Origin of the sequence: Marinospirillum alkalitolerans, assembly GCF_045055655.1 — a bacterium.
In the GTDB taxonomy this organism is placed as follows: Bacteria; Pseudomonadota; Gammaproteobacteria; order Pseudomonadales; family Halomonadaceae; genus Marinospirillum; species Marinospirillum alkalitolerans.
On the sequence record NZ_JBANFI010000002.1, the window covers coordinates 1 to 230,686 of the forward strand.

The following is a 230,686-nucleotide window of genomic DNA, read 5'->3' on the forward strand; positions in this document are numbered from 1 at the left end:
GCTTCTAAAAACCCAAGAAAAAACAAAACCTTGCAACTCTTGCCAAGGCTTTTATCCAACCGCGTTTCCGAGGTCGCCTTCACAAGAGCTGCGTATTATAGGGATCTATTTTTAAAGCGCAACCCCTTTGCCAAACTTTTTTACTTTTTCTTTCATGAACCCGATTTACAATGCTTCTACGCTCGGTACAATCCTAATAGACCTCGCTATTCAGGGTTATGCGAGACACCCCCTTCTTTGCTTAGGATAGCTAACGTGCCTCTTCATTCGGTCATGCTTGCACTACGTCTTTTAGCTCCACCAGCTCTCTTTTTAGCTGCGGGGTTAGGACTCTTCTTTTATAGCAACTTTTTTGAAGCCAGTAGTCTCGCCATCGCACGCGCGGTGATCTGGATTTTTGTCTTCATCGCACTCCTGCTGACACTGGCTTATTCACACTCACGTGCTTTCGGTCTGGTGCTGGGTATAACCTTGGCCTACTGGGTCTTACGCGAGCAGATTGCATTACCTGCTCTTCAGGCTCAGCCGATTGATCAGCCAGCTTTGGTTTACAATCTATTGAGCTTCTTATTTCCTCTTTATCTTGTGACCAACAGCCTTTGGCCAGAGCGCCTCCATCTTATCTCAGACCTGCTGCTGCGTGGCCTCGTTCTTGGCGGCTTCTTTTTAGTCGGTTATCTAGCGCTCACCTTCTTGCCTGAGCGTCTCGACCTTTTCTTCTCGCCGATTCATCTACCCAGCTTGCATCTTGCCTGGCTACGCTTACCTCAGCCGTCTAGCTTTGTCTTTTTGCTCAGCAGTTTACTCTTGGCTTTTCTATTAATACGTCGACCCCAGCCTTTTTACGCGGCTCAATTGGCCTGCCTGATTGGCTTTATCGCCATCCTGCCTTATTTTGCCATACCCTATCTGGCATCAATTAGCGTCAGTCTGCTGCTCTTTATCATTGGTGCAGCGGTTATCCATGAAGCCTTTAACATGGCTTTTAAAGATGATTTGACTGGATTACCCGGCCGGCGCGCACTGAACCAGCGCCTTGCCCGTCTTGGCAAGAAGTACACACTGGTCATGGCAGATGTGGATCACTTCAAGAAATTCAACGACACCTATGGGCATGATGCCGGTGATCAGGTACTGCAAGTGGTCGCTCACATTTTAAAAGGTGTTGAGGGTGGCGGGCAGGCTTATCGCTATGGCGGTGAGGAGTTCACTCTTGTTTTTGCAGGACAGACCGCCGAAGCAGCTCAACCTTATGTGGAACAGGTTCGCCAGCGACTTGCCGACTACTCGATTGCTTTACGCGGCCAAGAACGCCCTGCCAAAAAGCCAGCCACCAAGGGGCCAGACTTAGCGCAACGCGTCAAAGTCACGATGAGCTTTGGCGTAGCTGAAAAAACACCCGATCTTCTCGATGCCGAGGCCGTGATCAAAGCTGCTGACCAAGCACTCTATGCTGCCAAGAAAGCGGGACGCAACTGTGTTGCCCTAGCTGGCTCCAAAAAGTCAGCACGTTTTAAAGCGCAAAAATGAACACCTTCTTACCAAGGCAGTCGCCATGACGGGTCGTGTGATTATCACCCCTTACAATATCGAGCTGGAAACCAAGCAGACGGTTCAATGCGATGGTTATCCAGTGACTGGGTTTAATGTGGCGCCCGGCCAGCCTCTTTCTATTCTGCGCTACCAGCAACATTATGAGCTCATCCGTGCACTTTGGGGATTCACACCTCAATGGCTCAAGGATCTCAAGCGCGCACCCTATATCGTTCGCATGGAATCGCTGGAGTCCAGTCCGATGTATAAAGAAAACTGGTCGCAAACACCCTGCCTGTTGCCTGTGACGGGTTACTACCTGTGGAAACCTATTCAAAAAATCAAACAACCCTTTGCCATCCGCCGCCCTGAAAACCGCCCGTTCTTTTTGGCGGGAATCTGGACACGCTATCGAGTGGATCGACTCACCAGCTATGATTCCTTCGCCTTGATTTCTTGCCCGGCACCACAGAGCGCTCCATCACTGAGCGAACGTCTTCCTATCGCGCTGGCTGCCGACCACATCACAACTTGGCTTGCTCCTGAGACCTCAGCCGCTGATGCGCTGCAACTTTTACAAACTTCCAGGGTCGATCTGGAGTGCTATCCTGTGAGTGCACTTGTTAATTCACCCCATAATACCAGTATTGAGGTCACCCACTCTTTGGGGCAACGCCAAAGGTTCGTGACTTCTGGTTAATGTTTAGGAATCGGTATGTCATTACATTTTTTTGCACAACGACGCGCTTTCACCGCGTTGGTACTGAGCTGCTGCCTTCTACTTTTACTAAGCGGATGCGTCACGACTTGGCACGCATCCAGTAAAATTGAGGCTCCTCAACCCATCACCAGCCCCTACGATCCACATAGCTATCGTTATTTAGAATTTGAATCCGGTCTTCAGGTACTGCTGGTCAGCGATCCCCAAGCAGAAAAAGCAGCGGCCTCGATGAACGTAAATGCGGGTAGCCTGCACGAGCCAGATGCCTGGCCTGGCTTAGCCCACTTTCTTGAACATATGCTTTTTCTTGGCACCGCCGATTTTCCTGAGCCGGATGGTTATCAGCAGCTGATCAGCGAGCAAGGAGGCAGCTACAACGCTTTTACCGCCTCACGCGATACCAACTATTTCTTTGATATTCAGCCAGCCGCCTTTGATGCTGCTTTGGCGCGCTTTTCACGCTTCTTTGTCGACCCCCTACTCAACGAAGACTACCTCCAGCGTGAGGTGAATGCTGTTGATGCCGAGTGGAGTGGCACCCTGCAAAGTGATGGCCGACGTTTTTTTGATGTCCTGCGCACCGCACTCAATCCTGAACATCCGGCCTCACGCTTTAGTGCCGGTAACCGAGCCACACTGGATATCGATAATCCTGCTCTGCGCGAAGCGCTTCTCGACTATCACCAGCGCTTCTATGTCGCCGAGCTGATGAGTCTGGCTTTAGTTGGCCCGCACTCTTTAGATGAACTAGAAACTCTGGCTCGCCAGCACTTTAGCGATCTGCGTCAGGCTGAACAAGATCATACCCCAGTCCGCTTTACTCAACCCTTGCTCGTCGATCAACAGCTGCCCATGCAGTTACAGATGGAGCCCTTACGTCGCGATTATCAACTCTCCTTGATCTTCTCGATTCCTGACCCGCAACTGCATCAAAAAGTGCAGGCAGATCGCTTTCTTGCTTATCTGATTCACCACGAAGGTGAAAACAGCCTCTTTGACTATCTCCGTCGTGAAGGCTGGATCACGGCACTCAGTGCCGGCAGTGGCTTCAATACAGGTGAAGAAGCCCTGTTCTTTATCGACTTCACCCTGACAGCAGAAGGCGCGCAACAGGCAGAAACCATCACCGCGTGGGTTTTTCACTGGCTTGAAATGATTCAGCAGCAGGGCATTGAGGCTTGGCGCTACCAAGAACTGGCCCAGATTACCGAACAGAGCTTCCTCTTCCAGGAGAGCAATGATCCCAGTGATTTTGCGACCTTCCTTGCCTTGCAGATGGCCTATACCTCTCCTGAGCAGCTACTGCGCCAACCCTATGCCTTTGACCATTTTGATGTCGAAGTCATCGAGCGCACGCTCCAGCATCTGCAGCCTGAAAGACTCGTCAGCATTCTCGTCACGCCTGATGCACAGACCAGCGCAACAACAGACTGGGTCCCTGCTCGCTATCATCGTGAAACCAATCTGCCAGCCATTGAGTGGCGCCAAGTGCCTCGCCCAGAAGCACTTCAGCTACCTGAACCCAACCCCTTTATCACCGATCAGCACAAGCTCGTTGAGGGGGAATCCCTCGCTGTGCCTGTACGCCTTGATCACCCCTCGCGGATCGAGGTTTGGCATGGGCAAGACACCAGCTTTGGTTTGCCACAAGGCGATATTTACATCAACCTTATCCAGCCCCAGGTGCTCGATAACAGAGAGGCACGCTTACTGGCCGGACTGACTGCCAGCTGGTTAGAAGATAGGCTGAATAACCCGACCTATCCGGCTCGTCTTGCTGGGCTGCACTATTCAATTGATTCACATGCACGCGGTATCACGATCCAAGTCAGCGGGTTGACCGCCAAGCAACCCGAGCTGCTTGAACAACTTTTAAGCGCCTTGGATCAACCCCAAGTGCATCCAAACGATTTCCGCCTGCTGCGAGATCGCTGGATTCAGCAATTAGAAAATCGGCAACATGATCGTCCGATTCAGCAACTGGTGCGTCAGCTCTATCTCTCCATGATCGATCCTACCTGGCCTACTTCTGAACTGCTTGAAGTTTTAGACGGGCTGGCTTACACCGATCTGCAAGATTTTATTGATCACTATACCGATCAACTGGCGATTCAACTCCTCACTGTAGGCAATCTGGATCAGGCCACTACACTGGCTATTGCGGATCAACTGGCGAGCCGCTTTGATCCCCAGATCGATCCCCAGCAACTTCAGCTGATGCAGCGGGCGTTACCTGCTGGACTCTGGCAGCAGAGCATCCCGATCGATCACAATGATGCTGCGCTTTTCTGGTATGTGCAGGGCCAACCCACTGATGGCCGTAGTGCAGCCGCTTTTGAGCAAGAAGCCTTGATGCGCCTCGTACAACAGCTACAAAGCGCTGAGTTTTTCCATCAACTGCGCACTGAGCAGCAACTGGGCTATGCCGTCTTCACTGGCGTTTTCCCACTCAAGAATACCGCTGGCCTGTTTTACTTTATTCAATCCCCAGTGGCTCAACCCTCTGCTTTAGCCGCAGCCATTGCTGATTTTATCGAGAGTGATCGCCAACGCTTGGCCGCTCTGCCCTCTGAGCGCTTTGAAGCACAGAAAAACAGCCTGATCCAGCAGCTACGCCAAGCCGATACACGCCTCTCAGATCGCTCTGCACGCTGGTGGAATCTGCTCAGTGAATATGGCGCTGACATACAGCCAGATGATTTCGAGCGGCGCGCTCAACTGGCGGATCGTATCGAACAGATCAGCCATGCAGAGCTGCTCGCCTTCTACGATCAGCTTCTGGCGCAGGAGCTTGGTCAGATGCTGCTCTCAAGTCCAACGGATCAACCTCTGCCAGGCGCGAATGCTCAGCCCAGCGATTGGCCTTTAATCGAATTTGACTAGCAGCGCAAAACTTGGCGAGAAGCAAAAAAGCCCCGTGGCATCGCTGCCACGGGGCTTTTTTTAATCGGTACCTACATTTACCTAACCCGCATCCAGCGCCTGCACTGGCAGGATCGACTCAACCCAAAGACGCAACTCTTCCAGCAAGAAGAGCTGCGTTTCATTTAACGGCTGCTGGCTCAACTGAATCCATTCCTGCTCTAGCTGCTTCAAAGTCAGGCTCGCACTCTGTGTCGATTGCATTCTGGCCCAGCGGTACTCATCCCAGCGCTCCATATCATGGGTGGAAAGCCACTCAGGCCAGTTACGCGCACGATAGCGAAAGAACATCTCTTCTAAACGCGGATCATGAAAAGGCAGCTGCATCTCAGCCAGCTCTTCTGGATCGGCGGCACGCAACTGAGCAAAAAGCGCCTTGTCTTCACTATTAAAAAAACCACCGCCATAGAGCATCAAGTCAGGGTCTTGCTCAGCAGCAAAGGCAGAGCTCTCGGAAAACACGGCCTGCACCTTGGCTTGCACAGCAACAAGATGAGGCTGAAGCGCCAGCCAATGTTGATGCTGCTGCGCCAGATCCTGACCCAAGCGTTGTGCCAACTCTTCGCTCAAAGCCTTGACCGGTAAAACAACAGGGCAGCGATTAGTATGAATCAACTTTAACGGCACGCGCTCTTGACCCCGCGCCACCAGCTCAGCCTGTGGCGTATAGAGGCGTTCCCGTATTTGCTCCGCGCTCAAATCGAGTAGTAAACGCGGATCAGCGCTGAGATCAAAGCAGATCACGGCATTCGGATTGGTGGGATGATCGCCTAAGGGCGCCACGATGCCTGTACAGCCACGCTGCGCTGGAAAGCGACTCGAAATATGCAGTAAAGGCTTAACAGGCTGAGCGCGCACTAAGGCTGCCACCTGATGCTTGGATCGCAGACCCAAAAGGTGCTCAAAAAGCTTAGGTTGTGCTTGTTTGATTTTTCGTGCCAAGGCGAGAGTCGCGCGCACATCGGCCAGCGCATCATGGGCTGCATCGCCATGCGTAATGCCATTGGCCGCGGTGAGATCTTCCAGCTTAAAACTCGGTGTGCCGTCTTCTTTAGTGGGCCAAACCAGACCTTCTGGGCGCAAGGCATAGGCGGTGCGCACCAAATCAATCAAATCCCAGCGCGAGTTACCACCTTGCCACTCTCGCGCATAGGGATCGATAAAATTGCGATAAAAAAGATGGCGCGTGATTTCATCATCAAAACGCAGCGAGTTATAACCCACTACACAGGTATTCGGCTGACTCATCAACTGGTGAATTTTGGCCGCAAACTCCGCCTCAGGATAGCCTTCACTTTTGGCTTGTTGCGGTGTAATGCCCGTAATCAGCACAGCCTGAGGATGAGGTAGATAATCATCTGCTGGCTGGCAGAAAAACATTTCTGGCTCGCCGATCTCATTCAAATCAGCATCGGTTCGCACAGCGGCAAACTGGCAGGGGCGATCGCGGCGCGGATCAGCACCGAAGGTTTCATAGTCGTGCCAAAGAAACTCCATAATACCCGTGTTGACTCCTTGGTTCAGGGGGTGGTTGTGCTCAACATTTCTTCTGGCACAGTGACATTAATTTCAAGCACGGAAAGCTCATCTTGATTCTCAAGCTGCACCTTCACATGTTCTAAATCGACTGGCATATAGCGCTTGATGACTTCCAGAATATCCTGCTGCATGCGTGGCAAGAAATCAGACTGGTTACGAAAGCAGCGTTCATGGGCCAGAATGATTTTCAGCCTTTCACGCGCATGCTGCGCAGAAGGCGCCCGTTCACGATGAAAGAGTTGGCGTAGCATTATTTCGACCCCCCTTTAAAGACACGACTGAAAAACCCTGTTTTCTCTCGTTGTGCAAATCTCAACGGCCGCTCTTCTCCCAGTAAACGCGCTACCGTATCCTGATAGGCTTGGCTTGCATGACTGGCAGTCTCATGAATCACGGGCAGGCCTTTATTCGAGGCAGTCAGCACCTGCTCAGATTCAGGAACCAGCCCCAGTAGATCGATGGCCAAAATATCCTGCACATCTTCTAACGAGAGCATTTCTCCAGCTTCGACCCGCCCTGGATGGTAACGCGTCAACAACAGGTGCTCCTTGACCTTACGTCCTTCCTGAGCGGCCAGCGTCTTGGCCTGTAACAAGCCGATCACTCTGTCTGTATCACGCACTGAAGACACTTCAGGATTGGTGACCAAGATGGCTTCATCAGCAAAATACATGGCTAAAAGCGCACCACGCTCTATGCCCGCTGGTGAATCACAAAGAATAAAATCAAAATCTGCTTTAAGCTGCTCGATAACCTGCTCGACTCCTTCAAGCGTTAAACAATCCTTATCCTTGGTTTGTGAGGCCGGTAGAATATAAAGGCCTTCCACTCGTTTATCTTGAATCAAGGCTTGGTTGAGCGTGGCTTCACCCTGAATGACATTGATAAAGTCGTACACCACGCGCCGTTCACAGCCCATAATCAAATCGAGATTACGCAGGCCGACATCAAAATCAATCATCACACAGCGATGACCACGCAGGGCCAAACCTGTTCCAATAGAAGCACAGGAGGTGGTTTTACCAACACCACCCTTTCCTGAAGTCATGACAATTACTTTAGCCAAGTTGCACCTTCTGTTCTTTATTCATTAATGAGAAGAAACTTTTAACCTGCGGTTATCGCCAGGCAACTGAGAAGGTGGCTTCCTGGGAGGCCTCTGATTCACTATTGCGCTTGTTGATACTGCGCTCTTAACCTTGATCAGAGGCTCCCTAGACAATCACTTAAAAAAAGTGACACTCCACATCTTGCCCCTTCAGTACCAAATAGGCTGGCTTTTTAGCGGTTAAAAAATCCGTTTTCTGACTGGTACGATAATGACCATCAATCGCCACCAGCTCAGCATTTAATTCTTGGGCCACAATTCGCGCTTTGGCATCACCATAGATGCCCGCTAAAGCCTTACCGCGCAAGCTACCGTAAATATAGATATGGCCACTGGCCAACACCTCGCCGCCAGGGTTCACACTGCCCAGAATGACCAAATCACCCTGTTCATGAATCACCTGCTGCCCACCTCTGACTGTACCCAGATGAATTTTGGGCTCGCTGACTTCTTCCTGATTGGCCGCCGGTGTCGAACGATCGAGGCGACCTAAAAAGGCCAAGCCCAAGGCTTCTGCTTGCGCCTCGAGTGCCGCCTCTTGTGCACGCACCGCGACAATGGATAAACCCAGCTGCTGCGCTGTACGCACTAAAGCCGCCAGATCAATCGGCTGGCTGGTGTCTATTTGCGATAAATCCAGCACCAAGGGTGTTCGATAAAGCAAAGATGCCCCTTGCTCTAGCCGCTCCTGCAAGACTTTTTCCCACTGAGCCAATTGCTCGGTCGTGGGTTGCAGTTGGCTTGCGGGCAAGAAGGTCCCTTTCACTTTTAATGGCACTCTCAATAAATTGAGTCTTTGTAGCATAACCTTGTCCTCGATACGGCTCATCCCTTGAGCCGCTTTCTACTAGCGAGCGATTGGCAAGAGCTGCGTCAACGGAGCCTGCCCTAATAAAGCCTGAGTTTCTTCTGCGGTCAACCAGTTTTTCTGGCTTTGCTGTTTCAAATCAGCAACACGCTGTAACACATGCGCCCAGCTAGAACTGTTCGCCAACAGCAGACCATGCACATCCAATGTACCGCCACGATTGATATAGCCAAGTGCTGCGGTGCGCTCTGGTCCCAGATCGAGAGGGCGCAGATGCCCTAAGAGCACTTCTGGACGCCCATGACAGATAAAAATCCGGATGGCGGTACTGGAGGGAAAGAGGGCTTCGCGCTCTGCGGCACTCACCTGCCAGCTGGCTTCCCAAGCATCCCGCGCCTGACGATAACGCCCCGGCTCTTGTAAATAAATCACGCAGGCGGCTTCACCTTGTTGATCTAAGCGCTGCCAGGCCAATAACGCCTGCTGCAGCTGATACGCTCCTATTGCGACCAGCTGTATCGCCGCACTCGCCTGACCTGCCACGCAGACTGCACCCTGTTCTGCCAATAAGCGGCTCTGCTGCTCATCCATCACACTTGGCAGAGCGCGCTTGGGTACAATCAAGTTCGCGATCTGGCCTTGATAGCGATAGACATCCAGTAAAGCCATTGCGGCTGAATTGGCATCAGCGGGGAAGATCACCCGCGCCATATCACTCATTTCTCCCAGTAGCGCTTCGGCCAGCGTTGAGTCCTGGTGCGATTGCTCATTCTTGCCGTTTTCCCAAAGGTGGGAGCTGGAAATAATCGGAATTGAGCGCCAACCCGCCGGTTCGCCAGCCTCTTTTTGATGGCGCGCAAAGATCAGCTCTTGGCGCAAAGCACCGAGCATCTTGACTGAAAAGGCTTCATAAGAAACCGCCAGATTCAATCCACCTTTATTGGCCAGCACCGCACTGACCACAGCTTCTTCGTTTAATGCCGTAATGACGGCACCATCCACCGCTTCATCTAAGGAGAACTCCGGCTGACAGACCCGATGTTTGAGCTTCGCCAGCGTGAGGTTCATGTTGTTGCTCGACATCTCGTCTGGATTGCCCACGCGCACGCGCAAATCAGGATTGAGCTTGATCAACTGACTAAACGCCACATCGACTGAGGCCATCGGAGAGTGGAGACGTTGATCAGCAGGAATCCAAGGTGGCGTTGGCTGTAAAAGATCAGCAACCTGACGCTGGGTGAGCGCATGATCCCGCTCTAAAGGCCTTTGCTGCTGCGCATGCTGCTGAAAAACACAACGCGCCTGATCCAACACGCTGGGCGACTGCCATAAGCGGGCAGCCCCCTCATTAAATAAACGCCGTGCTTCTTCATCCTTGGCGGGATTCGCAGGCAAAGGCGTGCCGTGCGCACGATTGGTCCCTGCCCCTGGGAAGCCATAACCCTTGGGCGCTTCGGCAATCAGATAAGGTAGACGCGCGGGATAGTGGGCCTGTCCAGCACGAATCTGCTCAGCCTCCTGTTGTAACCAAGCCTCGCTGGTCAGAATACCCCAGGCAAAATCGGCAGGATCTCGCCCATCAATCAGGCAGGGCATAAAGCCATGCTGTTTGAGATGCGTCGCGAACCACTCTGGACCGCCTTCCAGCATCAATGTAGAGCGCTGATCAATACGACGGCCATTGGCAATCATCACCGGCGTGACCCAGCCACTGTCTTCAGCGCGCCACCAAAGCGGTGCCCAATCACTGCCCCGCTGCTCTTCAAAAGCGCCATCAGATAAAAAGGCCACCAGCTGTTCGCCCTGCTCGCAGGCATGCACATATTGCAAGCCAGTAAAACCCAGATAGCCACCCTCACTGACGGCTCCCGCTGTATTGACATTCGCATGACTGCCCAAGGGGGAGGCAGGTTGTCCCTGCTGATTGATGGCATAGGAATAGAAATCCTGCACAAAACGTGTCAAGGAGGGATTATCCCAAGCTGGGTAGGCCTCGGCATGGCGCTGCTTTTGATTGCCTACCAGCAGATTCACGCTATCGATGGCGGCCACACAGTGTCCTTGCTCCATCAACCAGCTGCGCGTCTGGCCAGAAAAAAGGTTCGCCAACAGATAGCCCAGATAGGCGGGCACCATATTAAGCGAGCCGCCAGTATGCCCTTGAGGATCGGCTTTAAAATCAGCCGCCTCTAAAGGCGCGCCATCGACCTTCACCTGTTGGGCATAGGTGGCATGCACCACCAGCCACAAGGCGGCATTCGCGAGCTGATCAGCAGCCATTAAGCGCTCAAGCAACACCTTGCGATCAGAGCCCTGTGCCTCTAAAGACGCTAACAGACGGGCAATCCGCACCTGCGTCAAGGGTTGATGCACGATCACCCCCTGGCCTTCGGCCCAGGTCGCAAATAGCGGGTCCTGCTCACAGGCTTGCTGGGCTTCTTGCTGCAACGCCGCCGCATCAAAATCCATCCCAAAAAAAGCTGGTGTCATCTTCATTCCTACACTCCATCTTGGTCTTCATCCTCGCATGCACAGCAAAGGAGAAGGACATCTTACTGATCTGCTGCTCACCCTCACTCAGACAGGCCGAGTGAATGACTACGCCTAACGGCAGGCTTCTGCTAGAATGGCCGACCGTTTCCAAAACCTGTAGCTGTTTTACTATGCGTTCCGCTCTGCTGGAGAAGACGTCGTTTCAGCCAGCATGACACCTCGACCATCTTGCAACAAGGGCCTTCGTCAATCATGAATTCGCTGCTCGTGCGCGTCGCACCTTTTATCTTTAAGCCTTCCCTTGCAGACCAAGATCCTGCTATCCGTCGACTCGCATTACAGCGCCTTGATCTCAATCATCCAACAGATCAAGCCCTTTTTATTGACTGGCTCAACAGCGAAACTCAGCCTGAACTCTTAAACCTGGGTGCTGCACAGCTGACCCAGCCTGCACAAGTTATTGATTATCTTCATCAGCTTAATACTTCTACGGCAGACATACCAGCACGGCAAGCGCTACAAACCCAGCTTAAACAAGGCTTGACGGGGCTTGAGACAGAGCCAGCCTGTCAGCTGATTGCCGCTTTAGAATGCACCGCTACCCAGCTTTTTTTGCTGGCCGAGCTTGAGTCTCTAGCCCTTCGTCAAGCCCTGTTGGCACAGCTCAGTCAGCAACAGATGGATGAAAGCCACTGGATCGAGATTGCCCTACATAATGATTTTGCCGTCATCCGCCAGCTGGCCGCTGAACAGATCACCTCAGATGCGGGACTGGAAACCCTGATCAAACTCAGCCAGAAGGATAAACGCATCTGGCGTGCCGCAAAGGATCAACTCCAGCAGCGCCGCCAGCAAGCCGCCGAGCAACAGGCCGCCGAGCAGCAAGCACAGGCATTGATTGACCAACTCAGCACGATGAACAAGCTCACTGATGACCCACTGTTCAGCGCGCGCCTCAGTCATTTTAACCAGCGCTGGCAAGAGATACTGCAAGCCCACCCTGCTCTGCCCTCATCACTACAAACAGCTTTTGCGCAACACAAGCAGCAAGCCGAGGCCCATCTGGCGGCTGTCGCTGAACGCGCGGCTCAGGCTGAGGCTGAACAGGCTCGCCTCGCCAAGCAACAAGCCGATCAGGCAGCTTGTCTAGCGGATTTGCAAAACCTGGTAGAAGCTTGGATTGAGACCCCGCAACCCTCTCTCAGCGAGCGCCAAGCTTGGCAAGAACAAGCACACCGGCTTTTAGAAGCAGCGCAGAATCAAGAGGCGTCGCGCTCATTTCAGCAGCGCTGCACCCAACTCTCACAAGTCTTAGCGAGCTTTGCTGCCGCTTATCACCGCTGGGATGCTCTGCTGCCATTGCTGGATCAGGCTGATCTCACTGAGGCCCAGCTGCACGAACTGGCTTGGCCTCAGGATTTGCCCGCTCCCCAAGCCTTGCTGGAACAACAACAACGCCTGATGCAACCCGCCAGCAAGCCCACCCCAGCGCAAGCGGTCTCAACTGGCCCAACAGCACAAGAAGTTCAGCCTCTGCTTGATGCCCTGACACAAGCGCTTGAGGCAGGACAACTCAAAGCAGCAGTCGAATATCAACAACAGCTCAGTCATCAGCTGCACGCCTCTTTACCCGATGCACTGCATAGCCAATTCCGCCAGCTCAGCGCACAACTCAATGAGCTTAAAGACTGGCAAGGCTTTGTCGCCGCGCCGAAACGTGAGGCGCTGTGCATCCAGATGGAGCACTTGGCTGCTGATCAGGATATGGCCCTGTCCGTCAAGGCCGATAAGATTCAAGCCCTGCAACAAGAATGGCGCAGTCTGGGCGCGGCAGCAGCGCATCAGGCACTATGGCGACGCTTCAAAAGTGCAGCCGATCAGGCGTTTGAGCCTTGCAAAGCCTGGTTTGCTGAACAAGCCGAAATCAAAAACTATCACCAGCAGCAGCGCGCCAACATCTGCGCAGAATTGGAAAACGCAGCCCAAGCGGCTGCTTTCCATCAGCTGGATGCGCAACAGCTCGATTTTCTGATCCAGCAAGCTCACGAAGAATGGAAGCGCTTTAGCCCAGTCAATCGCCAACAAGGCAAGCTGCTAGCTGAACGCTTTCAACAAGCCTTACAGCCTTTCAAACAACAGCTTAGCCAGCATCGACAGCGCCATGCCGATGCCAAACAAGCGCTGATCGATCAAGCCGAAGCACTACTGCAGGCGCTTGATGAGCAGCAGATCTCTTTGCCGCAAGCGATAGAGCAGAGCAAACAGCTCCAACACCTGTGGCGCAGTATCGGTGCGGCCGCACCGGGCAAAGAGCAAAAGCTGTGGAAGCGTTTTCGTGCTGCCTGTGATGATCTTTTTACCCAACGAGATCAGCAGCGCCAGCAACAGGTTGCGCAGCAAGCCGGCCAACTTCAACAGGCGAAAGCGCAGCTTCAAACCGCTTGGCAGGCTGTAGAGCAACACCAGTGGCAACAGGCCGAGCAGCAGTTCCAGAGCCTGCAAGCGATCACCCTGCCCCAAGCCCAGATGTCAGCCTGGCAACAACAGCTGGGAGAGTTAGAGCAACGGCTGAACCAGCAGCGCCAGCAACAGCAGCGTGCAGCACAGGTTGAACAGCTGCGCCAAAAACTAGACGCGCTACCCAGCGCCAGCCAGCTGCAAGATCCACTCGCAGCACAAAAACTGGTCGTACAATTGGCCATGCTGGCGAAGCTGCCTTTATCACCTGATGAAAAAAGGGTGCAGCTTGAGCTACAGGTAGAAAAATTAAATCTGGGCCTACAGCAGGGCGTCACGCTGAGCAACCAAGAAGAAATCACTCAGCTGATCGATCGTTGGATGGCGTTAGGCGGGGGTCGCGGCGATCAAGACCAGGCAGACGCCCTCAGCCGCCGCTTCTGGCAAGCGGCACAGGCCTATTTGGCGCTCTAGCACGCCGACTGAGGAAGAGCACAAACAAAGAAGATCGACCCTAAAAACAAGAACCCCCAGAGCTGGACGATCCAACATCTGGGGGTGAGGCTGATGGCAATATCAGCGCTAAAGGCGGCCACTCAGCCTCTTAGTGCATAAACTGCCCACCGTTGGCATCAATATTGGCACCGGTAATAAAGCTGGAAGCTTCATCCGCCAAGAAGACAACCAAACGTGCGATATCTTCTGGCTCACCAAAACGCCCAACCGGAATCTGCGCCTTAATGCTTTCACGAATATCCTCACGGATTTTCATAATCATGTCAGTCGCGATATAACCAGGTGAAATGGTATTCACCGTGATGCCTTTACGCGCTGTTTCCTGAGCCAGCGCCTTAGTAAAACCATGCATCCCCGCTTTCGCGGCGGAATAGTTGGTTTGCCCCACCTGGCCCTTCTCACCGTTAATCGATGAAATATTAATGATGCGGCCAAATTGCTGCTCCAGCATCCCATCGAGGCAGGCTTTAGACGTGTTAAACACACTGTCCAGATTCGTACTGATCACAGAGCGCCACTGCTCTGCATCCATCTTTTTCAACATGCCATCAGCAGTAATACCAGCATTATTGACCAGTACTGTCACTGGACCAAAGCGCGCACAGATATCCGCGTAGCTCTGTGCAACAGAATCAAAGCTGGTGACATCGGCATAGCTGATGCCCATATCAAAACCTGCCTCTTTTTGCTCCTGCTGCCAAGCCTTGGCCTTGGCCTCATTCGAATAACCAGCGACCACCTGATAGCCGGCTTTCGCTAAAGCCTGACAGATGCCTGATCCAATACCGCCTGTACCACCGGTGACCCAAGCAATCTTCTTTTGCATCGATATGACTCCCTCTGTTGTGTAGCAAAACTGGTGTCTTTCAGCATGGAAGTTGTTATTGGTGCGAAAGACAAATCAATCTGAAAAAGCTTAACGGCACTTCTTGTCATTTTTGTGGCGCATGGATGAGCTTTTCAACTCTTAAACTACACCCTCCAGTCAGAATTGCAACTCGCTTTAGTCTTGGCTTGACATAGGTCTAAAGTGCGATTAATATGCTGGCCTCTGATGCGGGGTGGAGCAGCCTGGTAGCTCGTCGGGCTCATAACCCGAAGGTCGTCGGTTCAAATCCGGCCCCCGCTACCAAACAAAAGAAAAGCAGATCAATCAATAGGTTGGTCTGCTTTTTTTGTTGCCTACAAAAAAACCACCTGCACCCAACACATTGGCCCATGAGACGCATTTATATACGGCATCTAGTATTCCCAGTGGTTGTAAGCTAAGGGTCGACTGTTAAGTAAACTTCTCCGCTCTCTCCAATCTGGCAGATGCCTGTCCATCAATGCTTTAAAACGATCATTGTGATGCCGCTCATGTAGATGAATCAGCTCATGCACGAGGATGTATTCCAGACACTCCGGTGGTTTTTTTGCCAACTCTAAGTTCAGCCAGATTCGGCATGCCTGTATGTTGCAACTACCCCACTTGGTTTTCATTTTTTTAACACCCACGGCAGCAATACTGACATCGATTTGCTTCAACCAGTCGGGCAAGAGGGTGTCTACGCGTGTTTTCAGTGCTTCACGGTAAAAGGCATCCAGAACTCTGACTTTATTTTCGAAAGAGGTGCCTGGGTTAATCAAAAGCCGTAACCGATCTCGCCCAACCTCAACCCGGTGTTTACCTGCCACCTCTTTCACATCAAGACGGTAGGGTTTACCCCACAAGTAATGACACTCACCGCTGACCATTTCCCGGCTAGATTGACGAGGCTGCTGGGCAAAGTCTCTCTGTTGCATTTTGATCCATGCAAGACGGTTAATCACAGCCATACGGATAGCCGTATCAGACATACTCACTGGCGCAGAAACCCGTACTCGACCATCAGGGGGCAGCACACTGATATGCAAGTGTTTAATGGGCTTGCGGTTCAACTGTACGGCTATCGAACCGATTTCCAGATGACTGATCATTGATAGTCTTTCTGTGCTTTTGCCAGTTCCAAAATACTTTGAACATCGACTGAGTAACCGGCAGTTTCTTCGCGCACCGCATTGGCAATTTCTCGCTCCTTGAAGCGGTCACCCACCCAGTCCGCTTTTTTGGTATAGCGAATAGCCGTATCAATTTTTGTGGCCAGTAGTTCATCTTGACCAAAGTTATCGTAAAACGCGCGTTTGGGGTTGGAGTCCATAGATGACGGATAGTTAGACGCTGTCTGTTCCGGGCGAATCACCTTACGAGATAGCTCACGGATTTTCTCCAGATACTCCTGATATTCAATCGCTTTTTGGCGGCGAAGCTCAATCAGTTCATCTAGCAACACCGACATTTGCTCGTAGTATTTCGGGTTAACCGGATTTTCATCGACGATGGTTTTACGTACGTTATTCTCGATGGTTTCCGCCATAGCATCCTGGTTCTTACGAATACTCTCGGGCAAGGCCTCAACGGCATCGGCACCTTTTTCGACGATTAACTCAATCAAACCCAGTTCTTCAAAGTCCATCAGCACTTCGCTGTCATCCGCACGAATATACATATCCAACAAGTGACGCATGGCAGGCTCAAAGCGTTTCATCTCAACCAAATCACCACTGGCCAGCTTCACTTCATCACGGACTTTTTCAAAATGGGCCACTTCAGATCTAATTGAGTCTATATCTTGCGCTGAATAGCCTGCATCAGGCATTTCATTGGCGATATTGGCAAACGCACGCAGCAGTTTGGCAACGTTCTGATAAAGCGTTAAGCGCAGCGCTTCCTTCTCCGTAAGCTCATCCTGATTAGAACCAGACTCACCACAAAAATAATGTATGTAGTCTTCAGTGTTTCTCGGGGCCTTTACCGGCTCACACAGGGCTCGCACCATTTCCAGTGCATTGTCCAAGTCCAACTGGGCTTGCTCTAGGCGGTCTTTTAATAAACCAGCAACATCCTCTTTATCGTAGCCATCGAATGCGCCTTGAGTGTAATCAGAAATCGCTTTATCCAACGAGCGGAATAAATCTTTGTAATCGATGATATAACCGTATTCTTTGTCATCCCCATCCAAACGATTGACGCGGCAAATGGCTTGAAACAAGTTGTGATCCGCCATTTGTTTGTCGATATACAAGTAGGTGGCCGAAGGGGCATCAAAGCCAGTCAGCAGCTTATCGACCACGATCAGCAAGCGCATTTGCCCTGGCTCATCAACAAATTGCTTTTTAACGTCTTTTTCAAATTCTTCAACGCGGTTTGCGACCGTGTCTTCCGCTTGCTCAAAGTAGTCCGCAAGCATCTTGCGGTAAATATCATACTTAAAGAGCTTTTCCGTTAAACCTTCACCGGTTTCTTCGCCTTTAATGCTCGCAGCGGTCGGCTGAAAACTGGTCACAATGGCAACCTTACCGGCCAAATCAGTTTGGTTGAACATTTCATAGGCTTTACAAGCCTGGTAGACACTGGAGCAGACCAACATGGCATTGCCGTAGCCATCCATCAGACGTGGTTTGGTGTCCATATCCAGCAAAATATCATTCACTATCTGCTGCAATCGCGATTTACTGGATAGCACCTTCTGCATGGTGCCCCATTTTTGCTTCAACTGGGTTTTCGCTAATCGAGATAAGCCGCGAGTTTTAGCCTCAAACCATTCATCCACCTTTTTCTGTGAGGTAATGTTCTGGTCAATGTCTCGTGCTTCGTAGCGTAAATCCAACACCACAGCATCGGCGACGGCTTCATCAAACTTATAGGTATGAATATAAGGGCCAAACACCTCAACCGATTTTTTCTTGTCCTTCTTCATCAGCGGCGTGCCGGTGAAGCCTACAAACATGGCTTCAGGCAGAATGGACTTCATTGCTTCGTGCAACTTACCTGATTGAGTACGATGACACTCATCCACAAACACAAACAGGTCACCTTTTGCTTTAAAGTCCGACGGTAGAGACTTCTTTAACTCGGCAATAAATTCATCCGTTGCAGCATCGTTGTCTGAGTCAGACTGGCGTCCAAACTTATGTACCAGAGAGCACACCAACCAAGGGTTTGGCTGGTTGAACGTCGCCACCAAATCAGCACCGCTTTTGGTGCGATAAATATCTTCCTCAACACCGGTGAACACCTTTTCAATCTGTTCGTCCAGCTCGGTACGATCGGTCACGATCAACACACGGGCGTCTTTTACATTTTCCCGTATCCATTTGGCCAGCCATACCATGGTGAGGCTTTTACCAGAACCTTGTGTATGCCAAATAATGCCGCCTTCACGCCTTGCTATATGGCGTTTTGCCGCTTCAATACCAAAGAACTGATTGTGGCGACAGGTCTTTTTAATACCGGCATCGAAAACGATAAAATCATGGATAATTTGTAGCAGACGTGCTTTGCTGCACACACGGCTCAGGTGGAAATCGAGCTTGTGCTCATAAGGATTGGCAAACTCCTCCTTCCACTCAAGGTAGTGTTTTTCAGGTGTTTCAATGGTGCCGTAACGCAAGCCTTGGGTGTCGTTACCCGCCATCACCAATTGCATGCTGGTAAAGAAGTTGCGGATGAAGTCTTTCTTTTGGTTATCGAGATTCTGGCGAATGCCTTCTGAAACAGACACCGACGAGCGCTTCAATTCGATAACGCCCAGCGCGATACCGTTTACATAGAGCACTATGTCTGGGCGCTTTTTGTTTTCACCCTTAATAGTCACCTCTTCGGCAAGGGCAAAATCGTTTGCTTCCGGATTCTGCCAGTCAATCAGCCACACGGTTTCGTTCAGGTGGCCAGCGCCCTCTTTGTCTTTCACGCCGTAGCGCAGCAGGCGGTACACCTCTTTGTTGGCGTAATAGAGCTTTTTACCTTCGCCTAGTGCTGCTGCCGTATCCAATTGGCGAATCGCACGATTGATCAACGCCTCGCTGACACCGCGTTTTTTTAGCCAACCAACCAGGATATCCACTTCAATATTTTTATTATTGGGGCGATCCTGCCAATCGCCTAAATAGCGATAGCCTAAGTCAGCTTGAAAAAACTGAACGATACGATTTTGGGTAGCGCGCTCTCGTTGACCTACGTAACTCATTTATCATCCTTGGCTAACGATATAAAACAGTTTTTAAATGATCATCGGTTAAATCAAACTCTGGCTCTTTACCGGTGAGTGCTTTGGTTAGAGGCACAATTTTTGTTCTTACGCCCATGCCGCGATAATCGACATAGCCATAATCACGTAAAACTTCCATAACAATGGTATTCCTCGGCGAGCGCTGACCAGCTTTCATTTTTTCCACCGTCATTGAATTAGGCAAAGCCCCTGGGCTAATCACTTCAAGACGATTCGAGTATCCAGACACTTCAATCTCAACAAATCGCGTCCAATCACGATGCGCCAGTGCATTAATCAGCGCCTCCCGAACAGCCTCAAGAGGATAAAACCACTGTGTTTCCCGCCTCAGCCCTGCATCTACCTCACCAGATTCCTGAGATATAAAGGGTGTCATCGCTTCCATAAAGCGCTCAATAACGCCACCATCAACCAGGCGCTTATCACCATTATCAAGATCCCAACGACCAACCATTGGGCCATCAATAATGTCATCCAGCGCGGCTTGGTATTCCTTATCATCGCCAGTAAATGCCATCACTCTTAATCCAGCTTGCTTTAAGTAACGGCGCGGGCTTTTGCCAAAGAGCACCAGTCCTGCAATGGTGCAGCAAATGTTACCTGCCGCTTCCGTTAAAAACCCAAGCCCGAGAAGCCTTGCCTGCCACTCTTCTGGAGACTGCGGCACATCTGGATCACGCAAGATATCCCGAACATAATTCATCAGCCGCGCATCATCCAAACAACTGATATCTGTGCGAGGAACGGGCATGACTTCAGTGTGTAACATGCCGCCCAATTCAAACAACCGCATTTGCTGCTCTCTAGTAGCCAGCCTGGACGTTGTTCCTACACGAATGTAGATTTCTTCTTTTCCGCTGTGACGAACGACATAAGGCTTTGAGATACCAATAGGGAAGCTCACAACCGCCACGGTTTTGTCATCGTCCAACTTTACCTCTTCATAAAAAGGCAAAATCATAGGATGGATTTTGTTCTGAAAAACATTCATCACCCATTCTTCGAGATCACCCCTTTGGATACCGCTGATTACCCCATCATCTTCGACGCCAAGTAGAACTCTTCCACCTTGAAAGTTGGCCATAGCCACCACTTCTTTTGCCAGTTGTTCAGGGCGAATATCGTCCCGCTTAAACTCAATACCTGAGTTTTCACCATTGGCAATAATTTCTAATAATTCTGTTTTTAACATGCTTTTCTCCCAAGGGGTACAAGTGCTCAATTAAAACCGTATTTCTCACGGCGCTGATTGAACGCACTTTTGCCACCTTCCAAAATATCGGCTGCCAGCTCTTGAACTTTGGGTACATCAATAGCCCCTTGCTGCTCTGGCAAAATCATCCCTTTGTTATCTTCAACACTTAACACACCTATCCATTCTGCATCACCGAATACGGGAATATTGGCATTATGTGTGGCAAACAGAAATTGGCGGCTTAGTTTTGCTCTGCGAAGTTCTGCGACAATACGTTCGGCAATAAATGCGTTATCCAAATTGTCTTCCGGTTGATCCAAAATTAAAGGGTCTTGATTATCCAAAAGCAAAAGATGCAGAACAGCGGTACATTGCTGTCCCGTAGACAAGTCATCAATAGGACGAAATACCGCCTCTCGCTCGCCATGGGTCACATTCAGTTCAATGGCCATCGTATCGGGCAGTTGCAACTCTTCCAGCTCTAAGAGCTTTATTTCTGGCAATCGGGTTAAGGCGGTAATAACCGTACCTGTGACGCCAAAGTTCTGGGCTAATTCTGTTTCTCCCTGGCGAATGGTGGCTGCGAGATTACTGGGTGAAAAATCGCCATCCAACACCCAAGCCAAGCGCTTAGGCCCTACGCCCTCTAAACTGCATTCGCTAAGAAAATCAACAAACGCTTGGCGGTTCCCTTCTGGCTGCAAGGTAAGCCGAACTTTTTGCTCCAGCTTTCGCGTTAAGCGTTTGACTGACTTCAAGATACTGGTCGCTCTGGCACTCGTATGTTGATCCAACTCCAACAATAGCTTTTTGCGTTGGCCGTACAATTCGTCAATTTGCGCTTGGCGATGTTGCAACGTGGTTTGCTTGGGTTTGATCTGCTCAATCTGCTTCAGCAGCGTCTGATACTCTGCACCAATTTGACGCCCCGTTTTTCCTTGGCTTGCAGGAATATCTTTAAAGGCTTTTTCTAAATTCTGCTCTTCAGTCTGCTGCCTTTCCAATAACGTCTGCTTAAGCGGTACCAACTGAGTATCTGCGTTCAAAGCAAGCTGTTCTAGCTGCCCTAACGCGTGCTGTACACCTGTTTTTAAGGCGTCCAACACCACGCGCTGCTGCCTAAATAAATCAGCATGCGGCAAGCCATCCAATGCGCTATCACTTAAAAAAACAGTATCAGGCAAGCTGTCTTTAAGGGCTTCAATGGCGTCTTTTACGTGAGTCACATCTTCATCAACGCGCGCTTTCAACTGCTTTTCTTTTTCCAGCTTAGGAATAATTTTCAGCTTCTCTTCAATCCCTAATGCTTGATACTGCTTAGCTTGATCCAACAGCTTGGGCAAGCGCTCCACCTCTGCTTCAACATCGTCTTTCTGGCTCAGGGCACGCTTGATGGATTCTCGATTTTCTTTCATTTTTGCCAGCACCTTGGCAATATCGGCATCAAATTGCTCGTGCTCCCCTTCCAAAAAGCGTTCTATGAGTTGATTACGGCTATGCTCATCGCGGGTCATTTCATAGATTTCATTTTGTCCGTAAAGCTCGATGCCCGGCAGCAGATCGGTGGGGTGGTACGGTGACACATTGCCTTGATCATCTACCACTACGGGTTGATTACCATATTTTCGACTCACGGTGAATTTTCGGCCATGCAGTACGGCTGAGCGCAGCGTAATTTCAACCAACCCCCGCTCTTTACCAAGGTTGGTATCAATCACACTCTTATGCTGCTTTAACGCGTTTTGCGTCTTAGGCTCCAACGCGAATGCGTAGCGAATACACTCCAACAAGGTTGATTTGCCCGTACCACGGCCACCAATAACGGCGTTAAGATGATCAGACAATTCAATATCAACACCATCCAAATAACCGCCAACAAAGCGAATACGTTCGATGGCAGAAGCATAGTTTTCCGGCTTATCGGAATTCAAACGAACCCTTGAGCCTGCATCCAAAAAAGCCTGTTTAAAGGAGGCAAAACAAGGCTTGGTCATCTTAATTAAACAGGAAGCACCCGGTGATTTAATGTCTTCTGGCTTTGCAACGTCCGCAGCATTGATAGCCGCCATTTCCCGTTCACGCTTATAATTCGGCTCTTTGTTCAGGAAAACTTTGCGGTAAAAGTCACTCTCAACCCCGCGTAAGTCTTCAATCGCCCCCGGTATTTGCGCAGCCAAAAGAGCTGGGTGTTGCCATACATGATTCATCTGACCAATTTTGAGCAAACCATTGTCATTGGTACAGTGTGCCGCGAAGATAAAGCCACCTTGCTGATTCACTTCATCAATTAACTGCTCAGCACTTAACCTCGAAGGGCAAACACCATCCTGAGGATCTAATAGTCTTAAACTGCCCAAAATTCGCTCAAGCTCTTGCGACGATTTGCTCTCATCAAACAAACAGACAAAATGTATTTTTTCGCTTGAAGCAATCTCAAAACCGGGAAATACCACGATACCATGTTGGTTAAATAAGGCTCGGATCGAGTCAACACCATCCACTGAGCCATGGTCAGCCAAGCCGATAATCTCAATGCCCGCCTCCAGTGCAGCATTTAACAACTGCTGGTTATAGTCGGACTCAGCCAAGCTCTGTTGTTGGCCACGGTATTGGATATAACCCGCTGGATTAACCTGCAACGCACATTTAAAAAAGCGAGCTTTTTTATAACTTTGCTGTTGGTCAGCCATGTTGTGACTCCTTATTTAGCGGTTGCACCAAGCGTGTTTTACCCGTCAGCAGCTCTTGCATCATGCCTTGTTTGATTTGGCGGGTTTTGCCAAGGCGTTGCTCCAGTGCCTGAATCTCTGCGTCCATGTCCGAGAGGATAGTGGCGATGGCGGTTTGTTCTTCTATATCAGGATATGGTAGTGATAAATTTCTAATAATGGTTAGATTCAATCCTCCACGCCCACCATCTCCAGTCGATAGGCCACGCAACTCTTCATAGCGATTATCAAGATTGTAAAACAAATAATCTGTCGAATGACTTTCTGACGGAAATACTGATGCAATCGACTGATTAGTACAAAGAGATATTCTCGCTATTGCGACTGTTCCTCTTGTCTTGCCTTGCCCAGCCAAACCGATTAAGACTGAATCAACAGGGACATATTTTGTGCTGCTATTCGCCAATCCAGAGTCAGTTATTCGTTCAGCAACATCAAACACTCGTTTAAGATGTAATTCACCAGAACTCATCCAAGGGTGAGTTCCGCCCCAGTATCCAGATATTGAAGTACTTGGAGTTCCTCCAGCAGTACAGTCCGTAAAATCACCAATTTTCTTTACCACCCAATCCTCCGGGATTTCCCCCAACTCACTTGGCTTAGTGCCTTTGGGTGTGCCATCTTCACGCAAGGCAAACTGTGGCAGGCGGGTGCGGCCGGTGAGGAGTTGTTGCATGGTGGCGGTTTTGATGGCCTGTTTTTTGGCGATCAGTTTTTCCAGCTCGCTGATCAGCGCATCGACATCGGATAGCGCATTAGCGATGGCGGTTTGTTCTTTAGCCGATGGAACACAAATTCGTTCTTGATAAACATCATTCCTGTTAACACCTGGAACACCGCTTTTCCCGCTGTGGGATTCAAAATCTACTGTTTTCAAAAGGTGATATGCATACTCAGGGGAGACCTTTTTGAACTCGCTGACGTAGAGGGTAGTATTCAGAGGCCAAAAGCTTTCTCGAAGGTAGAATATCTGACCAATTGTTCCATATCGGCCAGTGACAATCCCCGGCGCTTTAATCATTGCTTTGTTGTGAAATCCAGTTACACCAGAAGAAGACACTATTGGTATAGTACCTGGTTGACGTAAGCGGTTAGGTAAATCAAAACCACGCTGAAGAGTAATGACCTCCTCCAGCTCACAAACCCCCCAATCTTCCGGTATCATCCCCACTTCCGTTTGCTTATACCCAACCGGCACAGCATTCTTGGCCGCTTCCGAAAGATATTTTGCACTCACTTCTGCAACCTGGTTACTCATCTCTTAACTCCTGCTGTTGCAGTTGCGCCAAGGCCTGTTCGCGCTCGCGCTCCAGTTCCCGTTTCAGCTCTTCTTCAGTGGGCAGGTAAGGCAGGTATTTGGCCGCAAACAGTTGCTTTTGATCAGCCAGTACCGAGTACTTCACCACGGCTTCGCTTTTTTCGCTGCACAGCACCAACCCTATGGTGGGGTTGTCGTCATCACCTTTGCGTTGCTCGTCATAGAGGCGCACATAGGTATCCATCTGGCCAATGTCCTGATGCTTGAGTTTGCCCAGTTTTAGATCCACCAGTAAAAAACACTTGAGCTTGAAGTTGTAGAACACCAAATCAATGTAAAAGTCCTCATCCTCAAAGCGGATACGCTGCTGGCGTTCAACAAAAGCAAAGCCCTTGCCCAATTCCAATAGGAATTGCTGCAGGTTGCTGATGATGGCCTCTTCCAGCTCTGTTTCCTGGTAGGTTTGATCTTGCAGGTTTAAAAAGTCGAGAATATAGGGATCGCGCAGGTAGTCTTTGGCACTTTCCACAAGTGGCTGGGTCTTGGCTTGGGCTTCATGTTCAACCGCTACTTTCTCTTTGCTGGCTAACAGGCGCTCGTAGTAGAGGGTGCTGATTTGGCGCTCCAGTGCCCGCACACTCCAGTTTTGTGTAATGGCCTCTTGTTGATACCATTGCCGCGCAGCGGGAGCTTCAATGCGACTCAGGCGTATGTAATGCGACCAACTCAATTCGAGAGACACTGTCTCTTGAATTGGAAACGCCTGATAAAACGCTCTCATATGGCGAAGATTAGTCACATCAAAACCTTTACCCAAGCGTTCTGTCAGTTGCTTAGAAAGCTGCTGCAACTGCTGCTTGCCGTAGGCCGCACGGCTTTCGCCCTGCTGTTCCTGCTCGACAATCAGGCGACCAATTTCCCAGTAGCTTTGCACCATCGCCGTGTTAACCGCCTGGCGCACCTGACCCCGTGCCTGCTCTATCTGATGGGTGATGGCTTCCACCAGCTGGCTAAACCCAAGAGTGTTGAGCTCACTCATTCCGCCCACTCCAATCCCATGGCTTTAAGGTGCCCTGCAACCTTGTCACTTAAATTCTCGACTGACTGGGTGATGGCCGGCAGGGGTTCGCTGTAGCGTTCTTCCAGTTCTTTGACGCGGTTAGCCAATTGCTGGGTAACGCGTTCGATTTCAGCGACGATATTGCTTTGCAGCGTGGCCAGCCATTTGTCGTCCACCAGCAGCACTTTGATATCTTCTTCATCTAGGGTGCTGTAATGCTTGAAGATGGCCAGATCAAGTTCATCCTGCGCGGTTTTCAGGGCTTTTTTAGCATGGCTTTCTGCATCCATCAGCTTGCTGCATTGCTGCAATACTTTGCGCTCTTCTACATCGGCGGCCAGTTTTAGGCGGGCTTTCACCGAGGCGGCGGTCACTTTGTCTTTATCGTTCAGTGCCTCGCATAGCAGCCCTTCTTCACCACTGTGTTCCTCAACAAAGCTTTCCAGTTCTTGTGTGGCGCTGTCGAGATTGGCCTGTAACTGTTCAATCTGCCGCAACTGGCTACTGAAAAAGCGCTCTGCGATCAGCACAGGTGGTATCAATTCTGCTTTGTACTTGCTCTTGCCAATGACAAGGTCGGGGGTTTCTTTGAGCTTCTCGCCTTTATTAGCCGTCAGCTCGCGTAAAACACGCCCTGCTTGCCAACCATCCTGAACCAATACATACACATCGTCTTGCATCACCTCGGCCCAGTAGTCCATCAGGATTTGGTAGATGTCATATTTGCTCAGCAAGGCGGATTGGGCGTAGCTTTCCAGCAGGTCCTCACTGATGCGGTGAATAATGGCTTTGGGCTGTTCACCCAGCTGAATCGTTTTGAGTTGTGCTCGTTCTTTCCATTGGGTGAAGGGGATCAGGCTTTGGGCGGCAAAGGTTTTGAACTCTTCATGCTGCAAAATGGTGGCTTTCACTTCGGATGCTTTGATCCGCGCTTGGCTGTAACTGGGTCGTGCCGGTTCGAACAAGCAGCTGCGCAGGCTGGCAAAGACCTGCCAATAGTTGTTCAGCGCTTCAATATCCGCATTGGGGATGCCGCCTTGCAAATGGGCGCTGAGATCGTGCAGATCTTCTGGTTCACTGGAATCAATATAACGCGGAATGTTGAGGTTATAGTCGTTGGCAGCAATTTCAGTAAAAGGCACTTTACGGCTGTAACGCGGCAGTTCTAACTGTTTGGTAAACACATCCACAATTTTGTGGATATCCTGGCTGCGCAGGCGGTTTTTGTTGCCGTCTTTCATAAAGCCTTTGCTGGCGTCGACCATGAAAATGCTGTCACGATAAACTGATCGATCCTTGTCGATCACGATAATGCAGGCGGGAATGCCAGTACCATAAAAGAGGTTGGCAGGCAGGCCAATGATGCCTTGAATATAACCCTGCTTGATCAGGTTTTCGCGGATGCGGGCTTCGGCATTGCCACGAAACAGCACGCCATGCGGCAGGATGACGGCACCCTTGCCGGTGCTTTTCAGGCTTTTGATGATGTGCAGCAGGAAGGTGTAATCGCCGTTCTTTTCTGGTGGGATGCCCCAGGTGAAACGATCAAACTCATCTTCAGCAGGGTTGATGCCACTAGTCCAGTTTTTGTTGGAAAAGGGTGGGTTGGCGACGGCAAAGTCAAAAGTTTTGAGCTGGGCTTTTCCATGAGTGGTGGCTTCCTTCCATTGAGGATCTGCAAGGGTGTTGCCTTTCCAGATTTTGGCCGTGGCATTGTTGTGCAGGATCATATTCATACGCGCCAAGGCGCTGGTCGCGTTGTCCATCTCCTGACCAAAAATACTCAAACCACGAGGCGCTTCATCACTGGCTTTTAGGAGTAGCGAACCCGATCCACAGGTGGGATCATAGACGGTGGCATCCTGGGGCGTTTTATCACTGATACCAATGACTTTGGACAGAATACGTGAGACTTCCGAAGGCGTATAGAACTGCCCTTTGGACTTACCCGATTCGGTGGCAAAGTGGCGCATCAGGTATTCATAGGCATCACCCAGCAGATCATCCCCATCCGCACGGTTGGATGTCAGATCCATGCCTTCAAAAATACCCACCAGCTTGGACAGGCGATCAATCATCTCCTTGCCCTTGCCCAGGCGTTCTTCATCATTGAAGTCCGCTACGTCAATCACGCCTTTGAGATCGTTTTCTTCAGCCAGGGCGCTGATGATTTTGTTGATCTTGTCACCGATTTCCTTATCGCCCTTCAGCGCCACCATATCGTCATAGCTGGCACCGGGCGGCACCAGAATCATGCCGTAGGGGTCGCCTTTGTATTTGTCTGATACATACTTCATAAATAAGAGGGTCAGGACATAATCTTTATACTGACTGGCATCCATTCCTCCGCGCAGCTCGTCACAACTGGACCAAAGGGAGGAATAGAGTTCGTTTTTCTTAATGGCCATGGTTATTCCTATACAGTTTCCGAAGTGCGGGAAGTATATTCACGCTAATGTGAGTAAGGGTATCAGCTTGAATAGTGGCTCAACAGCCTTGGCTGTAGCATTCATTTAGCTTTCTTGCACTGATCTGAAGTTCTTGCACCCATTCTACCGGACCGTACAGCCCCTTGACTTATCGATGAGTCTATTGGCTGTGAGAGAGTTTATAGTCAGCCCTTACAGTGGAAAAACCGACCATCCAGCAAAACACCTAGAGCCTGAGGCACCACTAGGCCAAGTATCATCACATACACCCTGCATAACTTTGATTGACAACTCAGACAACCAACTCTTTTAAACGCCTGCCCCTTAATCAGTCACGGAGTAACGAACCAGCCTGTTAAGCCAGATTGATACGTGAAGGCCAACAGATCAGCATCGAGAATCAACAAGACTCAAATAGCTATTCAAGCTGATTGAATAGCTATGCATCCTGCCAGAGAAAGCCCACTTCTGCTCCCTTGATGGCCTAACTTGGTTAAACTGGCTGCCTCGCGCCCTTCTGTGGCCATCTTATTGATCTCGCGGCCGCTGTGCTGGCCGATCATCCAGAGAAAAGTCATGTCTAGCAAGGTTCGATTTTATCCCGAGCCAGTGTTGAGAACACTGGTGGCCTTCCTCAGTGCCTATGCTTTCACACGCTGGAGCAGTCTGGCGGTGCTGGCACTGCCTCTTCCCCCTGAGCAGGCCGTGATGCTGGGTACACTGGCCGGTTTTGCTGTCTTTGCGGCAACAGTGATCGGGGTGTTTCTTGCCAAAAACCTTTACACCGCCTGCTGGGGATTACTGCCTCTAGGGCTCTTGCTGTTGTATTTCAGTCAGGAGACAAGCGGGTGATTGCGCCTCTGGGCACTCATGTTCGCCAACGCATGGCACAACTTCACCGCTGGACAGGCTTGCTGCTGGGCTGGCTGCTGTTTGTGATCTTCTTAACCGGCACACTGAGCTTTTTCCGCCAGGAAATCACGCTGTGGATGCAGCCTGAGCGGCCGTCATTCGTGGAAAACCACCCGCCAGCACACTGGGTAGAACAAGCCCTGACATTTCTTGAGCAGCAAGCCCAGGAGGCTGATCACTGGCTGATCCAGCTCCCGAGCGCACGCGATCCACTCATTTCTCTCAACTGGCGTGGACGTCTCAATCAAGGGCAGGCTTGGCTTGATCCCACCAGTGGCGAAGAGGTTCTGGTCAGGGCCACACGAGGCGGTGATTTTTTCTACCGCTTTCACTTTCAGCTGCATTACCTGCCTGTGGTTTTTGCTCGCTATCTGGTGGGCATCGCTTCCATGTTGATGCTGCTGGCCTTGATCAGCGGCATCATCACCCATAAAAAGATTGTGAAGGACTTTTTTACCTTTCGGCCAGCTAAAGGGCAAAGGTCTTGGCTTGATGCGCACAATGGTTTTTCCGTACTGGCGCTGCCTTTTCATCTGATGATCACCTACACAGGCTTGGTCACCTTGATGGTGCTGTATATTCCTTGGGGCATGGAGCGCGCCTTTCCTGAGCCAGCTGAACGCTTAGAATTGCTGAGTGAGATTTTTGCTTTCTTGCCGTCAGAATCACGCTCTGGCGAACAGGCCGCGCTCACGGATCTCTCTCCATTGCTGGAACAAGCCCAGCAGCGCTGGCAAGGGGCTGAGGTCGGGCGAGTTCTGCTGTCTCATCCAGGTGATCGCAATGCCAAGGTCATCCTGCTGGCTCAGTATGATCAACCGGATCGGCTGGGTGTCACTGGGCATCCTCCTTTTCTGGTATTTGATGCTGTCTCCGGTGTTGCATTACGCGAGAAGGCTTCCAACCCCATCTATTCAACCTATGGCGTGCTGCTGGGGCTCCATCTAGGGCGTTTTGCCGATTGGCCGACTCGCTGGCTTTACGCTCTGTTGGGTGTGGCTGGCTGCGGCATGCTGGCCTCGGGGCTGCTGCTTTGGTCCGTCAAAAGACGACACAAGCAGGGGCATTCTGTGTTTGGGCTCTGGCTGGTTGATCGGCTGAATCTGGCCACCTTGGTTGGCTTTCCTATTGCGCTGGTGGCCTTTTTCTGGCTCAACCGGCTGCTGTCAGCCAGCTGGCCGGGCAGATCTGAGTGGGAAATCCACGGCTTGTTTTTAGTTTGGGCGGCCATGTGCCTTCATGGGTGCCTGCGCCCACTGAAAGCGGGTTGGCGCGAGCAGCTTGGACTGGCTGGCGGCTTGCTGCTGGGTCTGCCGCTGATCAATATGGTCACCACAGACAAGGGGTTGATCACCAGCCTGCTGCATAGCGACTGGTTATTTATCAGTGTTGATCTGATCTGTCTTAGCTTGGCCCTGCTGATGTTCAAACTGGCTTTCAGGCAGCGCACAGCATGATCACGCATCTACTGGTCTTCCTGCTAGCTTTGCTGGGCTTCCAACTCTTGGCACGCCAGCAACACCAAGCACCTCGATCGCGCAAGCCGACGCTCTTCTGGCTAGGTTGGTTCAGCCTATTGGTTGGGCTGGCTGCAGCCATCTGGATCTGGGGCGTTGAACTCGGCCTCACTCTCGGGTTGGGCCATCTAAGCGCGGGGGCTGGCAGTGTTTTTCTTTTTCGCATCTGGAGGCAGCGTGGTGCGTTCTAAGACACGACTTCAGCAGGTTGGACGCCTCTTGCGGCTTTTCTTGCCACTGCTCTTTTTACCTCTGCTCTTGCTCTTGTGGCTGATCCGGCCAGATTGGCCACCCATGCCTTTGGTTGCTGAGCCTTCTTCACAGGCCGCACCTTCTTTAGCACCGCAGCAGGATGCCCATTTTCCGGTGGTGATTCGTACCGCGCATGGTGAGGCCTGGATCGCTCAGCGCCCAGAGCGGGTGGTCACACTGGGCGCGGCGGCAGAAGACTGGACGCTGCAACTGGGTGTGGTGCCGCTTGCCATCGAACCTCACTACTGGGGCGGCGATCAACAAGGCTATTTGCCCTGGTTTCGTGCTGAACTTGAAGCCCAAGGCCAGCCACTGCCAGAAATCATCAGCAGCTATCCAGAGCTGGATGTCGAGCGACTGCTGGCTTTAAGGCCTGATTTGATTCTAGCGCCTCAATCTGGATTGACGCGTGAGACTTATCAGCAGCTGAGCCAGTTAGCGCCGGTGATTGGCTATCCCGATCGCCCTTGGCTGACGCCTGTTGAAGATCAGGTGCGCTTGATTGCCACAGCGCTGGGCCAGCCTGAGCGAGGAGAGGCGCTGCTGGCTGAACGCGAGGCCTTGCTGGCCGCCTATGCTCAAGCTAACCCACATTTTGCGGGACGCTCTCTGGCCTATATCAATGCCGCCAGTCGCGTTGGCAACTTGTCTGTCTATGTGCGTGGTGATCCGCGTGTTGATGTGCTCCATGCTCTGGGTTTTGTTGATCTCCCTGCCTTTGCCAATCGATCTGCCAGCTTTGGCCACTTTGCCGCTCTGCTTGGGCTGGAGCACAGCCATCAGCTGGATCAGGCCGATCTTTTGATCAGCTGGTACAGCTCCGAACAGAGCCGCCATCAGGTTGAATCGCTGCCCTTAATCCAACGCCTACCGGCCATACAGGAAGGGCGCTATCTCGCTATGACCGATCCAGCACTGATCATGGCCAGCTCCTATGGCAGCCTACTGAGCCTGCGCTGGAGCCTGGCTGAGATCGTCACCCAACTGAATCAGATCCTGCTGCCAACAACAGATGAGGCGCAATAAGATGAGACACACCCCTGTGCACCTTAAACTGGGTGGGCTGCTGGCCTTGCTGGGACTGCTGCTGATCGCCAACCTGCTCGGCGGGGCTCACTGGCTTGCCCCACACTGGCTGATGCATCTCTTCTCCCCACCGGATGGCAGCCATGAGCTGCTGGTTTTACAAGCGCGTCTGCCGCGTGTCATCTGTGGGCTGCTGGCAGGCATAGCGCTGGCCATCGCTGGCATCATCATGCAGACCCTCTGCCGTAATCCCTTGGCAGACCCAGGCTTACTGGGGGTCAACGCAGGAGCCAGTGCTTCCCTCGTCACGCTCAGTCTCTTGCCTCTTGCGGCTGAATGGGGGGTATTTTGGCAGGCTTTACCTGGCGCATTGCTCGCCAGTGCTGGTGTCTATCTGCTATCACGCCTGCAGCAATCGGATGGTCAAGCGCCTAACCCAACACGGCTCCTCCTCGCCGGTGCGGCCATCAGTGCCGTCTTAGGTGCCTATGTGCAGGCAAGGGTGATGCTGAACCCGCAACTCTTTGATGGTTTTCGCTATTGGATGGCCGGTTCGCTCGCTGGACTCGGCTGGGTGGAGGTCTCCGCTTTATGGCCTTATCTGATTCCAGCGGCTCTTGTGCTATGGCTGATGTCGCCCAGTCTGGATCTGCTGCTCCTGGATCGCAACACGGCCTTATCGCTGGGTGCCAATCTGCAGCGCCACTCGGCCATCGCTTGGCTCTGCGCCACGCTCTTGTGTGCTGCCGCTACAGCCGTTGTCGGCCCTTTGGCTTTTGTAGGCTTGGCTGCGGGACACCTCGCTCGGGCCTGGTTTCCTTGTTCATTGCGCCTGTTGTTGCTCGGCGCTGGGTTGATCGGTGCTCTTTTGGTGTTGATGGCTGATTTATTCAGTCGAACACTGCTGCCGCCCCGAGAGCTGTTAACGGGCATCATGATTGCCGCGCTGGGTGCGCCTTTTCTGTATCTGATTGCACGCCGAGGCAACACTGAGCGAGGCCGCGTATCATGACACCCCGTTTTCCTCTCTGGAGCTGCGGCCCCATCACGATCCTGGCCCCATCCAAAGCGGCGTTACACACCAGCCTCTTCGGTTTTTTGGGGCTGCTCGGCTGTTTACTGCTCAGCCTGACTCTTGGTGAATCGGGCCTCTCTCCAGCGCGCCTGCTTCAGGCACTGGCAGGTCAGGCGGAGGCCTACGAACACTGGCTTCTCTGGCAATCTCGCCTCCCGCGTGCGCTGACGGCACTAGGTGCAGGTGCAGCATTAGGCATCGCCGGAGCCGTCTTCCAAAGCCTGAGCCGCAACGCTTTAGGCAGTCCCGATATCATCGGTATCAATGCCGGTGCCAGTGCAGGAGCCGTTTTATGCTTGTTATTTTTGCCCAGCCTGCCACTTGCTTGGGGAGCCTTGTGCGGCACGCTGCTGGTGCTGGTGCTGCTGTTGCCTGGACTCGGCAACAGAGGCGAGTTTTCGAACCGGCTGATTGTGATGGGGATTGCCGTCAATGCACTGGCCATCGCCATCATCCAGTTCACCCTCACTCTGGTGCAACGTGAGCAGGCCCAACAGCTGCTTGGCTACCTCTCTGGCAGTCTGGCGCATCGAGACTGGCAGCAGGTGAGCTGGATTGCCCTCACGCTGGCCGTAGCGGTGCCTGGACTTTTGTTATTGAGCCGCCGACTCAACTTGTTGACGCTGGGGCCAGAGACCTCCATCAGCCTTGGCCTGCCTTTGCGCCAGACGCAGCTCACGGCCATCCTGTTCGCTAGCCTGCTCGCTTTGGGGGCGGTGCTCTGTGCCGGTCCGGTGAGCTTTATCGCGCTTGTCGCCCCGCATTTAGCACGCTGGAAAAACCAGCAACTGGCCTTGCTGCGCTCAGGGGTGATCGGTGCCTTGCTGCTGCTGGGCGCGGATACGCTGACACTGCTTTTACCCGGCCAACAACGTCTTCCTGTGGGGGTGTTAACGGCCATGCTGGGTGGCAACTATCTGACGCTCCTGCTGCTAGGCCAGATGTTCAAACGCAAGCCATCATCCCTGACTCACTGAAGATGCACCCGCCCCATCAAGCCTTTTTATCAACCTTTTCTGGAGATACTCGTGATTGCTGAACACGCCTCGGATGACATGCTGCAAGGACAAGGACTCCAGCTGGACTATGCCGGGAACACGGTGATCGCTGGATTGGATATCCGTATTCCACGCGGACAGCTGACGGTGATTCTAGGCACCAATGGCTGTGGTAAATCCAGCCTACTGAAAATGCTCTGCCATGTGCTCCCACCCGGCCAAGGACAGGTGTTTTTAGATGGGCAGGCGCTGAGCACCATGTCACCCAAAGCCAGAGCACGCCAGCTGGCTCTGCTGGTGCAAAAACCTGAGTTGCCTGATGGAATACTGGTGCAAGAGCTGGTCAGCCGTGGCCGCTATCCACATCAAAGTTTATGGCAGCAGTGGTCGCAAGAAGATGAGCGAGCCGTCACTGAGGCACTCTTGGCGACTGGATTAATAGAGATGGCCCAACGCCCTGTTGCGAGCTTATCTGGCGGTCAACAACAGCGTGTCTGGCTGGCGTTGATTCTGGCCCAACAAAGTGAAGTGCTGCTGCTGGATGAACCTACCTCTTTTTTGGATATCAGAGCCCAGCTATCGGTCATGGACTTTTGCAAAACGCTGCAACAAAAAGGCAGAACGCTGGTGATGGTGCTCCATGATATTAATCAGGCACTGCGCTATGCAGACCATCTGATTCTGATGCGAGCTGGGCAGTTACGGGCTCAGGGAGCGCCAGATCAATTGATCAGCGAAGCCCTGTTCCAAGAGGTCTTTGATCTTGAAGCGCGTATTATTCAAGATCCAGAAGCTGGCTGCCCGATGCTGATTCCACGCCTTCAACAACGACAGACATCCTGGGGACAAGCAGAACACAAAATCTAATGAGAATACTTTTCACTTGAGTCTAGGTTCATTTACTGGAAAAATATGCATTTTAAATGCCTTCATACTCCAGCCAATGGATGCCAACTCATCGATGTCAGCTTGTTATTCTCAAGAGTCCTGTGAAACGCGCCTGTTTACGCATCATGACCTGCTGGATTTTGGTCAGCGTTATGCTCTGGATTACCGCTTTCCTGACCTCAGCGGTTCAGGCAGCATCTTGCAGGGTCAGGTGGAAGAACTCAAAGTGCGTCCGGGCATGCAGCTGGTCTACTCCAATGTGCGGGTCATCGCACCTTATGAATCCAGCTCGCTGAATCCTCGCCCGCTGAACATGATTATTGTGCTGCAAGGGCAGGTCAGGTTCAGGCTCGGTGGCGAATCCATCCTGCTCTCAGAACAGATGGCCTTAACCCTCAGCCTCGAACAAGGCGTGCAGTTTGATGCCTTTCAGTCATCAGAGCAAAATCTGAAAGTCCTGAGTCTCAGCCTCAATCACAGCGCCCTGGACGAGCTGGGCATTCCGCTGCGCAGCGGCAACTGGTGGTTGACCTGGAAGCTCCCCCTACACCTGTACCAAGGCTTATTGTTTTTTCGCAAGGATATGCAGCTGGCCAAGCTCTATCTTGAAGGCATGGGCCTACAGCTGCTCTCTCAAGGATTAACAGAAGAACCCTCTACATCCTGCAAAACTCGCCTGCTGCCTCAAGAGCGCCTGCGCCTTGAACAGATCCATGAGCTGATCACTACTCACCCGCAGAAGGACTATAGCCTCAGTGAGCTGGCCCAGTTAGCGGCGATGAGCCCCAGCAGCCTGCGTAACAAATTCAAGGCTTATTATGGGCAGACCCTGTTCAACTTTCTGAAACAGCAACGCTTGCAAATGGCCCACCATTATTTAATGCAAGGCTTTAGCGTCCAGCAGGCCGCTCACTTCACCGGCTACAGCCACGCCACTAATTTTACCACTGCGTTTCGCAAGCATTTTGGTGTCGCGCCCAGTTCACTGGTGCGCTAGTTCGCTTACTTCATAGCTATCTAATCGCCTGGCATAGCTCAAACAAACCTTTATAGCAAATAATAATGCCTCTTATTTGCTGGCTTTGGTTTGTCATCCTGGAGAAAAAGCGCATGTTATTTGACTTACTCACCTCACGTCGGGCGAGCCGACTTGGTTTACTGACCCTTCCGTTCCTATTCAGCCTGCCTGTTGTTGCACAGGATAACGGCCAAGAGCTGGACACACTGATCATTCGAGAGCGTCAATTATCGGCAGATTCCGAACAGCGCGATAGCTATGCCGCAGGGGCCAGCACAACAGCCACCAGCCTCCCGCTGTCGATCAAGGACACGCCTCAGGCCGTGAGTGTAATTACCCACCAGCAGATCCGCGATCAAGCCTTGGGCACCAGCGGCGAAATTCTGCATCAGGCTCCAGGCATCTCGATGAACCGTAATGACAGCAACCGCTTCAACTACTCTGCGCGGGGCTACTCAATCAGCACCTATCAGTTCGATGGACTGCTGACGCCGATTCAGAGCTATTGGAACTTTGGGGATACAGACTGGGATAGCGCCATCTATGATCGGATCGAAGTCATCCGTGGTGCCACTGGCTTGTTGACAGGAACAGGCGATCCTTCTGCCAGTGTCAACTACATCCGCAAAAAGCCTCTGCCTGAATTCACGGCGCGGGTCAGTGGTGATCTGGGACGCTGGGATCAACGACGTGGTGTGGTGGATGTCTCAACACCACTGGATAGCGCAGGAAGAACCGCTGTACGTTTCATTGCGGTACACGATGAGCGCGACACCCATGTCGACAATATGAGCCACAATAAATCCACCTACTATGCCGTGCTCAATTCACAGCTGACACCCCAGACCAACCTGAGCTTGGGCGTGGAATATCAACATAATCAGACTGATGGTGCGGGCGCTGGTTTTCCCATGTTCTATGCCGATGGCAGCCGAACCGATTTTGGTCGTTCTGCATCGAATAACACCGACTGGTCTGTTTTCTACAATGAAACCACCCGTGCTTTCATCGATCTCCATCACTTTCTTGCCAATGATTGGCAACTCAGGGCCGCCTATAGCTATGACGAGGGCAACTATGGCCTGACCTACCTCTTTCGCAGTGGCTTTCCTGATCGCAATACAGGTGAAGGCATGTCGGCCTATTTCGCCGATTACCGAGGCGATCGCAGCCGTCAGGATGTCCACTTCACCGCACAGGGACCCTTCGCCTTTCTCGGACGCGAACATGAAGCCGCCTTCGGGTTGGTACGGATGCAGGACAAGCTCGACATGCGTCTCGCCACACCAGCAGGCGCGGCACCCAGCATCGGGGCTTACCGAGATGGCCAAGGTCAAGCGGTTGCAGAGCCAGAATGGGGCGTACGCGCCAGCGTGGATGACAGTGAGTTAGTACAAAGTGGTGCCTATGGGGTGGCTAGGTTTTCACTGACCGACCCCTTGCATCTGATCATCGGTGCACGCCTCACCCACTGGGATCTGGATCAGGTCTACTTTGGTGATGCGCGCCAATACTCCTATAACGGCGAAATAACGCCTTATGCGGGTCTGATTTACGACTTTAATCCAGCCTTGAGTGGTTATGCGAGCTATACCGAAATCTTCCAAACGCAAAATCTGCGCTCCACAGACGGCTCTCTTTTAGACCCCATCACTGGCCGCAACTATGAAGTGGGACTCAAAGCAACCTTGGCCGATCAGCTGGACATGAGTGTGGCTCTTTTCCGCAGCACCCAAGATGGCCTCGGCCAGGCGATCCCAGGTGAAACAGTGAACGGCCGACCAGACACCCAAGCCTATCGTGCCACTCACGGTGCAACAGTCGCCGGTTTTGAAGCCGAGCTGACAGGTCGCCTCGCGCCTGGCTGGAACATGAATGCCAGCTTCACACTGGCCAATCCAACCAGCGCAGATGGCCGTCGTATGAATACCAGCCATCCTCGTCAGCAAGCCAAGCTGTTTACCAGCTACCAGTTTGACGGTGACTGGCGCGCCCTACGCCTCGGGGGTGGGATGAACTGGCAGAGCGGCATCTACCGAGATACGCGTGGGCCTGCTGGCACAACGCGCGTCACTCAAGGCAGCTATGCTGTGGTGGATCTGATGGCGCGTTATGATTTCACGCCAGACTTCAGTATGCAGATGAACCTGAACAACCTGCTGGACAAGGAATACTATGATCAGGTTGGGTTTTATAGCCAAGCCTGGTGGGGCACACCGCGCAACCTCCGCGTGTCGTTCAGCTATCAGTTCTAGCCAAGCTCACCCAACCTTACCCAACCTTACCAGCCCAGCACGCGACGCCTTAGCGGACGCAGAGCAAAGAAGACTAAGCACAACAAGGCGATGGCTTCTAACCAAAGGGGCAGCAGTTCCTGGGCTGAGCTCAGCGACTGCACCCCATCCCAGCCCGCCCGATTCAGCAGCAGATCAAACCCCCAGCCCAGCGCCACACTGATCGCCAGCACACCCAGCCCATACATACCCAGACCGGCCCAGCCCAACTCACGTTTTAAAATCGCCAGAGTCGCCAGACTGGTCACAGGGCCAGCCAGCAAAAAGACCAGTACCGCTCCCGGAGAAAGGCCGGCCACCAGCAAGGCCGCCGCAATCGGTGTCGCGGCAGCAGCACAGATATAAAGCGGAATACCGATCAAGGCCATCAACACCAGCACCCAAAGACCCTGGCCCTGATCGGCCAACAAGGCAGGTGGCAACCAGGTCATCAAGACACCCGCTAACAAAAGACCAGCAAACATCCAGCCACTGATATCGTCCAAAAGATTACTCCATGCATAGCGCAAGCCAGTCTGTGTTTGACGCCAGGATGACCTAGGCGCAGCCTCTTGTTCCTCAGCATGACCAGCACAGCAGGTCGCCGCCTGCACCCTAGGCTGCTGCTCTGAAGTCCAGCTAACTAAGCGCCCAGTGAGAATCGCGGTGGTGATCGCACCAATCACGCGCGCCAGTGCAAAAACCGGCCCCAGCAACGCATAGGACAGCAGCAACGAATCGATACCGACACTTGGTGTGCTGACCATAAAAGCGGTGGTGGGTCCACGACCGGCTCCACCTCGATGCAAGGCCAGTGCCGTAGGAATCGCACCGCAGGAGCACAGGGGCAAGGGTAGGCCAATCAAGGCAGCCCGGCCCAAACTCAGCCATCCCTGCCCTCCGAGCCAGCGCTTTAACGCTGTTTCAGGCAACCAGGCTTTAATCAAACCAGCCAGCACCAGGCCAAGACATAACCAAGGTGCTGCGGTCAAAGCAACAGCAAGTAAAGACAGTAGCAAAGACATCGTCTTCTCCTCATTGTGGGAAGGATTCGTGCCTGCTAGTCTCCACCCTGTCATCGTTACAAGGTCAAGCTATGAAAAAGACTTATTTGATTGGCGAAGTCGCACAACTGACGGGCTGCTCAGCCGAGAGCATTCGCCACTATGAAAAGAAAGGCTTACTGAAAACGACACAGCGTGCCGCACAGGGTTATCGCCTCTATGATCAGGCGGCCTTGGAGCGCATTTATTTTATCCGCCATGGCCGCCATCTGGGTCTGGATTTGAGCAGCATCGGCGATCTGCTCAACTTGGCAGATCAACCTGATCAGGACTGTCATCTTGCGGATGAGATCGCCCGCCACCATTTACAGGAACTGGAGCAGCGTATTGCTGCGTTGGAATCCTTGGCTGCTGAGCTGCGCCAAATGACGCGCCAATGCTCAGGCGTCAAGGCCGCAGAGTGCCGTATTATTCAAGCGCTCTTTGATCACCGCCCAGCCTGTGCTGAGCTGCACGCACCTTATCGCAACAAGAGCGCCGAGATAGAGAACCTCTGATTAACGTCATGAGCGCAGATCAGGTCAGGCGAAATTGGACGAAAAAGCACAGTTGACAGCAAATCAATGCGCATTTTGCGGCCAATTTCAACGCAGCATCACCCAGCGCAATCGTTAATCAAAGGTTTCTTAACGATCATTATGACCCAGCGAACGCTCTGGCCAGAGCTGATCACGGACTCTTTGTTTGAGCTGCTTGGCTTCTGGGAAGCCACCTTCTGCTTTGCGTTCCCAGATCACCTGCTCATCACAGAGAATCAGAAAAGTGCCCCCTGTGGCAGGCTCTAAAGTAACGCCACCTAGGTCATCCGCAAAGGTTGATAACAGCTCCTGCGCCAGCCAAGCCGCACGCAAAAGCCACTGACATTGCGTGCAATAACGTATCGTAATCTGAGATTTGTGTACTGAAGTCATTTCACCAGCTCTGAATTAGTGAGGACGTGAAAAAGAGTGACGCCGAGGAAAACTGCACTCCAACTGCCCCTCCAGCAAGCCATTCACCTGCACAACTTGACTCAAACCGCGAGCAAAGAGGCGTTCGCTGCCTGCCAATTGGGTGCAATGACGATCATACCATTCACATAAGCGGACATTGAGACCATCAAAACTGACCTGAACCTGCTGACTGCGTGTTGGACGATCTGTCTGCACCAAAGTGATACGCCTTGCTGGTTCATCACGGTGGATGGCAAATGCCACATCCTTCACTGAGTGCCATTCACGTCTGGCCATCCGTGCCTGGGCTTGAGTCAAACGACACTCCACCACTTCACCATAGGCGGCATTGTGGCGCAATGCAGCACGCTCTTGCTCGGCCTGCTGTTGTTGACGCTGACGCTCTTCTCTCACGCGACGCCGCTCAGCATCTATCGCCGCCTGCTCTTCTCGCGCCTGTTGCTGCTCAGCGGGAGTCATGGCCTCCCACTCAGCGGTGGATAAACCCAGAGGGTGTATCGCGCAGCCAGAAAGCAAAATCAGCAGCAGTAGAAAAACAGACAAGCGCATTCTTTCTTCTCCTATACTCGGCTTCTTTTTGCCCCTTCAAGGACAAAGCGGCCCCCCACTTTAACAGAGGACCTCACCAAGGGTCTTGTCTCGACAAGCTGGGGTGCTTGCAGATAAAAAAATAAATCCGCTAGGTACGATACAGCGAAATGGCTGGCCCTTAAAAACCTGACTCCTTGAGCTCGGCAGCTCCAGAGATGCCCGTCGCTACCTGTGTAGTGCTGAGTTGAGGCGGCATAAGAGGCGGTGAGAACCACTGCACCATGACCATCCCCACCAGCACCAGTATGACCCCTAGCATGCGCCCTATGCTTATCTCCCTGACAGGTAAATTCAACCAGCCGTGATAGTCCAACAGCAGTGAAGTGATCAATTGCCCTGCGATAACACACACAATGAAGCTCGTCGCTCCGAAACGAGGTACCAGTATTAGCGCAGACGAAATGTAGATGACTCCTGCCACACCGCCCAGCCACGCCCAAACCGGTAGGTTCTTGATGGCTCCTAAGGCAGGTAGAGGTGCCTGTATGGCCAGCAAGATGGGGATGACGACCAGCATACTGACAAGCAGCGAGACCAGTGTTGCCCAAAGGGGATGGCCTAAGACTCGGCCCAACTCAGCGTTACTGCCAGCTTGAAAAGGCACCAAGGCCCCGGCGATCACTGCCACAGCCGCAAGTGCCACGAGAATGAAAGATGAATTCATGACAAAACTCCTGATGCATAGTAAAGAGCCTTGTATCTTGTATAATCCATATTAAGAATTGAAATTCTATTTTTTATATTTGAATATTCGTAGCATGAATAATCTAAGACGTATCGATCTCAACTTACTGGTTACCTTGCACGCACTACTGGTGGAAAAACACGTGTCGCGGGCGGCACAGCGCTTACATAAAAGCCAACCAGCCGTCAGCCATTCGCTCGCCAGTTTGCGAGCCATCTTTGACGACCCCCTGCTGGTACGACGAACAGGCAAGCTGGAGCTCACTGCCCGCGCCAATGAATTGCTACCGCTCTTAACAGAAGCGCTGCATCAGCTCGGTGCGCTCATTGATCTGCCTGCTTTCGACGCCTCCCAGGCAAAACGGGTATTTCGACTTGCCATGTCAGACTATGGGGCCAGCGTGGTGCTTCCTGGTTTGGTTCGGCGATTGCGTTCAGACGCTCCAGGGATGGATCTGCAAGTTTCTCAAGGCAGCCGTGCCGCGATGTTGGCAGGTGTCCATGATGGGGAGATCGATATGGCGTTTGGCGTGTTTCAGGCACCTCTTTCGGATGAGTTACGCACCCATACGCTCTTCATCGAGCACTTCGTCTGCGCTGCAGATAAAAACACCCTGCCCCAAACGGGCCATCTTGAGAAAACAGAGTGGCTCTCGCGTCCCCACGTACTGGTCGCCATGCAGAGTGGCGAAAACAATGAGATAGAAAACGCGCTGCAGCGAGAAGGTGTCAACCGTCGGGTTGCAATGACTCTGCCTCATTGGGGCGTGGCCAGTCGTGTGGTAGCCAACACAGATTTGATCTTGACGGCTGCTCGGCGCAGCTTCGATCTATTTCAGGAGGACTCACCGCTGCAACTCTTCGCGCCGCCCTACCCGATTGATCCTTTTGCGTTCAACATGGTGTGGCACCAGCGGAGGGAGAGCGACGCCGGTCACAACTGGCTGAGGCAAAGGATCATTGAGATGCTTCGGGCACAAGGTGAGGATGAATAAATCAACAAAGCAGTATCAATCTCAAAGACCGTCTTGGCAGCTTGAACTAAGACACATCATGAGCATGCTTCACTCCTTAAGTCCACGTTCTTCGCTAGCAATTACATCTAATGCTGCCCCTAAGCTAACAAAAACTTAAGCCATTTCCTCGCTGGCCGTGTAAACAGCCTCCTTGAGCGGCCAAATCCCCAGAGTATGTAAAAAGCCTTTCAACATAATGGCATAGATCAACATCATCGGCAGACCGGCAACTACACACAGTGATTTAATGGTCTCTATGCCGCCGCCTGCTAAAAATACACTGAGACTGATCAAACCAATGGCCGCCGCCCAAAGTAGCTTCACTCGATTATCCGGATCGCCATTCAGTTCAAGTTGATTGGTGGTTAACATCGCCGTGGCGACACTGGCGCTCGACATGGTGGTCAACATTAAGAAAAATTGGATGATTAAAAACAAACCGAGGATCCAGCCACCGCCGGGTAAAGTTTTGATCAAAGCGACCACAGCGTAGGTTAATCCCCCCTCCGCCATCCACGCTTGAACGGGTAAGCCGCCTAACATTTGCGCCCATACTGCATAACCACCGAAGATAGAGATGAAAAATGCGCAGCCTAAAGCGCCCATCGAAAGGGTATAAAGGATCACCTCTTGAATAGTACGACCGCGTGAAATACGGGTGATAAAGAGCCCCATCATGATCAAATACGCGTAATACCAAAACCAGTAGTATTGCGTCCAACCTTCAGCAAAGCCACTTTGCTGAACCGGATCGGTCCACAAAGACATTCTAAAAAAGCTATCTAGCATCACGCCTAATGAATCAGTAAAATTATTAATGATAAAAGCAGGCTGAGTGACCAGCAGAACAAACAGCGCAAACACAATCGCCAAGGTCACTGTCCAGTTTGAAATTTGATTAATGCCTTGATTAAAGCCCACTAACATCACTGCGACTAATGAGCTAACAAACAACGCAATAATGATCCCTTGAAGACCAAGACTGTTATTGATCGCCAATAAATCGGCAACCCCAGTACTCACCAGCGTCACGGTTAACGCTAATGAGCTAGCAAAAGCAGCCAGCGTGCCAAAAATCGACAACAGATCAATACTTTTGCTGACCAGCGGATGATTGCCGACCACGGATGAACATAGACTCGACACTTTTAAAGTGCGCCTTTTCTGCACATAAAAAGCATAGGCAAAAGGAATCGCGGGGAAACAGTAAATTGCCCAGCCAGTGATCCCCCAATGGAAAATCGAATAGGTCACAGCCCAAGCCGCGGCTGGGTAACTATTCGCCTCAGCAAATAACGGCGGCGATTGTAGGTAATACATCGGCTCACCAATCGCCCAGTAAATCAAGGATGCGCCAACACCAGCGGTGAATATCATCCCACCATAAGAAAAATTGCTGTATTCGGTTTTTTCGTCACCCAGACGGATTTGGCCATGTTTGGAAAAGGCGAGCCAAAGTAAAAAGCCGACTAACGCCAAACTGGCTAGTTGCACCAACCAGCCAAACCAATGACTGACCCACGCCATCGCTTGTCCGGCCATGACTTGTGAGTTGGCAGGATAAAGGGCTGAAACGGTCAGTAATACCAATACCAAAATAATCGCCGGGAAAGCTAAGCCATAGTTAAGATTTTTCAAGCGCCTGCCTCCAATCCTGTAAAGCACGAATATGGGTTGGGGTAATACCGCAGCAGCCACCAATCACGGTTGCGCCTAGTTCATACCACTGCTTGGCAAACTCAACATAATCTTGTGCGCTGAACTCACGCATCGCCTGAACGGTTTGATTAGCCGCATGTTGCGCTTTAATCGGCGCAAAGCTATTGGCATACACTCCAATCTCGATACCGGTTTGATCTCCATTCAACGCATTTTTCGCTTGCGAAATAGCATCCGCCATCACTTCAGGTACTGAACAGTTAAATAACATCCCTGCCCCTCCTGCCACAGCAACTTGCTGAGCCGCATCCGATACCGACTCTCCAGAACGCAGCAGCGCCACATCACTATCATCTTGCAAAGTAAACGAGTAATAACAAGGCTTACTTGATTGCCCTAAGACCTGCTGAATCATGCTCAACTCTTCTAAGCTGGAAATGGTTTCGGCAATCCAGATATCCACGTAAGGATCTTGCGCCGCATACAGGGTTTGGGTGATCGCTTGCGCTGGTTGCGCTTGAAACAGATCGGGGCGATAGCTGCCCATTGCTGGCGGAATTGAGCCTGCTACCTGTACGGCATGTGACGCTTGCTGTGCAACCTCAGCAGCAATCTGCGCCGCTAAACGGGCCAATCTTGCGCCATCGCTGTGATACAGTGTTTCACCTAAATGAAAAGGCACACAGGCATAACTATTGACGGTAATGATCTCAGCACCGGCTTCAATAAAACTCTGATGCGCTAAACGGACATGATCTGGCGATTCAATCAGTGCTTGGGCGCTCCATAACGGCTGTGAAAACGGCGCGCCTATGCGTTTTAATTCCCGGCCCATACCGCCATCAAGAAGGGTCAATCTGCTCATGGTGTTCCTGCTTACCTCAATAAAAATCTAAATAAAGAGTGCAGCTATTGAAACATGCCGTGAGCGGTGCATGGGTGACTTTGGCTCACGCTAAAGATGAATGAAATGCAAGCCAGTGCTACATCAAAAAACATCATCACCCTAGGAAGCCTCTGCTTGTTACTCCTCAATCAATCCGAGGGCATCCAGCCCTTCTCCCTCTCCTCCTGCTATCTGGCGCTGCCTTAGCACCAGATAGCAGCATCCAGCATCTGTGCGTCAAATAGCCGCGCCTTCTGCGCTCTGCTTAAATAGTCTGGCACAACACAGCCGTAGCCTCTTTCTATAACACCCAAGAGCGAGCCTCTGCAGTAACACAACAGGGCGCGACTCTTGATACAAAACGCCAAGGGAAACGTTGATGAGCACACGTCTTGAACAAGATCTTCTCGGTGAGTTAGCTGTTCCTGCCGAGGCCTGGTTTGGTATCCAAACACAACGCGCAGTCAATAACTTCACTATTACTGGAGTGCCGATCAGCCACTTCCCAGAGCTGATCAGAGCCTTAGCGCTGGTGAAAAAAGCCGCAGCCAAGGCCAATGCACAGCTCGGCTTACTTGAGCCTCATAAGGCGCATGCCATCATCGAAGCCTGTGATGACATTGCTAAAGGAGAGCATCACGAGGCCTTTGTCGTCGATTTAATTCAAGGCGGCGCTGGCACCTCAACCAATATGAATGCCAATGAAGTGATCGCCAATCTGGCTTTAGCCAAGCTCGGGCATGCAAAGGGTGAGTATCAGTTTTTGCACCCCAACGATGATGTGAACTGCTCACAATCAACAAATGATGCCTACCCCACTGCAGCCTGCTTAGCCATTCAATTTGCAGCTGAACCCTTGATTAAAGACATCCATAGTTTAGTGACAAGCTTGACCCAAAAAGGGCGTGAGTTTAGCGATGTAATCAAAATGGGACGCACGCAACTTCAGGATGCAGTGCCGATGACTCTGGGTCAGGAGTTCGAGGCCTTTGCGGTCAATCTTGCCGAAGATATAGATCGTCTCCATGAAGCCTGTCAGCTCCTGTGTGAGGTCAACCTAGGTGGTACGGCAATAGGCACTGGACTCAATACCCATGCTGAATATGCTCAACTCGCCATAGGCTATCTGGCGGAATATTCTGGCAAACCCATGGTGCCCGCATTCAATCTGATTGAGGCCACCTCAGACATGGGGGCCTTCGTCCTTTTTTCAGGAGTGCTAAAGCGCTTTGCCATTAAACTGAGCAAAATCGCTAACGACCTGCGCCTGCTGTCCAGTGGCCCTCGTGCAGGGTTTGGAGAGATTCAGCTCCCCCCCATGCAACCGGGTTCATCGATTATGCCGGGCAAGGTCAACCCCGTCATTCCAGAGGCAGTGAACCAAACGGCCTTTCAAGTCATCGCCAATGATCTTGCTGTCACCCTGGCCGCTGAGGCAGGACAACTACAGCTCAACGCCATGGAGCCACTGATTATTTATAACCTGCTGAACTCCATGCGTATGCTCGGTCAAGCCTGCTCGATGTTTGAACAACGCTGTATCAGTGGCATTCAAGCCAATCGAGAGCATTGTGCGCATTTAATGAATATCAGTATCGGCAGCATTACGGCGCTCGTGCCTTATATTGGATATAGCCATGCTTCACGCGTCGCCAAGGAGGCGCTGCATAGTGGTGCAACAGTGCGCGAACTGATTCTGCGCGATCAACTGCTGACCGCTGAGCAGTTTGATCAGCTCCTGCATCCAGATCAATTGATGTATCCGCATCGTGCACGCCAGCTTGAAGAACCAGCGGTGAGCCACGCCTCGGAATAGGTTGATTCATCTTCCTTGACCCGCATCATCGTCCTGCGATGACTTTCCTCTATGCTAACCAGCTTCTATTGATGCATAGCACAAGAGGCACATTATGGAGCTGGTCTGTCCTGCGGGGAGCCTGCCTGCACTGAAAGCGGCCGTCGATCAAGGGGCGAATGCGGTCTATCTTGGCTTTCGCAATGCCACCAACGCCCGCCAGTTTGCAGGCTTGAATTTCACCGAGAACAAGGCGGCTGAAGGCATCGCCTACGCACATGCCCGAGGCTGCCGTGTTTTCTGTGCGATCAACACCTACCCCCAGCCTGCGGGTTGGCCCATCTGGACCCAAGCGGTGGATCAGGCCGCTGAACTTGGCGTAGATGCACTGATTCTGGCCGATCTGGGCCTGCTCGATTACGCCACCCAGCGTCATCCACAGCTCACACGCCATCTGTCGGTCCAAGGCTCAGCCACCAGTGCTGCCGCCTTGACTTTTTATCAGCGCGAATTCGGCATAGCGCGCGCCGTGCTGCCCAGAGTCCTTTCTCTCGCGCAGGTCAAAGAGCTGGCCGCCAGCGCCCCTGTCGAACTCGAAGTTTTTGGCTTTGGCAGCCTGTGCATTATGGTGGAAGGGCGCTGCTACCTTTCTTCTTATCTCACCGATGAATCGCCCAACTCACGTGGAGCCTGCTCACCAGCTAAGGCAGTGCGCTGGGAAGAAACCCCTCAAGGGCTCGAATCACGACTCAATGGCGTACTGATAGATCGCTATGCCGCACAGGAAAAAGCAGGCTACCCCACGCTGTGTAAAGGTCGCTTTGCCGTCGAAGGGGAGATCTATCATGCGCTGGAAGAACCCACTAGCCTGAACACCCTCGATCTCATCCCCGAGTTACGCGCTGCAGGGATCAAGGCGATCAAGCTGGAGGGGCGTCAACGCAGCCCAGCCTATGTGAAACAGGTCACCCAGATCTGGCGTGCAGCGCTCGACCAGCAAGAAGGCTGTGCTCCGCTGGAAATCTGGCAAACACAGCTGGATCAACTCTCTGAAGGCAGCAGCACCACACTGGGTGCTTATCACCGACGGTGGAAATAACCATGCAGCAACTACGTCTGACTCTTGGCCCAGTGCTCTACTACTGGCCGCGCGCCGAACTACTGGATTTTTATCAACAGGTCGCCACTTGGCCGGTGGATGTGGTCTATCTGGGTGAAACCGTCTGTGCGCGACGTCGTGAAATGAAACTCGATGATTGGCTCGCCATCGCACAAGACCTGGCTCAGGCAGGCAAGCAGGTTGTTCTGGCGACTCAAACCTTGCTTGAATCAGCTGCCGATCAGCGCCAGCTGGTGCGCCTGATTGAAGCCGCTCAGGCCCATGCTGCGGTGAGCCTGGTTGAGGCTTCGGATATGAGTGCAGTGGAGATCTGCACTCAGCTTGAGCAGCCTTTTGTCGCCGGTCCTGCACTGAATCTCTACAACCCACAGAGCTTGGCGTTGCTGGCCCGATGCGGCCTGAAGCGCTGGGTCTTTCCGCTGGAGCTGAGTCGCACCTGTCTCGCCGAGATGCAGGCATGGATTCAACAGCACCACCCTGAGCTGGAAACCGAAGTCTGGGGCTATGGGCGTGCGCCTCTGGCCTGGTCGGCACGCTGCTTCAGTGCGCGCGCGCAGAATCTGCCCAAGGATCGTTGTCAGTTTGTCTGCCAGCAGCATCCGCAAGGGCTGCCTCTGTCTTCTCAGGAAGGAGCCGCCCTGTTTACACTGAATGGGATTCAAACCCTCTCCGCACAACCGCTTTCTTTACTCGATCAAGGAGCCAGCCTGGCGCAACTGCAAGTCACGCATCTGCGCCTCAGTCCCGAGAACACGGATATGAGCCAGCTACTGGAAAGAGCGGTAGCACTCAAAGATCCTCAGCAGCCGCCAGCCGATCCGCTCAAGCTGGTCGATCTGCACAGCTGCAATGGCTACTGGTATGGGCTTCCGGGCATGACCTATCAACCACCTGCGCCAAAATAGTCGCACAGCCATCAGGCGCGCACTGGAGCAACAGGCTGATCCAAGCGCGCCAAAAAAGCCAGCACGCGACCCTCCACGCCCTGCTCTAAAGACCACTCCAGACTATCCAGTAGGTTCTTGACACCCAGACCCAGCTCCGTATCCCCTTCGATCAACAGCTGGCGCTGAAAAAACAAGCTGTCTGGATCTTCCTGACGCAGCGCCAAACGGACAAAAGCTGGCCAGCGACCCCGAATCGTGGCTTCTGCGCCACCGGGCAGCAGCACAAATTGCTGATTCAGCACACCCAGGGTGATCCGAAGCGAGACATCTTCAAGATGCAAAGCCAAGGCTCGGCCTTCTAAAAAATCAAAGGCTTCTTCAGCCAGATCAGTCGCAAAAAGCTGGTTCAGCCGCTGTTCAATCAGCCGCTTTTTCAATCCCCAAGGTACACAGGCCTCCAGCCTCCCCAGCAGCCTGAGAGGGATGGCAGACCTTGCAAAGCCAGACGCTTGATGATGTTGCATGACCCTTTCCTTTATCACAGAGAAAGAAGCATCTTAGTGAAGCCCATCACGCCAAATACTGATCTCGGTCAAGGAGATTTATTCTCATCTATTTAATCTGGCCACTATATATTGTTGCTGCAAAAAACATAAACCACTATATATAGGCAAAACCCATGACTTCCCCGCACACCATTGATGTACGCCATGCCATCGAAGAGTATCTCAATAAGGCCGATTGGCGGATTCGCGCTAATGCCAATCAGGGCTACTCTCTTGGCGGCATGGTGCTCAATGTGGCGGGTAAGGTCACGGCCAACTACTGGCTGAATGAGGTCTATCCTGCTGAAGTGGGACGCGCCCACCGAGAGGGAGACTTTCATATCCATGATCTTGATATGCTCTCTGGTTACTGCGCTGGCTGGTCTTTGCGCCAGCTACTTTTTGAAGGTTTTAATGGTGTGCCCGGACGCGCTGAAAGCCGTCCACCCAAGCATCTTTCAAGCGCTTTAGGGCAGATGGTCAACTTCTTAGGGACCTTGCAAAATGAATGGGCCGGCGCTCAGGCATTCAGCTCCTTTGATACCTATTTGGCACCTTTTGTCCGTAAGGATCAGATGCAATATGCCGAGATTGAGCAGCAGATACAGGAATTTATCTATAACCTGAACGTTCCCTCACGCTGGGGCACACAAACGCCTTTTACCAACCTGACTTTTGACTGGGTCTGCCCTGAGGATCTGGCTGATCAGGTACCCGTTATCGGCGGTGAAGAGCAGCCTTTCACCTATGGCGAACTTCAGGCAGAGATGGATCTGATCAATCGCGCCTATCTTGAAGTGATGCGCCAAGGCGATAGCAAGGGCCGTGTTTTTACCTTCCCGATTCCCACTTATAACATCACGCCAGAATTTGACTGGGAGAGCCCGAACAGCGAGCTGCTGTTTGCGCTGACCGCCCGCTATGGCTTGCCCTATTTTCAGAACTTTTTGAACTCAGATCTGAAGCCCCATATGGTGCGTTCCATGTGCTGTCGCTTACAGCTGGATGTGCGTGAGCTCCTCAAGCGCGGCAATGGTTTGTTTGGCTCAGCAGAGCAAACAGGGTCCATCGGTGTGGTGACGATCAACTGTGCCCGCTTGGGTTATCGCTTTGCCGGAGATTGGAAGGGGTTGATCACAGAACTGGATCGACTTCTGGATCTGGCCCGCACCAGCCTTGAAATCAAGCGAGAACGCATCCAGCAGTGGATGGATTCCGGGCTCTATCCTTATAGTCAGCGCTATCTGGGCACCTTGCGTAATCACTTCTCAACCCTGGGTGTGAATGGCATCAACGAGATGCTACGCAATTTTAGTGCTGATCGCTTGCAGCTGGCCGACGCCGCTGGGCAAAAACTGGGTATTCAGCTACTCGATCATATTCGTACCAAAATGCAGCAGTTTCAGATGGAAACCGGACATCTCTATAATCTTGAAGCCACACCTGCCGAAGGCACCACCTATCGCTTTGCGCGCGAAGATCGCAAGCGCTTTGCCGACATACTGCAAGCAGGAACAGCGGAGCAGCCCTATTACACCAACTCCAGCCAGCTGCCTGTAGGCCTCACCGATGATCCTTTTGAAGCACTGCAGCTGCAAGACCCTTTGCAAACCCGCTATACCGGCGGCACCGTACTGCATCTTTATATGCGCGAGCGCCTGTCGAGTGCCGAGGCATGCAAGAAGCTGGTCAAAACAGCGCTCAGCCAGTTTCATCTGCCTTATTTAACCGTGACCCCAACTTTTTCAATCTGCCCAGTGCACGGCTATCTGGATGGAGAGCAGGCCTTCTGCCCCCATTGTGATCAAGCTCTGCTCGAACGCAAACGCCAGGCGCTGATGACAGCACCAGCCTGACACCCCCTCACTTAGTCCCCAACTTTCATTTTTTAGGAGTCCACCATGCCAAGCCAGTGCCATCCCCTGATTCAACTTGAAGACCACGAACGCCAACCCTGTGAAGTCTGGACACGCGTGATGGGCTATCACCGCCCTGTCAGCCAGTTTAATGCGGGTAAACAAGGCGAACATGCACAAAGGCGTCACTTTTGTGAATCCAGCCTCCAACCAGAAAAGCGCCGTTCCGCCTGATGTCGGCAGCACTGCGCGTCGGAGGGCTCACGCCGCTGACCAGTCTGGATTATCCAGATCATCTGGCTTGTGTGGTGTTCACACAAGGCTGTCCGTTGCGCTGTGGCTATTGTCACAACCCGCATCTGCTCGATCAGCAGGCGGCGGCTGAAGCACCCAGTTGGAATCAGGTGCTGGATTTTTTGCAGCGCCGCCAACAGTTGCTTGAGGCCGTCGTATTCAGCGGCGGCGAACCTACCCAGCAGGCCGCGCTCGTGGATGCCGTCGCACAGGTACGGGCTTTGGGGTTTCAAGTTGCGTTGCATACGGCGGGGCTCTACCCACAACGCCTGTCCATTCTTCTACCCCACCTCAGTTGGGTCGGATTGGATATCAAGGCCACGCCTGAGCGCTATCCAATCATCTGCGGCCGCCCCCGCGTCGCCGCGCAGGTGGTGAACAGCCTCGAACAGCTGCTGATCTGGGAGCGGCCTTTTGAAGTGCGCCTAACGCTGCATCCTAAGGACTACACCCTCGCACAGGTGGGTGATCTGCTGGATTGGTTGAGCCACTACCCTATTCCGCATCTGGTTTTACAAATCGCGCGCGGCGGCAGTTGCCTCAGGCCCGAGTATCAACAGATCACCACTCCCTTTTCTACTGCTGAGCTTAACCAGCTGATTCAGGACTCTGCCCATCACTGGCCTCGACTCAGCCTGCGTACTTAAATCCTGGCGTCCCTTGCCCTAGATGGCACACAACAGGCTACACTAGCGGCTTTCTGCTCAGCCTCTGTCTGCCGCCATGCCCAAACTCAAACTCAGCACTCGCTTAATTCTGGTCATTACACTCCTCGTCCTGCTGCAAATGCTGCTCAGTGGTCTGTTGGCCACGCGCACCTTGCAGCAGTCTCTTGAAGAGCAGGTTGAAGCCCGCATCCTGCATCTGGCCCGTTTGATTGCCGAAATGCCCAGCGTGCAACAGGCGATCATCGATCGGGACAGCGAGCAGTTAAACCAGCTGGTCGATGGCTTTATGCTGTCGGGCGATATGGCCTTCGTCACGATTGGCGATCATCAGGGCATCCGGCTCGCCCATCCCTTTGATGATCGCCTAGGTCTGCCCATGCAAGGGGGCGATAATGATCTCGCGCTGCTTCAAGGCCTGAGCTATGTCTCCGAAGCCGAAGGCAGCCTCGGGCGTTCATTGCGTGGCAAGGCCGCTGTTTTTGATACGGCAGGGCGCATTATCGGCGTGGTTTCGGTGGGCTATCTGCGCGAGCATATCGATCAAATTATTCAGGACTATCATCAGCGCTTAATGCAGATGGCGCTCGTCATTCTGCTGCTCTCGGTGCTGCTGGCGGTCTGGATCTCACGCCGCTTTAAAGCCGCGATCTATGGCCTAGAACCTGAGCAGATCGCCCAGCTACTGGAAGAGCGTGATGCCACCTTGGAATCATTGCGCGAGGGGATGATCAGCGTAAATGCGGCAGGCATCATTACCACCATGAACCGTGCGGCGCTAGAAATACTGCATTTGCAAGAGGGGCCATCGCCGCTGGGTCAGCCTGTCAGCGAAGTGCTGCCCAACAGTCCGCTACTTGAGCTGCTGGCATCAGGCCAGTCTGAGTATGACCGCCCGCTCTGGCGTCATGGTGAGGAGCTGATCGCCAACTTCACGCCCATGTATCGTGGACAACGCTTAATTGGCGCGGTCTCCAGCTTTCGGCGCAAAACAGATATCGACCAGATGAGTCAGCAGCTGACTCAGGTGCGCCAGTATGCAGACAGCCTACGCAGTCAAACCCATGAATATATGAATAAGCTCCATACGCTGGCTGGCTTGATACAGATCGGCGCGACAGATCAGGCGCTGGCGTTGATCGGGCAAGAAACACAGGAGCAGCAGAACCTGATCCAGTGGTTAACGCAGAATATCACCGACCCGCTGGTCTTGGGCTGTATTCTGGGCAAGTACAATCGCGCACATGAGCTAGGTTTAGAACTGGTGCTGGACCCAGAAAGTGATCTAGGGCCACTGCCAGCGCATATAGCACCAGAACAGCTGGTCACGCTGCTCGGCAACCTGCTCGATAATGCTTTTGAAGCCAACCTTCTGCGCGATCAAAAACAGGTTTTTCTGTCGATCGATGGACGAGGACAAGAGATCATCCTTGAGATCGAAGACCAAGGGCCAGGCATTGCACCCAGCGAACAGGAGCGTATTTTTGAACGTGGCTATAGCCATAAACAAAAGCTGGCCAACGGAATTCAACATCATGGCATAGGTTTGCAGCTGGTTCGTGCTACAGTCTCCCAGCTTGGCGGCGAGGTCACGCTTGTCAGCCATCTTAATACAGGAAGCCGCTTTACGGTTTATCTCCCGAAAGAGCCTGGTGATTTATGAAACCGATTCGTGTCGTGATCGTTGAAGACGACCCACAAATTGCGGAAATTCAACAGCGTTTTATTCTGCGCCTAGCCGATTTTGAAGTGGTGGGCATGGCCCATAGCCTCAGCGATGCCCTAGAGCTGATCCCTATTCTCCAGCCGCAGCTGCTGCTGTTGGATATTCACTTTCCCCAAGGCAATGGTTTAGAACTCCTCCGTGAGCTGCGCAGCCAGCAAAGCCCAGTGGATGTGATTATCATGACTGCCGCCACTGAGGTCGAGACGCTCACGGAGGCCATGCGCTATGGCGTTTTCAGCTATATTCTGAAACCGCTGGTTTTTGAACGCCTAGAGAAAAGCCTGCGCGCTTATCAACAACAGCATCATCAGCTGCAAGGCCTGACGTCACTCGATCAGCAACTGGTTGATCGCCTGATCGCGCACCCGACCAGCGCGCACCTCACCAGCGCCCATCCGCCGCCAACCAGTGCCTCACGCCTACCCAAAGGCATCGATCCGCTGACGCTGGATAAGGTCCGCGCCTTTTTTGCCGAACAACCCAGCACCAGCTTTAGCGCGGAAGAGGTTGGCCAGGCGCTGGGCACCAGTCGCACCACCGCCAGACGCTATTTGGAGCACCTGACCAGCCAAGCAGAGCTGCAAGCCGATGTGGCCTATGGCTCTGTTGGCCGTCCAGAAAGACGCTATCAAGCGATTAGGCCGCCTGCTGACGCCAGATCAACCAAGCCTTTTTAAGCAGCGGCGTGGTCAAAGACAAGCCTGCCAACACTAACAGCCAGAAGGAAATTGGTTTATCAATAAAGATCGACCAATCACCTGATGAGATCTGCAAAGCACGGCGCATGGATTCTTCTAACATCGCACCAAGGATTAATCCCAGAATCAAGGGCGCGGCAGGGAAGCCATAAAGACGCATCGCCAACCCCATCAAGCCAAAGAGAAGCAGCATAAGCAGATCAAAGGTGCTGAAGTTCATACCATACACACCCACCATGCAGAAGATCAGGATCATCGCTAACAGCAGAGGCCGTGGCGCATCCAGAATCTTGGCAATCAAGGGGATCAAAGGCAGGTTCAGCGCCAACAAGAACAGGTTGCCAATATACATACTGGCAATCACACCCCAGAAGACATCGGGGCGGGTTTCGAGCATCATCGGGCCAGGAGTGACCCCCATCACCAGCAGAGCACCCAACAGAACCGCGGTGGTACCAGAGCCGGGAACACCCAGCGTCAGTAGCGGTACAAAGGAGCCACCGCAGGCCGCATTATTGGCCGCTTCTGGGGCCGCCACACCCTTGATATTGCCCTGTCCAAAGGTCTTGCCATCGCGTGCCAAACGCTTTTCCAGGCTGTAACCCAAGAAGGACCCAATGGTGGCCCCCGCACCAGGCAACACACCGATAAAGAAACCTAGAATCGAGCTGCGTCCAATTGGCGCGGCGATCTCCTTGGCCTCATGACGCGTCAGCTTCAAGGAACCGATGGATTGTCGCTGTGGATGCCCCTCTTCACCGCGCAGCAGCATGACAAACACCTCTGCCAGCGCAAACACCCCCAGTGCGACCACTAAAAAGCCAACACCATCGAGCAGATTCAAAGAGTTAAAGGTATAGCGTTCGGTGCCAGTTTGCAGATCCATCCCCACGATGGAGATCATCATGCCCACTACTGCCGCAATCAGCCCCTTGACCAGTGATTTATCCGAGAGGCTGACCACCGCCGTCAAGCCAAGCAGCATCAACGCAAAATACTCAGCTGGACCAAAACTGACGGCAATTTTTGACAAGAGCGGTGCGATCAACACCAGACCAACTACCGAAATCGTGCCACCAACAAAAGAGGCATAAGCCGCAATCGCCAGCGCCTTACCCGCCTGCCCTTTGCGTGCCATGGGGTAGCCATCAAAGGAGGTGGCCACCGTGCCCGCCACGCCTGGCGCGTTTAACAGGATTGATGAGGTGGACCCGCCAAAAATCGCGCCATAGTAGACACCGGCCATCAAAATCAAACCTGAGGCAGGGTCCATGCTAAAGGTGATCGGGATCATCAGGGCCAGGGCCGAAATGGGCCCAAGGCCGGGCAACATGCCAATCAAAGTACCGGCAAATACACCGATAAACACATACAAGAGGTTATCCGGCTGGAGTGCAATTCCAAAGCCGTAGATCAAACTACTGAGTGATTCGAGCATGATTCAGACTCCAGAAATCAAAAGGGCAGAAGGCCAGGTGGCAGATGCACACCCACCAGCCCAGTCATGACAAAGTACAAGGCCAAGACAATCGCTAAGGTGGTGACCAGATTGATGACATGAGCGCGATAACCGTAGTAGCACGCCAAGGCAAACATCAGGCCACTGGAGCTGAGCACAAATCCCAGCTTCTCTAATAACAGGGCATAGGCCAGAATCGCCAAGGCAGTCACCAGTACCTGCGCGGCTGGGCTGCGCCAATGCCAAGTGCGCGTCTGCTGCTGTGCCGAATCCGTGTTTTCTTCAGTGTTTTCTTCAGCGGTCTCTGCGGCCTTGGCAGTAAAGGCATCCACAAAGAGCCAGATCGATAAGAGCAGCAGCAAACTGCCCAACAGCTTCGGGAAAACATCAGAATCTACAGGGCGTGGAATCGGAAAGGTCGGAATCTGCCACGCCATCCAAAGATAAAGACAGGATAAAAGAGCCAGCACAGTCGCAATCAGGTGCTGGGCAGTGAAACGCATCATGGGGCGACCTCATTCACAGGGAAGATGGGAGAAACACAAGACAGGCTGCGGATAGCCCCCCTTCAAGAGAGGGGCCTGTGGCTTAACGGGCGAGGAGGCCCAGCTCACTGAGGATGTGACGGAAGGATTCCGCCTGCTCATCCAAAAAGGCACCAAATTCAGCGCTGTTCTGGTAGGAGTCATACCAGCCAAGGCGCTCGCGGGCCGCCTGCCAGCTATCGGTGGTCATCATCTGTGCAAAGAGATCCTGATAGTAGGCAACAGCCTGATCCGACATATTCTTCGGCCCCATCACACCACGCCAGATATCAAAGGTGTAATCCACGCCCTGTTCAACATAGGTCGGTACCGATTCAAGAGGACCAGGCACCCGCTCAGGAGCAGAGACAGCCAAGGCGCGCAGCGCACCATCTTGCAGCTGTGCACTGGCTTCGCCCATGCCGGTCACACCCGCCACGATATGACCGCCACGCAGATTGGTCATCACCTCACCACCGCCGGAGAAGGCAATATAGTTCAAGCGAGCGGCATCCAAACCGGCTGCGGCTGCGGCGCCAGCGATGGCAATATGGTCCATCGAGCCAGCTGCAGAGCCACCACCAACACTCAGCTGAGGTTGACTGGCCATGGCTTCAAACAAGTCATTGACTGTTTGATAGGGTGAATCAGCGCGTACCAACAGAATGGAATAGTCGGTAATCAAGCGCGCAATCGGACGAAAATCCTGATGATCAAAGCGCGAACGTCCAGAAAGCGGCACCAGCAAAATGGGTGGGCTGGTCGCAAACAGCTTATGTTCATTACGGGCATCACGGGCAATCTGCGCCCAGGCAATCGCTCCACCGCCACCTGGCACATTGATCGGCGCAAAATTCACCGGTGCCAGATTTTCAGCACGAATCACATTCGCGGTGGTGCGAACCAGTGTATCCCAGCCACCACCGGGATTAGCAGGGGCAATATATTCAACCGCGCGTGTGGGGGTCCAATCGGCCCAGCTGGTCAGGGGCAAACAGGCGATCAGCGCGCTACAAAGTACTTTTTGTGTGGTTTGACGCCAGAAACCGGCGCGAGTGAAGGATGTGAAAGGCATGGTCTTCTCCAGCTTCGTTATTGTTAGAAGGAGACCAATATAGACAGGGAGGAAAGTGCAAATGAAGTTAAAGCAGATAAAAACAAAAAAGAACTTAGTTCACATTAAAGACATAAAGTGCATGCGAAAAATAAAAATACGCTACTGGTCAATGCTGGCCAATACTTTAAAATAGCGCGCCTTATTATGCAACTTTAGTCTAAACAGGGAAGACCGACCGCATCCATTGCAATAGGTACGGCTATCCCAAGGATCGGATGTGTGAACGCTCTTGCTTGCCCCTACCCCCCGTCTTACCAAACGCTACGCCATGCGGCTCAGCAGCTGCGCTACTTCACTTGGCAAGAATCCGCCACTCAGCCACCCCAGATCCGCGCGCATTTTGCTTATCATGATCAAGCAGATTTACAGACGCTGCTGCAGCTGTTACATCTACACAACAAGGGTGCCAGCCACTGGCCTCAACAGGCACTTTCTGTCATCGCAGAAGCTGGACGCCTGACACTCAGCGCCAAGGCGGAGGCTCACACCATCGCAGCGATTCAACAGGCTGAGCAGGCTTATCAGCAGCTGGCGCTCGATATTCGTTTGATTCATCCCTGGACCCCTTTGCGTCCTCTTTTTTCTGGCGCCACGGCAAACTGAGCATCCAGACGACTGATCCCTAGTCCCCCCATTTTATGCACACGCAACTGCACCGGAATACGTTCTTTCAGCGCGCTGATATGACTGATCACACCGACCATCTTGCCTGAGGCATGCAGGTGATCGAGGGCATCCAGAGCAATATCCAGCGTTGCGGCATCCAGGGTGCCAAAGCCTTCATCAAGAAAAAGAGAATCAATGCTCACCTGATGGCTGACCAGATCAGACAAGGCCAGCGCCAGCGCAAGACTGGCTAGAAAGCTCTCCCCGCCGGAGAGGGTTTTGGTATCCCGCTCCGCATCGGCTTGCCAGGTATCGATGACACACAGGCTCAACCCCGCCTCTTGTTGGCGCTTGAGCTGATAACGCCCATCAAAGCGGGTGAGATGACGGTTCGCCAAGGTGATCAAATGATCCAGCGTCAGGCCCTGTGCAAAGCGACGAAACTTATCCCCCTTCGCTGAGCCAATTAGCTGATTCAGCTGCTCCCAATCTTGTGCAACCTGCTGCATCGCTTGGTATTCAACCAATAAGCGCTGATGCTCAGCTTCGGCGGCCTGGCGCGCACTCAGACGCTGCTGCAACTGTGCCAACTCACCCAAGCAGGCATCTCGGCTCTGCTCCAACTCAGTACGGGCAGCTTCCAAAGCAGCCATATCAGCATGGCTCGCCATAGCTTGCTGCGCCCGCAGAGCGGTCTGTTCTTGCTGGAGCTGTACCTCGGCTTGCGCCAGAGCGTGGGTGCGCTGATCCAACTCGTGTAACTTTTCCTGCAACTGACGACGTTCCTCAACAGGGAGCACCGCCGCCATAAAAGCCGCCTGATCGGCAAAGCCACTGTCCGCTAGGGCCTGCTGCCACATCTGCTGCTGTTGCTGGCACTTGGGGGCGGCCTGTTCCTCCTGCTGTTGACGCAGCTGATATTCAGCCCAGGCTTGCTGATACGCCCGCTCTTGATGCTGCGCCTGCTCTCTGACCTGCCGCCATGCCTGCTCTGCCGCTGTCAGGCGAGCCTGAAGCGCCGCGCGCACTTCGCTCAGGCTGGCACCGTCCCAGTGGCTGCGACGCTCTAAGCGGAGCGCTTCGACCGCCTGCTGCCGCTTTTTCATCTCGGTCTGCTGTTCAGCCAACTGCTGCTCGCTACGCTTAAGCTGCGCTTCAACAGCAGCCAGAGCTCGCTGCTGTTGTTGCCACTGGGTCTCTAGGCGCTGTACCTGTGCTTCACACTGACGATACTGGTCATAGACCTGGCTATGTTGCTGCAACCAGCTGATCAGCGCCTCTAAGGAGGCAACAGGCGCCTCGGCCACACTGGCTTGAATCTCCTCTAAGCAAGGTTCCTTTTTTTGCATCCAGAGATCATGGCGCTGTTGGAGCAGCTGCTGCGCTTGCTGGCATTGCTCTGCGGCCTTCTGCGCCTGATCTCGTAGCCAGTTCAGCTGGGTCTGCAGCTGCTCTTGCTGTTGTTGATCCACCTGCGCCTGCTGCTGCGCCTCACGCTGGGCTTGCTGCTGTAGACGACCTGCCTGCAGACGCTCATTCAATCTCGCCTGGGCCTGCTCCCAGTCCTTGGCGAGCGTGATCAGTGTCTGAGGATCTTCAAGGCGACCAAAACCCAGTGCGGGATCCAGGCCCGCCCAATCTGCCTCTTTGCGCTGCTGTTGCTGCGTCCAGCGCGCCAGATCTGCCGTAAGCTGACGACAAAGAGACTGGGCCTGCTCAACACGCGCCTTCTTGGCCTGCCCCTGCTCCGTCAAGCTGGCCACCTGTTGTTCCTGCTGCTGATAGCGCGCCAAGGTGGCGTGATGATCCAGAGGATCGGCAGCCGCGGGATGCTCCAACGCACCACAAAGGGGGCAGGCTTCACCTGTTTTTAAGGCTTGGCGATAGTGTGCCAGCTCTTCTTCTTGGGTCAGCAAGCGCTTGAGATCCACACGCTGCTGCTCGGCCAGACGATAGGCCTCGACCAGCTGCTCACGCTCTTGTCGGGCTTGTTGTGCCTGAGCCTCGGCCTGTTCCAGCTCACGCTGACAAATCTGGCGCTGAGTCTCAGCCTCTTGCCACTGCTGCTGCCAAGCCTGCGCTTGATGCAACTGAGACCAGCGCTGCTGCCCGCTCGCGAGCTGAGCCAGCAGCGCCTCCTCGTGATCTTCCGGCTCCTGCGCCAGCGCCTGCTGCATCTGCATCCAATGGGCCTGACTGGCCTCAGCCTGAGCCTTTGCAGCCAGCCACTGGGCTTCTCCCTGCTGATACGCCTGCTCGGCCTGACGCTGCTGTTCAAGCCCGCTCAGGCAGGTCTGTTCAAGCTCTTTCAGCGCCTGCTCTTCTGCATGTAAAGGTGCTAGGGCCAGCTGCCAAGCATGCAGGCGTGGTCCCAGACGCTGATAAAGCTGGTGTTGATCCAACCAGCCTTGCTGTTCGACGCGCTGCTGCTCCAGCGAGGTACACTCAGCCTGCTGAGTTTTGAAAGCCTGCTGCTCTTGCTGCCATTGCTGCTGCAAGGCCGCAACCTGCTGCTGATCGCGCTTCAGATCCGCTTCCAGCTGGGTCAGGCGCTGCTCCAACGGCCACACCACCTCCGTGATCTGCTGCTCTTGCTGTTGCTGCTCCTGCTGTAACTCAGCCCAGTGTTGCTGACACTGATCCAGCCTACGCTGGGCCTGTTGCTGCTGCTCGCTTTGCTGCTGCCAATGGCGCTCGGCAGCCTGTCGCGCAATCTGAGCCTGCTCAGCGGCGCTTTTTGCCTCCTGCCACGCTTGCCAAGGCTGGCGCAGGATCTCGGCCGGCTCGCTTAACGCCAGTCGGTGACGATCTGCTGTGGCCGCTTCTTGGGCCAGTGCGGCCTGCTCTTGCTCCGCTTGCAGGGCCAGTTGCCGCTGCTCTAAGCCGCGCGCGGCCTGCCACCAGTCATACTCTTGCTGCAGCTGCTGTCGTTGCTGGTTGAGCTGTGCCAATTGCTCTTCGAGCCTGTTGTGCTGATCCAATAAGACCTGCTTGTGATCAACCGAGACATCACCTAAAGCGGCCAACTGTGCTTGTTGTTGATCAAGCAAGCCTTTTTGATCACGACAGCGAAGATAAACATATTCAGAAACCTGCGCGTAGATCGCCGTCCCCGTCAGCTCCTCCAGCAACGCTGCACGCTCGTTATCTTCTGCATACAAAAAAGCCGCAAAATCGCCCTGAGACAGCAGAATCGATTTGGTAAAACGCGCAAAATCCAGCCCCGTCAGCTGCTCAGTGTGTTCTAGCTTGTGCCGCACCTGTTGCGTCAGCAGCTGATCTGGCTCGCCAGCCTGCTGACTCAGCTGCGCCAGCTCGACCACGGGTGGTTGAAGCTTGCCATCCGGCTGCCCGCGAGCGCGGCGCATACTCCAAAAAGCACGATAAACCTGCCCTTTAACGGCGAACTCCACCTCGGCCAGACAATCACTCGCACCACGCGTCATCATCTCATTGCTTTGTGCGCTGATCGTGCCTAGACGCGGTGTTTGGTGATACAGGGCCAGACAGATGGCATCGAGAAGGGTGCTCTTACCGGCTCCTGTCGGACCGGTAATCGCAAATACCCCTTGGCTATCAAAAGGAGACTGGGTCCAATCTATCCGCCATTCTCCCTGCAAGGAATTGAGATTTTTAAAACGCAGCGACAGAATCTTCATTCGGCCACCTGCCCTTGCTCGACCTCAGCCAAGGCCTGACGAAATAACAAGCGTAAGCGCGCACGGTCAGCCTCATCATCCAATCCACTGCTAAGAAGACGCTGCTCAAAAACCTGCTCAGGTGTCAGCTCACTCAGGGTTTCTTGCGCCTGCTGCGCCAAGACTGTGTCTGCTTGCCGTGCCACACGCCTGATGACCACCACATCCACCGCCGTATCTGCAAGCTGCTGCTGAATCTGTTGCCGGGCATCGCTCAACCCCAGACCATCCTCCAACTCAATCGCCAGCCACAGGCTCGGATTACCCTGTGGATAATCAGTTTTGAGCTGCTGTAAATGCGATTCGATCTGCGCCCAATCGCCACGCAACCTTTGCATAGGTTGAAAAACAGGCACAGCCAAAGGTGTCACTGTCACCGATGGATTCTCAAGCTCGGACTCGGGATGTGACGCAGGCTCGGATGAAAAATCCGCCTCTGCTGGACAGAAGGACACCAGATTCACCTGCTTCTGATGGCTCAGTTCATCAAAACTCAGCCTGTAGGGCGCACCGCTGTAACACCAGTGCGCTTTGCCAGAGATACGCTGGGGACGATGCAAATGCCCGAGGGCAAGATAATCAAAGGGAGGAAAGATGTCAGAAGGGACAGCTTCGAGTGTGCCAATATACAGATCCCGTTCACTGTCGGAGCGGCTCATCCCCAGCGCCGTCAGATGGCCGCTGCCGAGGATGGGCACATCAAGGCCCAAGGCCGCCCGCCGCTGCTCGGCATGGGCGTAAAGACACTGATAATGGGCTTGCATCGCCTCCAACAGCCATTGACGCTTGGCTTCAGCGCTGTCACCAGCTCGACTAGTGATCAGCTCTTTGGGGCGCAGATAGGGAACAGCACAAAGAAGCGCGCTCGGCACACCGGCACGATCATGCAGGGTGATCACCTGCTCATCCAAGGGGAGATCGGTGGTCGCTATCACATGCGTTTCAAGATAACGCAGTAGGGGGCGCGCTTCGTGCAAGGTGGCAATCGCATCATGGTTACCGCCGAGCAGAATCAGCTGCACACCCAGGCGCTGCACATCGACCACAAACTGATTGAGCAGTTCACGCGCGGCACTCGGTGGGGTGGCGGTATCAAAAATATCCCCTGCCACCAGCAGCACATCGACCTGCTCTGTCTCCATCACCTCCAGCAACCAACGCAGAAAGGCCTGCTGCTCGGCATGGCGCGAGCGATGAAAAAAATGCTGACCCAAATGCCAGTCAGAAGTATGGAGGAGTTTCATGCTTTTTTATCCGTCAGTGCTTGCAGTGCTCACCGCGCTCAATACCTGAGCCGCACTCAAAAGTCAGCAGTTTAAAAGAGTTTTTCAAAACTCAGCCCTAGGCTGAAATAGCGCGGAATGCGCCAACGATCAAATTCAAAGGTTTGATAGCTGGTTGCCAGATCGAGCTGAAAATTAGCCGCAAAATCAATTCCAAGATGCAGCGTATCTAACCGGCTCCCCACCTGATTACGACGCCAACCCAGACGCACGCCCGGTACCCAGGCTTGTTGCGTTTGCCAGCTCATTGCCAAGCCGTAAGAGCGCTCAGACCAGCCTACCAGATTATCAGCCGCATCCAGACTGTAATGTCCTCTCAGAACCCAGTCAGGCTCAAAGGCAAAGAAGGTGACCTCCAACACAGCATGGCGATCCAAGCGATACGCCTGACGATCCATCAGTCGGTCTAAGCGAGTCAGATAATCGACTGCTTCTTTATCCTGCTCGTCTGTAAAACTCGAAAGGCGTGGATAGCGTGCTGTCGGCTGATTCACATTAAACAGCGTGACGCCCACCTGCCAAGGATAATCCTGCCACAGTAAACCCAGATCAACACCCAAGAGCCATTGTTGCTCTTGCTGTGCACGCAGCTCACCGGTCACTCGATCCACAACCTGCTCCGCGCCCTGTGACAAGGCCACGCCATTTAAAGAGACGAGATTGGGCGATAAGCGTAGCGCATAGCTGTTCACACGCAGCCCTAAATCCAGTTGCCCCCAGGACTGAGGCCAATCAAACCAGGCAGAAGCATCCACCGAGACACCCGCATAAAGGTGCAAAAGCTCAGCCACTTGCGTGGTGATGGATGAATGGGTCACCAGTAGCGCTTCTGGATCAAAATCCAGCTCACCACGTAAGGCCGCCATAAAAAGTGGATCAGAAGGATCACTTAAACGACGTGTCAGCTGTTCCAGCTGTAACACCTCATTCGGCGTTAAGAGCGGTGCCTCTCCCTCAGGAGCCTGAGCCAACAACGCCAGTGTCTGCTGTAAAAAACCTGCCTCTGCTGACCAAGCGCCTGTCGAGGGGTCGACTAGGCTAAGAGGATCATTGGCATACTGCCAAGATAGGCGTTGAAACTCGATAAAAGTCAGACTGAGCGTTTCTGCACTCAACTGAGGCGCGATCGAGAGCAAAGTCTCTCCGCGATGACTGATCTCCAAAGCACCACGTCCACGCAGGCGATCACCATAAAAGCGACCAGCAGCCTGCCCCTGCACACTGAGGCCCAAAGACCAGGCCACCCAAGGGTGCCAGCGCCCGATGACAGGAAAACCGGGCACATCGACAAAAAAACCAGCCTGAAAGCGTCCGCCTTCTTCCAAAGATAAAATGAGATTCTGTTCTATTTCCGCCGTCGCGCCCTGCAAACAGGACACCACCAAGCTCGAATCCTGCTCATCCAGAAAACGCTGACACTGCTGATCCCAGCGCGCCAACTGAGTGAGTGCCGCACGCGAGGGGCCGTCATCTAACGCATTCAAATCCTGGTCAAGCAGAAACTGTACTGCAGCCAGATCCTGCTCTAGGTCTTGAGCAAGACGCCCCAAACGCCCAGCTGGCCCTAACTCAAGATAACTGCTGAACTGGCCTAAACCGGCATTCCAACGCTGCTCACCAGGTAAAAGATACAGCAAAACAGCTGGATTGGAGCGTGCCGATATGACCCGCCCGGTTGCACCGCTTCCTTGTGCTGGATAAGACGCCAACGGACGCAGTGCTGCATTTGCATCCGCAGGCTGAGCAAAAGAAAAGAGCCCAACTCCAATGCAGAGCATCAGAGTCAGGCTCAAGACAAGACGCATCAGACTCAACCGGCCTGACTTTGGTCTAACGCATTAGAACTTGAAGACATCTTCTTCAGCACCAAAAACACGATCAAGATCAACCTCCTGCTGCGGTGCCAGTTGCTGCTGGATCTTCTGGCGCAAGTCATAAAGGCGCGCCAGTCCCGTTAAGCGGTGGGTTGATAAAAGCTGACTGTAGGCTAAAGAAAGGGCTCCCGAGCGTGCCAGGTTCTCGAGTTCAGCACCACTGAGCTGCTTAAGCTTATCCTCATTAATGCGATACAAACCCTGCAGCTGAGTTTGCCCCATGTCCTGCTCTCCTGCCGTCGCTTGGACATTCAGCTTCCAAGGCTCCAATAAACCAGCCTGAGCCAACTGATCTACGGCTTTGCTAGTCATCTGCTGTCCTTGATGGACCTGGCGCAGGAATTCAAGCACATTGGATACCAGTTCGGAAGGCTGTCCATCCGCCCCAAACAAGGAGTGATCGCCTTCCTCACTCTGCTCATGAAAAGCTGGGCTATCTGTTTGTACACAGAGCACCAAGCGATCACTGCTTTCTTCTGGTAAGAGTTTAAATGGATGTCCACGATAGGCTGCTGGTTGGTAGCCACCTAACCAACGCCCATCTGGATGCAGATAAAGATTGTCATCTGGCAAGAAAGACTGTAATCCCATCAACTGAAAGTGCGCCGCAGGCTCTGCCTGGGCAGGCACAAAAACCAATGCCATAGTTGGCAATAGATGGGGAACCTCTTCTGCCAAAACAGGAATCACAGCCTGATGGGCTGCAAAATTAAAAGTACTCTGAGGTTGCACACCAGCATATTGGTGCTGCTGTCGACTGAGCGCCTGGTAATGTGGCATAAATCTACTTACTCCATCTCTTGTTCATCATCGAAATAACTCGTCCCAACAGACTCTGGTTGACCAGCTGAGAGGCACTGAAGTCGCTGTCACTGACATCCGGCTTTCATTGATGCCTTGCCTCAATGCTGCAGAAGTCGATTAGACCTCTTCTGTTCCTGTCTCTGTTTCATCGTCTACTGCATCTTCATTTGATGCATCACCCGCGTCATCTTCAGCGGGATCATCTTCTGGTTCTGGTTCTTCTGGATAAACGACAGGCTCGGCTCTGGCATCCAGAAAAACGGGTAAAGCAGATTGCGGCATACGCAGATACACCAGGCGACTATCCTGTCTATGCAGAGGTAAAGCCTCAGGTTGATATTCAAGGGTGAGCCAGAGTTGATCGGCAAAAACTTCTAAACCTAATAAAGGCTCGACAGCTTCACCTCTTTCTCGGCCATGAATCACCAGAGCAATCAACTGATCCTGCTCAAAATTGGTGGCCTGTAAATCAGCAAGGCTCTCAAGCAAGGCTTCCGTTGCTACATAATCTTGATATACCAGCTTAAGACGTCGCTGCACATGACGATACAAGCTGATTGAATCACGCACTATCAGCACTTGCTGAGACTGCAGCTCTGCAGGCATCAGATCAGCATTCAGTGGGATATCCACTAAGCGGGTCAGGGGCAAGGTTAACAGCCTCGATTCTACAGCCGGCTTATCAGCAGGAACAGGAATCGGCTGTTCAGGTGTCGAACCTTTACTCTCGTCTTCATTCGTTAAGCAGCCTTGCAATAGCAAGGCAAAGACCACCCCAAGCAACACAAGAACAGAACGCCTCATGCCAACTCGATTCAACATCATTATCTACCTCTTTCATCATCGTTCGGCCTGTGACAATCAACCCAAGGCCTTTTTCTTTGACATCTTCAATCGACGTTGAATCCACAACATCTCTGCCATCACTTATCTTCAAGGCAGAATGCTCAAGGGCAGTGTAACAATTCACTGCCCTTGGGGGTAGGAGGCGTTATCTTTGTTGATACAAACCCTGCGCCAGCGCTTCTGCCAAGCTATTGGCCATCATCTGAATCGCGTTGCTGGTGGCCACCGCTGCATCAGTCGAAGCCGCTCGGCCGGTTTCGCTGACCGCATACAAGGTGGCGCCCTGGGCATCGACCACCTGCCCGTCTGCCTGCGCGACACGATGATGCAAGCCCTGACGCTGCACATCCTGAAGATGAATATTCAAACGCAGCGTCAAATCCGCTTGATTCTGCCGCAGCTGAAAACCCAACTCAGTTAAGCGTGCCGCAATGTGCGGCTGCATCCGTTGCGCATCGGGGCTTTTGGCTTCTAGGCGAAAGCTCAGAGCCGCGATGATGCCACGAATTTCGGCTTCACGCGCTTCGACCTGCTGCTGACGCTGAGCATCAATGCGCCCCGTTGCAGCCAGAAACTCTAACTGGTTGAACAGTTGACGTCGTTGCTGCAAGTCAGCCAGATTGGGGAGCACCGCGCGGACGCGACTGAGCTGATCACCTGAAGTCGGTAATGCACGCTGGAGCAAGCGTTGATCGACCTGCTGCAACTGAGCTAAAAGTTGTGTTTCGGCGGCCTGACGATTCAGCTCAGCTAAAGCCCAAGCCGAACGACCTGCTTCATCGATCCAGGTTTCTGTCACCTGGATACCGGGGAGCGTCACCTCTTCAACACGACTGGAGGCCTGCTGCAACAGGATTTCATGCAAATCATGCAACTGTCCCTGGCGCATTTCAGCACGGGTCGTGGTTTGGGTTTCTCCTGCCACACTCACTTGAATACGTGCGAGTAGATCCACCTGGGCCTGCTGACGCGCACGTTCCAAGGCATTGGCCGAGGAGCCGTAGATTTCAGCACTGGCCACACCATACACATAACCTGCACGCTGAGGATGGAGACGAACCCAGCTGGGCTGCCCCGCTTGCATGGCCTGACTGAGTGCTGCTGAAGAAGAGTTCGAGCTTGGACTCGTTGCACAGCCACCCAGCATCAGAGCCAAGGCCAGAGCAGAGGCTCCGGCCCAAAGCTTGGATGCTGACACTGTGCGTCCAACTCGCTGCACTGCTGGAGTAATAGAGACTGGACGCATAGTCACCTCTACAGCCTAAAGCGGCTGCGCTCCTGGAGTTTCTGGATGCGTTTTTGACCAGACCAGACTTCACGGTTGGTCTGAATATCAATTAACGACAGGTCAACCTGATAGCTGGTCACACGACGGCCATCTAATTGATCGACAAAAGAGTCAATCGATCCAGTTAAGACAAAGTTAGCGCCAGTTTCAGCCGCTAAAGCTGCCGCCGTTTCTGGTGTTGCCATAAACTCTTGGTCGCGGCGCTCTTCACGAATCGCATCACGAACATCACCAGCGGCCACAAAGTCCACCTGACCCGAGCGAATCAGGGCACGGCGCAGATCGTTCATAAAGGTATCCACAGCAATGTGCTCATGGGAACGATTGCGCACGCCAAGGACCAGTACCGTGGGCTGACGATCGCGCTCTGGATGCGCCTGACGCCAGCGTTGCAACCAAGGGAAGGTCAGCATGTCATCAATCATTTCTTCTGACACCATGCGTGAATCGGTGGCATTCCAGCGATCGGTCAGCGCCACTTCCTGACTGGCATCCAAGCGACTCACCTGGGTGCCACCACAACCGACCAATAGCAGGCTCATACCGAGCGCAGCCACTAAGCTTTTAGTGAGATTCATCCACTGTTTTTTCATCTTCTACATCCTCATAGAGTTCAACTAGGGTTTCATTGGCTAAGCGAGCGGCCCGCGCCTGGGTGACCAGATTCGGTACGGCTGCTTGGGGGTTTTCTGCAAAGGTGCGCGCCCGCCAGATATGCAGCTGGCCTGGGTTGAGCGTGATCGCATGGGTTTCTTCGACACTGAAGCCTTCGGCTTCACTGCGCAAAGTCAGCTGGTAATCGCCAGCAGCCAGCAACTGACGTGAAATACGAATCCGATTCGGCAGAGTCACCCATAAACGGGTATCTGCACTGGCGGTAGCGGCGGCAGTCAGAGCACATAAGCTACCCGGCATCCCGGTTTGCACACACAGCGCCAGACGCAAAGATTCTATCGCCATCGCCTGCGTCAACTCACTCTGTGCATCGACCAGATGCTGCGCCATCGCCAAACCGGCTAGGTTATCGGCATCGAGCAGAGCTTGTGTTTGGGCACGGCCCTGCGCGGGCGTTAAAGTCAGCTGCGAGGCATGCAAGGGTGGCTCATAGTAGTAAAAAAGCGGGACCGTCAGACGCACACCGGTGGAAGCCAAAATCTCGGTCAGCCCGAGCTGATCCAGAGTGGAGCGAAGCGGACCAACACCGATTGTTTTCTCATGCGGCATCGTCAGCAGACCAATATAGTCATCGGCACGAATACGCTCAATGACATTCAGCAAGCCTTTATCTGCATAGAGGTAATAAAACCACGCCAGTTGATAGGCCCGCTGATCTTCTGTTCCTACAGTCAAAGGACGAATAAACAGGCGGTTCGTATCGGGCTGCAAGGTCATCATCAGATTGAGTTCACCGCGTGGTGACATCATATCCACTTCTTGAATCACCAGCAGCTGACTGCCAGTGCGTGGATTCCACTGATCCAGAACGCGGCGCTGCTCAGCCGAGAGTTTTTCGCGTGCAACACGCTGCCAACGGGCATCACGCTGCGTTTTCAAGATCCGCGCCACATCAAACCAAGCCTGAGCGGTCATCGCCTCGCCCAGATCATACTGACGCGCATAACCTTGCTCATAAGTGCGAGCAGCACGCTCATAGCTGATGCGGGCATTATCCAGCTCGCCATAGCGCTCATAGAGGCTGCCGATCAGATAGTGGGTAAAGGCATTATCTCGGAAAACCAGTTCGCGCGGATTGATCACCTCACCATTCAGGCTGGCATACAAGTCCATCATCTGGTTGAGTAAACGTCCTTCTTCTTCCTCAGCTTCAGCATAGTCGCCGGTGCGATGCAGGTTTTCATCCAGCAGCAACTGAGCACGCCGTCCCTCGATACGGGCCGCATCCAGATAGCGCTCTAACTCAGCACGACTACCTGCTTGTTCTGCCAAAAAGAGGAAGTTCATCGTTTTGTAGTAGTGGATATACACCCGCTCATAGAGCATGCCACGATAGGTCACGCGCGTGGCATTGGTGCTGAGGCGGTTCAGCAGATCCATCGTGCTGGTAGTAAACAGCTCATCAGCCAGATAATCCGCCTCATCCAGCAGCTGATTACTGCCGAGATAATCGCCTTGCAAATGACGTAATACGCCAGTTTCCATCAAACGCAGCAAACGCTGACGCTCGCCCTCGAGTGCTACAGCCGCCCTTTCCTCCGCAGCCGCAAACTCACCATGGCGCATCAGCGTTGTCGCCTCGGTCATGCGATCTGCATGCGAAGCACAACCGCTCAATAATAACGCCAATAGAGCAAATAACAACCAAGATGATCGACGAGGTGCAGCCCCCGTCACTGATGACCCTTGCATAGATAATCCTTCATATCATTATTGATTATATTTTAACCAGTGCAGCAAATGTGCTGCGAGCTGGGTTTGCCACTCAGATGACTCGTTTAATAGCTGATGCCGCGCCCCTTGGAGCAAATGCGTTTTAGCATTCGGCAGCAAGCGGTGCAGCACGCTGAGATTATAAGACCAATCGACAGTGGTGTCGGCATCGCCCTGAATAATAATCACTCTTGCTTTGCAAGGCGGCTGTTTTTCAATGCGGCGAATCCAGCGCCCCAACGCCTTCACCCACACCAGTGGCAAACGCCTTGGCTGAAGCGCATCTTGCTCTCGCACAAAGTCCAGATAAGCCTGATCATGGCTGTTATCACGATGCTTACGCGGCACTGAGCGCACCACAAGATTCAATAATGGACGCCAGCGGCGAATGGCTGTCCAACCAATCGGCCTGACCAAGGGGGCCAAGAGCACCAGCTGATCAAACTGGAGCTGCTGCATGGCGTGCTCCAAGGCGATCGCCCCTCCGGTTGAAAACCCACTTAAGAGCCAAGGACGAGGCCAGCGCTCACGACGCAGTTGATCCAGCACCTGATTCAATAGCTGCTGATAACGCTGAAAATCATCAATCGCCGCACGTGGTCCGCTCGATAAACCATGCCCAGGAAGATCAACAGTGCAATAAATTAACTGTTGCGCCAAACACCAACGCTGCAAGAAAGGATAGCTGGCCCCATGATCATAATAACCATGCAGATGGACGAGCGTTCCCTGCGCGGCCTGATCGCGTGGACGAAAAGCCTGCATCCAAATACGGTCTGAGTCTAGCGCAAGCCAACCTGCACGCGCTGTGCACTCGGTCGCAAAATGGTAGTTTTCAAGATAAGCGCGATACGCAGGATGCGCCAAGGCACGCCAATCTGCCTGAGCAAAGGCCTGTGGCCAGAGTCGCAACTGCACCTTAGTGCGCGCGAATGCTTGATCCAGTGAGTCCGCTGTGTGCATCGGATTGGAGCCATCCTTTATGATCAGATCAATAAAAAGAACATCAGGAGTGAAGAAGAGGCCTGTGCTATGCTAATGCCACTCTCAAAACTGGCCCAGAGTCACCCTTGACCCACTCACGGCCCTTTTCTTCCCTCTTCGATTTTAGGTAACGCCCTTGACTGCTCCTTCTTTTTCTAGCCTGTCCTTGCGTGCAGAGCTTCTCAACAACCTACCGACACTGGGTTATCACACGATGACTCCAGTGCAGGCACACAGCTTGCCAGCGATTTTGGCAGGACGTGATCTGCTGGCTCAGGCACAAACCGGATCAGGTAAAACGGCTGCCTTTGGTTTAGGGCTACTGCAACGCCTCGATCCGACGCAACTGAGTATACAAGGATTGGTGCTCTGTCCAACACGCGAATTGGCCGATCAGGTTGCCAATGAGCTGCGCCGTCTGGCTCGCGGCCTGCCCAATATCAAGGTACTGACGCTGTGTGGTGGTCAGCCTTTTGGCCCGCAGATCGCTTCATTAGAACAAGGCGCACATCTGCTGGTCGGCACACCAGGACGCATTGAAGACCATCTGCGCCGCACACATCTGGATCTTCAGCAGCTGAAAATACTGGTGCTGGATGAAGCAGATCGTATGCTCGACATGGGCTTTAGCGAGACACTCGATGCGATTTTGGCCGCCACGCCCGCGCAACGCCAGACGCTGATGCTCAGTGCCACCTTTGCCGATGCCATACGCACCCTGGCAACTGCCTCCTTGCGTGACCCTTTATTGGTTGAAATTGAAACCGAGCAGGCGCAACCCAAGATCACCCAGCATTTTTATCGTCTCCCCAAGGAACAGCAGCGCTTTGCCATCTTGCAAGCACTCCTCCTGCAACGCGCACCCGAGATGGGGATTATTTTTTGTACCACACGCCAAGAAACACAACAACTGGCCGAAGCCCTCAGCCAGGCCGGCTTCTCAGCCTTACCCTTACACGGTGATCTAGAACAACGAGATCGTGATCAGACGCTGATTCAGTTTGCCCATCGCAGTGCCAATCTGCTCGTGGCAACAGATGTAGCCGCACGTGGGCTGGATATCGCTAATCTGGATCTGGTGGTGAACTACCAGCTCGCCCAAGATCCAGAAGCCCATGTGCATCGGATCGGGCGCACAGGACGCGCTGGAGCTGAAGGGGTCGCGATCAGCCTTGTGGGGCCAGAAGACGAGCGGCGTCTTGATGCGATTCGTGCTGTCTCCGAACAGGCCTGTACACTTGAAGCCCTGCCAGCCACACCCGCAGCCAGCACCCACCCTGCACCAGCACCGATGAAAACACTGGTCATTGATGGCGGCAAAAAAGACAAGCTGCGCCCAGGAGATATCTTGGGTGCGCTGACAGCCTGCGAACAACTGGGGCGTGAGCAGATAGGAAAAATCACCATCACACCCAGAAGAGCCTATGTCTCGATCGAGCGAAGCTGGGCTAAAACGGCCCTCGATCACTTGAATCAAGGCAAACTCAAAGGGCGTAACTTTCGCGTGCGTTATCTATAAAGCAAGCTATAAAGCAAGCAAGAGAGTCCTCTGATTCATATCACATCATCGCGCCCTACTTGTGAATCAGAGGTCTTCTTGATCAGCAAAGAAAGATAGATCACATATAGCTGTTATCCTGCAAAAGATGTACATTGCTTAGACAAGCTATACATTAGATAATAAAAAGCTATTTCTTTTGATTTACAGAAAGCCGTAGACTATTAGCAGCCGATTCCTGAGGAGAGAAAGATGACTATCGCACAAAGGCTGTATCTGGGTTTTGCCGTGATTCTTGCCCTGCTCGTGGCCGTCACGGCTGTTGGGGTCGTCAAGGTGGGGATTATTGATCGGGCACTGACTCAGATCAATGATGTCGACTCACGCAAGCAGCGTTATGCGATTAACTTTCGTGGCAGTGTGCACGATCGGGCGATTGCCATCCGCGATGCGGTCTTGGTTGAATCAAGTAGCGAACGCCAGAGCTTCTTACGCGAAATTCAGCGCCTTGAGGGTTTTTATCAAGAAGCTGCACGCAATATGGATCGACTCTTTCGTGATTCCACGCGCATCACGACTGAAGAACAGACCCTGTTGAATCGGATTCAAGCCAGCGAGCGCCAAGCGCTTAGCCTGACTCAAAATACCTTGAACCTGCTACAGCAGAATCAGCTCAGTGAGGCCCGCCGTCTTGTGCAGCATGAAACCGCACAGGCTTACACGGCTTGGTTAGCTGCCATCAATGCCTTTATTGACTATCAAGAAAACGATATTCAACGTCAGGTGAACTATGTACGCAGTGAGACAGGCAGCTTCCAGCTATTGATGCTGGCGATCACCTTGGTCGCGCTGATTGTCGGTGCTTTGATCAGCTACAAGCTGGTTTCACGCATGACACAAATGATTGGCGGTGAACCCGAGATTGCAGCGCAGAAGATTCGTCAAATTGCGGCTGGGGATCTCACAGTGCGTATCGAGACCCGCCATCCAGATAGCATTGTAGGTGCCGTCTCGAATATGGCGGCCCAGCTGGCTGACATTATTCGTGGTGTCAGCGATAACGCCAATCTGATGGCCCAATCCTCGACTCAAATGGCCCAGTCTGCCGAGAGCAATTTACAGCTGGTAGCCAGTCAGCGCGAGCAAACTGAGCAAGGTGCCACCGCTATCCATCAGATGTCAGCCACCGTGCAGGAAGTCGCTGGCCACACTGCCGAAGCCGCACGTTTAGCGCGTGGTGCTGATGAAGAAACAGTCAGTGGCGGCCAGGAAGTCGAACGCACCATTCGCAGCATTGAAGAACTGGCAGCGAAGGTAGAAGATGCCGGTAAGGTGATTGATCGTCTTGCCGATGATAGCCAGCAGATCGGTGAAGTACTGGAAGTCATTCAAAGCGTGGCCGAACAAACTAACTTGCTGGCCTTGAATGCGGCCATCGAAGCTGCGCGTGCGGGTGAGCATGGGCGGGGCTTTGCAGTGGTTGCGGATGAAGTGCGTTCACTGGCGAGCCGCACACAAGAATCGACACGCGATATCCAGCAGCGGATCGAGAAGATGCAAACCAGCGCCGCCGGAGCGGTCACCGAGATGGAAAAAGGGCGCAGTATGGCGGTGCAAAGTGTTGAGCAGGCACGACGGGCGGGTGCCTCTTTAGAGAAGATTAAGCAGGCTGTGGCAGCCATCAGCAATATGAATATTCAGATTGCCAGCGCTGCTGAAGAACAGTCTGCCGTAGCGGAAGAAATCAACCTGAATTTCACCAGCATTACAGCGGCCTCTGAGGAAGCCATGCAGGGTTCTGAAGAAATCCGTCAAGCGAGCCAGAACCTCTCGCGCCATGCTTGTGATCAGCAGCGCAGCGTAAGATCTTTCAAGGTGTGATGATCTTCTCGTTGATAAGAAAAGGCCCTGAGGGGCCTTTTTTCTGTAATAAATCAGAGTAAAAATTACATTCTCTTACAAAAGAGCAGGAACATCACTGGAGATGACCAGTCGGAAAGAGGACATTCATAAAAATTGAGGTCCCTATGAAAAAGCTAAATCATCTCGTTGGCGCGTTTTTACTGTCTTTTGTTATGGTCGGTTTTGCCCAGGCTCAAGCGCCAGCAACGAGTGAAGTGCACTTTCAAGATCAACAGTTAGAGCAGTTTGTGGCGGTACAGCCTGAATTGGCTGAGATACGTCAGGATTACTCCCAGCGTCTTGAGAGCCTAGAAGACCCAGCCCAGGCTCAAGCCTTAGAGCAAGAAGCGATTCAACTGATGGTCGAAGCCGTTGAAGAGCAAGGTTTAGATATTGAACTCTATAACAGCATCGCCATGGCAGTACAAAGCAATCCAGAACTGCGTGAGCGCATTGAAAGCATGATGAACTAAGCGTCTGGGCATCACCTCTTATTGAGTTGGATGCTTTCGCCACAAAAAAGCGAGCTCAAGATCACCTTGGCTCGCTTTTTTGTTTTCTTCTTTAATACGCTGACCCAGCTCAGCAAGGCCAGCAGTCTGATCCTTGACCCAGGCGCGCCTGCAAAAAAGCGCGCCTGGGTCATCAATGCCTTAGGCTTGCGAGGCCTTCAGCTCCAGACGACGGCGGTGCAGCACTGGCTCGGTATAGCCGCTAGGCTGAACACAACCCTCTAACACCAGCTCCTGTGCTGCCTGGAAAGCAATCGATTGCTCAAAGCGGCCAAACATCGGCTGGTAAAGCGGATCAGCTGCGTTCTGCTCATCCACGACCTTCGCCATGCGCTGTAAGGTTTCGATTACCTGCTCACGGGTACAAATGCCATGACGCAACCAGTTGGCAATATGCTGGCTGGAAATACGCAGTGTGGCGCGGTCTTCCATCAGGCCAACGTTATTGATGTCTGGCACCTTTGAACAGCCCACGCCTTGATCCACCCAGCGCACCACATAACCCAGAATCCCCTGCGCATTGTTATCCAGCTCCTGCTGAATGTCTTCTGCGCTCCAGTTGGGCTGCTCGGCCACAGGGATGGTCAAAATATCATCCAGATTGGCGCGTTCACGGCTCATCAGCTTTTCTTGCACCTCGGCCACGCTCACTTGGTGATAATGCAGAGCGTGTAATGCCGCTGCCGTGGGTGAAGGCACCCAAGCGGTATTCGCGCCAGATTTAGGGTGCGCGATCTTCTGTTTGAGCATTTCTGCCATCAGATCGGGCATCGCCCACATGCCTTTACCAATTTGAGCGCGCCCTTTGAGGCCGCAGCTTAAACCGATATCCACGTTCCACTGCTCATAGGCTTGAATCCAGGCTGAGGTTTTCATCTCGCCCTTACGAATCATGGGGCCAGCTTCCATCGAGGTATGAATCTCATCCCCAGTGCGATCCAAGAAGCCGGTGTTGATAAACACCACGCGCTCTTTGGCCTCACGGATACAAGCCTTCAAGTTGACGGTTGTGCGGCGCTCTTCATCCATGATGCCCATTTTCAGGGTATTGGGTGCCAGGCCAATGACCGCCTCAACACGACCAAAGAGTTCGTTGGCAAAAGCAACTTCTTCAGGGCCATGCATCTTGGGCTTCACAATGTATACACTGCCTGTGCGCGAGTTACGCAGTGCACCACGGCCCAGTAAATCTTGCTTGGCGATCAAGCTGGTGATGGCGCAATCCATAATGCCTTCTGGGATTTCGCTGCCATCTTGGAGCAAAATCGCAGGATTGGTCATCAGATGGCCCACATTGCGCACAAACAGCAATGAACGACCATGCAGTGTCAGGCTAGAACCATCCGCAGCGGTATAGGTACGATCTGGGTTCATCACGCGGGTAAAGGTTTGACCGCCCTTGCTGACAGCTTCTGCCAAATTACCCTGCATCAAGCCCAACCAGTTGCGGTAAGCCAAGATCTTGTCTTCGGCATCCACCGCCGCGACGGAATCTTCACAGTCCATGATGGTGGTCAGTGCGGCTTCCATCAGCACATCTTTGACGCCAGCGGCATCGCTTTGACCGATATGATGCTGACGGTCTATCTGAATCTCAAAATGCAAGCCGTGGTGTTGCAGCAAAATGCCCGTCGGCTGGCTGGCTTCGCCGGTATAGCCTTTGAACTGGCTCGGATCAGCCAACTGAGTCTGGCTGCCATCTTGCAGGCTGATCTGCAGCTGACCGTCAACGACTGTGTAAGCCGTCGCTTGCTTGTGTGAAGCTTGGGCCAAAGGCGCGCTCTGATCGAGAAAATCACGCGCAAAGGCAATGACCTTTTCACCACGGAGAGGGTTATAGCCAGGGCCTTTGGTGGCGCCGTCATCTTCTGGCAGGGCATCCGTGCCATAGAGCGCATCATAGAGGCTGCCCCAGCGCGCATTAGCCGCATTCAGCGCAAAACGCGCATTCATCACCGGCACCACCAGCTGCGGGCCAGCCATCAAAGCGATTTCATCATCAACTTGGGTGGTGGTGGCTTGAAAGTCTTCTGGCTCAGGCAGCAGATAGCCGATTTCGCTTAAAAAGTTTTTGTAAGCGGTTAAATCTGGCTTGCCTGGATGGGCCTGATGCCAGGCATCAATTTTGGCTTGCAGCGCGTCTCTTTTTTCTAGCAGCGCACGATTTTTCGGTGCCAGCTCATGCACCAGGGTGGAAAAGCCAGACCAGAAAGCTTCGCTTGTAACTTCACTACCTGGCAGCACTTGATTGTTCACAAACTCATAAAGAGCAGGATGAACCTGTAAACCGTCGATCTGTACGCGATCAGTCATGGAGAATCGCCTCTTATTCTAGGTTGAAAAAGGATTTCTAAGCACAAAACAGGTGCAACCGCCTGAAAGGAATACGCCGCGAAATGCATTAAACGCGAAGAATTATGTAGTAAATTTTCAGGAAAACACCCATAAATGAAGCAAGAAGATACAGGATAATGCACAGAAAAACATCTGTCATTAGACCAAGAGAGGAGAGGCACCAAGAGCGCTCGATTCAGGCCCGCGCTCTGGTGTGTGTATCAAGACTATTCGTCTTCGTCATCGCCGCCTTCGCTGTGAATATCCAGCTCTTTTAACTTGCGTGTTAGGGTATTGCGCCCCCAACCCAGAAGCTCAGCAGCATCACGCTTACGCCCTCCTGTTTGTTTGAGCGCAGCATGAATCATAATCCGCTCAAAGGCTGGCACGGCTTTATCCAACAGATGTGTTTCACCACGCTGTAAGGCTTGCTCGGCCCAGTATTTAAGCGCGGCCTCCCAATCACTGGCAATGCGCCCGGGTGATTTTGCAAGCAGCTCAGGGGGCAGATCATCCAGCAGCACCTCGCGGCCAGAAGCCATTACCGTGAGCCAGCGGCAGGTGTTTTGCAGTTGGCGCACATTGCCCGGCCAATCCAGACGGCATAAGTAATCGAGCGTTTGTGCGTGCAGCACCTTGACCTCGCTGCTGAGCTCACGCGCGGCAGACGCCAGAAAATGTTCGGCCAAGCGCGGAATATCTTCGCGTCGGTCTTTCAATGAGGGGAGGTGCACGCGGATCACGTTCAAGCGATGAAAGAGATCCTCACGAAAGCGGCCCTGCGCAACCAGTTTTTCCAGATCCTGATGCGTGGCCGCAATAATCCGTACATCGACCTTCACGGGAGTATGGCCGCCCACACGGTAAAATTCGCCATCGGCCAGCACCCTGAGCAGGCGGGTTTGGGTTTCTGCGGGCATATCGCCAATTTCATCAAGAAACAAGGTGCCCTTGTTGGCCTGCTCAAAGCGCCCCTGCCTTTGTCCTGCGGCCCCAGTAAAGGCCCCCTTCTCATGACCAAAAAGCTCGGATTCAATTAAATCCTTGGGTATTGCGGCCATATTCAGCGCAATAAAAGGATGCTGCGCGCGCGGGCTATGCTGATGCAAGGCATGGGCGACCAGTTCCTTCCCTGTGCCGGATTCACCATTGATCAGCACGGTGATGGTGGAATGCGATAGACGGCCGATCGCACGAAACACCTCCTGCATCGCAGGGGCTTCACCAATAATTTCTGGATTGTTTTTATCCTGCGCCAAAGGCTGAGGGGCTCTTTGCGCTTGCTGTTCGGCTGCATGGGCTAGGGCACGCTGGACAAGGGCAACAGCCTCATCAACATCAAAGGGTTTGGGCAGATATTCGAACGCCCCGCCTTGATAAGAGGCCACGGCGCTATCTAAGTCTGAATGGGCCGTCATAATAATCACCGGCAGCTGGGGATACAGCTCATGGGTTTGCTTGAGCAGATCCAAACCATCCATGCCGGGCATACGAATATCCGAGATTAAAGCATCAGGTGGCTGTTGGAGCATATCGCGCAAGGCCGCATCAGCACGCTCATAGCAGGTAACTTGAATCCCCGCTTGCTCCAAGGCTTTTTCAAGTACCCAGCGGATTGATCGATCATCATCAATCACCCACACCTGACCACGAAAAGGCAAGCGAGAAGCATCAGGCGCTGCAACAGGATGGGTTGGGCTCATAGTGTCACTCCTTGTTTTTGTTCTGCCTCTGACGCATCAAAGGGAATCAGTAAACGAAACTCGGTATGACCTGGCTGACTGGTGCATTCAATCAGGCCTTGGTGCTTTTGTAGTGCGGCTTGGGCAATCGTCAGGCCCAGCCCCGTACCCTGCGCACGCCCACTGACCATGGGATAGAAGATATTCTCTTGCATCCCTTCAGGAATGCCGGGGCCGTTATCAATGATTTTGACCTGGCAAACCAAGCGATGCCGCTCTGCGCCTAGGGTGAACTGGCGCTTGGCACGACTTTGCAAAATAATGCGCCCTTGGGTATGGCCGCTCTCAATTAAGGCTTGCATGGCATTGCGCACAATATTCAACACAGCCTGAATCAACTGCTCAGGATCACCATAAAACTCAGGCAGGCTCGGGTCATAGTCACGTATCAAGCGGATATGATCACCAAATTCGGCCTGCGCCAGGGTATAGACTCGCTCCAGAACTTCATGAATATTGAGCAGGCGCATGGCTGGGAGCTGATTCGGCCCAAGCATACGATCGACAAGATTTCTGAGCCGATCCGCCTCTTCAATAATCACCTGGGTGTAATCCTTGAGCTGGTCATCGGGCAGCGCCCGCTCCAGAAGTTGAGCCGCACCACGAATCCCACCCAGCGGGTTTTTGATCTCATGGGCCATGCCGCGTACTAAAGCGCGCACAGTTTCCTGCTTATTGACTAAATCTTCTTCACGCGAGATACGCAGCTGGCGATCACGCGGAAAAATCTCCACGATCAGCTGGGCCTGATGGGCCAGCTCAGCAATCGGCGATACGGTATAGTCTACGGTCAGTGTTTCACCATGATGCAGCTGAAGACAGGCTTCGCGCTTGGTAAAAGGATGGCCGGTGAGCGCGGCCTCTCTCAGGGTGCTCAGGCCATCCTCTGGTTCCTGAAACAAAGCGGGCAGCGGTTGGTGACGAAAACGCGTCAGACTGGCCGCGAGCAGCATTTCCGCTGCTGGATTCATATAGGTCAAATTCAGATTCTGTTCCAGCAACAGCACCGCTGTAGTCAGATTCTCTAAAAGATGACGAGGGAGTTCGGATATTGGACTCATCGCTTAACCTTGCCGCAAGAAAATCCCATGATCGGGAAGGAGCACTCTCTATTCAGGCTGAATGCAAATGCCGCACCAAGTTGAATAGAGAAGCCGTATCGATCGCCAGATCAGGCACTAGGCGCTCCATTTTTTGCGCTCAAGGGAGGATGTGTGCGCCTCAATCCAGCTTGTTACGCACTAGAATAGTGCATTTTGAGAATGGCGCACGGTTTTTGATCATTATTGGGGCGGGTATTCGATCGGCGGTAGGTCATCGGCCTGTTCTTTCGGAAAAATCAGGCTAAAGCGTGCACCACCAAGACGCGGGCTGCGATCGACCAATGCGCTGCCACGGTGCCAGTAGATGATACGCTGCACTATGGACAGCCCTAAACCATAGCCGCCAGAGCTACGGGTGCGGCTATCATCCAGTCGCGAGAAGGGCATAAAAACGCGTGCCCAGTCCTGTTCAGGAATGCCGGGGCCATCATCTTCTACATCTATTCTGAGCGTATCAGCCTCAATCTGAATCAACACGATCAACTGTTGATCCGCATAGCGCAGCCCGTTACTGACCAGGTTTTGCACCGCACGCTGAAAATAACGCGCTTCTACATCAGCCTCGGTCGAGCAGGCTTGTTCATTCATGCACACCACCTGCAGCTGGATCACCGAATGAGTGCGCTGAAAGCCTTGCACCACTTCATCAACCAGCGCGCGGATATCATGGGTCTGAAAATCCAGCTGTAATTTATCCTGCCCAAGTCGTGCATAGGTCAGAATCTCGTCAATCAGCTGATCGAGTTCATCAATATCCTTGTCTACGCCTTGGGTTTGCTTCATCACGCGCTGATAAAAGGCCGTATCCTGAGCATGATCCTCGGCCAGATCTTCGATCATCTGCAAGCCAAAACGAATCCGCGCGACAGGGGTGCGCAGCTCGTGGGAGACGGCATGAATCATTTCCTGCTGGGTGCGCAAAAGGCGCTGCACCTGCTCCGCCATGCGATTAAAGACCCGCGCCAGCTGACCAATAAAATCAGGCGTCTCGACTTCCACACGCGCATCCAGATTGCCCGCTGCGATCAAGCGTGAGGCTCTTTCTAAAGGATGAAGTCTGGCTTCAAGGCCAGCCAGCAACCACCATAGACTCAGTGCCAGTAAGATCACAATTAAAGCCGCCATACTGATGATCACACTGGCAGGATAGGCATCAAACAAAAATACAGGACCAAGCTCCAACCATTGCTGTGCATCCACCTGTATATAGCCAGTGAAGCTGCGGCCATCAGGGGCCAACAGCAAAACAGATTCACCTTGATCTAGCAGGGCGCTCTGACGCTGATTCACAACCTGAGGCATGGTTTCCAGTATCGCTAACGGATAAGCAAAACCAGCTTGATGCTGCTGCAGAAAAACGCGGCGCTGTTGAGGAGATAAAGGCAGGAGTGCGCGTTGTAGCAGCACTAAGGAGGCGCGGCTTTTTTCTTGCGCCATATAACGAAAATGCAGTTGTAGCAGCTGATCAGGCAGCGGCGTTGCCCATAACACCGCCCACCCCTGTTCATCATGATCACGCAGTACAGGGCGCGCCTCAGCAAGGCGGCGTGCTTCACGCTGACTTAAATGTGCCGCACGAAGGGAGATCAGCTCAACCTGAGGCCCTATGCGGTGATTAAGAGTATCCAGCCAAGTTTGTTGATCCTCTGCTGCCAAGGCATGTAACTCTTCGGCAAAAAGCCCCATCAGGCCTGAAAGCTGCTGCTCCTGATAAGCCTCTAACCTGACCTGATTCACCACCTTAACCAGCAGCAGGCTCAGCAGCACCGCCACCAGCAAGGCCATAAAAATGCCAAGATAGACGCGCAGAAAAACCTTGCCAAGACGATGGCGCACAAAACGATGAGGCATAAGGCTCAATCCCTTTCAGTCCAGCATCAAGGCAAGCGCACGAAGGCAGCAATGAGGCTACACAAGCACACTTTAGACTTCTTTGACGAACAGATAACCCTTGCTGCGCACTGTTTTGATCCGACGCGGATGCACAGGATCATCCCCTATCTTGGGCCGAATACGGGAAACTCGGACATCAATCGAACGGTCCTGCCCATCGTATTCAATACCACGCAACGCCGTGAAAATCTCTTCGCGCGTTAACACACGTCCTGCACCAGAAGCCAGTAGCCACAACAAATCAAATTCTGCACTGGTCAGATCGATACTATTGCCGGCCAACCAGGCCTCGCGCATCGCGTTATCAATCACCAGATCACCGAACTCCAGACGCGTAATCTGCTGCTCAACAGGCTCAAAACCAGCTGGCTGGCTTTCAGAGCGGCGCAACAAGGCACGAATCCGGGCCAGCAGAACACGTGGTCGCACGGGTTTGGCCACATAGTCATCAGCACCCATTTCTAAACCAAGGACCTGATCCATATCATCTGTGCGTGCTGTCAGCATCAGGATAGGCAGATCAAGGCTCATCTTCACACGGCGGCAGATGCTCAAGCCGTCTTCTCCGGGGAGCATCACATCCAAAATCACCAGATCTGGTTGGACCTGATGGATACGCTCAACGGCACGCGCACCATCACTCTCGACTTCGACTTGAAAGCCATTGCCTTCCAGATATTCACGCGTCAGCGTAGCAAGACGTTCATCGTCTTCAACGATTAAAACTTTAGGTGAGAGGTTAGCGTCCACTTTCTATCTCGCTTATTCGAAGTCTTGTAGGGCTGACGAAGCCGAGTCATGAAACTTCGTTCAGCAAATTGTGTCTTGAACACCAGGAGATTATAAGAGGGTGAGCGGAAGGACTGCAAACTTAGTCAACAAAGCCGAGTCACATCCCCTTGAACCTCAACACCTTTATCAGGTCGTAACCAGCAAGAAAAAGAGCGGCCCTCACCTTTCATCAACGGCTGCACAGCCTTTGTTGTTCAGGATCAGATAAAAGCACAAAAATGAACACCTGCCCTTGGAGTGATTGTTATTTAAATATGTTAATCTTGAAGTTTATTTCTTTGACCCTTAAATAAGTGAAGACCATGAGCGCCACAGAATCGATTCGGCCATCTCTCTATCCTGTTATTCTTTCCGGTGGATCAGGCAGTCGTCTCTGGCCTGTTTCACGCAAGCTCCACCCCAAGCCTTTTATGCGCCTGCCTGATACACAGACGCTGATGGCCAAAACCTTTCAGCGTGCCAGCCAGCTCCGCGGTGTCAGTGACCTTTTAACCGTCACCAATCGCGACCTTTACTTTCGTACCCGTGATGAACTGGATAAAAGCCTGCAACCAGATCAGTGCCTGCACCAACATTTTCTTCTTGAGCCTTGTGGGCGCAATACAGCGCCAGCCTTAATCACTGCCGCGTTGTATCTCGAAAGAGAAAGGCAAATCAACCAGTACCCACAGGCTGAACCCTGCATGCTGGTGATGCCGGCGGATCACCTGATCACCCATTTTGAAGCCTTTCAGCAGGCGGTAGATCAGGCTGTTGATCTTGCTCAGGCTGGACAGCTGGTCACCTTTGGTATTCAGCCTACCCAACCAGAAACCGGCTTTGGATATATTCAAGCGGGTGCCAATCATAAAGTGAAACGCTTTGTTGAAAAGCCAGATGCCGCCACAGCGCAAAGCTATCTGGATCAAGGCGATTACTATTGGAATGCTGGTATTTTCTGCTTCAAACCCAGCGTGCTGATTGCTGAATTTGAACAGCATGCGCCAAGATTACTCCTCCAGGCACGTCAGGCACTGGAAAGTGCGCAAGAGCTATCGAGTCAAGCATCGAGTGGTCAACTCAAGCAGATTGAGCTGCTTGAGCAGGATTTCAGACAGCTGGATGATATCTCTATTGATTATGCCCTACTCGAAAAATCAGATCAGGTCGCGGTTGTCCCCTGCGACCTTGGTTGGAGTGATATCGGCTCCTGGACAGCCTATAGCGAACTCTTACCCCAAGATGCGGATGGCAATCGCATTGCTGGCGATGTGGTGGCACTGAACACACACAATTGTTTTATTCATAGCCCCCATCATCTGACCGCGACCCTCGGTATCGACGATTTGATTATCATCAACACCTCCGATGCCGTCTTGGTTGCCCATCAGGATCAGGCCCAAGAGGTACGCCAGGTGGTGAGCCAGCTCACCAAAACCGGCCATGAAACGCATCTCACCCACCCTACAGTCCATCGCCCCTGGGGAACCTACACAACGCTTGAAATGGGCGACAACTTCCAGATTAAACGCATTGTTGTCAAACCAGGGCAAAGCCTATCACTGCAACTCCATCATCATCGCAGCGAACACTGGGTGGTCGTCAGTGGCATGGCTAAGATCGTCAACGAAGAGCAGGAACACTATCTTCGAGTCAACGAATCCACCTTTATCCCCGCTGGCAACAAACACCGCCTTGAAAACCCCGGCTTGATCGATCTGGTGTTAATCGAGGTACAAAGCGGCGCGTATCTTGGTGAGGACGATATTGTGCGCTTCCAGGATGTCTACGGGCGACAATAAAAACTAATAAAAACAGGCCAATACAGTGAACTCTGGATCGACCTGAACCACTTAACCTATTGGAACACTCTAAGATTCACCGAAGTCTATCCAATAACGCAATGTGCTTTGCTATGATAGACCGAGTACTTCAGTTCGGTTTGCTACGGAATTTCAAAAATGACAAATAAAGCTGCACTTATTACAGGCATCACGGGTCAGGACGGTGCTTACCTCGCACAACTTCTTCTTGGAAAGGGTTATGAAGTCTACGGTTTACTGCCCAGACGCAGCACATCAGAAGTAAACTTAACACGTCTTGAATGGCTGGGGATTGAAAAAAGCGTTCAGTTCATTGATGGCGATCTGAATGATCTTTCCAGTCTGATCAGGGCCCTACAAAAAGCACAGCCAGACGAAGTTTACAACCTAGGCGCGCAATCTTTTGTACAAACCTCATGGGACCAACCTATCCTGACTGGCCAAGTTTCAGGGCTAGGTGCAGTCAACCTGCTTGAAGCCATTCGCCTCACTCGACCTGAAACACGCTTCTACCAAGCCTCAACCTCTGAAATGTACGGCCTCATACAAGAACCCATGCAGAGCGAAACAACACCCTTTTATCCTCGCTCTCCTTATGCTGCCGCAAAACTTTACGCACACTGGATGACCGTTAACTACCGTGAAAGTTTTAACCTCTTCAGCTGTAGCGGTATTTTATTTAACCATGAATCTCCACTACGCGGCCTAGAGTTTGTAACACGCAAAGTCACAGATGGAGTGGCACGTATCAAGCTTGGCCTCGCAACAGAGCTGCGCTTAGGTAATATCGATGCCAAACGCGACTGGGGACATGCCCGCGATTATGTTGAAGCCATGTGGTTAATGCTCCAGCAGGATAACCCTGACGACTTCGTTATCGCCACAGGACAAACAACAACTGTTCGCGACATGTGCACGATTGCCTTTAACGCAGCAGGTTTAAAGCTCGAAGACCACCTCGTTATTGACCCACGCTTCTTTAGACCTGCAGAAGTAGACGTTTTACTTGGCAATCCAGCTAAAGCTATAGCCAAACTTGGTTGGAAACCCAAAACCAGCCTTCAGGAAATGATCGAAGAAATGCTCGCGGCCGATTTAAAGCGCTTACAAAAATGAGCTCGGCTTCTAGAATCCTGGTAACAGGTGGACAAGGGTTTGTTGGTCGGGCCCTTGTTCCCAAGCTACAACAAGCGTGGCCGCTGGCAGAGATCATGATCACTAGCCGTTCTAGGTCTTCTAAGCAAGCTCAAGGCGCAGTTCGTGTCGCCACGCTCGATATTAGAGATACGCAAGCCACTAAGCTTTTGGTGCAACGCTATCAACCTGAGATGGTTGTGCATCTTGCAGCACAAGCTAATGTCGGTCTCAGCTTTCAGCAACCTGAGCTAACCTGGCAAACCAATCTTCACGGCAGTCTGAACCTATTTGCTGCACTTGAGCAACATACGCCTCAAGCGACACTACTGGTCATTAGTTCATCTGACATCTATGGCGCCAGCTTTGCTAGCCAGCAAGCTCTGGATGAAAATGCGCTCCTGCAACCACAGAACCCTTACGCTGCAAGCAAGGCAGCTATGGATCTTGCTGCAGGAGCACTTGCAAGAACCAGCCAACTCAAGGTTCTTCGAGCCAGAGCCTTCAATCACACAGGGCCGGGACAAGACGAAGGCTATGTATTACCCGCTTTTGCGGCACAGATTGCACGGATTGAAGCTCAACAAGAAGACATTCTCAAAGTTGGTAATCTAGATGCCGAACGAGACTTCCTACATGTCGATGATGTTGCTGAAGCCTATGTGCAGCTGCTCATGCATGCCCAGCACCTAAATAGCGGTGAAATATTTAATATCTGTTCAGGCCAAGCACACAGTGTTCAAAGCCTTCTTGATCAACTGCTGAGTTTGGCAACTCAGAAGATACAGCCAGCTGCTGATCCTGCGCGCATGCGACCTAGCGATTTACATCGTGTACAGGGTTGTGCCACCAAGCTAAAAGAAGCAACAGGCTGGCACCCCAGCAAAAGTATCTCACAGACTTTGGAAGACCTGCTTAACTACTGGAGGCAGCACATCCAGTAACGCCACACCTGGCCTGAACCTTAAAAAACACTCAGATGGTGAGCCCAAAAGTGCTGATTAACCAGCCACTCAAACTGGCTCTATTTTTTTTCGGCCGTCCAGCCTTGGCGCTGCAAAGCAGCTAATAGCATTTCACTACTAGCGCGCCAGCTCAACCACTGAAACTCAGGATCAGGCTGTAAGTCTTGTGGAATTCCCTCCTGCTCAATCTGCTTGATCTGCGCTGCCAGCAGGTGCGGGGAGTCCAAATCAAAATAGCCCACATGCTCACCACCTACTTCACGATGCACGTCTAATCGACTTGCCAGAACGGGCAAACCCTGCTGTAAGCTCTCAATAATCGGCAAACCAAAGCCTTCTGCTTGAGAAGCAAAAATCAGCATTTTGGCCGATTGATAACAATAAGCCAGCTCACTGTCTGTGACATCCTGCCAAAAGTGCAAGCGATGGTTCAATTCAGTGTGTTGACGAATTCGATCAAGCAAAGCCTCAACCTGCCAGCCCGAGCGCCCTACAAAAAACAAATTCACATCCAGCCCCTGAGCCCATAATTCTTCAAAGGCATCCAGAATAAAAGCGTGATTCTTCCTTGGCTCGATCGTTGAAACCACTAAATAGGTTGGTCGTGCGGATAAGCGCTCTTGCAGCAAAGGTCTTGGAGGCTCAGAATCTTGCAGGGTCTTTTTAAAATCAGCTCCTAATAAAAAGTAATCATAATCCTTGTGCTGAGCCAGCTCGGGCTGCTGCTCGGCAAGGAAGGCCCTCAGCTGGCGCTCTACCGTATGAGAAATACAAACAAAACCATCGACACGACTCAGCGCATCTGCAAACCACTGTTTAAACACCTGCGCCAAAAATGCATCACAAAACTGAGGATGCGTAATCGGTATTAAATCATAGATGACTGCCGTCACGCCGCCACCGCGAGCACGAAAAGCCTCCACACTCGGCCAAGTCTGGCAGTACCAGGTCGAGTCCAGCAGCAAGAGATGATCGCCTGGCTGCACCTGACTAAAATCACCCACTCTAGCCCCCTCATCACGACCAGGAGCAGACTTGCCGAGAAGAGAGCGTACCGGTTGCCAGATTCGATCTATCAACCAACTCAAACCAAAAGTATGCCGAGGTGCAAACAAAAAGTGTTTGACTGTTGGATGATGACCACTCAAAGCAGCCAGTAATTCGCGTCCGGCAAAATAAACACCTTTGAAATAAGCCAGAACACGCTGCTTAAATGGCGGCTTTTCTTTTTCTTGATGAGCCTGATCTGGAAGTAACTGAGTCGCAGCAGGATAGAGGTCCTGCTCGGTTAACTTCTGAAAGCGACCTTGTCCAATCGCGACAGGCTGCACCTGAAAGCCTTGCTCAGCACCCAGAATAATGAGGTGTTTTACCACCTGACGGACCACGCGCTGAATGCCCGTGTTTAAATGTGTATGCTGTGCTAAGTAGGTAATATCAATATATAAAGTAGCTTGTACCTTTGAGCCCTGAGACTCAACAGAAGAAGAAACAGATGACATAATGAGACTCAATTCCAGAATAAAGCAGCATCATACCACCCACAGACAAGAGCGCACAGCTCGACCTCACGAGGGCTATGTTATACTCGGCACTTTGCTTATCTGAGTAGACATTATGTTCATCAAGCTCTCGCTTTTGCTTCGCTTTACTCGCCAAGACATGATTGACCGGCACGCTAGTGCTGCTCTTGGTGCACTCTGGACGTTTATTCTTCCCCTATCCCAAATATTGATTTTTACGCTGATTTTTTCAAATGTCATGGGACTACGCCTGATGTCTCTTGGCTTAGAAGATCTCGGCCAATACAGCTACAGCGTTTATCTTGTCATTGGTCTGCTGGCTTGGCTGGCTTTTTCCAACACCATCAGCCGAGTGACGCAGGTCTACCAAGACAAGGCTGGGCTCATCCACAAGGTTCACCTACCTTTACTTGGTCTTCCTCTCTATATTCCGCTTTCTGAGCTCATTTATTACGCCATCGGCATGGCCTTCTTCACCCTCTTCTTATTCTTCATTGGCTTTCAATGGACCTGGTATTGGTTATGGCTTGTGCCACTGATGGCACTCCTTTTTCTACTTGCCTATGCTCTGGGCCTGCTTTTTGCTTTGCTCAGCGTCTTTATTCGTGACACGCGCGATTTAGTCGGCATAGGCCTACAGCTTCTTTTTTGGATGACCCCCATTGTTTATGTCATGGATCTCCTGCCTGCGCGCTGGCATTGGATTTTTCAGTTCAACCCGCTTTATCACCTCATCAATGCGTTACGTAGCGCCCTACTCGTTGGAACCATGCCACCACTCCAACCCTTAATCATGATTTTTTTAATGGCCGTGGCATTACTAAGTGGCGCACTCTGGCTAGGTAGGCGTCTAGAAAAAGATCTGCGCGATTTCATATAAACCAAGTCCATATGCCTCTGAAGGCTTTCTGGTGCGCACCTTAAACTGGGTGACTCGTTCGATAAAAGGTGGTTCTCAAGTGATCCATGTTCAGCACTTAAGTAAACATTTCAAGCTCTACGCCAAGCCTTCTGACCGCTTAAAAGAGGTTTTTCTAAGGCGACCGCTGCACACAACACACATCGCTCTCAGAGATATCAGCTTTCACGTACAAGCAGGAGAAACACTCGGCATCCTCGGACAAAACGGTGCTGGTAAATCAACGCTCCTCAAGCTACTCAGCGGCGTGCTTCTTCCTGATGCAGGCCAGCTTGACATTCAAGGACGCGTCACTGGATTGCTCGAACTCGGTACTGGGTTTGATTTACAACTCACAGGCCGTCAAAACATCATGACGAATGGTCTGTTGATCGGTATGTCAGCAACAGAAATACACGAGCGGGAATCCAGCATTATCGAGTTTGCTGAACTTGGTGCCTTTATCGATGAGCCATTACGCACCTACTCATCAGGCATGACCATGCGACTGGCTTTCGCGATTGCGATTCACGCACAGCCTCAGGCTTTTCTGATTGATGAGGCCCTGTCTGTTGGCGACGGACACTTCCAGCAAAAATGCATTAAACGTATTCGTCAGTTTAAAGAGCAAGGAGGCGCCATTATCTTTGTCTCGCATGACCTTAATGCAGTCAAACAAATCTGCGATCGAGCATTGGTTCTCGATGCTGGAGATATCGTCTACGAAGGCGATCCAGAAAGCGCCGTCAATGCCTATAATCGAATCCTGGCTCGTCTAGATGAGGCCACAGCAGAGCAGGAATCCGCTGCACGACGTCAGCACGCCTATGGCACAAAAGAAGCCGTGATTCTGGATGCCACACTGGTGGGTCAAGACTCGCTGGTTGACTTACTTTCTAGTGGTGAGCAAGCCCACTTCCGAGTCACTTATATGACCCAGAAAGACCTGCCAAAACTGACTTTAGGCTTTGTGATTCGTGACCGTTTTGGTCAAGATGTCTTCGGCATCAACACCCATTACCTTCAACAGAGCCTACCCTCAACGACAGAACAGCGGCATTGTGTTGAATTTGCCTTTCCCATGCACCTTGCCCCAGGAAAGTACACTCTCACACTCGCTCTGCATGGAGATGAACACCATCTTGAGGCCTGCTATCACTGGGTCGATAATTACCTGACTTTTGAGGTTGCAGGGCTCAAAAACCCACCGTTTGCAGGGCTAACCTACCTGCCAACACAACTTGTCAACCTGCACTCTGAACCACATACCAGCCAGAGCCAACCCCACTAGGAAGGCCAGCCAACACCAAGGAGCCTGCACTAAAATGACAAATGAAGAACTCTTAAACCGCCTTTTCAAAGAAGCAGAACAACTCAACTTTGAAGGCATCCAGCAGCTTTATCCCCACAGTATTGAGCTGCCGCCTCACCAGCCTCTTCAGCCTGAACTTCCATTCAAAAAACACTATCAACTGATAGATTTGATGCAGTTTGATGGTGATGCCTTGATTCACAATACCTATCGGGCATTGATGCAACGCAACCCAGACCCACAAGGCCTAGCCCACTGGCAAGCGCAAAGGGCACAAGGGCTCAGCAAAATTGATTTCATTCTTGCCCTCAAAGCCTCTGCTGAAGCCATCGCACAAGGCGTTACTCTTACCGGCATTGAGCGCATCGAACGCCTCAAAAATAGCCGTTTGGCAAGGTACTGGCCTCAATTAGTAGGCTGGCTGGTGCGCCGCCATGAACGAAAACTTAACCAACGCGCTTACCAACCTCTAGCGGCTATCTGGGACACACAGATCAACCAGCTGCAACAACAGCAAGAGCAACAACAACAGGCGCTGCAACAACTTTTTTACCTTCCTACTAGTCAACTCCGTTTACTGGCAAACCGAGTACAACACCTTGAATATCAGCTCGATCTGAAAAGCGGTGTTTTCTCCTCTAGCAGCGCGACATCCTCACAGGACACCAGCCAATCTGATGTGCAGGCAAACACATCCAAGGCTCTGGATGCTTTTTATCTGGCCTTTGAACAAGCCTGCCGCAGCTCTCAGCAAGCACTTGAACAGCATTTACAGCAATATTTAACCTACCTCCCTCCAGCCAACCAAGCGGGAAAACTGGTTGATATCGGCTGTGGGCGCGGGGAATGGCTACAACTTGTCAAAGCACAGGGATATCAAGCCATCGGCATTGAAATCAACCCAGTGATGCAAGACTTTTGTCAGCAGCAAGGACTGCAGGTTGAACTCACATCCTTTCTGCAATGGCTCCAAGCTCAACCCTCAGCAAGCCTGGGTGCTATTACTGCCTTTCAAGTAGCAGAACACCTCCCCTTTGAGCTGCTCTTTGCACTGGTCCAAGAGGCCAAACGAACACTGCAGCCTGGTGGTCTACTGCTGCTTGAAACGCCGAATCCTGAAAACCTGCTGGTTGCCAGTCACACCTTTTACCATGATCCAACGCATCGCCACCCTCTCACACCCACTCTGATGCGTTTTCTAGCAGAGTACGTTGGCTTTGTATCACCTGAGATACTGCGTTCCAATCCTTATCCTCAAGAAGCCTTACTCAGTGGTGAAGATGCAACAACCCAGCGCATCAACGGTCATTTCTGCGGCCCTCAGGACTTTGCTCTGCTCGCCATTCAGCCGGATCTCACCCACCAGGTCAGCCAGATTTAGCCGCTATGCGAATTCTTGTCACCGCAAACCATGTGCCCTTTATGCCTGGCGGCGCTGATGTGCTGGTCACCAGTCTGATGCACGCACTCAAGCAAACCCAGCATGAAGTTGAGCTGTTACGCCTTCCGTTCCTTTTTGCACCTGAGCAGGCCATCCATGCTCAGATGGATTACTGCGAGCAGTTGGATCTGCAAGCACCCAACGGACAACCCATCGATCTTTTACTCAGCCTTCAGTTTCCAGGCTATGGTATTCATCATCCACACCACCGCATTTGGCTGATGCACCAGCACCGTGCCGCCTACGAACTTGCCCCGACGATAGCAGAGACACCCGCGCAAAAAGCACTCAAAGAACGGATTCACCAATACGATCAGCAGCACCTACAACAAGCTGAAAAGCGCTTCACGATCTCTCAGCGTGTTGCCCAACGGATACAAGACACCACTCAGCTTCCGGCTCAGGCCGTCTATCATCCTCCGGCAGGCGAAGCGAATTTTTACTGCGCAGAAGCTTGGGATTATGTGTTCTACCCCAGTCGCCTAGAAACACTCAAACGCCAAGAGCTACTGATAGAAGCCGCCCGCTATCTGCGCACTCCACTCAAAATTCTGATTGCAGGCGATGGTGGGCAAGCCCAACACTACCAGCAACGCATCATCGAACTCGGCGTTGAAGATCGTGTACAGCTGATGGGGAGAATCACGGAGAAGCAAAAGCTCGCCTGCTATGCCCATGCGCTTGCCGTTGCTTTTATTCCCTGGGATGAAGACCTCGGCTATATCACTCTTGAAGCCATGCTCGCGGCTAAACCTCTGGTCACCTGCCATGATTCAGGAGGACCACTCGAATTCGTTCAAGACCAGCACACAGGCCTAGTCTGCACACCCGATCCGAGAGCACTCGCTGAAGCCTTCGACCAACTTTATCTTGATAAGAAAAAAGCCTATGCCATGGGACAGGCAGGACGTCAGGCCTATCAGGACCTGAATCTTTCATGGCAGCACACCCTCTCGCAGCTACTCGGAGACGCACCATGAAGCTAGCTCTGCTCGCGCCCAGCCCAGTCCCCTACACCCCTGGTGGAGCAGAAAACCTGCTCAGCGGCCTCTATGATGCACTTCGCCAGCAAGGCCAGCATCAAATCGAGCTACTGAAGCACCCCACACCAGAACATAGCTTTGCAGATCTACTGCATGGCTATCGTTTTTACAGTCGCCTTGATCTTACGCATTTTGATGCCATCATCAGCTGCAAATATCCCGCATGGATGGCACAACACCCGCAACACCTCTGCTGGATGCTGCACCCGTTACGCGGGCTTTATGACAGCTATCCCGCAGACTGGCCACAAGCTTTACACCAGGCTCCAGAAGCGCTGAATCCATTACTCTCTCTGCTCGCCCGTCAACCTGAAAGAGCCTGCTTAGAAGATAGCTTTGCCTTGGCCGAAGCCGCATGGAGTGATCACCCCGAATTGTTCGATCTTCCCAGCCCCTTAGTACGCCAAATCGTCCACTTCTGGGATCGCATCGCACTCCATCCTGAGGCGCTGCATGCCCGCTTTTGCATTTCTCGTACCGTGCAGCAGCGACCCAACTATTTTCAACAAGCGCACACAGTTCAAGTGCTGCATCCTCCAATCAGCCTCAAATCGTCACCCAGCTCACCCTCCAAGACCGAGCAGGCACACCAAGCAGCAACACCTTTCATTTTTACAGCTAGTCGCTTAGATGCCCCCAAACGCATAGATCTGATTCTTCAGGCCTATCAAAGACTCAACACATCTGTTGAGCTCCATATTGCCGGCACCGGCCCACAGAGCGCATATTTACAAGCCTGTGCAGCACAAGACCCGCGTATTCGCTTTCTAGGGCATCTCACTCAAGAGCAACTGTTATGTGCCTATCAGCAGGCAGAAATAGTGCTTTTTACCCCCTATAACGAAGACTACGGACTGATTGCACCTGAAGCTCTCAGCCAAGGCTGTCCTGTTATTACAACCAGTGATGCTGGCGGTGTCACTGAGATCGTCCATCATCAGCATAATGGGCTGATAGTGCCACCCAGCGCTTCGGCGCTCGCACTCGCCATAGCATCACTCTTAGATCACCCGCAGGAACGTCAACGCCTAGCCCAAAATGCCCAGCCCAGCGTAGCCCATCTCAACTGGCCAACCCAGCTTGCACAACTCATCGCGCCACTTAAAGAGCCAAGCATCCCGGAACACCTCTTCTCAAGCTCGCATTCAGCGCGCCCACTCAAGATCGTCGTTGCGGTGACCTTTCCGGCCTGGCCGGTACAGGGGGGTGGTCAGCAAAGGCTTTACCAGCTTTATCGCCAGCTAGCACGCCATTATCAGGTTGAACTTGTCTGCCTTGGTGCACGCAATGCCAGCCATCAGCTTGCAGACCAATTAATGCACCATGAATGTGCATACACCCCTGAGCAGCACCGCATCAGTGGCGGCCTGCACCAGCGTCTAGACAAGGATTTGACCGATGTCGCTGCGTACTACAGCAGCTTTTACAATCCTCAATGGCTTGCACGTTTGCAGCAGGCCACACAAGATGCTGATTACGTAATCACCTGCCATCCCTTTCTGCATGCCGCTATTCGTGGTGTCTGGGATGGCCCAATCCTCTATGAAGCTCAGGATATCGAGCCAGATGTCAAAACCGGACTTCTCGCAGGACTTGATGATGCCGGCCCCCTGCTGACGCTGATTCAGCAGATAGAACGCCGCTGCCTACAAGATAGCCAATTGGTTTTTACCTGTAGCCAGCAAGACCAGCAACGCCTCCATCAGCTTTACCCTTACCAAGTCCCCCCACAAAGGGTGGTGCCAAATGGCGTCAACACTCAAGAAACACCTTATACCTGCTATGCCGAGCGCGAGGCACGACGCACACGCCTTGGCCTAACAGGAGAAAGCCTGCTCTTTATGGGCAGCCTCCATCCACCCAATATCGAAGCTGCACAGCACTTTCTCCAACTGGCGCAGCGCTTCCCGCAACATGAGTTCTGGCTGGTTGGCAGTGTTTGCCAGGCCCCTGAACTGCACTATTCTGGTGCAAACCTGCGCACCTTTGGCCTTGTCAGCGAAGCCCAGCGCCAAGCCTTGCTTGCCAGTGCGACGCTCGCTCTCAACCCTATGCATTCTGGATCAGGCACTAACCTGAAAATGCTTGATTACACAGCCGCCGGCCTGCCCGTACTCAGCACACCCTTTGGCTTACGAGGTTTAAACCTGCCCCAAGATGCTGTCTATCAAGCCGAGCAATCACATTTTTCTGTCACAATTGAGGCCTACACTCAAACCAGTGCGGCAGAACGCGACTACCGTGCCAGCTTGGCAAGACAAAAAACTGAGCAAGAATATGATTGGTCAGTCTGCGCCGAGCCACTAATAAACTGGTTGGCACAGTCAAGTAGAGCCACGGGGCTTTATTAACTGATTTGATATACATCAAATAACAAAAAAGGGTTTCCTCCTCGCAAAAGAGTGAACTGGATCAAAAAGGCGTTAAATAGGCACAAAAGATAACGCTTTTGCATCGGTGAGCCCAGTTGACACCCCCCAAGGCGCGTGGCAAGCTGGGAGCAGAGGTTGAAATCAAAACTGGATGATAAAAACCGTGCAGCGGATGCCGACTTTACACCCCTCTGGCTTGCGGTTAGAATCCGCAAGCGCTCAGGAGGAACTTGAGCAACCTTGGCAAGCAAAGGCTCGCTTTTGCCTGCTTTTTGCAGTAATAAATTGATCAATTTATTAGCAATGCTAATGGAGAATAGAAATATGAGCTTTAACACAGAAGAGCTTTACGTACTGCGCAGCCACTTGGCACTGGGTCAGACTCCGACTCAAGCCGACCTGGAAGCAGCAGCTGAATTCAGCAACATCCGTGCGTTTGCGCGTGATCTCGTTGCAGGCAACACCCAGTCTGACGAAGACTTCGTATCTAGCCTCTACGAGAACCTGCTCGACCGTACTCCTGCTGCTGAAGAAGTACAGTGGTGGGCAGAGCAGATGGATCAAGGTCTGCGTTCTTTGACTAAAGCACAAATCCTTCTTGCGTTCCAAGACGCTGCAGCAAGCGAAGAAGGCGGCGTAGCTAACGCTAAAGTTGAAGCTCTCGGCCTCGAAAGCATTGATTTAGAGTTCGGCAGCACTGGTCCTGTTGATCCAATCGACCCTATTGATCCAGTTGAGTTCAATATCAATATCGCTGACGCATCAAGTGCACAAAACAACACTTGGAGCATCGGTCGTGAAGCTATTGATGCAGGTCAGGCTACCCTGTCTAACCAGTACACCATTTCGCTGAAAAACCAGCTGAATGATGCTGGCTTAACTCCTGTTGCTAGCGGCAATCCAGAAGAAGTTTACAACGCTTACTTCCTCAGCCCACTGCTGAGCAACATCCAGTCCTCAACTACCCAGTCTGAGCTGGTTCTGGAAGTCATCGACCGTCACGCTGAAACCAGCGCTGATGCACTGAAGTTCATGGCAATCCAGTCATTCAACTTCTTCTACAACGGCGAAAACATCGTTGTTTCTTCTGAAGCCATCCTGAACGCTTCTACCTATGAAGAACTGCGTGCCGCCATTGAAGCTGCACTGGTTGCTGACGGCCGTGGTGACGAGTTCACTGTACGCCTGGGCAGCGACTTTGAGCGTCAGCAAACAGATCCTAACACCCAAGAATTCACTGGCGAGCGTTTAGTTGGTCAACAGATCGTGATTGAAGCGACTGGCGACGGCGAAATCGTTCGTGGTGGTTTCGAAACTGGTGCCAAGCCTAACGCTAACCAGAACATCGACGTTGCTGCCCGTATGGATGACAGCGCCGAAACAACTGTTAGCACAGCTCTGATCAGCACTAACATCGAACTGCAAAACATTGGCTATGGTTCACAAGGTGCAGGCCTGAACGTTTCTGGTCAGTCTCAATCTAACAAAGCCATCCAAGAGTTCAAGATCGATGCACAAGCACACAGCTTGGCAAGCCTGGGCGTATGGTTGAAGAGCCTGTCTTCTAATCCTTTCCGCGATCCGACCCACCAAGGTTTAGAGCGCGTTGAGCTGACTGGTTCTGCACCCTACTTCCACGTAGGCAATCAGGGTGGCGAAAATGTTGTTCGTGGCAATGGCGGCATTGTTGATGTACGCGAATTTGCGGCTGGCAACTTTGGCGGCAACATCCAACTGGATGCCACTATCACTAGCAACATCATTGATCGTGACTTCAACCGGGTTGACACTGATAACAACCCAGCGCGTGACAACACTCCAGCCGAGTACAACCTGGGCCGTGGTGATGACCGCCTGTTGATCGATGTTGCTGTTGAAGCTCTGGCACACGAAGACTTCGCTCTGAACATCAACACTGGTGCTGGTAACGACTACGTTCACCTGCGTCTGACCGAAGTTGGTGGCTTGAATCAAAATGGCAACCAGTTTGCTAATCACCAGATGCTGAACAACATCACCATCGAAGCACGTAGCGGCAACAACACTATTCATACTGAAGGTGCTGGTAACGCAACCATCATCACTGGTGGCGGTCGTGACACCATCATGACTGATAACTCAGCTGCTAAAGCAACTTGGGTTTACAACGCTGCAAACACCCAAAGCGATGACCTGTTAGGCCAAAATTTGGCTCCTCAGTTGTTCTACGGTGCCCAGCTGCGTGTTACTTTTGCACCTGGTGAAAGCGCTGCTTTTGGTCAAGCTGGTTTTGAATCAGTTGTTAACATCCCAACTGCAGATGGTTTCTATGGCAACCAGAGCCATGTAAACCAAGCGATCAAAAAAGCAATCAATGAAGATGATGTTCTGAGCAAGCTGCTGGTTGCCAAAGACGGCCCTAACAACACGCTGATCATCGAATCTAAAATTGATGGCGAAATGCAGCAAGACAGCATCAGCTTTGACATCGTGCACGCTAATGCCGATAGCCAAGATGATGCAGGCTACCTGAGCCAAACTCAGATCAATGCTTTGACTGCTAAGCTGCGTGAAATTGATGGTGACTCTACAGCAACCTACACTCGTGCCGAGATTCAAGCACGTTTAGACGCAGCAGCAGTTGCTGATTCACCTGCTGGTGCAAACACGGGCGATAATCCTTTTGCTGCACTGCCAGACGTTGCAGAAACAACTCCAGGTGTTGCAGAAGTCTTGGCTGTACAGACTTTCGACTTTACAGCTAACGCTGCACAAACAGTTGACGAAACTGGCACGATTACCATCACAATTGATGGTCGAGTCTTTACTGCAACTTCTGATGCCGGTGGCGCTACCGTTGCTTCACTGCTAGAGCAGTTCAACAATGTAACTTTAGGCAGCTACACTGCCACTGTTGCTGGTAATGTTGTTAGCATCACGCAAACAGCGGGCAACGGTCGTCCTGTAGGTGCTGGTGTAGTTGCTGACGGCGTAATTTATACAGGAACTTTTGATCCAGCTGAAACAGTCGTAGTTGCTGACGGTACAGGTGCTTCTGTAGTGGGTGTTGAGGCTGACGCCGAAGTACAAACGCTGACTTTTGCTGCTGCAACAGCCAATGGCACGCTCCGCGTTGCTGGTCAAGATGTTGAAGTTGAAGCTGGCGATACTGCTGCTGTAGTTGCCGGTAAAGTTAAAGCTGTACTTGATGCTGCTGTAGCTGACTTGGATGGCATTACTGCTGATACTCAAATTGTCGTAGCTGGCAACACACTGGTTATCACCTTTGATGAAGATGCAGGCGATGTTGCTGACATCACAGTGAGCCAAGTAGGTGCTGGCGGCAGTTTCGGTGCCAACTCTAACGCTAACACTGATAACGTCATCAATGCAGGTGCTGGTAACGACGTGATCATTCTGTCTACAAGCACTAACGCTGAAGAAGTTATTCAGATCACTGGAACCAACAACGGTTACAACACCATTGTTAACTTTCAAGACGGCAATGCTGCAGGTGCAGATCAGCTGGACTTCACAGCTTACCTGACCACTCGTGTTCCTGGCCAAGACAGCACCAGCTTGGTATCCAGCTCACTGGAAAGCATTGGTCTGAGTGCCAATATTGCTGCCAACAAGGTCACTGTGATTGACTTCAACACTAATGCTGATGACAACGAAACTTTCGATCGTCTGACTGCTAACGTTCTGCGTAATGCACTGAATGACGAAGATGGCTTCGGTGGTCTGAACGAAGACCTGCTGACTGGCTTTGATAAGGGCGACTTCCGTGGCGACAGCTACAAAGCTGTTATCATGGTTCAAAACGAACTGAACCAAGGCGAGTACAAAGCATTCGAAGTCACTGTTGGCCTGGATAACGATGGCGATGCAACAGCAACCAGCGTTAACCTGATCGGCACTTACGACTTCGGTTCTGAACTGACCTTAGTTGATGCCAACATCACTGGTTTTGTAGCTTAATCTTCGGATAAAGCCACCCAGGTGAAAGGCTAATCCCGGCCACCTGTTGAACTGCCCGAGTGTTCAGTAGCTGCTCACTCGGCAGTTCAGAACCACCGGGACAAGGAAGGCCCGGCGCTTTACAAAAACCCCGCCTTCAACAAGGTGGGGTTTTTTGTTTGCAAAGCATATAAAACTGAACACAACAGAAGTAAACTCAAACAAGGTTAAGATAAATATCCTAACCCCTGAACACTCAGACGCTACGCGATGATTGCAAGAGGCAACCTATGACAAGTGCACAACAAATCCAGCAAATGTATATCGCCTACTATGGCCGCCCAGCCGATCCTGCCGGTCTTGCTTATTGGACACAGCAAGCTGAAGAACAAGGTATGGATTGGGTAACAGAAGCCTTCACTCAAGGCACTGAAGCAACACTAATTCAAGGCAATAAAAGTCAGCCACAACTGATTAATGACTGGTACCAGCAGGCCTTTGGTCGTGGCGCTAACCAACGTGAAATCAACGAAATCAGCAAGAAAATGAATGATGGAGTCAGCCAAGGCCAGATTCTGAAAGAACTGCTTGCCCAAGCTGAATCGAATCCAGCGGATAAACACACGCTGGAGAACCGCACCAAGGTAGCGGATAACTTCACCCAGCAAGTAGAAAAAACGGGGGCAAGTTACACTTTTAACGAAGTTGCTGCAGCAAATAGCTTGCTTTTAGCAATTTCTCCCAGCAGCAATGCATCAGATATTGCTAAGGCAATTCAAGCACTGATTAGCAATGTTCAACCAGGACGCCCTCTGACTGATGCTATCAACAAAGCCAAAGAAGAAGCCGGAATGGACAACAGCTCAGGCTCCGATGATGATTATGGCTCGGGTGATAACGGACAAGATCCTATTACCGTTCGTGACCTGCTGTCTTTTAACGACACAACACGTGCTTACGACATCGACTTGACTAAGTACAATGAGTACGTCTACTTAGACTATGTGCCAGAGGGTCGTTTTCAAGCTAGTGCGTTTCTTGATGGAACTAGCTACTACTCCACATCCTACAATCTGCCCACACCAACGAGCCAGCATTATCTAAACCTCATGGGAGACTGGTCTGAAAATACAATCTTTAACATCAAGGAAAGCTTGTTAGCCAATTTCCCTGGTGTTAAAGGTGGAAAAACGCTTTTAGCTGTTGAGCTAAATGACGGCAGCATAAATGTCCCCGCCAAAATGGCAGGCTTTAATGGCACCGTCCAATTGATTGCTTTCCAAGACCAAGAATTCAGCGGCAAGTTAGGTAACGCGATTCTGTTTATTCAAAAGACTCCAATGGATGACTCTGCCACCTTAACCGTCACTGAAGATGCTGTACTGGGTGATGGAGCAATGCTGATTGTTCAGCATGGCGCTACTATGGACCTAACAGCCGTCAACTTTGAAGGTTTTGAAGGGACGCTCACTTTAAGTGGAAATGGCACCTTCTTGTTTGCTGAAGGTGCTGGACTTGACGATCTGATTAAAAACAACATCATCGATGTAGCTCAAAACTCAAACCTTACCTTGAAAGAAGGTGAAGAAGTGTTTGACCCAGATTCAACCCCTTCAGGTGACGACCCCTTCTTCAGTGCGACTAAAACCTTGACTGTTGTGAGTGATGACAATGAACAAGCTGCAACCCTGCAGATTGATTTGTCAGCATTGGCAAATGCTTTTGCCGATCTTGGTGCTGGTAGCGATGTCACTGTAGCGAATGGTGTGATTGGTGCAGGTACTGGTGGTGCAGATACTACAGCGCTGAACGCCTTACTGAATGGTGAGTACGCTTCGATGGCTGCTTTCAAGGCTGCTGTTGAGCTGGGCGTTACTGGTTACACCGTTGCAGTAAACGAAACGGCGATACCACCCACACTGACCATCACAGCAACTGATGTAGTTGAAGGTCAAGATCTGACTGTTGGCACTGCATTTAATCTGTCATGGGATGATGCAGCTAGTGACCCTCAAACAGGCACGATTGCTGCGGCAGATGTAATCCCTGGTGGCACTGAAACCGGTGTTGAAGAAACCTTTACTGCGAGCACAGTAACCTTCGATCTGGCTGTAGCTGGTGACTGGGAAGGTACTGCACCGACTGGCGAAGCACTGGAAGGTTATGTGTTCCAGCTGACTGCTGGTGATACAACGCTGTTCACCTTCACTGTACTAGAAGATACAGGTACGGCAACACAAGCTTCTGAGCTGACTATGGAAATCGTTGCAGAAGCACTGCGTGCTGAAACAGCTGCTGGCTACACTCTGGGCGGTAGCGGCACTGAAATCACCGTGGCTAACGATGATGTCAGCCAAGCGAGCAGTGTTGAGATCGAGCTGGTTGGTTACTCAGCAGATGATTGGGCAGCTCTTGTTGGCTAATCATCACTAACCGCCTAACGGCACAGGGCTCACCCTTCCACAAGAAGCCAGTCAGCCCGACCCCTTCAAAGCGCAAGCTGGGCAAGGGGTGAAGTAAAAACCAAAAAACCCTCAGTCTACGGACTGGGGTTTTTGTATTAAAAATCTGTCGCTGTCAGAAAACCTAAAAAGGCATTTTCCCTGATTTGAGCACTGAGTATTGCACCAATTCAGTAGACATAGACCATTCCACCGGACGGCTTTCAAAATCGTTTTATGTCATGGCTCGCCTAGCCACTGACCTAACAGCTTGAATGCATGCCACCTTGTCTTGCTCCTGTAAATACACAGCCGCACTTTCTGCGCAAGAGTCTGTCGGGTAGACTTAACCTAGTGCATTCTTTTAATTGAACAGCCTTCAGGGAGCAGTCAACTGACTACTTACCTGTCTTTCTTAGACAATGTTCATCACCCCTTCTTCTTATCGAGTGTAACCAGTAAAGGAAAAACCATGCCCGAACACCAGCCACTCACGCCACAGCAGGTACATGGATTACGATGGGATCGATTTAAAGACTTTCGCCACAGTCGCCACTTACATTGGGTTGCCATCACCGCCCCCGAAGCCAGCCGTGTTGCTGCTGAATTACCTTTAATCTTTGTTACAGACACTCAAGGCCAAACCCAACTTCATGCTTTACTAAGCCTGCAAGCCCAGCAGAATTTCTGCTTGAACGAACACAACCAGTGGCAGCTCGACTACACCCCCGCCCTCTTGCGCACCCATCCGTTTAGTATCCAGCCTCCTAAAGGGGGTAAACCGACAGAACGCACTCTTTGTATCGACATCGACAGCCCCTGGGTTCACCCTCAAGGCCAGAACAATTTCTTTGATACCAAACAAGCTCAACCCCAACTGTCATCCAGCGTACAAGAAGTGCTCAACTTCCTAAAAGAGCTAGAACTCCACCGCTACAAAACCCAACAAGCCTGTAACCACCTGGCTGAACTCAAGCTCCTCAAGCCCCTGGAGTTTTGTACGCTTCAAGGCACCTACCAAGGCACGGCTTATCAAATTGATGAACCAGCCCTTAACCAGCTTAAAGAAAAAGCATTGTTCCAACTGCGAAAGACAGGTGGCTTAGCTCTGGCCTACACCCAAATGATCAGCAGCCATCAGGTGCGCCACTTACAAAAGGCCAGCCAAGATCACAACTCACCCCACCAAGACGTAGATTTAGACCAGGTATTTGGAGAAGCCAGCAACGACACCTTTAAATTCTAAAAGCCAACCCGCTACCCGTCACACACCACTTTAGCCTGGCTACCAACCCAACCGCCTGCAAGGATGCAAGGCAAATCCAAGCCAGCTGCTAAAGCCCTATGCTAGACTGGCCGTATTCATTCATTGACTTAGTTATTAAGTCAGCAAAGCAGAACAGCCGCTATGACCTCAGAACCCCGAAAGCCTACCGCATCCAGTGGGGCAAGTCTTTTAGGAGTAGAAACCACCTAGCTTTTGCCTGAGAAAGAAAAAAATCTCTCGATTTTCCTGGAGCAGATAGATCAAGAAGCGTTTATACTAGCGCCATTTATCTAGCCTGCTCTAGGAGAATAAAATGCCAGCTCGATCTCTACTTACTTTATGTTCTGCATTGACCCTGCTTGCACTCACGTCCGGATGCTCTGATTCATCCAGTGGAAGCAGCCCCTCTCTGGCACCTCTGCCCGACAGAACAGAAACCACCTTTATTGAAGGCCGTTATGTTGCACGCGGTGCTGAAGAACAGTACATCGAGGATACACACACGGGGCTGGTCTGGAAGCGCTGTGTTGAAGGACAAACATGGGATCAAGGAGGACAAATCTGCGTTGGCCGAGCAGCGTCACTCACACTAGATCAGGCTGGCGGTGATGAGATCATCAATGAGCAAATCACTGGCTTTATGCTGCCAAGCAGAGACCAGCTGCTTAGCCTTGTGGCCTGCCCCGGAGAGGCACTCACTGCAGAAAGCATTGGTCGTGGTGTATGCCAGAACCCACCAAGCAATAGCAATCCCACTCTGGCCACCGCTGTGTTCCCGGATACACCTGCTCTGACACACTGGACAACCACTTGTATGTCCAGTGCCTGTACGACCTACTATGGCGTGAATTTTGGTGATGGCTCTTTAAGCGAGTACAATGCACCGAGCAGTCGTTATGCTGTTCGCCGTGTTCGCGCACTCTAGTTTTAATTCACAGTAAGGTACTTCTATGCGTTCTTCCTCTCTCCAAGATCAGGTCATCAACTTTGATGGCAGCCAATACCGTTTAGGCGATCTTTCTGAATCAACACGAGAGTTGTTACATGGACTCTCAACAGCCCAGACCCAGAAAAAACTACTTGTCAGCCAGCTCGCACTGGTTAAAACAGCTAAAGCTACTTATACACGTCAGCTTGCAGCTCATCTGCCAGATCAGAAAGCACCAGCCGATGCTGCAGAGCAGATCATTCAACTAGATGATGATAAATATTGGCTCAAGGATCTGAACGCTGACGCAGAAGTACAATTAAGCAATCTGCGCTTTGCAGAGCAAGAGGCTGCGTCTTTAGAGGCTCAACTAGAAGTGGTGAATACCGCTACAGCAAGTTATGCACAAAGCCTAGAGTTGGCCCTGCAAAACGTGCCTTTATATAAAAAGCAGTAATTTACATCTATCTCCACCTCTATTTGAAGAGGTGGAGAAATAAGGCTCGTCATGCTGACATCACAGACATCCAGTTACACGCACCTTGCGCACCAGCCCGCTTTAGATCATTTGCGGGCTCTTGCGGCATTACTGGTATTCTCTTTTCATGCTATCCATCTACTGCACCTTCACTGGCAGGCGCGGCCTGATTTGGCATGGCTGGGTGTCATCACCGAGGGGCACACGGGCGTTGCCCTTTTTTTTGTGCTCTCCGGTTTTTTATTTATGCAGATCGCCTTACAAGGTGGTTCTATTCAATATGGGCAGTTTATAAAAAATCGCTTGTTGCGTATCGCACCTTTATTCGTCGTTGTTTTTTTTATCGCTATTTCTATTCGTCGCAATGAGTTTCAGGCTGCAGACTGGGCTTATCTTCTCTTTTCTAATCTAGGACAGGCCCCCACATCTGGACACTTTATTACTGGTCCTGCCTGGACGATAGGTATCGAGTTTTTGTTTTATCTGATCTTTCCATTCCTGGCTCTTTTTACACAGCAGCAAGGTGGCCGATATTTAGTAAAGCTTTTGTTATTACTTGCTTTTTTTAAGTTAGCTGCATGGCCAGCAATTGAGACACCGCATCATGTTTACTACTCAACACTTCTTGGTCGTTTAGATCAATTTGTGATCGGTATGCTTGCCGCCGTTATCTGGCAACGCAGTGCGCAGCATCCAATTTGGCGTTATTCACTACCTGTTGCCCTCCTCGTGATCTGGAGCAACAGCTATCACCAAGCCTTGAGTGCCAGTTATTTTACCGCCCACCAACAAGGTCTTTTCTGGGTCTTTTGGTCGTTTAGAGAAGCCTTGGGCTGGGCGTTGTTGATCCTGTGTTGGTCAGCCTGTGCTCAGCATCTTCCACGCTGGATAGAGCGCCCTCTATTACATCTAGGCCAAATCAGCTATTCCTTCTATCTTCTCCATGCTTTTGTGCTGTATTTCATTCATCACAGTCTTCAGGTGCAAGGTTGGCTGGGCCAAGGCATCATCAGTCACTGGATGCTATTGAGCCTCTTAGCCTTCGGGCTCACTTGGTGGCTGGCGAACTTAAGCTATCAGACACTGGAGAAGCCATTTTTAGATTTAAGAGGCCGCTACCGCTCAGCAGCCTCGTAGCACCTTTGCCTGTTTCATGCCACGGGGCATACATTTCTGCTGGCTGAGGATGTAAAATAGTAACAAGTAAGTGCTGCACCTCATGGCTAGATCTTCATTATTAGCCAAAGACCGCTACCCTAGCCTAGGGGTAGATTCTTCACACTAGGGCTTATTTGGCCTAGTGCTTTTTAAAGGAAAAATCATGACCCAAGAACAACTGATCACGATTGACCAACAACAATACCGCCTTTCTGATTTAAGCGATCATGCACAAGCTCAGCTCAACAACTTACGTTTTGTTGATGAGCAACTCCAGTGGCGTCAAGGTCAACTCGCTCTGGCGCAAACCGCCAAAGCAACTTACAACCGCGCTTTAGCAGATAATTTGCCTAGCAAAAAGGCAGCAGCCAATAAAAAGAAAGATGTTATTCTGATCGATGACAGCAAATATAATCTTGATGATTTCAATGATGAGGCTAAAAATCACCTCACTAATATTCGCTTTGCTGAGCAAGAGATCCAACGCCTGAGCAATCAGCAAGCTCTACTTTATGCGGCACGCACTCAATATGCCGAAGCGCTATCGAGTACTTTAAAAAATATTCAGCCTGTACAGGCCTAGTCAGCCAAAAGGCCTGCTTTCCTGATCTGTGGAAGCTCTGCTGTAGATTGAGCCACCCTTGGGTGGCTCTTTTTTTGGGGCTGGCCTGAGAAGAGGCTATGCTAGACTGGCTGTGTTCACGTTTAATCAATCAGTCAGCAGAGCAAAACTCGCCGCTATGACCAACAAACACCACGACACGGGCTACAAAGAAGTCTTCAGTTATCCTGAGTTTGTTCAACAGCTGATTGAAGGCTTTGCACCACAAGACATCGCCGAGCTGATGGACTTCACCACGCTGAAACAACACAACGGCCACTACATCACCCCTCTCTTTGAAGAAAAACTTGAAGATGTGGTCTGGTCAGTGGAAATCATCTATCCCAGTAGTGAGCTCGATCAGCCAGAACAGCGTCAAAGGATTTACCTGTATATCTTGCTGGAGTTTCAGTCACGCATCGATCAGACCATGCCGATTCGCCTGATGCACTATGTGGCTTGTTTTTACGACCACCTGCTCAAAAGCACCTCGCTGACGCCCAGTGAAGGCTTACCACCTGTCTTTCCGGTGGTGCTGTATAACGGCTCACGCCGTTGGAGTGCACCTCAAGACATCTACACCATGATTCAGCCTGAACCACCGAGCTTCCTGCGTGCTTACCAACCCCACTTACGCTATTATCTGATAGATGAAGGGGCATACAGTGATGCCCAGCTGGGTTTAACCCCCAGTCCTTTAAGTGGTATGTTCAGTGTTGAAAACGCCGGTGAGAGCTGGGAATCCTTACAAAGGGCCGTGGATCGCATCGTGGCGATTATTCAGGCTGATCCCAACAAAGAGCGTCTGGATCGCGTAATCACCCGTTGGATCAAACGCCACCTCAGCCGCTTGGGCGTCGATATTCAACTCGACCAACTGAACAGTTTAATTGAGGACAAAGATATGCTTGCCGAGAACTTAGAAAATCTGGTTAAAAAAGAACGCGCTGAAGGCATCGAGCAAGGCATCGAGCAAGGCTACCAAAAAGCCCAGGCTGAGGCTGAGAAGCGGCTACAGGCAATGGTGCTCAACATGCTGCAAGCCGGTCTGCCGGATAGCCAAGTGATGACCATCGCTCAAATTACCGCTGATGAATTGGCTGCCATCAAAGAGCAGCAAACCCGCCACTAATTTTTATTACTCCTGCACTACTTCAGAGCTGCCTTCGGGTGGCTCTTTTTTTGGATGCACCTGATGAACTTGGGTTACCCAAGAGTCTTCTGGATCACCCACCTTTGTAGCGCGACCTGTCCTTGGTGTGATTGGGTCGATCCTTGCCCTGTCCTACAGCTGGAATAACCTGCCCGTTCTTGAGGCTTACCCCTTCTGATGAGGAGTAACCTTGACCCCCGCATTGTAGGTAAAAGGGGTCAGATCCACATTAAAGCCAGCAAGGATACAGGAGCCTCTCTTGCCTGCTGGCTATGCTAGACTGGCTGTGTTCACGTTTAATCAATCAGTCAGCAGAGCAAAACTCGCCGCTATGACCAACAAACACCACGACACAGGCTACAAAGAAGTCTTCAGTTATCCTGAGTTTGTTCAACAGCTGATTGAAGGCTTTGCGCCACAAGAAATCGCCGAGCTGATGGACTTCACCACGCTGAAACAACACAACGGCCACTACATCACCCCTCTCTTTGAAGAAAAACTCGAAGATGTGGTCTGGTCAGTGGAAATCATCTATCCCAGTAGTGAACTCGATCAGCCAGAACAGCGTCAAAAGATCTACCTGTATATTTTGCTGGAGTTTCAGTCACGCATCGATCAGACCATGCCGATTCGCCTGATGCACTATGTGGCTTGTTTTTACGACCACTTGCTCAAAAGCACCTCGCTGACCCCCAGTGAAGGCTTACCACCTGTCTTTCCGGTGGTGCTGTATAACGGCTCACGCCGTTGGAGTGCACCTCAAGACATCTACACCATGATTCAGCCCGAACCACCGAGCTTCCTGCGTGCTTACCAACCCCACTTACGCTATTATCTGATAGATGAAGGGGCATACAGTGATGCCCAGCTGGGTTTAACCCCCAGTCCTTTAAGCGGTATGTTCAGTGTTGAAAACGCCGGTGAGAGCTGGGAATCCTTACAAAGGGCCGTGGATCGCATCGTGGCGATTATTCAGGCTGATCCCAACAAAGAGCGTCTGGATCGCGTGATCACCCGTTGGATCAAACGCCACCTCAGCCGCTTGGGCGTCGATATTCAACTCGACCAACTGAACAGTTTAATTGAGGACAAAGATATGCTTGCCGAGAACTTAGAAAACCTGGTTAAAAAAGAACGCGCTGAAGGCATCGAACAAGGCATCGAGCAAGGCTACCAAAAAGCCCAGGCTGAGGCTGAAGCCGAAAAGCAGAAGTTACGCGATGCAATGGTACTGAATATGCTGCAAGCCGGTCTGCCCGATAGTCAGGTCATGAGTATTGCCCAGATCACTGCTGACGAACTGGCTGCGATCAAAGAACAGCAAACCCGCCACTAATTTTTATTACTCCTGCACTACTTCAGAGCTACCTTCGGGTGGCTCTTTTTTTGGATGCACATGACTGACTTGGGTTACCCAAGGGTCTTCTGGATCACCCGCCCTTTCCGGATCGGCCTGCCCCAATTGCGGCCCCTCCTCATGAACCATCTGGGCAGCCCGAGTGACGATACTTGCGGTCTTTCCTGATCCTGCACCTGCGAGGACGAGCAGTGGCCCTTTTCTGTGCTGGGCAACGACCTGCTGCTGAGCGTTGAGGGACAGCTCGCTGTGGGTGGACGACATAATGAGGTAGCTCCAATTTTGGAATCAAGGTATAGCCACGATTCTAGCCGTAGAGTGGTTTCTTACGAGGATTCACCCCCAGCCCCACTTCCTCCCCTACTTACAGAATAGGGAAGGAGTTTTCTAAGAAACTCTAAGGAACTTTAAGAAAACTCTTAGAGTTCCTTAGAATGACTGAGACACGCTTTTGAGGCATGGATGCCTGAGCGGCCAAAAAGGGTGTCTTGGGCGGTAAAAATAGGCCTTTTCTGCTCCTTGACAGGCTTCTGTGGCCGCAGAATCCTAAGGAACTCTAAGAAGCTCTAAGAAAAGTCTTAGAGTTTCTTAGAATGACTGAGACACGCTTTTGAGGCATGGATGCCTGAGCGGCCAAAAAGGGTGTCTTGGGCGGTAAAAATAGGCCTTTTCTGCTCCTTGATAGGCTTCTGTGGCCGCAGAATCCTAAGGAACTCTAAGAAACTCTAAGGAACTCTAAGGACTTCTAAGAAACTTTAAGAAAACTCTTAGAGTTCCTTAGAATGGCTGAGATACCTTGATAGTTACTGCTTGGCAGACGATCACCGTTGGCCCAGGCCAGCGAAGCCAGTCCCTGCCCTTCCCCTTTCAGGAGCAACAATCTCCATGTCTCTGCTCTTGGTATTCCCACACAGAAAAGCGGCTCTTCCATAAAGTCGGGGCTTCCTGTATTTGGAATGCCCTTGGCTGTTGCGCCTCTGCGTGACTCTGCCAATATGCGACTTTGCCTGTGGGGGCCACCCGCTTCTATTCGGGCTGCACCATGAGATTGTATTGCGGCCTTGCCATCTGGCCCCTGCTTTTTGGATTAACCAGCATGTGTTGCACTGGAAATCCCTGATTGAGCCTCATTGCGCGATTGATTCCACTTCCTCCCCTACTTACAGAATAGGGAAGGAGAATTCTTATATAACCTAAGGTTAGTCTTAGGTTGTATAAGATTAACCTTAGGTTGGCTCAGGGCTGCATTTCTGAGGCAACTACCTGACTGGGCAGGAGTGGGTGATTTTGGGGGTCAAAGTGGCCCTTTTTTGCCCTAAGAGGCACTTTGCGTCCCGCAGGATTCTCAGGAAACCTAATGGAGTTCTTAGGCTGTCTGAGGTTATTCTTATCCTACCTAAGGTTGTCTGAGGTTATTCTTAACTTACCTAAGGTTAATCTTAGGTTGTATGATGTTATTCTTATCCTACCTAATGGAGTTCTTAGGTTGTCTAAGGTTAATCTTAAGCTACCTGAGGTTGTATAAGATTAACCTTAGGGTGAATCCGCGCCTGCTCAACAAGCACCGTGCGGCTGGCTGAAATGGCGCAGGGGAATTATTGGCTGGGGTCGTTCGATCTGGAGCTTGCTGCCCTTTCTTGACGCCAGAGGTCGCGTTTTTTTTGCTCGGCCTGAATCTGATCCATCAGATCAAGTGTCACAGCATACTCCTGCTGGCAGCATGCCTTGAGTGCATCCATAGCATAATCGCCAGCTGGCCATACACCAGTGGTACGGTCAGGAACAGGAGTGTTCTCGCTGTACTCTTGCAGCGCTTTTAAGTAGCCCACACGGTTTTCGCTGCTGATGACCAGTGGCAACAAGCCAGCTCTTAATAGCGGGATATTGCACAGTAGTCGCGCCATTCTCCCGTTCCCGTCAAAAAAAGGATGGATGCTGGTCAGTCCAGCATGAAGGAATGCATAGCGATCAATCAGCTCGATTGAATTAACCTGATCACTCTGCGGAATACTCTCGTTCAACGCCTCAATCCACTCATCCATCAGTAGGCGCACATCACCAGGCTCTGTGTAAGAGTGGAAAACCATGCGTTTTTCTTTGTTGTACGCATAGCGCCCATTCGGCTCTGTCTTCCAGCCTCCAATCGGCTTCATAATGTCGAAAACAGGCTCTGTCTGGACTGCCTTGTGAAGCAAGAAAATATCGTCAACGCCGATATGGCAATGCTCCTTGCTCGCCATTTCGATTAAAAGATCGATGGCCTTGGCATGACCAACAACTTCGTTGTGATCTTTTAGGGGCTTGCCTGAAACAGCCACCCTCTCAATCATCACAAAATGCACTTCTTGAAGCGTTAGGGAGTTACCTTCTATCGCTGTTGAATGGTATGTCCAAAGCTCTTTGATCCCAGTGAGCAGGTGTTGCTCAAGGTCTTCATCAAGGCCTGCAAGAAAAGGCATTTTCATTTTGCAAAGTGTACCGAAGTGTTTATGAGCATGGTAGAAGAACATTTTGCCTTAGTCACTCAGGTAACTTATGGCCTATGAGATGTCTCGCTTTCTCAAAGTGACTAGTGCAACTCCACGCCACTCTAGACCAACAGAGATTCATTTTGAATATAAGACAGGGCTAGGGAGAGGCGGCCAATTCAGAACAGTAGCGCTCCTGCCCGCCAACCCAGACCGATCTTCTGTTCTTTCCTAGCCATGCAGCCTTAACTTAACTAGAATACAAGAAAAGAAATCATTCGAGGTCTGCAATATGCGCATGTTCTCTTTCCTCCTGCTGGCCCTCCTCCTTGCACTGGGTGGCTGCCTCAGCAGTGACGACGATCCTACGGCTGGATCAAGTGATGAGGTGCAAGCTGAAGACTCGCTCAACTTTGCCAGTATTGCTCTGCTGCTCACCGATGCGCCTCTTGAGGACTATGATGAGGTCAATTTTCAGCTGTTGGGTATTCATCTGTTACCAGATGCTCTTTCTGATACTGCAGATGCAGTCGTTCTTTTTGAAGGTAATCAAAGCATCAATCTTCTTGATCTTCGGCATCATGCTGAGCTTTTCTCTATCAATGAGAGCGTGCCTGTTGGTGACTACTCAGTTGTCAGGCTTTATACCACGCAGACAGTTGAGCTCGTCGTCTATGATGAAGAGCAGGGCCGTCAAGTAGAGCAGGCTAAACTAGGTTATGCTTACTTCGATCTGTTGACAGCAACACCCATTCTCGCACGGGGTGGAGAAACCACTTATTTAGAAGTGGATATCGATATAGAAATGTCGCTACTCAGCTACGATGCCACCACAGATAGCCTGTATTTTGAACCTAGCGCCTCCGTACGCACCCTCCAAAAACCTGAAGAGGGCTCGGCCTCCGAGACAACCTCGACTGACTCAAACCTGCCTCTTGTGAGCGTTAGAGGGCAGCTCAGAGAAGAAGAGTTGATTTGCCCTTCAGCCCAGGCCTCTCTCTCTGCCTGCACGCGTTTGGTTCAAGATGAGCGCACCCAGTTTTACAACTCAGACCTATCGCCCATCCCAGCGGATCAGCTCCCTTTAGGTCACGATGTTCTTGCTATGGGGCATTTCACTCCCTTAGCGGCCACTGGGCAGCGTGCTTTGCATACCTACACTCTGGTGCTCGGCCAGCGCCCCCTGCTAAATATTCGTAGCCTGCCCGTGCGTGAAGTGCTGGGAGAAGAAGGGGTAGGATTGGCAAATGGGCGCTTTGCAGCTTGGGCGGAAGGCGCACGGATTATCACTCAACATGGACAAGCTATCGACCTGGAGGATTTACAGGCTCCGTTTCAAGCCAGCATTTTGGGTCGCTTCTCACCTGGTCATCTAGAAGCCATAGCTTTAATGATCCTTCAAGACCAGCCTGCTATAGAAAGTGACGATGAAGAAACACAAGCAGCTTCTTCGCAAGTGCTGCAGGCTGAATTTGATCAAGTCCTTGATTCTGAACTCAGAATTTATCAGGTTATCTATCAAGGCGAACCCTTAAGGGTGGAGGCCAGTCAAGCACGCTTAGTCATAACAGGTTCTGGCCGCATCACCAATAGCCTGAGTGAACACGCCATCAGCGATGCTGATCAAGGGGCGAGTATGATGTTAAGAGGCATTTTAATAGAGGCAGATGAAGCAACCGAAAGCAGGCGACTGGTTGCAGAACACCTTGTTTTGCATCGCTTACCGATACAACGCAGACCACAAGAAGCAGCACGTTGAAGCCCGCCTGGATGGCCGTTAAGACTCTGCAGTATTTAGGCCACCCTTGGGTGGCCTTTTTTTATGTCAGCGTGCACCAAAGCCAGTCGCGATAGTACGCAGCGTTTTAAAGACGATCAGCACATCCAACCATAAAGAAAAGTGCTTGATGTAGTAAAAGTCATATTGGAGCTTTTCTTTCATGCCCTCAATCTGCGTTGCATAGCCTTGATTGACCTGTGCCCACCCAGAAATCCCTGGACGCACAATATGACGATAAGCGAAAAAGGGCACGTCTTGTGTATACCAGGCCGCCAAATCTTCTGATTCAGGACGCGGGCCAATAAAGCTCATATCACCTTTCAACACATTTAAAAGCTGCGGGAGCTCATCAATACGATACTTGCGAATAATTCGTCCAATGCGTGTAATACGTGGATCACCCTCAGCAGCGGTAAAGGCCTCCCCTTCTGCCTCATGGCGCATACTGCGAAACTTATAAACCTCAAAAGGCTGTCCTCGATAACCTATCCGCTTTTGCTTATAAATCACCTGCCCAGGCGAGTCTATTTTGATCAAGAATGCCGTGAGCAACAAAACAGGACTCAGAAGGGGCAGTAATACAAGCGCCGCGCAGGTATCGATCATGCGTTTGATACGCATATAGGCTAAAGAGGGAAGCAAATTACCGAGTTCGCCCTGACGCAGGTGGTCTGTGGCGACTTTTCCAGTAAGCCCCTCGCTGATCGCGCTCAGATGAAAAACGGGGAGCTGTTGCAGCGCGCACTCAGCCAAAAACTCTTCCCACTGTGCTGGTAAATCATCGCTTTGTAGATCGGCAACCAGGGCATCCATCACCTGGTCATCTGGCAATTGAGGTGTTTTTAATACCAGGGTTCGCGCTGTGGGATCAAGCTTAAGCTGAGCGATACGGCCAAAGGGCACCAGTGCTAGGTAAGGACGAGCAATCCTTCTTTCTATCCATTGCATCAGCAACAGCCACACACTGACACCACACCAGCTACTGAGCCAGAAGCCCCAATGAGGCGCAGAATACATAACACTACTGCTCAAAGCACCAAGACACCAGATCAGCGTAAAAAGTGGAAGGCTGGTACTCAAACCACGGCTATAGGGGAAGCTGCGCAGGCGTGACCAGATCAGCAGGCTCAGGCCAAGTGCCATGCCACTCCATAGCCCATGCTGATAATGAACCTGGCTCTGGAAGAGCCCGAGAGGTAACAAGAGGCTGCATAAACAAGCCAGACACAGCTGCATGATCGGATGCAGAAGTAGGCGCTCATAGACATGTTCTGGCTGACGCCGCATGGGATGGATCACAGACTTAGGCTCTTTGTTTATCCAAACAGCTTTGATAGAGCGCGGCATAGGCCTGGCTCATATGATCCGCACGGAAGGCCTGCTCGTAGCGTATTCGGGCCTGCTGCCCCATCTGTTTCGCCTCAGCGGGATGCTCCCACAAATAACGCATGGCTTCTCCTAAAGCCTGAGCATTGGCCGGGGGCACCACCAATCCCGTACGCTGATGTTGATTGACGAAGGTGGTCCCTGTACCTATCTCACAGGTGATCATGGGCTTAGCAAACAGGCAGGCTTCAAGAAGAGAAATACCGAAGGCCTCAGAGCGCAGATGTGAGGGAAAAACAAAGACTGAGCACAACTCAAGCAAGGCGGCCTTATCTTCGTCGTTTAAAGCACCAGTAAAGTGAATCTGATCTGCACCTTGTGCTTGCAGATGAAGCGCTTGTTCTTCACTGCCTGCGCCGACAATGACCAGTGGCAAACCTTGCTTCTTGGCAGCCTCGATGAGATAGTTCAGCCCTTTGTAGTAACGCAGTGCGCCGACAAAGAGGAAAAAACCCTGACCAAAGCGCTGCTGCCAGAAATCGCGTTGAGACTGGGAAGCGGGCTGATAGGTGGATTCATCGAGACCAAAGGGAATGGCGGAGACTTTTGCAAGATGCTGCTGTAAGACGGGACTGGTAGCGATGTAATTGGGCGAGGAGGCCACGATGGCATCCATGCTTTTCAAAAAGCGATGCATCAGCGGCTGATAGGCTTTTAACAACCATTTTTGTTTGACGATATCTGAGTGATAAGTGAGGACACTGGGTTTCTTGGGCGCGGCCCAAAAATGCACCAGATCCATAAAAGGCCAAGGAAAATGATAGTGGATCACATCAGCCTGTTCGGCCAGATGTCGAAACTTTTGTAGAACAGGCAGCGAAAAAGGCGTTGAGGCCAACTCAAGCTGGGTGCGGCTGGTATGCGTTAGATGCGAGCCTAGTGGCTGTGCACTCGATGCAGGCTGACGACTAAGAGACAAAACCTCAGCTTGAATTCCCAGAGGCTGCATACTCTCTGCGAGTTGAAAGATGACCTGTTCAACACCGCCAAAACTATCTGGATAGTAGGTTTTATAAAAATGCAGGACGTTCATTGTTCTTCCATGAGTCGACGATAAACAGCGAGAGTTTCGGTTGCACAACGCGCCCAAGAAAATTGCTGAGCTTGCTGAAGCCCTCGCTGAACAGCATGTTCACGCCATTGCTCATCTTCTAGCCCTTGTTGCAGCAGCTCAGTAAGACCTTGAGTCTCTTCTGGGGCAATCATTAACGCAGCCTCACCAGTAACCTCTGGCAGAGATGAGCTATCTGAGCAGACTACGGGGATACCAGAACTCATTGCCTCAAGTACAGGCAAGCCAAAACCTTCATAAGAAGAAGGAAAAGTAAACAAGCGGGCACCTGCATATAGCTTTGGCAAATCTTCAGCAGCCACAAAACCCAAATAACGAACCCAGCCTTCTTGTTGCGCTTTTTTTATCTTGGCGTGTATTGGCTCACTTCGCCAACCATGATAGCCAGCTAGCACCAAAGGCCAACGCTGGCGCTGCTGCAAAGACAGAGCCCGATAAGCCTCTAGCAGAACCTCCAAATTCTTGCGGGGCTCTATTGTGCCAACGTAGAGACTGTAGCCTTGCCAACTCAGCCCATAACTTTGAAAGAACCCCGTGAGTTCTTGCTCATGGCGCGGATAAAACTCTTTGCTGCTTGCTAGAGGTACAGCATGGATACGCTCTAATGGCCAGCCAAAATACTGAGCGATTTCTTGACGTGTATATTCTGAGTCGGTAATTAATCGATCAGCACGTGCCAGTGTTTGCTGAAGGCTCTTTTGTAAATAATCTAGTTTGGCTGGATCATGACACTGCGGCCAGGTAAAAGGCGAAAGATCATGAAAGGTAGCAACCTTAGGGCCATCAAAAGAGGGAAGAAAGAAATTAGTACTGTGATAAAGGTGGTCTTGATAAGGACGCAAAGCCCGCGATTTCAGCCAAGGTACTATATGTCGATAGGCCTCCATCGCAAACGCACTTTTCTGCACCCAGCGTTTCATTTTATGACTCGTCTGAGCAACGGGAGCAGCAGATGGCAAGTGCTCAATCATCTTTGTCAGCCCAAGCATTTTGAGTGCATCGACTTCTTGGGACTGCTGAAGCGCTCTTACCAGTTCAAAGGTATAACGACCTATTCCAGTCAGCGGAAAGCGGATCAATTCAGTCGAAATGATGACTTTCATATCCTGCTCACCGCTCTCAGACATAGGCATGCATGATCAGCCTGCATCCACCAGACGACTAAACAGCTCGTCATAGTAGCGCAGCCGTGCTGGTGTGAGATCACCAACGGCATGGTGCAACTGCATATCCGCTTCAAGATAGTTCTGCAGCGCCTCGGCATAGCGCAGCTGTACATTGAGTAGCTGGCTGCGGGCATCCAGCACATCAATCTTGCTGCGCAGGTTGAGTTCCTGGCCGCGAATAGCAGCTTCAAGGAAACTACGCGTCGATAACTCCGACTGGCGCAAGGCTGCCAAGCGCTGGCTCAGACTGGTAACACGGTTATAGTTTAAGCGCACCTGCTGACTGGCTTGAGCAAGAGATTGATCACTGCGCGCCATTTCAGCCTGCATACGCGAATCAGCCTGACGCAGACCGGCTTGAGAACGCCCGCCTTGGAAGAGCGGTAGATTCAGATCTATACCGACACGATAGCTTTCACGCGTTCGGTAATCATCATCCGATTCGCGATCGGTATAGTTGAGGTTCAGGTTCACCGTTGGGTAGTGATCGGCACGTCGCGCATCACGCATCCGTTGCGCCTGGCGAACACGGGCTTGGGCTTCTTGGTAGCTCAGATTACCCAAGGCACGGCTCATCCATTCTTCTTCACTGAGTAAGCGTGCATTCGGCAGAGGCTGGTGCTCAGCACGTTGCCATTCTGAGGGGACATCCAGCATCTGCCCAGTCATATTCTCCAGCAGCGTGCGCGCATCTGCGTAGCGGCTCCGCGCTTCTAAAAGATCAGCCCGTACCAGATCCTGCTGGGCGCGAATTTCAAGCAGTGTGATTCGATCGCCGATACCAAGATCCTGCTGACGCTGGGCTTGATCGATTTGTAGCTCGATGGTTTCTAACTGCTTTTGGTACAAAAACTCTTGTCGAGCTGCAAACAACAGTCGCAGATAGGCATCGGTCACACGCACAATCAGCTCACGCTCAGCCTGGCTATAGCGTAAAGAGGAAGCCGCGACGCCTTGCTGTGCGGCCTGATAGCTGCGCCATGCCCCGATATTAAACAGGGGCTGATCCAGATTGACACCCCAATGATGCTCGTGGATCTTACCATCAGCACGAGGATCATCGGTATTGGTCGGATTCTGAGTAAAGAAGTTCTCTGAATCCTCATAGCTATAGCCTGCATTCAGACTGATATTCGGTAGCAGGCGGCCAAAAGCGAGTGGCGCTTCTTCAACTTCGGCACGATAGTTTAGATAGGCTGCACGCAGCTCTGGATCATGACGAAAAGCGGCTTCATAGGCGCTGCTGAAACCCGATTCGGCTGAATAGGTCTCAGCCTGAACTGGGCTGACCATCAAGGCCACACCACAGATCAGCGCGCAGGATGTGGAGAGGATTGTGATCTTTCGCATTACTTCTCCGTTAAGGCTCGTGCAAAGGCATCTGACAAAGGTTTGAACAGATAGCTAAACATGGTGCGCTCGCCACGACGAATCATGACCTCGGCAGGCATACCTGGCTTCAGATCCATATCACGATTCATATCAGCACGTCCTTGATCTGTCACGCGCAGACGCACCAGGTAATAGGCCATGCCGGAGCGCTCATCCAGCAGTCGGTCTGCAGAAATATTGACCACTTCGGCTTCGATCACCTTGGTCAGACGCTGATTAAATGCCGAGAAGCGAATATCTGCCAGCTGTCCAATAAAGAGATGGTTGACATCCACAGTTTCGATACGCGCCTCAACCACGAACGCCTCGTTGTCAGGTACAAGTTCAAGCAGCGTTGTGCCAGGGCGGGCAATACTGCCCAGAGTATGGACTTGTAAATCCACCACAGTACCCGCATCCGGTGCGGTCAATGTGGCACGGCGCAGGGCATCGCTGGTGACGCGCATCCGCTCTTGCAGATCAAAATAGTTGCTTTGTACATCTCGGTGCCGTTCGCCGACTTCTTTTAAGTAGTTCTGACGATTGGCGGTAATTTGCAGCTGAGTCTCTATCGCCTGCAGGTTCATCCGTGCAATTTCTGAACGATGGCCAGCAGCCCGATTACGCAAATCCAGCAGAGTACGGCGTAGATCTCGCGCTCTTTGTCCGTCTGCCAAGCCTTCATCAAACAAGGTCGCAAAGGCGCGTTGCTCTTCTTCTGTCGCCTGTATCTGCTCTTGGAGAATGGCCTGCTGTTCTTCTAAGCCCAAAACCTGCTGCTGGATCTGCTCGATACGGCTCACCAGGCTCTGCTGCTGCTGAGCAAAAGCGGCCAGACGCGCTCGGAAAAGCTGTCTTTGCTGGCGCACGACTTGCATCACTTCTTCATCCAGTCGCGCTTCTTCGAGCAAGGCCGCGCTTAGGTTTAGCTCGCGCTGACCGAGATTGGCAGGCAGATTGAAGTCATCCAGACTTTCAATAATCTCTTGTTCAATTTGCAGGCGCTCCCACTCAGCCTGAGTGGTGAGCAAGCGCTTACGCGTCATTTCTTGCTCGGCATCCCACTGGGTAGTTTGCAGCTGCAGCAATGGCTGGCCGGCTTCAACTCGATCACCGTCACGGACATAAATACGCTCAATAATGCCGCCTTCAAGATGCTGAATGGTGCGTCGATAGTTCTCAACCACGACTTCACCATGAGCAATGATGGCACTGCTTAACGGTGCCAGCGCTGCCCAGGCAGTAAAGATGCCGAGGGTAAAAATCAGGAATAAAAAACCACCTTTGATATAGCTATCCACACGAGTTGGGACATCACCTTCTTTAGAGGCGGCAGCACGCGAATTAGACGAAGCAGCAAAAGGGCTGAGTTTTTTATTCTCTGCTTTGGCTTCGATAACACTATTTTTACTCATAAATAAACTTTCTCTCAAAAAGGAGAAGCGGCTTAACGATTCGCCGGTGTAGTGGAGGTCGAGTTTTGCTGTGCAAGACGGCGCATCACATCATCTCTGCTGCCATAGTCGCTGACCTGGCCTTCTTTCAGGACCAGCAGCTTATCAACATGACGCAGTAGCGAGGGACGATGGCTGACAACAAACACAGTCACGCCTTCCTGTCTCAGCTGTTCGAGTGTCAGAGCAAGGGCTTGTTCACCCACATCATCCAGATTGGAGTTTGGCTCATCCAGCACGATGACCTTGGGTTGTCCATAAAGCGCACGCGCCAGGCCAATACGTTGACGTTGACCGCCTGATAAGGCACCTGAAGTACTGCCAATCACTGTGTCATAGGCATTCGGCAGATGCAGAATCATATCGTGCACACCCGCCTTTTTGGCCGCTTCAACAACCTTGACTGAGTCCACCTCACCAAAGCGCGCAATATTATCGCTGATGCTGCCATCAAAGAGTTCGATATCCTGAGGCAGGTAGCCAATATGTGGCCCCAGTTCGTCACGGTTATAGTGATTGACCTCAGCACCATCAATCCTGACAGCACCATTGGCGGCTGGCCAAACACCGAGTAGGGCTCGTGCTAAGGTCGACTTACCGGCGGCACTCGGGCCAACCACACCGACATGCTCACCTGGCTGCACACGAAATTGCACACCACGTAAGGCGGGAAGCTGGCTGCCTGGCGGAATCACGACCAGAGACTCGACATCCACCTGACCTTGTGGGCTGGGCAAAGGCATTTTACGTTGCTGTGCAGGAATAGCTGTCAGCAGTTCTGATAAGCGTCCATAGGCTGAGCGCGCGTTATTGAAACCAGCCCATGAGTTGATCAACAAATCCATAGGTGCCAAGGCGCGACCCAGCAGAATCGAACCCGCGATCATCATGCCAGGGCTCATTTCGTTGATGACAACATAGTAGGCACCGAGACCCAGAATAGCTGACTGGAAAATCATCCGCAGAACTTTGGAGAGGTTCGAGAAAATACCGGCTTTATCGCTGGCCTCGGTCTGCTTGGCAAGAAACTTCTGATGCTGCTGATACCAGCGCTGCATAATGCCGGGCAACATCCCCATGGCATGGAGCACTTCAGCATTTTTGATATTACTGGCCGCTAAATTCTGCGCACGAACGTTTTCACCATTGGCTTCACCTAGCTGTTTTTTGGTCATTCGCTCGTTGAGTACCGCCACTGTAAACAGGATCAGAGCCGCACCAATAGCAAACCAGCCAAAGGCCGCATGGAAGAGAAACAGCACAGCGATATAAATAGGCAACCAAGGCGCATCGAAGAAGGCAAAAGGACCATTGCCAGTGAGGAACTGACGAATACTGGTGAAATCGCTCAGTGGCTGAGCTGATCTTTGCTCGGGTTTTTTGATCCCCATTTCAAACATGGCGGAATAAACCCGCTGGCTTAAGTAGCCATCCATCTGATTACCGATACGGACAAGAATACGTGAGCGCAACCACTCCAGCACCCCCATCACGCTAAACAAAAACAGCATCAAAATGGTCAGTACAAAAAGCGTTTCAAGGTTCCGGCTCGCCACCACGCGGTCGTAAACCTGGAGCATGTATAACGGCGCGGTCAGCATCAAAATATTGACAAAAAAACTGAACACGCCAACGGCAATAAAACCCTGCTTACTGGCCTTTAAGGCACCAGCGATATCTTCTGCCACTTTGCTTGGTTGCATAACTTTGACTAGCCTAATCAGAATAGAGATAAGTGAAGAGCTACAAAAGAGTGAAAAGTTCCTGCTCAGCGCAACAAAAAATCCCTGTCAGAAGCAGGGACAAATGAGTGCTGAGTCAGGGATCTTTATTCAGTGCGGACGTAGCTAACCTGCCAGGAAACACCCGCAGACACAGATGGGTCTGAGTGTTCATCCCTCTCATGAGTTGAATGTTGGTCGCTTTGGCAGAGCCATTCGCAACACGAGACAAGACATCGCTGCCCGTGCACGATCTTGCTCTTAGAGCCATACAAAACTCTCCTCGCACTCAATGAATTGCGGGATTATGTCATGCGACCTATCTGAGTACAAGGCAAGGCCCTAGCGTGCTTGCAGCTCACTTTGCATGATAGCCATTCTTTGTGGCACTTCATAAGTGAGATAGGTGGTTGTATCCGGCCAGCCACGATGCACCATGACTGTTAACTCACCAAGACGCCATTCAAACTCCACTGGCCCTTCGGAACGACGCCCTTGCACTCTTTGCCATGGCCCCAGCTCTTCACTGACTTGCTCCGCAATCTGACGCACCTGCTCAGTGTTATTTTCGGAGCGGAAGGTGATTTCTGCTACAGCAAACAAGCTTTCTTGTAGTGTGTAGCCTATCGCCATTTCAGTAGCGCCTGATCGCCAGCCTGACGGGTCATAAAGATCATAGGGGAAGTGATCGACTTCACGCACAACCCTGACATCTGTAGCCTGAATCGCCGCTCGCAAACGAGCACGATCAGCCTCAAGCAACGTCACACCAAAGAGCTCAACAGATTGAGTCAACACCATCTGGTGGGCCCAAGCTTCCTGACCGTCTGGCAGGCGAACCTGAATCCAGTTACCCTCACGTCTTAATTCTGTGAGCAGAGTGCTTTGTGGTAACTGTGTGACCAAACGCGCATTACCCGCCGGAGCAGCACGTAAATTGGCAACAGGCACCGCGACTCGCCAGGTTTCTCCAGCGGCAGCCTGTACCGGATTGGGAAGCAAACCGATCAACAACACCCCAGCCACACAAAAAGAGAGCAAACGCTGTATCCAGCTTGCTGCCTCTACTCGGAACACTGTTTCAGATGGGATAGCAAAGGCTATTCTTCCTAGCATGTTCTTCCTTTCTTTTTTGAGTCAATCAATGATCTCTAGCAGAACACGAGATACTCTTTGCTCAGCCTAGGCTGCACATTCACAGACAAGGATAACCAGAGGCGAATCTCGGCGCAAACCTTCTGCACATTTATCATAGTTTCATCTTATATGGATCTTAACTTTCATTGAGACAATAAAAAAGCCAGCCTGATCCCAAGCTGGCTTCACAGTGTGATCAAGAGCGCTTTGGGGGCTTAATCCCAGCTCAGCGCGCCCCCCACCTGATACTCAGTGACGCGGGTTTCAAAGAAGTTTTTCTCTTTGCGCAGGTCAATGATTTCAGACATCCATGGGAAGGGGTTGGTCGCACCTGGGAACTGCTCTTTCAGGCCGATCTGGGCCAGACGGCGGTTACAGATAAAGTGCAGATATTCTTCCATAATACCGGCATTCATACCCAATACACCCCGCGGCATCGTATCGCGCGCATAGTTGATCTCCAGCTGAGTGCCTTCAAGAATCATCTGGGTGATTTCATCCTGGAACTCTGGGGTCCACAGGTGGGGGTTCTCGATCTTGATCTGGTTGATCATATCGATACCAAAATTCAGGTGCATCGATTCATCGCGCAGAATGTATTGGAACTGCTCAGCCACACCGGTCATTTTATTACGACGACCCATCGACAGGATCTGGCTAAAGCCGCAATAGAAGAAGATCCCCTCAGTGACCACGTAGAAGGCGATCATATTGCGCAGCAGCTCTTGATCTGTCTCTGGCGTACCTGTCTGGAAGGTGGGCACCGAGATCGACTGGGTGTGCTTCAAGCTCCAAGCAGATTTAGCCGCGACCGAGGGCACTTCACGGTACATATTGAAGACTTCGCCTTCATCCATGCCCAAGGACTCAACACAGTACTGGTAAGCATGGGTGTGAATCGCTTCTTCAAAAGCCTGACGCAGCAGATACTGACGGCACTCAGGGTTGGTAATCAAACGATAGATCGCCAACACCAGGTTATTCGCGACCAGAGAATCGGCCGTCGAGAAATAACCCAGCGAGCGCATGACGATCAGGCGTTCGTCTTCGGTCAGGCCATCCTGGCTTTTCCACAGCGCGATATCTGCCGTCATGTTGATTTCTTGTGGCATCCAGTGGTTGGCTGTGCCATCTAAGTACTTCTGCCAAGCCCATTCATACTTAAAGGGCACCAGCTGGTTTAAATCAGCACGGCAGTTGATCATGCGCTTGTCATCGACCTCAATGCGCTGAGCGCCCATTTCGAGCTCTTCAAGACCGGCGGCGACATCGAGTTTTTCGAGCGCTTCACTGGCGCGCTGGTGTAGCTCGCCCTGTGGCTTGGCCTGATAGGTGCTTTTAGCAACAGGCGCTTCTGCAGTGACAGGTGCAGCCGTTTTGCTCTGAGGTGCCGCAGCAGGTGCCGCGACGGGGGTCTCTTCTTCGTATTCATCCCAACTTAACATGGCTTGGACTCCATCTGCTGTATTCAGTCTATTCAAATAAAATGATCCTGCCCTCAACTGGCGCGAGCGCTGATGAGGGCGAGGATCAGAGGTTGATCGCGACCAGCTTAAAAGAGCCGCACGCTGGTTTTATTGACACGCCTCACAACCTAGCTCATCCAGTTCCGCCGCCTGAGGCGCACGCTGCGCGCTATGGCCTTTGAGGAAGTCATCGACCCCCTTAGGTGCAGCAGAGACAGGCGCTTTCGGCGCTGTTTCCTGCGGCGCTTGGGGCGCGGATTGGTTAGAAACCGCATTCAAGGTACCGCGATCCACGGTTGATTTTTCAACTGAGGTCGCGCCCAGTGCACGCAGGTAATAGGTGGTTTTCAGGCCACGATACCAAGCCATGCGATAGGTGACATCAAGCTTCTTGCCAGAGACACCCTTGATATAGAGGTTCAGCGATTGCGCTTGGTCGATCCACTTCTGGCGACGCGATGCGGCATCCACTAACCATTTTGGTTCGATTTCAAAAGCCGTGGCATAGCGCTGGCGAATCTCTTCTGGAATCCGCTCAATCGGCTGCAAGGAACCATCGTAGTATTTGATATCGTTGACCATCACCTCATCCCACAGATCCAGTGCTTTTAAATCCTGCACCATGTAGGGGTTGATCACGGTGAACTCACCAGACAGGTTCGACTTCACAAAGAGGTTTTGATAGGTCGGCTCAATCGATTGCGACACGCCACAGATATTGGAAATGGTCGCCGTGGGGGCAATCGCCATGACATTGGAGTTACGCATCCCTTGCTGCTGGACTTTAGCGCGCAGACGGACCCAGTCTTGAGTCGAGGAGCGATCCACCTCGATAAACTGCTCACCACGCTCTGCCACCAGGCGCTCAATCGAATCGATAGGCAGGACACCTTGGCTCCACAAGGAACCAGCGTAGGTTTCATAGCTGCCACGCTCAGCGGCCAGATCAGAAGAAGCTTCAATCGCAAAATAGCTCACCAGCTCCATCGAGCGATCAGCAAACTCCACACCCGCATCTGAGGCATAGGCAATACCCAGCTTATAAAGTGCATCCTGAAAGCCCATAATGCCCAGCCCAACGGGGCGGTGTTTCAAATTCGAGTTGCGTGCCTGAGGAACGGCGTAGTAGTTGATATCGATGACATTATCGAGCATCCGTACTGCGACCTTGACGCTGCGCTGTAATTTCTCAACATCCAGCTCACCTTGGGCATTGATATGACGCACTAGGTTAATCGAGCCAAGATTACAAACAGCGATTTCATCCGCGCTGGTGTTCAGCGTGATTTCTGTGCACAGGTTCGAAGAGTGCACCACACCCACATGCTGCTGAGGTGAGCGCAGGTTGCAAGGATCTTTAAAGGTGATCCAGGGATGGCCGGTTTCAAACAGCATTGAGAGCATCTTGCGCCACAAATCAGCGGCTTTAATACGCTTGAACAGCTTGATCTCGCCTGCTTGCGCCTGCGCCTCATAAGCCTCATAGGCTTCTTTAAACGCCAGACCATACAGATCGTGCAAATCAGGCACATCATTGGGTGAGAAGAGGGTCCATTCTTTATCCTCAAAGACACGCTGCATAAAGAGATCCGGTACCCAGTTCGCCGTGTTCATATCATGGGTACGACGACGATCATCACCGGTGTTTTTACGCAGCTCAAGGAACTCTTCAATATCCAAGTGCCAGGTTTCGAGATACGCACAGACTGCGCCCTTGCGCTTACCGCCTTGGTTCACTGCCACGGCCGTATCATTGACCACTTTCAGGAAGGGCACTACACCTTGGCTCTTACCATTGGTGCCTTTGATGCGTGAACCCATCGCGCGAATTGGCGTCCAGTCATTACCTAGACCACCCGCCCATTTAGAGAGCATGGCGTTATCGTGGATCGCGTTATAGATCGCATCCAGATCATCCGGTACGGTGGTGAGATAGCAGCTCGAAAGCTGGCTGCGTACTGTGCCTGAGTTAAACAGAGTCGGGGTCGACGCCATATAATCAAACGCTGACAGCAGTTGATAGAACTCGATAGCGCGCGCTTCGCGGTCATCCTCATTTAATGCCAAGCCCATCGCCACACGCATAAACATCACCTGCGGCAACTCATAGCGTACATCTTCATGATGCAGGAAATAGCGATCATAGAGGGTTTGCAGGCCGAGGTAGGTAAACTGATTATCGGCTTCTGGATTCAGCGCCGCACCCAGACGCTCCAGATCAAACTCGGCTAAACGTGGGTCGAGCTGACCAAATGCGATCCCCTTGGCCACATAGGCTTCAAAAGCTTGAGGATAGAAGGCGTGCATCTCCTGCTGAGTGGCTTCATCAGCAATCTTCAGGAAAGACAGTGCCTCACGGCGCAGGTTATCGAGCAGTAGGCGTGCGGTCACAAAGGTGTAGTCTGGCTCTTTTTCAACCAGCGTTCGTGCAGTCATCATCAGCGCGGTCGCAACTCCATCGACAGGAACACCGTCATAGAGGTTTTTCAGTGAGTCGTCGACGATCTTCTTCGCACTGACGCGCTCCAAACCCACACAGGCCTCTTGCACCAGCGTCTCGATGCGACCCAGATCCAGCGGACGGCGCTGACCATCAAGATGGGTGACGGTAATCGTGGGGTGGGGTTTGGCAATACCCTGCTGTTGCGCTGCACGCAAACGCGCGTGTTCTTCACGATACAGAACATAGGCCCGCGCCACCTTCTGCTCGCCAGCACGCATTAACGCCAGTTCAACCTGATCCTGGATATCTTCGATATGCAGCGTGCCGCCTTCTGGAGTCCGACGAACAAAGGCATCCACAATCTGCTGGGTCAGCTGCTCAACCAGATCACGCATCCGGCTTGAAGCTTCAGCGCCCTCCCCTTCCACAGCGATATAGGCTTTACGCATCGCCAGTGAAATCTTCTTCGCATCAAAGGCGGCCAGTTCACCATTGCGCTTAATCACGCGCAACTGTCCAGGCGCAGTGGTATGCAAAGCGTCTTGGTCTTGGCTGGCCACCGCCAGATTCTCGCTTGTTACAGGGGTCATATCGATTGAACTCTCTAGACAAAGGGACTTGACGAAAGGTGTCACTTAAACAAAAAAGACCCCATATATAGGGGGTACTTGAATTTAGGGCCACAAGATAGTGTGGATTCGACCTTTTGGCAAGTGAGCAACCTGTGGACAAGATGTGGGGGAAAAAGAGGTGTATCGGCAAAGCATGATCAGACCTAGCTTTGCTCTGTTTACAGCCTTTCATGAAAAAATATCATTGGCTTTGGGAAGACGATAAAACAATTTTTCTAGACAACAGGCCACCCTAGATCTTCTCTAGACAAACGACCCCAAAGCTGAAAAGCGCATCGCCGCTTCCTGATGAGAGAACTGCTATACTAGGCCTTCTTCAATTCAGGCCGAGATCGCATGCCCCATATCGCACTTTATCAACCCGAGATTCCACCCAACACCGGCAATATCATGCGCCTGTGCGCCAACACCGGTTTTCATCTCCATCTGGTCGAACCCTTGGGATTTGTGCTGGACGATAAGCGCCTGCGCCGTGCTGGTCTGGACTATCGCGAGTGGGCCAATATCACTCTCCATGCTCACCTTGATGCCCTGATCGAGAGCGTTCAACCGCGCCGCGTGCTGGCACTGACGACCAAGGGAGCACAGCCCTATCATCAAGTCAGCTACCACCCAGATGATCTGTTGATTTTTGGCCCAGAAACACGCGGCCTGCCACAGGAGTTTATCACGCAGTTGCCGCACGAACAGCGCATCCGCATTCCGATGTTGCCAGAAAGCCGCAGCATGAACCTCTCTAATGCCTGTACGCTGCTTGTCTATGAAGCCTGGCGTCAACAGGGGTTTCCTGGCGCCCAGCTAACGGGGCAGCTCAATCCAAGCTGAGCCACTGAGTCGCCAAGCCGTTGTTCGCTACCCTCTGAGTTCAATCCATGGAAAAAATTCTTGCTCGCTTAAACGATCGCCAACGTGCCGCTGTGGAACAGGTCAGCAGCCCTCTGCTCGTGCTGGCGGGGGCCGGCTCTGGCAAAACCAGCGTGATTACCAGCAAAATTGCTTATCTGGTACGTGAGAAAAAAATGGCGGCACGTCATATCTGCGCGGTCACCTTCACCAATAAAGCGGCCAAGGAGATGCGTGAGCGGGTCAACCAGCTGCTCAGCCGTGAAGAAGCCAAGGGGCTGATTGTCTCAACCTTCCACTCACTGGGATTGGAGATCATTCGTAAAGAAGCCCGCCATTTGGACTACAAGTCTGGCTTTTCCCTCTTCGATACCGAAGATGCTAAGGCGTTGATTCGCGACTTGATGCACAAGGACGCCCAGGTGGATGCAGAGATCATCCAGCAGGTGCAGCACGCCATCTCCCAGTGGAAGAATGATCTGATCGAGCCCGAAGAAGCCGCCGAGCTGCATCAAGATGAGCCGTCTTATCGCCTCGCAGCAGAGGTTTATGCTGCTTACAATCGCCACTTAAAGGCCTACAACGCGGTCGATTTCGATGATTTAATTCGCCTGCCAGTTCTGCTATTCCAGCAGCAACCCGAGCGCCTTGAGCACTGGCAGCATCGTTTGCACTATTTGCTGGTCGATGAATATCAAGATACCAATGCCAGCCAGTATCGCCTCGTCAAGCAGCTCACCCATCTGCGTCAGACTTTTACTGTGGTTGGTGATGATGATCAGTCGATCTATGCCTGGCGCGGAGCACGGCCTGAAAACCTCGCCCAGCTCAGCGATGACTTTCCGCATCTGAAGATTATCAAGCTTGAACAGAACTACCGCTCAACCGGCCGTATTCTCAAGGCCGCCAACCAGCTGATTGCGCACAACCCTCATTTGCACGAAAAGAGTCTCTGGAGCCAGCTGGGTTTTGGCGATCCGATTCGTGTCATTCAATGCGCGAATGAGGAGGCTGAAGCCGAACGCATTGCCGCCGAAATCATGACGCGCAAACTCAAGCAGCAGGCGCAATGGAAGGATTTTGCCGTTCTGTATCGCGGCAACTTTCAATCGCGTCTGCTTGAGATCAAGCTGCAAGCCTTTCAAATTCCCTACAAGATTAGTGGCGGCACCAGCTTTTTTGCGCGCAATGAAATCAAGGACATCATGGCCTACCTGCGCCTGCTGATTAACCCAGCAGATGACAACGCCTTCTTGCGCATCATCAACCTTCCACGACGCGAGATAGGCCCCAGCATCCTCGAAAAACTGGCGAACTACGCCAAGGGGCGTGGCGTCAGCCTTTTTGCAGCCTGTCATGAACTGGGATTAGAAAGCCAGCTCAAACCCCAGCAGCTAGAGCGCTTGCGCCGCTTTACCCAATGGATAGATGGCATTATGCAGCGCTGTGAGCAGGAAGACCCACTGGCGGCCATCGGCGAAATGATCCGCGATATGGATTACGAGGCTTGGCTCTATCAAAATGCCAGCAGCCCCAAGATCGCCGAACGCCGCTACGCCAATGTGTGGATTCTGATTGAGTCTTTACAGACCACCCTGCAAAGAATGCAGGAAGATGATCCCAGCCTGGGCATCAAGGAGGCCATCGCCCGTTTGGTGCTGCGTGATCTGCTGGAACAGCAGCAGGAAGAAGAAGAGGTTGATAAAGTCCAACTCCTGACCCTGCATGCCTCCAAGGGATTGGAGTTCCCGCAAGTCTTTTTAATGGGTATGGAAGAAGACCTGCTCCCGCATCGCAACAGCATAGAAACGGGGCAGATCGAAGAAGAAAGGCGTTTAGCCTATGTCGGCCTGACCCGCGCCCAGCAGCAGCTAACGCTCACCCTCGCCAAGCAGCGCAAAACCTATGGGGAAATGCTGAACTGCACCCCGAGTCGTTTTTTAGATGAGCTGCCGCAAGAAGACCTGCAATGGGAAGGGCTAAAAAATACAGCTGAAGAAAGCCTTGAAGCTCAGCAGGCCCGCAAAAAAGATCGTATCGCGATGCTGCAAGCCATGCTCGGCAACTCTTGATTTTTCGAGCGAGTGATTTCACTCGCCAGCTGGATTTGCTCCTGCCAATAACCCAACAAAAAGCCCCGAGTGAATCAGTATCACTTGGGGCTTTTACTACAGCACAAACCTGAAAGCTCTATTCTGCCGCTCAGATCTGTTTAGCGGCTGGCATCAACCAGGTAATCCACTGCTGCTTTGACTTCATCATCGGACAGATTTGGGTTGCCGCCACGCGCAGGCATCACACCACTGTTACCAATAAAACCATCGATCGAATGTGCATAGAGGGTATCCATGCCTTGCGCCAAGCGATCAGCCCAGGCCGCGACATCGCCCTTCATCGGCGCACCAGCAGCGCCTGTGGTATGACAGGCCATACAAATGCTGTTGTAGACATCTGAACCAGAGCGCGCACCCGCGCTGGCAACAGGAGCTGGCGCTGGCGCACCACCACAATCCATACCCTGCAGGCAGAGTTCACCGACAGGACGCAGACGCTCTGCGATTTCTTCTGCGGTGCCTGTTCTTGCTTGAGCCTGTAAAGCAACCAGACCACCCAAACCCAGGATTGCGGCCATAGCCAGCATGCGACGCGTTGTTTTGTGTTCCACTCTCACCACCTCTTTATCTGGTTACAGGCCAACCGGAAAATCGAGCTTCGCCGGGGGCAGCCTGATCAATTATTTTTAACATCAAAAATCGGGTTCGCAGATTATACCCAACAACGCAAGGCTCGGTCACTAGCTAGCAAGCCCAGCCACGACTTATTCACTAGAGATTCAGCTTATACCGCCTCAAATGCGGCTGATGCACTGCCAAGCAACCGCTGATCCAAGACAACCCCAAAAAAACATAAATTAGTCATATTTTTTTCTTCACATCATTTTACAAACCCAACCAGGAGTCCTACACTTTTCGTACACTAACCACTTTGGAAAGAGGTTGAAGACACACTCCTCTGCTCGCACACTCTACGGGAAGGTTCCGTGTGGCATCGTTCTTTATAAGAGAGCAGCATCTATGAAACTGACTTTTCAAAATAAACTCCTTGTCTCTATGGCACTGCTGATGCTGACCTCCCTCACGCTCCTGGGCTTACTGTCCGGCAATCTGCTGAAGCGTGAAGTGAATCAGGCCATCACCAGTGAAGTCGAAAACAATCTTCACCTCACCCTCAGCCAGGCGCAATCCTGGGCTGAAAGTAAAGCTGATCTGGTGCGTGCAGCCGCTCAGCAGCTTTCCAACACCAGCCACAGCTGGACTGAACCCTTAACGCTGGTTCGTCGCGGTGGCGGGTTTGATCTGGCGTATATAGGTTCTGAGCAAGGAGAGATGGTCCAGTCTCAGCCCCCAATTACCCTGCCTGACAACTACGACCCGCGTACCCGCCCTTGGTATCAGCAGGCTGTGGCCGAGCGCCGCCTGATTTTTACGCCGCTTTATAATGATGCCGGTAGCGGCGAACTGGTCATGTCGATTGCAATGCCGCTACAAGTGAATCCGCGACATATTATCGCGGTTGACCTCAGTGTTGGGCGCATTGTTGAGGAGCTACTTGATAACAGCCTTCGCTGGTCATCAGAAATCTGGCTACTCAATCAGCAACAACAGGTGGTCGCGCACCCGCAAGGGCGCTATTTACAAACCAATGGACTCGAGCAGTTAGGGCTCACTCGCTTTCCCCAGCCGGGGGAAATGCTACGCGTCAACTACCAGAATCGAGAGTGGATTGTTGCCAGTGCCAAAATTGATGATCTTGGCTGGCATTTTCTACTGCTGGTTGATGCCGCTGAAGCCGAGGCCGGCCTGAGCAGCCTGGCATGGCGCGTCACCCTCTTCTCTGCTTTCATTATTCTGGCAGGCAGCTTGGCACTCTTAGCGCTGATTCGCCTTCAGCTGCAACCTCTGCTCAGACTCACAGAAGCCCTAGAAAACATTGCAGAAGGTGATGCTGATTTGACCCGCCGCCTGACCGCCAATCCACATGATGAATTTGGTCGTATGAGCCAAGCTTTTAACCGCTTTACCGAGCGACTGCAAAAGCTGATCGCGCAGGTCGCCCAAACCACACACGATATCCATCAGGATGCCGATATCAGCACAGCCCAAGTCACGCAAAACCTGGACTACCTGAGCCAGCAACAGAAAGAGATTGCCCAGCTGGCCAGCGCGGTCAGTGAAATGTCCCAAGCGACTGATGAGATTGCGCGCAATGCCGAGAACACCGCAGCACGCGCGGGTGAGGCAGCTCAACTCACTGGGGAAGGGCTTGCTTTGGTTAAATCAAATCGTGATGCCAATACCCATCTGGCCGACCAGCTTTCGCAGGGCGTTGCCGCGCTGAATCAAGTCGATGAACAGGTGCAGGAAATCACGGGCATACTGGTCACCATTCAAGGTGTCGCAGAACAGACCAACCTGCTCGCCCTGAATGCAGCCATCGAGGCCGCACGCGCTGGTGATCATGGCCGTGGCTTCGCGGTGGTTGCCGACGAAGTGCGCTCTTTATCTCAGCGCACCCATGCCGCAACAGAAGAAATCCGTGAAATGATCAGTGCACTGCAGGTCGCCAGCTCGGATGCCGTCAAACGCATGCAGGCCTGCCATGTGCAAGCAGGCGAAAGCGTTAAAGGCAGCGAACAGGCCGCGCAAAGACTGGAAAGCATTAACGAGTCGACCAACCAGATCAGTGATATGGCCTCACAAATCGCGAGCGCCGTTGAAGAACAAAATGCAGTCAACACTGAAATCAATGGCAATGCCGAGAGTATTCGCCATGTTTCTGATGAGCTGAGCCACCAGGCTGATGCTTCTCAACAGCGCACCCAGGAACTGCGCCAAAGAGTCACAGGTCTCAGCGAGCTTATCGGTAAATTTAAGGTATAAGTCGTTCAGTCCTGAGCCCCTGCACCACCTCAAGCTGTGCACTGGATTGAGGTGGTGTCTTCGTGCTGGGTGAGCAGCCTTTAATGAGAGCGCACAAGCTGCGCTTTTTTGGTTATGATGCCTAGCAACTGAAGATCAAGAGAGTTGCTTATGCTACGCGCTTCTGAGCCTAACCCGATTCGAAAAAGAGTCTACCCCCTGCCTTTATTTGTTGCGCTGACACTGGCTGGTATTCTCGCAATTCTGCTTTATTTGGGTGAGCATCTTGGTCAGCAGGCGATTGATGCGCGCTGGTATCCAGCCGAAGCCTGTCAGTTGCCGACAGAGACCTGTTATACCCATTTTGGCCAGCAACGGCGGCTCAGCTTGCGCCTGCTGACAGAGCAGCCCCTCCCTCTTGAGCCTCTACCCCTTGAGGTGCAGCTAGAAGGCTGGTCTGCAGCTGAGCAAGCCCAGCTGATCATGGAAGTCGACCTGCAAGGCCGGGATATGTATATGGGTTACAACCGCACCCAATTACACCATCAAGGCGAAGGGCTTTTTAGCGGCGTTCCGCGCTTAAGCTTGTGTACCGATGAAGTGATGGTGTGGCGGGCCAGCGTGCTAATTTATCCAGAGGGTGATTTAGAAGCCCAGCCACTGGCGACCTATTTTGATTTTGTGGTGGATCAACGCTTATTTCGTTCAGGATCGCCCGCCGCCTCGACTGTCGCCGCTGATTCCTGAGCGCGCTCTTTCTTGAGGTCATTACGTCTTAAAGCGAGCGTTTCTTGAAGTCAGTGCTTTTTGTTATGCGTAATAACGTAATTTACATACAAAAAAGCTCAGTCGATCCAGCCAATACAGTCGACCGATCCACTGAGCTGTTTTTTTAGGTCAGATCGACCCATGAGAGCCAGGCAGGCTCAGCACTCAAGCTGATCAATGATGCTCGGCCTGCGCCGCTTGCCAAAGACGCTGCAAGGCCCGAATTTGCCGCCCAGTGCGCGTATCGTAATCACGCGATTCTAAACCCCACCAATCCCAGCAGGCCTTGGGGTTGGCTGTGCGGCTACGCGCTTGAGGGAAGAGCACCACCAGCTGATGTGCTTCAGCCGCTTCAAGATAGCCGCTTTGCTCAATAAATGCTAACTCCACCTGTTCAGCGGCCTGATCACAACCATGCAAGACCATCAAGAGGCCGCAGGATTGAGGATCAGCGCGGCAAGAGACTGGCTGATAATAGTAGCCTTGATCAGCCAAACCTCGACTGTCTTCAAAAAAAGGCCGCTGATCAAAAGACTGCACGCTGGCGGTCAGTTCTGAGGCACTACGCGGAGCGCCATCCAGATGCGCTAGGCTCACAGCCGCACCTGCAAAGCCACAAGCATTCACGTAAGGAGCAGCAGAGGCGGCGCAGGCCACACCAGTCGACTCGGTTGGCAGACCATGTCCGGCCTGAGGCTGCTGATGCACCAGCAGCTGATCACCGACCAGCTGTTGATAGGTTGCCTGCAGGGCTTCACCAACACGCGGATGCACAACCCGATCACCCAGACCGTGATAGAGGAAAACACGATCACCAGCCAAGGCCTGTGGATCACCCAAATTTCCTGCAGCGGCTTCTTCTTCGATCAGCGCCAGACTGGATGCAGCCTGAGGCGCACCTCGCTGGATAAACATGCAACGCTGCAAGGCATCCACTAATCCGCCGCGCGCACATCCATAAGGGCCAGCCGCAAAGATCGCCACACCCTGCACCTGCTCCGGCCACGCCAGATGGAGCTGGTGCGCCATATAGCCTCCAGAAGACAGACCAGCAAGATAGAGACGCTCTGGGTTGGTACCCAGTTCAGGTAAGGCCGGTGCAGCCTCTTGATTTGCAGAGCACCCCGCCAGCGCTACCATCAGCCCCGCGATCAAGCCAGCTTTGAATTTCCGTTGCATTATTGTCACTCCTGATCACCTATCCACCGAGACCCCCTGTGGATAAGTTAGTGGATTAATCTTGAAAAAAGGGTTCAAGAACTGTGTTTAAAAAGCGCCAGCCCAGAGGAGAACAGGCCAGACGTTCAGGGTCTGTGGTCCAGAGTTCACGCGCTCGTAATGCGTCTAAAATCGGTGACAGATCCTGAGCGGAAAGACCCGTTCGCGCCTGATAGAGCGCTGCGGGCACCCCCTCAGCTAAACGCAAGGCATTGAGCATAAATTCGATGGGGCGTTGTGCCGCACTGAGCTGCTCTGTTCCAGCTAAAAAGCCCTGCTCATCCTTAGCTAGTATTGTGGATAAGTTATTTGACGACTGATGGCGAGCCAAATAGGCCTCGGGCTGACGCGTCTTCCAACGGCGCTCAATCATCAGCCCACCAGCGGCTTGATCATCCCAGCGACTCAGCTTGCCATGAGCACCCGCACCCAGCCCAAGGTAATCCCCAAAAGTCCAGTAGTTCAGATTATGGCGCGCCTGCTGCCCTGGCTTTGCGTAGGCAGAAACCTCATAGTGCTGATAGCCTGCTTCAAGAATCAGCGCCTGCCCAGCATCTTGAATCTCCACCAGAATATCTTCTTCAGGCAGCACGGGCGGCTGGCGATAAAAAACAGTGTTCGGCTCCAAGGTGAGCTGATACCAAGAAAGATGACTGGGTGCCAGGGACAAGGCCGTGCGTAAATCATCCAAAGCGCCCTCTGGACTCTGCTCAGGCAAACCATGCATCAAATCGATATTCACTCGATCAAAACCCGCCTGATGGGCCGCGGCAATCGCCTCATAGGCTTGAGCGCTCGAATGGACTCGACCAAGCAGCGCCAGCTGGCGCTGTTGAAAACTCTGTACACCGATGGACAAACGATTAATGCCTGCCGCTCGATAGCCCTCAAAGCGCGCCTGCTCAACACTGCTGGGATTGGCTTCCAGCGTCACCTCACAATCTGCATCAAAAGTCAGCTGACGCTCTAGCCCATCAAAAAGCCGCGCATAGCCAGCAGGCGACATCAAGCTGGGAGTGCCACCACCAAAGAACACCGACATGACAGGACGTTCAATCAACTCCGGCCAGGCACGCAGATCCGCGGCTAAATCAGCCAAGAGTGCCGCCACATAATTGGCCTCCAACTCGGCGCTGAGGCTTGGCAAGCCTGAGGTATTGGTTTTGAGCTGATGGGAGTTAAAGTCACAGTAGGGGCACTTGCGCACACACCAAGGCAGATGAATATAAAGAGAGAGCGGTGGCAAGTGCATCAGCTGGTTATCCCTCACGCTTGTGCAACTCCGACAGGAGTGCTTGCAGCGCACGACCACGATGCGATAAGCGGTTCTTTTCTGCTGCACTCAGTTCAGCGGCGGTCATCTGTAAATCAGGCAACCAAAAGAGCGGGTCATAGCCAAAGCCGCCGGTGCCTTGGGGTGCCGTCAGAATCCGCCCTGACCAGCTTTGCTGCACAATGATCGGCGTTGGGTCCTCAGCATGACGCATCAACACCAGCACACACCAATAGCGCGCTGTGCGTTGGGCTTCAGGATAAGCCGCCAGACGCTCCAATAGCAGCGCATTGTTCTGTGCATCCTGCGCACCAGGACCAGCAAAGCGCGCGGAATAAATCCCCGGTGCGCCCTTCAGGGCATCCACCTCTAAACCTGAATCATCGGCCAGCGCCGCACAACCACTGAGCTGGGCAGCATGACGTGCTTTAATCAATGCATTTTCCACAAAGGTGAGGCCAGTTTCATCGGCATCAGGGATAGAAAAATCCGCCTGTGGACGCACCTGCCAACCTAGAGGCTGCAGAATCTGGCTAAACTCAGCCAACTTGCCAGCATTACCACTGGCCAAAACAAGAGTTGCATTCTTTTGCATGGGGATCTCATCAACAAGAAATCAATCAATAAAATAACGCCGCATCTCTTCATTGAGCGGCGAAGAAAAAAACTGATTAATCAATATATAAACGCCGCAAAAACTGCAGGCGCTGTGCAGGCTGGCCATTGGCATAGTGCACCATCAAATCAAAGCGCAGGGGTTCATCATGCTGATAGCGAAAGCTGGCCACTGCGGCACTATAGCCTTCCTGTCCTGCCTGGACGTTGCGAAAATTCAAGCTGGAGAGCTGACCGGCCAGCGTGGAAGCATGACCAGAAACCCGCGCCTGCACTGGCTCACGCTGCCCATCAGCTCGCTCACGCACCACAGAGACTCGCATCAGGCCCACACCGCGACTACGTGTAATCTGATAGGCCTGAGCAATATGCGGCTCTAGAAAGGGAGTCGGCATCACATCGTAATAGATCACATACTCACCCACACGCTCCACATTGGTGTTCTGTGCCCACACGGATGCGCTGAGTAGCCATAAAGCACCAGCCATCACAACAGGGGCCAGGTTGAACAAGCGCGAGATCATGGTTTTTCTCCTCTGAAAGAGTGCCTGTTGTGCGTCGACGTGGGCGCGAAAGGCGCTGAGGCAACGAATGACACCTTCTGGGCACTTTTATTGTGAATCAATGAACAAATGGCGACATTTTCTGGTTATGCTGTCATCTTAGTGTCATTTATTCAGGTTGTAATACGCATGCAATCAAATCTGCCATCACTTTGGCAGCCACAGATGACGAGATGCCAGTATGAGCCAAAAAAAGATTCTGATCGTTGATGATGAAGCCCCTATCCGCGAAATGCTCGCTGTGGCGCTTGAAATGGCCGATTTTGACTATTTAGAAGCGGCCAATGCCCAAGAAGCCCATAGTTTGATCGTGGATCACCATCCAGACCTCATTCTACTCGATTGGATGATGCCCGGCACCAGCGGTATTGAGCTGTCGCGTCGCCTGAAAAGAGAACCGACGACCGCTGAAATCCCGATCATGATGCTCACGGCACGCAGTGAAGAGGATAACAAAATTCAAGGCCTAGAAGCAGGCGCAGATGATTACATCACCAAACCCTTCTCACCGCGTGAGCTGGTTGCCCGCATCAAGGCCGTATTACGACGCAGCACACCCGCTGGCGTCGAAGACCCAGTCGAAGTGAATGGGCTGCGCCTTGATCCGATCAGCCATCGCGTGACCTCTCATGGCCAGCCATTGGAAGTCGGCCCTACCGAGTTTCGTCTGCTGCAATTTTTCATGACCCACCAAGAGCGCGCCTATACGCGTAGCCAGCTGCTCGATCAGGTTTGGGGCGGCAATGTCTATGTCGAAGAGCGCACAGTCGATGTGCATATTCGTCGTTTGCGCAAAGCGCTAGGCAGCGAGCATGATGTGCTGATCCAAACTGTACGCGGTACTGGCTATCGCTTTTCAACGCAAATCTAGCAGTGCGCTCTCTCTTGACTCATGAACTGAAACGCACTGGCGGCTGGTTACTGGCGGCCGGTCTGCTGGGCTGGGCGCTCGGCCATCTCTGGCTGGCACTGTGTCTGACACTGGCAGCCTTACTCTGCCAGCATCTCTGGTCGCTGAGTCGCTTGATGCGCTGGTTGGCTTCACCCGAGGCAGAACCGCCCGAGGCCAGCGGTCTGTGGGGGCAGGTGCTGGATCGCCTTTATCATCAGCAGCGCTTACAGCAGGCTCAGCAGCAAGAACTGCGTGAGCTTTTGGATCGCATTCAGGATTCAGGTCAGGCCTTGCGTGATGGCGTCGTGATGCTGGATAAGGCTGGGGATCTGGAATGGTGGAATCAGGCTGCTGAGCAGCTACTGGGGCTCAGCCAACCCAGTGATCTTGGGCAGCCCATTACCCACCTGGTGCGTGAACCCCGTTTTATTGATTACTTTGAGCAGCAGCATTATCAGGAGCCACTGGTGATCCGCTCTCCTTTGGCCGATGATCGGACGCTGGAGTTTCATATTACGCTTTTTGGTGCCAATGAGCGCCTGCTGTTGGTCAGAGACTTTACCAGAATGCAGCGTCTTGAACGCATGCGGCAAGATTTTATCGCCAATGTCTCGCATGAGCTACGCACCCCCCTGACGGTTTTATCTGGCTATCTCGAAACCTTCAGCGATCATTTGCATGATCTTGCTCCTAAATGGCAGCGCGGCCTGAAGCTGATGGGCCAGCAGGCCAAACGGATGGAAAACCTGGTCGAAGATCTGCTGATGCTGTCGCGCCTTGAAACAACTGAGGTCGAATACGAGCAGGAACCCTTACAGCTACGGCCTCTGCTGGAGAGTATTCGCACTGATGCCCTGGCACTCTCAGAGCAGCAGCACCCGATTCAGCTGCATCTCCTCAGCGATCGACCTTTATATGGCTCTGAAAAGGAGCTGCGTAGCGCCTTCTCTAATCTGGTCTTCAACGCCGTCAAATACACCCCAGCGGGCACCAGCATCGAGATCTATTGGGAAGACGATGAGCAGGGAGGAGGGCAGCTGATCGTGCAAGATCATGGGCCTGGCATTGAAGCGCGCCATTTAGCGCGTTTAACAGAAAGGTTTTATCGTGTTGATCCAGGGCGCTCCACCAGCACTGGCGGAACAGGGCTTGGGCTGGCCATCGTCAAGCATGTTTTACTACGCCACGGTGCCCAGCTGACCATCGAGAGCCGACCCGGTGAAGGCAGCCGCTTCTGCTGCCATTTCCCGGCCCAGCGCATCGCTGGCTTGCTGGATTAACCCTGAGGCGCATTCAGCAGTTGATCAAACTTCTGTGCTGTTTCTGGGTCCTGCTTTAAAAAGACCGCTTTCACCAGCTGCTGTTCACTGCGTGGCGTACGTTCCGCCAATTGCTGACTGAGCACAAAAGCGCGCACACTCACCTTCAACGGCGCATCTTCTGTGCCCCCCATCAATCCAAGCAACACCGGCTGGCCAAGCTGCAAGCTGGCCTCGCGTGTCACTTGCAGGGTGATTTCACGCGGGTTCACGTCCTTCACCTGCATCGGATACTTCTGCTCAGCATTCAGCAGCAGCAAGCCCTTCTCACGCGGGCCCTTCTTGACCGTGACCGGCTTAGCCGCCAAACCACCGGCCAAAAGCTCAGCGCCACCGGCCGAGGCGATGCGATCCTTGCGCCCGAGGGAGTTCACCTCAGCCTGAGTCAGCTTGCCTGATCGGACCAGCTCTTTCATGATCTTGCTAATCAGCTGCTCAGCGGAAAAAGGCTTGGTGACATAGTTGTTCACACCAGCCTGCAAGGCTTCGACGACGTTTTCTTTTTGATCAAGGCTGGTGACCATAATAAAAGACTGATCCTGCATGTCTTCATTGGATCGAATCCATTTGAGCAGCTCTAAACCGCTCATTTCAGGCATTTCCCAGTCACACAAAATCAGATCAAAACTTTGATTCTTTAAAATACTTTGCGCACGACGCCCATTGTCTGCCTCCTGGATCTCAAACTCAGGATATTCAGCACGCAGCGTTTTTTGCACGAGATCACGGATAAACTTGGCATCATCTACAACAAGTAAACGGATTTTCTTCATTGGACTGCCTTTTTCTGAATGCTGGCACCATCAATGAACCGGCTCAATATCTAAGGAGCAGCGGCATCAATCAAAGACGACCTCACACAAATTCTACTGCATTCGGTCGATGAAAGGCAGACTTGATCTGTTGTGTGTTGATCTCGGCCCGCCTGTCAGCAAAATGTCATTTCTTTTTAGCATACTTCTGCCATGTCTTTGATTCACCTATTCATTACATAGGCTTAATATGCTGAAAAACCTTCGTTTGTCCACTCGCTTGTTCCTTATTGGTGCCATCCCGATGAGTGGATTACTGCTGGTCTTGCTCCTATCCTATTCAGCCTCAGCGCAAAAGGATCGGCTCTTTGAACGCCTTTACCAGGATAACTTAATTTATCTGTCTGATATTTTGGTGACCCAACGCCTGCTGGAGCAAACAGCGCTCGAATCCATCCGGCGTAATCGCACTGGCTGGAGTAGCAATCAAGCTACGCAGGAGGAGGTCAACACCCACCTTGCGCGAGCAGAGGAGCATTGGCAACACTTTGTTCAGCACCAAACCACGGAACGCGATGAGATTCAAACAGCTCAGGCGGCATTAGAGCAGGTTCTGGCGCTCTATCAACGCTGGATCGAACCCCTTGGGAGTGACGCCCTGACAGTGCGGGTACTCAATGAATCCACAGTGAATCATGAGATCCAGTCCACCATCCATCCGCTGGGCACAGCTCTTGAAGCCGTGATTCGTAGCCAGTTGGATCTGGCCGCTGAAGTCAGTGACGAAGCCAGCCATCTCACCGAACAAATGCTCTGGCTCTACAGTGTTGGCGGCAGTCTGCTGGTGCTCTTTTCACTCTTGCTCGCTTGGCGTATCCAGCATTCGATTCAACGCCCACTCAAGCAGCTGCGCCAAGTCATGGTGCGCGTTGCCACTGAATCCGACCTGACTCAACGCTGTGAGCTGCAAGGCCAGAACGAAATCAGCGAGGCGGCCAATGCCTTTAACCAGATGCTGGTGCACTTTCATGCGTTGATTCAAGGCATCAACCAGCAGGCCAATCGCTTGAAAAAACACGCTTCCAGAATGCAGGACATCAGCCAACTGGTCAGTGAAAGTAGCGCCCATCAATCCGAACAGGCAGAAGCCATGGCCTCTGCGCTAGAGCAGATCTCAGGCAATATTCAGGCAGTGGCAGAGAATACGCGCCATGCCGTCGATCTGGCGCAGGAATCCGATGATTTGAGTCAGGCAGGCGTCAACACGCTGAAAAAGGGGGTAGATGCCACACAAGAACTGGCCCAACTGGTGACCCAAGCGGATCAGATCATTGCCGGCCTACATCAGGAATCGACACAGATCGCGCAGGTCTTGGGCGTCATTCAAAATATTGCCGAACAAACCAATTTACTGGCACTGAATGCGGCTATTGAAGCTGCCCGTGCAGGCGATGCAGGGCGTGGCTTTGCTGTGGTCGCTGATGAAGTGCGCAGCCTATCCAGTAACACCTCTGAAGCCACACATCAAATTCATCGCAAGCTCACCGATCTGCAAAACCAAGCGGATGCAGCAGTAAAGGCGATGAAAAAAGCGCAGCAGTGCGCCACACAGAGCGTTGTGCAGGCCGACCACTCAGATCAAGCCCTGAAAAAAATCAGTCACTCGGTACAGCATATTGCCCAGGTCAACGCCGAGATCGCTCAAGCTACCGCCGAGCAAAATCTGGCAACAGAACAAACCAGCCTTGGCGTGACGCAGCTGAATCAACAAGTGATGAGTTTGAACCAGCAAGCACAAGAAGCCAGTCAACTGAGCGAACACCTTGCCGAACTGGCGGTGCAGCTGCGCACCCAAGTCCGTCAGTTTAAAGTCGAATTTTAAGCAGGCTGCTCTGATCGGCCAAGGAAGGCCCATCGCATCCCCCTCTTCGCCACTGCCCCCACTCGCCTCACCCCTCTCCCCCCCCACTTGCTGACTTCACCAAGATTAAAGAGTGACTTATAGAGCCAAAAATTTATAATGAAAAGAGCAGCTCACCATCTACCGATGGCAATTTTTATTTGGTCTTCTTGCTGCTTAAAATCGAAGGCCATCTGCTCAGGAGCCCAGTATGCAGGAGGCCCATGCTTCTTCTTCCATCAGTGCGCTGAATGCTCTTCAGCAAGCTCTGCCTGAGCTTGATCCTCTGCATCAACTAGCGATCCATTTTCCCGGTACGCTCTATATTTACCAACTTTTTCCCGATGGCCGCAGCTGCTTTCCTTTTTCGACATCTGGCATTGAGGCCATCTATGGCTGGCCGAGCGATCAGCTGATCCAGGATGCCAGCCCGGTGTTTGATCGGCTGCACCCTGAGGATCTCGCTCAGGTGAGTAGCAGCATCAGTCGATCAGCACAGCAGTTGAGTCTTTGGGAAGCCGAATATCGTGTCCTGCACCCGCAAAGAGGCGAACGCTGGATTCAAGGGCGAGCCACACCCCAGCGGCTTGAAGATGGCTCGGTGCTCTGGCATGGCTATCTCTACGACATCACCGAGACCAAGCATCAAGCCTTGGCGCTGGAGCAGGCACAAACTCGCATTCAGCTGGCGATGGAAGCCTCAGACACCGGCCTATGGCAGTGGGACTTGCAGCAGGACCAATTACACTGGTCGGATGAGGCGTTTACCCAACTGGGCTATGCTCCTCAGGCTTTTCCTCTGACACTGCGCCGTTTCCTCAAACTGATGCATCCTGAAGACAAGCCGCATAGCATCAAACTGATCCAACAGCACACGCGCCAGCAGCAGGCTTTTAGCGTGGAGTTTCGTTTAAGGCGCGCAGATCAAAGCTGGCTTTGGGTGCAATGTCGCGGCAAGGTGCTCCAGTATGATCAAGATCAACGGCCGAGCTTGATGATGGGAACACATACCAATATCAGCCATTTGAAGCAGATTCAGGCCGAGCTCGAACAGGCGCGCCAGCTTGCTGAGCAAGCCAATCTGGCCAAATCCAGTTTTCTCGCCAATATGAGCCATGAAATTCGCACACCCATGAATGGGATTCTTGGGCTCAGCCAAATCAGTACCAATGAAGATGATCCCCACACCCTGCGCCAACGCCTGGCCCAGATCGATCAGGAAGGTCGCCAACTGCTGGGGCTGCTGAATGATATTCTCGATTTATCGCGCATTGAGGCAGGTAAACTCCAAATAGAAGCCGTGCCCTTTTCTCTGGCTCAGTTGATCGATGGCCTGTACAGTCTTTATCTACGTCTAGCGCAGGATAAAAACATTCATTTTGATCTCCAGCTCGATACGGATCTGGCCGAGGTTTATCAAAGCGATCCACTGCGCCTCAAGCAGGTGCTGGGCAATCTGCTCAGTAATGCGATTAAATTCACCCAAGAAGGCAGTGTCAACCTTAGCGTGCAGATCACCCGCCATCAACGCCATCAAGGGCGCGACCTTCATCAGCTTCACTTTTGTGTTGAAGACACAGGCATCGGCATCGCTTTAGAGCAGCAAACGCATCTTTTTCAGGCCTTTAGTCAGGCTTCGCAATCCACCGCGCGTCATTACGGTGGTTCGGGGCTGGGATTACTCATCAGCCAGCATCTGGTGCATTCTCTCGGTGGCGAAGGCATCCAACTAGAGAGCGCACTCGGCGCAGGGAGTCGCTTCCATTTTGTGCTGCCCTTGGTGCTCTGCCAGGCCGATGAGCAGCAGCTGATGAGTCCACCTTGCTTTGAGAACCACGCAGCACCGCTGACAGGCTGCGTCCTGCTGGTCGAGGACAATCGCATTAACCAGCAGGTTGCTCAAGTGCAATTGCAGCAACTGGGCTTGACGACCAAAATAGCAGAACACGGACAAGCGGCGCTGGATCTTTTGCAACAAGAAGAAGTCGATCTGATTTTAATGGATGTCCAGATGCCGGTGATGGATGGCTACGAAGCAACACGTCGCTTACGCGCCCAAGGCAACAAGCTCCCTATTATTGCGCTCACGGCGGCCGCGATGCCAGAAGACCAGCAGCGCGCCAAAGAAGCTGGCATGAATGGCCATCTCGCCAAACCTATCTCGGCACAGCAACTCTATCAGGCTTTAGCGCCTTATCTGGCAGTAGAGATGCCCTCAGGCTTGATCCAACTTCCTGCGCAGCAGCCTGCACTGGCTGAACCCAGCGAGCCTTCACCAGCGCACCCTCTTATCATCAATATTGAGCGGGCCAAACAGCTTTTAGCTGGAGATCTGGCGCTACATCAACGTCTGACTCAGCAGTTTATGCAAGACTTTGCGCAACGCTTTCAGCCCTTGGCTGATCAGCTGGCACAACTGCAACCCGATAGCCCCAGTGAGGCCTTGAGTGCAACCCAGCAGCTGGCTCATGCATTAAAGGGTATCGCCGGTAACCTGGCCTTTGATGCATTAGCTGCCGCCACCAGTGAATTAGATGCCTGCTTAAAGCAGGCCCAGTGCCCTAGCCACATAGCCATCGCACACTGGCAGCAACAACTGACGCTGCTTTTTGATGCCCTGACAAGAGCAGAGCCAGAGAGACAGAGCCCAGTCCAATCACAAACAACGATGCCTCTAGCACAAGAAACGGCATCTCTAGCGCACCTTCAGCAGCTGCTGGCCCAACTCCACCAGCAGCTGGTGGCACATGAAATGATTTATGAAGATCAGCTGGCCCCCTTACGTCAGATGCTGATCAGCTGGCCGCAGGCACAAACACAATGGCAGCAGCTTGAACAGCAGCTTGACCAGCTCGAACTCGATCAAGCCGCACAGACGGTCAGCCATCTTCTCGAACAACTCAAGGAAGGATAAACGCGTGTTCCATCGACTCCCTGCTTCACTGAGCCGACGCCTGCTCCTGCTCACTCTGTGCAGCATCGTCATCATGACCTTGATCATCAGTAGCGTGATCAGTTATTTGCTGCTCGATAGCCATCAACAGCAGATCATTCGCCATCAGCAGGATTTCTCGCAACTGGTCGCCAACCGTGTTGATCACAATCTGCGTGAGCGCACCTATGCCTTAGAAGATCTTGCTACGCTGCTGCAGGCTAACCATCAACTGGTCTCTGAACAACGCTTACAACAGCTGCTGGATGAACGCTTGCTAATGCATAATCAATTCAACAATGGACTGGCGATTGCCAATGCAGAGGGTCAAGTGATCGTTGAATCGCCCACGATAGGACGCGTTGGATTGGATGTGCGTGACCGTGAACATTTTATTCAGGTGCAGGAGCAGCTCACACCCTTTATCTCTCAGCCAATTATCGGTCGTGCCAGTCAAGAACCTATTTTTACCATCAGCGTGCCAATTCTGAGCCACGAAGGCGTTTTTCTTGGCACTTTGATCGGCTCAACTCGCCTGCGCCGCGATAATCTTTTTCTTGATATTTCCAAAGAAACCATCGGCAACTCAGGACGCATGTGGCTGCTGGATCTGGACGCTGATCTGATCATCACCTCCAGCCTGGCTGAAAAATCCATGACGCCTATCTCCGATTTGGGCACCAGTGAAGTGGTGCAAAATCTACTCGCAGGCCAATTCTACGGCATTGCACGCAGTTATTTTGGCAATATGCGCGTGGTTTTTACCGCCAGCTCGCTCGATGAAATGCCCTGGACGGTTTTGCATACTTTCCCGACCGATGAGATGCTGATCTCGCTACGCCAACTGCTGTGGCAAATTCTACTGACCAGCCTGCTGCCGGGGCTGGCGATACTGCTGCTGACAGGCTGGCTGATTCGCCGTCAGCTCCATCCGCTGGAAAGCGCCGCACAACAGCTCGATAGCATGCAGGATGCGCAGGTGGCCCTGACACCGCTGCCCGTCCATGCCCAGGATGAAGTCGGTACACTGGTCACAGCGCTCAACCAACTCCTCGCCAGTCAGCAGCGTTATGCCGAAGAGCTTCAGGCCGCCACACGCGAAGCGCAGGCCGCCAATCAGGCTAAATCCCAGTTCCTGGCCAATATGAGCCATGAAATCCGCACTCCACTGAATGCCATCATCGGCCTCAGCGAGCTGCTGCTGGATAAACACCTGCCCAAAACGACCCAGCAGCGGGTTGAACATATCCACCGTTCAGGGCAATTGCTGCTCGGCGTGATCAATGACCTGCTCGACTTCTCTAAAATTGAGGCGGGATGCCTTGAAGCCGAAGAAGCGCCCTTTGAACTCCATCATGTGATTCAGCATCTGGTCAGCCTCTTTGCCTTGCCGATCAGCCAAAAAGGACTCGAATTTATTGTGCGGGTCCAGCCGGATCTACCCGAGCAGTATCTCGGCGATGAGCTTCGCCTGACACAGGTGCTAACCAACCTGCTCAGTAACGCGGTCAAGTTCACCGATCAAGGCAGCATCACGCTGAGCATTCAGCGTAGGGCAGCAACGCAGCGAGCAACGCACGACGAGATCGACAAGGTCGCGCTGATCTTCAGCATTGAGGACACAGGCATCGGCATGAATGCTGAGCAGCAATCGCGCCTCTTTCAGGCCTTTAGCCAGGTTGATAATTCAATGACGCGTCGTCACGGCGGGACTGGCTTGGGGCTGGTGATCAGCGAGCAGTTGGTTGAGCTGATGGGCGGGCAAGGCATCCAACTGGAGAGCACGCCCAATAGCGGTAGCCGCTTTGCGTTTGAGATCCATCTGCCCGTGGTTTCGCAGAGCACACAGCGTCCACGCTTAGAGAATATCCAGCCAGGCACAGCCCTGGTCGTTGATGATCAACCTGTAGCGCGCTTGGTGCTGCGCGAGATTTTAGAAACCTGGCATTTTGATGTCGAAGAGGCCACCGATGGCCTTGAAGCCGTTGAAAAGGTCGAGCAAGCCCTGGCCGCTGGACGTCACTTCAGCGCCATTTTGATGGACTGGGAAATGCCGCGCCTCAATGGACTCAGTGCGCTGCGTCATATACGTCAGCTGCTTGAGCAGCATGCCCACCCTCAGCCGCTGCCGACCATGCTGATGGTCTCCGCGCACGATCAAAACCATATCCGTCTTCAAGCCGAAGAAGACATCACCTATCTGCATAAGCCTGTCCATCGCTCCAATTTATACAATGCACTCTGCCATCTGTATCAACAAGCCCATGCTGAAGCGCCGCCAAGCCGCTTCCAACACCAGAAGGTGCTGGTGGTTGATGATCATCAGATCAATCAGCAGGTCGTGGGTGCTCAGCTGCAAGCTATGGGGCTAGAGGTGGATTTTGCCGATCACGGTGGCGAAGCTGTCGAGAAGGTCAGTCACACCAGCTATGATCTGGTGCTGATGGATATTCAAATGCCCGTCATGGATGGTTATGAGGCAACACGACTGATCCGTGAGCAGCAACCAGATCTGCCGATTATTGCCCTCACTGCCGCAGCCCTAGTGGAAGACAAGCACAAGGCCATCAACGCGGGCATGAATGACCACCTTGGCAAGCCATTTAGTCAGCAACAGCTGATCGAATGCCTCCAGCGCTGGTTAAAAGCAACTATACTGCCTGGTCTGAATCCAGCACTTTTGGATGACGAGGAATGGCAAGAAGTCACGAACCCGCCCAACGCGACTCATCAGCCCCAAGCCGCGCTTGAAAATACGGGTCCTGAAAATACGGGCTCTGAGAAAAACTGTCCCGAACAGCAAAAACCACGCATTTTGATCGTCGATGATATGCCAGAAAACATCAAAGTGCTGGCCAGTCAGCTGAAGGATGAGTATCGCATTCAGGTGGCCAACAAGGGTGCCAAGGCACTGGAGATCGCACGCAGTGCCACACCGCCAGATTTAATTCTGCTCGACATCATGATGCCGGATATTGACGGCTACACTGTTTGCCGCGAATTGAAGAGTGATCCGAACACCATTCATCTACCGATTATTTTTGTCAGTGCGCTGAATGAAATCGAGAATGAAGAAAAAGGACTGAATCTGGGTGCCGTTGATTACATCACCAAACCCTTTCATGTGCCGATCGTCAAAGCACGGATTCGCAATCATATCAGCCTCAAGATCAAGACCGACCTGTTGGAAGACATGTCACAGGTCGATGGTCTGACGCAGATTGCCAACCGACGCCATTTTGATCAGGTGATGGAAAAAGAAATTCAGCGTCATAAGCGAAGTGAATACCCACTTGGGGTGATCATGATGGATATTGATTTCTTCAAGCCATTTAACGATAACTATGGTCATGGCAAGGGTGATGAGTGCTTGATCAAAGTCGCGCGGGCGTTACAGCAGGTCATCCACCGCCCTGGTGATCTGATCGCGCGCTATGGCGGTGAAGAGTTTGTCGCGCTTCTCCCTGAGACAGACGAGCAAGGCGTTGAGAAAATCGCCCAAGCGCTTTTAGAGGCTGTGGATCAACTCCACTTCCCTCATGCCTACTCTCAAGTGGCGGAGCATGTCACCATCAGCCTTGGTGCCGTCGCGGCGATCCCTGATGCTTCTTGGTCAGCCAGTGCACTGCTGAAAGCGGCCGACCAGGCTCTGTATCAAGCGAAGGAGCAAGGCCGCCATCAGGTACAGGTTTATCCCCATGAAGCACCACCACAGGAGCAAGCAGAATAAGAAGCGGCTCAGTTCTGCGTGGGTTCAAGCTGGCCTTCACTGGGCAAGGCCAGCGCCAGCAAGGCCGCCACAAGAACCAGAGCAGAAGACACCCACAAACAGGCCACCAGGCCATAGACTTGAAACACCCAGCCAGAAAGCAGCGTGCCGCACAAGCGGCCCATCGCATTGGCCATATAGTAAAAACCAACATCTAAAGAAACACCTTCACTGCGTGCATAGCGCACAATCAGATAGCTATGCACAGAAGAGTTAACCGCAAAGAACACGCCAAAAATCAATAGCCCCACCACCAGCACCTGACCCGCGGGCCAGTCAGCCAAGAGTGCAAGCGCGATCACCGCAGGCCAGATGGCCAATGCCATCCCCCAACCAACAGCCGCAGCACGTTGTGGCAGCTGACCCGACACCCGCTGCGTGACCTGCGGAGCCAGAGCCTGTACAGCGCCATAGCCGATAACCCAAAGTGCCATAAAGGCCCCCACCTGCCAGAAATCCCAGCCCAGCGTGGCCTTCAAAAAGACGGGCAGGGCAATGACAAACCAGACATCCCGCGCGGCAAATAAAAACAACCGCGCCGCAGACAGCCAATTAATCGCCGAGCTATTGGAGAAGATCTCCTTAAACTTGGGCTGATGTTTCGTGCGGCCCAGCTCTTCACGCAGCAGCCACAAGGAAGCCCCCCACACCAACAGCAGCAACACCAGCATCGCCCAGATGGCACCAGTAAATCCCCACAGACTCAGCAATAGGGCACCTAGGAAAAAACCCACGCCCTTGAGTGCATTTTTAGAGCCAGTCAAAAAGGCGACCCAAGCATAGAGGCGACCCTGAGCGTTTTCTGGCAGCAGCAGCTTAATGGCGCTTTTGGCGCTCATTTTATTCAAATCTTTCGCGATCCCAGACAAGGCTTGCGCAGCCATCACCCAGATCAGAGTCAGCCATTCAGGTGGTAAGGTCAGCATGGCTAATGCCAGCACTTGTAGCCCTAAACCCAAATTCATGGTGCGATTCAAGCCAATGCGTGCGCCAAGCCAGCCACCTACCAGATTGGTGATCACACCAAAAATCTCATAAAAAACAAACAGCATCGCCAGCTGGATCGGCGTGTAGCCCAGCTGATGAAAATGCAGTAGCACCAGCATCCTGAGTGCACCATCCGTCAGGGTGAAGGACCAGTAGTTCGCCGTAATCAGCAGGTAGTTCTTCACTCCTGCACTCAAGCCAGTCAAGGACGGCATGGAGACACCTCGCTATCGCTTTCTTCAAGCCCTGTTTTCTCGGGCATTGGGACCATCAAACCATCAAAAGGCACCCAGAGCCAACGACCCTGAGTGCCTTCTCCAACCACAAACTTTCAGCACTGTTCAGGCTGATTGGCAAGGCTTCAGCCCGCCGCACCTACTAAGCGTGCGAGCTCAACCAGACGACGTGCATAACCCCATTCATTATCATACCAAGCGTAGATTTTGACCTGAGTCTGGTTAATGACCATTGTCGAGAGGGCGTCAACAATACTGGAGCGATCATCACCGCGATAATCAACAGAGACCAGAGGCCGTTCTTCATACCCCAGTATCCCTTTCAGCTCACCTTCTGCCGCAGCTTGCAGGGCCGCATTGACCTCTTCTACGCTGGTTGGACGCTCCACTTCAAAGACACAATCTGTTAGCGAGGCATTCGCCAAGGGGACACGCACAGCATGGCCATTAATGCGTCCTGCCAATTCAGGAAAAATCTCAACGATGGCCTTAGCTGAGCCTGTTGTCGTCGGAATCAAGCTCGTACCACAAGCCCGCGCACGACGCAGATCCTTATGGGGCGCATCCAGAATGGTCTGCGTATTGGTCAGATCGTGGATAGTCGTCATACTGGCATGGCGGACGCCAAAGTGATCGAGCATCACCTTCACCACGGGCGCCAAACAGTTGGTCGTACAAGAAGCCGCCGTGACGATAGGGTGCTGCTCTGGCTGAAAAAGATGCTCATTCACGCCCATCACCACATTCAAAACACCGGCTTCTTTGATCGGCGCGGAAACCACCACACGTCGCACACCCTGATCAAGATAGGCCTGCAATACCGCTTGGCTCTTGTGCTTGCCTGAACACTCCAGCACCAGATCACAACCCGACCAATCGACGGCACTGATGTCCTTGTGCTGAGTGCAGCGAATGACCTGGCCGTCAATCTGCATCTGCTCGCCTGTAGTGGCCTGAGCTTCTTGCGCCCAGCGCCCGTGGACGGAATCAAAATTCAGCAGATGTGCCAAACTGATCGCATCCGCAGCAGGATCATTGATCTGCACAAATTCGATCTCTGGCCAACCCCAAGCTGCCCGTAACGCCAAACGCCCCATACGTCCAAAACCATTGATACCGACTTTGATGGTCATACCCACCTCACTGAGCTCGATGATAAAAACATAAAAACAGATATACACATAAACGCATATTTTACCCAAAAAGAAAAGCCTTGCGGCTTTTCTTCCTGATCAACGGGGCGACTTGGCAATGGCCTCCAGTTGATCATCGGCCTGATGACGCACATCGCGCCCTTTGACCAGATAAATGGTGTACTCACAGACATTACGCGCGTGATCACCGATTCTTTCTATCGCACGGGCCACCCAAGTCATCTCAACGACTCGGCTGATATTGCGCGGATCTTCCATCATATAGGTCATATTCTGGCGCAAGATGGCCTCATAATCCTGATCGATGGCCTTATCCTCTAATGCAGCACCATAGGCCTTTTCGGCATCCAGCTCCTGAAAAGCACTCAGGGTATGCTGCAACATCGTCACCACATGCTGGCCGATCAATTCAAATTCATTATGATGTATCGTCAGGCGTGTTTCATTCTCAGCCAGTTTCATCGCAGCGCGTGCGATCCGCTTGGCCTGATCACCGATGCGCTCCAGATCCTTGATCGCCTTCATCACGGCCACGACGGCCCGCAGATCACTGGCCGCAGGCTGACGACGCGCCAGGATCTCAATGCACTGCTCGTCTATCTGCAACTCCATCCGGTTAATCGCCTGATCTTCAGCAATCACCTGCTGAGCCAGATCGATATCCACCTGAATAAAAGCTTGCAGCGCTTTTTCAACCTGCGCTGAAGCCAAATAGCCCATGCGCAAAACCTGCTCGATAATGCCTTTCAATTCTGCATCATAGCGCTGAGAAATATGCCCAGCGATCAATTGTTTGTTGCCCACCATATCCATCTCACTCCTACATCAATTAGCCAAAGCGCCCAGTAATATAATCCTCAGTGCGCTGATCTTGTGGGTTAGTAAAGACTTCCTTAGTGGCATTGATCTCGACCAGATCGCCCAGGTGGAAAAAGGCGGTACGATCAGAAACACGCGCAGCCTGCTGCATGTTATGGGTCACGATGGCAAGGGTGTAGCTGCCTTTAAGCTCATCGATCAGCTCTTCAATAATGGAAGTGGCGATCGGATCGAGGGCGGAGCAGGGCTCATCCATCAAAATCACCTCAGGACTCACCGCAATCGCACGCGCAATACACAGGCGCTGCTGCTGACCACCAGAAAGTCCGGTACCCGGTGCATCCAAGCGATCCTTCACCTCACTCCACAGACCAGCGCGCGTCAGACTGCTTTCTACGATCTCATCTAGATCCCGCTTGTTGTCTACCAAACCATGCAAGCGTGGTCCGTAGGCAATATTTTCATAAATTGATTTTGGGAAGGGGTTCGGCTTTTGGAACACCATCCCCACCTGCGCGCGCAGCTGAACCACATCCAAACGCGAGGCATAGATATCACGACCATCGAGTGTGACTTCACCGGTCACTCGGGCGATATCGATGGTGTCATTCATGCGGTTCAAACAGCGCAGGAAGGTGGATTTACCGCAACCAGAAGGGCCGATAAAGGCCACCACTTCATTTTGCATAATATCCATATTGATACCGTGCAGGGCTTCGGTCGCGCCATAGTGCACCTTGACATTGCGCGCGCTCATTTTGACCTTCTTATGCGCTGCATCCTGATCTTGCGCTGCTTCTTTAATCTTCACTTGCATATTCATAACCGCCTCTTCTCTTCTCGAGTTCTGTTCAGTGCCGTTTTAGGCTGGGCCATCTCGCTCTGGCGGATGGCCAGCGCGGGATTACCAGCGATTCTCAAAATGGCGTCTGAGCCAGATCGCGAGTGCATTCAAAGAAATCATCAGGGTGAGCAGGACCAAAATGGCTGCGGAGGTACGGGCCTCAAAGAAGTTACGCAGCTCATTGCCTTGCCAGAGGAAAATCTGCGCAGGCAAGGCGGTGGATTGCTCAAACGGAGAACCAGGCACGCTGGCCACAAAGGAGTTCATCCCGATCAGCAGCAAGGGCGCAGCCTCACCCAGTGCCTGAGCCACACCGATAATCGAGCCGGTGAGGATGCCGGGAATCGCCAAGGGCAACACATGGTGCATCACCGCCTGGACTTTCGAGGCACCGACACCCAAGGCCGCCTCACGGATCGAAGGCGGTACGGCCTTCAATGTTGAGCGAGTGGCAATAATGACCGTAGGCAGCGTCATCAAGCTGAGCACCAGACCACCAACAATCGGCGCTGAACGCGGCAGATCAAACCAAACGATAAAGATGGAGGCCCCCAGCAGACCAAAGACAATCGAGGGCACCGCGGCCAGGTTGTTGATATTGACCTCGATCAGATCGGTCAGCTTGTTTTTGGGTGCAAATTCTTCGAGATAGACCGCCGCTGCAACACCTAAGGGCACAGCCAGAAACATCACGATCAACATCATCATCAGCGAACCCATAAAGGCCCCCGCTAAACCGGCAGAAGCCAGCGAGCTGCGCGAATCCGGGTTCATAAACAAGGCCGTACTAAAGCGCTGGGTAATCACACCGTCATCAACCAGCTGATCAATCCACGCCCGTGTCCGCGCACTCAGCTGCTGCTGCTGATCAGGCAGATCACGATCTATATTGCCCTTCACCCAGACATCCACATTGGCATCGGCGAGCAGATGCAGACGAAGTGTCTGGCCGATCAAGCTGGGGTCCTGAGCGACCATTTCACGCAGTGCAAAACGCTCGCCACTGGTGACCAGGCGCATCGCATCACGACGATGCTGAGCCGCCTCAGGAATCACCTGCTCCAAACCTTGCAGAATCAAAGGATTAAAGTTGATAAAAGCCAGTTCCATTTGCCATTCCAGCAAGCGCTGTTCAAATTCAGCCTGATTTTCATCGGCTTGGCGCACTGGCCTGTCACTGATTTGAATCACCTCAGGATCAAAGTAAATATCCAAGGTGATATTGGCCTGCCAGAAAGCCGGCACACCCTTCAGAATAATGTTCAGAAACAGCACCGCGACCAGTGTCAGTGCGATACCGACTGCGCCCTGCCCAAGCCAGCGAAAGAACTTTTCTTGACGATGGCGCTTGGCCAGAGATTGGGCGATCCGCTGCTGCATCTGATCACGGCGCTCGGCCGGATCTTGCAGCGGGACTTGAGGATTAAGAAGAGAATCAATCATTCGGCATCACTCATATTGTTCACGGTATTTACGCACAATCACCAGCGCGATCACATTCAGCAGCAGGGTAATCACAAACAGCGTCAGACCCAGCGCAAAGGCCACCAGAGATTGCGGGCTGGCAAAATCCAGATCGCCAGTGAGCTGATTGACGATGGTCACCGTCATGGTGGAGACGGCTTCAAAGGGATTGGCCGTCAGGACTGGGCTGTTGCCTGCGGCCAGCACCACAATCATGGTTTCGCCTATCGCGCGGCTGGCAGCCAGTAGAATCGCCCCGACCACACCAGGTAAGGCCGCAGGTAGCACCACTTTGCGGATGGTTTCTGATTTAGTCGCGCCCAAGCCCAGTGAGCCTTCGCGCATGGATTTGGGCACCTGGGTGATGATGTCGTCGGATAAAGAAGAGATAAAAGGAATCAGCATAATCCCCATCACCACACCCGCCGTCAGTGCGGAGGTCGCTCGAATATCCAAGCCCAAGAACGTGCCCATTTCACTGAGGAAGGGGCCCACGGTGACCAGAGCAAAAAAGCCATACACAATCGTTGGAATACCCGCCAGCACTTCGATAATCGGCTTGGCAAAGGAGCGCACACGCGATGAGGCATACTCAGCCATATAGATCGCCGCCATCAGGCCAATCGGAATAGCCACAGCCAAGGCGATCAAGGCAATCATCAGCGTGCCCCACAAGAGTGGTAGCATGCCAAAACCAGATTGATTATCGTTGCCGACTGTAGAGAAGCGGGGGTTCCAGGTGGTACCTAGGAAGAAGTCCACTGGGTTCACAAAACTAAAAAAGCGCAGGGCTTCACCTGCCATCGACAAGACGATGCCCACTGTCGTCAGGATTGCGACGGTCGAACAACCAATCAATAACCAGCGTACAGCGCTTTCGATCTGGTTGCGCGCCCGCAAATCAGGGCGAATGCTGCGCCAAGCAAAGACCAGACTGGTCGCGGCAAGGCTCATCATCAAGGCCCATTTCAGGGTTGAGCCTAGGGTATTCAGGCGGCGCAGTTGTTCTGCTGCCAACAACTCATAAGATTGCGCCTCATTGGTCAGGCCAAAACCTGAAGCCAGATTATTCAAGCGTTGCAGCAGGATGCGCTGATCCTGTGCGGTCTGAGGCTGAAGCTCAGCAGGCAGGCCAGCCAAAACATGGCTGTGCACGATACCCGGTTGCAGCTGATTCCACAGTAGATAAACGATCAGCAGCGGTAAAAAGGTCCACAGCAGTAAGCGCATACCGTGGTAGACAGGTCGAGAATGCAGGCGTCCTTCGGTGAGCTGACGTCCGAGCGTACGGCTGCGCTTGACGCCCAGCTGGTACACCAGAGACATCATCACAAGCAGCACAGCAGCAAAAAGCAGATTGTTCATCTTCAGGCCCTTCTAGAAAACCCCCACTCCTGCTGGAGTGAGGGTTTCTTCACGTTCAGTAAGATCACTCAGAGTGCCGACTTAGCGCATAATCGTGCGGTTACGGACGGCGGTCTGGATCTCACGACGCTCTGCACTGCTCATCGGGATCAAGCCTGCATCTTCAAGCACACTGCCTGTACCACCCATCTCTTCACTGAGGAAGAACTGGGTGTATTCCAGCAAGCCAGGGATCACACCAACGTGGGCATTTTTGACATAGAAGTAGAGCGGACGTGAAACAGGGTATTCGCCTGAAGAAATCGTCTCTAAAGTGGGGGTCACACCACTCATGGTGGCAACCTGGAGACGGTCACGGTTCTGGTCATAGAAGCTCAGACCAAAAACACCCAGTGCATTACGCTGCGCATCCAAGCGTGCCAGGGTTTCAGTGTAATCACCCGCCACTTCAACTACACGGCCATCGGTACGGATCGCATCACAGAAGGCAGTGCGCTGATCACGGCTCATGCTGCTCACCGGTGAAGTTGCCGCACAGCCTGGGTGGACAACGGTTTCTTCGTAGACTTCACGCGTTCCGTGGTTGGAGCCAGGGATGACCAGCAGAATTTCCTGATCAGGCAAAGAAGAATCGATTTGTGACCAGCGGGTGTAGGGGTTGCGTACACGCTGACCATTTTGATAGATCTCAGCAGCGCCAGCGAGGAACACATGGCGAGGCTCTAAAGCGAAGCTACCGCTATCACGACGTGAGGCAAAAACAATGCCGTCATAGCCGAACATGACTTCGATAATTTCAGTCACGCCATTGCTGCGGCAGTTTTCTAATTCGTTCGGACGAATAGGACGCGAGGAGTTGGCGATATCGATGGTATTGGCGCCCACACCCTGACAGAACTGACGTAAGCCACCACCAGAGCCACCAGAACCCACCACAGGCGTTCTGAACTGCGCGAAGTTGTTACCAAACTCTTCAGCAACAATCGACGAAAAAGGCAGAACGGTTGATGAACCGGCAATTTGAATGGTGTCACGGGCCATGGCAGGCAGCGCCATCGCTACGCTTGCAGCAGCAGTCAGAGCTAAGGCCAGGGCTTTCTTCTTCACGGTCATGGAATTTCCTCATCTGATGTTAAGATCACGACTTAAGATTCAGATGCAGTGTGCAGCGTGAAGATGTCAGCTCTATTTCACCAAGATGACACTTTGATGACGCAGCCGCGCCCCTAGGGAACCTCTGATCAACGTCACGAGCACAGGTCAGGCAAGGCGAAATTGATCGAAAAAGCGGAGTTTACACGGAGTAAATGAGCATTTTGAGACCCAATTTCAACGCAGTATGACCAAGCGCAGTAGTTAATCAGAGGCTTCCTAGCTTGCAGGCGTTGGCCGATAGCGCACATCCTGCCCTTCGACCAGATAAATGAGCATTTCGGCCAGATTGCTGGCGTGATCACCCAAGCGCTCCAAGGAACGCAGCACCCACATCATCTCCATCATTTTGGAAAGCTGTGTGGGCTGTTCTTGCATTTGCTTTAACCATTCCTGGCACAGGCGACGATAGAGCTGATCCACCTGATCATCGGCAGCGATCACCTCACGCGCGCGCCCGACATCAAAACGCGCAAAGGCATTCAACACCTTGTTGAGCATCTGACGAACCTGCTGCCCGAGCTGTTCAAGATCCCCCTCCAAGGCGGCGTCCATCGACAAGGCAGCTTCTGTCAAGCTGAGCGCCGAGCGCGCGATCTTGCTCGCCTCATCGCCCATGCGTTCTAAATCGGCCGTGGCGCGAATCACGGCCAGCACCAGGCGCAGATCCGAGGCCGCAGGCTGACGTCGCGCCAGCACTTGCGTACACAGCTCATCCAGTTGCAGCTGAAGCTGATTCACCTGCTTATCCTGTTTTCTGACCTGCTGCGCTAGTCCGCTATCGGCCTGCAGGAGTGCCTGCATCGCATGCTGCATCTGCTGCTCAACCAGCCCACCCATCTCAAGCAGCTGACTGCGGATTAATTCAAGCTCTTGATGAAACTGCCGTGAAATATGCACATTCATTACTGTATTTTTTTTATTGATCATGCGTGCACCCTAGCCATAACGGCCCGTAATATAATCCTCCGTCTCCTGTTGACGGGGATTGGTAAAAATCTGATTGGTATCATCGTATTCGATCAGACACCCCTGATCTAAAAAAGCCGTCCGATCGGCAACCCGAGCGGCCTGTTGCATGTTGTGTGTCACGATCACCAGGGTGTAGTCGGCCTTGAGCTGATGAATCAATTCTTCAATTTTGAAAGTCGAGAGCGGATCAAGCGAGGAGGCTGGCTCATCCATCAGCAGCACTTGCGGGCGCACCGCCAAGGCACGCGCAATCACCAGTCGCTGTTGTTGTCCACCTGAGAGTTCGAGCGCTGAACGATCCAGTCTGTCTTTCACCTCATCCCATAAGGCTGCGGCCTGTAAGGCCCATTCCACCACTTCATCCAGTAAGCGCTTTTTTTGGATTCCCTGAACACGCAAGCCAAAAACAACATTTTCATAAATGCTTTTGGGAAAGGGATGAGGCTTTTGAAACACCATTCCAACCCGCCGCCGAAGTTCGGCCACATCCACCTGCGCGCTATAGATGGCCTGTCCATCCAGCTCGATCTCGCCCTGATGATGACTGGATTCAACCAGCTCATTCATCCGATTCAGCGCGCGCAACAAGGAGGTTTTGCCGCAGCCGGATGGCCCAATCAGCGCCGTCACCTGCTGGCGCGGAATCTCCATGCTAATCTGTTGCAACGCAGGTGTGGTGCCGTAAAAGAGGCTGAAGTCACGAATATTAAAGCTGGCACTTGGCGATTTGATGACAGGCTCAGGCTGGCGTTTGCGTTGCGTAAATAAAGACAGCACTCTTTGCTCCCTTAAGAATCAAGTAGGCGATACTTCTCGCGTAGGCGTCGTCTCAGGCCCAGCGCCAGTAGGTTCAATAATAAAATCACGCCCACCAGCAGCAGCGCAGTGGCATACACCAGGTTGATCTGATCAGCAGGCGCTTCGCTATATAAATCAAAAACATGATAGCCAAGATGCATAAACTGGCGATCAAAGTGGATATAGGGGGCCTCGCCATCAATCGGAAGATCAGGGGCCAGCTTGACCACACCCAGCAGCATCAAAGGTGCGACCTCGCCCGCGGCGCGCGCCATCGCCAGAATCAGCCCAGTCATCATGGCGGGGCTTGCCATAGGCAAGACCAAATGCCACAGGGTTTCCATCTGATTACTACCCAGCGCCAGCGCACTTTCACGCACTTGTCGAGGAATCCGCGCCAACCCTTCTTCTGTCGCGACTATCACCACGGGTAGCGTCAGCAGCGCCAGTGTCAAGGCCGCCCAGAGCAGGTTTGGACTGCCCAGTGTCGGTGTGGGCAGTTGATCGGCAAAAAACCAGCGATCCAGCTGCCCCCCCATCCCATAGATAAAAAATCCCAAACCAAAGACACCATAGACAATCGAAGGCACGCCAGCCAGATTCCGCACCGCTATCCGAATCAGCTGCGTCAATGCATTATTGGGCGCGTATTCATGCAGATAAACAGCCGCGAGGATGCCCATCGGGGCCACCAGCAAGGCCATCATCAACACCAGCACCACAGTACCAAACAAGGCCGGAAACACCCCGCCCTGATCCATTGGGCTGCTGATAAACAGCCAGACCTGCTCAATAAAGAGCCGCAGGGCCTCGATCCAACTGGCGCTGTCCTGCGGCCAGAAGTGGGCCAAACCCAGACGGCTTAAGAGCAGCAACAAAGCCGCGAACAGCAGCAGACAGCTGACAACAGCAGCGGCATTCAGCAGAATCCAGAGCTGGCCGTGGGTCCAGCTGGGCAGGCGCAGAGGCAGCATTATCCGTGTCCCTCCAGCTGTTGCTGACGTCGCCGCCAGCCCTGACGTATCCACTCTGCCAACGTATTCGCGACCAGCGTCAGTACAAAAAGTACCAATGCGGATAAAAAGAGCACGCGATAATGGGTGCTCTGGACACCGGCTTCTTGGATCTCAATCGCCATATTGGCCGCCAGACTGCGCAAGCCTTCGAGTAGATTGGCCCCCATCAGCGGGGTATTGCCTGAGGCCATCAACAGAATCATCGTTTCTCCAACAGCACGCCCCAACGCCAGCATCACCGCCGCCACAATGCCGGGCGCCGCAAGGGGAAGCAAAACACGCCAGATGGTTTGCCAAGGCGTGGCCCCCAGTGCCATCGCCGCTTGCGTCATCCGGCTGGGTACGGCGGACAAGGCCTCTTCGACCAAGGCATAGAGACTGGGAATCAGCGCAAAACCCATGGCCATGCCCACCACCAGTGCATTCAATTGATAAATGGCCCAGTCTTGCTCAACCTCCAGCCAATAGACAAGACTGCCACCAAACCATCGCTGCTCCAGCCCATCGGCCAGCAACCAGGTCAGCACGCCACTACTGAGGAGCAAGCCCAGCGCATAGGCCATCCACAGGCCGCCACCGCGCTGCTGCCAACCCCAGCGTGGCAACAGGCTTGCACCAAGCAGCAGCACCAAAGCCAGGATCACCATCAGCAGCATCAGACTAAATAGCTGTTGTTCCAGCCAGGGGGCCAGCAACAGTGCGGCAATCAAACCGAGAATCACCGTCGGTACGGCCTCCATCATCTCCAAACAAGCTTTCACCCGTCTCTGCCAAGGACGCGGCAGGAAGTAGGCGGTATAGAGTGCGGCTCCCAGTGCCAGCGGCAAGGCCAGCAATAAGGCGGCCAAGGCGGCCTTTAAGGTACCGAAGGTGAGAGGCGCAAGGCTGAACTTGGGCTCACTGACCAGACTGCTGGGTGAGGCCTGCCACAAACGCAGCGGCTCAGTGTAGTGTTCATAAGCCACTGGTGCCCACAGGCTAGGCCAGCTGACCTCTGGATGGGGATTATGTATCTGCCAGATCTGACGCTGAGTGGCGCTTTCCAATACCAACTGGCTGCCTTCATTCGACCAATAGGCCGTTCGGACTTGATCCAAGCCTGTTTCCACCTGCGCCAAAGGCGTCGCCCGCGTGCTATAAAACAGGCTCAACTGCCCCTGCTGATCGAGACTGGCAAAAACGCGGCGCTGAGGCTCACTCCCTAGCCATACGGCCGGCGCATCCAGCTGCCAATGGCGCAGGGGCGGCCCATGACTGGCAATCAACCGATGTTCAAGACGCCCATCGGGCAAGGCCACGATCTGGCTTTGCCCCCCAGCCAAGCCTTGCGCTGGGGGCAAATCAACCTGAGCACTTGACGGCGCATCAGGCTGCTCAGAGGCGATCGAGGCTGTTTCCACTGGCTGCACGGCGAGCTGCTCCAGCTGCACACCCCCCATCAGCGGCACCACCACATACACCAGATAAAAGAAGATCGCTGAAATCGCCAGCAATACACCCAGACCACCCGCACTGACCAATGCACGCCAGCCACGATCCAGCCAAAACCGACGTTGCAACGCAGCGGGATGGCGACGCTGCACCAGTGCTTGATCCAGACGCGTCAAGGTAGCGCGATGCAGGCGTAACCGGCTCATGGTGTCGCCAACCTTGCGCGTAGCTGCGCCAGCTGAGGCGCTTTTAAGGGCAGATAACCTGCCTCCAGCAGCAGAGCTTGTCCCTGATCTGAAAGCACAAATTCAAGAAACGCCGCTTCGCGAGATGGCAGCGGCTGACCGGGCACCTGATGGAGATAAAAATAGAGGTAGCGCACAAAGCGCCCTGTTTCTAAAGGCACTTCGCGCACGCCTGCAGGCACTTGTGTGGCGCTGGCATAACCCAGACCGCTAGCATCCTGTTCTAATGCGCGCAGAATGGCAGCCGAGCTGGGTAGCTCTTGTACTTGCGTGCGAAAATCACCGCCACACAAGGCGTGCTGTTTAAAGAAGCTCTGACTGCCAGAAGCCGAATTACGGCCATAAAGACGGACACGCTGCGCCGCCAACGGCCCTTCTACGCCCAAATCGCGCCAACGCAGCGCGGCTGAGCGCCCACCGCACAGACCGACCGCAGAAAAAAGCGCATCCAGCTGCAAACGACTCAGCGACGCCAGCGGATTATCCTGATGCACAAAAACCGCGAGCTCATCCTGCGCCACCATCCATGCCGTTGGTGGATAACCATGGCGCTGCACAAAGGCATCGATTTCATCCGCGCGCATTAAACGCGACATGGCCCCAAGCTGCGCGGTGCTTTCGATCAAGGCGGCGGGGGTGGTGGCCGAGCCCGCCGCCTGCACCTGCACCTGCAAATCTGGATAACGCTGATGAAAGGCTTCGGCCCAGAGCACCATCGGCTGCGCCAGACTCGCCGAACCCACTAAGCGCAGATGACCACCTAAAGCACGCTCCTCAGCTAAGGCGACCTGAGCGCTAAGCACCCCAGCAGACAACAGCAGCCAACCCAACAGGGTAGCAATGCGCCTGAGTGGCCCTCGCGAGTGTCGAAAGTGGCTGGGGGGTTGGGAATGCACTAAGGTGGTTCTCTTTTGTTGATTTAGGGCCTTGCAGCCAGCATAAAAAGCTTTTTATTTTAAATAAGAAAGATGAAATTAAGATGACAAGACTGACATAAGTTGCCCGCCGCTTCGAGCAGAAAAAAGACTTGCTTTCTCTTTACTGCACACTAAGCTAGCCCCATCGCACTTGCGAAATCAGCAGCCAATAAAGATAAGAGACTGACAGCAATGAATGCACTGGATGATTTGGAAGACAACCCCGGCCCCGAAGGTCAGCTGACATTAAAAGTCGTTGCCCACCCCCAGGCCACCAACCTGCATGGTGATATTGCCGCGAGCTGGGTCATCACGCAGATGGAGCAGGCCGTTGAGCTGGTCGCCGCCCGCCTTGCCAAAGGCCGCGCTGCCACGGTTGCCGTGACCGGCATGGATTTTCTCTGCCCAGTCCGCACCGGCAGTCTCGTGCAAATCCATACTCAGCTATTGGAAACCGGCACCAGCTCGATGCGCTTTCAAGTCGAGGTCTGGATTCTGCCACCCAATGAAAAAGACCCCAATAGCCTTTATAAGGTCACTGAGGCCCATTTTGTGCTGGTGGCACTGGACGAACTCGGACGGATTCGCAGCCTACCCCAGCATTGATGCGCCAGCTGGGTTAACTCTTGCGCCCCAAGGCCATCTCAGCCAAAGCTGAAAGCGCATCACGATAAGGACTGGCTGGCAAGGCCAACAAGCTTTGCTGCGCCTGAGCGGAACAGATCGCGGCCTGCTCGCGGGTGTACTCCAAAGCCCCCGTACGACGCACGATGTCCAGCACGGCATCGAGCTGCTCCAATCCGCCTTGGCGGATCGCCTGACGAATCAGCAGGGCTTCTTCTTCGCTTCCCTGCTGCATCGCATAGATCAGCGGCAGCGTGGGCTTACCTTCGGCCAGATCATCGCCGACATTCTTACCCATCACCTCAGCCTCGCCCTCATAATCGAGCAGATCATCAATCAACTGAAACGCCAAACCCAGCTGAGCGCCATATTCACGCAAGGCCGCTTCCTGCTCGGGAGTCGCGCCAGCTACCACGGCCGCCGCCTGCGTCGCCCCTTCAAACAGCTTCGCGGTCTTGGCGTAGATCACCTCACGATACTGGGCTTCACTGATTTTGGGATTGCGCACATTGGTGAGCTGCATCACCTCACCCTCGGCCAGCACACAGGTCACCTTAGAAAGGATCTCCATCACCCGCATTGAGCCCACGCGCACCATCATTTCAAAGGAGCGCGAATAGAGAAAATCGCCCACTAAAACGCAGGATTGATTGCTCCACTGGGTATTGGCGGTGGGCTTGCCACGGCGCAAACTGGATTCATCCACCACATCATCATGCAAGAGCGTGGAGGTGTGCATAAATTCAATTAAGGCGGCCAGCAGAAGATGCTCAGGATCACGATAGCCGAGCGCACGCCCCGCCAACAGCACCAGTAAGGGTCGCAGCCGCTTACCACCACTATCGATGATGTGATGAGCAATCTTCTCAACCAGAGGGACCTGAGAGCGACATTCGGCGAGAATCAACTGATCGACTGCGGCAAACTCTTGCGCAACGACAGCATGAATAGGTGAGACACGAGCAGGCATCTTGGCTTTCCTGGGCAGGGGGTCACAGAGAGAATCGAAGGCATCCTAGCAGTCAGGGCAGGGGTGTCAAGATCTCTAGCCCGCACCGTCCATTGAGATGGGCAATCCACTTGCGTTCGGTGTCAAGATCACCTAAAATCACGCGTCCTTTTATCTGGCGCTCCCTGCACGAGGGTTACCAAAGAGTCTCCCTTCACACCAGGTATCAGAAGCATCCCTTTATCCAGATAAAATCCTGCAAGCGGAGAGTAAAATGTACGCAGTCATTAAAAGCGGTGGTAAGCAGTATCGCGTTAAAGAAGGTCAAACCCTGAAGCTGGAAAAAATCGAAGTCGCCACTGGTGAAAGCATTCAGTTTGACGAAGTGCTGCTGGTTTCTGACGGCGAGAACATCAAGGTTGGCGCCCCTGTTGTCGCTGGCGCAAAAGTAACCGCAGAAGTGGTTGATCACGGCCGTGGTGATAAGGTTCGCATCATCAAGTTCCGTCGTCGTAAGCACCACATGAAGCGTCAAGGCCACCGTCAGTGGTACACTGAAGTCAAAATCACAGGCATTGCTGGTTAATCCACAGGCTTGGATGCGTTTCAGTCTTAACTTATTTTGATTCACCAAATTCTGAGGTAGAGAATCATGGCACATAAAAAAGCCGGTGGTAGTACGCGTAACGGACGCGATTCAGAAAGCAAACGCCTTGGCGTTAAACTCTTTGGCGGTCAAGCTGTTCAGGGCGGTAACATTATCGTTCGTCAGCGCGGCACCAAGTTCCACGCTGGTACCAACGTTGGCATCGGCAAGGATCACACTCTTTTTGCTAAAGCAGAAGGCGTGGTCAAGTTTGAAGTCAAAGGCCCTAAGAACCGTCGCTTCGTGAGCGTGGTTCCTGCCTGATTCCAATCTTGATTGGAATGGCTTTATGGCAGCAATATAAAGCTCTGCCATCAATAAAAAGGCTCTGCCATGCGGTAGGGCCTTTTTGCATGACAGAGCAAGTTAACATGGAGCCGAGCCTCGCTACGTCTCCAAAGGTGGTCTGAAATGCAATTTGTAGACGAAGCAAGAATTACCGTCGTCGCAGGCAAGGGCGGCAATGGCTGTATGAGCTTTCGCCGTGAGAAGTATGTCCCCAAGGGCGGACCCGATGGCGGTGATGGCGGCCATGGCGGCAGTGTTTATCTGGTCGGTGACGACAGCCTGAATACCCTGATCGATTTCCGCTTCCAAAAGCGCTATCAGGCGCAAAGCGGTGAGGCAGGCCGTGGCAGCCAGTGCTCGGGCAAGGCTGGCGAAGATCTCTTTATCAAAGTCCCGGTTGGCACCGCCATCGTGGATGAAGAAACCCTCGAAGTCATCGGCGATATCACCGAAGTAGGCCAGCAACTGCTCGTCGCCCAAGGGGGACAACGCGGTCTCGGCAACATCCACTTCAAATCCTCAACCAACCGTGCGCCACGTCAAACCACCAAAGGCACACCCGGTGAGGAGCGCCAGCTGCATCTTGAATTGAAGGTGATGGCAGATGTGGGCCTGCTTGGTATGCCGAATGCGGGTAAATCGACACTGATTCGCTCTGTCTCCGCAGCCAAACCCAAGGTGGCTAACTATCCCTTTACCACCCTGGTGCCGAACCTCGGCGTGGTCAAGGTGGGCACCCATCAGCACTTTGTGATGGCTGACATCCCCGGCTTGATCGAAGGGGCCTCCGAGGGCACAGGGCTGGGCTTTAAGTTCCTGCGCCACCTGACGCGCTGCCGCCTGCTGCTGCATGTGGTCGATATCGCTCCAGTTGATGAAAGTGATCCTGTCGAGACAGTGCGCATTATTGAAAAAGAGCTGTCTGCCTACAGCCAAACACTGGCTGAACGGCCACGCTGGCTGGTGCTGAACAAGCTCGATATGCTTGGCGATGAAGCGACTGAACGCTGCCAGCAGATCCGCGCAGGTCTGAACTGGAGCGGCCCTGTCTTTGAAATCTCGGCCATCAGCCACCAAGGCACAGAACGCTTAAGCCAAGCCATCATGCAATGGCTCCTTGAGCAGCGCGCGGCAGAAGCGGCCAACCCAGAAGCCGCTGAAGCAGAACAAGCCCGTCGCGAGCGGATGGAAGCCGAAGCTGTCGCCCGCGTTGAAGCCTGGCTGAACCGCCGTCATAAGCGTAAAGCCAAGGAAGATGAAGACGATGATGACTTCAACGACGATGATTACGATGTTGAAGTGGAATACGTGCAATAACTGATACTCACTTGAATTGTGCTCAACCCTGATTGGATGGAAGACCACCATGGCTGCTCCCTGCTCTGCTGCTGATATCCCTCACTCACTCCAGACGGAACGTCCTCGACTCAGTGCGAGCCGCCGCGTGGTGATCAAAATCGGGAGCGCCCTGCTCACCAATGACGGGCAGGGTTTAGACCTGCTCGCCATTCAAGGCTGGGTTGATCAGCTGGTCGCGCTGAAAAACCAAGGTGTCGAGCTGATTCTGGTGACTTCAGGCTCAGTTGCTGAGGGCATGGTGCGCCTTGGCTGGTCTGAACGCCCCAAGAGCATTCACCAGCTTCAGGCGGCGGCCGCCGTTGGTCAGATGGGATTAGTGCAAGCCTGGGAAAGCGCCTTTAAGCAGCACGGCATCCACAGCGCCCAGATTCTGCTCACCCACGATGACCTGTCAAACCGCAAGCGCTACCTGAATGCCCGCAGCGCACTGCAAACACTGCTTGATCTGGGCGTCGTGCCGATCATCAATGAAAACGACACCGTAGTCACAGATGAAATTCGCTTTGGCGATAACGACACCCTCGGCGCACTGGTCGCTAATCTACTGGAAGCCGACACCCTTGTCCTGCTCACCGACCAGCCTGGCCTGTTCAGTGCTGATCCACGCAAGGACCCACATGCTGAACTGATTCAACAAGGTCGAGCGCATGATCCGGCTCTTTTGGCTGTCGCCGGTGATGGCGGCGCGCTGGGACGAGGCGGCATGTTCACCAAGGTACGCGCCGCAGGCTTGGCTGCCCGCTCAGGAGCGCGAACCGTGATTCTGGGCGGTCGCACTGAGCTGGCTTTGCGCCGCCTGTTTGCCGATGAACCACTCGGCACACTGCTACTGCCTGATGAAGAACCCATCACCGCGCGTAAGCGCTGGCTGGCGGGTCATCTTCAAGAAAAGGGCACACTGGTTCTGGATGCCGGTGCAGTGCGCGCCTTGCAAAAAGAAGGCAAGAGCCTGCTGCCTGTTGGCGTGCGCGAAGTACGCGGCCGCTTTTTGCGCGGCGAACTGGTGGTTTGTACCAATGAACAAGGCCAACCCTTAGCAAAAGGTCTGGTGAACTACTCAGCCGAAGAAGCCCGCCTGCTGGCCGGCCAATCCAGCCAGCAAATTGAAGAGCTGCTCGGCTATATTGAGGCTCCAGAGCTGATTCACCGCGATAACCTGGTGGTGATCTGATGAGCCAACCGAACAATCCTCTGCACGGCATCACGCTGGAGCAGATGTTGATCCAGCTTGAGCAGCATTATGGCTGGACAGGGCTGGCCGCTCGCATCAATATCCATTGCTTCCAAAACCAGCCTTCGATTGCCTCCAGCCTGAAGTTTCTACGCCGGACACCCTGGGCACGCGCGAAGGTTGAAGCCCTATACCTTGACTATCTTCGCTCAACTTAATCTTAGCTGGGCGATGATGAGGAGACCTGCTGATGCTCGACCCTGCTCCCCTCGCCCAATCTCTGCATCAACTGCGCACGGCTTACCAGGCACAAACCTATCCTGATCTCGCCACACGCCGCGATCGACTCCAGCGTCTCGAACGCGCCCTCAAGCGCCATGCCCAACCCTTGATCGACGCCTTGAACAGGGATTTTGGACAGCGCGCGCGCCATGAATCTCTTCTTGCCGATCTACTCCCGCTGCTGAGTGAAATCCGCTTTGTGCAACGCCGTCTCAAGGGCTGGATGCGCCCCCAAAAACGCCAGGTCCACTGGATGCACCAACCCGCGACGGCACGCGTGATCTACCAGCCCTTGGGCGTAGTTGGGGTGATGGTCCCCTGGAACTATCCCGTGCAACTGGCGATCTCGCCCTTGATTTCGATTTTGGCGGCGGGGAATCGCGCTTTTCTGAAGCTATCAGAATGGACACCCGCCACCAACCAAGCTCTGATCACCTGCCTAAGAGAAGCTTTCAGCGCAGATGAAGTGGCCATCGCCCTAGGTGAAGCTGAAATCAGCGCAGCCTTTGCCGCCCTGCCCTTTGATCATCTGATGTTCACCGGCTCTAGCGCTGTCGGCAAGAAGATTCAACGCGCCGCAGCCGAGCAGCTTGTCCCGGTCACGCTTGAACTGGGCGGCAAGTCTCCGGCCCTGCTGGATCAGGATATTCCCCTGCCGCGCGCGCTCGATCCGCTGCTTTTTGGCAAAACATTCAATGCCGGCCAAACCTGTATCGCCCCCGATTACCTGCTCTGCCCTGAGACGCGCCTAGAAGAAGTGCTCACCTACTTGAAAGCGCGCTTCACGGCCCTTTACCCCCATCTTCTTGATAATCCACATTACACCGCGCTGATCAATTCAGCCCAGCAGCAGCGCCTCAACCAGCTGGCCGCCACCTCCGGTGCCGAGCGCATCCTTGAGCTAAATCCGGCTCAAGAAGACTTCAGCCACAGCCAGAAACTCCCCCTGACGCTGCTCGTCAACCCAGCGGCTGACAGCCGCGTGATGACCGAGGAAATCTTTGGCCCTCTCCTGCCGATTCTGACCTACACCCACTGGGAAGAGGCGCTGGATCAAATTCGCCAGCGCCCCAGACCACTGACCCTCTACTATTTTGGCCGTGACCAGCAGCACCAGCGCCAGCTGGAATATCAAGTACATTCAGGGAGCCTTGCGATCAATGCCACGCTTGTGCAGGTTGCGCAACCCGATCTGCCCTTTGGTGGCATCGGCGCTTCAGGAATGGGGTGTTATCACGGCCGCGAAGGTTTTATGACCTTCTCTCATCCGCGCGCGGTGTTTCAGCGGCGTGGCTGGGATGTCACTCGCCTCCTTGATGCTCAGTACAGAAGGCGCTGGCTTCCTTGGCTAGAAAGCTGGTTTCTGCGTTAAAGGCATGCTAAATTATGCCACCCTCAATACTTCAGTTTTGAGACTCGCGGGGTCAGAGTTTACGAATTCTCCCCTTTTACGATCTTTGTACAACTCCAAGGAGTTATCGTGGCCAACATCAAATCAGCCAAAAAACGCGCCCTTCAATCTGAAAAGCGTCGTCTGCACAATGCCAGCATGCGTTCTATGGTGCGTACCAGCATTAAAAAAGTCTTCAAAACGATTAAAACTGGCGACTGGGAAGCTTCAATGAAAGACTTCCAAGCTGCACAAAAAGTGATTGACCGTATTGCAGATAAAGGCGTATTCACCAAGAACTGGGCTGCTCGCACTAAGAGCCGTCTGAATGCGCGCGTTAAGGCACTCAAAGCTGCCTAAGCTTTGTATTGTCTGATCGTTAAAAACCGGCTTCTGGCCGGTTTTTCTTCTTTTGGACGAGGAAGTCCGCATGAGCACGCCCACACCCCCTGAACCTGACTCCACATCTTCATCGCCAGCGGCTCCAGCGATCAAACAACGCAGCCTGCTTGGTTCTGGCCTGATCGTCAGCGCGATGACGATGATTTCACGCGTTTTGGGCTTAATTCGAGACGTGGTCATGGCCACCCTGCTTGGTGCAGGCGGTGCGGCCGATGCCTTCTTTGTGGCCTTCAAAATTCCCAACTTTTTGCGCCGCCTTTTTGCTGAAGGAGCGTTTAATCAGGCCTTTATTCCAGTTTTAGCCGAGTATGCCCAGCAAAAAACCAAGGCCGAAATCCAGCGTTTGATCAATGCCGTCGCGGGGTGTCTTGGGCTGGCCTTGGTCGGCATCACCAGTCTGGCGCTGCTGGCAGCCCCTTTGCTGGTCTGGCTCTTTGCACCGGGTTTTGCGCAAGACCCCATCAAGCAAGCGCTCACCGTTGATCTACTGCGGATTACCTTTCCCTATTTACTGTTGATCTCACTGACCGCCTTTGCCGGGAGCATCCTCAATACTTGGGGACGCTTTGCGATTCCGGCGATCACGCCCGTACTGCTCAATCTGAGCTTGATCGGTTCAGCCCTTTTTTTGACGCCACTGGTTGGCGAGGCAGCAGAGGCATTGGCCTGGGGTGTGCTGATCGCAGGGATGATCCAGCTGGCTTTTCAACTGCCCTTTCTGGCGCAGCTGGGATTATTGCCTTGGCCGCGCCCCCAATGGCGTCATGAAGGCGTACAGCGCATCCTGCGCCTGATGGCACCCGCGCTCTTTGGTGTCTCGGTCAGTCAGATTAATCTGCTGCTCGATACCCTCTTGGCCTCTTTTTTGACCGATGGCAGCGTAGGCTGGCTCTACTATGCTGATCGTCTGGTGGAGCTGCCGTTGGGCGTTTTTGGCATCGCCATTGCGACAGTGATTCTGCCAAGCCTATCGCGCCAGCATGCCAGTGCCGATCGGGAGCAGTTTAGTCGCTTACTCGATTGGGCCGTGCGCATGGTGCTGCTGATCGGCCTTCCCGCTGCGCTGGCGTTGGTTTATCTGGCCGAGCCTTTGCTGATCAGCCTGTTTCAATATGGTGCGATGACAGCTGAAGACACGGCGCAATCCGCTCGCGCTTTACAGGCTTATGCGCTGGGCCTGCTGGCCTTTATGCTGATCAAGGTTCTGGCACCTGGCTATTTTGCGCGCCAAAACACCCGTACGCCGGTACGGATTGGCATTAAGGCGATGATCGCCAATATGCTGTTCAACCTGATCCTGATCTACCCCTTGGCCCATGTAGGCCTTGCGCTCGCGACAGCGGCTTCGGCCTTTTTGAATGCGGGCTGGCTCGCGGCTGGACTACGCAAAGAGGGCGTACTGCGATGGTCACGCGGCTGGGGGCGCTATGCGCTGCAGCTCGGTGCTGCGCTGGGCGTGCTGGCTTTGGTGCTCTATTTCGCAACACCAGCAACCTCAGTCTGGCTAGAATGGAGTCTCTGGGAGCGTTTGGGTCGACTGGCTTGGTTGATTCCGCTAGGTGGACTGAGCTATGCCATCACGCTGCTGCTGCTGGGCATCCGTCCACGCCATCTGCGTCCAGCCTAGAAGAACACTCGCTCAAGTCGCAGGGCACAGCGCGATCAATGAAGCTGCCGGTGCGGGTTCACGCCGAATGCGGCCCACCACCGACAGGGTCAATCCTTGAGGCGCTTGGTAGCGAAAGCCAGTGCAGGGCAAGAGGCTGCCACCCACACCCCGTTGCGGTAAAGGACGCACTAACAGCGGGGATGACACAGCCAGTGGCACGCCCATCCCATCAATAAAAGAAAACGGCTGGTCTTGTGCATCGAGCACCAGTAAGCCACCAGAGACGGCCAGCGAGGTGCAGTGCAGTCCATCATCACTGGCACAGATCCGCAAGCTCTGCTGCCGCAATCCTGCCTGTTGCCGCACGCCTTGCAACACCAGCTGCAAACGATCAAGCTCCAACTTTTGCAACTGGCGTTCTCTGAGTGCACTGATCTGCGGCATGGCCCAGCCAAGTAGCACAGCCATCACAGCCAGCACCAGCAAGATCTCAAGCAGATTGATGCCTTGCATCTGCGACCGACAACCAGACCATAAGACGCCTCGGCTCATAGACACGCTCCTTGTGCATTCGCCGCGCAAGAACGGACCTCAAGACGCTGCCAACCCTGCAGAGGTGTTTTGCGCCATCTGGCCTGCCATGCCACAAAGCTGCCATCAAGATGCAGGTGCAGTTGATAAATCTGCGCCTCGACCTCTTGCCAGCCCAAGCAGCCCTCTCGTTGTATTGCAGTAAAACGGCTGATCTGCTGCAGACGCACCGCACAGGCCGCATCAGTCATCAGCAGAGCATCCAGATAATCGGCTTGTTCGGCCGCTAAATCCTCCGTTATCGCTTGCAATAACAGGCGTGCCTCATGCCGCCTTTCTGCTTGCTGCTGCTGTTGGTGCTGAACAGCCAGATAATGCCCCCACTGCTGGGCACTGGCCAAAAGGATCCATACCATCAGCGTAAAAAACAGCAGAATGGGCAACAGCACATAGCCGAGCAAGGATGCCAAGGTCCTCCTATCTCGCCCAAGCATGAGAGTAGACTCCCTGATAAAGCTGACGTAAGCGCCCATCTTGCGGAGCATGCCAGGTTTCCCCCCAGAGCGACCAGCTTGCACTCTGCACTCCAGGCAAGGGCTGCGCACTGACCAGCACAAAAGCATAGTGCACAGCCAGGATCTGATCTTGCTCTGTCAGCTGATCTGGGCGCTGCCAACCTGCCGCCTCACTCCAGAGGCGCACACGCCATAGTTCAACATCGGGAATCAGCGTTTGTGAACCTATCCACTGTCCGGTGGCATTGGTGCGATTATGCGCCAGCCCAGCACCATAACTTTTATGATCCAGATGCCACAGACTGAGCTGCTGCTGGGCATCACGCCATAAGAGCCAGTCTGAATCCTGCTGCTGCATAAAAGACAAGGCAGGTGAAGATTGGATAGATTCAGCGCGCTGCTGCTGCCGTGGATAGGCCGCTCTGGCCGCGCCGACCTCCACGAGGTGAGCCTGACGCGACCAATCCTCTTCGACAGCCTGGATGAGCAAGTGCGCACGCCGTTCTAGATCCAGCCAAGCCGTTTGCCGTGCATGACTTTGCAGCAACGCACTCAATAACTGCGCCGCAGCCAACAGCAGCAGGCTCGCGAGCAGGCCCGAGACCAGTAGCTCCATCAGACTCCAGCCTTGTGCTGAAGATCGACTCAGATCACCCACCATAGCTAGAACCTCAGCCAGATTCTTTGTGGTGGATGAGAGGAGGCACGCCACTCTAACTCCAGCTGATAGGCCTGTTGCTGCTGATGCAAATGCAGCTCGAGTGGTGGCAACTGGGTACACAGCTCGCACCACAACGCCAATCTCTCCGTTGCTTGAGTACAGTGGCAGGCGGCTAAATCCGTCAGATGTGCAGCGAGGATCTCAGGTTCTAGCGGCACCGCCTGCCAGACCTGTTGAATCTGGTGCAGACGCTGCTGCTGAGCAAGACCGGCCAACGTCTGCTGACTCTGCGCGATCAGCAGGGCCATCAGGCTGACCAACAGCAAAGAGACCAGCGATTCCAGAAGAGAAAAGCCACACAAGAGAGTGATGCGGTATTGTGCCTGATCGCCAGGCGTGGGGGAGTGAGTTGTAGGCATCCTGCCAACCTCCGACTGCAGACCATCCTTGATCACCCTGAAGCCGCCATCAGCCCGCTGCCCGCAGGGTTGCCGATGATGGAGGCCTTCCTTCTGGCTTGTGACCTGACTCAACCCGTATGGCATCCATCACTGAGATTCAGCCTAGCTGCTTTTTGCAACAAGGCAAGCCTGTTACCCTCGCTGGGTCTTCTATATAATCCTTGCTTTGTTCTCACCTTTCTTCTATCTGCGTGCCTTGTTGTTTTTGGCCGCAGATAAAGTACAAACACCAGGCCAGCATGGAACTTATTCGCGGAATCCATAACCTACGCTCGCAGCATCAAGGCTGTGTCGCGACGATCGGCAATTTTGATGGCGTCCATCTTGGGCATCAGGCTATCTTGCAGCAGGTCAGAGAGCAGGCTAAACGCTTGCAGCTGCCTGCGACAGTCATGGTGTTTGAGCCTCAGCCACGCGAATTCTTTGGTGGTGATCAAGCCCCTGCGCGCCTGCATCGTTTTCGTGAAAAGCTCGAAGCCTTGGCCGCAAGCGGCATCGAACGCGTGGTGTGCTTGCAGTTCAACAAGAGTTTACGCCAGCTGACGGCTCAGGCTTTTGTCGAGCAGGTTCTGCATCAAGGTCTGGGTGTGCGCCATCTGGTTGTCGGTGATGACTTTCGTTTTGGCTGTGATCGTGCTGGCGATTTTCATCTGTTACAGCGGCTGGGGGCGCAGCTCGGCTTTGCTGTTGAGCACACCCACACCTTTTTGATGGATGATGAACGCGTCTCCAGCACTCGCATTCGCACCACGCTGGCCAGCGGCAATTTGGCCGGTGCCGCACGTTTACTGGGACGCCCCTATCGGATTACCAGTCGCGTGGTGCATGGGCGTAAACTCGGCCGAACGCTTGGCGTGCCCACGGCGAACCTGCTCCTTGGAACACGTAAACCTGCTTTAAATGGTGTGTTCACTGTGCTCGCCCGCCTTGCAGATGGGCGTTTCTGGCCCGGCGTAGCCAATATTGGCCTGCGCCCGACAGTGGATGGTATTCTGCCTGCTTTAGAAGTCCATCTGCATGGTTTTGATGGTGATCTCTATTCGCAGCCGCTGGAGGTCACTTTTTTAGCCAAGCTGCGTAATGAAATGAAGTTCAACGGCCTGGATGAATTAAAGCGGCAGATCAAGCAGGATATCGCCACTTCGATTCAGTTTCATCAGCAGAGACAGCCTGCCTGGTCTGCTGGTCTTGCCTGGCCAGATCCACAACAGCCGCCCTTGCTGGCCACCGCGCCCTTTACTTTTGGGCAGACTTCTCCTTTGACAGACTAACTTTGATGACGAGCCACCATGACTGAGAAAAAGACGGACCAATACAAAGCATCGCTCAATCTCCCAGAAACCGACTTTCCAATGCGCGGCAATCTGCCCAGCCGTGAGCCAGAGCGCCTCAAAAAATGGGCTGAGATGGATCTCTATGGCCAGCTGCGTCAAGCCGGCCAAGGACGCCCACGCTTTGTGCTCCACGATGGCCCTCCCTATGCCAATGGCAGCATTCATATCGGTCACGCGGTCAACAAGATCATCAAGGACTTTATTATCAAATCCAAAACTCTGGCTGGGTTTGATGCTCCCTATATTCCCGGCTGGGATTGCCACGGTCTGCCGATTGAGCACAAGGTAGAAACAGAACTCGGGCGCGCGGGCACCAAGGTACCCTATCGTGAGTTTCGTCAAGCCTGCCGTGACTATGCTGCCCGTCAGGTCGAAGGCCAAAAGCAGGACTTTATCCGCCTGGGTGTGCTCGGTGACTGGGATCGCCCTTATTTAACGATGGATTTTGATACCGAGGCCCATATCGTGCGGGCACTGGGCAAGATCATCAACAACGGGCATCTGGTCAAAGGCTATAAGCCTGTTTACTGGAGCGTGGTGGGGCAATCCGCACTGGCCGAGGCTGAAGTCGAGTATCAAGACAAAACCTCAACGGCACTGGATGTCCGTTTTAGCGCCGTGGACCAAGCCGCCGTCGCACAAGCCTTTGGCGTGAGCGCCTCTCTGCCCGCCTCGATTGTGATCTGGACCACCACCCCTTGGACGCTGCCCGCTAACCAGGCGGTGTCACTGCACGCCGATCTCGACTATGCGCTGGTCGAAACCGATCTAGGCCAAGGCCCAGAGCGTTTGATTCTGGCCGCTGCCATGGTGGAAGACGTCTTCACCCGCTGGGCGCAGGGCGGCACACCTGCCAGCCACCAAGTCATCGCACAATGCAAGGGCGCGGCTCTGGAGCAGATGCAGCTCCAACACCCCTTCTATGATCGCCAAGTCCCAGTGATTCTTGGTGAGCATGTCACCACCGATGCGGGTACTGGCGCCGTCCATACCGCACCCGATCATGGTATGGAAGACTTTGTCGTCGGCCAGCAGTATGGCATCGGCACACTGAACCTGGTGCAGGCTGATGGCACCTATACCTCAGCCGCAGGTGAGTTTGCCGGTGTGCATGTGTATAAAGCCGATGAACCTGTCTGCGCCGCTCTGGAGCAAGCGGGTAAGCTGGTATGCCGTGAGAGCTTCCGTCATAGCTTCCCCCACTGCTGGCGCACCAAAACACCGCTGATCTATCGTGCCACGCCCCAGTGGTTTATTTCGATGGAGGCTCAAGGGCTGCTCAGCCAAGCAAAAGAAGCCGTGAAGGGCGTCAGCTGGTTCCCCAACTGGGGCCAGAACCGCATGGAATCCATGCTGAACGCCTCACCAGACTGGTGTGTTTCACGTCAGAGAACCTGGGGTGTGCCGATTACTCTCTTCACCCATAAGGAAACCGGCGAGCTCCACCCGCGTACGCAAGAATTGCTCGAACAGGTCGCGCAGCGTATTGAACAAGAAGGCATGGATGTGTGGTTTGAACTCGAGCCCAGCGAACTGCTCGGTGCCGAAGCAGACCAGTATGATAAGGTCACCGATACGCTGGATGTTTGGTTTGATTCCGGTGTCACTCATGAAGCCGTCCTGCGTCAACGCAAAGAGCTGCACTTCCCAGCAGACCTCTACTTAGAAGGCTCAGATCAACATCGCGGCTGGTTCCAGTCTTCACTCAAAACCTCGATCGCCATCAACGGCTGCGCACCCTATAAGCAGGTGCTGACGCACGGCTTTACGGTGGACGAGAAGGGCTACAAGATGTCCAAGTCGCTCGGCAATGTCATCGCGCCGCAGCAGGTCACGGATAAGCTGGGGGCAGATATTCTGCGCCTGTGGGTGGCTTCCACTGACTACTCAGCAGAAATGGCGGTATCAGAGCAGATACTCCAGCGTAGTGCCGATGCCTATCGCCGCATTCGTAATACCAGCCGCTTCCTGCTCTCGAACCTGACTGGCTTTGATCCTGCACGCGATTTGTTACCCGCTGAAGAACTGCTCGAGCTGGACCGCTGGGCAGTGGATGCCGCATGGCGCTTACAGGAATCGATCCAAAAGGCCTATCAAGAATATCGCTTCCTTGAGGTTTACCAGCAGGTACTCCACTTCTGCGTACGCGAACTCGGTGGCTTCTATCTGGATATCATCAAGGATCGCCAGTACACCACGCAAACCAACTCAAAAGCGCGTCGCTCCTGCCAGACAGCCCTGTATCATATTGCTGAAGCCTTGATGCGCTGGATCGCGCCGATTCTGAGCTTTACAGCAGAAGAGATCAACGAAGCCCTGCCAGGTGAGCGGCCTGCTTCAGTGTTCTTGACGAGCTGGTACGAAGGCCTGTTCACCCTGCCTGAAAGCGCGCAGTTCAATCGCCGTTTCTGGGAAGAGCTGATTCAAGTAAAGGATGCAGTCAACAAGTGCCTCGAAGATGCGCGTAATGAAAAGCTGATCAAGGGCTCCTTGGCTGCTTCGGTCACTCTCTATGCTGAACCTGAATTGCTCAGCCAGCTCCAGCAGCTGGGCGAAGAGCTGCGCTTTGTCCTGCTGACCTCTGAAGTCAGCCTGGCGCCTTTTAGCGCCGCCGAGTCCGCCCGTGCAACCGAGCGTGCTGATCTGCAAGTAACAGTGAGCCCTGCGGCACATGCGAAGTGTGTGCGCTGCTGGCACCAACGCCCAGATGTTGGCCAGCACGCAGATCACCCAGAACTCTGCGGCCGCTGTGTCAGCAACCTGCCCGATGGCCCAGGCGAGCAACGTGCCTATGCCTAAGTTGAGTCGTGCAGACTGGCGTTTTCCCCATGCCCAGCGTCGCTGGCTGGGGTTCGCCTTGGCGTTGCTGCTGCTGGATCTGATCACCAAGGCTTGGGTCAGCGAGACTTTGGTCTATGGTGAGCGCAATCCTATCCTGCCCGTGCTGGATTTGATCCTGCTGCATAATCCCGGCGCAGCCTTTAGCTTTCTGGCAGGCGCAGGTGGTTGGCAGCGCTGGTTTTTTATCGCGATTGGCGCCATCGCCGTCGCAGTGATCTGGGTGTGGATGAATCGCTTACCCAGCAAGGACCAGCTCAGTGCAGCAGGCTTATCACTGATTCTGGGTGGCGCGCTGGGCAATGTCATCGACCGAGTTGTGCATGGTTATGTGGTGGACTTCCTCGCATTTCATTGGAACTTCACCTACTTTCCGGCGTTCAATATTGCCGATGTCGGTATTACGCTCGGCGCCATCGCCTTAATCTGGCGCAGCGTCTTTCCCTATCCTGAGAGCCATGGTTAATCCGAGAAGCGCTATGTCCTTATCTCGCTTGAGTCGTCGTCAATTTCATCGTGTTGCTCTGCTGGGGCTAGCCGGACTGGCCCTGACCGCCTGCGATTTAGAAACAGGGGATGATCTGGGTTCTGCCGATGGCTATTGCCTGACGCACTTAACGCAACATGAGCGCGACCAAATGCTGTTGGATGTCGCGCGGATGGCCGCGATCAATGCACCCTACCTGCGCGATGGCGACACACCCGCTGGCTTTGATTGTTCAGGGCTCATTCAGTGGGCTTATCGAGAACAGGGCTTTGGGCGTTTTATTCGCTATGGACGCTTGGTACGCCAGATTAGCGCCCATGATCTCTACCATCAGAACTCTTTTCCGCTCGTCCATCATGCAGCCACACTGCCGAAGGGCTTGCAACGCGGTGATTTTATCTTCTTTGATGAAAATGGTGATGGGCGTATCAGCCACAATGCTGTTTTTGATCAGCAAGACAAAGATGGGCGCATCTGGGTTTATGATGCATCCCCTATTACTGGCAAGGTAATGCACCGCGCCATTGATCGTTTCTGGGATAAAAACCCCTCCTTTGCTCAAGCTGCACGCACCACACCCGCCTCGTGGCTCTGTGGGCGTTAATCTTCTGACTGCGACCTATTTTACTGAGGATGCCTGAATGACTCATACAACCATTACGCCTTCCAGCCAGGTGAAGCTGCATTTTTCCTTGAGCCTTGAGGACGGGCAGCTGGTGGATTCCAATTTTGATCAGGCCCCTGCTGAGCTGATCATTGGCGATGGCAATCTCCCCGAAGGTTTTGAAAGCCTGCTGCTGGGTCTCAATGAAGGCGATGAGCAGTCTTTTACTGTGCCACCGGAAAAAGCCTTTGGTCAACATAACCCCAGCAATATTCAGCTCTTGGCCCGCAAGGACTTTGCCGATGCAGACCAGCTCGAAGTCGGCATGGTTTTTGGCTTTACCGACAAGGCCGGTGGCGAACTCCCTGGTGTGATTGCTGAACTGGATGAACAGCAGGTTCGCGTCGACTTTAACCATCCGCTGGCAGGACGCACGCTGACCTTTAAAGTCAAAATTCTGACGGTGCAGCCTGCAGAGACTCAGGCCAATCCTGGCTAAAAAGCTATCCTGTTGAAAAAAGAGGTGGTGATGCAAATTCAACTCGCCAATCCACGCGGTTTTTGTGCCGGTGTCGATCGCGCTATCGAGATCGTCAATCGCGCGCTGGATGTGTTTGGCTCTCCTGTTTATGTGCGTCATGAAGTCGTGCATAACCGCTTTGTGGTGGAAAGCCTGAAAGAGCGCGGCGCACTTTTTGTGCAGGAACTGGATGAAGTACCCGATGATTCGATCGTCATCTTCTCGGCACACGGGGTTTCGCATGCCGTAGAACAGGAAGCCGCACGGCGTGGCCTCAAGGTCTTTGATGCCACCTGTCCATTGGTGACGAAGGTGCATCTCGAAGTCCTGCGCTATGCGCGTCAAGGGCAAGAATGTGTGTTGATCGGTCATGCTGGCCACCCTGAAGTCGAAGGCACCATGGGACGCTATGACACCAGTCTGGGCGGCCAGATTTATCTGGTTGAAAGTGAGGCTGATGTCGCAAAGTTGCAAGTCAGCAACCCAGAACATCTGGCCTATGTTACCCAAACCACCTTATCGATGGATGATACCGCCAAGGTGATTGATGCCTTGCGCCAGCATTTTCCAGCGATTCAGGGGCCGCGCAAGGATGATATCTGCTATGCCACACAAAACCGGCAGGATGCCGTCAAAACCCTGGCCACCAATGCGGAAGTGGTGCTGGTGGTTGGTAGCCCCAATAGCTCCAACTCGAATCGCTTACGTGAGCTTGCAGAGCGGATGGGGGCCAAGGCCTATTTGATTGATGGTGCGGCGGACCTGCAAAAAGACTGGTTTGATGGCTGTACACGCATCGGGATGACAGCGGGGGCCTCAGCACCTGAAGTGCTAGTGAAGGAAGTGATTGCCCAGCTGGGCGAGTGGGGTGCCTTGCCTCCAGAAGAGTTGGCGGGCCGTGCTGAAAATGTGACTTTCTCGATGCCTAAAGAGTTGCGTCTGGTGGCGGTGGAAGACGAGACCCCTTCCAAATCATGATCTTGAAGAGCCCTATTCCCCAAGAGCAATAAAAAAGGGAGGTGGATCACGCCACCCCCCCTTATTCTTCAACTCAGACTCTTCAACGCCGGTTCACCAACGCGCGACGAGCGTATTAGAAGAGCACACGGCTACGAATCGTGCCTTTGACCTGCTTCAAGGCTTCTAAAGCCTGCTGGCTGTAAGCCACATCGACATCGACCACCACATAGCCCACCTTTTCATTGGTTTGCAGATACTGGCTAGAGATATTGATATTGCTTTCAGAAAGCACACGGTTAATTTCTGACAGCACACCAGGAATATTTTCATGGATATGCAGCAAGCGGTGTTTACCTGGATGCGAAGGTAAGGCCACCTCAGGGAAGTTCACTGCAAAGGTCGTCGTGCCATTGTCACTGTAGCGCACCAGCTTCTCAGAAACTTCTTTGCCGATATTGGCCTGGGCTTCTAGAGTCGAGCCGCCGATATGGGGCGTCAGTATCACGTTCTGCAAGCCGCGCAGTGGGCTGACAAACTCATCATCATTACCGCGTGGCTCAACGGGGAACACATCGATGGCAGCACCCGCTAGATGGCCTGATTTAAGCACATCTGCCAGATCCTCAATCACCACGACACTACCGCGTGAGGCATTAATCAGGTGCGCACCTGGTTTCATTTTCTTCAGTTCATCAGCTGCAATCATCCACTTGGTGGAATCCAACTCAGGAACATGCAAGCTCACGATATCCGATTGCGCCAACAACTCATCCAGCGTATCTAGCTGGCGAGCGTTGCCTAAAGGCAGCTTGGTGACCACATCATAATAAAGCACTTCTAAGCCTAAGCTTTCAGCCAGAACCGAGAGCTGAGAGCCGATATTTCCATAGCCGATGATGCCCAGTTTTTTACCACGTAGCTCGTAGCTGCCTTCAGCCGATTTGATCCAGCCGCCTTCATGGCAGGCTGCACTCTTATGCGGAATGCCACGCATCAGCATAATCATCTCACCCAGCACCAGTTCAGCTACAGAACGGGTATTAGAGTAAGGCGCGTTAAAGACAGGAATACCACGCACCAGTGCCGAATAAAGCTCAACCTGATTGGTACCGATGCAGAAACAGCCCACTGCGACCAGTTTTTTCGCCGCTTCAAAGACTTCTTCCGTTAACTGGGTCCGCGAGCGAATACCAATAAAATGGGCATCCTCTACCGCCTTCAGCAGATCGGCCTCAGGCAGGGATTTAGGATGATATTCGATATTGGTGTAGCCATTGGCTTTAAAGTTATCGACTGCCGTCTGGTGTACACCTTCCAGCAGCAGAATCTTGATCTTGCTTTTATCTAAAGATGTTTTAGACAGAGCGGTACTGGTATTAGACATGGAGGGTTCCGTGTATAAAAGGAATGAAAGAACAGGAAAATGACGCTGCTGGGGAAGCCAGCCAAGAAAGCCTTATGGTAACATAAAGGCCACAAGAAACAGCCTGGAGTCAGATGAAATTGATTCCGCATGAAGCTGATCTTTTTTCATACCGCATTTTCATCTCGCACCCCTGCGAATCGAACTGAAGAGCTGCCATGATGACGCCTGAGCAAATCAAACATGCTGTTGAAGCCCTTATCGGTGCGGACAAAGTCCGTCTTGATGATGAAGCCTTAGATATCTATGGCCGTGACTGGACCAAGATTCATACACCGCGACCACGCGCGATTGCCTTCCCGCGTAGCACAGAAGAAGTCCAGCAGATCGTGCGCTTTGCGCGTGAACACAAGATTGCTCTTGTGCCTTCTGGCGGCCGTACGGGTCTTTCAGCGGGTGCCGTGGCCGCCAATGATGAGCTGGTGCTGGTGATGGACTATATGAATAAGGTCGTCGATTTCAACCCAGTGGATCGCAGCGTCACTGTCCAAGCGGGGATGATCACCGAACAACTGCAACACTTTGCCGAGCAGCAAGGGCTTTACTACCCAGTCGATTTTGCCTCGGCCGGCTCAAGCCAGATAGGTGGCAACATTGCGACCAATGCCGGTGGCATCAAGGTGATCAAATACGGTATGACAAGAGATTGGGTACTCGGCCTGAAGGTGGTCACTGGTACAGGCGAAATTCTTGATCTGAACCGTGGCTTGATCAAAAACAACACTGGCTATGATTTACGCCATCTGTTTATCGGTGCAGAAGGCACGCTGGGTATTATTACCGAAGCCACGCTGCGCTTAACACGCCCACCGCAAAACCTGACCGTGATGGTGCTGGGTGCGCCATCCATGCCCGATGTGATGCAGGTTCTACAGGCTTTTCAAAAGCGTCTTGATCTGACGGCCTTCGAGTTCTTCTCTGATAATGCACTGGCCAAGGTCACCCAGCATCACCAGCTGCAACGCCCCTTTGAAACAGCCACGCCCTATTATGCGCTGGTTGAGTTTGAAGCCATGACCGAAGAAATCATGGAGATCGCCATGGAGGTCTTTGAATCCTGCATGGAAGCCGGCTGGGTCGAAGATGGCGTGATTAGCCAAAGTGAAACCCAAGCACAAACACTGTGGAACCTGCGCGAATTTATTTCTGAGACTATCAGCCATCACACACCTTATAAAAATGACCTTTCTGTTGTGGTGTCCAAGGTGCCTGAATTCCTGGCTCAGGTTGATGGCTTTGTTGCCGAGCACTATCCCGGTTTTGAGGTCGTCTGGTTTGGCCATATTGGCGATGGCAACCTGCATCTGAATATCCTCAAGCCTGACAACCTCAGCAAAGAAGCCTTCTTCGAGAAGTGCCACCATGTCAGTGATAAAGTCTTCCAGATCACTCAGGACTTTGGCGGTAGCGTCTCAGCAGAGCATGGTGTGGGTCTGATCAAAAAGGACTTCCTCCATTTCACGCGCAGTCAGGTTGAAATTGAGATGATGAAAGGCATTAAGAAAACCTTTGATCCAGACCAGATTATGAATCCTGGCAAGATGCTGGATCTTTAAGCCTCTCCCCAGATCAAGAAGGATAAGCCATGTCGAAGACCCTCAGCAGCGCCGAAGCCACACCCACCGCTGACTTTGAGCAACTGATGGCCGAGTTGGAACAGCTGGTCAGCAAGATGGAAGCAGGTGATCTCTCTCTCGAAGCCTCTTTAGAGGCTTATGAGCGGGGTGTGCGGCTTTCGCATCTGGCACAAAGCCGCCTCCAAGAAGCCGAACTCCGCGTTCAGCGCTTACATGAGCAATCCGGACAACCTGAGTTTGTGCCCTTGAATGAGGATGAGCGCGCATTATGACTCTTTCCTGCACCCACAGCAGTGGGTCAGCACGCCTTGAAGCCGCTATCGCCCAGTATGCACAGCGTGTCGATCTCTATCTGACGCAGCAGCTGGCGCAAAGACCCGGACCCAGCCCAAGGTTAAGCGAGGCGCTCAACTATAGCCTGCTGCTCGGTGGTAAGCGCCTGCGCCCCGTCCTGACATTGGCCACGGCAGAGGCACTCGGTGGCGACCTTGCACTGGCCGATGCGCCAGCGGCCGCTGTCGAGATGATTCATGCCTACTCTTTGGTCCACGATGATTTGCCCGCGATGGATGATGATGCCACACGGCGCGGCCATCCGACCTGTCATATCCAGTTTGACGAAGCCACCGCCATTCTGGTCGGTGATGCCTTGCAAACCCTGGCCTTTGAGCTGCTCGCAACCAACGACCATCCTCAGGCGCTCGCGATGATCCGTTGTCTGGCACAGGCCAGTGGCCCTCAGGGCATGGTTGGCGGCCAGATGCTCGATTTGCAAAGCGAAGGACAACGCCTGAATCTTGAGCAGCTGCAAACCCTGCATCAGCACAAGACAGGGGCCTTAATCCGTGCTGCGGTCGCCTTGGGGGGCTACAGTCAATCTGCCTCTGCCACAACCCTGGCTGCCTTGGATCGCTACGCCAGTGCACTGGGTTTGGCTTTTCAGGTGCAGGATGATCTGCTTGATATCCAAGGTGATCCCAGCAAAATTGGCAAGCAAACCGGCGCAGATGCTCGACTCAACAAGGCCACCTACCCCAGTCTTCTCGGCCTGGAAACGGCACAGGCCAAGGCGCGCTATCTCGTCCAAGAAGCACAAGCGGCCTTGCAGGGTTTGGATGGAGATTGGACACTCCACCACCTGCTCGCGGACTGGTGTATTCTGCGCGACCACTAAATAAAATCTAAGAGCCCGACCGACTATGTTTGATGTCCTCCCCCAGCACCGCCCAGAAACCCCCCTGCTTGATGGGCTGAGCACAACGGCCGACCTGAAGCGTTTCTCAGAAAGCCAGCTGCTCAAGCTCGCCAGAGAAGTGCGGGCTTGGCTCTTATGGAGTGTGCAGCAAACAGGTGGACATTTTGGTGCTGGACTGGGTGTTGTGGAACTCAGCGTGGCGCTCCATCACGTCTTCAATACCCCACAAGATAAGGTGGTGTGGGATGTAGGACATCAGGCCTACCCGCACAAGATTCTCACTGGACGCAAAGAAGCCCTGCTGACCATCCGCCAAAAAGATGGCCTCGCTGCCTTTCCTAAGCGAGCAGAATCGCCCTATGATGCTTTTGGCGTCGGCCATTCCAGCACCTCGATTAGTGCCGCGCTGGGCATGGCGCTAGCTGCCAAGGCACAGGGACGCAGCAAAAAATCGATTGCCGTGATCGGTGATGGCGCGATGACGGCGGGCATGGCTTTTGAAGCCCTCGCCCATGCTGGCCATCTGCAGCCTGATCTCCTGGTCATTCTGAATGACAATGAAATGTCGATTTCAGAGAATGTGGGTGGACTGGCCAGCTATCTGGCTCGACTGCTGGTGAGCGAGCCTTATCATCAACTACGCGAAGGCAGCCGCAAGCTGTTGTCTATGCTGCCACTGGCGTGGGAAATTGCCCAGAAAACCGAAGAGCAGGTCAAGGCGCTGATGTCGCCCAGCACCCTCTTTGAGGAATTTGGCTTCCAATATATCGGCCCGCTGGATGGCCATGATCTGCCTGAACTCATCAACACGCTCAAACGTATCAAGCAGCGCCAAGGCCCCTACTTCCTGCATCTGGTCACCAAAAAGGGCAAAGGGTTTCTGCCTGCTGAACAGGATCCCATCGGTTATCACGCACTGGGCAAGCTAGAAAAAACGCCACCTAAAAAAAATCCATCCAAGCCTTCTGGCCCTAAGTATTCTCAAGTCTTTGGGCAGTGGGTGTGCGATATGGCCGCTGCAGATCCACGCCTGATGGCCATTACCCCCGCCATGCGCGAGGGTTCAGATCTGGTCCGTTTTTCACGCGACTATCCCCAGCGCTATTTTGATGTTGCCATTGCAGAGCAGCATGCCGTCACGCTGGCGGCCGGTATGGCCTGCGAAGGTATGAAGCCGGTTGTCGCCATCTATTCCACCTTTTTACAGCGCGCCTATGATCAGCTGATTCATGATGTTGCCGTACAAAAGCTGGATGTCCTCTTTGCGATCGATCGCGCTGGCCTCGTCGGCGAAGACGGCCCCACCCACCACGGCACGCTCGATCTCTCTTATCTGCGCTGCGTGCCAGAGATGGTGATTATGGCTCCAGCTGATGAGCAAGAATGCCGCCAGATGCTCAGCACCGGCTATCATTACGCCGGCCCAGCCGCCGTGCGCTATCCGCGCGGCCAAGGCCCAGGCGTTACGGTTCAACCTGGCTTGGAAGGTCTGCCAATTGGCAAGGCCGAGGTGCGGCGGACAGGGCAGAAGGTGGCTCTTTTGGCGCTGGGCAGTTGTGTCGCAGCCGCCGAGCAGGTGGCAGCACAACTGGATGCCACACTGGTCAACCTGCGTTTTGTTAAACCACTGGATGAGGCCCTGCTGCTAGAAATAGCAGCGAACCACAGCCTGCTGGTGACCATCGAAGAAAATGCGATCATGGGCGGTGTGGGCAGCGCGATTAACGAGTTCTTTGCCGCCCAAGGCCACACACCGCCACTGCTGAATCTCGGGCTACCCGATCGTTGGATCGATCAAGGCACACCCGAGGAACTGCTTGCCGAGGTCGGACTGGATGCGACAGGTCTACTGCAAGCCATCCAAAGCCGTCTTAGCCAGCTCAGTGCTCAGCAGTAACAGTGCTCAGCAGCGCCGCATAGCCCTCACGATAGCTAGGATAACGCCATTGGAATCCAGTGCTGGCCAAAAGCTGGCTCTGGATTTGTTTACCCTGCCCTTCACCGGGCAGCGCCCCCAGCGTCTGAGGCGGCACTCCCAGCTGCTCTCCTAACCAGCTGATCACCTCTTGCATCGGCACACTACAGGTATCACTGACCAGATAAAGATCTTCGATCTGCTGACTCTGCGCATCAAGATCCATTAAATGCTGGATGGCTGCCGCAGCATCATCACGATGAATCCGGTTGCTCCAATATAAGGGCTCAGCGGGTGGATGCTGACCCGCCCGCGCTTGACGCAGCAAACGCTCTCGTCCCGGCCCATACAGACCGCTCAAGCGCACACAGGTTGATGCACATTCTGCCTGCGCCAGCAGCGCCTCACCTTCCAGGATCAACTGACCAGAAAAGCTGCGTGGCAGGGCAGGGCTCGCCTCGGTCACCGACTCACCCGCCTGCTGGTGATAGACGCCTGTCGAGGACACCAGAAAAAAACGCTTCAATGTGCTGAGTTGATCGCCCAGCGCCGCCAGGACTGCGGCCACACCATCACGATAGGCGCGCTGATAATCAGCAGGGGAACGGCCATCGGCGGCCACGGCGTAAATCAGATAATCGATTTCAGGTAAGGACTCTGGCGGCGGGGCAGGCAAGTCCCAGTAAAAAGGCTGAATAGCCTCGGGTAAGAGCGCGACCTGGCGGCGCGCGCCCCACACCTGATGCCCCTGCTCAGCCAGCCTTTGGCCCAGATACTGACCTAAATCACCACACCCAACAATCATGATCCGCATGATACTGACTTCTCCTGAATCCTGAATCTTGGCGACGCCACTCAATTGGCTCGCCAAGAAGATTGATGTACGCGGCTAATCACCCACAAATCATAGCCATATAAAATTAGATTTCGTCACTTGATTATTTTAATCAATGATGCATACTTTTCCAAAGGCTGTCTTACACTAACAAGACAGCCCACGATGAATGACACGGAGTAGCCCCCCAATGACGCTGACTGAACTCAAATACATTGTCACCTTGGCACAAGAAAGACACTTTGGCCATGCTGCTGAAAAATGCTTTGTCAGTCAGCCCACACTCAGCGTCGCCGTCAAGAAGCTCGAAGAAGAACTGGGCGTTGCCTTATTCGAGCGCAGCAAAAGCGCGGTACAGCTGACTCCCATCGGCGAGCGTATCGTGGCTCAGGCCCATCGTGTGCTTGAGCAGGCTGCCACCATTAAAGAGCTGGCACAACTCGGCAAGGATCAACTCTCTACACCGCTGCGCATTGGTGCCATCTACACCATCGGGCCTTATCTCTTTCCGCAGCTGGTCAGTGGATTGCGTGCGCTCGCGCCGCAGATGCCGCTGTATATTGAAGAAAACTATACCGCCGTGCTTCGCCAGCGACTCAGAAGCACGGAGCTGGATGCGATTCTGGTTGCTCTGCCCTTCACTGAGCCAGATGTGCTGACTCGCCCGCTGTATGAAGAACCTTTTGAGCTGCTGCTCCCCAAAAATCATCCTTGGGCAGAGCGTGAAGCCATTCCTATTCAAGAACTGACCAGCCAGAAACTGTTGATGCTCGGCGAAGGCCACTGTTTCCGTGATCAAGTGCTCGAAGCCTGCCCCGGCTTAGAAGCCAACCTCAAAAACAGCGATCAAACCCTGGTGGCAGAGGGCGGTTCTCTGGAGACTCTGCGTCATATGGTCGCCTCTGGCATGGGTATCACTGTCCTGCCTCACTCAGCAGTGGCGCATCACCAATATAACCATGAGGTGCTGGTCACACGCCCCTTTGCAGATCCAGCGCCCTCGCGACAAGTGGCACTGGCCTGGCGTGCCAGCTTCCCGCGTCCGAAAGCGATCGAAGCGCTGGCACAAGCGATTCATCAGTTCAAACCCCTCTGATCTCAGGTACGCACAGGATGGCGAACCTGTCTCTGGATCAACTGCCGCTGAGACAACTCAAAGGAGTCGGTCAGGCCTTGGCGGCCAAGCTCCAGCGGCTTGGCCTGTCATCAGTGCAGGATCTGCTTTTTCATCTGCCGCTGCGCTATGAAGATCGCACCCAGCTCACCCCATTGGGTCAGCTGCGCCCTGGACAGGCCGCCGTTATTCAAGGGCAGGTGATCCACAGCCAAATCCAGCAAGGGCGACGGCGCAGCCTGCTGGTGCGTCTCTCTGATGCGACAGGGGTGATCAGCCTGCGCTTTTTTCACTTCACCAGCGCGATGCAGGCTCAACTCAGCCCAGGTCATCCAATCCAAGCCTATGGTGAAGCTCGCCCTGGCACCACTGGCCTTGAGTTTTATCATCCAGAGTTTCGCCATCTCAGCCATCCTGAGGCGCCAGGACTGCTCGAAACCCATCTGACGCCTGTCTATCCTCTTACTGAAGGCATCACACAGGCCCGACTCCGCCAGTTGATCCAACAGGCACTCACACTGCTTGAGACCTCCCCCCTGGCTGAGCTGCTACCTGCGAGCCAGCCAAAGCAGCCGAATTGGCCCAGCCTCCATCAGGCACTGGTGCTCTTACACCAACCACCGCGCGATACCACCTGGCCAGAACTAGAGAGCGGACAACACCCCGCCTTGCGCCGCTTGGCTTTTGAAGAACTGCTCGCTCACCAAGTGAGTATGCTGTTGCTCAGACAAAAGATTCGTCGTGATGCGGCCCCTGTGCTGCAACTGGCGGCTGAACACGCCCATTGGCCACAGGCCCTACGCGCTGCACTGCCTTTTCAACTCACTGGCGCACAGGAAAGAGTCTTACAAGAAATCCAGGCTGATCTGCGTCAGCCTCACCCCATGCTCAGACTGGTGCAGGGCGATGTCGGCTCAGGCAAAACACTGGTAGCCGCTTTAGCCTGCTTGGAAGCCATCGGAGCGGGTTATCAGGCGGCTTTGATGGCCCCCACTGAACTCCTGGCAGAACAGCACGCTAGGAACCTCAGCGCTTGGCTCAGTCCTTTGGGTATCAGCGTCGGCAGCTTGACCGGCAAGATGAAAACCAAGGCACGCCAAGAGTGCCTCAACTCACTGGCCGATGGCAGCCTGCAACTGGTGATCGGGACCCATGCCCTCTTTCAAAGCCAGGTTCGCTTTCAGCATTTGGCGCTGGTTGTTATCGATGAGCAGCATCGTTTTGGCGTTCATCAGCGTCTGGCCTTGCGTGATAAAGGGGATCAGGGAACCCAGCGGCCACACCAGCTCATCATGACGGCCACCCCGATTCCACGCACGCTCGCGATGAGTGCCTATGCCGATTTGGATGTTTCCATCATTGATGAGTTGCCGCCAGGGCGACAAGCCATCCAAACGCTGGTCCTGCCCGACACGCGACGCCATGAAGTCATCGAGCGTGTCCGCCATGCCTGTACTGCAGGGCGTCAAGCCTATTGGGTATGCACCCTCATTGAAGAATCCGAGGCGCTGGATTGCCAAGCCGCCGAAGCCACCTGGCAAGCACTGGCCCAAGAACTGCCTGAGCTGCACATCGGGCTGGTGCATGGCCGCATGAAGGCCGCTGAAAAAGCGGAGGTGATGGCCGCATTTCAGGCTGGGCACACCCATCTGCTGGTGGCCACCACCGTTATCGAAGTCGGTGTGGATGTCCCGAATGCCAGCTTGATGATTATCGATAATGCTGAACGCTTAGGACTGGCACAGCTCCATCAGCTTCGTGGGCGCGTGGGTCGTGGGCAGATCGACAGTTACTGTCTGCTGGTTTATCATCCTCCTTTAACTGCCCACGGGCGCGAACGTCTTGCCGTCATGCGCGCCAGCCATGATGGCTTTGTGATCGCACAAAAGGATCTCGAGCTACGTGGTCCCGGTGAGCTGCTGGGGACACGCCAGACAGGAGAGCTGACTTTCAAGGTGGCACAGCTGCAGCGTGATGCCGATTTATTTGAGCAGCTCAAGCCCTTTGCACAACAGCTGCTTGCACAAACACCCCACTTGGCTCAGCCGTTGATCTCACGTTGGCAAACACAAGAACTCGATTACGCTCAGGCTTAAACTCTCTCCATCCTGAGCCGAAGCAGCCGCCTCGCTGCTGATTTTGTATTCTGCAGGAGCAGACCATGAACCCAGGTGCTATGGATAAAACAACGCTGTCTCATTACACCCCGACCGATTTGCACAGCGAAGCCTTGCAGGCTCGTCGTGTCGCACGCTCTCTGGCTCAGCCGCAACAACTGCTGCGCAGTACGCTCTTGCAGGCCGTGGATGGTTTTAATCTGCAAGCCGTGTTTCCTGCGCACTGCCTGCTGGATCTGCAAAAGCTGAATGCCAATGGCACGGATTGGCGCGCCCGCTCTCCAGATTACCGAGCAAAGCTGCTCAAAGAACTCAAACTCCAGTCTCTGCCAGCACTACCGGGCGTGCTCTCGATCCCGATGTGCGTTGACCTCAGTGGAATCGAAGGTGACTGGGTCTTTATCGAATCAGGTGATCCTGAGTTTTTATTGCGCTTTGGTCGCCATGAATATCAGCAGCTGATGGAGGCCGCACAGGTAGAGCAGGAGGCCTTCTCCATCCCACTGCAAGCTGCGCGCCCTAACCTCGACAACCCACATCGAGATGAAAAAGAAATCCGCAGCGCAGTAGAAACCATTACCCAGCAGCGCGTCCGTGCACGTCTGAGCGAATCGATTGAAATCGCGCCACTACCACTGAGCACACAACGCCTGCTGGCTTTAAAAGCAAAAGAAGACGTCAGTGGCACCGAGCTGGCACAGGTGATCGAAACCGATCCCAGCCTCGCCTCTCAGGTGATCAGCTGGGCCAATTCTCCCTATTATGGCGCACCAGGCAGCATTCGCTCTGTTCAGGATGCAGTGATCCGTGTACTGGGCTTTGACCTGACCATGAATCTCGCCCTCGGCCTGGCCTTATCACGGCAAATTCGCCTGCCTAAAGATGGTGTCCACGGCCATCGCCATTTTTGGCGTGATGCCGTGCTGCGCGCCACCTTGGTTGAAAAGCTGGTTAAGCTGATCCCACCTATGGCGCGGCCTTATGCTGGACTGGCCTATCTTGGTGGTCTGCTGCACAACTTTGGCTATCTGATTCTGGCCGAGGTCTTCCCACCTTATTTCTCGCTCTATTGTCGCAATCAAGAAGCCAATCCCCATGTGCCCCCCATGTATCTGGAGCGCTTCCTGTTTGGCATCACCCGCGAGCAGATTGCCAGCTACCTGTTCACCACCTGGGGGCTGCCTGAAGAAATGTGCATTGCCGTGCGCCAGCAGCACAACGCCCACTACACTGGCCCCCAGTTCAAATATGCCAACCTGCTTTATCTGGCGCATCAATATATGCAACCCCAGTGGAAGGCACAGGTGCAGCGCATTCCGGCAGCACTTTATGAGCGTTTACAGCTCGATCCTCAGGCCATCTACGCCCTGCGTGAAGAGCTGGATCAACTCCCTGCCGAACAAATGGATGCGCTGGTCAGCCTGCTTGACCCCACTGCTGGACGCTGAACTTCTCGGTCGATCTCTGTCTGATTGAATAAGACCGTCACTTTAAGGAAGTCCCGTGCTCTTCACAGACCATCCGGCCCGACACCCAAGGGCCGTTTTACTTTCTCTCTTGTTATCTTATGCCCTTGGGCTGCTACTGCCCTCCATCGCTCAAGCGGAAGAGGAGGCAGGCCCGCGTTTGCAAACCCGTAGCGAAGTGCTGCTGAATCTGATCGACAGCCAAGGTGCCAGCCAAGAACGCACCATCAATAGCCGCCTACGGCTTGATCTGGAGCAACACCAGTGGCGCCAGCAAACCCGCGCCCAAGTGCTCTACACCCGCAGCGATGGCCGCACAACAAAAGAAGCCTATAACGCCAGCCACCAGCTGAACTACCAATGGGCCGAGGACTACTACAGCCTCGGCTTTGCCCGCTTTCAGCGCGATCGTTTTTCGAAGATATCAGAACGCGAGATCGATCTGCTGCTTGGGCAGGGGTATCGCGTTCTGCGCAGTGAGCAGACAGAGTGGGATTTAGAGATCGCCGCTGGTGCCAGGTATCGCGAACCAGTCAATAATCCCGAAGTCAGTTCAGAGTATGATCCCCTCGCCCGTGCCGCCAGTCGTTGGCAACACCAACTGAGTGAAGATCTGCGCCTTGAGCAAGATACTGCCTATGATCTCAGTAGCGACACCAACAGCTGGGTGCTGGAACAAAGCCTGCATGTGCGCGCCAATCGCTATTTTTCACTTGGTCTGGCCTACACTTGGAAACGCAGTGAGGATAGGAATCAGAATAAAATCGAGTATGATCGGATCACCAGTGTGAATCTGGTTTTTTCTTGGCATAACTAGGTACCCAGATGCACAACAGACCCAGGGTCTGCTTTTATCCATCTGTGGTGGCCTGGTGCCCTCTCTGAAGAGGCTCTCCCGCTCCTGCCTTTTTTACTGATGGATTAGATCGCTATGTCTTTACTGAGTCTGTTGTTACGTCGTCGCTTCGGCCCCTTTTTTGCTACCCAGGCTCTGGGCGCCTTTAACGACAATGTGTTTCGTTTTGCCTTGATGTTCCTACTTACCTATACCGTTGCGGAGGCACAGGGCTGGGATATCAGCCTGCTCACCAATCTGGTGGCCGGTTTGTTTATTCTGCCCTTCTTTCTCTTTTCTGGCATTGCCGGTCAGCTCGCGGATAAGTACGAAAAAGCCCATTTTGTACGCAGTATCAAATGGCTCGAACTGGGCATCATGCTCACCGCGCTGATCGCCTTTAGTTTTGAGTGGTGGTGGCTGCTGCTCAGCTTGGTTTTTGTGATGGGGATACAATCCGCCCTCTTTGGCCCGGTCAAGTACGCCCTTCTCCCTCAGCATCTACATGAAGACGAGCTGGTCAATGGCAATGCCTTGGTGGGTATGGGCACCTTTGTTGCGATCTTGCTCGGCACGCTGCTCGGTGGCCTACTGGCGGAATGGGCCAGTCAGCAGATGATGTGGATAGGCTGGGTAGTGGTCAGCTTTGCTGCACTGGGCCTGCTGGCGAGCTATGGCGTGCCACCGGCTGCCGCAGGACAGCCTGATCTGAAACTCGAGTGGAACCTCTACCGCCAAACCAGCCGTATTCTGCAGAGCGCCGTTCAACAAAGAAGCCTGCTGCTATCGATGCTCGCCATCAGCTGGTTCTGGTTTATGGGCTCAGGTTATCTCACCCAGTTTCCCAACTTCACCCGCAGCGTACTGCTGGCCGATGAAAGTGTGGGAACACTGCTGCTGGCCTTGTTCTCTTTGGGCGTAGGTGGCGGCGCGCTCTTGTGTGGTTTTTGGTCACGCGGACAAATTGAACTCGGCATGACACCGCTCGGTGCACTAGGCATGGCGCTCTTCTCCTTTGATCTTTATACACAGGCCCAGGCCTTTCCTGGGCTCGAATCCGGCCAAGACCTGCGTAATCTCGCTGAGTTCTGGGCGGCCGGTGGCGGGGCCATTGCGGTGGATTTGGCACTGGCTGGCCTGTGTGGTGGCTTGTTTATTGTCCCGCTGTACAGTCTGATCCAGCGCCGTAGCCCCCAAGCCATTCGCTCGCAAATGATCGCCGCTTTAAACGTCATGAACGCGCTGGCGATGGTGATCAGTGCGCTGCTGGCCGCACTGCTATTAAGCTGGCTTGAACTGAGTCTGCCGCAGTTTTTCCTTGTCTATGGCTTGAGTGCGCTACTGGTTGGGCTGTTGGCCTTCAAGCTGGCTTTTGACCCACTGCTGCGTTTTCTGATCTATCTGCTCTCGCACAGTTTTTACCGTGTACGCCATCGTGGCTTAGAGCATATTCCTGAGACGGGAGGCGCACTGGTAGTGGCCAACCATGTCAGCTTTGTCGATGCCCTGCTGCTGGCGGGGGCCTGCCATCGCCCACTGCGCTTTGTGATCGATAAAGAGATCCATGACCACCCGCTTCTCAAGCGCTTTTTGCAACTGGCAGGCACGGTCCCGATTAGCTCTGAAAAGGTGGATCGTGCTAATCTTCATCAAGCTTTTGCCGCTATGGGCGCAGCGTTGGAGCGTGGTGAGCTGGTCTTTATCTTCCCTGAAGGCCGCCTGACACCCGATGGCGAAATCCAGACTTTTAAACGTGGCGTTGAGCGGATTCTGGCGGCCCACCCTGTCCCCGTGATCCCTATGGCATTGCGTGGACTCTGGGGTTCCTGGTTTTCACGCGCAGAAGGCCGTGCCTTTAAAAAATGGCCAAAGCGCTTTTGGTCCAGAATTGAAGTCGTTGCTGGGCCAGCACTGCAGCCCGAAGAAGTGACCGCCGCACGCCTGCAGCAAGAAGTCAGTCAACTACGCGGTGACTGGCGTTAGCACCGATCAGCAGCAGCGATAAAAAAAGAAACCCGAGCACTGGGTGAGGAGAGAAGATGAACAAAGACCAACTGGTGATTTTTGATACCACCTTGCGCGATGGCGAGCAAAGCCCCGGCGCCTCCATGACCAAGGATGAAAAGGTGCGCATTGCCAAGATGCTCGAAAAGATGCATGTCGATGTCATCGAGGCTGGCTTTGCCATCGCCAGTGAGGGCGATTTTGCAGCCGTTCGCGCGGTGGCCACCGCCGTCAAGGACGCCACGGTCTGCTCTCTCTCCCGTGCGCTGGAGGCAGATATTCGCCGTGCTGCTGAGGCGATTCAACCCGCCAACTCGGGCCGGATTCATACCTTTATCGCCACCAGCCCCATTCATATGCAGCACAAGCTGAACATGAGGCCCGAACAGGTGATCGAACAAGCCGTCAAGGCCGTCAAACTGGCGCGCAACCTTTGCGCTGATGTCGAGTTTTCCTGTGAAGACGCAGGGCGCTCTGAGATGGATTTCTTATGCCGTATTGTTGAAGCCGCGATTGCAGCGGGTGCACGCACGATCAATATCCCCGATACAGTGGGCTACGCCATTCCTGAACTCTACGCTGAGCAAATACGCCAGCTGATCGAACGCGTACCAAATAGTGATCAGGCCATCTTCTCTGTCCACTGCCACAATGATCTGGGGCTGGCGGTTGCTAACTCGCTGGCGGCTGTTCAAGCCGGAGCGCGGCAGGTGGAGTGCACCATCAATGGTCTTGGGGAACGCGCAGGAAATGCCTCATTAGAGGAAATCGTCATGGCGGTACGAACCCGCCCAGATGTCTTCTCGGTCACCACCGGTATCGATCCTGTGCATCTTGTTCCCACCTCGCGTCTGGTCTCAACGATTACCGGCTTTGCCGTTCAGCCCAATAAAGCCATCGTCGGTAAGAATGCCTTTGCGCATGAATCGGGCATTCATCAGGACGGCGTACTCAAGCACCGTGAAACCTATGAAATCATGAAGGCCGAAGATGTTGGCTGGCATACCAATGCCATCGTGCTCGGTAAGCATTCAGGCCGGAATGCCTTCCGCTCGCGCTTACAGGATCTGGGGGTGGAGTTCGCTACTGAGCAGGAACTGAATCATGCCTTCATGCTGTTTAAACAGCTGGCCGATAAAAAACATGATATCTACGATGAAGACCTGCAGGCACTGGTCAGCGATAGCCGTGCACATGAAGCCAGTGAGGTCATCCAACTGGTAGCACTAGAAGTACAATCCAAAACAGGAGAAATCCCGCTGGCAGAAGTCGTGCTGTCCATTCGCGGTCAAGAAGTTCGCACCCAAGCCAGTGGTTCTGGCCCAGTGGATGCGGTCTTTAAAGCCATAGAAAGCCAGGTCAACAGTGGTGCCAGTCTTGAGCTCTACTCAGTGAATGCCATCACCTCGGGGACAGACTCCCAAGGCGAAGTGACGGTACGCCTCGCGCATACTGGCCGCCTGGTCAATGGCTTGGGTGCCGATACGGATATCGTTATTGCTTCGGCTAAGGCTTATATCCATGCCTTAAACGGACTCGAAGCCAATCTTGAACGCACCCACCCACAGGGGAGCGGCATTTGAACCTCAGCGTTACACAACAGCGGGCTGTGTATTTGCAGCGTCTCGGCATTCCCTTGTGGGTGCCGCGTTACCAGCTGCCTGGGGCGGCTCCCAGTCAGGCCTGCACATGGCAGCAGCCGCCACCTCAGCCCAGTCGTAAAGAGCGGCTTCTACAGGCCACCGCAGCACTGGATCTCGCAGCCCCAGCCAGAGCGAAGACCGCGCAAGTTGCCGAGGCTGCAACCCCACTCAGGACGCCTCCAGCGGCAACAAAGCCGGTCACTGAGACGCCGCTGATCGAGCCTCAGACAGCGCCAACCAGCACAGCACCCGTGGAAGCCCCGTTACAAGCGGATATCTGGTTGCTGGCCAATGGCTGGCAGCTGGTGCTGGAGCTGGATGCCCCCTTAACCCAAGACGATATTCAGCTCACACAAAATCTTGTGCGCGCACTGGCTCCTCAAGGCATCGGCCTGGTTTCGCAAAGGCAGTTCAGCTGGCCACGTCCACACCTGGCGGCTGGCAGTGCACAAGAGCTGACAACCAGCCTGCGTACCTTTCTCACTGGTGCTCAATACCAACAACACCCGATTGTGGGGCTGCTGGCATTGGGTCCAAGAGTGGCGCAGCTGCTCACTGAACCAAGCGTTCAGTGGCCGCCTCTGCCCACGGTGTACACTGGCCCATCACTGGCCCAGTTACGCGCTGCGGCAGAGCACAAGGCCCACTTTTGGCAACAGGCAGGCGATCAGGGGTTACGCGCTCATTTTGCCTCTTCTGCCTTAGTCTGGCCTGCATGATACTGGATCACTCTTCGATGCAACCCACCTACCCTGCTCCACAGCGCTTACAAGGCAAACATCTGGCAGATCTGCTCTCACTGGCACACGCCGCTGACCCTGATGCCTGGCCAGATCAACACTGGGAAACCAGCTTACATCAGGATTGGGTTTTGGGGCTCTATGATCCCCAAGGTCAGCTGATGACAGCACTGATCCTAGGTCGCACACCTTTTGATGCCGAGGTGTATTATCTGCTCAGTCACCCGCTAGTCCGACGTCAAGGCTGGGCGCAGCATCTCCTTCAGGCTGGTCTCGCCTTGGCCTTTGATTCTTGGCAGGTTGAGCAGGTGTTGCTTGAGGTGCGTGCATCCAATCAGCCCGCACAGCAGCTTTATTTAGCCGCAGGATTTGAGAAGAGCGGTGTACGACGTCGCTATTATCCAGCGCGTGAAACCGAAGGGGAACGTGAAGACGCCTGGCTGTATCATCTGAACGCGATGGATTACCAGGCTTTAATCTATCCGACAGAGACAGAGTAAACCTGTCTCGGTGAAGGCATTGCTATCAAAAAAGCTTCAGTGAACCTGCTTCAGTAAAACTGTACTTCAATAAAACTGTACTTCAATAAAAAGCGCCTCGCTGAAGGAGGCCCAAAAAGTATCGTCTCAGCGTCACACTCACCATGTGACGCGACACAACCACTACCAGCTGCTGGATGTGCTTTCTTCAGCAGGCGCTTCAGCTTCGTCCTTGGCTTCATCCATTGTGCTTTCTAGTTCACTGAACTTGCCGAGCAGCAGACCCAGTTTTTCTTCCCAAGCTTGTTTTTCCGCTTTCAGCTGGGCATTTTCTTCTTTCAGTTCGTCCATTTCGAGGCGCAGCATATCCAAATTATCCAAGGTGGTTTGTACCTTGGCTTCCAACTGACTTAATAGATCGAGGCTCATGCGCTTGGCTCCTTACAGATCAACAGATCGAATCAACAGCGCCTGCCCATCTGGACAGATGCATTTTTCTCTATTGTGCACGTTTTATCAGGCTTGTATAGCCTGAAACGTCGACAAAAGCTCTTTTCAGTGACACCCTGGCATTCTGCCTTAGGAGGCATCCGGTGACGCTGCCTCTTCTGACATATCCGTAAAGGGATTGTTCAGCTGTAAATTGATCTGTTGTGCATAGCCGGGAATCTTGAGCTGCTGGGCCTCCCAGATCAGTTCTTCACCTTCTAATACCTGCTCACCAAACTGATAAGTCAGATTAAACTGCCCCGCCAAGGCGCGCTCATCATAGGCTTGACTGGCTTGTAGACGTTCAGCCAGTTGATCCTGATAACGCAGCATGGCTTGACGCCCATAACGCTGTGTCAGCATCTTCTCTGTCACATGTGGGGCCAAAACCAGAGCACTGGCATTATTGCCACCAAAACCCTTGGCATTCAGCAGCGCCATATCCAGGGTGTGCGGACCCAACTGCTGATGTTCTAAGCTCAAAGCCAGATGTGACGCCTCGATATCCTCTGCAAAGGCGGTGGCAGTAGTAATGCCCGGTAACCAACCTGTCGCCCAGGTGCCCAAGGCACTCATCAGCTGATCTCCCCCTGCGGTGCCTTGCGAGTGCCCGACATAGGCCTTGATCGCAGCCACTGGCCAAGCAGGAATCCCCATCGCCTTGGCGACCTGATTGAGCACATGAGATTCGGTCACTCGGTTTTTCGGTGTGCTGGTACCATGCGCATGGACAAAACTTCGCTGCTGCAAGGCACGCTCACCCAGAATACTGCGCCCCAAGGCGGCCGCCTTGGCCAGCGTAATATAGTTGCCTATACCTGGTGCCGAAATAGAACGCTTAAAGCCATCCGCATTCGAGAAGACCTCCGGCACGGCACCCAGCAGCTGGCAGCCCTGCTCCAGCGCCAGACGATCATCAACCAGCAGCACAAACTGCGCTGACTCAGCAATGGTAAAACCACAGTTATGCGCAAAGGGGCGGCAGGCACGGCGGTAATCCTGATCACTGAGGCTCTCCAAACCGTCTAATGCGCGCAGGCTCGCATCATCAGCCAAGGCACCCATAGCACGGAAACCCTCAATGATTTCGGGCGTGACAGGCGCATCCGCCGTGCCAACCAGCGCGATCCGTAAACGCCCAGAGCGAATCGCATTCGTCGCTGCTTGGAGGTTGTAAAGAAAAGTGGCGCAGGCCCCCAGTAGACCACTGGACTGACCGACATTACCCAAAACATAGGCATTGATAAAATCAGCCGTCATCTGTGCATAGCCCAGCGGCATCTGTTTTGAAGTCGTGCGCTTGCCAGTGACAGGACTTTGCAGCAGGCCGCCCCAACCCTCTTGATCTAGCTGCCCGATTGAATTACTGGCAAATACACCTATCTGATCAGGCTTGACCTGGGCAGCCAGATCTTCCCAAATCAACCCACTTTGGCCAAGCAGATCTGAGGCACCAAAGATCGCCATCTGCAAAGCACGCGGATGATTGGCACTACGATAAAACGCCCCCGGATGAAAACCAGTGGGCAACAAGCCTGCGGCCTGCACCAGTGCTTCTCTGGGCAGCGAGAGGGTCGCCTTCAGCGGCTGATTGACCTGCACCTCAACATCTGTCGCGGATAAAGGCACCACCTGCCAGCCCAGAGGCAGACGCTCAGGCAACTGGCGGCGTTTTAAACGGAAAGTCAGCGGCTGATCTCCCGGCTTCAGCTCCAAAGCCTGGGTGGCAGGGTGGGCCTGCACATCAAACCAATCTGGATGAATGCGGCGGATTAAACTTTGATCCAAAAGCTGTGCTTGATAACGTGCAATCAGCGCCTGAGTGCTGAGCTGACCCTCTGGAGTACGCCATTGCTGATCAGCCACCTGCTCTGCAACCCCAGTTAAACTGGCAAGGGAGAGCAGGGTGCGCTGTTGTTCATCGGTAGAAAGCTGATCAAAAATCATGCGACGAAAAGCATGATGGCCTGAGGTGCGTCCAGCTGGGCTCACGCCACCCATGCCGACGATGACGGGTAAATGCGACAAAAGACTGTCCTCTGACTGGCTGGTTTTGGCTTATCTTAGCACTGCGTGCACAACAGCACTATGGCCGAGCGTTTTAAACGCTTTTTCAGACAGGCGCAACCCATAGCTTTAAAGCAGCTCCAAGCTTTGTGCGCGCGTGACCGCCTGAGTACGCGACTTCACATCCAGCTTACGCAAAATGGCTTTCACATGGGTTTTGACGGTGTGAATTGAGATAAAAAGCCGTTCTGCAATATCCTGATTACTTAAACCCTCCGCCATCAACAGCAACACCTTTTTCTCGCGACCCGACAAGGGCTCGTAAGCCAGATTCAAATCCGGCTGCGGCAGCCCATCACGCAGCTGGCTGATTTTCTTCAGCAGTTGTTGTGCAAAAAGATGCAGAGCCGAACCTTCAACCAGTTGTTCCGTCAACTCTTGCAACAGCTCTGCCAGCGTGGCATCCACACTGAAAAAAGGCTGGCGACACTGCTCAGGTTGCGCCAAAACCAAGGCCTGACGCAACAAGGTCTGTGCAGCTTTTTGATCACGCTGATAGCGGCGAATCAGCGCCTTTTGCACAAAGAGCAGGATCATCGCCGCAGGATAGTCCGCCAGCTCGGCTTCAAGCTGATCAAGCAGCGCACTGGCATCTTGCCACTGCTGCGCCGACATCAAGGCTCTGGCCTGCAGAACCTGCTGCCACAGGCGCTGACGAGGGATCAATTCAATGCTGACCACACCTTGGCGTTCACCAGAGCGGCTGAGTTGTCCAAGCCAAGTCATGGCTTGTTCCTTCTTGCCCTCATCCAGCCATAAGTTGGCTTTGAGTGCTGTAATCGCCGGTAGATAAACCTGAGCGGGCACCTGCCAAGACTGCATCCGCGCCTCGGCTTCTGACAGGATGCGATAAGCCTGTGCTTGCTGTCCTTCAAGACGTGACCAGAGAGAGCGCAAAAGCTCACCACTGACCAGCCAAGGGTCCTGCTGCTCCAAGGCAATCGCCAGACCCAGCTCCAACTGCTGTTGACCCGCTGGTAAATCAGCCTGCAACCAGTGCACATAGGCCAGCAAAAGAGCACATCGACCTGTTGCCAGCTGTGGCGGCGCTGTTAACGCCAGAGCCTGCTGTAACAGATCAACAGCATTCAGCAGATGCCCCTTACCGACTTCGATCGTGGCCTGCTCCCAGCTCAACCACTGCACTAATGCCGATGAGGGCTGTTGATGCACGCCCTCCCAGGACACACGGTTGTAAGCCCGCGCCGCCTTATAGAGACCTTCACTCTGAGCAAGACGCACCAGCAGACTCCGCACCAGCACCTGTAGCACCAGAGGCAGGTGGATCAACTGATCATAAACCGCCAAGATATCACGCTGGGCCTGCTTTACCTCGCCAGCATCGGCATACCACCAGGCCTGAAGCAGCTGGTATTCCAATGCCCCTGATTCCGGCAAGCTGTCAGCACGGATTTCGGCATAGAGTGCCAGATAAGCTTCTAGGCGTTGATGCTGGCCCAGCAAGGCGGCAATCCAAGCATAGACCAACAACAAGCGTGGCTGGGTTTGTAGCGCCTGCTCGCTCAAAGCCACGCGCCAGCGCAACAAGGGTGCACAATTCAGGCCGCTCAATAGAGGCTGTGCCAGCTGCTCAACCAGCGTCAGTAATAATGCCGTTTCATCCAGCTCTAAAGCCAAATCAGCAATCATCGGTAACGGGTAATGCTCTGCTAACCAAGGCAGGTGTGCGGCGAGGTTGACTGCGGCAGAGGTGCTCAACAGGCTCTTGAGTAAGGGATGCAGCTGATACCCCTGCGGAAGAAGATCAGAAGGCAACACCCAGCCCTGATGCTGCCAAAGAAGCAAGCTATTGGCCTTTAACTCAGCGGCCGCCTGCTGACCCAGAAAATGATGCAAAAGCGGCCAGTCCACAGCGGGCAGTTGCGCCAAACAGGCCAAGGCACGGTATTCATACTCGGTGAGCTCATCGAGCAGTGTTTCACGCAAAAATAGACTGGTGCGCGCCAGTGCCTGATGGGGCGCTTCGCCCACCTGTGCCATCAAACGGACTGCCGCTGCCAGCCCCCAGGTCTGCTGCTCGATTAATTCAGCCTCTTGGCGTAGCAAAGGCTTGTTGAGCTGCTGAAAAAGCTCTTGAATCTCATCCACCGTAAAGGCCAGATCCTGCGCCTGCAGCACCAGAAGCTGATCTTGTATATCCCAGTGTGCCAGCTTGAGCTGCACATCAAGACGAGAGGTCAGCACGAGATGGCAGTGAGGGGGGAGCTGATCGACCAGCCAGTGCACCAGATGCCGAGCCGCATCCTCACCAAGCCGCTCCAAGCCATCCAGCACCCAGTAGAGGCGGGTATCAGTGTACTGATCCATTAGCCGCATCAACGGCGCTAGACGCGCCTCAATCGGTCGAGACTGTAGTTCATCTTGCTGCCAACGCTCTGCCAGAGCCTTGAGTTCGCGCTCACTCACACCCAGCTGCTTTTCCAGGCACACCAGCAAAGAGGCCAGCAGACGCTGCCAATCCTGATCCTGCTGATCTAAATTCAGCCAGCACCAAGGCGCACTTTGGCGCTCTAGCCATTGCAGTAAAAGCAAGGACTTACCGCTTCCGGGCAAACCCTGCAATAACACCACACGGCGATCGGCCGCAGCGGTTAATTGGCGCAGTAGGCGCTCCCTGACTAAGCAGGCTGCTGGAGCGGGTGGAGGATAGAACTTCATGGGCAACAGAACCACAGCTTCTCCTTAAGAGACAGGCATCAAGCCAGCACTGTGCCAAACTCAGCTGGATTTGCAAAGGGTTCTGTGTGGAAGCATTCAGAATTCAGGAACCATCCCCCGCACGTTGACGAGGGATGGTAACAGGCAGGTCAACCAGACTAGAGTGCGCCGCGAATTTCGGTCACACCGTTAACCGGTAGTAGGTTGTTCAAAATATCACTTTCTGAGAAGTACAGACGTCGCGGTGCTTTATCACTATACATCTGCGCCTGATCATTAAAGAAGGGGGAGTCAGAGCTTGTTGCTTGGGAATAACTGGTCAAGCCATAAGCAACTGGTCCCTGATCCGTAAACTCCAGACCAAAGTGCCAACTGGTTCCACGTGCAATCAACCAACCTGACTCACCGGGTGCCGTACTGGTTGATAAACCGGCAGTATTGGGGATTTGTGTCGGATTCAGGCGTGGAAAACGCGTGTCCTCTGACTCATTAGAGTTTAAAACACCTATCGCATTAAAAGCGCCATCTATCGTGCCATCACCACCATGCCAAGCCGTCGCCGCCGCGAGACGGACTGGAGTGCCATTAGGTGGCACGCCACCACTGGGCTGATAGGTCTGTACATCACCTAAACGAGCCGTATAAGGAATATTGACTTGATCCAAGGCATTCAAACCATTCGCTAGCGCGACCAGCATCACATCGTTTGCCGTCCCTCTGTTCACCGAAGAAGGTGTAGAAGGTGTCGCCACTGGGTTATTAGGATCAAAGCTTACGGTCAAATCTGTACTAAATTGCTGGCGGTAGTTAGCAATAAACACACGAAATACATGCGCACCAACGCTATCCAGGTCATAGACACCATCCCAGCTATGAAGCACATTGCAGCCTGCTGCTACTGAACGCGCGCCACCAGCAGCATTAACCTGTGAGGTACCAATTAACGCACAGCGCTCACGCAACTCGGGTAAAAAGGCTTCTGCATACCAAGCACGGTTATTCCAGATCACATCGATCAGTTCACGCGCATTAAACAAGCCGTCATCACCAGCGGGAGCGGTCGCAGCAAAGCCAGAGTTGGTAGGCTGCTGTAGCATACTGATGCTGAGGCGCGTTCTTGGCCCTAAAGGAGTACGCTCTGGCCCAAAGAGAGGCGAGTATCCCTCTAAAAGAGCTTCAGGATGAGTGGACCAATAGCTATCATTTGCATTTTGAACCCAGTCCGTGCGACTCAACTGGGGTCTTTGCGCAAAAGGAACTCGTCCTTGGCATTCCCCTTCAACCCAATCATTCAATGAGGTCCGGCCATCCAGCAAGGTCAAACCTGCATCAAAGAGAGCCGCGTAAGCTGGACTCAATGAACGCTGTAAATTAATAGCATTAATTGTTGCAGGTGACAGGTTGGGTACAGAGCTACTATCTATATAGTAAGCATTACCATCTCGGTCTGCGTAAATGGTATTAGTCCAGAAGGTTGTACCGCATTGGCGGAAAACTTGCTGAAACTCGTCTAAGTTACTGGCTCGGCTCATTGCCAGCCAAGTATCAAGCAACCTAGAGCTATCGGCATTCGCGTCACGATAGGTATACGCAACTGTTCGACCACTTGAGTTTTGACCACCCCATTGTGGTAAACCACCACTCGTTATCGCATTCCCTGAGACCATAGGCCCATATTCTGAGAAATAGAAGTCTCTTTCTAGAGTGACTGGAACAGGGCCGCCCATATTCACCTGAATGCTCAAAGTACGCTGTGTAATCGGTCGCTCCTGACCATCCTTAATGTAGGTCAAGGGATCACCATCCTTGAGCGTCAATTCATAGAGTGTAAACCGACGACTCGTTGTCACCGTATGCGACCAAGCCACATGATCATTAAAACTGATCAAAGGAATAGCAGTACCCATCAAGCCTGCACCGTGAACATTCAGATAACCTGGCACAGTTAGCTGGACCTCATATAAGCGCCTGTGCCCAGTGTAAGGAAAGTGTGGATTCGCTAATAGAGCACCGCGTCCTTGCTCGGTCATTTCGTGGCCCAAGCCCCAAGCATTGCTTCCTAAACCAGTTTCATTAAATGATTGTGCTCCGGCCAAGTTCATCGCAGCAGAAGCCACCTCAAGATCAAAAGAACCCTCTACTTCTGTCTCTGTTGCTGCAGCAGCAAAGACCGGCTGAGGCTCCATATCTGCGGGGTTTTCACCTGGCACTGCAGCAAACAAGGCTCCAGTTGCAAACAGAGCACCACTTGCATACTGCCCAACAATACGATAATGCGCATATAAATCAGCCGGCGAAATGGGCTTCACCCAAGGTTGATTGCGACATTCAGGGGGGAGTGCATTGGCAGGTGTTTCGGCAAGGTATTGGTTGTATCCAGCTGTAAATCCATCAACGAGTGCACGACTAGCAGGCGATAACTGCTGGTATTCGGCCTCAGCTAATTCATGGATGCCCTGCGCAAGGTAGCTAAAGTCATTAATAATATTAATGGGACGCCCTTGCCCATCATCCCCCGGACCAAAGTATTTGGCTCTTTCGCTCCGCGCTTTAACAAAGGCCTCCGCCAGATAGCAAACATTATCCTGTGCTTGCGCATAGCCGCCACCAAAAGCAGCAGAAGCGAGATTATTGGCTGTAATATGTGGAACACCACTGGTTGTACGCCGAATGGTTGCTTCCAACTGACCATTCGTAGGAAAAAGATCGCGCTCTGATACCGATGAGCTGCTATCGGAACAGCCGCTAGTAAAAAGAGTCAGTGCACCTAAAGTAAGGCCAGTACCTAACCAGGTTGCTGAACGTTTAACGAACATTTTTTTATTATTAGCCATGTTCATATCACCTATTCATATTATTATTTTATTGATCAGCATAATTTTTATGCATATCGTTTTACTATCAAAAATCTATGCCATTTTAGAGTAAAGAGCCACCCGCTCTTGTTAAAAAAGGCCTGCATCAGCAGGCCAAATCAAGGAGAAGAAATGCACTAGATCAATTAACGACCACCTGCACGACGCAAGGCTGCAGGCGTGAAGTTGCTCGCATTAGGACGGTAGTCCCAGTTATAACCGCTGGTATCGTTGATTAAGCCTGAAACGATGTAGCGATTATTCACCAGATCATAGATGGTCTCAGCTGCATACCAAGGTACATTCACATCATGGAACTGCACCGTGTGGCCTTCAGAAACGCGCCACAGATTACCGCGGCCATCATATTGATCAACATGGACCAACTGATAGGTATCTTCATCAAAGAACATCACACGACGCTCGTAGATATGACGCTGACCATCACGCAGACGACCTTCCACTTCCCACACGCGATGGCGCTCATAGCGCAGGTGCTCAGGGTTCAAGTGACCCGCATGAACAATATCATTCACGCTGAGGTTGGTGTCCAAAAGAGGATAGGCGTTATAAGCCACATACATTTCACGCTTGCCAACCAGTGTCCACTCATAACGATCAGGCGCACCGTTAAATACGTCTAAGCCATCTGAAGTCCGCTGACCGTCTGCTGCTGTACCTGGTCCGTCATAGGCCACCTGAGGTGCACGGCGTACACGGCGCTGACCTGCGTTATAGATCCACGCGCGACGTGGCTCCAAAACCTGGTTCATCGTTTCTTGTACCAGCAGTACCGTACCGGATAAACGTGCTGGCGCAGTCACGGACTGCAAGAAGTAGAACAGGCTGTTTTCTTCAGGATCACCGATAAACATGAATTCTTCATTCATCGTGACCGGTGTAAAGTTGCCGTTCGCTTGTGGTGTCGCGAGTGTCACTTCACGCTCGGCACCTGGACCACGATAGCGAGTCGAGTGGTTCCATACCAACTCCACACCTGTTTGCGGGATGGGGAAGGGCGTGACTTCGGTAAAATCAACTACACCATTACCATCATCCACCAGGCGCGCGGTTTGCGCGTTCTGACGCACCAACTCATAGACAGCTTCAGGGTAGGCTGCCGTACGATGAGTTGGGTACACAGGAATACGGAAGGTATTCGGATAGGCTTGCAACATGGCAATCTGACCTGGTGCCAGATACTGCTCGTACTGCTGGTAGTTCTGCGCAGTAATCACATACAGAGGCTGCTCATCCGCAAAAGGATGACCATAACCATCGCGCCAGTTACCTGGGCCCTCACTCAAACCACCTGTCCATGCAGGAATACGGCCATCAGCAGAGCCAGCGCGTTCTGCACCCATAGGGGTCAACTCATTACCACCCAAGCGCGCATCAGCATGAAGCTGAGCGCTAGTCATCAAGCCGAAAGCCAACATTGCTGCGGCCAAGCCAGTCATACGTGGAGCATTTGCTGTTAAGGTTTTTTTCATCTTGGTATTCCTTATTCTTTTATTGAGACGTCGTCTTTGTCTGTTATTGGCCTAGTAGTCCATACCGACACTCAGGCTGATAAAGCTACGGTCATCTAAATCCCAGTAGTCTGTATCAAAGTAGTGGGTATAGCCTAAACGTCCCCAATAGGTGTTCATATATTCAGCCGCCAGCTCTGTACCGAGAATCATCCGGCCCTCATAGAACTGTGCACCTGGCTCAGGGCCATAGCCGTTCACGTCATGACTCCAAGAGAAGGTCGGCTTCAGCGTTAAGCCACCGATGAAGGCATTGTTGTACTCCAGCTGTGCAACCAAGCGATAGCCCCAGGAGAAATCAGTAACATAGCCATTGTCAGCAAACATTTCTGTACTGCTACCTGAAGAACCATAAATAGAAGAGCGACCTAAGCGCACCTCATTGATATCAGGCAGATCATTCACATAAGTAAAACCAACCTCACCAATCAAGCGCAAATTTTCTGCACCCATCACACGGTTGATATCATGGATGAAAGTTGACTGGAACTGATAAACATCAAGTTCGAGGTAGCCTTTCTGCATACCAGAGCCGAACTCTTGAATATCGGTAGGTAAGCGCGCCAGTAGACCCCCATAAATTGGGTGACTCGCATTGTGAGTAGGATTATTTGGATCATAACCTAGGTTACCAAGCAAACCGCGCACCAAAACATCATTCGCATTAATTTGAATCGGTGTATTGGGGCGATAAGTGAATTCACCAGACCAGGCTGTTCCTGTTGGTAACAAGGTCGCAAATGAAGCTGCAAAAATCTGCAGATCCTCAGGGAACTCAACGATATATTCAGTTGGGTCATCAAGTCCGGAGGCTGTAATGGCTTGCTGAGCAGCGGCAACTGCTGGACTATTGGTTGGGTTAGTTTGCAAAATCACAGCTGCTTGTTGTGCTTGTACAGGGTCAGTTAAATCCAGGCCAGCACCCGCAGCAACCTGTTGCAATGCACCAGAATAAGTCATCGCACGATGACCATCAGATCCGGCACTAACGTTGCCACCTACGACAGGTAAACGACTATGGACATTCTGGAAAGAAATACCAAACTCCGTACCGTTCAACTGCTCGGCATACCATTTCAGCGACACACCAAACTGCCCTGTATTTGAAGGCTCGTTATCTGAGGCGCGTGCTGCGATGGTCAGATCTCGAGAATCCAAGCCCAATCCAGCATAAGCAGGTGCAAGAGCGGCAAAAGGTGTACCTGCTAAAGAGCCAGCTGCATTGGCTTGCTCAGTCAGGCCGCTTTGGTAATAAACAGGACCACAGCCTTCAGCGGCGAAATCATTATTCGAGAAGTAGGTACCACAAGCATCGGCACGCGTGCGCTGCCATTCAAACTGGTAGTAACCTTCCACTGTCCACGCGCCAGCTTCATCCAAAGCAATCGAACCAGACAACATGGTCACTGGCAGCAAGCCATCGCGGATCTCCGCGCCTGGGCGACGCAAAGCAGGAACATCTATTGGATTGGCTGCGTTCTGGCCACCTTGAATAAAGGTGCTTTCACCCCAGTTCAGGACATGGCGACCAAAAATCACCTGAGCAGGACGCCCTGCCAGTTCAAACTCTCCCCAAATATAAGCATCCTGTAAATCTATGCCTCGACGCGCATCATCAAAAGCAGTTGTTCCTTTATAATCCCTCACCATACGTGCATTTTCAGGCGCACCATCTAAGCCATCCAAAACACCATCATACCAATAGCGGAAGCTCAGATTAGCCCCCATATTACGATACTGCTGATGGGAAAAGCTCAACTGATGATTACCTTGAATCACTTGGGAGAAGGCATCGCCTCGATCAAAATTCATATTCCCGTTATCAGTATTACTTGAGGCGTTACCTTGATACTGAGGGTTGGTTGCCAAGCCTGGCACTGTACCTGTCGCCCCCAAAGTCCCTGCCGCAATATAATCATTATTACGACTTTCCATACGCCAGCTACTACCAAAGCTGATCTGTGAATCGACATTCACATTCACATCACCTAGGGAAAATTGTGCTGCTTGGGCAGAACCAAAAGAAAGACTGGCAATGGCCAGGGTTAAAGCACTCAACCGAGGAAAAGACTTGGTTCGAGAAACCAATAATGTATGGCGCATAGAAACCACCTTTTGTTGTTGTTCGGGATGACTGATCTATTGCTATTTTATGGTGTCTTACTCATATCAAAAGAGCAAGTCACCACAAGACAAACACTTGTTTAATCCTGATGCGAATTAGTCTGGTCTGCGCGAGGCACGACAGCTATCACTCTTAAGGGTGATTTTTCAAACGCTTTGCAACCTCATCTTGATTTGCATGTCGTGCAATGCTGCTCCAACCTGCCTTTTGTTGCGCTCACCTGCAGCAACCCTCTTTGCTAAACATAGCCAGTCAACAGCAGTTTTAGTAGTATGCAGCCCATGCACAATCAGTGATCAAGGGGAGTGAGAGGATGCGCCGAGTCGTTTTCAATCAAAAAGGTGGTGTGGGTAAAAGTAGCATTACTTGTAACCTCGCGGCGATCAACGCAGCACAAGGCAAGCCGACGCTGGTGTTGGATTTAGATCCGCAAGGTAACACGACCCATTATTTGATGGGCCAGCCTGCGACTGAACTCGAAGGCAGCCTGTTTGATTTTTTTGAGCGCTCACTCAGCCTCGGGGGTGGACGCAAGTCGATTCATGAGCTGATTCATGCCACGCCCTATCCCAATTTGTTTGTACTGGCCGCCCATCCCGAGTTAGAGAGTCTTGAAGCCAAGCTCGAATCTCGCTACAAAATCTATAAGCTCAAAGAAGCCCTCACCAGTTTAGAAGACGAGTTTGATGCGATTTGGATCGACACCCCACCGGCACTGAACTTTTTTTCGCGTTCAGCGCTGATCGCAGCGGAGCGCTGTCTGATCCCCTTTGATTGCGATGCTTTCTCACGCCAAGCCCTCTACTCTTTGCAAGGGGCGATTGAAGAACTCCGTGCTGATCACAACCCAGATCTGGAAATCGAGGGGATTATCGTGAATCAGTTTAACGCCCAGGCCAAACTCCCCCAGCAGTTGATTGAAGCGCTATTAGAGGAAGGCCATCCCCTGCTGGATGTCCATCTGAGTTCATCCGTGAAAATGCGTGAGTCGCATCAAGTCTCTCAACCACTGATCCACTATGCACCCAAGCACAAGCTCACCCAACAATTTGAAGCCCTGTATCGCTCGATTACATGATGAATGCAAATACCCCTCGCCCACCCTTGGGCTGTTCACGCTCGGTCGATTCGAATCAGCAAGGGCCACATGAACAGCTGCTGAGCTGTGTTGATAAGCACCGAGCACACGCTTTTCAAAAACCGATTGCCGATTTTAATCAGGCTGCGTTTAATCTAGCCGCACAGTTATACCAAGCACATGGTGGACCACTGATCCTCGACTCTTGCTGTGGCGTTGGCGTCAGCACCCGTTTATTGGCTGAGCAGCATCCTGATCATCTGGTACTGGGTTTGGATCGCTCTGCCGCGCGGCTGGATAAAAAACTCGGCCCCTTGCCGCCGAATGCCCATCTAATCCGCACAGATTTGGCTGATTTTTGGCGTTTAGCTGCCACTGCTGGCTGGCAACCCGAACAGCATTATCTGCTGTATCCCAACCCCTATCCCAAGAGCAAGGATTTAAAGCTGCGCTGGCACGGTCACCCCGTTTTTCCTAGCCTGCTCGCCTTGGGTGGCCGCTTGATCAGTCGCAGCAACTGGCTGCTTTATCTGCAAGAGATGGAGATCGCCCTCACTCATTGTGGCTTCGCACCTCAGCTCACAGAACTGCCACCTCAGCCCCAGCCTTTGACAGCTTTTGAACGCAAATACCAGCTCAGCGGCCAGACACTCTGGCAAATCGAGTGCCGATTGGATGCATCCCCTGCTGCACCCTCAACCCAGTAACGAGACACACCCTGTGAGTGATTTTAACCCTGAGTCCACATCCGCTGGACTCTCTGCCTTTGAGCAGGAGGTGCGCCGTATTGCGGCTGCGCCTGAACGTTTTGCCCATCCACGGCGGCCCTTTACCGCCCGTGGCAGCTTTGTCGAGCGCTGCACTGGGTGCCGCCTGCCCACTCAATCCTGCATTTGCACTTATCGCACCCCTGTCGATGCGGGGGTCGAATTCTGGGTGCTGATGCATATTGAAGAGGTGAATAAGCCCACCAATACCGCGCGCTTGATCGGTGATACGCTGCCCTCAACGCGCGTTTTCGCTTGGCAACGCACCCAGCCGCCACAAGCCTTGCTGGAGGCTCTGCAAGACCCTCGCTACTATCCGCTGATTATCTTTCCTGATGATCAGGCCGATTATCAGCATCGCGTGACCAGCTGGCCTCAGGTCGAAGCTAAGCTGGAGGGGCGGATTCCGGTTTTTCTGCTCCTGGATGGCACCTGGCGCCAAGCTCGCAAGATGTTTCGCCAAAGCGCTTATCTGCAAGATCTGCCGGTCTTGCCTGTGCATAGTGAACGCACAACGCGCTATCAGCTGCGCAAGCCAGCCTCGGAGCAGCATCTTTGCACCGCTGAAGTGGGGATTGCACTACTAGAAATGGCCGCACAAACTGAAGCGGCACAAGTGTTGGAACAGTATTTCACTGTGTTCAATGAAGGCTATGGTGCTGCCCGCCGCCAAGCCAGTGCGGATTTAAATCAGGCTCAGGCCTGGCTACTGGCTTATCAAGCGCAGCAGGCCCAAGCTTAACAAGACCAAGATCAAAAAAGGCCAGCATCCGCTGGCCTCAGCTTGATCTCACCCACCTCTCATCTACTAAACCTTAAACTGACTAACCTGCTGATTCAGCAAGCTGGCCTGCCCTGCGAGCTCCTGACTGGCCTGAGTCAGATTGGCAGCCGCGTCTTCTGTCTGTGTCGACAAATCATTGATGTTAAACACGTTACGATTGATCTCCTCCGCAACAGAAGACTGCTCTTCGGCGGCACTGGCAATCTGCAGATTCATACCGGCGATCTGCTCAATCGCTTGGTTGACTTGATTCAAGCGCAAGGCCATTTCTTCAGCGCGCGAGACAGTTTGCTGCGCCGCTTCTCGGCTCGCCTCCATCACCCGTACGACCTGATCTGTCTGCGCAAACAGGCGATCGACCACCTGCTGAATATCCTGCGTGCTCTGCTGAGTACGGGCAGCCAAGGAGCGAACTTCATCTGCCACCACAGCAAAACCGCGCCCATGCTCGCCTGCACGTGCGGCTTCAATCGCGGCGTTCAGTGCCAATAGATTGGTTTGCTCAGAAACCGCGCTGATGACATCCAGCATACCCGCGATATCCTGGGTCCCTCCTTTGAGCGCAGTCATCGCTTCGGTACTCTGATCCAGCGTCGTATCGAGCTTCTGTAAAGCGCTCAGCGTTGCCTGAAGCAGCTGATGACCCTCGCGTGTTTGTTGATCGGCATGGCTGGCCTGTTGCGCGGCCTGTCCAGCGTGAGCCGCGACTTCTTGTACTGTCGCCGTCATCTGATTCATGGCTGTCGCGACTTGATCTGTCTCAGCGCTCTGCTGGCTAACCACCCGCGCGCTTTCTTGAGTAATCGAGGAGAGCTCTTCTGATGCGGCAGACACTGAGTCGGCCGAGTGTCCCACTTCTTGCACCAGATGATGAATCTTATCGACAAAGGCATTAAAGGCCTCGGCGATGCGTGCCACCTCGTCCTGGCCTTCCACCTGCATCCGCTGTGTGAGATCACCCTCACCCTGGCCGATATCCACCATCGCCTCGCTGACGCGTGCCAAGCGACGAAAACCACCTGCCGTGACCAGCCATAGCACACCACCAGCAGCCAGCGCGACGATCAAGACCAGAGCCACTGTCCAGCGCAGCATACGATAGACACCGGCAAGAGCATCCTGCTTATCCAAGGCAATATTCAGCACCCATGGTGTTCCGGCAATTGGCTGACTGGTCAGCAGCACCGCTCGCTGCTCAACTCGCACCTCTGGCAGACTACCGCGCGCAGCACTTTGAAGCAGCGTATTACTCAGCTCAGGACTGAGATCGCGCAAGGTTTTCAAGGTCAAAGCAGGATCAGGGTGCGCAATAATCTGCCCTTCTTGATTGGTCAAGAAGGCAAAACTGGATTCCGTGGGGGAGATGCGGCGCACCGTCTCAATAATGGCCTGTAAAGACACATCGCTGGCCAGCACACCACGCGCAGCACTCTGCCCAAGAGGCTGGCTGAGGCTGATCACCAGCTCATTCGAATCGGCATCCAGATAAGGCGCAGTCACGATCAGCTGATTGGCCTGCTGCGCTTGGCGATACCAATCACGTGTGCGCGGGTCGTAATCTGCAGGAGGCTCCCAGCCATCAGAAAACACTGACCGGCCATCAGGATAAGCAACATAAGCGGCGATAAAACCACCGCCATCACTGAGCTGCGTTAAGGCTGCCATCACTGGGCGCTGTTCAATCACTTCAGCCGTTGCCCCAAGCATGGTTTGACGCTCTTGCATCCAGCCACCAATAAAAGCCGCCTGACTCTCCAGCTGTTGAGTGAGGTTGCGCTGCATCTGCTGCTGATAGGTCTGCAGACTGATGCGCATAATCAAAAAGCTGATGATCACCAAAGCGATCAGAATCAACGCAAGGCTGGTCAAAATAATACGCTGGCGAAAAGAGCGAAGCATGCTGGACCCCAAGTTAAAAGCGTGAAAGACAAGTGTTGATTTTAGCTCTTCCATGAGACAGCGCCTGTGAACTCTTGCAAGTATCGCCGCGCATCTTGTCACTCTAGCTTAGCGAGGCTCCTGCTGTTTGCAAATTAAAACACTTGTTTTATTCTGATCTGTAACAAAAAAGGCCCAGCCTAAGCTGAGCCTTCCATCATCACTACAACACAGGTCACACAAGGTCGCTTTTTGGTAAAGCATCCAAATAACGCTCAGCATCCAGCGCGGCCATACAGCCTGATCCGGCTGAGGTAATGGCCTGACGATAGATATGATCACTGACATCCCCTGCGGCAAAGACACCGGGAATACTGGTGGCCGTGGCATTGCCCTGTAAGCCGCTGTGAATGGTGATATAGCCGTTGTTCATGGCGAGCTGGCCTTGGAAAAGATCGGTATTGGGCTTATGGCCGATCGCGATAAACACGCCCATCACATCCAGCTGGCGCTCTTGGCCGTCTTGGGTTGATTTCAGACGCAAGCCTGTCACGCCCTGCTCATCGCCCAGCACTTCTTCTAACTGGTGATGCCACAATAGATCGATCTTGCCTTCTTCCACCTTGGCAAAGAGTTGCTGCTGCAGGATCTTCTCCGCCTTCAAGCTATCGCGTCGATGAATCAGCGTGACTTTTTTGGCGATGTTGGCCAGATACAGGGCTTCTTCAACTGCGGTATTACCACCACCCACCACCGCCACAGCCTGATTCTTGTAGAAAAAGCCATCACAGGTGGCACAGGCAGAGACACCCTTACCCATAAACGCCGTCTCACTGGGTAGCCCTAAGTATTGAGCGCTGGCCCCAGTGGCAATAATTAAGGCATCACAGGTGTATTCACCCTGATCACCTTGCAAGCGAAAAGGCCGCTGCTGCAGATCAGCTGTGTGGATATGATCAAAAAGAATGCGCGTTTCAAAGCGTTCAGCATGACGCCGCATCCGCTCCATCAGCTCCGGCCCTTGCACACCTTGATCATCACCAGGCCAGTTATCCACTTCAGTCGTCGTGGTCAGCTGACCACCCATTTGCATGCCAGTGATCAGCAGAGGACGCAAATTAGCACGCGCAGCGTAGACCGCAGCCGTATAACCAGCAGGGCCAGATCCTAAAATAATCAGTGGGCTATGAGACATGTTTTTTCCTATTGCAGCGTAAGATTCTAAAGCGCATCAGTCTAACTCAGACCGAAGCCAAGCGCGAAGATCAGCAGGCGAAGAATCTAGCAGAAAAGGCAAGCAGGATAAAACAGAGATAAGATATAGCGAAGATTAACGCAGACTATCGAGAAATTGAAGAATCAATCAGGAGAAAAGCGAGGAGAAAAAAGAAAACAAACTTTGGAGTGGTGCCGGCACCAGGAGTCGAACCCGGGACCTACTGATTACAAGTCAGTTGCTCTACCAACTGAGCTATGCCGGCAACCAAAGTTTTTAGGTTGGCTGGGGTGGAAGGATTCGAACCCACGCATGGCTGGACCAAAACCAGCTGCCTTACCACTTGGCGACACCCCAACACATACACCTAAATTTACTGCAACAACACACAACTTAGAGTTGGTGGCCAGAGGCGGAATCGAACCGCCGACACAGGGATTTTCAATCCCTTGCTCTACCAACTGAGCTATCTGGCCTCAACGGGTGCATATTTAAAAGCTTTTCATTCTTTTCGTCAAGCACTTTTTTGAATTATTTTTTCTTTTCACTCAAAAACTTAACGATCACTAGGCGGGACGTAGCCTTCAGCCTGATCCGCCTCGTCATTATCGAGGAACTTTTCCATCTGCTCAAGCAAATATTGACGTGTTGATGGCTCAAAAACCTTGAGTCTTTTTTCATTGATCAAGCGAGTTTGATGCTCCAACCAGGCTTGCCAGGCTTTTTTGGAAACCGTCGCCAGCAACTCCTGACCTTTTTCACCTGGCATCGGAGGTTGGCTCAGAGCCTCAAGCTCTTGTTGATATTTGCGACACAACACCATCTTGGTCATAAAACACCTTTGCTGGGTATCGGGTTGGATGAATCAAAAAAGCTGGCCTTGCTGAGCTGCACGCTGTGCCTGGAGCAACTTTTCGATAGGTGCGGGCAGTCCAAGGGCAGCAGGCTGCTGAGGATCATACCAAATTTGCGCTGGTGCGTCAGAGCTGGCAGTGACAGGCCCATCGATGAGCGACTGCGCACCCAGCCGCAAGCGCCAAGGACGGATAATCAGCTGGTAGTGGGTAAAAGCATGCTCTATCTGCGGCTGCGCCTCTAGCCTGCCTGTTAATGCTCGTTCTGCCAGCCAAGCCTGCAAACCAGCTGAGGTCGCAAATTCAGGCAGACTCCACAGGCCACCCCAGATCCCTTGATCTGGACGCCGCTCAAGCAACCACTGCTGCTGGTGCTCTAACAGCAAGAAATGGCGTTCTTTTTGTGGGCGAGTCTTTTTTGGCTTGGGCGTTGGCAAACAAGCGGTTTGATCCGTTGCATAGGCCACACACTGCTGCTGATGTGGGCAGCGAGGACATGCCGGTTGACGCGGCTTACACAGGGTTGCGCCCAAATCCATAATCGCCTGGGTATAGGCCGCCACATCCTGCTGAGGTGTTAAATCCTCTGCCAGCTGCCAGAGCTGCGCTTCGATGGTTTTCTGGCCCGGCCAGCCTTCTATGCCTGCATAGCGTGTTAAGACGCGCTTGACGTTACCGTCAAGAATGGTGGCACGCTGCCCGGTACTGAAAGCCCGAATCGCTGCGGCCGTGGAACGCCCAATACCGGGTAGAGCCTCCATCTCGCTTTGGCTGCCAACAGGAAACTCGCCTCCTAGCGCCATCACGGCTTGAGCACAACGATGCAAATTACGCGCGCGCGTGTAGTAGCCCAAACCGGCCCAAAGCTGCAGCACTTCATCTTGGCTAGCCGCCGCCAGATCCGCTACGGTTGGAAAGCGCGCCATAAAGCGCGGATAGTAATCGAGCACCTTCACGACCTGGGTTTGTTGCAGCATGATTTCCGAGATCCAAACACGATAAGGGGTTGGATTGTGCTGCCAAGGAAGATCATGGCGGCCATGCTGGCGATACCAGCTCAGCAATCGGGAGGCAAAAGAATCGGGGCGCATCAAAAACCTGCTTTACAGATAAAGAGATTTACTTTCGATGCGATTTTAACTTAAATAGCCTCAGACAAGGCAACAGAACATCATTATTGTTCACAAAGATAAAATCAAAGACAAAAGGTCGCACCCTTAAGACCACCTTGTTCAGCTCGAACCTGCCTGCCAATACAGGTCGGTCTTTGCTCTTGATGATCACGATAGGTATCGCATGGAGACGGATATTCTTGCTCAGCAACACACGCTGCTGCTGGCTCAACAGCTGCGGCTGAGGCGATCTCTGATGGCAGCTGGTGCCGGACTGGCCAACAGCTCAGTGATTTTTTCAGCCTGGTGGCTAGGTTATCTGGATTGGTCATCTCTGCATTTGACCAGCTATATTGCCATCACCTGCCTTGTCTGCCTGTTGTTCCCCCTATTGATTTCCAGCCGTCTCAACCTTCGCTTTCGTGACCCCAGCCTCACTCATGCACAGATCTCTTGGCATTTGCTGCTCACCGTTTATGCTATGGCTTTAGCGCCTGATCTGCGCAGCCTATTGGTCATTAATCTGTTCTTAATTCTTTTGTTTGCTGTTTTTCGCTATACCCCACGTCGCCTTCCTTGGCTTGCTGCAGCGATGGGGGTCTGCTACCTGATTGCGTTGGTCTTTTCACTCAGTCTCCGCTCCAGCCCGATTGATTGGCGCTACGAGTGGCTGGTTGGGCAGGTGGTCTTGCTGGGCATTATTGGCATCAGCCTGATCGGCGGTGAGATTGCTGGCCTGCGCGCGGCATTAAAGCGTCGTAATACGCATCTGGCTGAAGCCATGCACAAGATTGAAGAGCTGGCCGTCACCGATGAACTGACGGGCCTCTACAACCGCCGCCATCTGCTCAGGATTCTGCGCCGCCAAAAAGGGCTCAGTGATCGCGGCCAGTATGATTTTTCGATCGGTTTTATCGATCTCGATTACTTTAAGCAGATCAATGACACCTTTGGCCATGATGCAGGGGATCTCACACTGCAAAAAGTGGCAGCCACCATCCGCGCCAGCCTGCGTGATGTCGATTATGTCGCCCGTCTAGGCGGTGAAGAGTTTGTGATCGTGCTGGCACAAACCTCGCCCCAAGCAGCCCATCAGATTGCAGAACGCCTGCGCCAAGATTTAGAAGCGCTGATTATCCATCTAGAAGACGAGCGGCCTGATATTATGCTGACGGCCTCGATTGGCCTCGCCAGCTATCAGCCCAAAGAGAGCATTGAAGATTTGATGCGACGCGCGGATCAGGCGCTCTATGCAGCCAAGGAGTGTGGTCGCAATTGCATTATTGATGAAGCAGATCTGGCCACCAGTCCGTTAGCTGAACAGATCAAAGAAACGGCCAGCTCCTGCACCGAACCACGCCAGCAAGAAGCGGCCGTGGTCTTTGTGGCGGAGCCAGCTAGCACTCAACAGCAGCCTTTAGAAACCGATCAAGTCGAGCCTCCGGCGCGTCTTTGCTGAAAAAAGGCCTGCAGCTGACGCTGGCATTTTGCCGCCAGCAGCCCACCTTCCACTTCTAGCCGATGGGTGTACCAGGGCTGCGCGGGCAGATTACACACCGAGGCCAGCGCACCTGTTTTAGGCTCCTTCGCGCCGTAGACCAGCTTGGCCAAACGTGCATTCAGAATCGCACCTATACACATAGTGCAAGGCTCCAGCGTGACATAAAGCGTGCAGCCAGTCAGGCGATAATTACCGATCTGGCGACCAGCTTCGCGCAAGGCCACCATCTCAGCATGGGCAGTTGGGTCCGCATCACAGATGCAGCGATTCATACCCCGCCCCAGAATCTCACCCTGCGCATCCACCAGCACGGCACCCACAGGCACCTCACCGAGAGCGGCAGCCTGTTCTGCCAACTCCAACGCACGATGCATATAAAACTCTGGCTTAGGCATCAGGTTGATCCACCAAGCCCAAAGCCGCCTCCAGCACCCGCTGATAGCGCCCCTGCTCACAGGCCTGCAGAACACGCAATCCCAGATATTGATTAGTATTGATCGTGGAGGGTACCTCTAGCCGCTTGCCCTCACTCAAAGCAATCAAGCGCACAAACATGCCAAAGGTTTCAATGCGATGCAGACGCACATCCTGCTGCTCATCACCTATAGGGCAGACAGAGAAGCGCAGCGCATCCATTAAATGCGCTGCTGTAACACCCGGACTTTGCAGCAGAGGCTTGCCTTCAAACACCTCTGCCTGACGCCCACTAATCAACAGATTAGATTGAATCATCACAAAGCGATGTTCAAAGGGGTCCCTCACCTGGGGTGCTGCCCACGCTTTGCTGATCAAAAGAAAACACATCACTACCAAAGCACGGACAGCAAAAGGCATGGTTACTCCCACTCAATCGTTGCAGGTGGCTTGCTCGATACGTCATAGGTGACGCGTGAAACACCCGCCAGTTCATTGATAATGCGGTTCGAGACCTTCTCCAAAAGCTCGTAAGGCAGGTGCGCCCAGCGTGCGGTCATAAAGTCGATGGTTTCAACGGCGCGTAGCGCGATCACCCATTCATAGCGGCGACCATCACCGACCACACCGACTGATTTAACCGGCAGGAAGACCGCAAAGGCCTGACTGGTTTTTTCATACCAGCCTGCAGCACGCAACTCTTCGATAAAGATGGCATCGGCATCGCGCAGAATATCGGCATAGTCTTTTTTGACTTCACCCAGAATACGCACACCCAAACCAGGGCCAGGGAAGGGATGACGATAAACCATATCATAGGGCAGGCCGAGTTCAAGACCGATCTTGCGCACTTCGTCTTTGAACAGCTCACGCAAGGGCTCGACTAGCTCCATCCGCATGGTGTCAGGGAGACCGCCAACGTTATGGTGAGATTTGATCACATGCGCCTTGCCGGTTTTAGCGGCGGCAGATTCAATCACATCTGGGTAGATGGTGCCCTGAGCGAGGAAATCAACATCGGTCAGCTTGGCCGCTTCTTGTTCAAACACATCAATAAAGGTATTGCCGATCACCTTGCGCTTGGCTTCTGGATCGGTCACACCTTTTAAGCGCCCAAGGAACAGCTCTTCGGCATCAGCACGGATGACTTTGACACCCATATTGCGCGCGAACATCTCCATAACTTGCTCGCCTTCATTCTTGCGCAGCAGGCCGTTATCAACAAAGACACAGGTCAGCTGGTCACCAATGGCCTTATGTAACAAGGCGGCGACAACAGAGGAATCGACACCACCTGACAGGCCGAGCAGTACCTTGCGTTCACCCACCTGCTCACGAACACGCTGCACCATATCTTCAATAATCTGCGCGGGCGTCCAGAGGGCGTCACAGGCGCAGATCTCGCGCAAAAAGCGCTCCAGCATCCGCTGGCCTTGCAGTGTGTGAGTCACTTCTGGGTGGAATTGCACACCGTAAAAATGCTTGGCTTCACAGCTCATCGCAGCAATCGCGCAGCTGGGGGTAGAAGCAGTAATCTGGAAGCCTTCAGGCAGAGCCACCACCTTATCACCGTGGCTCATCCACACATCCAGCAAGCCTTGGCCTTGTGCATTCACATGATCACGAATGTCGTGGAAGAAGGCCGACTCGGCCTCCAGCTGGACCTGTGCATAACCAAATTCGCGCACATTCGAGCCTTCAACCTGACCACCCAGCTGCTGCGCCATGGTTTGCATGCCGTAGCAGATACCCAGCACAGGCAGGCCCAGCTCAAAAACCACCTGAGGCGCGCGTGGCGAGCCAGCCTCGGTAACCGACTCAGGACCACCAGCGAGGATGATGCCTTTCGGATCAAAATCACGGATCTGCGCTTCAGTGATGTCATAGGGATAGATCTCGCAATAGACGCCCAGCTCACGCACGCGGCGAGCAATCAGCTGGGTGTACTGCGAACCAAAATCCAAAATCAGAATTTTATGGGCGTGGATATCTTGCATAAAAGAGGTCTCTTAAAGTGATCAAGGCAAGCGCATCAGAGCACGCTTGCCTCGAAGATCTTGATAGCGACCCCATCTCATCAGCGAGATGGGGAGAAGACGAATCGCCACAGGGTGCTATTAGCTCACACGGTAGTTGGGCGCTTCTTTGGTGATCTGCACATCATGCACATGCGATTCACTCATGCCCGCCCCCGTGATTTTGACAAACTGGGGTTTGGTGCGCATCGTCTGAATATCTTGGCAACCTGTGTAACCCATTGAGGCACGCAGACCACCCATCAGCTGATGCACGATGGCACTCATGGAACCCTTGTAAGGCACGCGGCCTTCGATACCTTCGGGAACCAGCTTCTCGACACCAGCATCCTTATCTTGGAAGTAGCGATCGGAAGAGCCTTGTGACTGCCCCATGGCACCCAGAGAGCCCATGCCACGGTAAGCCTTGTACGTCCGGCCTTGATAAAGCTCGACTTCACCTGGGGCTTCTTCTGTGCCCGCCAGCAGACCGCCCACCATGACGACACTGGCACCAGCGACAATGGCTTTGGCCAGATCACCAGAGAAGCGCACGCCGCCATCAGCAATCAGCGGAATGCCATAGGGCTTCAGTGCATCAGCCACATTGGAGATGGCGCTGATTTGTGGCACACCTACACCAGCAACAATCCGCGTGGTGCAAATAGAGCCTGGACCAATGCCGACTTTCACCGCATCAGCACCGGCTTCGGCCAGCGCAACAGCGGCTTCTGCTGTAGCGATATTGCCGCCAATCACATCCACCTGTGGATAGTTTTCTTTGACCCAGCGCACGCGATCGATGACACCCTTTGAATGGCCGTGTGCAGTATCGACGACGATGACATCCACACCTGCTTCGACCAGGGCCGCTACCCGCTCAGGGGTTTCTGCGCCTGTACCCACAGCCGCACCCACGCGCAGGCTGCCATTGGCATCCTTAGCCGCCAGGGGATAGGTTTTGGCTTTTTCGATATCACGGAAGGTAACCAGACCACACAGATGGAAGGCTTCATCAACCAGCAGCATCTTCTCGATGCGATGCTCATAAAGACGCGCTTTGATGTCATCCAGCGGCGTATTGATCAGCGCGGTGACGAGCTTTTCTTGGGGCGTCATAATGGCGGCTACGGTATCGCCAACATGTGGCTTCACACGCAGATCACGGCCAGTGACGATGCCCACCAGCTTGCCAGCATCCACAACAGGGAAACCCGAGAAGCCATACTCAGCGGCCATATCCAGCAGCTCGTGAATCTTGGTGGTCGGTGCCACACTAACGGGGTCTTTGACAATCACGCTTTCGTGTTTTTTGACCTTGCGGACTTCGGCGGCCTGCTGGGCAAGAGTCATATTTTTGTGAATAATGCCGATGCCACCTTCCTGAGCCAAGGCAATGGCGAGGCGGGCTTCGGTCACGGTATCCATCGCAGCAGAAACGAGGGGGATATTCAGTTCGACATTGCGCGTAATGCGTGTTTTGAGGCTGACGTCTTTAGGCAGGATTTCGGAATAACCGGGTACCAGCAAAACATCATCGAAGGTGAGAGCTTCTTCAACGATTCTTAACATAGAGGACCTGCGATTTTTTTGGAGGGGAGGAAAATAAGATATAAAAGCTAATCGCCTATTTTAGCCGAGACAAGCCACAGCGTAAACCGAACAATCTGTGTTAGATTAAGCCCTCGTTTTACTTCTTGCCTGTTCTGCCCCGTTTGCCAAGAGGACACTGCTCCATCATGTCAGCATCAGACGCTTTAGAAAAGTGCCCCCCGCAGGATTCCGTTGGGCTCGTCAGCCCGGAAGTCTATGTGTTTCAACAGCCTTTACCACTAGCGAGCGGCCATCAGCTCGATCAATGGCAACTGATGGTCGAAACCTATGGCGAATTAAATGCCGATGCCTCAAATGCCGTGCTGATTTGTCACGCACTGTCCGGGCATCATCATGCTGCCGGTTATCATCATGCCGATGACCCCAAACCCGGCTGGTGGGATGCCTATATCGGCCCCGGCAAGCCTATTGATACCAATCACTTTTTTGTTGTCGCGCTGAATAACCTGGGCGGCTGTCATGGCTCCACTGGGCCAGCCTCAATCAATCCAGAAACAGGCCAGCCCTATGCCTCGGACTTTCCTGTCTTAACGGTCAGAGATTGGGTAGATTCGCAGGCGCTGCTGGCTGATCGCCTTGGCATACAACAGTGGGCCGCTGTAGTGGGTGGCAGCTTGGGTGGTATGCAGGTACTGGAGTGGTCACTGCGCCATCCTGAGCGCCTGCGCCATGCAGTGGTCATTGCCAGCACACCCAAGCTCTCTGCGCAGAATATTGCCTTTAACGAGGTCGCCCGTCAGGCGATTATGTCTGACCCCAATTTTTGTGATGGGCGCTATCAACAAGCCGGGGTGATCCCACGGCATGGCTTGGGCCTTGCGCGCATGATCGGGCATATCACCTATTTGTCTGAGCACTCGATGGGGGAGAAGTTTGGCCGAGATCTGCGCACAGATAAGCTGAATTTTGGCTTTGACGTGGAGTTTCAGGTGGAATCCTATCTGCGCTATCAGGGGGAAACCTTTTCTGAGCGCTTTGATGCCAACACCTATCTGCTGATGACTAAGGCCCTCGATTACTTTGATCCCGCTGCAGAATGTGATGGCAATCTGGCCGCGGCCCTCGCGCCAGCGCAATGTCGCTTTCTGGTGATCAGTTTCAGCACTGACTGGCGCTTTTCGCCCAAACGCTCGGAGGAGCTGGTCAATGCTCTGACCGCAGCCAGAAAATCGGTCAGCTATGCCAGAATTCGCTCTCCCCACGGCCATGATGCCTTTTTGATTCCCGATCAGCGTTATGAGGCGGTCTTCTCTGCCTATATGCAACGCGTTGCCAAGGAGACCCGTTGATGCGTCAGGATTTAAGTATTATCGCCGATTGGATTCGCCCTCAAACCCGCGTGCTGGATCTGGCCTGCGGTGATGGCGAGCTGCTCAGCTATCTGCAACAACACAAGCAGGTCAGCGGTTATGGGCTCGAAATTGATGCTGAGAAGATCACGGCTTGTATTGCCAACGGCGTCGATGTGATCGAGCAGGATTTGAACCGTGGGCTGAGCAACTTTGCCGATGCCAGCTATGACACGGTCATTATGACGCAGGCCTTGCAGGTGTTGCGCCGTCAGGATCTGGCCTTGGATGAAATGCTGCGTGTTGGGCAGGAAGCCATCGTGACCTTCCCCAACTTTGCCCACTGGCGCTGCCGCTTGTATTTGACCTTTCGTGGCAAGCTACCTGTCTCCAAGACACTGCCCTACGAGTGGTACGACACACCCAACATCCACTTAATCACCTTTAAGGATTTTGAAGCCCTCTGTGCCGCCAAGGGACTCAAAATACTGGATCGTGCCGTCGGCGATCTGGCCTATAAAGGGCATTGGAAGGCGCGCCTCTGGCCGAATCTCTTTGGTGAAGTGGCGATTTACAAGCTTGGACGGGCTTAGGCTGATCGGGCAGGGAGCGCCCGATCCAGCACCCAGGATCATCACGCCAGCCAGTAATCTGCCAGCACACCCAGAAACACCGCCATGCCTGCATAGTGGTTATTGAGGAAGGCGCGCAAACAAGGGCCGCGTGCCCGATCACGCAACAGCCACTGCTGCCAGATAAAGAGCAGCGCCATCACACCAAGACCCAGCGCAAAAAAGATACCGCGCCCAAAGACCCAACCCGCCAAGGCCAGCAGTAAGAGCGTTGCCAACTGCAGCAGACCTATCGCCAAGCGATCATAGTGACCAAAAAACACCGCCGTGGATTTCACACCTATCTTCAGATCATCCTCACGATCTTCCATCGCATAGGCCGTGTCATAGGCCACCGTCCAGGTGAGATTGGCAGCAAACACCAGCCAGAGCGCCCAAGGCAAGGCACCGGCTTCTGCGGCAAAGGCCATCGGAATCGCCCAAGAAAAAGCCGCGCCTAGCACCAGTTGTGGAAAGTGGGTATAGCGCTTCATAAAGGGATAGCAGGCCGCGAGTAGCAGGCCGCCAGGTGCTAGCCAGAGTGTCAGGCTATTGGTGTGCCACACCAACAACAAAGCCACCAGGCCGAGCAGGGCAAAGCAGATAAGGGCTTCTTTGGGTGTGATTTCTCCCTGTGCCAAAGGACGCTGCTGAGTGCGCTGCACATGGCCGTCAAAATCACGATCGGCATAATCATTAATGACACAACCGGCCGCACGCATCACGATCACCCCAAGCACAAAGATGATCAACACCCTTGGCTGCGGCCAGCCCTCTGCGGCCAACCACAGCGCCCACAGAGTCGGCCACATCAGTAGCCAGGTGCCGATCGGGCGATCCAGACGCATCAAGCGCACAAAAGCTGGTAAACGCTGATACCAAGGAGCCAAAGGGGGAGGATTGGTCGGAGATGTCGCCAGATTCTTCAAAGCCTGCTCCTAAACTAGAGGATGAGAAGCCAAGTTCAAGGCCCGTGCCATAGGTGGTAAAAAGTGTTCGGCTACCAGCACACAAGCCTGCTGCTGATAAAACACCGATTGACGCCCCCAGAGGCTAGGAAAGGCCAGCTGGTGCGGCGCACAGTAGCTGAAGGTGCCACGCTGAAGATCAGCAGAGGAGAACAGCAGCTGCCCCAGCGCTTGATTGCCGAGATGACGCACACGTCGATACAGCGGCGCCGAGGTCACCAGCGGCAGCAGACTCCGCGCATACACCCAAGGCTGCTGATCCACATGCAACAAAACCTGCCGCACCAGTACGGGCTGACGCGACCAGCCAAGCTGCGCTAACTCTTGTGTTCTCAGATGGACCACACGCTGCTGGAGAAGCTCGACATGGAAAGAAGATCTGGCCTGCTGTTGCAAGCGCTGCGTCAACGAACCCCGCTCCTGCAGCCAGCTACGCCAGGCACCGGCTGGGGCGTGCACCAGAGCGAGATTCGGCTGCCAGCGCACTGGCATGGCCTTCTCCAGCGCTTGACACTGGAGTGTTGAAAGATGGAGCATGCCGCTTGCCTTAGGATCAAGTCACGAGTAGCTAAAGCGCCATTCTAACACTCTTCAGCGCCTTGACCATCGTCTCGCCCTGCGTGGGTTGATCCTACCCCAGCACCTTGGGGCATCTGTTCACTGCTGACCTCAGCTGACAACATGGGAAATCTTGTATGTCTCACACGACACCTTCATCAGCACCTTGGATTCTGGTGGGCTCTGGCATGGCAGGTTATCAACTTGCCCGCGAGATCCGCGCACAGGAGGCCCAACTTGGTCTTCCCGCACAACAACTGATCATGATCACCAGCGACGGCGGCGAAGTCTACTCCAAGCCTCTGCTTTCGACCGCTTTAAGCAAAGCCATCTTGCCGGAACGCCTGATCAGCGCGACAGGCGAGCAAGCAGCAGCAGAACTGGCACTTGAGCTGCGGCCCTGGACGCGTGTTGAACAACTGCGGCCAGATCAACAACAGCTTATTTTATCCACAGGGGAAGAGTTGAGTTATGGGCGTTTATTTCTCGCGCTTGGCGCTGCTCCTCAAGGCCCCTTTGTTGGCTTAAAAGGTGTGCACTGCCTCAACTCTTGGCAGGAATACCAAGCCTTCCATCAACAACTTCAAGCCCTCTCGACTCAACAGGTGGTGATTCTAGGCAGTGGCTTAGTTGGTGTGGAGATGGCGCAGGATCTGCTGCAAGCCGGTTATCGCGTCACCCTGATCACCCGTGCGCCCCATCTGCTTGATGGCCTTTTACCGGCTGAGGCCGCAGCTTTTCTTGAGGCAGCCTTGATCGAGCAAGGACTCACTATCCAGCGCGCGACCGAGGTTGTGGCGATCACCCCCAAGGCAACCGGTCAGCAGCTTGTGCTCAGCGATGGCCGCCAGCAGGATGCTGAGCTGATCATCAGTGCGCTGGGGCTGGCCCCGCGTATCACCCTCGCCGCAGAAGCCGGTTTAGCAACCAGCCGACGCGGGATTGCCGTCAATCGTCAACTCCAAACCAGTGATCCCAATATTTATGCACTGGGGGATTGCGCTGATCTGGACGGCCAACTACTGATGTATGTGCAACCCTTGATGGCCAGTGCACGCAGTCTGGCGCAACAGCTCTTCCAACCTGAGGCACCCGGCCTGAGTTTGCCTGCGCTGCCGGTGTTGATCAAAACACCGACCTGCCCTTGCGTCGTCGCGCCACCTCAGGGAGAAGGTCACTGGGAGATCGAGGCGAATCCACAAGGCGTGACTGGGCGTTTTATCAGCCCAGAAGGCGCGCTGCTTGGCTTTGCACTCGTAGGGCAGGCTGTACGCCAAAAAAGCACCCTCACTCGACAGCTGCCGGATTTATTGCCAGAGCCACCCGCACCTCACGAGCGCGTGATGCCCTCTCTATCCGACCGATGACGCCGCTCTTGACTGGACAGCGGCTTGCTTGGAAAACCGCTTGATTGGCTCAACCAAGAGAAAAGCTTTACTGATTTTGAAACAGGTGTTTAAATCTGGCCTCTCTTGGTCTGCCCAAGACGCTTCGACTGACTCACCGTGATGAAAGAGATCCTTGATCTATGTTGAAACTCAAATTTTTGCTTTGGATGCTGGCGCGTCTATTAAAAAAAGCCTACAAAAAACAACCTGCTATGCGTGAGCATCTGGCCAGCAAACCGCTGAGTTTTACAATCGCAACTCAAGACTGGCCTGGTCGTCAGTTTCATCTGCGCGCCGAAGGTGTCGAAAGCCAGACGCAAGGCGAGACCGAGGTCGATTTAAAACTGGTTTTCACCGATGCCACCAGTGCTTGGCAGGCGCTGACCAGCAAGGATAAGAACGCCATCATGCGGGCCATTCAAGATAAGAAGCTCAGCATTGAAGGCGCGCCCAACAAGCTGTTTGAGCTTCAAGGCGTGATGAAGTGGATCAAAATTTGAGCGCTCAGGCTTGAGACGATGATTTTGAGGCAATGGTTTTGAGACTCATCTGCTGCCTGCTCCTGCTCTGGTGCAGCCCTTTACTGGTCGCAGCTTCCTGCCCAGCGCCAAGGATAGACCTGATCAGTCAGGTGCGTTCGGTCTATGATGCCGATACGCTGACACTCAGCGATGGCACACGCGTGCGTCTGGCAGGCATCGACGCGCCTGAACTGGGGCGCGATGGTGCCGCCGATGAGCCCTTTGCACGCGAAGGACGTGATCGCCTGCGACAGATCCTGCGCCATAGCGGGCAGCAGGTTCACCTGATGCTTCCCCATGTCGATCATGCACATCCTGATAACCGCGATCGTTATGGACGGCTGCGCGCTCAGGTTTTTCTCGCTGATGGCCGCCATGTGCAAGGCTTGCTCTTAGAGGAAGGCTGGGTGATGCACGTGGCCTTACAAGCTGATGATCCTTGGGCGGCCTGTCTCCATCAAGCCGAGCGCCCAGCTTTGCAAGCCGGTCGAGGCATCTGGTCATTAACCGAATATGGTCACGGCATTCCTGCGCAGCAGATCCCGGATTCTGCTCAGGGCGCCATCCGCCTGGTGGGACAGATCCAGCGCATCGGCCAAAGCCGTGATGCCTACTGGATCAACCTCGAAGGTCGGGTCGCTTTGCAGCTGCCACGCCGTGACTGGTCTGATGCTGCCTTGGCTGCATTAAACCTGCGCGAGGGGCAGTCTATCAGCGCGCGAGGCTGGCTGATTCGCACGCCTGGTGGTCGCCATCAAGACGCACTGATTCGCATCTCTCATCCCTTGGCTTTAGAGCGCGCCGACTTTTAACAGCCGTCTTGCGGCTCTGGCTCTTCTTCTCTCTTCCACTCTGATACTTCAGCAGCTTGTTGCAAACTGCACACTTCTTGCGGCCAGCCTCTAGATGCCATCTCTTGTTGTCACTGCTCAAGGAGCCGCTTCATCATCACTGGCGGCCTCTTCTAACACCTGACGACGGCGAGCCTGTTCTTTTAAATGCTGTTGATGACGATAAAAGCGCAGCAAGGCCACCAGAGCTGCGCAGGCCAGCATCGCGATCAACACCCACTTTTGCCACTGGCCAGCCTCTCCTCGCCCTAACCAGGTTTCTAGCGCGACGATCACAATCAAACCCACTGCCTGAGAAGCCACCGCCCAGTTTTTTAACCGGTCATTCAACATCACCTTTTCCTCTATTGAACTCTTTTGCTTGAGTGCACTCTTTTTCTGTTCAGGGCCACGGATGACAGCACCCTTTAAAGCCGTTACCCTAAGGAACCTCTGATCAACGTCACGAGCGCAGGTCAGGCAAGGCAAAATTGATCGAAAAAGCGGAGTTTACACTGAGTAAATGAGCATTTTGAGACCAATTTTAACGCAGCATCACCAAGCACAGTAGTTAATCAGAGGCTTCCTAACACCGCTTTTTACTCTAACACGTGGATTCTAGCGCGAATCCATCCCACCCAGATGGAGACCATCGATAGTGATACCTCACCTGCTTAAACCCTGGACCTCATCGTGGAGAGGTCTACATGGATCGGCTTTGCTGCTGGCCGGCTGCCTGCTGAGTGCGCCCGCGTTCGCCAACACAGGTATCGATGAAACCTGGCCCGAGCCAATACGCCATCTCGCCTTACAGGGTCTACAGGTACAGGATTCCTTTCCAGTCGGAGACAGCTTAATTGGCTGGATTGTCCGCGCAGGGCAACAAGAGCAGCTGCTGTACACCACCCAAGATGGCGAGTTTTTAATTAACGGCGTGGTCTTGGATGCGCAAGGGCAGGATCTGACCAGACAACACCAGCGCGACTATCTTGCTCAGCCGGATTGGAGTGCGCTAGCGAGCAGTCACAAGATTACTGAGCCTAGCCTGCTCACCAATGAAGCTGGAGAAACGATCAGCCAGCGCGAACTCTATTTGTTTTTTGATCCCCTCTGCCCCTTTTCACGTCTAGCCTGGTTGGCGCTCCAGCCCTATCGTGAGCAAGGACTCACACTCCACTGGATACCGATTGCCTACCTGCAGCCTGATAGCCGTTTGCAAGCTGCGGCCTTACTGGCCAGTGCTGATCAAGCAGCAGATCAGCTGCACCAACTCATGCGCGAGCCTAGCACCCAGCTCGAACTGGATGCCGCCGGTATCCAGGCTCAGGCCGCTGCATTACAAGACAATATGGGGCTGATGCGTGCCTTTGGTCTCAGTGGTACACCAAGTTGGATTTGGCAGGATGAACAAGGCCAGCTGAATACGCATACGGGGATGTTGCGCCTGCCACGTATTAGTGAACTGCTGGATCTACCGCAGCCAAGCGTTCTTGAACCTGAACTGATTCGGTACCGCTAAGATGGATGCCCTGGCCATCGGTCCCTTCGTACTCAGCTATGAACGCCTAGCACTGCTTGGCGCAGCGGCTCTGCTCCTGTTGGGTGGCGAGCTGGCCAACCGACGTCATGCTGGCCTTGCCAACTGGAGCTGGTGGACTCTGCTGGTTGCCGCCTTATCCAGCCGCTTGGTTTTTGCCGCCACCACCCCTGAGGCTTATCTCAGCGCGCCCTGGACTCTCGTGTATTTCTGGCAGCCTGGTGCCAGCCTCTGGGGGGGACTAGCCGGTGCCCTGCTGTTCACCCTCTGGTACTGGCGGCGGCCAAACCAGCGCACACCACTGACCTGGGCAGTGAGCCTGCTGGTCGCCTCGGGGCTCTTGCTGCTGATGCTGCAACAAGCTCTACCCCGTACGCCTGTCACTGCCGACCCGCTGCCCGAGCTGACTTTTCAACAACTGGATGGCACGGAGTTTCATCTCGCCGCCCAGCAGGGCCAGCCGATTATCGTCAACCTCTGGGCGACCTGGTGTCCTCCCTGCCGCCGCGAAATGCCCGTTCTGGCCGAATATGATCAGGACCCACGTGTGCAGGTTATTCTGATCAATCAGGGTGAAAGCCTGCTTGGCGTTCAACGCTATCTCGATCAAGCCCAGCTGGAGTTTCAATTCCTGCTCCTCGATCCAAGGCAAGAAGCCATGGCCTTCTACGGTGCTCCTGGGCTTCCTGCCACGCTGTTTTATAATGCGGAAGGAGAACTGGTCGATCGTCATTTTGGCGAGCTCAGTCGCGCGCAGCTTGAACGCTTTACGCGTGAGTTCAGCGCACCCTAAGCCACCTGCCTGATGGGTGCAGAGAAAGGGCTAGACAAGCCCGTCTCTGCGCCCTACAATTCTGGGCCTTATCTTTCCGCCCTTAGCTCAGCTGGATAGAGCGTTGCCCTCCGGAGGCAAAGGTCAGAGGTTCGAATCCTCTAGGGCGGGCCATTTTGATCTGGCCGCTGCGCCAGTCTAGACAAGCAAAATCGCGCCAGCAGTATGCTCCTCTCGATTCTTCATGCTGAACCCTTGGATGCCTATCGCATCGCCCTCACTTT

General features: G+C 53.1%; 182 protein-coding genes, 5 tRNA genes and 1 pseudogene (1 of these 188 cut by a window edge). 94 read left to right on the forward strand and 94 right to left on the reverse strand.

Features of this window, described 5'->3' with window-relative positions; all coding sequences use genetic code 11:
• Nucleotides 1-255 precede the first annotated feature (255 nt).
• The 3 genes from V6U78_RS03075 to V6U78_RS03085 are packed head-to-tail and all read left to right on the forward strand — an operon-like array spanning nt 256 to nt 5,137.
• Entirely contained in the window at nt 256-1,530 is a 1,275-nt protein-coding gene (locus V6U78_RS03075; protein ID WP_405337088.1) for a GGDEF domain-containing protein, read from the forward strand.
• A 25-nt stretch (nt 1,531-1,555) separates the two neighbouring features.
• A complete protein-coding gene (locus V6U78_RS03080) occupies nt 1,556-2,233 on the forward strand; it encodes an SOS response-associated peptidase (protein WP_405337090.1) in 678 nt (225 codons plus the stop codon).
• Nucleotides 2,234-2,248: 15 nt separating this feature from the next.
• Complete coding sequence (locus V6U78_RS03085; RefSeq protein ID WP_405337092.1) at nt 2,249-5,137, forward strand: insulinase family protein; 2,889 nt, start codon at nt 2,249-2,251, stop codon at nt 5,135-5,137.
• 81 nt (nt 5,138-5,218) lie between these two features.
• On the opposite strand, the gene sbcB is transcribed toward V6U78_RS03085, so the two are convergent.
• The 5 genes from sbcB to V6U78_RS03110 all read right to left on the reverse strand — a co-directional run bounded on the left by sbcB (nt 5,219) and on the right by V6U78_RS03110 (nt 11,121).
• Nucleotides 5,219-6,673, reverse strand: coding sequence for an exodeoxyribonuclease I (gene sbcB, locus V6U78_RS03090; RefSeq protein WP_405337094.1), 1,455 nt, complete (start codon nt 6,671-6,673; stop codon nt 5,219-5,221).
• A gap of 23 nt (nt 6,674-6,696) precedes the next feature.
• Nucleotides 6,697-6,966 (reverse strand): cell division topological specificity factor MinE, encoded by a 270-nt coding sequence (gene minE, locus V6U78_RS03095; RefSeq protein WP_405337096.1) that lies wholly within the window; start codon nt 6,964-6,966, stop codon nt 6,697-6,699.
• Nucleotides 6,966-7,781, reverse strand: coding sequence for a septum site-determining protein MinD (minD, locus tag V6U78_RS03100; RefSeq protein ID WP_405337098.1), 816 nt, complete (start codon nt 7,779-7,781; stop codon nt 6,966-6,968). Before minD ends, minE begins: the two co-directional genes overlap by 1 nt.
• 160 nt (nt 7,782-7,941) lie before the next feature.
• Entirely contained in the window at nt 7,942-8,628 is a 687-nt protein-coding gene (minC, locus tag V6U78_RS03105) for a septum site-determining protein MinC (RefSeq protein ID WP_405337100.1), read from the reverse strand.
• 42 nt (nt 8,629-8,670) lie between these two features.
• Nucleotides 8,671-11,121 carry a phosphoketolase family protein gene (locus V6U78_RS03110; protein WP_405337102.1) on the reverse strand — a complete coding sequence of 817 codons (2,451 nt, stop codon included), beginning with the start codon at nt 11,119-11,121 and terminating at the stop codon, nt 8,671-8,673.
• Nucleotides 11,122-11,376: 255 nt separating this feature from the next.
• On the opposite strand from V6U78_RS03110, the gene V6U78_RS03115 reads away from it, so the two are divergent.
• The gene (locus V6U78_RS03115) at nt 11,377-14,055 is read left to right on the forward strand and encodes a DUF349 domain-containing protein (RefSeq protein ID WP_405337104.1); all 2,679 of its coding nucleotides are present in this window, start codon (nt 11,377-11,379) and stop codon (nt 14,053-14,055) included.
• 130 nt (nt 14,056-14,185) lie between these two features.
• Here the strand turns inward: V6U78_RS03115 and phbB are convergent, their stop codons facing one another.
• Entirely contained in the window at nt 14,186-14,923 is a 738-nt protein-coding gene (gene phbB / locus V6U78_RS03120; protein ID WP_405337106.1) for an acetoacetyl-CoA reductase, read from the reverse strand.
• 229 nt (nt 14,924-15,152) lie between these two features.
• Here phbB and V6U78_RS03125 point away from each other — a divergent pair.
• Nucleotides 15,153-15,229 (forward strand) — tRNA-Met (locus V6U78_RS03125).
• A gap of 110 nt (nt 15,230-15,339) precedes the next feature.
• On the opposite strand, the gene V6U78_RS03130 is transcribed toward V6U78_RS03125, so the two are convergent.
• Genes V6U78_RS03130 through V6U78_RS03160 form a run of 7 tightly spaced genes read right to left on the reverse strand, consistent with a single transcriptional unit; the run spans nt 15,340 to nt 27,837 of the window.
• Nucleotides 15,340-16,056: a M48 family metallopeptidase gene (locus tag V6U78_RS03130; RefSeq protein WP_405337108.1), complete on the reverse strand. Its 717-nt coding sequence runs from the start codon at nt 16,054-16,056 to the stop codon at nt 15,340-15,342.
• A complete protein-coding gene (locus V6U78_RS03135; protein WP_405337110.1) occupies nt 16,053-19,145 on the reverse strand; it encodes a type I restriction endonuclease subunit R in 3,093 nt (1,030 codons plus the stop codon). Before V6U78_RS03135 ends, V6U78_RS03130 begins: the two co-directional genes overlap by 4 nt.
• Nucleotides 19,146-19,158: 13 nt before the next feature.
• Nucleotides 19,159-20,379 carry an RNA-binding domain-containing protein gene (locus V6U78_RS03140; protein WP_405337112.1) on the reverse strand — a complete coding sequence of 407 codons (1,221 nt, stop codon included), beginning with the start codon at nt 20,377-20,379 and terminating at the stop codon, nt 19,159-19,161.
• Nucleotides 20,380-20,405: 26 nt separating this feature from the next.
• The gene (locus V6U78_RS03145) at nt 20,406-23,072 is read right to left on the reverse strand and encodes a TrlF family AAA-like ATPase (RefSeq protein WP_405337114.1); all 2,667 of its coding nucleotides are present in this window, start codon (nt 23,070-23,072) and stop codon (nt 20,406-20,408) included.
• Nucleotides 23,065-24,369, reverse strand: coding sequence for a restriction endonuclease subunit S (locus V6U78_RS03150; RefSeq protein ID WP_405337116.1), 1,305 nt, complete (start codon nt 24,367-24,369; stop codon nt 23,065-23,067). Before V6U78_RS03150 ends, V6U78_RS03145 begins: the two co-directional genes overlap by 8 nt.
• On the reverse strand, nt 24,362-25,408 hold the full coding sequence (locus V6U78_RS03155; RefSeq protein WP_405337118.1) for a PDDEXK nuclease domain-containing protein: 1,047 nt from the start codon (nt 25,406-25,408) through the stop codon (nt 24,362-24,364). The genes V6U78_RS03150 and V6U78_RS03155 overlap by 8 nt, the downstream gene beginning before the upstream one ends.
• Complete coding sequence (locus V6U78_RS03160) at nt 25,405-27,837, reverse strand: type I restriction-modification system subunit M (RefSeq protein WP_405337120.1); 2,433 nt, start codon at nt 27,835-27,837, stop codon at nt 25,405-25,407. The genes V6U78_RS03155 and V6U78_RS03160 overlap by 4 nt, the downstream gene beginning before the upstream one ends.
• A 597-nt stretch (nt 27,838-28,434) precedes the next feature.
• Between V6U78_RS03160 and V6U78_RS03165 the strand changes: the two genes are divergently transcribed.
• From V6U78_RS03165 to V6U78_RS03205, 9 genes are all read left to right on the forward strand, one after another.
• Nucleotides 28,435-28,710 (forward strand): hypothetical protein, encoded by a 276-nt coding sequence (locus tag V6U78_RS03165; RefSeq protein WP_405337122.1) that lies wholly within the window; start codon nt 28,435-28,437, stop codon nt 28,708-28,710.
• Entirely contained in the window at nt 28,707-30,227 is a 1,521-nt protein-coding gene (locus V6U78_RS03170; RefSeq protein ID WP_405337124.1) for a PepSY-associated TM helix domain-containing protein, read from the forward strand. The genes V6U78_RS03165 and V6U78_RS03170 overlap by 4 nt, the downstream gene beginning before the upstream one ends.
• Complete coding sequence (locus V6U78_RS03175; protein WP_405337126.1) at nt 30,224-30,478, forward strand: hypothetical protein; 255 nt, start codon at nt 30,224-30,226, stop codon at nt 30,476-30,478. Before V6U78_RS03170 ends, V6U78_RS03175 begins: the two co-directional genes overlap by 4 nt.
• Nucleotides 30,465-31,565, forward strand: a complete 1,101-nt coding sequence (locus V6U78_RS03180; protein WP_405337128.1) for an iron-siderophore ABC transporter substrate-binding protein — start codon at nt 30,465-30,467, stop codon at nt 31,563-31,565. The genes V6U78_RS03175 and V6U78_RS03180 overlap by 14 nt, the downstream gene beginning before the upstream one ends.
• 1 nt (nt 31,566) lies before the next feature.
• Nucleotides 31,567-32,577 (forward strand): FecCD family ABC transporter permease, encoded by a 1,011-nt coding sequence (locus V6U78_RS03185; protein ID WP_405337130.1) that lies wholly within the window; start codon nt 31,567-31,569, stop codon nt 32,575-32,577.
• The gene (locus V6U78_RS03190) at nt 32,574-33,617 is read left to right on the forward strand and encodes a FecCD family ABC transporter permease (RefSeq protein ID WP_405337132.1); all 1,044 of its coding nucleotides are present in this window, start codon (nt 32,574-32,576) and stop codon (nt 33,615-33,617) included. The genes V6U78_RS03185 and V6U78_RS03190 overlap by 4 nt, the downstream gene beginning before the upstream one ends.
• A 51-nt stretch (nt 33,618-33,668) precedes the next feature.
• Complete coding sequence (locus tag V6U78_RS03195) at nt 33,669-34,505, forward strand: ABC transporter ATP-binding protein (RefSeq protein ID WP_405337134.1); 837 nt, start codon at nt 33,669-33,671, stop codon at nt 34,503-34,505.
• 94 nt (nt 34,506-34,599) lie between these two features.
• The gene (locus tag V6U78_RS03200) at nt 34,600-35,523 is read left to right on the forward strand and encodes a helix-turn-helix transcriptional regulator (RefSeq protein WP_405337136.1); all 924 of its coding nucleotides are present in this window, start codon (nt 34,600-34,602) and stop codon (nt 35,521-35,523) included.
• A gap of 113 nt (nt 35,524-35,636) precedes the next feature.
• Nucleotides 35,637-37,799 carry a TonB-dependent siderophore receptor gene (locus V6U78_RS03205; protein ID WP_405337138.1) on the forward strand — a complete coding sequence of 721 codons (2,163 nt, stop codon included), beginning with the start codon at nt 35,637-35,639 and terminating at the stop codon, nt 37,797-37,799.
• A 26-nt stretch (nt 37,800-37,825) separates the two neighbouring features.
• Here the strand turns inward: V6U78_RS03205 and V6U78_RS03210 are convergent, their stop codons facing one another.
• The gene (locus V6U78_RS03210) at nt 37,826-38,842 is read right to left on the reverse strand and encodes an SO_0444 family Cu/Zn efflux transporter (RefSeq protein WP_405337140.1); all 1,017 of its coding nucleotides are present in this window, start codon (nt 38,840-38,842) and stop codon (nt 37,826-37,828) included.
• Between the two features lie 71 nt (nt 38,843-38,913).
• Here V6U78_RS03210 and V6U78_RS03215 point away from each other — a divergent pair, with 71 nt between their 5' ends.
• Nucleotides 38,914-39,378 carry a MerR family transcriptional regulator gene (locus V6U78_RS03215; protein ID WP_405337142.1) on the forward strand — a complete coding sequence of 155 codons (465 nt, stop codon included), beginning with the start codon at nt 38,914-38,916 and terminating at the stop codon, nt 39,376-39,378.
• A 129-nt stretch (nt 39,379-39,507) separates the two neighbouring features.
• Here the strand turns inward: V6U78_RS03215 and V6U78_RS03220 are convergent, their stop codons facing one another.
• The 3 genes from V6U78_RS03220 to V6U78_RS03230 form a co-directional block, all read right to left on the reverse strand.
• Complete coding sequence (locus V6U78_RS03220) at nt 39,508-39,792, reverse strand: SelT/SelW/SelH family protein (protein ID WP_405337144.1); 285 nt, start codon at nt 39,790-39,792, stop codon at nt 39,508-39,510.
• 15 nt (nt 39,793-39,807) lie between these two features.
• Entirely contained in the window at nt 39,808-40,383 is a 576-nt protein-coding gene (locus V6U78_RS03225; RefSeq protein ID WP_405337146.1) for a hypothetical protein, read from the reverse strand.
• A gap of 160 nt (nt 40,384-40,543) precedes the next feature.
• Nucleotides 40,544-41,089, reverse strand: a complete 546-nt coding sequence (locus V6U78_RS03230; RefSeq protein WP_405337148.1) for a DMT family transporter — start codon at nt 41,087-41,089, stop codon at nt 40,544-40,546.
• A 94-nt stretch (nt 41,090-41,183) separates the two neighbouring features.
• Between V6U78_RS03230 and V6U78_RS03235 the strand changes: the two genes are divergently transcribed.
• Nucleotides 41,184-42,104, forward strand: a complete 921-nt coding sequence (locus V6U78_RS03235; RefSeq protein WP_405337150.1) for a LysR family transcriptional regulator — start codon at nt 41,184-41,186, stop codon at nt 42,102-42,104.
• A gap of 135 nt (nt 42,105-42,239) precedes the next feature.
• On the opposite strand, the gene V6U78_RS03240 is transcribed toward V6U78_RS03235, so the two are convergent.
• Nucleotides 42,240-43,763, reverse strand: a complete 1,524-nt coding sequence (locus V6U78_RS03240) for a BCCT family transporter (RefSeq protein ID WP_405337152.1) — start codon at nt 43,761-43,763, stop codon at nt 42,240-42,242.
• The gene (locus tag V6U78_RS03245; RefSeq protein ID WP_405337154.1) at nt 43,750-44,649 is read right to left on the reverse strand and encodes a homocysteine S-methyltransferase family protein; all 900 of its coding nucleotides are present in this window, start codon (nt 44,647-44,649) and stop codon (nt 43,750-43,752) included. The genes V6U78_RS03240 and V6U78_RS03245 overlap by 14 nt, the downstream gene beginning before the upstream one ends.
• A 400-nt stretch (nt 44,650-45,049) precedes the next feature.
• On the opposite strand from V6U78_RS03245, the gene V6U78_RS03250 reads away from it, so the two are divergent.
• The 3 genes from V6U78_RS03250 to V6U78_RS03260 all read left to right on the forward strand — a co-directional run bounded on the left by V6U78_RS03250 (nt 45,050) and on the right by V6U78_RS03260 (nt 48,490).
• Entirely contained in the window at nt 45,050-46,486 is a 1,437-nt protein-coding gene (locus V6U78_RS03250; RefSeq protein WP_405337156.1) for an aspartate ammonia-lyase, read from the forward strand.
• 94 nt (nt 46,487-46,580) lie between these two features.
• The gene (gene ubiU, locus V6U78_RS03255; protein ID WP_405337158.1) at nt 46,581-47,564 is read left to right on the forward strand and encodes a ubiquinone anaerobic biosynthesis protein UbiU; all 984 of its coding nucleotides are present in this window, start codon (nt 46,581-46,583) and stop codon (nt 47,562-47,564) included.
• A gap of 2 nt (nt 47,565-47,566) precedes the next feature.
• Nucleotides 47,567-48,490, forward strand: coding sequence for a U32 family peptidase (locus tag V6U78_RS03260; protein WP_405337160.1), 924 nt, complete (start codon nt 47,567-47,569; stop codon nt 48,488-48,490).
• A gap of 11 nt (nt 48,491-48,501) precedes the next feature.
• On the opposite strand, the gene ubiT is transcribed toward V6U78_RS03260, so the two are convergent.
• Entirely contained in the window at nt 48,502-48,996 is a 495-nt protein-coding gene (ubiT, locus tag V6U78_RS03265; protein WP_405337162.1) for a ubiquinone anaerobic biosynthesis accessory factor UbiT, read from the reverse strand.
• Between the two features lie 155 nt (nt 48,997-49,151).
• Between ubiT and V6U78_RS03270 the strand changes: the two are divergent.
• The 4 genes and pseudogenes from V6U78_RS03270 (at nt 49,152) to V6U78_RS03285 (ending at nt 54,235) form a co-directional block, all read left to right on the forward strand.
• Nucleotides 49,152-51,107: pseudogene (locus V6U78_RS03270) on the forward strand (ribonucleoside triphosphate reductase).
• Nucleotides 51,107-51,814 (forward strand): anaerobic ribonucleoside-triphosphate reductase activating protein, encoded by a 708-nt coding sequence (locus V6U78_RS03275; protein WP_405337164.1) that lies wholly within the window; start codon nt 51,107-51,109, stop codon nt 51,812-51,814. The pseudogene V6U78_RS03270 and the gene V6U78_RS03275 overlap by 1 nt, the downstream one beginning before the upstream one ends.
• 76 nt (nt 51,815-51,890) lie before the next feature.
• Nucleotides 51,891-53,495 (forward strand): ATP-binding protein, encoded by a 1,605-nt coding sequence (locus V6U78_RS03280; protein WP_405337166.1) that lies wholly within the window; start codon nt 51,891-51,893, stop codon nt 53,493-53,495.
• The gene (locus V6U78_RS03285) at nt 53,492-54,235 is read left to right on the forward strand and encodes a response regulator (RefSeq protein WP_405337168.1); all 744 of its coding nucleotides are present in this window, start codon (nt 53,492-53,494) and stop codon (nt 54,233-54,235) included. Before V6U78_RS03280 ends, V6U78_RS03285 begins: the two co-directional genes overlap by 4 nt.
• Here V6U78_RS03285 and V6U78_RS03290 read toward each other — a convergent pair.
• From V6U78_RS03290 to V6U78_RS03300, 3 genes are all read right to left on the reverse strand, one after another.
• The gene (locus V6U78_RS03290; protein WP_405337170.1) at nt 54,195-55,694 is read right to left on the reverse strand and encodes a tripartite tricarboxylate transporter permease; all 1,500 of its coding nucleotides are present in this window, start codon (nt 55,692-55,694) and stop codon (nt 54,195-54,197) included. The two genes, V6U78_RS03285 and V6U78_RS03290, sit on opposite strands and share 41 nt — an antisense overlap.
• Nucleotides 55,695-55,711: 17 nt before the next feature.
• Complete coding sequence (locus V6U78_RS03295; RefSeq protein WP_405337172.1) at nt 55,712-56,221, reverse strand: tripartite tricarboxylate transporter TctB family protein; 510 nt, start codon at nt 56,219-56,221, stop codon at nt 55,712-55,714.
• 82 nt (nt 56,222-56,303) lie between these two features.
• Nucleotides 56,304-57,314 carry a tripartite tricarboxylate transporter substrate binding protein gene (locus tag V6U78_RS03300; RefSeq protein WP_405337174.1) on the reverse strand — a complete coding sequence of 337 codons (1,011 nt, stop codon included), beginning with the start codon at nt 57,312-57,314 and terminating at the stop codon, nt 56,304-56,306.
• Nucleotides 57,315-57,575: 261 nt separating this feature from the next.
• Between V6U78_RS03300 and V6U78_RS03305 the strand changes: the two genes are divergently transcribed.
• A complete protein-coding gene (locus tag V6U78_RS03305) occupies nt 57,576-57,959 on the forward strand; it encodes a hypothetical protein (RefSeq protein WP_405337176.1) in 384 nt (127 codons plus the stop codon).
• Here V6U78_RS03305 and V6U78_RS03310 read toward each other — a convergent pair.
• The 9 genes from V6U78_RS03310 to V6U78_RS03350 all read right to left on the reverse strand — a co-directional run bounded on the left by V6U78_RS03310 (nt 57,908) and on the right by V6U78_RS03350 (nt 71,106).
• A complete protein-coding gene (locus V6U78_RS03310; RefSeq protein ID WP_405337178.1) occupies nt 57,908-61,621 on the reverse strand; it encodes an SbcC/MukB-like Walker B domain-containing protein in 3,714 nt (1,237 codons plus the stop codon). The two genes, V6U78_RS03305 and V6U78_RS03310, sit on opposite strands and share 52 nt — an antisense overlap.
• Nucleotides 61,618-62,904 (reverse strand): exonuclease subunit SbcD, encoded by a 1,287-nt coding sequence (sbcD, locus tag V6U78_RS03315; RefSeq protein WP_405337180.1) that lies wholly within the window; start codon nt 62,902-62,904, stop codon nt 61,618-61,620. The genes V6U78_RS03310 and sbcD overlap by 4 nt, the downstream gene beginning before the upstream one ends.
• A gap of 71 nt (nt 62,905-62,975) precedes the next feature.
• On the reverse strand, nt 62,976-64,748 hold the full coding sequence (traF, locus tag V6U78_RS03320) for a conjugal transfer protein TraF (RefSeq protein WP_405337182.1): 1,773 nt from the start codon (nt 64,746-64,748) through the stop codon (nt 62,976-62,978).
• A gap of 33 nt (nt 64,749-64,781) precedes the next feature.
• Nucleotides 64,782-65,597, reverse strand: a complete 816-nt coding sequence (locus V6U78_RS03325) for a SapC family protein (protein ID WP_405337184.1) — start codon at nt 65,595-65,597, stop codon at nt 64,782-64,784.
• A 141-nt stretch (nt 65,598-65,738) separates the two neighbouring features.
• The gene (locus tag V6U78_RS03330) at nt 65,739-66,446 is read right to left on the reverse strand and encodes a hypothetical protein (RefSeq protein ID WP_405337186.1); all 708 of its coding nucleotides are present in this window, start codon (nt 66,444-66,446) and stop codon (nt 65,739-65,741) included.
• A 166-nt stretch (nt 66,447-66,612) separates the two neighbouring features.
• A complete protein-coding gene (locus tag V6U78_RS03335) occupies nt 66,613-67,713 on the reverse strand; it encodes an LPP20 family lipoprotein (RefSeq protein ID WP_405337188.1) in 1,101 nt (366 codons plus the stop codon).
• 8 nt (nt 67,714-67,721) lie between these two features.
• The gene (locus tag V6U78_RS03340) at nt 67,722-68,348 is read right to left on the reverse strand and encodes a penicillin-binding protein activator LpoB (protein WP_405337190.1); all 627 of its coding nucleotides are present in this window, start codon (nt 68,346-68,348) and stop codon (nt 67,722-67,724) included.
• Complete coding sequence (locus tag V6U78_RS03345) at nt 68,320-70,122, reverse strand: hypothetical protein (protein WP_405337192.1); 1,803 nt, start codon at nt 70,120-70,122, stop codon at nt 68,320-68,322. The genes V6U78_RS03340 and V6U78_RS03345 overlap by 29 nt, the downstream gene beginning before the upstream one ends.
• Before the next feature lie 18 nt (nt 70,123-70,140).
• Nucleotides 70,141-71,106, reverse strand: a complete 966-nt coding sequence (locus V6U78_RS03350) for an alpha/beta hydrolase (protein ID WP_405337194.1) — start codon at nt 71,104-71,106, stop codon at nt 70,141-70,143.
• A 157-nt stretch (nt 71,107-71,263) separates the two neighbouring features.
• Here V6U78_RS03350 and dbpA point away from each other — a divergent pair, with 157 nt between their 5' ends.
• The 3 genes from dbpA to V6U78_RS03365 all read left to right on the forward strand — a co-directional run bounded on the left by dbpA (nt 71,264) and on the right by V6U78_RS03365 (nt 75,000).
• Nucleotides 71,264-72,646, forward strand: a complete 1,383-nt coding sequence (gene dbpA / locus V6U78_RS03355) for an ATP-dependent RNA helicase DbpA (RefSeq protein WP_405337196.1) — start codon at nt 71,264-71,266, stop codon at nt 72,644-72,646.
• A gap of 231 nt (nt 72,647-72,877) precedes the next feature.
• The gene (locus tag V6U78_RS03360; protein ID WP_405337198.1) at nt 72,878-74,506 is read left to right on the forward strand and encodes a methyl-accepting chemotaxis protein; all 1,629 of its coding nucleotides are present in this window, start codon (nt 72,878-72,880) and stop codon (nt 74,504-74,506) included.
• A 146-nt stretch (nt 74,507-74,652) separates the two neighbouring features.
• Nucleotides 74,653-75,000, forward strand: coding sequence for a DUF4168 domain-containing protein (locus V6U78_RS03365; protein ID WP_405337200.1), 348 nt, complete (start codon nt 74,653-74,655; stop codon nt 74,998-75,000).
• Nucleotides 75,001-75,180: 180 nt separating this feature from the next.
• On the opposite strand, the gene V6U78_RS03370 is transcribed toward V6U78_RS03365, so the two are convergent.
• The 5 genes from V6U78_RS03370 to V6U78_RS03390 all read right to left on the reverse strand — a co-directional run bounded on the left by V6U78_RS03370 (nt 75,181) and on the right by V6U78_RS03390 (nt 82,861).
• Entirely contained in the window at nt 75,181-77,352 is a 2,172-nt protein-coding gene (locus V6U78_RS03370; protein ID WP_405337202.1) for a malate synthase G, read from the reverse strand.
• A gap of 248 nt (nt 77,353-77,600) precedes the next feature.
• Complete coding sequence (gene ntrC / locus V6U78_RS03375) at nt 77,601-79,076, reverse strand: nitrogen regulation protein NR(I) (RefSeq protein WP_405337204.1); 1,476 nt, start codon at nt 79,074-79,076, stop codon at nt 77,601-77,603.
• On the reverse strand, nt 79,073-80,176 hold the full coding sequence (glnL, locus tag V6U78_RS03380; protein WP_405337206.1) for a nitrogen regulation protein NR(II): 1,104 nt from the start codon (nt 80,174-80,176) through the stop codon (nt 79,073-79,075). The genes ntrC and glnL overlap by 4 nt, the downstream gene beginning before the upstream one ends.
• A gap of 222 nt (nt 80,177-80,398) precedes the next feature.
• Nucleotides 80,399-82,069 carry an ATP-binding protein gene (locus V6U78_RS03385; RefSeq protein ID WP_405337208.1) on the reverse strand — a complete coding sequence of 557 codons (1,671 nt, stop codon included), beginning with the start codon at nt 82,067-82,069 and terminating at the stop codon, nt 80,399-80,401.
• Nucleotides 82,070-82,141: 72 nt separating this feature from the next.
• Nucleotides 82,142-82,861, reverse strand: coding sequence for a response regulator (locus V6U78_RS03390; RefSeq protein WP_405337209.1), 720 nt, complete (start codon nt 82,859-82,861; stop codon nt 82,142-82,144).
• A 344-nt stretch (nt 82,862-83,205) separates the two neighbouring features.
• Between V6U78_RS03390 and V6U78_RS03395 the strand changes: the two genes are divergently transcribed.
• The 3 genes from V6U78_RS03395 (at nt 83,206) to V6U78_RS03405 (ending at nt 86,783) form a co-directional block, all read left to right on the forward strand.
• Nucleotides 83,206-84,684, forward strand: coding sequence for a mannose-1-phosphate guanylyltransferase/mannose-6-phosphate isomerase (locus V6U78_RS03395; RefSeq protein ID WP_405337211.1), 1,479 nt, complete (start codon nt 83,206-83,208; stop codon nt 84,682-84,684).
• Nucleotides 84,685-84,843: 159 nt separating this feature from the next.
• Nucleotides 84,844-85,821: a GDP-mannose 4,6-dehydratase gene (gene gmd / locus V6U78_RS03400; RefSeq protein ID WP_405337213.1), complete on the forward strand. Its 978-nt coding sequence runs from the start codon at nt 84,844-84,846 to the stop codon at nt 85,819-85,821.
• Complete coding sequence (locus V6U78_RS03405; protein ID WP_405337215.1) at nt 85,746-86,783, forward strand: GDP-mannose 4,6-dehydratase; 1,038 nt, start codon at nt 85,746-85,748, stop codon at nt 86,781-86,783. The genes gmd and V6U78_RS03405 overlap by 76 nt, the downstream gene beginning before the upstream one ends.
• 80 nt (nt 86,784-86,863) lie before the next feature.
• On the opposite strand, the gene V6U78_RS03410 is transcribed toward V6U78_RS03405, so the two are convergent.
• Nucleotides 86,864-88,306, reverse strand: coding sequence for a glycosyltransferase family 4 protein (locus V6U78_RS03410; RefSeq protein ID WP_405337217.1), 1,443 nt, complete (start codon nt 88,304-88,306; stop codon nt 86,864-86,866).
• Between the two features lie 115 nt (nt 88,307-88,421).
• Between V6U78_RS03410 and V6U78_RS03415 the strand changes: the two genes are divergently transcribed.
• The 14 genes from V6U78_RS03415 (at nt 88,422) to V6U78_RS03480 (ending at nt 108,694) form a co-directional block, all read left to right on the forward strand.
• The gene (locus tag V6U78_RS03415; protein ID WP_405337219.1) at nt 88,422-89,207 is read left to right on the forward strand and encodes an ABC transporter permease; all 786 of its coding nucleotides are present in this window, start codon (nt 88,422-88,424) and stop codon (nt 89,205-89,207) included.
• A gap of 79 nt (nt 89,208-89,286) precedes the next feature.
• Nucleotides 89,287-90,516, forward strand: a complete 1,230-nt coding sequence (locus tag V6U78_RS03420) for an ABC transporter ATP-binding protein (RefSeq protein ID WP_405337221.1) — start codon at nt 89,287-89,289, stop codon at nt 90,514-90,516.
• A gap of 34 nt (nt 90,517-90,550) precedes the next feature.
• On the forward strand, nt 90,551-91,918 hold the full coding sequence (locus V6U78_RS03425; RefSeq protein ID WP_405337223.1) for a methyltransferase domain-containing protein: 1,368 nt from the start codon (nt 90,551-90,553) through the stop codon (nt 91,916-91,918).
• A 41-nt stretch (nt 91,919-91,959) separates the two neighbouring features.
• Entirely contained in the window at nt 91,960-92,958 is a 999-nt protein-coding gene (locus tag V6U78_RS03430; protein WP_405337225.1) for a glycosyltransferase family 4 protein, read from the forward strand.
• On the forward strand, nt 92,955-95,372 hold the full coding sequence (locus tag V6U78_RS03435; RefSeq protein ID WP_405337227.1) for a glycosyltransferase family 4 protein: 2,418 nt from the start codon (nt 92,955-92,957) through the stop codon (nt 95,370-95,372). Before V6U78_RS03430 ends, V6U78_RS03435 begins: the two co-directional genes overlap by 4 nt.
• Nucleotides 95,373-95,633: 261 nt before the next feature.
• The gene (locus V6U78_RS03440) at nt 95,634-99,353 is read left to right on the forward strand and encodes a DUF4214 domain-containing protein (protein WP_405337229.1); all 3,720 of its coding nucleotides are present in this window, start codon (nt 95,634-95,636) and stop codon (nt 99,351-99,353) included.
• A 269-nt stretch (nt 99,354-99,622) separates the two neighbouring features.
• Entirely contained in the window at nt 99,623-101,755 is a 2,133-nt protein-coding gene (locus V6U78_RS03445) for a hypothetical protein (RefSeq protein WP_405337231.1), read from the forward strand.
• Between the two features lie 490 nt (nt 101,756-102,245).
• Nucleotides 102,246-103,019: a SapC family protein gene (locus V6U78_RS03450; RefSeq protein WP_405337233.1), complete on the forward strand. Its 774-nt coding sequence runs from the start codon at nt 102,246-102,248 to the stop codon at nt 103,017-103,019.
• Between the two features lie 334 nt (nt 103,020-103,353).
• On the forward strand, nt 103,354-103,965 hold the full coding sequence (locus V6U78_RS03455) for an Lcl C-terminal domain-containing protein (RefSeq protein ID WP_405337235.1): 612 nt from the start codon (nt 103,354-103,356) through the stop codon (nt 103,963-103,965).
• Between the two features lie 25 nt (nt 103,966-103,990).
• Nucleotides 103,991-104,425: a hypothetical protein gene (locus V6U78_RS03460; protein ID WP_405337237.1), complete on the forward strand. Its 435-nt coding sequence runs from the start codon at nt 103,991-103,993 to the stop codon at nt 104,423-104,425.
• 51 nt (nt 104,426-104,476) lie between these two features.
• On the forward strand, nt 104,477-105,583 hold the full coding sequence (locus V6U78_RS03465; protein ID WP_405337239.1) for an acyltransferase family protein: 1,107 nt from the start codon (nt 104,477-104,479) through the stop codon (nt 105,581-105,583).
• A gap of 163 nt (nt 105,584-105,746) precedes the next feature.
• The gene (locus V6U78_RS03470; protein WP_405337241.1) at nt 105,747-106,187 is read left to right on the forward strand and encodes a hypothetical protein; all 441 of its coding nucleotides are present in this window, start codon (nt 105,747-105,749) and stop codon (nt 106,185-106,187) included.
• A gap of 157 nt (nt 106,188-106,344) precedes the next feature.
• Nucleotides 106,345-107,337 (forward strand): Rpn family recombination-promoting nuclease/putative transposase, encoded by a 993-nt coding sequence (locus V6U78_RS03475; protein WP_405337243.1) that lies wholly within the window; start codon nt 106,345-106,347, stop codon nt 107,335-107,337.
• Between the two features lie 352 nt (nt 107,338-107,689).
• Nucleotides 107,690-108,694 (forward strand): Rpn family recombination-promoting nuclease/putative transposase, encoded by a 1,005-nt coding sequence (locus V6U78_RS03480; protein WP_405337245.1) that lies wholly within the window; start codon nt 107,690-107,692, stop codon nt 108,692-108,694.
• A 6-nt stretch (nt 108,695-108,700) separates the two neighbouring features.
• On the opposite strand, the gene V6U78_RS03485 is transcribed toward V6U78_RS03480, so the two are convergent.
• Together V6U78_RS03485 and V6U78_RS03490 are read right to left on the reverse strand one after the other, a co-directional pair.
• The gene (locus V6U78_RS03485) at nt 108,701-108,979 is read right to left on the reverse strand and encodes a UvrD-helicase domain-containing protein (RefSeq protein ID WP_405337247.1); all 279 of its coding nucleotides are present in this window, start codon (nt 108,977-108,979) and stop codon (nt 108,701-108,703) included.
• Nucleotides 108,980-110,310: 1,331 nt separating this feature from the next.
• Nucleotides 110,311-111,174: a Fic family protein gene (locus V6U78_RS03490; RefSeq protein WP_405337249.1), complete on the reverse strand. Its 864-nt coding sequence runs from the start codon at nt 111,172-111,174 to the stop codon at nt 110,311-110,313.
• 301 nt (nt 111,175-111,475) lie between these two features.
• On the opposite strand from V6U78_RS03490, the gene V6U78_RS03495 reads away from it, so the two are divergent.
• Nucleotides 111,476-112,942, forward strand: a complete 1,467-nt coding sequence (locus V6U78_RS03495) for a DUF4382 domain-containing protein (protein ID WP_405337251.1) — start codon at nt 111,476-111,478, stop codon at nt 112,940-112,942.
• A gap of 66 nt (nt 112,943-113,008) precedes the next feature.
• Here the strand turns inward: V6U78_RS03495 and V6U78_RS03500 are convergent, their stop codons facing one another.
• The 9 genes from V6U78_RS03500 to V6U78_RS03540 all read right to left on the reverse strand — a co-directional run bounded on the left by V6U78_RS03500 (nt 113,009) and on the right by V6U78_RS03540 (nt 126,769).
• Nucleotides 113,009-114,262, reverse strand: a complete 1,254-nt coding sequence (locus V6U78_RS03500) for an exopolysaccharide biosynthesis polyprenyl glycosylphosphotransferase (protein WP_405337253.1) — start codon at nt 114,260-114,262, stop codon at nt 113,009-113,011.
• Between the two features lie 4 nt (nt 114,263-114,266).
• Nucleotides 114,267-115,382, reverse strand: coding sequence for a glycosyltransferase family 4 protein (locus V6U78_RS03505; RefSeq protein ID WP_405337255.1), 1,116 nt, complete (start codon nt 115,380-115,382; stop codon nt 114,267-114,269).
• Nucleotides 115,379-116,554: a glycosyltransferase family 4 protein gene (locus V6U78_RS03510; protein ID WP_405337257.1), complete on the reverse strand. Its 1,176-nt coding sequence runs from the start codon at nt 116,552-116,554 to the stop codon at nt 115,379-115,381. The genes V6U78_RS03505 and V6U78_RS03510 overlap by 4 nt, the downstream gene beginning before the upstream one ends.
• Nucleotides 116,555-116,560: 6 nt before the next feature.
• The gene (locus V6U78_RS03515) at nt 116,561-117,937 is read right to left on the reverse strand and encodes a TolC family protein (protein WP_405337259.1); all 1,377 of its coding nucleotides are present in this window, start codon (nt 117,935-117,937) and stop codon (nt 116,561-116,563) included.
• Complete coding sequence (locus V6U78_RS03520) at nt 117,937-119,373, reverse strand: HlyD family type I secretion periplasmic adaptor subunit (protein WP_405337261.1); 1,437 nt, start codon at nt 119,371-119,373, stop codon at nt 117,937-117,939. Before V6U78_RS03520 ends, V6U78_RS03515 begins: the two co-directional genes overlap by 1 nt.
• Nucleotides 119,374-119,405: 32 nt before the next feature.
• The gene (locus V6U78_RS03525) at nt 119,406-121,115 is read right to left on the reverse strand and encodes a type I secretion system permease/ATPase (RefSeq protein WP_405337263.1); all 1,710 of its coding nucleotides are present in this window, start codon (nt 121,113-121,115) and stop codon (nt 119,406-119,408) included.
• Between the two features lie 360 nt (nt 121,116-121,475).
• Nucleotides 121,476-122,249 (reverse strand): SH3 domain-containing protein, encoded by a 774-nt coding sequence (locus V6U78_RS03530; RefSeq protein ID WP_405337265.1) that lies wholly within the window; start codon nt 122,247-122,249, stop codon nt 121,476-121,478.
• 236 nt (nt 122,250-122,485) lie between these two features.
• A complete protein-coding gene (locus V6U78_RS03535; protein WP_405337267.1) occupies nt 122,486-123,715 on the reverse strand; it encodes a ribonucleotide-diphosphate reductase subunit beta in 1,230 nt (409 codons plus the stop codon).
• A 129-nt stretch (nt 123,716-123,844) separates the two neighbouring features.
• Complete coding sequence (locus V6U78_RS03540) at nt 123,845-126,769, reverse strand: ribonucleoside-diphosphate reductase subunit alpha (RefSeq protein ID WP_405337269.1); 2,925 nt, start codon at nt 126,767-126,769, stop codon at nt 123,845-123,847.
• Nucleotides 126,770-127,147: 378 nt separating this feature from the next.
• On the opposite strand from V6U78_RS03540, the gene trmL reads away from it, so the two are divergent.
• Together trmL and rep are read left to right on the forward strand one after the other, a co-directional pair.
• Nucleotides 127,148-127,636, forward strand: coding sequence for a tRNA (uridine(34)/cytosine(34)/5-carboxymethylaminomethyluridine(34)-2'-O)-methyltransferase TrmL (gene trmL, locus V6U78_RS03545; RefSeq protein WP_405337271.1), 489 nt, complete (start codon nt 127,148-127,150; stop codon nt 127,634-127,636).
• A 47-nt stretch (nt 127,637-127,683) separates the two neighbouring features.
• Complete coding sequence (rep, locus tag V6U78_RS03550) at nt 127,684-129,726, forward strand: DNA helicase Rep (RefSeq protein WP_405337273.1); 2,043 nt, start codon at nt 127,684-127,686, stop codon at nt 129,724-129,726.
• A gap of 140 nt (nt 129,727-129,866) precedes the next feature.
• On the opposite strand, the gene V6U78_RS03555 is transcribed toward rep, so the two are convergent.
• On the reverse strand, nt 129,867-130,319 hold the full coding sequence (locus tag V6U78_RS03555; protein WP_405337275.1) for a c-type cytochrome: 453 nt from the start codon (nt 130,317-130,319) through the stop codon (nt 129,867-129,869).
• A gap of 409 nt (nt 130,320-130,728) precedes the next feature.
• On the opposite strand from V6U78_RS03555, the gene V6U78_RS03560 reads away from it, so the two are divergent.
• Together V6U78_RS03560 and V6U78_RS03565 are read left to right on the forward strand one after the other, a co-directional pair.
• The gene (locus V6U78_RS03560; protein WP_405337277.1) at nt 130,729-132,594 is read left to right on the forward strand and encodes a methyl-accepting chemotaxis protein; all 1,866 of its coding nucleotides are present in this window, start codon (nt 130,729-130,731) and stop codon (nt 132,592-132,594) included.
• A gap of 150 nt (nt 132,595-132,744) precedes the next feature.
• On the forward strand, nt 132,745-133,320 hold the full coding sequence (locus tag V6U78_RS03565) for a hypothetical protein (RefSeq protein ID WP_405337279.1): 576 nt from the start codon (nt 132,745-132,747) through the stop codon (nt 133,318-133,320).
• Nucleotides 133,321-133,515: 195 nt separating this feature from the next.
• Here the strand turns inward: V6U78_RS03565 and V6U78_RS03570 are convergent, their stop codons facing one another.
• The 4 genes from V6U78_RS03570 to V6U78_RS03585 all read right to left on the reverse strand — a co-directional run bounded on the left by V6U78_RS03570 (nt 133,516) and on the right by V6U78_RS03585 (nt 136,971).
• Nucleotides 133,516-134,520 carry an extracellular catalytic domain type 2 short-chain-length polyhydroxyalkanoate depolymerase gene (locus V6U78_RS03570; protein WP_405337281.1) on the reverse strand — a complete coding sequence of 335 codons (1,005 nt, stop codon included), beginning with the start codon at nt 134,518-134,520 and terminating at the stop codon, nt 133,516-133,518.
• A 55-nt stretch (nt 134,521-134,575) separates the two neighbouring features.
• Nucleotides 134,576-135,811, reverse strand: coding sequence for a radical SAM family heme chaperone HemW (gene hemW / locus V6U78_RS03575; protein WP_405337283.1), 1,236 nt, complete (start codon nt 135,809-135,811; stop codon nt 134,576-134,578).
• 7 nt (nt 135,812-135,818) lie between these two features.
• On the reverse strand, nt 135,819-136,427 hold the full coding sequence (rdgB, locus tag V6U78_RS03580) for an RdgB/HAM1 family non-canonical purine NTP pyrophosphatase (RefSeq protein WP_405337285.1): 609 nt from the start codon (nt 136,425-136,427) through the stop codon (nt 135,819-135,821).
• 76 nt (nt 136,428-136,503) lie between these two features.
• The gene (locus V6U78_RS03585; protein ID WP_405337287.1) at nt 136,504-136,971 is read right to left on the reverse strand and encodes a DUF4426 domain-containing protein; all 468 of its coding nucleotides are present in this window, start codon (nt 136,969-136,971) and stop codon (nt 136,504-136,506) included.
• Nucleotides 136,972-137,191: 220 nt separating this feature from the next.
• On the opposite strand from V6U78_RS03585, the gene phoB reads away from it, so the two are divergent.
• Together phoB and phoR are read left to right on the forward strand one after the other, a co-directional pair.
• Entirely contained in the window at nt 137,192-137,881 is a 690-nt protein-coding gene (gene phoB / locus V6U78_RS03590) for a phosphate regulon transcriptional regulator PhoB (RefSeq protein WP_405337289.1), read from the forward strand.
• Between the two features lie 14 nt (nt 137,882-137,895).
• Nucleotides 137,896-139,182, forward strand: coding sequence for a phosphate regulon sensor histidine kinase PhoR (gene phoR / locus V6U78_RS03595; protein WP_405337291.1), 1,287 nt, complete (start codon nt 137,896-137,898; stop codon nt 139,180-139,182).
• On the opposite strand, the gene V6U78_RS03600 is transcribed toward phoR, so the two are convergent.
• Nucleotides 139,179-139,994 (reverse strand): response regulator, encoded by an 816-nt coding sequence (locus V6U78_RS03600; RefSeq protein WP_405337293.1) that lies wholly within the window; start codon nt 139,992-139,994, stop codon nt 139,179-139,181. The genes phoR and V6U78_RS03600 overlap by 4 nt on opposite strands.
• A 229-nt stretch (nt 139,995-140,223) precedes the next feature.
• Here V6U78_RS03600 and V6U78_RS03605 point away from each other — a divergent pair, with 229 nt between their 5' ends.
• The 3 genes from V6U78_RS03605 (at nt 140,224) to V6U78_RS03615 (ending at nt 148,535) form a co-directional block, all read left to right on the forward strand.
• Nucleotides 140,224-141,855: a methyl-accepting chemotaxis protein gene (locus V6U78_RS03605; protein ID WP_405337295.1), complete on the forward strand. Its 1,632-nt coding sequence runs from the start codon at nt 140,224-140,226 to the stop codon at nt 141,853-141,855.
• Between the two features lie 229 nt (nt 141,856-142,084).
• Entirely contained in the window at nt 142,085-144,787 is a 2,703-nt protein-coding gene (locus tag V6U78_RS03610) for a PAS domain-containing protein (protein ID WP_405337297.1), read from the forward strand.
• A gap of 4 nt (nt 144,788-144,791) precedes the next feature.
• Nucleotides 144,792-148,535, forward strand: a complete 3,744-nt coding sequence (locus V6U78_RS03615; RefSeq protein WP_405337299.1) for a response regulator — start codon at nt 144,792-144,794, stop codon at nt 148,533-148,535.
• An 8-nt stretch (nt 148,536-148,543) separates the two neighbouring features.
• On the opposite strand, the gene arsJ is transcribed toward V6U78_RS03615, so the two are convergent.
• The 12 genes from arsJ to V6U78_RS03675 form a co-directional block, all read right to left on the reverse strand.
• Complete coding sequence (arsJ, locus tag V6U78_RS03620) at nt 148,544-149,776, reverse strand: organoarsenical effux MFS transporter ArsJ (RefSeq protein ID WP_405337301.1); 1,233 nt, start codon at nt 149,774-149,776, stop codon at nt 148,544-148,546.
• Nucleotides 149,777-149,922: 146 nt separating this feature from the next.
• A complete protein-coding gene (locus V6U78_RS03625; protein ID WP_405338000.1) occupies nt 149,923-150,930 on the reverse strand; it encodes an ArsJ-associated glyceraldehyde-3-phosphate dehydrogenase in 1,008 nt (335 codons plus the stop codon).
• A 99-nt stretch (nt 150,931-151,029) separates the two neighbouring features.
• Nucleotides 151,030-151,758 carry a phosphate signaling complex protein PhoU gene (gene phoU / locus V6U78_RS03630; RefSeq protein WP_405337303.1) on the reverse strand — a complete coding sequence of 243 codons (729 nt, stop codon included), beginning with the start codon at nt 151,756-151,758 and terminating at the stop codon, nt 151,030-151,032.
• A gap of 22 nt (nt 151,759-151,780) precedes the next feature.
• Entirely contained in the window at nt 151,781-152,587 is an 807-nt protein-coding gene (pstB, locus tag V6U78_RS03635) for a phosphate ABC transporter ATP-binding protein PstB (RefSeq protein ID WP_405338003.1), read from the reverse strand.
• A gap of 87 nt (nt 152,588-152,674) precedes the next feature.
• Entirely contained in the window at nt 152,675-154,057 is a 1,383-nt protein-coding gene (gene pstA / locus V6U78_RS03640; protein ID WP_405337305.1) for a phosphate ABC transporter permease PstA, read from the reverse strand.
• A 6-nt stretch (nt 154,058-154,063) separates the two neighbouring features.
• Nucleotides 154,064-155,443 (reverse strand): phosphate ABC transporter permease subunit PstC, encoded by a 1,380-nt coding sequence (gene pstC / locus V6U78_RS03645; RefSeq protein ID WP_405337307.1) that lies wholly within the window; start codon nt 155,441-155,443, stop codon nt 154,064-154,066.
• An 81-nt stretch (nt 155,444-155,524) separates the two neighbouring features.
• A complete protein-coding gene (locus tag V6U78_RS03650; protein ID WP_405337309.1) occupies nt 155,525-156,556 on the reverse strand; it encodes a substrate-binding domain-containing protein in 1,032 nt (343 codons plus the stop codon).
• A gap of 258 nt (nt 156,557-156,814) precedes the next feature.
• Nucleotides 156,815-157,525: a phosphate signaling complex protein PhoU gene (gene phoU, locus V6U78_RS03655; RefSeq protein ID WP_405337311.1), complete on the reverse strand. Its 711-nt coding sequence runs from the start codon at nt 157,523-157,525 to the stop codon at nt 156,815-156,817.
• A 9-nt stretch (nt 157,526-157,534) separates the two neighbouring features.
• Nucleotides 157,535-158,299 (reverse strand): phosphate ABC transporter ATP-binding protein PstB, encoded by a 765-nt coding sequence (gene pstB, locus V6U78_RS03660; protein ID WP_452312085.1) that lies wholly within the window; start codon nt 158,297-158,299, stop codon nt 157,535-157,537.
• A 56-nt stretch (nt 158,300-158,355) separates the two neighbouring features.
• Entirely contained in the window at nt 158,356-159,339 is a 984-nt protein-coding gene (gene pstA / locus V6U78_RS03665; protein WP_405337315.1) for a phosphate ABC transporter permease PstA, read from the reverse strand.
• A complete protein-coding gene (locus V6U78_RS03670) occupies nt 159,339-161,018 on the reverse strand; it encodes an ABC transporter permease subunit (protein WP_405337317.1) in 1,680 nt (559 codons plus the stop codon). The genes pstA (V6U78_RS03665) and V6U78_RS03670 overlap by 1 nt, the downstream gene beginning before the upstream one ends.
• Nucleotides 161,015-161,953: a substrate-binding domain-containing protein gene (locus V6U78_RS03675; RefSeq protein WP_405337319.1), complete on the reverse strand. Its 939-nt coding sequence runs from the start codon at nt 161,951-161,953 to the stop codon at nt 161,015-161,017. The genes V6U78_RS03670 and V6U78_RS03675 overlap by 4 nt, the downstream gene beginning before the upstream one ends.
• A gap of 213 nt (nt 161,954-162,166) precedes the next feature.
• On the opposite strand from V6U78_RS03675, the gene V6U78_RS03680 reads away from it, so the two are divergent.
• Nucleotides 162,167-162,580, forward strand: coding sequence for an acyl-CoA thioesterase (locus V6U78_RS03680; RefSeq protein WP_405337321.1), 414 nt, complete (start codon nt 162,167-162,169; stop codon nt 162,578-162,580).
• 13 nt (nt 162,581-162,593) lie between these two features.
• Here V6U78_RS03680 and V6U78_RS03685 read toward each other — a convergent pair whose 3' ends face one another.
• Complete coding sequence (locus V6U78_RS03685) at nt 162,594-163,568, reverse strand: polyprenyl synthetase family protein (RefSeq protein ID WP_405337323.1); 975 nt, start codon at nt 163,566-163,568, stop codon at nt 162,594-162,596.
• Between the two features lie 253 nt (nt 163,569-163,821).
• Here V6U78_RS03685 and rplU point away from each other — a divergent pair, with 253 nt between their 5' ends.
• The 8 genes from rplU to murJ all read left to right on the forward strand — a co-directional run bounded on the left by rplU (nt 163,822) and on the right by murJ (nt 170,712).
• Complete coding sequence (rplU, locus tag V6U78_RS03690; RefSeq protein ID WP_405337325.1) at nt 163,822-164,133, forward strand: 50S ribosomal protein L21; 312 nt, start codon at nt 163,822-163,824, stop codon at nt 164,131-164,133.
• Nucleotides 164,134-164,199: 66 nt separating this feature from the next.
• Nucleotides 164,200-164,457 (forward strand): 50S ribosomal protein L27, encoded by a 258-nt coding sequence (rpmA, locus tag V6U78_RS03695; protein WP_405337327.1) that lies wholly within the window; start codon nt 164,200-164,202, stop codon nt 164,455-164,457.
• A gap of 147 nt (nt 164,458-164,604) precedes the next feature.
• Nucleotides 164,605-165,798 carry an Obg family GTPase CgtA gene (gene cgtA / locus V6U78_RS03700; RefSeq protein ID WP_405337329.1) on the forward strand — a complete coding sequence of 398 codons (1,194 nt, stop codon included), beginning with the start codon at nt 164,605-164,607 and terminating at the stop codon, nt 165,796-165,798.
• Between the two features lie 49 nt (nt 165,799-165,847).
• Nucleotides 165,848-167,011: a glutamate 5-kinase gene (gene proB, locus V6U78_RS03705; RefSeq protein ID WP_405337331.1), complete on the forward strand. Its 1,164-nt coding sequence runs from the start codon at nt 165,848-165,850 to the stop codon at nt 167,009-167,011.
• Nucleotides 167,011-167,229 carry a VF530 family protein gene (locus V6U78_RS03710; RefSeq protein WP_405337333.1) on the forward strand — a complete coding sequence of 73 codons (219 nt, stop codon included), beginning with the start codon at nt 167,011-167,013 and terminating at the stop codon, nt 167,227-167,229. Before proB ends, V6U78_RS03710 begins: the two co-directional genes overlap by 1 nt.
• 32 nt (nt 167,230-167,261) lie before the next feature.
• On the forward strand, nt 167,262-168,665 hold the full coding sequence (locus V6U78_RS03715; RefSeq protein ID WP_405337335.1) for a coniferyl aldehyde dehydrogenase: 1,404 nt from the start codon (nt 167,262-167,264) through the stop codon (nt 168,663-168,665).
• A gap of 108 nt (nt 168,666-168,773) precedes the next feature.
• The gene (rpsT, locus tag V6U78_RS03720; protein ID WP_405337337.1) at nt 168,774-169,043 is read left to right on the forward strand and encodes a 30S ribosomal protein S20; all 270 of its coding nucleotides are present in this window, start codon (nt 168,774-168,776) and stop codon (nt 169,041-169,043) included.
• Between the two features lie 70 nt (nt 169,044-169,113).
• A complete protein-coding gene (murJ, locus tag V6U78_RS03725; protein ID WP_405337339.1) occupies nt 169,114-170,712 on the forward strand; it encodes a murein biosynthesis integral membrane protein MurJ in 1,599 nt (532 codons plus the stop codon).
• Nucleotides 170,713-170,724: 12 nt separating this feature from the next.
• On the opposite strand, the gene V6U78_RS03730 is transcribed toward murJ, so the two are convergent.
• Genes V6U78_RS03730 through V6U78_RS03745 form a run of 4 tightly spaced genes read right to left on the reverse strand, consistent with a single transcriptional unit; the run spans nt 170,725 to nt 172,820 of the window.
• Nucleotides 170,725-171,246, reverse strand: a complete 522-nt coding sequence (locus tag V6U78_RS03730) for a pilus assembly FimT family protein (RefSeq protein WP_405337341.1) — start codon at nt 171,244-171,246, stop codon at nt 170,725-170,727.
• Nucleotides 171,243-171,695 (reverse strand): hypothetical protein, encoded by a 453-nt coding sequence (locus tag V6U78_RS03735; RefSeq protein WP_405337343.1) that lies wholly within the window; start codon nt 171,693-171,695, stop codon nt 171,243-171,245. The genes V6U78_RS03730 and V6U78_RS03735 overlap by 4 nt, the downstream gene beginning before the upstream one ends.
• 7 nt (nt 171,696-171,702) lie before the next feature.
• Nucleotides 171,703-172,401, reverse strand: coding sequence for a hypothetical protein (locus V6U78_RS03740; protein WP_405337345.1), 699 nt, complete (start codon nt 172,399-172,401; stop codon nt 171,703-171,705).
• Nucleotides 172,402-172,403: 2 nt separating this feature from the next.
• Nucleotides 172,404-172,820, reverse strand: a complete 417-nt coding sequence (locus V6U78_RS03745; protein WP_405337347.1) for a hypothetical protein — start codon at nt 172,818-172,820, stop codon at nt 172,404-172,406.
• A gap of 281 nt (nt 172,821-173,101) precedes the next feature.
• Here V6U78_RS03745 and ribF point away from each other — a divergent pair, with 281 nt between their 5' ends.
• Genes ribF through ispH form a run of 6 tightly spaced genes read left to right on the forward strand, consistent with a single transcriptional unit; the run spans nt 173,102 to nt 179,623 of the window.
• The gene (ribF, locus tag V6U78_RS03750) at nt 173,102-174,133 is read left to right on the forward strand and encodes a bifunctional riboflavin kinase/FAD synthetase (RefSeq protein WP_405337348.1); all 1,032 of its coding nucleotides are present in this window, start codon (nt 173,102-173,104) and stop codon (nt 174,131-174,133) included.
• A gap of 18 nt (nt 174,134-174,151) precedes the next feature.
• Nucleotides 174,152-176,995 (forward strand): isoleucine--tRNA ligase, encoded by a 2,844-nt coding sequence (gene ileS, locus V6U78_RS03755; protein WP_405337350.1) that lies wholly within the window; start codon nt 174,152-174,154, stop codon nt 176,993-176,995.
• The gene (lspA, locus tag V6U78_RS03760; RefSeq protein WP_405337352.1) at nt 176,988-177,500 is read left to right on the forward strand and encodes a signal peptidase II; all 513 of its coding nucleotides are present in this window, start codon (nt 176,988-176,990) and stop codon (nt 177,498-177,500) included. The genes ileS and lspA overlap by 8 nt, the downstream gene beginning before the upstream one ends.
• Nucleotides 177,501-177,513: 13 nt before the next feature.
• Nucleotides 177,514-178,125, forward strand: a complete 612-nt coding sequence (locus V6U78_RS03765) for an NlpC/P60 family protein (protein WP_405337354.1) — start codon at nt 177,514-177,516, stop codon at nt 178,123-178,125.
• A gap of 37 nt (nt 178,126-178,162) precedes the next feature.
• A complete protein-coding gene (fkpB, locus tag V6U78_RS03770) occupies nt 178,163-178,624 on the forward strand; it encodes an FKBP-type peptidyl-prolyl cis-trans isomerase (protein WP_405337356.1) in 462 nt (153 codons plus the stop codon).
• A 30-nt stretch (nt 178,625-178,654) separates the two neighbouring features.
• Nucleotides 178,655-179,623 carry a 4-hydroxy-3-methylbut-2-enyl diphosphate reductase gene (gene ispH, locus V6U78_RS03775; RefSeq protein WP_405337358.1) on the forward strand — a complete coding sequence of 323 codons (969 nt, stop codon included), beginning with the start codon at nt 178,655-178,657 and terminating at the stop codon, nt 179,621-179,623.
• Nucleotides 179,624-179,738: 115 nt separating this feature from the next.
• On the opposite strand, the gene serA is transcribed toward ispH, so the two are convergent.
• Nucleotides 179,739-180,968, reverse strand: a complete 1,230-nt coding sequence (gene serA, locus V6U78_RS03780; RefSeq protein WP_405338006.1) for a phosphoglycerate dehydrogenase — start codon at nt 180,966-180,968, stop codon at nt 179,739-179,741.
• Nucleotides 180,969-181,189: 221 nt separating this feature from the next.
• Between serA and V6U78_RS03785 the strand changes: the two genes are divergently transcribed.
• The 4 genes from V6U78_RS03785 to dxs are packed head-to-tail and all read left to right on the forward strand — an operon-like array spanning nt 181,190 to nt 185,697.
• A complete protein-coding gene (locus V6U78_RS03785; RefSeq protein ID WP_405338009.1) occupies nt 181,190-182,584 on the forward strand; it encodes an FAD-binding oxidoreductase in 1,395 nt (464 codons plus the stop codon).
• A gap of 29 nt (nt 182,585-182,613) precedes the next feature.
• Nucleotides 182,614-182,877: an exodeoxyribonuclease VII small subunit gene (locus tag V6U78_RS03790; RefSeq protein ID WP_405337360.1), complete on the forward strand. Its 264-nt coding sequence runs from the start codon at nt 182,614-182,616 to the stop codon at nt 182,875-182,877.
• Nucleotides 182,874-183,779: a polyprenyl synthetase family protein gene (locus V6U78_RS03795; protein ID WP_405337362.1), complete on the forward strand. Its 906-nt coding sequence runs from the start codon at nt 182,874-182,876 to the stop codon at nt 183,777-183,779. Before V6U78_RS03790 ends, V6U78_RS03795 begins: the two co-directional genes overlap by 4 nt.
• Nucleotides 183,780-183,804: 25 nt before the next feature.
• On the forward strand, nt 183,805-185,697 hold the full coding sequence (gene dxs / locus V6U78_RS03800) for a 1-deoxy-D-xylulose-5-phosphate synthase (RefSeq protein ID WP_405337364.1): 1,893 nt from the start codon (nt 183,805-183,807) through the stop codon (nt 185,695-185,697).
• On the opposite strand, the gene V6U78_RS03805 is transcribed toward dxs, so the two are convergent.
• Nucleotides 185,681-186,529 carry an NAD-dependent epimerase/dehydratase family protein gene (locus tag V6U78_RS03805; RefSeq protein WP_405337366.1) on the reverse strand — a complete coding sequence of 283 codons (849 nt, stop codon included), beginning with the start codon at nt 186,527-186,529 and terminating at the stop codon, nt 185,681-185,683. The genes dxs and V6U78_RS03805 overlap by 17 nt on opposite strands.
• A gap of 211 nt (nt 186,530-186,740) precedes the next feature.
• On the opposite strand from V6U78_RS03805, the gene V6U78_RS03810 reads away from it, so the two are divergent.
• The 8 genes from V6U78_RS03810 (at nt 186,741) to V6U78_RS03845 (ending at nt 196,969) form a co-directional block, all read left to right on the forward strand.
• The gene (locus V6U78_RS03810) at nt 186,741-187,646 is read left to right on the forward strand and encodes a hydrogen peroxide-inducible genes activator (protein WP_405337368.1); all 906 of its coding nucleotides are present in this window, start codon (nt 186,741-186,743) and stop codon (nt 187,644-187,646) included.
• Between the two features lie 17 nt (nt 187,647-187,663).
• On the forward strand, nt 187,664-189,760 hold the full coding sequence (gene recG, locus V6U78_RS03815) for an ATP-dependent DNA helicase RecG (RefSeq protein WP_405337370.1): 2,097 nt from the start codon (nt 187,664-187,666) through the stop codon (nt 189,758-189,760).
• Between the two features lie 65 nt (nt 189,761-189,825).
• Nucleotides 189,826-191,229 carry an HDOD domain-containing protein gene (locus V6U78_RS03820; RefSeq protein ID WP_405337372.1) on the forward strand — a complete coding sequence of 468 codons (1,404 nt, stop codon included), beginning with the start codon at nt 189,826-189,828 and terminating at the stop codon, nt 191,227-191,229.
• A gap of 55 nt (nt 191,230-191,284) precedes the next feature.
• Nucleotides 191,285-192,064: a DUF481 domain-containing protein gene (locus tag V6U78_RS03825; protein WP_405337374.1), complete on the forward strand. Its 780-nt coding sequence runs from the start codon at nt 191,285-191,287 to the stop codon at nt 192,062-192,064.
• Between the two features lie 114 nt (nt 192,065-192,178).
• The gene (locus V6U78_RS03830) at nt 192,179-194,065 is read left to right on the forward strand and encodes an MFS transporter (protein WP_405337376.1); all 1,887 of its coding nucleotides are present in this window, start codon (nt 192,179-192,181) and stop codon (nt 194,063-194,065) included.
• 56 nt (nt 194,066-194,121) lie between these two features.
• Nucleotides 194,122-195,669, forward strand: coding sequence for a 2-isopropylmalate synthase (locus tag V6U78_RS03835; RefSeq protein WP_405337378.1), 1,548 nt, complete (start codon nt 194,122-194,124; stop codon nt 195,667-195,669).
• Nucleotides 195,666-196,448, forward strand: coding sequence for a hypothetical protein (locus V6U78_RS03840; protein WP_405337380.1), 783 nt, complete (start codon nt 195,666-195,668; stop codon nt 196,446-196,448). Before V6U78_RS03835 ends, V6U78_RS03840 begins: the two co-directional genes overlap by 4 nt.
• A gap of 17 nt (nt 196,449-196,465) precedes the next feature.
• Complete coding sequence (locus tag V6U78_RS03845; protein ID WP_405337382.1) at nt 196,466-196,969, forward strand: GNAT family N-acetyltransferase; 504 nt, start codon at nt 196,466-196,468, stop codon at nt 196,967-196,969.
• Nucleotides 196,970-197,131: 162 nt separating this feature from the next.
• On the opposite strand, the gene V6U78_RS03850 is transcribed toward V6U78_RS03845, so the two are convergent.
• From V6U78_RS03850 to V6U78_RS03875, 6 genes are all read right to left on the reverse strand, one after another.
• Complete coding sequence (locus tag V6U78_RS03850; protein ID WP_405337384.1) at nt 197,132-197,377, reverse strand: cell division protein ZapB; 246 nt, start codon at nt 197,375-197,377, stop codon at nt 197,132-197,134.
• A gap of 150 nt (nt 197,378-197,527) precedes the next feature.
• Nucleotides 197,528-199,465: a beta-ketoacyl synthase gene (locus V6U78_RS03855; RefSeq protein WP_405337386.1), complete on the reverse strand. Its 1,938-nt coding sequence runs from the start codon at nt 199,463-199,465 to the stop codon at nt 197,528-197,530.
• Between the two features lie 108 nt (nt 199,466-199,573).
• Nucleotides 199,574-202,198 (reverse strand): LuxR C-terminal-related transcriptional regulator, encoded by a 2,625-nt coding sequence (locus V6U78_RS03860; RefSeq protein ID WP_405337388.1) that lies wholly within the window; start codon nt 202,196-202,198, stop codon nt 199,574-199,576.
• Nucleotides 202,199-202,341: 143 nt separating this feature from the next.
• The gene (locus tag V6U78_RS03865; protein WP_405337390.1) at nt 202,342-205,017 is read right to left on the reverse strand and encodes a penicillin acylase family protein; all 2,676 of its coding nucleotides are present in this window, start codon (nt 205,015-205,017) and stop codon (nt 202,342-202,344) included.
• Nucleotides 205,018-205,184: 167 nt separating this feature from the next.
• Nucleotides 205,185-206,531 (reverse strand): DUF1329 domain-containing protein, encoded by a 1,347-nt coding sequence (locus tag V6U78_RS03870; protein WP_405337392.1) that lies wholly within the window; start codon nt 206,529-206,531, stop codon nt 205,185-205,187.
• Between the two features lie 51 nt (nt 206,532-206,582).
• Complete coding sequence (locus V6U78_RS03875) at nt 206,583-208,673, reverse strand: DUF1302 domain-containing protein (protein WP_405337394.1); 2,091 nt, start codon at nt 208,671-208,673, stop codon at nt 206,583-206,585.
• 335 nt (nt 208,674-209,008) lie between these two features.
• Between V6U78_RS03875 and V6U78_RS03880 the strand changes: the two genes are divergently transcribed.
• The 3 genes from V6U78_RS03880 to V6U78_RS03890 are packed head-to-tail and all read left to right on the forward strand — an operon-like array spanning nt 209,009 to nt 211,282.
• Nucleotides 209,009-209,773 carry a ParA family protein gene (locus V6U78_RS03880; protein WP_405337399.1) on the forward strand — a complete coding sequence of 255 codons (765 nt, stop codon included), beginning with the start codon at nt 209,009-209,011 and terminating at the stop codon, nt 209,771-209,773.
• The gene (gene trmB, locus V6U78_RS03885) at nt 209,773-210,480 is read left to right on the forward strand and encodes a tRNA (guanine(46)-N(7))-methyltransferase TrmB (protein WP_405337401.1); all 708 of its coding nucleotides are present in this window, start codon (nt 209,773-209,775) and stop codon (nt 210,478-210,480) included. The genes V6U78_RS03880 and trmB overlap by 1 nt, the downstream gene beginning before the upstream one ends.
• Entirely contained in the window at nt 210,449-211,282 is an 834-nt protein-coding gene (locus V6U78_RS03890; protein ID WP_405337403.1) for a tRNA-uridine aminocarboxypropyltransferase, read from the forward strand. Before trmB ends, V6U78_RS03890 begins: the two co-directional genes overlap by 32 nt.
• 66 nt (nt 211,283-211,348) lie before the next feature.
• Here V6U78_RS03890 and V6U78_RS03895 read toward each other — a convergent pair whose 3' ends face one another.
• The 7 genes from V6U78_RS03895 to mutY all read right to left on the reverse strand — a co-directional run bounded on the left by V6U78_RS03895 (nt 211,349) and on the right by mutY (nt 216,363).
• Nucleotides 211,349-213,223: a methyl-accepting chemotaxis protein gene (locus V6U78_RS03895; protein WP_405337405.1), complete on the reverse strand. Its 1,875-nt coding sequence runs from the start codon at nt 213,221-213,223 to the stop codon at nt 211,349-211,351.
• A 214-nt stretch (nt 213,224-213,437) separates the two neighbouring features.
• Nucleotides 213,438-214,397 (reverse strand): thioredoxin-disulfide reductase, encoded by a 960-nt coding sequence (gene trxB / locus V6U78_RS03900; RefSeq protein ID WP_405337407.1) that lies wholly within the window; start codon nt 214,395-214,397, stop codon nt 213,438-213,440.
• A gap of 210 nt (nt 214,398-214,607) precedes the next feature.
• Nucleotides 214,608-214,683: transfer RNA gene (locus V6U78_RS03905), tRNA-Thr, on the reverse strand.
• Nucleotides 214,684-214,700: 17 nt separating this feature from the next.
• Nucleotides 214,701-214,775: transfer RNA gene (locus V6U78_RS03910), tRNA-Gln, on the reverse strand.
• A 43-nt stretch (nt 214,776-214,818) separates the two neighbouring features.
• Nucleotides 214,819-214,894: transfer RNA gene (locus V6U78_RS03915), tRNA-Phe, on the reverse strand.
• Between the two features lie 80 nt (nt 214,895-214,974).
• Nucleotides 214,975-215,250 carry an oxidative damage protection protein gene (locus tag V6U78_RS03920; RefSeq protein ID WP_405337409.1) on the reverse strand — a complete coding sequence of 92 codons (276 nt, stop codon included), beginning with the start codon at nt 215,248-215,250 and terminating at the stop codon, nt 214,975-214,977.
• 33 nt (nt 215,251-215,283) lie between these two features.
• Nucleotides 215,284-216,363 carry an A/G-specific adenine glycosylase gene (mutY, locus tag V6U78_RS03925; protein WP_405337411.1) on the reverse strand — a complete coding sequence of 360 codons (1,080 nt, stop codon included), beginning with the start codon at nt 216,361-216,363 and terminating at the stop codon, nt 215,284-215,286.
• Nucleotides 216,364-216,568: 205 nt separating this feature from the next.
• Between mutY and V6U78_RS03930 the strand changes: the two genes are divergently transcribed.
• A complete protein-coding gene (locus V6U78_RS03930) occupies nt 216,569-217,843 on the forward strand; it encodes a GGDEF domain-containing protein (protein WP_405337413.1) in 1,275 nt (424 codons plus the stop codon).
• Here V6U78_RS03930 and tadA read toward each other — a convergent pair.
• The 4 genes from tadA to guaB all read right to left on the reverse strand — a co-directional run bounded on the left by tadA (nt 217,813) and on the right by guaB (nt 221,886).
• Nucleotides 217,813-218,280 (reverse strand): tRNA adenosine(34) deaminase TadA, encoded by a 468-nt coding sequence (gene tadA, locus V6U78_RS03935; protein WP_405337415.1) that lies wholly within the window; start codon nt 218,278-218,280, stop codon nt 217,813-217,815. The two genes, V6U78_RS03930 and tadA, sit on opposite strands and share 31 nt — an antisense overlap.
• Entirely contained in the window at nt 218,273-218,719 is a 447-nt protein-coding gene (locus tag V6U78_RS03940) for a hypothetical protein (protein ID WP_405337417.1), read from the reverse strand. The genes tadA and V6U78_RS03940 overlap by 8 nt, the downstream gene beginning before the upstream one ends.
• Nucleotides 218,720-218,721: 2 nt before the next feature.
• On the reverse strand, nt 218,722-220,296 hold the full coding sequence (gene guaA / locus V6U78_RS03945) for a glutamine-hydrolyzing GMP synthase (RefSeq protein ID WP_405337419.1): 1,575 nt from the start codon (nt 220,294-220,296) through the stop codon (nt 218,722-218,724).
• Nucleotides 220,297-220,416: 120 nt separating this feature from the next.
• Nucleotides 220,417-221,886, reverse strand: coding sequence for an IMP dehydrogenase (guaB, locus tag V6U78_RS03950; RefSeq protein WP_405337421.1), 1,470 nt, complete (start codon nt 221,884-221,886; stop codon nt 220,417-220,419).
• A gap of 167 nt (nt 221,887-222,053) precedes the next feature.
• On the opposite strand from guaB, the gene metX reads away from it, so the two are divergent.
• Entirely contained in the window at nt 222,054-223,217 is a 1,164-nt protein-coding gene (gene metX, locus V6U78_RS03955; protein WP_405337423.1) for a homoserine O-succinyltransferase MetX, read from the forward strand.
• A complete protein-coding gene (gene metW, locus V6U78_RS03960; protein ID WP_405337425.1) occupies nt 223,217-223,810 on the forward strand; it encodes a methionine biosynthesis protein MetW in 594 nt (197 codons plus the stop codon). The genes metX and metW overlap by 1 nt, the downstream gene beginning before the upstream one ends.
• Nucleotides 223,811-223,851: 41 nt before the next feature.
• On the opposite strand, the gene ubiA is transcribed toward metW, so the two are convergent.
• Together ubiA and V6U78_RS03970 are read right to left on the reverse strand one after the other, a co-directional pair.
• Entirely contained in the window at nt 223,852-224,748 is an 897-nt protein-coding gene (ubiA, locus tag V6U78_RS03965) for a 4-hydroxybenzoate octaprenyltransferase (RefSeq protein WP_405338012.1), read from the reverse strand.
• An 18-nt stretch (nt 224,749-224,766) separates the two neighbouring features.
• Nucleotides 224,767-225,333 carry a chorismate--pyruvate lyase family protein gene (locus tag V6U78_RS03970; protein ID WP_405337427.1) on the reverse strand — a complete coding sequence of 189 codons (567 nt, stop codon included), beginning with the start codon at nt 225,331-225,333 and terminating at the stop codon, nt 224,767-224,769.
• A gap of 158 nt (nt 225,334-225,491) precedes the next feature.
• Between V6U78_RS03970 and V6U78_RS03975 the strand changes: the two genes are divergently transcribed.
• From V6U78_RS03975 to V6U78_RS03985, 3 genes are all read left to right on the forward strand, one after another.
• Nucleotides 225,492-226,721, forward strand: coding sequence for an FAD-dependent oxidoreductase (locus V6U78_RS03975; RefSeq protein ID WP_405337429.1), 1,230 nt, complete (start codon nt 225,492-225,494; stop codon nt 226,719-226,721).
• 161 nt (nt 226,722-226,882) lie between these two features.
• On the forward strand, nt 226,883-227,242 hold the full coding sequence (locus V6U78_RS03980; RefSeq protein ID WP_405337431.1) for an SCP2 sterol-binding domain-containing protein: 360 nt from the start codon (nt 226,883-226,885) through the stop codon (nt 227,240-227,242).
• Nucleotides 227,243-227,274: 32 nt separating this feature from the next.
• On the forward strand, nt 227,275-228,075 hold the full coding sequence (locus V6U78_RS03985; RefSeq protein WP_405337433.1) for a thermonuclease family protein: 801 nt from the start codon (nt 227,275-227,277) through the stop codon (nt 228,073-228,075).
• Between the two features lie 117 nt (nt 228,076-228,192).
• On the opposite strand, the gene V6U78_RS03990 is transcribed toward V6U78_RS03985, so the two are convergent.
• Nucleotides 228,193-228,447: a hypothetical protein gene (locus tag V6U78_RS03990; protein WP_405337435.1), complete on the reverse strand. Its 255-nt coding sequence runs from the start codon at nt 228,445-228,447 to the stop codon at nt 228,193-228,195.
• Between the two features lie 364 nt (nt 228,448-228,811).
• On the opposite strand from V6U78_RS03990, the gene dsbG reads away from it, so the two are divergent.
• The 4 genes from dsbG to V6U78_RS04010 form a co-directional block, all read left to right on the forward strand.
• Complete coding sequence (gene dsbG, locus V6U78_RS03995) at nt 228,812-229,612, forward strand: thiol:disulfide interchange protein DsbG (RefSeq protein WP_405337437.1); 801 nt, start codon at nt 228,812-228,814, stop codon at nt 229,610-229,612.
• 1 nt (nt 229,613) lies between these two features.
• A complete protein-coding gene (locus V6U78_RS04000; RefSeq protein ID WP_405337439.1) occupies nt 229,614-230,423 on the forward strand; it encodes a prolipoprotein diacylglyceryl transferase family protein in 810 nt (269 codons plus the stop codon).
• 76 nt (nt 230,424-230,499) lie between these two features.
• Nucleotides 230,500-230,576, forward strand: a tRNA-Arg gene (locus V6U78_RS04005).
• 51 nt (nt 230,577-230,627) lie between these two features.
• On the forward strand, nt 230,628-230,686 hold the start of the coding sequence (locus V6U78_RS04010) for a DUF2442 domain-containing protein (protein ID WP_405337441.1). 193 nt of this gene lie beyond the right edge of the window; the window shows 59 of its 252 coding nt (coding positions 1-59); it begins with the start codon at nt 230,628-230,630; its stop codon lies beyond the right edge, outside the window.

What these genes read in the sequence shown, in the direction of transcription:
- V6U78_RS03585 (WP_405337287.1), bottom strand. Translation starts at nt 136,971, where the DNA reads ATGATCTCGCGCTTGTTCAACCTGGCCCCTGTTGTGATGGCTGGTGCT.
- V6U78_RS03765 (WP_405337354.1), top strand. Translation starts at nt 177,514, where the DNA reads ATGTCCTTATCTCGCTTGAGTCGTCGTCAATTTCATCGTGTTGCTCTG.
- V6U78_RS03370 (WP_405337202.1), bottom strand. Translation starts at nt 77,352, where the DNA reads ATGACTGATCGCGTACAGATCGACGGTTTACAGGTTCATCCTGCTCTT.
- V6U78_RS03290 (WP_405337170.1), bottom strand. Translation starts at nt 55,694, where the DNA reads ATGCTCGAATCACTCAGTAGTTTGATCTACGGCTTTGGAATTGCACTC.
- minC (WP_405337100.1), bottom strand. Translation starts at nt 8,628, where the DNA reads ATGCTACAAAGACTCAATTTATTGAGAGTGCCATTAAAAGTGAAAGGG.
- proB (WP_405337331.1), top strand. Translation starts at nt 165,848, where the DNA reads ATGGCTGCTCCCTGCTCTGCTGCTGATATCCCTCACTCACTCCAGACG.
- V6U78_RS03325 (WP_405337184.1), bottom strand. Translation starts at nt 65,597, where the DNA reads ATGCCACATTACCAGGCGCTCAGTCGACAGCAGCACCAATATGCTGGT.
- V6U78_RS03145 (WP_405337114.1), bottom strand. Translation starts at nt 23,072, where the DNA reads ATGGCTGACCAACAGCAAAGTTATAAAAAAGCTCGCTTTTTTAAATGT.
- pstC (WP_405337307.1), bottom strand. Translation starts at nt 155,443, where the DNA reads ATGAACAATCTGCTTTTTGCTGCTGTGCTGCTTGTGATGATGTCTCTG.
- V6U78_RS03130 (WP_405337108.1), bottom strand. Translation starts at nt 16,056, where the DNA reads ATGATCAGTCATCTGGAAATCGGTTCGATAGCCGTACAGTTGAACCGC.
- V6U78_RS03510 (WP_405337257.1), bottom strand. Translation starts at nt 116,554, where the DNA reads ATGCCTATGTCTGAGAGCGGTGAGCAGGATATGAAAGTCATCATTTCG.
- V6U78_RS03110 (WP_405337102.1), bottom strand. Translation starts at nt 11,121, where the DNA reads ATGACACCAGCTTTTTTTGGGATGGATTTTGATGCGGCGGCGTTGCAG.
- ubiT (WP_405337162.1), bottom strand. Translation starts at nt 48,996, where the DNA reads ATGCAACATCATCAAGCGTCTGGCTTTGCAAGGTCTGCCATCCCTCTC.
- minE (WP_405337096.1), bottom strand. Translation starts at nt 6,966, where the DNA reads ATGCTACGCCAACTCTTTCATCGTGAACGGGCGCCTTCTGCGCAGCAT.
- V6U78_RS03610 (WP_405337297.1), top strand. Translation starts at nt 142,085, where the DNA reads ATGCAGGAGGCCCATGCTTCTTCTTCCATCAGTGCGCTGAATGCTCTT.
- metW (WP_405337425.1), top strand. Translation starts at nt 223,217, where the DNA reads ATGCGTCAGGATTTAAGTATTATCGCCGATTGGATTCGCCCTCAAACC.
- V6U78_RS03310 (WP_405337178.1), bottom strand. Translation starts at nt 61,621, where the DNA reads ATGAAGATTCTGTCGCTGCGTTTTAAAAATCTCAATTCCTTGCAGGGA.
- V6U78_RS03115 (WP_405337104.1), top strand. Translation starts at nt 11,377, where the DNA reads ATGAATTCGCTGCTCGTGCGCGTCGCACCTTTTATCTTTAAGCCTTCC.
- V6U78_RS03455 (WP_405337235.1), top strand. Translation starts at nt 103,354, where the DNA reads ATGCCAGCTCGATCTCTACTTACTTTATGTTCTGCATTGACCCTGCTT.
- V6U78_RS03890 (WP_405337403.1), top strand. Translation starts at nt 210,449, where the DNA reads ATGCATCCCCTGCTGCACCCTCAACCCAGTAACGAGACACACCCTGTG.
- V6U78_RS03505 (WP_405337255.1), bottom strand. Translation starts at nt 115,382, where the DNA reads ATGAACGTCCTGCATTTTTATAAAACCTACTATCCAGATAGTTTTGGC.
- V6U78_RS03155 (WP_405337118.1), bottom strand. Translation starts at nt 25,408, where the DNA reads ATGAGTGAGCTCAACACTCTTGGGTTTAGCCAGCTGGTGGAAGCCATC.
- V6U78_RS03845 (WP_405337382.1), top strand. Translation starts at nt 196,466, where the DNA reads ATGCAACCCACCTACCCTGCTCCACAGCGCTTACAAGGCAAACATCTG.
- V6U78_RS03395 (WP_405337211.1), top strand. Translation starts at nt 83,206, where the DNA reads ATGAGCGCCACAGAATCGATTCGGCCATCTCTCTATCCTGTTATTCTT.
- V6U78_RS03920 (WP_405337409.1), bottom strand. Translation starts at nt 215,250, where the DNA reads ATGACCAAGATGGTGTTGTGTCGCAAATATCAACAAGAGCTTGAGGCT.
- V6U78_RS03150 (WP_405337116.1), bottom strand. Translation starts at nt 24,369, where the DNA reads ATGAGTAACCAGGTTGCAGAAGTGAGTGCAAAATATCTTTCGGAAGCG.
- V6U78_RS03865 (WP_405337390.1), bottom strand. Translation starts at nt 205,017, where the DNA reads ATGGCTAATAATAAAAAAATGTTCGTTAAACGTTCAGCAACCTGGTTA.
- V6U78_RS03435 (WP_405337227.1), top strand. Translation starts at nt 92,955, where the DNA reads ATGAAGCTAGCTCTGCTCGCGCCCAGCCCAGTCCCCTACACCCCTGGT.
- recG (WP_405337370.1), top strand. Translation starts at nt 187,664, where the DNA reads ATGGCGAACCTGTCTCTGGATCAACTGCCGCTGAGACAACTCAAAGGA.
- V6U78_RS03135 (WP_405337110.1), bottom strand. Translation starts at nt 19,145, where the DNA reads ATGAGTTACGTAGGTCAACGAGAGCGCGCTACCCAAAATCGTATCGTT.
- V6U78_RS03895 (WP_405337405.1), bottom strand. Translation starts at nt 213,223, where the DNA reads ATGCTTCGCTCTTTTCGCCAGCGTATTATTTTGACCAGCCTTGCGTTG.
- V6U78_RS03485 (WP_405337247.1), bottom strand. Translation starts at nt 108,979, where the DNA reads ATGTCGTCCACCCACAGCGAGCTGTCCCTCAACGCTCAGCAGCAGGTC.
- V6U78_RS03480 (WP_405337245.1), top strand. Translation starts at nt 107,690, where the DNA reads ATGACCAACAAACACCACGACACAGGCTACAAAGAAGTCTTCAGTTAT.
- V6U78_RS03210 (WP_405337140.1), bottom strand. Translation starts at nt 38,842, where the DNA reads ATGTCTTTGCTACTGTCTTTACTTGCTGTTGCTTTGACCGCAGCACCT.
- V6U78_RS03450 (WP_405337233.1), top strand. Translation starts at nt 102,246, where the DNA reads ATGCCCGAACACCAGCCACTCACGCCACAGCAGGTACATGGATTACGA.
- V6U78_RS03175 (WP_405337126.1), top strand. Translation starts at nt 30,224, where the DNA reads ATGATCACGCATCTACTGGTCTTCCTGCTAGCTTTGCTGGGCTTCCAA.
- V6U78_RS03465 (WP_405337239.1), top strand. Translation starts at nt 104,477, where the DNA reads ATGCTGACATCACAGACATCCAGTTACACGCACCTTGCGCACCAGCCC.
- V6U78_RS03160 (WP_405337120.1), bottom strand. Translation starts at nt 27,837, where the DNA reads ATGGCCATTAAGAAAAACGAACTCTATTCCTCCCTTTGGTCCAGTTGT.
- pstA (WP_405337315.1), bottom strand. Translation starts at nt 159,339, where the DNA reads ATGCTGCCTCTGCGCCTGCCCAGCTGGACCCACGGCCAGCTCTGGATT.
- V6U78_RS03985 (WP_405337433.1), top strand. Translation starts at nt 227,275, where the DNA reads ATGGTTTTGAGACTCATCTGCTGCCTGCTCCTGCTCTGGTGCAGCCCT.
- V6U78_RS03235 (WP_405337150.1), top strand. Translation starts at nt 41,184, where the DNA reads ATGAATAATCTAAGACGTATCGATCTCAACTTACTGGTTACCTTGCAC.
- V6U78_RS03685 (WP_405337323.1), bottom strand. Translation starts at nt 163,568, where the DNA reads ATGCCTGCTCGTGTCTCACCTATTCATGCTGTCGTTGCGCAAGAGTTT.
- sbcB (WP_405337094.1), bottom strand. Translation starts at nt 6,673, where the DNA reads ATGGAGTTTCTTTGGCACGACTATGAAACCTTCGGTGCTGATCCGCGC.
- V6U78_RS03430 (WP_405337225.1), top strand. Translation starts at nt 91,960, where the DNA reads ATGCCTGGCGGCGCTGATGTGCTGGTCACCAGTCTGATGCACGCACTC.
- V6U78_RS03475 (WP_405337243.1), top strand. Translation starts at nt 106,345, where the DNA reads ATGACCAACAAACACCACGACACGGGCTACAAAGAAGTCTTCAGTTAT.
- ubiU (WP_405337158.1), top strand. Translation starts at nt 46,581, where the DNA reads ATGGAGCTGGTCTGTCCTGCGGGGAGCCTGCCTGCACTGAAAGCGGCC.
- tadA (WP_405337415.1), bottom strand. Translation starts at nt 218,280, where the DNA reads ATGCCTAAGCCAGAGTTTTATATGCATCGTGCGTTGGAGTTGGCAGAA.
- V6U78_RS03745 (WP_405337347.1), bottom strand. Translation starts at nt 172,820, where the DNA reads ATGCCTACAACTCACTCCCCCACGCCTGGCGATCAGGCACAATACCGC.
- V6U78_RS03385 (WP_405337208.1), bottom strand. Translation starts at nt 82,069, where the DNA reads ATGCCTCATCGTTTTGTGCGCCATCGTCTTGGCAAGGTTTTTCTGCGC.
- V6U78_RS03185 (WP_405337130.1), top strand. Translation starts at nt 31,567, where the DNA reads ATGAGACACACCCCTGTGCACCTTAAACTGGGTGGGCTGCTGGCCTTG.
- ispH (WP_405337358.1), top strand. Translation starts at nt 178,655, where the DNA reads ATGCAAATTCAACTCGCCAATCCACGCGGTTTTTGTGCCGGTGTCGAT.
- murJ (WP_405337339.1), top strand. Translation starts at nt 169,114, where the DNA reads ATGAGCACGCCCACACCCCCTGAACCTGACTCCACATCTTCATCGCCA.
- V6U78_RS03165 (WP_405337122.1), top strand. Translation starts at nt 28,435, where the DNA reads ATGTCTAGCAAGGTTCGATTTTATCCCGAGCCAGTGTTGAGAACACTG.
- V6U78_RS03080 (WP_405337090.1), top strand. Translation starts at nt 1,556, where the DNA reads ATGACGGGTCGTGTGATTATCACCCCTTACAATATCGAGCTGGAAACC.
- rdgB (WP_405337285.1), bottom strand. Translation starts at nt 136,427, where the DNA reads ATGCAAAAGAATGCAACTCTTGTTTTGGCCAGTGGTAATGCTGGCAAG.
- glnL (WP_405337206.1), bottom strand. Translation starts at nt 80,176, where the DNA reads ATGAGTCCAATATCCGAACTCCCTCGTCATCTTTTAGAGAATCTGACT.
- V6U78_RS03340 (WP_405337190.1), bottom strand. Translation starts at nt 68,348, where the DNA reads ATGAAAAAACAGTGGATGAATCTCACTAAAAGCTTAGTGGCTGCGCTC.
- V6U78_RS03560 (WP_405337277.1), top strand. Translation starts at nt 130,729, where the DNA reads ATGAAACTGACTTTTCAAAATAAACTCCTTGTCTCTATGGCACTGCTG.
- guaB (WP_405337421.1), bottom strand. Translation starts at nt 221,886, where the DNA reads ATGTTAAGAATCGTTGAAGAAGCTCTCACCTTCGATGATGTTTTGCTG.
- ribF (WP_405337348.1), top strand. Translation starts at nt 173,102, where the DNA reads ATGGAACTTATTCGCGGAATCCATAACCTACGCTCGCAGCATCAAGGC.
- rep (WP_405337273.1), top strand. Translation starts at nt 127,684, where the DNA reads ATGGAAAAAATTCTTGCTCGCTTAAACGATCGCCAACGTGCCGCTGTG.
- V6U78_RS03805 (WP_405337366.1), bottom strand. Translation starts at nt 186,529, where the DNA reads ATGCGGATCATGATTGTTGGGTGTGGTGATTTAGGTCAGTATCTGGGC.
- V6U78_RS03200 (WP_405337136.1), top strand. Translation starts at nt 34,600, where the DNA reads ATGTCAGCTTGTTATTCTCAAGAGTCCTGTGAAACGCGCCTGTTTACG.
- V6U78_RS03230 (WP_405337148.1), bottom strand. Translation starts at nt 41,089, where the DNA reads ATGAATTCATCTTTCATTCTCGTGGCACTTGCGGCTGTGGCAGTGATC.
- V6U78_RS03285 (WP_405337168.1), top strand. Translation starts at nt 53,492, where the DNA reads ATGAAACCGATTCGTGTCGTGATCGTTGAAGACGACCCACAAATTGCG.
- V6U78_RS03345 (WP_405337192.1), bottom strand. Translation starts at nt 70,122, where the DNA reads ATGCAAGGGTCATCAGTGACGGGGGCTGCACCTCGTCGATCATCTTGG.
- V6U78_RS03085 (WP_405337092.1), top strand. Translation starts at nt 2,249, where the DNA reads ATGTCATTACATTTTTTTGCACAACGACGCGCTTTCACCGCGTTGGTA.
- traF (WP_405337182.1), bottom strand. Translation starts at nt 64,748, where the DNA reads ATGCGTCTTGTCTTGAGCCTGACTCTGATGCTCTGCATTGGAGTTGGG.
- V6U78_RS03870 (WP_405337392.1), bottom strand. Translation starts at nt 206,531, where the DNA reads ATGAAAAAAACCTTAACAGCAAATGCTCCACGTATGACTGGCTTGGCC.
- V6U78_RS03410 (WP_405337217.1), bottom strand. Translation starts at nt 88,306, where the DNA reads ATGTCATCTGTTTCTTCTTCTGTTGAGTCTCAGGGCTCAAAGGTACAA.
- V6U78_RS03880 (WP_405337399.1), top strand. Translation starts at nt 209,009, where the DNA reads ATGCGCCGAGTCGTTTTCAATCAAAAAGGTGGTGTGGGTAAAAGTAGC.
- trxB (WP_405337407.1), bottom strand. Translation starts at nt 214,397, where the DNA reads ATGTCTCATAGCCCACTGATTATTTTAGGATCTGGCCCTGCTGGTTAT.
- V6U78_RS03650 (WP_405337309.1), bottom strand. Translation starts at nt 156,556, where the DNA reads ATGACCGTGAAGAAGAAAGCCCTGGCCTTAGCTCTGACTGCTGCTGCA.
- trmB (WP_405337401.1), top strand. Translation starts at nt 209,773, where the DNA reads ATGAATGCAAATACCCCTCGCCCACCCTTGGGCTGTTCACGCTCGGTC.
- V6U78_RS03490 (WP_405337249.1), bottom strand. Translation starts at nt 111,174, where the DNA reads ATGCCTTTTCTTGCAGGCCTTGATGAAGACCTTGAGCAACACCTGCTC.
- V6U78_RS03670 (WP_405337317.1), bottom strand. Translation starts at nt 161,018, where the DNA reads ATGAGCCGGTTACGCCTGCATCGCGCTACCTTGACGCGTCTGGATCAA.
- V6U78_RS03715 (WP_405337335.1), top strand. Translation starts at nt 167,262, where the DNA reads ATGCTCGACCCTGCTCCCCTCGCCCAATCTCTGCATCAACTGCGCACG.
- arsJ (WP_405337301.1), bottom strand. Translation starts at nt 149,776, where the DNA reads ATGCCGTCCTTGACTGGCTTGAGTGCAGGAGTGAAGAACTACCTGCTG.
- V6U78_RS03710 (WP_405337333.1), top strand. Translation starts at nt 167,011, where the DNA reads ATGAGCCAACCGAACAATCCTCTGCACGGCATCACGCTGGAGCAGATG.
- V6U78_RS03795 (WP_405337362.1), top strand. Translation starts at nt 182,874, where the DNA reads ATGACTCTTTCCTGCACCCACAGCAGTGGGTCAGCACGCCTTGAAGCC.
- V6U78_RS03260 (WP_405337160.1), top strand. Translation starts at nt 47,567, where the DNA reads ATGCAGCAACTACGTCTGACTCTTGGCCCAGTGCTCTACTACTGGCCG.
- rplU (WP_405337325.1), top strand. Translation starts at nt 163,822, where the DNA reads ATGTACGCAGTCATTAAAAGCGGTGGTAAGCAGTATCGCGTTAAAGAA.
- V6U78_RS03940 (WP_405337417.1), bottom strand. Translation starts at nt 218,719, where the DNA reads ATGCCTTTTGCTGTCCGTGCTTTGGTAGTGATGTGTTTTCTTTTGATC.
- V6U78_RS03980 (WP_405337431.1), top strand. Translation starts at nt 226,883, where the DNA reads ATGTTGAAACTCAAATTTTTGCTTTGGATGCTGGCGCGTCTATTAAAA.
- V6U78_RS03225 (WP_405337146.1), bottom strand. Translation starts at nt 40,383, where the DNA reads ATGCGCTTGTCTGTTTTTCTACTGCTGCTGATTTTGCTTTCTGGCTGC.
- ntrC (WP_405337204.1), bottom strand. Translation starts at nt 79,076, where the DNA reads ATGAGCCCAACCCATCCTGTTGCAGCGCCTGATGCTTCTCGCTTGCCT.
- V6U78_RS03415 (WP_405337219.1), top strand. Translation starts at nt 88,422, where the DNA reads ATGTTCATCAAGCTCTCGCTTTTGCTTCGCTTTACTCGCCAAGACATG.
- V6U78_RS03365 (WP_405337200.1), top strand. Translation starts at nt 74,653, where the DNA reads ATGAAAAAGCTAAATCATCTCGTTGGCGCGTTTTTACTGTCTTTTGTT.
- V6U78_RS03330 (WP_405337186.1), bottom strand. Translation starts at nt 66,446, where the DNA reads ATGATGTTGAATCGAGTTGGCATGAGGCGTTCTGTTCTTGTGTTGCTT.
- V6U78_RS03460 (WP_405337237.1), top strand. Translation starts at nt 103,991, where the DNA reads ATGCGTTCTTCCTCTCTCCAAGATCAGGTCATCAACTTTGATGGCAGC.
- V6U78_RS03605 (WP_405337295.1), top strand. Translation starts at nt 140,224, where the DNA reads ATGCTGAAAAACCTTCGTTTGTCCACTCGCTTGTTCCTTATTGGTGCC.
- phbB (WP_405337106.1), bottom strand. Translation starts at nt 14,923, where the DNA reads ATGCAAAAGAAGATTGCTTGGGTCACCGGTGGTACAGGCGGTATTGGA.
- phoU (WP_405337311.1), bottom strand. Translation starts at nt 157,525, where the DNA reads ATGATCAATAAAAAAAATACAGTAATGAATGTGCATATTTCACGGCAG.
- V6U78_RS03425 (WP_405337223.1), top strand. Translation starts at nt 90,551, where the DNA reads ATGACAAATGAAGAACTCTTAAACCGCCTTTTCAAAGAAGCAGAACAA.
- V6U78_RS03835 (WP_405337378.1), top strand. Translation starts at nt 194,122, where the DNA reads ATGAACAAAGACCAACTGGTGATTTTTGATACCACCTTGCGCGATGGC.
- V6U78_RS03350 (WP_405337194.1), bottom strand. Translation starts at nt 71,106, where the DNA reads ATGCACACAGCGGACTCACTGGATCAAGCATTCGCGCGCACTAAGGTG.
- V6U78_RS03540 (WP_405337269.1), bottom strand. Translation starts at nt 126,769, where the DNA reads ATGACCCCTGTAACAAGCGAGAATCTGGCGGTGGCCAGCCAAGACCAA.
- V6U78_RS03205 (WP_405337138.1), top strand. Translation starts at nt 35,637, where the DNA reads ATGTTATTTGACTTACTCACCTCACGTCGGGCGAGCCGACTTGGTTTA.
- trmL (WP_405337271.1), top strand. Translation starts at nt 127,148, where the DNA reads ATGCCCCATATCGCACTTTATCAACCCGAGATTCCACCCAACACCGGC.
- cgtA (WP_405337329.1), top strand. Translation starts at nt 164,605, where the DNA reads ATGCAATTTGTAGACGAAGCAAGAATTACCGTCGTCGCAGGCAAGGGC.
- V6U78_RS03625 (WP_405338000.1), bottom strand. Translation starts at nt 150,930, where the DNA reads ATGACCATCAAAGTCGGTATCAATGGTTTTGGACGTATGGGGCGTTTG.
- V6U78_RS03730 (WP_405337341.1), bottom strand. Translation starts at nt 171,246, where the DNA reads ATGAGCCGAGGCGTCTTATGGTCTGGTTGTCGGTCGCAGATGCAAGGC.
- rpmA (WP_405337327.1), top strand. Translation starts at nt 164,200, where the DNA reads ATGGCACATAAAAAAGCCGGTGGTAGTACGCGTAACGGACGCGATTCA.
- V6U78_RS03740 (WP_405337345.1), bottom strand. Translation starts at nt 172,401, where the DNA reads ATGGTGGGTGATCTGAGTCGATCTTCAGCACAAGGCTGGAGTCTGATG.
- V6U78_RS03140 (WP_405337112.1), bottom strand. Translation starts at nt 20,379, where the DNA reads ATGTTAAAAACAGAATTATTAGAAATTATTGCCAATGGTGAAAACTCA.
- metX (WP_405337423.1), top strand. Translation starts at nt 222,054, where the DNA reads ATGTCAGCATCAGACGCTTTAGAAAAGTGCCCCCCGCAGGATTCCGTT.
- V6U78_RS03520 (WP_405337261.1), bottom strand. Translation starts at nt 119,373, where the DNA reads ATGAGTAAAAATAGTGTTATCGAAGCCAAAGCAGAGAATAAAAAACTC.
- V6U78_RS03190 (WP_405337132.1), top strand. Translation starts at nt 32,574, where the DNA reads ATGACACCCCGTTTTCCTCTCTGGAGCTGCGGCCCCATCACGATCCTG.
- V6U78_RS03245 (WP_405337154.1), bottom strand. Translation starts at nt 44,649, where the DNA reads ATGAGCAGATTGACCCTTCTTGATGGCGGTATGGGCCGGGAATTAAAA.
- V6U78_RS03295 (WP_405337172.1), bottom strand. Translation starts at nt 56,221, where the DNA reads ATGATGCGTTTCACTGCCCAGCACCTGATTGCGACTGTGCTGGCTCTT.
- V6U78_RS03525 (WP_405337263.1), bottom strand. Translation starts at nt 121,115, where the DNA reads ATGCAACCAAGCAAAGTGGCAGAAGATATCGCTGGTGCCTTAAAGGCC.
- V6U78_RS03875 (WP_405337394.1), bottom strand. Translation starts at nt 208,673, where the DNA reads ATGCGCCATACATTATTGGTTTCTCGAACCAAGTCTTTTCCTCGGTTG.
- V6U78_RS03495 (WP_405337251.1), top strand. Translation starts at nt 111,476, where the DNA reads ATGCGCATGTTCTCTTTCCTCCTGCTGGCCCTCCTCCTTGCACTGGGT.
- mutY (WP_405337411.1), bottom strand. Translation starts at nt 216,363, where the DNA reads ATGCGCCCCGATTCTTTTGCCTCCCGATTGCTGAGCTGGTATCGCCAG.
- ileS (WP_405337350.1), top strand. Translation starts at nt 174,152, where the DNA reads ATGACTGAGAAAAAGACGGACCAATACAAAGCATCGCTCAATCTCCCA.
- pstA (WP_405337305.1), bottom strand. Translation starts at nt 154,057, where the DNA reads ATGATTGATTCTCTTCTTAATCCTCAAGTCCCGCTGCAAGATCCGGCC.
- V6U78_RS03250 (WP_405337156.1), top strand. Translation starts at nt 45,050, where the DNA reads ATGAGCACACGTCTTGAACAAGATCTTCTCGGTGAGTTAGCTGTTCCT.
- V6U78_RS03280 (WP_405337166.1), top strand. Translation starts at nt 51,891, where the DNA reads ATGCCCAAACTCAAACTCAGCACTCGCTTAATTCTGGTCATTACACTC.
- V6U78_RS03975 (WP_405337429.1), top strand. Translation starts at nt 225,492, where the DNA reads ATGTCTCACACGACACCTTCATCAGCACCTTGGATTCTGGTGGGCTCT.
- V6U78_RS03820 (WP_405337372.1), top strand. Translation starts at nt 189,826, where the DNA reads ATGAACCCAGGTGCTATGGATAAAACAACGCTGTCTCATTACACCCCG.
- V6U78_RS03535 (WP_405337267.1), bottom strand. Translation starts at nt 123,715, where the DNA reads ATGTTAAGTTGGGATGAATACGAAGAAGAGACCCCCGTCGCGGCACCT.
- V6U78_RS03930 (WP_405337413.1), top strand. Translation starts at nt 216,569, where the DNA reads ATGGAGACGGATATTCTTGCTCAGCAACACACGCTGCTGCTGGCTCAA.
- V6U78_RS03515 (WP_405337259.1), bottom strand. Translation starts at nt 117,937, where the DNA reads ATGCGAAAGATCACAATCCTCTCCACATCCTGCGCGCTGATCTGTGGT.
- guaA (WP_405337419.1), bottom strand. Translation starts at nt 220,296, where the DNA reads ATGCAAGATATCCACGCCCATAAAATTCTGATTTTGGATTTTGGTTCG.
- lspA (WP_405337352.1), top strand. Translation starts at nt 176,988, where the DNA reads ATGCCTAAGTTGAGTCGTGCAGACTGGCGTTTTCCCCATGCCCAGCGT.
- V6U78_RS03220 (WP_405337144.1), bottom strand. Translation starts at nt 39,792, where the DNA reads ATGACTTCAGTACACAAATCTCAGATTACGATACGTTATTGCACGCAA.
- sbcD (WP_405337180.1), bottom strand. Translation starts at nt 62,904, where the DNA reads ATGAAACTCCTCCATACTTCTGACTGGCATTTGGGTCAGCATTTTTTT.
- V6U78_RS03970 (WP_405337427.1), bottom strand. Translation starts at nt 225,333, where the DNA reads ATGCTCCATCTTTCAACACTCCAGTGTCAAGCGCTGGAGAAGGCCATG.
- gmd (WP_405337213.1), top strand. Translation starts at nt 84,844, where the DNA reads ATGACAAATAAAGCTGCACTTATTACAGGCATCACGGGTCAGGACGGT.
- V6U78_RS03680 (WP_405337321.1), top strand. Translation starts at nt 162,167, where the DNA reads ATGAATGCACTGGATGATTTGGAAGACAACCCCGGCCCCGAAGGTCAG.
- V6U78_RS03830 (WP_405337376.1), top strand. Translation starts at nt 192,179, where the DNA reads ATGTCTTTACTGAGTCTGTTGTTACGTCGTCGCTTCGGCCCCTTTTTT.
- V6U78_RS03360 (WP_405337198.1), top strand. Translation starts at nt 72,878, where the DNA reads ATGACTATCGCACAAAGGCTGTATCTGGGTTTTGCCGTGATTCTTGCC.
- hemW (WP_405337283.1), bottom strand. Translation starts at nt 135,811, where the DNA reads ATGCACTTGCCACCGCTCTCTCTTTATATTCATCTGCCTTGGTGTGTG.
- V6U78_RS03215 (WP_405337142.1), top strand. Translation starts at nt 38,914, where the DNA reads ATGAAAAAGACTTATTTGATTGGCGAAGTCGCACAACTGACGGGCTGC.
- V6U78_RS03790 (WP_405337360.1), top strand. Translation starts at nt 182,614, where the DNA reads ATGTCGAAGACCCTCAGCAGCGCCGAAGCCACACCCACCGCTGACTTT.
- V6U78_RS03810 (WP_405337368.1), top strand. Translation starts at nt 186,741, where the DNA reads ATGACGCTGACTGAACTCAAATACATTGTCACCTTGGCACAAGAAAGA.
- V6U78_RS03335 (WP_405337188.1), bottom strand. Translation starts at nt 67,713, where the DNA reads ATGCGTCCAGTCTCTATTACTCCAGCAGTGCAGCGAGTTGGACGCACA.
- V6U78_RS03850 (WP_405337384.1), bottom strand. Translation starts at nt 197,377, where the DNA reads ATGAGCCTCGATCTATTAAGTCAGTTGGAAGCCAAGGTACAAACCACC.
- phoU (WP_405337303.1), bottom strand. Translation starts at nt 151,758, where the DNA reads ATGGTGGGCAACAAACAATTGATCGCTGGGCATATTTCTCAGCGCTAT.
- V6U78_RS03990 (WP_405337435.1), bottom strand. Translation starts at nt 228,447, where the DNA reads ATGTTGAATGACCGGTTAAAAAACTGGGCGGTGGCTTCTCAGGCAGTG.
- V6U78_RS03445 (WP_405337231.1), top strand. Translation starts at nt 99,623, where the DNA reads ATGACAAGTGCACAACAAATCCAGCAAATGTATATCGCCTACTATGGC.
- pstB (WP_405338003.1), bottom strand. Translation starts at nt 152,587, where the DNA reads ATGCAAGTGAAGATTAAAGAAGCAGCGCAAGATCAGGATGCAGCGCAT.
- V6U78_RS03785 (WP_405338009.1), top strand. Translation starts at nt 181,190, where the DNA reads ATGACGCCTGAGCAAATCAAACATGCTGTTGAAGCCCTTATCGGTGCG.
- phoB (WP_405337289.1), top strand. Translation starts at nt 137,192, where the DNA reads ATGAGCCAAAAAAAGATTCTGATCGTTGATGATGAAGCCCCTATCCGC.
- V6U78_RS03565 (WP_405337279.1), top strand. Translation starts at nt 132,745, where the DNA reads ATGCTACGCGCTTCTGAGCCTAACCCGATTCGAAAAAGAGTCTACCCC.
- V6U78_RS03275 (WP_405337164.1), top strand. Translation starts at nt 51,107, where the DNA reads ATGTCGGCAGCACTGCGCGTCGGAGGGCTCACGCCGCTGACCAGTCTG.
- V6U78_RS03530 (WP_405337265.1), bottom strand. Translation starts at nt 122,249, where the DNA reads ATGCTAGGAAGAATAGCCTTTGCTATCCCATCTGAAACAGTGTTCCGA.
- V6U78_RS04000 (WP_405337439.1), top strand. Translation starts at nt 229,614, where the DNA reads ATGGATGCCCTGGCCATCGGTCCCTTCGTACTCAGCTATGAACGCCTA.
- fkpB (WP_405337356.1), top strand. Translation starts at nt 178,163, where the DNA reads ATGACTCATACAACCATTACGCCTTCCAGCCAGGTGAAGCTGCATTTT.
- dxs (WP_405337364.1), top strand. Translation starts at nt 183,805, where the DNA reads ATGTTTGATGTCCTCCCCCAGCACCGCCCAGAAACCCCCCTGCTTGAT.
- V6U78_RS03300 (WP_405337174.1), bottom strand. Translation starts at nt 57,314, where the DNA reads ATGCCTTTCACATCCTTCACTCGCGCCGGTTTCTGGCGTCAAACCACA.
- V6U78_RS03570 (WP_405337281.1), bottom strand. Translation starts at nt 134,520, where the DNA reads ATGCAACGGAAATTCAAAGCTGGCTTGATCGCGGGGCTGATGGTAGCG.
- V6U78_RS03600 (WP_405337293.1), bottom strand. Translation starts at nt 139,994, where the DNA reads ATGAAGAAAATCCGTTTACTTGTTGTAGATGATGCCAAGTTTATCCGT.